Origin of the sequence: Blautia sp. An81, from assembly GCF_002161285.1 — a bacterium.
In the GTDB taxonomy this organism is placed as follows: domain Bacteria; phylum Bacillota; class Clostridia; order Lachnospirales; family Lachnospiraceae; genus Blautia; species Blautia ornithocaccae.
On record NZ_NFHH01000009.1, the window covers coordinates 1 to 162,045 of the forward strand.

Consider the following 162,045-nt stretch of genomic DNA (forward strand, 5'->3'; position numbering starts at 1 on the left):
TTAATGATTACAGAATAACAAAATGTGGTATTATGCCGAGATAAATTTCCAAAAATCACGTTTTTACGCGGAAAATCAGTGGCAACTCGACATAACGTTTATCTCGTCATAAGGTGGAAATCTGTCTCCGTTATTGTCAAACATTATGCTGAATGAACTGGATAAGGAACTGGAAGCGAGAGGACTCCGTTTCACAAGATATGCAGATGATTGCGTAATAGCGCTCAAAAGCGAATCGAGTGCAAAAAGAGTGATGCGGACGGTGTCAGACTGGATACAGAGGAAGCTGGGGTTAAAGGTCAATATGAACAAAACTCACATCACAAGACCGTTAAAGCTGAAATATCTTGGTTTTGGGTTCTACAAGGACAGCAAGACAAAAGAATGGAAGTGCAGACCTCATCAGGACTCTGTGAAGAAATTCAAAGACAGACTGAAAGAACTAACCAGTAGGAAAATGCCGGGTACGGTCACGAGCAAGATTGAGAAAATCAATCAGGTGACAAGAGGATGGATTAACTACTATGCCATTGGTTCCATGAAAACAGCGATGACAGAGATAGACGCACATTTAAGAACAAGACTTAGAGTTATCATCTGGAAACAGTGGAAAGTGCCGAAGAAACGACAATGGGGCTTGCAGAAACTGGGGGTCGGAAAAGACCTTGCAAGGCTGACAGCGTATTGTGGAGACCGCTATTACTGGGTGGTTACCAGAACATGTGTCGGCAGGGCAATCTCCAAAGAGGTACTAAGAAAAGTAGGACTTATAAGCTGTCTTGACTATTACAAGGAGCGCCATGCTTTGAAGTTATATTGAACCGCCGTATGCCGAACGGCATGTACGGTGGTGTGAGAGGGGGACTAAATTCCCCCTACTCGATTGCCCGAAAGGAGGCGTTTTTATGTGGAGCATGATAACACATTTTCTTGCATTTACAGCCGGTACAGTAGCCGGCGTTGTGCTGCTCTGTCTGATGCAGGCAGGAAAAATGGCGGATGAAGGTTACGAAAATTTGGAACGGAGGAATAATGGATGAATACTGAAATTGCGGAATATATCAAAAACCATATCCGGGAGTATTTACCGCCGGAGTATCAGGAGGCTCATATCACTCTGGAAGAAGTGACAAAAGGAAATGACCGGAGGCTTACCGGCCTTATGATCCGAAACGACGGAGAAATTACTGTCCCGACAATCTATTTGGAACCCTATGCCAAGCAGCTTGCGCAGGGGCGGCCAATGGATGAAATCATACGGGAAATCGTACAGATCAGGACGGAGCAAGATACCAGGATTCCCTTTGAAGTATCGGACTTAATGGATTACGGACAAGTAAAGCCCATGCTTGCTATCCGTCTATGCGACCCCGAACAAAACCGGGAGTATTTGAAAGATAAACCGTTTACCCCGTGCGGAGAGTTGGCGGCGGTCTACCGGATTCAGGTCATAGAGAGCAAAGAGGGTGTTGCCTCTGCTGTTGTTACAGATCGTATGATGGAATTGTGGGGTGTTACTAAAGAGCAGCTTCATCAGGACGCGGTTGCGGCAGAAACGGCAAGAAGCCCTGTCTGTTTTTACAGTATGGAAGATATGATGGACGAAATCATGTTCTCGTCAAAACCGGAAAATCTGTTTGAGCGCACAGAACCATTGGATGCAGCTACTATGCCAATGTATGTTTTGACAAATGCCAGTAAAGTAAACGGTTCCGGGATTCTCGCGCGGGACGGGGTTCTGGATAAAATCGGTGAGCTGCTTGGAAAGAATTTCTATGTTCTCCCCTCGTCTATACATGAGGTGCTGATCGTACCGGATAATGGCGATATGCAGGCAAAGGAACTGGAAAACATGGTTATGGAAGTTAATGCGACACAGGTCGCTCCGGCTGACCTTCTTTCCGATAAGGTGCAGTATTATGACCGGACGGCAAAAACTCTTGGCCGGAAACAGGAAAAGGGGCTCCTGGAACGGCTGGCAGAAAATAAGGTGCAGGTAAAAGAACAGGCAGAAAAAGCACCGAAGGCAAAAACAGCGGCAAAACAGGAACCGAGTTTATAAGGGCAGCTATCTGGCTGCCTTTTGTATTTCAAAGAAATGGAGGATGACAAGTGAAATTAGTGATTGCAGAAAAGCCCTCTGTCGCTATGGCGTTGGCGGCGGTATTGGGCGCAAATGAGAAGAAGGACGGCTATCTGGAAGGAGGCGGCTACCTGGTGAGTTGGTGCGTCGGCCACCTTCTGGAGCTGGCACAGCCTGAAGCCTACGGGGAACAGTATGCCAGATGGCGCTATGGTGATCTGCCGATTCTGCCGGACGAATGGAAATATGAGGTGCCGAAGGACAAGAAGAAACAGCTTGACCTCCTGTGTCGGCTGATGAAGGACAAACGGGTGGATTCCGTGGTGTGCGCCACTGACGCCGGACGCGAGGGTGAGCTGATCTTCCGTCTGGTCTATGAGTACGCCGGATGCAGAAAACCGATGGAACGCCTCTGGATTTCCAGTATGGAGGACGCGGCGATCCGGGACGGATTTGAACACCTGCGCCCCGGTAAGGATTATGACCGCCTCTATGATGCCGCGGTCTGCCGGGCCGGTGCGGACTGGCTGGTTGGGATCAACGCGACCAGGCTGTTTTCTGTCCTGTACGGTGTCACCCTGAATGTCGGGCGCGTCATGTCCCCAACGCTGGCGCTTTTGGTGCAGCGTGAGGCAGAGATTCAGGGATTTACCAGCAGGCCCTTCTATGTCCCGGAGATCACTTGCGGCGGTTTTACTGCTTCCGGTGATAAGCTAACGGAGAAACAGGCGGCAGAGGCGGTCCGCAGGGAATGTGACAGGCAGACGGCTTCTGTCCTTTCAGTGGAAAAACAGACAAAGAACGTACAGCCTCCCCGCCTCTATGATCTGACGACCTTGCAGCGGGAATGTAACCGTATCTACGGCTACACCGCCCAGCAGACCCTTGACTACCTGCAATCCCTCTATGAGAAAAAGCTGGCGACCTATCCCCGTACCGACAGCCAGTATTTGACCGAGGATATGCAGGCAACCGCTACCTCCCTGATCCTGTGGCTGCGGGACAACATGCCTTTCGGGAAAGGCTGCCTGGGCGAACCGGATATTGACCGGGTGACGGACGGCAGTAAAGTCACCGACCACCACGCCATTATTCCCACCGTGGAGATCGCCCGGACGGACCTGTCTGTCCTGCCTTCCGGGGAGCGGGATGTTCTGACGCTGATCGCCATGAGGCTCCTTTGCGCCACCGGCCAGACGCACCGCTTTGAGGCGGTCACGGCGGTACTGGATTGTGCGGGCCATCCCTTCACAGCGAAAGGAAAGACCGTCTTGCAGGCAGGTTGGAAGGAAATTGAACGGCTCTACCGCATGGGGCTGAAACACGCGGAACCGGAAAAGGCGGACCCCGCAGACGCGGCCTTGCCGGAGCTTACCCAGGGCCAGACCTTTGAACCGGTGGCAGCAGGCGTCCGGGAAGGCAAGACCTCCCCGCCAAAGCACTATACGGAGGATTCCCTGTTGGCAGCTATGGAAACGGCAGGCGCGGCAGACGCGCCGGAGGATGCAGAGCGCAAAGGCTTAGGCACCCCGGCTACCCGTGCCGCCACACTGGAAAAGCTGGTAGCAACCGGCTTTGTGCAGAGAAAGAAGAAACAGCTCATTCCCACGGAAAAGGGAACCAACCTGATTACGGTCCTGCCGGATAATATCAAATCCCCGCTGCTTACCGCGGAATGGGAATCCAGACTAAAACAGGTGGAGCGCGGCGAGATCAGCGCGGAGGCTTTCATGGAAGGAATCGCCGATATGAGCCGGGCGCTTGTCAAAGAACATACCGCACCGGAGGAACGGTTTGCCGGCCTGTTCCCCGATGCAAAAGGAACCCGGCGCGAGGCTGTCGGCACCTGTCCCCGCTGCGGCGGCACTGTGTATGAGGGCAAAAAGGGATTTTTCTGTGAAAATCAGGACTGCTCCTTTGCCCTCTGGAAAGACAATAAATTCTTTACCGGCAAGAAGAAAACCCTGACAAAAATCGTTGCGGCGGCCCTTCTGAAAGAGGGCCGCGTTTCCATGTCCGGGCTTTACAGTGAAAAAACAGGCCGGACCTATGACGCGGTTGTGGTGCTGGATGATACGGGCGGCAAGTATGTGAATTTCAAGCTGGAATTTCCGGCGAAGAAAGGCGGGCGCAAATGAGCGCCCTGCCGGAAAGAGAACTGACACGATCCGAGCGGGCGGCGATCCGAAGGCTGGTGACGAATTTGTGCGCCAATTATGACTGCCAGGATAAGCTCTGCCTCCCCCTGGACTGTCCCTGTTTCATGCTGAATAAATGGTGGACCGGCGCGTTCTGCCGTTATTTCCGGGCGGCGGTGCTGCCTACGGAGCCAAAGCTGGAATCTGCCCTGACCGGTGAAGATACTTCTCTCAGGCAGAAGATATGCCCGGTCTGCGGAAAGGCTTACCTTCCGGTCACAAGCCAGGTGTATTGCTCCGATTATTGCCGGACCTTTGCCAGACGGAAATCCGAGCGGGATCGGAAACGGCGCAGGCGGCAAAACAGGGGGTGATGTGTCCGCAACTTAGCTCAATCAGGCCAGTGTTTTCAAGGGTTTTAAGGCCCTGTTTACGGGGCACCTATATTAGAATACTCCCGGCCTCTGAAATGGGGCTAAGTTGCGGACAAAGGGCGCTTTTTGGCGCTCTATTTTTATGACAGTTTGGAGGGATGCCTATAGAAAAAATACCGATTGTGCCGGAGATCATGCGGATCGATACCGGGACGCAGGCCATTGACATGCAGCAGATCGACAACCGGCGCTTTCTGTTCAATCCAAAGACCGGTGTGCTGGTCCTGGGAAAACAGTTTGGAAAAACGAAGGGACTTCCAGGCAGCCATGCGGAAGAACTGGCGGCTGCTGGTATCATAAAGGATTTTGATAGCTTTGTACGGGGCTGGATCGGGACTGGCAGGAACTATCCCAAAGGGGTGATCCACTTTGCCCCATGTGTAGATTCCGGAAACATTTCTCTTTTTGACCGGGCTTTTGACACACTGAAAATGTTCAGGGAAAACGGCGCACTGGCCGGAACGATGGTACGGGGTTTCGGGAGCCGGTGGGAACAGCCCTTATCTGCGATCCTTACGGATTTACAGAAAGAGGAACAAAAGCCCTCCCTCCGGCAGCAGCTAAGAAAAACGCCGGAGGGCAAAGTCGTTCGGCACAGGAAAGAAAACCAACAACAACGATAGGAGGCGATTTTTTGAGTATCAACCATATTGAAACAGTGGACCTTCGCCGTATGGAGGGAAAAGACGGCCTGATCTTGCAGGGCTGCGGCGGCGAGCTGCAGGAATGGCTTGACGGGATCAATGAAATGTTCACCGAGGCCGGTATTCTGAAAAACGGCGCGAAGTTCCAGGATATTTCCGCTTTTGAGTATGACGGCCTTACCTGTCTGCTCTATCCCTTTGAGGGTGTGGACCTGGAGATTGGAAAACTTGCCGTGTGGCGTTTACAGACCCATGATACTTTCGGCGGCACATGGCTCTCTGATTTTGTTCCCAACCGCCTGGGCGGGTTTATCGGGGAACCGGCGCCGGAGCCGGAAAAGCCGGACTGTGCGCTGATCGGGCAGGATGGCAATATTTTTAATCTGGTGGGGATCGCTGCCCGCACTTTGCGGGAGCATGGGCTTACAGACCAGGCAAAGGAAATGAAGGACCGGGTATTTGCTTCCGGCAGCTATGGCGAGGCGCTTTGTATCATCGGCGAGTACGTCAATATCACAGATACGGAGCCGGAACGCAAGCCCTCCCTCCGGCAGCGGCTTAAAGAAACGAAAACAGCGGAACCGTCTGCCCGGCTAAAACCGGAAAAGCAGCAGGAACGATAACAGGAGGTGCCGATGGAAAAAGAAAAGACTTACGGTGTATGGGCGGTGCGCAGCGCCGCTTCAATTTTTGGACGGGCGGAAAGCTGGTGCAAGGAGGACGACAAGCCCCTTGAATTTGCTTCCCAGGAGGCAGCCGAGGCTTACGCGAAGGAATGTAACAGCCGCACGACTGCCAACGTCCACTATTTTGTAAAGGAAAAGGAACCGGGTGCTGTCCGAAGGGACGGAACACAGCCGGACAGAGCTGCCCGCGCCCATGAGGAACAGACGCCCCGAAACGCGGCGGTGGAAAAACTGAATGAGATTCCCGGCAGGCAGCTTTCTAAAGAGCCGGACCCTTTGGTGGAAATCCGTTCCGCGGTACACAGCAATTATGCCGGCATGGTCGCCATGCTTGCGGCAGACAACCGGGTCTATCTGGGCCGTGAGGAACGCTATCACTATCAGGACGGGCTTACCTCCTATTACGATAACGGCGACGGTTCCCTATGTTTTGTCACAGACCGGGCGGATATGTATTATTTCCTCTACGGTGAGGGCTGGGCCCATTCTCAGGCGGAAATGCTGGAGCGCGGGCTTACATCGGATCAGTATGCGGAGTTTGCCCGGCTGAAAAACGGCGTTCTCCGGCAGTTTGAAGCACAGCGGGAAATCCTGTTCGCCGGGCAGCCCTTCCAGCCGCCCGAAAGCTATCTACGGAACGCGGAGCTTTACGAGGAAGGACAGACCGGCAATTATAATATGCTGGACGGCAGGCTGAACAACGAGCCCCCGGTAAAACCGGACCTGACAGACGGCCAGACCCATGAGGAAATCCGGGAGCTTGCACCGGAAACCTTGCCGGAAGAAAAGCCCTCTGTCCTGGACCGCCTGAAATCCGAGCGCCCGGAGCATGAGGCGAGGCAGATCACACCGCCTGTCCCGGAAAGGGGACTTTGAGTATGGGGACAAAATTTGAAGGTGTTGACGTGCTGGACTTTCTGGGCCAAGTCGTAGAACTGCATACACAGCATTATAAAGAAGATTTTGACATGGATAAAGAACTGATCCAAAACCTTGCCAGAAATATGCAGCCGGAGAAGTGCAATCTCCTGTGGATGTCCCGGCCCTGCGGCACCTATTGTTTGAGCGAGCGGGAGGTGTATTTACAGGATAGCAACGAAAATAAAGTGTGGATGTTCTACCATGAGCAGGCGAATGACCCGATTTTAGCTTATGCCCTTACATTGGATGGTTTGCAGGATGGAAAAGTGACCGGCACCATCTACCCTCTGGATTACCCTTCCCATGTGGAGCGGGTGAAATCGTTGTCCTGTCCCATTGACCGGGTAACGGTGACATTCGAGGACGGCGTACAGTTTACTTTGCCGTACCAGTCACGGAGACGGCAGATCAATGAACTTATGCCGGAGCATGGCACCCCAAAATCCATACAGTACGCGCCGGAAAGCGAGCGGGAGCTGGCGGTGATCCTGCGCCGGGAACGACTGAAACGGGATTACCATGCAAAGCCGGGCAATGTTCAGGAATACATGGAAAAATTAAAAAAGGCGTCCATGCGCGGCAGGCTCAAAGAAGCGCGGACAGCCGCTGCAGCTTCCCCGAAGCCGCCTTCCCCGAACAAGGGGCCGGAACGATGAAGGGCGGGCGCAGCAAAAAATCTGTCCGGGTGGAATTCGTCATGTCCGAGCAAGAGGCAGAGCTGGTAAAAGAACACATGGCGGAGATGGGGATCACCAACCTTTCCGCTTATCTTCGCAAGATGGCGGTGGACGGTTATATCATTCACCTGGATATGAGCGACATTCAGGAAATGATACGCCTCCTTCGTATCTGCTCCAACAACCTGAACCAGTACACCCGGCGTGCCAATGAGACCGGCAGCGTTTATGCTGCGGATGTGGAAGATCTGCGTACCCGGCTGGATGACCTGTGGAATGGCATGGATAAGCTGCTCCGGGGATTTGCAAACATTTCATAAACGGAGAAAATAGCCGTTGCTTTTCGGGAACCGGCACGGTAGAATTTTGGCAGAGGGATATGATATTTTCCCGTGGAAGGAGGCTTGACCTATGCGTCTGATATTCAAACTGTTGGCGTTTCCCTTTGTCCTGGTTACGGGGCTTCTTTATCTGGTGTGCAAGTTCCTGGTGATTGCGTCCGGCGCGGTGCTGGGGATTTTATCAGGCATTGTATTTCTGGCGTCGCTGGTGCTGTTCTTTACTGCCGGAATGTGGGCCGGGCTTGCATGGCTGGTGATCGCGTTTCTGATAAGCCCCTACGGTCTGCCAATGGCGGCGGCCTGGCTGGTCGGGATGATCGGCGGCGCAAACCACGCACTCAGGGATTTTGTATTTGGATAAACTTATGGGCGGGGCATTTTCAGTGTCCCGCCCTCTTTTTCACTATTCGGGGCTGTCTCACAAGGCAGCTTTTTCTATTTGGAGGGATCACATGAAAGACACAACACAACTATATATCTATCCGGCTTCCTATGCGCGTGAGCATGGAGAGCTGGAACAATACCGCGCTTCCTATAAGGCAAATATCGCCTGTAAGGAGGCAATCGAACAGGCCATTGCCGATCACTACCGGGATAACCACCTCGGCACGGAGGCAGTACATCAGGTTTTGGAAGAGTTCGGCTATGACCGGATGTTTTATGTTCTTGCCAACACGGTCCGGCAAAAAGATTGGGATGGGCGTATTTCCCGTGATAATAAAGCCTGGGCGAAAACCATTCCGGTCTATGAGAACCCGGACGGCTTCGGCCAGGACCGGAATGTTTACTTTGTGGTGGACCGCAGCCACCCCGGACTTGTCGATCTCTTTCTTACACAGGCCCGGCTCGATTATACAAAGAAACATGGGAAAAAAGTCTCGATCCGCGAAAGTATGAAACAGAATACAGAGCAGACGGCAGCCTTACATACACCAACAAAACGGAAAGAGCCGGAACGGTAAAGAATTTTCAAATTCGCACAAAACAGATACTTTCCCTATTGTTTTGTGCGGTTCAAAAAACGATTATTTCTAAATCTGCTCAAAACCATTGTAATTTCTCTTGCTTTGCGTTATAATAAAAACAAAAAAGGAGGCTGTGCAATGGAACTATACAAAGAGCTTGCCGCTTTGCGCTGTTTTACACATGATGATATGGTGCAGCTCGCCGGATCAGAAAGCTCCGCTGTATGGCAGATAAAGAGTTATCTGCAAAAAGGATATATCGAGCGTGTGCGCCGCAATCTATATGCGGTCATCAGCATGGAAACCGGACAGGCGATCCCGAACCGCTACCAGATAGCTTCCCGCGTGACAGACGATGCCTGTGTGTCCCACCACAGCGCCTTTGAATACTACGGATATGCGAACCAGGTTTTTTATGATGTGTATTTCACCACCCAAAAGCGCGTCCGCCCGTTCTCTTATGACAGCGTAAATTACTGTCCGATGGTCTGCCGGGGAAATGCGGACATCATAAAAACAGACACCGGCATCCGCGTGACTTCTTTAGAGCGGACCGTGATAGACAGTATAGCGGATTTTGAAAAGATCGGAGGCCTGGAAGAATTGCTGCGCTGCATTCTCCTGATTCCTTCGCTTGATTACAACAAACTGCTTGACGCGCTGGAACTGTATGGCCGGGCGCAGCTATATCAAAAGGCCGGATATATTCTTGAAGCATGGAAAGAGGAACTGTCTTTACCGGAACCGTTTTTTGCGGAATGTGAAAAACGGTCTTCTGCCAGTAAAACCTATCTCTTTGAAAAGCAGGGCGATTTTGTTCTTCATAACAGATGGAAACTGTTTGCTCCAAAAGATTTGAAAACAATCATAAATAAGGGGGTAACTGATTATGATGCGCTTTGACCGTATTACGCTTGGCAGGCAGGCCAAAGAACTCGGCTTTGTCCGTGACACCTTTGAGAAGGTCTGCCGCCTCGCGGACGTTCTTTCTTTTATGGAAAGCGATGGGCTGCTTGCGGACAGCCTCGCCCTGAAAGGTGGCACGGCAATCAATTTGACGATTTTTGATCTGCCCCGCCTGTCGGTTGATATAGACCTCGATTTCTCAAAGGATGTATCAAGGGAACCCATGCTGGTGGAGCGGGCGCAGATCAATGAACACATACAAAAATACATGGCGGCTTCCGGCTATACGCTGAGTTTGAAATCAAAGCAATACCACGCGCTGGATTCCTTCGTGTACGAGTATGTGAATGCCGGAGGAATGAAAGACAACCTGAAAATAGAGATCAACTATATGCTCCGCTGTCATACGCTGCCTGTTTCCCGCAGACCGGTTTATTTGCCATGGAACGATCAGAAGCTTACAGTATTAAGCGTTGATCCTCTGGAAATCTTCTCCGCAAAGACGGTTGCCCTCTTAAACCGGGCGGCGCCGCGGGATTTATATGATATGTTCAATATGCAAAAGTATGGATTGTTTGACGAGACGCAGGAACCGCTTTTCAGAAAGTGTATTATGTTCTACGCGGCGATTGCTTCGGAAACCGTGCCGGAACACTTTGACCTCGATGGTATCGGCAGCATATCCGCACGGAAAATCAGGACGGACCTTACACCGGTGCTGCGCCGTGGAGAACGCTTTGACCTGGCCTCCGCGCAGAAACAGGTAAAGGATTATTTAGCCGCGATTCTAAAACCGGAAGATACGGAGCTGTCCTTCTGGCAGGCTTTTGCGGAGGGAAAATATCAGCCGGGTCTTTTGTTTGACGACGCTGATATTCTCCCGCGTATTGAACATCACCCGATGGCGCTATGGAAATGCGGCGGGCGGGCGCCAAAGCAAAAAGATACACCGGCGCTATAATGAATACATACTAAGGGCTGTCCTTCCGGGCAGCTCTTTCATTTTGACAAGGGGGTGATCCTGATAGCGACCACAAGACTAATGCCTCTGCATGTGGGAAAAGGACGGGATGTGTCTACGGCCATTGCGGACATCATTGACTATGTGGAGAATCCGCAGAAAACGGATTTTGGAAAATTCATTTATGGCTATGCGTGTGATACCCGGATTGCGGATGCGGAGTTCCTTCTTTCCAAGCGGCAGTATTTGAATCTGACCGGACGGGACCGGGGCGCAGATGATGTGATCGCCTACCACCTCCGGCAAGCCTTCAAGCCCGGCGAGGTCACGCCGGAAGAAGCGAACCAGATCGGGCGGGAGCTCGCACTGAAACTGACAAAGGGCAATCATGCTTTTGTGGTGTGTACCCATGTGGATAAGCACCATGTTCATGATCACATCATCATCAATTCCACTGCCCTTGACTGTACCCGGAAATTCCGCAACTTCTGGGGCTCTACCTGGGCGATCCGGCGCATGAATGACAAGCTGTGTCTGGAGCACGGTCTGTCTATCGTGGAAAATCCAAAACCCAGCAGGGACCACTATGGCACATGGCTGGGAAACGAAAAACAGCCCTCTTTTCAGGAGCAGCTACGCCGGGCAATCAACGCAGCTCTGGAAGAAAGGCCGAAAGACTTTGAGGAATTTCTGAAAAAGCTGGAGGCTGCCGGAATCGAAGTCAACCGGGAACGCAGGAACCTCCGGCTCCGGGTGCCGGGGCAGAAAAACTATACCCGGTGCAATACGCTGAAAGGCGACTATACCGAGCAGGCCATACGGGAACGGATCGAAGGCACCCGCACGGTAAAGCCCCGCCGTACTTTCTCACCAAAGGCAGCTCCGAAGGTTGGGCTTTTGGTGGATATTGAGGCAGCGGTCCGGGCCGGAAAGGGGCCGGGCTATGAACGCTGGGCGAAGGTGTTTAACTTAAAACAGCTCTCCCAGGCAGTGATCTACCTGAAAGAGCACGGGGATATGAGTTATGAAGATTTGCAGGAAAAAGCTGCGGCGGCTACCGTCAGCTTTAATGCACTGTCAGCACAGATCAAGGAACTGGAATCGCAGATGACCGCTAACGGAGAATTGCAGAAACAGATCGTCAACTATGCAAAAACGCGGGCGGTTTATATAGATTACCGCAAGGCCGGTTATAGTAAAAAGTTCCGGGCAGAGCATGAGGCGGATATTCTATTACACCAGGCGGCGAAGAAATATTTTGACAGCATAGGAATCACGAAACTGCCCTCCGTCAAATCGCTCCGGGAGGAATACGCCGGTCTGCTGGAACAGAAACGGAAAGCCTATGCCGCCTATAAGCAGGCCCGGTCTGATATGAAGGAGCTTCACAATATCAAGGCCAATGTAGACTATCTGCTGGACATTCCTGCTTCCCAGGAGCAGCAGAAAGACAAGCAAAAATCCCGACAATAGTTTTATGTTGCTTTGGGTTTTCAGCGTTCCGAAGGAACGCGCAGCCGTCACCGCAGGTGGCGATCTCAGGGGTTTGGGGACATGTCACCAACAAGCATTTTAGAGGGTTTCACGGCAACGGGAAATCCTCTAAAATACGCAATCTTACGGAAGATTGCATTGCTTGCCAGTAGTTATCAGGAATATTCTGCTTGCTTTTTTACTTGAATTATGGTAGAATACTTACCGACAGAATGTCGGTAAGTATTTGGCGGGAATGGTGGGATAAAATGCGAATTGTAAAAGAAGCAGAAGAACGCAAAAATGAAATTCTGGATGTAGCGGAACGGTTATTTGGAACAAAGGGCTTCGATAACACCAGTACAAATGACATATTGAATGAGATTGGCATTGCCAGAGGAACACTATACTATCATTTCAAGTCAAAAGAAGATATTCTGGATGCCATGATTGAGAGGATGTCGAGACAGCTCATAAAAAAGGCGACGGACATTTTCAATCAAAAAGGCATACCTGTATTGCAGCGGCTGACTATGATGATGATGGCCTTAAATGTAGATGGAAATCTCGGTCAGGAAGTTATGGAGCAGGTTCATAAACCGCAAAATGCGTTGCTCCACCAGAAAATGCAGGACGGGTTGCTGGTCGGGATCAACCCTCTCATCACCAGCCTGATTGAAGAAGGAATTGCACAGGGAATCTGCCATACAGACTATCCGGCAGAGGTGGCAGAAATGACGCTGTTGTATTCCAACACGGTATTCGATGCCTTGGTGCAGCATAGCGAGACCGAGCGTCAACAAAAGGTTGCGGCCTTTATTTATAATCTGGAACGGTTGTTGGGGATGGAACGGGGAAGTATGCAGGCTGCTATTCTCCCTATATTTCAAAACGGCCAAAAAGAATAACGAAAATAGAGGAACAGGATGGTTCCTTTATTTTCAGCCCTTACACTGACAGGCAGACGGTCTATAATCTATGGAGGATTGAGAGGATGAAATATAAGAAAAGCAATTTTTCAAAATTTTTGCTGTTATGGGCAGGCGAGTTCATTTCGGCCATTGGCGGAGGACTGACCAGCTTCGGGCTGGGCGTATATGTGTTTCAGCAGACGGGAAGCGCCGGGAGTATGGCGCTGGTTACGCTGCTGGCTTTCCTGCCCACTCTGCTGCTCAGTGTCCCGGCTGGCGTATTGGCAGACCGTCACGACAGGCGTTTACTCATGATGGTAGGTGACGGTTGCTCGGCGTTTGGCATCCTTTACATACTGCTGTGCATGATGAATGGCGAAGCGGCTCTCTGGCAGATATGTGTCGGTGTTTTCATCAGCTCTACATTCTCCGCCCTGCTGGAACCGTCCTATCGGGCAACTGTGACGGACCTCCTGACCAGTGAGGAATATTCCAAAGCCAGCGGCATGGTGAGCATTGCCGGGAGCGCAAGGTATTTGATCTCCCCTATCCTGGCCGGCGGGCTGCTGGCGGTCAGCGACATTAAGCTGCTGCTGGTGATTGACATTTGCACTTTTTTCCCTACCGTGATCGGTGCGGCAGTGATTCGGAAAGAGATCGCCAGAAAAACCGTCGAGAATAAGCCTTCCTTTGGAGAAAGTCTGCGTCAGGGCTGGAGTGCGATAGCGGGTAATCGGGGCATTTCCGTTTTGATTGCGGTTTCCGCGGTTATGACCTGTTTTATGGGAACATTCCAAACCCTAGCCCAGCCTATGATTCTGGATTTTGCGGACAGCGCCACACTTGGCGTTGGGGAAACTGTCTGTGCCTGTGGGATGCTGGTATCCAGCCTGTTTTTAGGTGCGAAAGGTATTAAGCGGGAATATGTTAAAATCTTGAGTGTGTCCTTGCTTCTGGCCGGGATCGGCATGATTGGGTTTGGAATCCGGGAAAATATTTACCTGATGTGCCTGTTTGGTTTTCTGTTCTTTGCCACTTTGCCGTTTGCCAACAACTGCCTGGATTATCTGGTCAGGATCAACATCCCGGACGAACTGCAAGGACGGGCCTGGGGTGTGATCGGTTTCCTATCGCAGATCGGGTATGTGGTGGCCTATGCGTTGGCAGGCACAGCGGCGGACGGGGCGGCGGCGCAGTTTCACATCAGCGTGGGACGGGGCGCTGCCAGCATCGTCATGGTGGCGGGCGGGTTGCTCGGCCTGACGGCTCTGCTGCTGGGTTCCATGAAAAGCGTCAAAGCATTGGAAAGGAATTTGCCATGTTAAAGAAACTAATTTGGAATGATGTCAAACAAAATAAGCTGATGTCTGCTGCTACGGTTTTCTTTATGGCGATTTCTGCTGCGCTGCTGGCGTTGACGGTGCTTCTTTGCAGTAATCTGTTGGGAGCCATCAGCACTTTGATGGACAGTGCCATTGTCCCCGACTTCATACAGATGCACACCGGAGCCGTAGATGATGCGGCGCTTACTCGTTTTTCTGAAAGTCGTGAAGAAGTACAGGATTGGCAAATATGCCACTTCTTGAATCTGGATAACAGCAATGTCGCACTGGACGGTCAAAGCCTGATCGACAGCGCCCAGGATAATGGGCTTTGTGTGCAGGGAAAACGGTTCGACTTTCTGCTGGGCATGGATGGCACATGTCCGGAGGTTTTGCCGGGAGAGGTCTATGTCCCCATCTGCTACCGTGACCGATATGGCTTGGCGGCAGGAAGTACCATGACGATTGAAGGCCAGACGCTTACGGTTGCGGGATTTATCCGGGACGCGCAGATGAACTCCATGATGGCTTCGTCAAAACGCTTTCTTGTCAGTGCGGCAGATTATGCGCTGCTGCGCGACCAGGGTGAGGAAGAATATCTGATTGAATTTCTGCTGCGGGATGGGGTTGATATGAATGTCTTTCAGACAGCCTATACCGCCAGCGGTCTTCCCGCTAATGGTCCGACCATCACCCGGCCTCTGGTTCGCATGATGAACGCGCTATCCGATGGAACAATGATTTTTGTGATCTTTCTTATGAGTATCATTATGCTGCTGATTTCCATGCTTTGTATCCATTTCATCCTGTCCTTGCAGATGGAGCGGGACAGAAAAGAAGTTGGTATGCTGAAAGCTCTTGGAATCGGGCGGAAGGAAATCAGACGGCTTTATTTTGCGAAATATCTTTTGTTCTCCCTCTGTGGCGCGTTCATTGGGCTGGGAATGGCGGCTATCCTTCAAAAGCCGCTTGCCAGGCAGCTTCAGGAGCTATACGGAACGGCAGATCAAGGAGGCCTAAAAATATTTGCCACCCTCTTGGCGGCGCTATTGGCCGAGGGTATCATTCTTCTCTCTATCCGCCATTCCTTAAAAAAGACAGACAAAATATCCGCGCTGGATGCAATGTTCCAGGCGCAGAAAGCCGGTAAAGGATATGGGAAGGTTCTTTTGATTGGATTTGTTACAGCAGCCTGTACCTTTTTGATGCTCGTTCCGCAAAACCTTTATAACACGGTTTCCTCCCCAAAGTTTGTAACCTATATGGGAATTGGCAGTGCGGAAATCCGTATTGACATTCGACAGATCAAAGACATTGACAGTATGACCGCTCAAATTGCTGCTGCGCTGGGGAAAGACCCACAGGTGAGAAAATACACAGTCCTCCAGACCTGTTCCTATCCGGCGGCTCTGCCGGATGGCGGGACGGTCAATCTGACGGTTGAAGCGGGCGACCATAGTATTTTTCCTGTCAGCTTTTCAGCCGGAACACTACCAATGAATGAAAACGAGATCGCGCTGTCCTCTTTGAACGCGGAAGAATTGAAGCTGTCTGTCGGTGATACGCTGGACTTAAATGTAAATGGGAAAAAGTCAAGCTACGCCGTCTGCGGTATTTATTCCGATATTACGAATGGCGGCAAAACGGCGAAAATCCACAATCGGCCTGATACTGCTCCCGTGATTTGGAGCGTCCTGTACGCCTCTCTGGAAGAATCGACGGATAGGCAGCAGTGGATGGCAAGGTATCGTGGGATGGGTGTAGATGTGACGGACATTGAGGGCTATGTTCGGGACACTTATGCGCAGACATTGGCGCAGCTTCGGCTGGCATCGCGGGTAGCAGTGGGGATCGCCGTGCTGGTTACAGCCGTGGTGCTGACGCTGTTTCTGAAACTCATTGTGGAGCGGGAGCGTTACGCGATCTCTTTGCGTAAAGCCCTGGGATTTACAAGCGAAACAATAAAACGCACCTATTTTGTAAAAGGGCTTCTGCCTGCCGTATCAGGCATCGTGGTGGGGCTTACCCTAGGCAACCTGTGTGGGGAAAGTCTGTGCGGGATGGTTTTGAAGTCTTTTGGGGCGGACAGTTTTCGGTTTGTCATAAACTGGGGGCAAGTGATGGCTGGCATACCGATTGTCATTTTAGGGGTAGCGATTTTGGCGGTTTGGGCCGGCATCTCGCAAATCGGGCAAATCAAAGCCTATGAGTGCTGCAGGGGAAAGGAGTAACGCAAATGGACAAACTGCTTCGAGTAGAAAATTTGAATAAAGACAAGATATTGCATCAGGTTTCCTTTGAGATGAAACAGGGTGAAATGCTGGCGGTCATGGGGCCGTCCGGCTCCGGGAAGTCTACGCTGCTCTACAATGTATCGGGCATGGATCAGCCGACCGGCGGAAAAGTCTGGCTGGGTGACACGGAGATCACCGGGCTTTCCGAGGACGCAAAAGCTGATTTGCGTCTGCATCAGATGGGTTTTATTTTTCAGCAGATGAACATGATCGCCAATCTGAACATACTGGACAACATTTTACTGCCGGTGATGCAGGCCAATAAAGGCAAAGGCGGAAAGTCAAAGTCCGAGCTTATGGCAGAAGCGAAAAGGCGGATGCGGCAGCTTTCCATTTCCGAATTGGGGAGCCGTCAGATCACGCAGGTTTCCGGCGGACAGCTCCAACGGGCGTGTATCTGCCGGAGCATCATGAACGAGCCGGAAATCCTATTTGCCGATGAACCAACCGGCGCGCTGAATAAAAGCGCGGCAGAGGAAGTGGTGGCGGAACTGCTGAAGCTGAACCGGGAGGGAATGTCTATCCTGATCGTGACCCATGACAGCAAGGTAGCCAGTACCTGTGACCGGATCATGTATCTGCTGGATGGCCGTATTCGCGGGGAGCTGAAGCTCGGCAAGCCGGGAAACAGTATGGAAAAGCAGCGGGAGGAAAGGGTAAACAGATGGCTGATGGATATGGGGTGGTGAATTTAGATAAACGAAACATTGCTTAGCAAAGGAAGGGTATCTTAAAAATGAAAACAAATTATCTGAAGAAATACATGTAACAAGGAGGGTAACAGATTATGGTTTATATCGGTATTGGTTTGCTTGTAGTAGCAGTAGCTTTATGCGGAATCGCTGTATGGATAAATAGGAAAGGAAAATAAAAGAATGAGCAATTTAGAGAAAATCCAAAAAGGAATGAGGGTGTTGCAGATACTCTCAAAAATTATTTTGATATTTGCTGTCGTGGGAGTGGTATTGACATCAATCGGGGCAACTCTTGTGGCGACAGATGTGTTAAACATGGAAAATCAGTTCCTTCATTTCCTGTCAGTCACGGCTGAAATAAGCAAGGGACAGCTCGTAGGGACTTTGACCGCTGCGGCTATCTCTTTGCTGTTTGGAGGTATTATCACAGCATTTGCCTATCGCTATTTTACGGCGGAGCTGAAGGAAGGAACGCCCTTTACAAATGCAGGAGCAGAAAGGATAAAGCAGCTTGGAATTATGGAGATTGTTTTATCTGTCATATCTATGGGGATTATGGATGGTATCTATGAGAAAATTGGTTTGACAGAATGGAACAGATTTGATGATGCAGGCGGTATTACTATTGGTATCTGTTTGATTTTACTTGCTATAGTTATTCGTTACGGTGCGGAACTGGAACAAAAGTCGAGGACGAAATAAGGCGGGAGGTTTCTATGGAGAAAACAGAATGGATACGCTGCCCTGTCTGCGGGAACAAAACAAGGTTGCAGATACGGGAAGATACGGAACTGAAAAACTTTCCCCTCTACTGCCCGAAGTGCAAGCAGGAAAGTTTGATTGAAGCAAAGGATTTACAGGTAACAGTCGTTAAAAGACCTGAAACGAAAATGTCAAATTAATTGGCAAAGCGACAAATCAGAATTTATCGTGATAAATAGAAAACTGGAGGTAAAACATTGTGAAAAAAATCATAGAACTTACTCATCGTATGGATGACTATGTGTGTATGTGGAATGGAGTCGAGGATTTATATATATGCGATACAGGGGAAAAATTACCGCCTAAATTTTTCTTTGTATTGAGCAGCTTTGGTTCGTTTTGCTATATGAAAACGCCAAAAGCGGAACTCAAACGCATGGTTGCGCTGGGTGATGGGAGAACACGGAAAATGTATGAGTTTCTCGCCCCTATTGTTGGATTTGATTATAAAGTATGTGAATACAAATCCTTTGAAAAGGCTCTTGCAAAAATCAAATCAGAGATTGATGCAGGCTATCCGTGTATGATAGGTGCGCTTGATATGTTTTATCTGCCGCATTTTGAAAAGCTATATCATAAAGAACATATCCCATTTCATTATGAATTGGCAATAGGTTATGACGATGAAGCTCAGATTTTGTATTTTCTTGATTGTGGCAGGACTGATATACAGACAATACCTTACGAGGAACTGCGGCTTGCATTTGATTGTTCCTATCCCGGATTATCCAAACCAAACACTGTATGGGCTGTTCGTATGCAGACAAATAAGGGCAAATATGAGATAGCAAAAGAAGCATTTGCACAGAAAAAAGAATTATACCTAAATCCGCCTGTTGGATTTATCGGTTATCGTGGCTTTGAAAAATTTATCAAGGATTTGCCTAATTGGAAAAATGAACTGTCAAAAGAGGACTACGACAAAATACTGTATAACATGGTGCAGTTTTTCGGAACCGTCCCCACAATACCAAATAAACTGCGTGGAATTGATGAGGCTGACACTATGGAGTTTGGCGGTGGTTTTGACAAAGCGGCGGTGGTTTTGTCCACGCTTGGAAAAGAGTATAACGACACAAGTATGACCAGAGCAGCGGAAATATTTTCTCCTGCGGCATTAGTGATTACCAAAATCAAAGAAGTGATTGTTGACTATCTCTCAAATGAATGTGATAAGACAAACCAACTGTCAGATTTATTTGCACAGGTTGCACATTCTATGAAATGCGGTTTTGAAGCACTATGATAACTTCCCGTTTGTTGGGAAGAACAGCTTTTGATCGTAACAGGAGTACACAATATGATTGTAATAATCGAAACAAATCAAAGTTTGAAAGGAGAAAAAATATGGTTGTAGATTTTATGGAAGCGGCATTACCGTGGATTTTATTGGGACTGTTTGTAGCAATCAGTTGTTCATTTATAAGTAAAACAAAGAAATAAATTCCCATTAATTGGGAAGAACAACATATCATCATAGAGCCAGACGCACAGATGATGAAACCATTATAATTGGAGTTTGGAGGTGTAGAGATGATTGACACAAGTATGCCTGATACATTATCCGTAAATGAGAAAGAATATGAGATTATCGAACTTTTGGGTAAAGGTAAAGGTGGATATTCCTATTTGGCAAGCGATGGAAAACAGCGGTATGTCTTAAAGCAGATACATCACGAACCATGCAGTTATTATCAATTCGGTAATAAAATTCAGGCTGAAATAAATGATTATAACAGATTGAAAAAAATCGGTATTAGAATACCCGAAATGATAGATGTTGATGTGGAGAATGAAAGGATTTTGAAAAAATATATCGAGGGCAGCACCATATATGAGCTTGTAAAATCTGATTGTATGAAAAATGAATACATAGAACAGGTACGGGACATGTGTCGCCTGCTCTATCCTGCGAACACAAATATTGATTATTTTCCTACGAATTTTGTGGTACAGAATGGGGTGGTATATTATATAGATTTTGAATGTAACGACTATATGGAAGAATGGGATTTTGAAAATTGGGGGATTTTGTACTGGTCAAAAACAGAAGAATTTTTGAAATATTTGGCTGAACATTCGTAGTGATAAAATTCCCGTTTGTCGGGAAGCGCTAATAGAGCTGATGAAGCCGCAGCATAGAAAACAGAAGGAATATAGAACATGATTATAATAATCGAAACAATAATTTTATGTATCATCTTTTCCCTGCTCTGCTATTTTGGAACAGGTACAGACGAAAAGAATTTGAAAAGCTATTCGTCTTATCCAGACGAAGTACGGAGCCGCATAAAGGATATTGCAGAGTATCAAGGACAATTTAAGGAGAGCAATAAAATAATAGCGTTTGTGTCAAATTTTCTGCTGTTCTTATGTCTGCTGTTTGCATTGGGATTGCTTATTCGAGAAAAGAACTATTGGCACAATTTTCTTGCGCTAACCGTAATCGGACAGGGATTGAATTTTTTTGACTTGCTTATCATTGACCTTTTATGGTGGAGAAACACAAAGCGAATCCGTTTTACGAAAATTCAAGAAAAGAAGTTGTATCAAAATCCCACAAAACATATTGAAGCATTTAGCAGAGCATTGATCATGTATTTGTTGATTGCTCTGATTGACGGATATTTATTGACGCTGTTTTAGAATATTACATATCATCATAGAGCCAGACGCAGAGCCGATAGAAAGGATATAGCGTAATGGATAGATACATACAGGAAACAAATATGCTTGATTACTCAAATGCAAATATTCAAAAGCTGATACAAGCAAGAGCGTGGCAAAAATTAGATACTTTTGGATGCATAAAAGCTGTTTATAACTTTGTGCGTGATGAAATCTTATTTGGATATAACATAGACGACGCTATCCCTGCGTCTAAGGTTCTGGCGGATGGTTACGGTCAATGTAATACCAAAGGAACCTTATTTATGGCATTGCTTAGAGCCTGCAATATCCCTTGCAGAATACATGGCTTTACGATTGATAAAAAACTGCAAAAGGGAGCGATGACGGGATTGGTTTATAAATCCGCTCCGAAAAATGTGCTGCACAGTTGGGTAGAGGTATTCTTTGACGATGCTTGGTATGAATTAGAAGCCTTTATTTTAGACAAGGAATATCTCTCCAAATTACAACAAATACACAGCGATTGCAGTGGTGCATTTTGTGGTTATGGTGTTGCTGTAAAGAATTTTCATCAACCTGTTATTGATTTTAATAGGAACAACACTTATATCCAAAGCGAGGGTATCAATCAGGATTTTGGTGTATATGACTGCCCAGACGACTTGCTGAAAGAACATCAACAAGAAATGTCATTTATCAAAGCATTTGCATATCGAAATCTGGGGCGGCATCTGATGAACAGAAATGTAAAAAAGATACGAAAAGCTGTAATAATAGAAAAAACGTAAAATCATCATAGAGCCAGACGCACAGACGCAGAGCCGACGAACTTATAAAATAACAAATTTGAAGGAGGTGGTGACATGGGAAATTAGCAGTATTGGATTTGTCTGAAAATGGTCAACAGATCGCGGAAAAGCTGTTGACCCTGCTTAATGACAGACAGCGGCAGGAATTATTAAAATATATTTGTCATAGTCTGGAACAGCCCGTTTCTGCTGTTAAGCATCCATGTGCCACTTCTAATTCCAAAGCTCCCGGATATATAGACAAGCCTTTAACGGAGATTCGAGAAGGCGAACTGTACTTTTGTCTGGAATTGCGCAAGGTCTGTGTTGGTGATATGGAGATCGAATTGACGGTAAAAGAATTTGATGCTCTGTACCTACTTATATCAAACAGAAACCGGATATTGACCTTTGAGACCCTTGCCTGTCAGATATGGGGTGAGGAATATATCGATATTACAGCAAAGACAATCCATAATTTAATGAGCCGTGTCCGTCATAAACTTCAAGTTTCCTCTGATACCCGCAACTATATTGTCTGTGTTCGAGGCGTTGGATATAAATTCAATGCCGAAAATCAAAAGACAAATTTAGGGGAACTTTAGGACAACATGATGATGAAATGTCGATAGAATGAGGAAGTGTCTCTGTATAATGTCCCCATAAACAGGGGGAAATCAACAAATAATATTCTAATCCGCTTGTTCTCCCCCGGATATGGGGGTAAACATGCACATTGGGTTAGTCCGATATTTCTACAGGAAACGACAACGATATAGCCTAATATCTTCTGGTGCCGTAGCTTACAAAGCTGCGGCGCTTTTTGTATCGACACATTTCTATCTTATCCCCCAATGTTCATCAAGATATGCCATTGAGCGCGCACCTGGAACCAAACAGGTATGCGCTCTTTTGCTATATACAAGCAGGACAAGCCTGGAGGACTACTCTGTAGCAGATGGTACTCCCGGCTGCCGCTCCCCGCCCTCTGGTTTCGATTTTGCCAGCTATCAACTTAAAAATCGAAATTGGAGGACACCCTAATGAAAGAGATCAATTTGAGGGATTACTACCCTTTTTATACAACAGATATGATCGTGGAAGTGCCGGACGAGGTTGCCGATTTGCTCTACGAATACAAATTGAGTGAGGCAGCTCATTTCCTGCGTACATACCGGCATAAGGCTTATTTTTCGCTGGACTATGATGCCAATGTTGAGCGTGACGCTCTGGTAATTGTCCTGACGCCTGCGGATATTTTGGAACGGAAAGAAGAAAATGCCAAGCTGTATCAGGCACTTGCCTCTTTGCCGGAGAAACAGCGGAATCGGATTTATGCGCATTATTTTCTTGGCATGAGCAAATCAGATATTGCAAAAGCGGAGGGCATCCATAAGAGCCGAATTACTCGTTCTATCAATGCCGGCTTGCGAAGTCTGGAAAAGTTTTTGAAAGAACTTTCCTGACAGACGGCAACTTTGCCCCCGAAAATGAAATGAATAATAGAGGGACATATTTTCGGCAGGACAAGCCTGGAGGGTGTGGCCGTGTGGCAGACGCCCCGGCACACAGCAGACGTGAATTGTCATAACTGCCCGCCCTCTCCTGTTCTTTGACAACTGAATATACGTTGCCATAGGTACGTCATTCTGTGTTCCGAGCGGCAAATGGGGCGGCGCAATGACAGACAGCTAAGGAGGTGATGCACCGGCTGTCCGAGCGATCCACGCAACCCATTGACCTGGCTGTGGCAGGCCGGGCGCGACAACGACGCAGATCACAATGGTACTTTTTCACAACCTCTCACGGACTTGAAGGGGAGTTCCTGCCCTGTGCGCTTGCTCTGGCAAAGCGGCGGCAATGGCGGGGCTATGATGCGGTAAAGCTGGCCGCAGCCTATGGCAGCCCCGCTCTGCTTGATGCAGGGCTGCCGGGGGGCGTGGCAAATACGGCATAACAAAATCGAAATCAGATACCATGAGCCGGGCCTGCTTCCTTATGGATGGGTCCGGCTTATTCATGTGGTTTTGATGTCACTATATTGCAGAACGGAAAGGAGCGTGTGCCATGCAGGAACCATATACTTTATCAGGACAGAAGGATATTTCTGCTGAACCGCTGGCGGATATTCGCCATGTGTCAGTAAATAAAGACTTATCCAGAGAAGAACGGATCGCCGAGTTTGTCCGGCAGATCAAAGACCCCTACTGCTTCAAGTGTGGCAAGTTTACTGTCCGGGCCAGCTTCGCCCAGGGCGGCGCTACACTGGAAGAATGTTTGCAGGGCGTCTTACGGTAAATTTTTTTGAATTGGGGGCTGCTTTTTCCCGCGGGGAGCGTTATAATATTCTTGGGAAAAGGAATTGAATAACGAATGTACGAACTGCACTCCTTGAATTGCGGGATTTTTCCGCGACGAAAGGAGTGTTTTTGTATGCAGGTTTACAGAGCGATCAAGTATATCCGTCTCTCTTATACGGATGACAAATCAACGGAAAGCGACAGTGTTGCGAACCAAAGAAAACTGATTGATAACTATATCGTCCAGCACCCGGAGATTGAGGTTGTGGACGAAAAGATTGACGACGGTTACAGCGGAGTCCTTTTTGACCGGCCAGCATTTCAGGAAATGATGGAACTTATCAAGGAAGGCAAAGCCAACTGTGTCATTGTCAAGGACCTGTCCCGGCTGGGACGTGAGTACATTGAAACAGGGCGCTATATGCGCCGGGTATTTCCTGCCTATGGGGTACGCTTTATTGCGATCAACGATAATGTGGACACCCTGAATGACACGGGCGACGATCTGACCGTTTCCGTAAAAAACATAATGAATGAGGCGTACAGCCGGGATATTTCCATTAAGACCCGGAGCGCCCTGGATGTGAAGCGGCGCAGCGGCGATTTTGTCGGGGCTTTCGCTGTCTATGGCTACATCAAGACCGGTGACAAGCACAAGCGCCTGGAGGTTGACGAGTATGCCGCCAATGTGGTACAGGACATTTTCAGGAAACGCCTGGAGGGGTTCAGTGCGGCACATATTGCAAATGAGCTGAACCGGCTGGGTATTCTCTCCCCGCTGGCATATAAAAGGAGCCAGGGGATGCCCCATGCAAAGGGAGGATATACAGATAAAAAGGACTGTCGCTGGTCGGCAACGACCATTATCCGTATTTTGCAGGACGAAACCTACACGGGTACGCTGGTGCAGGGCCGGCAGACCACACCCCACTTCAAATTAAAGGAGCGGGAAAACAAGCCGGAAGATGAATGGATTCGGGTGGAGGACACCCATGAAGCGATTGTGGAGCGGCACGACTTCGACCTGGTACAGAGGATCAAGCGGATCGATACCCGGACTTCCCCAAAGGAAAATAAGGTGTACCTGTTTTCCGGTATTCTGATCTGTGGGTGCTGCGGCTGCCGGATGACCCGGAAAACCAACCACTACAAAGGCAGGGAGTATCACTATTACTACTGCCCGACAGGAAAGAAAGGCGGCTGCAATGGTTCCGTCATGCTCAAAGAGGAAGATTTGATTGAGTGTGTCCGGGACAGTCTGAAAGGCCATATTGACAATGTGGCCTCCCTGGATGCCCTTCTCTCAGGTATCAGCCAGGAACGGATCAACCGGGAGCTGGCCCAGGAATATGCTGGGCAGATCGCCGCCAATGAAAAACGCATGGCAAAGATTGAGGGCTTCAAGACAAAGCTCTATGAGAACCTTGTCAGCGGCATTTTGACGAAAGAGGAATTTCTTTCTTATAAGCGCAAGTACAATGCGGATATTGACCTGCTGAAACAGGCCATTGCCGAGCTGAACGAAAAGCTGACCGATGTGCTGGAAAACCGGAGCGAGCGCAACCGCTGGATGGCCCATTTTATGAAGTTCTCCACTCTGGAGGATTTGGACCGCCGGGTGGTGGCACAGCTTATACGTAGCATTACAGTTTTGGGAAAGAATGACCTACATATTGAATTCAACTATCAGGATGAATACCAGAAGGCATTAAAGCTCGCAAAGCAGGCGGCGGAGACCGTTGTGCAGTTCAAGGAAAGGATGGTGGGATAAATGGCAAGAAAGAGCAGAAAGAATCAGACGGCAACGCCGGTGTGCGATACTTCCCTCTATATCCGCACCGCCCTTTATATCCGGCTGTCCGTGGAGGATAACAAAAAGCGCGGACATTCCATTGAGAACCAAAAGCTGGTGCTGGAAAACTTTCTGGCAGGAAGGCCGGAATTTGTTGTTTACAACACCTATGTGGACAACGGCGCTACAGGCACCAATTTCCACCGTCCGGGTTTCCAGCAGATGCTTTCTGATATTGAGGCCGGGCTGATCGACTGTGTGATCGTAAAGGATTTGTCCCGGCTGGGACGCAATTCCATTGATACCGGCTACTATATCGAGCAGTATTTCCGGGCGCATCAGATACGCTTTATCGCCCTAACAGACCAGTTTGACACAGCGGATGCCAGCAACCTTCACGGCGGTATTATGCTGCCCCTGAAAAACATGATAAATGAAGCCTATGCGCTGGACATTGGGCGCAAGATCAAAGCCCAGGCAAGGCAGGCCATGAAAGACGGTGAATACATTGGCGCACGGGCCCCTTATGGCTACCGGAAAGACCCGGAGAACTGCCATAAACTGCTCATTGACCCGGAGGCCGCCGAGGTTGTATTTCAGATTTTCCAGTGGGCTTATGAGCATGTAGGGCTGAATGATATTGCCCGCAGGCTGAACGAACAGGGCATACAGACGCCCAGCCACCGGAAACGTGCCACGGGCGAGATCACCCATGAAAACCTGGTCGGCTCCGGCAAATGGCAGACCCGCACGGTTGCAAAGATACTGGACAGTGAAGTTTATACCGGTGATCTGGTGCAGGGCAAGACAAAAATTGTGGACCACCAGCAGGTACAGGCAGACGAGGATAACCTGATTATCGCCACCAATACCCATGAGGCCATTATCAGCCATGAAGTTTTTGAGGCAGTAAAGGCATACCGCAGGCAGGTGTGCGAAGAAAGCAAGGCACATGAGGTTGACCCTTATACCCCGAACATCTTTAAGGGGAAAGTGTTCTGCGCCCACTGTGGCGGCAGCCTCCATCGGCAGCGCAATAAGCGGAAGAAAGGGTCGGATGTTTACCTGTTCCATTGTCTCACCAAAAGCCGTGTAGACAAGAACGGGTGCCTGGGTGTTTCCGTCACCGAAAAGGATCTGCTCGATGCTGTTGTTGCCATATTGCAGCAGGAATTGACGGTTGCTTTAGGTAATTATTCCTTTGTCTTAGAGGCAGAGGTAAAACGGAAGAAAGAGCGTGATGATCTGAAAGCGGGCATTTCCGCAAAGAAGCAGGAAATTGATAGGAACCGCCGTTTTGTCCGTGGTCTTTATGAGAACTTCGTGCAGAAAGTGCTTACCAGTGAAGAATACTTCACCATGAAAAAGGATTATGAAGCAGCCATTGCCAAACTCTCTGACGAGATCAGCACTTTGGAAAACGGGCTTGCCGTCATGGACGCTCAGCTTGCCAAATATAAGGAGCTGGAACAGGATGCAAAAGTCCTGGAAAAAGATCATACCCTGACCGCTGCCCTGATTGACAGGCTGATTGAGAGGATCGAGATTACCCATGACAAGGAAATCCGTGTGAGCTTCCGCTTCAAGAGTGAATTTGAGGAATATGGAAAGGCGGTGGAACAATGCAGAAATTTGTAATCGCATTTTATATCCGTCTTTCTTTGGAGGACACAAAAACCGAAAGCATGAGTATTCCCAACCAGCGGGCGATCCTGCGGGAACACGCCATGTCGCTGGCGGAATGGGACCGGGCCGAGGTTTTGGAGTTTGTAGACAACGGGCACAGCGGCGCAAATTTTGAGCGTCCTGCCGTTCAGGAGCTTTTGGAAATGGTTCAGGCCGGAAAGATCGACTGTATCATGGTGAAAGACCTTTCCCGCTTTGGCCGTAACAGCATTGAGACCGGATATTTCATTGAGCGGGTATTTCCCCTGTACCATACGCGGTTTATCTCTGTCAGTGATGATTTTGACACCATCAATTTCAAGGGAGATACCGGGGGCATTGATGTGGCCTTTAAGTATCTTATCAGTGAGTGCTACAGCCGGGATATGTCGGTCAAGACGAAAACCGCCAAATACGCAAAAATGCAGCGCGGCGAGTACCAGAGCAAGATTTGCCCCTATGGGTACCGGAAAAGCGCGGATGGACGTATGGAGATTGACGAGAATGTGGCTGAAATTGTCCGCCTGATCTTTCGGTGGGCTGCCGAGGGAACCACAGCGGCGGAGATTACCAGGAAGTTGTTCCGGCGGAATATCCCCACACCTGGAGAATACCGCAAGAGCAAGGGACAGAGCTTCTATGATGTATCGCGGACGCATGGAACATGGAGCAGTTCAACCGTCCTGCGTATGTTGGAGGATGAACGCTATATCGGCACCTATGTCATAGGCAAGCGGGCTGTTACCGAGATCGGCGGGCACCGCATAAGGCTGAAAGATGAAAGCGAATGGTACAAGATACCGGATCACCATCCGGCGATTGTCAGCAAAGAGTTATTCGAGCAGGCAAAAGCCGGCATACGCCGCTTTTCTATCCCAAACAAAAAGCAGCATGATTACCCTCTACGCGGGAAAGTGTTCTGCGGCTGCTGCGACCATGCACTGTCACGGACTACACAATATCCGAAGTTCTATTGTCGGCACTCCCAGGTAAACACGGATTTTGCTTGTCATGGTATGTCGGTCAAGGCGGAGGAATTGGAAACGGCTGTATTTCAGATCATCCGGGCACAGGTAGATACCGTGCTGGGGGTTGATGGAGACGGCAAAGACAACCTTGATTTGCAGGTTATTCAGCAAGCAGAATATGAGAAGAAAGTTCAGGTTTTGCAGGATGCCAAACGGCAGCTTTATGAGCAGTTTGCCCTTGGTGAGATCGACCTGGGCACTTACAAAGAGCAGAAAGCCAGATATGACGCAGAGCTGGTCCGAGTGAAGAATGTCTGCACAATGGCAGCGGCACAGACCAAACAGGCCCAGGCAGACTATGAGGCCAAAGTCAAGCGGCGGGAAATCATAAGGGAAGTTTCCGGGGCCGACAGTCTGACACAATCACTGATTGATGCCTTAATTGACAAGGTGTATGTGTTTCCTGGAAACCGGATCGAGATAGTCTATAAAATGCAGGATGTCTTTAACATTTCAGCAAACAGGGGAACAGGCAATGAAAGCGGCGTTTTACTGTAGAATCGGCAACCAAGTGTTTGCATGTGTTTTACCGGATGAAAGGCACAAGTTGAGGGCCTTCCTTAATGCCGAGCAAAAGCGCGAAGCACAGGAAAGCCCTAAGAGAAATCGCCATTTCAAATTTGAAAAAAGATAGAAATTTTTTTGTCGTGGGCTTGACATACGGGTGCCGAAGACAATGGGAGTGGAATAATTTGTTGCCGAGTTCATAATGAACGACTCTTGCACAATATTTAAAAGAATCCGGAGTAAGCAGTTCACCATTCTCTTTTACACAAAGCGGCATGATCTCTTTATAAGGAACATTCATATCTGACCGGAACTGAGCAAAAGAGTTATCTGGGAGCAGGTAGGTCTTAACATAATATGGACCATATTTCAGCTTATTTATTTTGCGTTGCCGTATCTCGTTTTTCAGCTCCTGCTCCAGAAGATTGCCTATTTTGATGTGACGGTAGGATTCATATTTAGGAGGTTTTAAAAACCACGTTTTTGAAACTTTGATCATTTGCCCTTTGATGTATAGTTCATGCTTCTGAAAATCTATATCTTCATTCAGATCAATAGCAAAGGTCTCACCTATGCGGATTCCGATGTTATAAGGAACAAGCAGCGATAAATAAAAACCACGATTATTTGAAAAACGTTCCAGGATTTTTTGAAATTCTTCTTTGGGGCAGACATATTCTGCGTGTTCCTTCGCTGTAACATCAACAGGTACTTTTCCAATCTTAACTGAATTACAGGGGTTTGACTTAATATATCCGAGCGGATGTATCGCGTAATTCATAGATGTTCGAAAGCATGACAGTACACTTTTGATCATACCTTTGGAGTACCCTTTAATTTTCAGATCATCTGTCCATTCTTGAACTTTATCTGTGGCATATTGAAAATTATTCAGTTCATATTTACCGAAACGGGGCTTTATATGTAGTCTGATTTCATACTCATAACGATTATATGTATTGTAGCTGTATCCATGATCGATATTTTTCTTGACTGCGTTCTCTAGCCAATAATCAAGATAATCAGCTACACTGATTTGTTTTGGAGAAAATACTCTTCCTACATTTTTGTATTCTGCTATTGCCGCCGCCCTGGCCTCAAGGGCTTCCTTTTGCGTCCGGAATCCTCCTTTCTCTATTTTCTTCCGCTCTCCATTAATCTTTGCGGTATCAAAATAGTAAGACCATGTTTTACCTCTTTTTCTTACACCTTCTGCCATAAAATCATCTTCTTTTGTATGTTGCGCCGGCGCAATGACCGGCATTTTAGGGTATAAAAATAACAGCCAGGGAGCTTTTGTTCTCATTCCATCTATATGCTCAAACAAATCTTCTTTGATTGGAGAACGCATTGGGTCTAAAATAAAGTCAATACCCTCCCTTCGAGCTTGCTTAGCTGCGGGGACGAAATCACTATCGCCTGATATTAGAATTATCTGATCAACTTGTTTTTTAAAAGCAAGAGATGCAATATCAATTCCGATACGCATATCCACACCTTTTTGGGAAACGGATAACATAAAAATTATACGCGCGTTTTCTATAAAAGGCTCCATTAACCAATATTGCAGTTCTTATCATAAAATATTCTCCTTTATAAAAATACCCCTAGGCTCATCACATCCCTTATGGTGGGAGGATTACTGCTACGGGTACACTTTCATGGATGGTTATGCAAATACACGATTGCGAAACATTCTTTAATTACATCATAAATGTGATGTAATTAAAGAATGCCCTTAGTGGTAAAAAATCAATAGAAATAGAGAAAAATTCACAAAAAATTAAAATCTTTGTGTTTAGACAAAAAGCATTATATATACACTAAAACCTTTTGCTTAAAATAGAATTTTCTGAGTCGCGTATATCTTCGGATATTCACTTGGCCGCTCTGGTGTTGCCGCACCGGGGCGGTTTTTTATTTCAGCATATCTGTAATACAAATTATCAGATCTTTAAAGATCTTAGAGCCAATAAGATCAGAGAAAGAATACTGAGTAGAATCTTCTGTACCTTCAAAAGAATAAACCTGTACTGTTTCTTTCATCGGATTTACGATCCAGTATTCCTTTACACCAGCAGTGCGATATTTCAAAAGTTTGGTGAGATAATCCATGCGCTGGCTACTTGGTGACACAATCTCAATGATCCAATCTGGAGCACCGCTGCACCCTTTGTCTGTAAGCTTATTTTTGTCACATATTACACTGATATCCGGCTCTACATAGTTTTTATCATCTTCATTCAAAAACACAGCAAATGGGGCAGGATAGACTTCACAGGAACCACCCTTGCCGGAGATATGGTTTCCGATAACCCGGCTTAATTCTTGGAGGATTTTTTGATGGATCCTGCTGGGCGGCGCCATCATATATAATTTTCCGTCAATCAACTCTCCACGTTCACCATCTGGAAGCGCATAGATATCTTCGATAGTATAAAGCTTTTCTTTTGGCAATGGCATAGCGTCACGTCCTTTCTTGAATAAAACAAGTGCTCCCTGAGACACATCGTTGAGAGGTACGGGAGCTTTTGATAATTACAGTATACACAACCTTTCAACTGAATACAAATGATTTTCTTTACATGGCAGATTTCAATGGCAGTCTATGATATTTACTGCCAGTTGCAGAGAGCCACACGGAAGCCTCTTGTGGTTGTTGTGCGGCAGCCTGAGCAGCAGCTTGTTCCTGAGCAATTCTTGCCTGTTCTGCGGCTTGCGCTTCTTGTTCCGCTTTGATTCTGGCTTCTTCGGCTGCTTGCGCTTCCTGCTCGGCTTTTATCCTTGCTTCTTCTTCTGCTTTAGCCTGAGCTTCCTGCTCGGCTTTAATTCTTGCCTCTTCTTCCGCCTTGGCCTGAGCTTCCTGTTCAGCTTTAAGCCTTGCTTCCTCTTCAGCTTTGGCTTTTGCCTCTTCGGCCACTTTGTCAGTTACGGAGATTTTTACCGTGTTGCTGTCTATATCATGGTTAGCAGTAAAGAATAATGCAGCTTCTCCAGGTTCCTTGAATGTGATAATAGCTTTACCATCTGTATAGTTAAGCTCTGCAATATCATTGGAAGAGAGTTCAAGCGAAGTTATCTCAGCATCTGAAGGAGAAGTCGTTATTTTTACTTCTGCTGTTTCCGATACATCAAAGGTATCTTTTCCCCAATCAGCATATATACTCTCGGGAGAAGTTGATGATGATCCGAGCAACGCAAAAACAATCAAAGAAGTTACAAACACTGCTGTTGAAATTGCTATATTTCGTCTTTTAGTACCATATAAGTCTTTTTTAATAATAAAATATATCAAAAATCCAATTGCTGGAATCCAGGCAAAAGAATATAGAGCGATAGCAAAACAGATAGCTAAAAGAGCAAGAAAATAAAATAAGCATCCACGTTTCTTTTTATTATTTGGATTATCTGGCGAAGTATTTAATCCAGGGTTGCCTTCCGGAGGAAGAGGCGGCGGATCAGAATCTTTATTTCCGGAAGAAGTTTCGGTATAATATAAACCAGTTCCGGGGATTCCTACACTTTTGGTTTTCTTACCCGTGGAGCTTACCGTATAATCTGATACTTTCATTCAATCATTTTCCTCTACAAATGAAAATCTATCGTTGATTCAATTATAACACATATTGCCCCGGAAATGGACGGCTTTTTTATGGGTAAAGGAGAAATATGAAATTAAGCATATTAACGAATATGATGAAAGGTTGTATTGAAAGTCTCTGATATTGGATGCATTCTTGTTCAATTCTCAAGAAGGAATTATAATATAAGGCTGGAAGAACATGAAGCATTTTAAAGTGACTCACAAGATATGTCTGGATAGTTACTGCAGTGGAGGTTAAAAATGAACGAGAATGGTAAAAAAATGAAACGCATTTTTTTTGTAGAAGATGATTTGAGTTTGATTAACGGATTATCCTTTGCTATTAAAAAGCAGGGATATGAGATAGATGTTGCCCGGACGGGCCTGGAAGCAGAAAAATTATGGATGAACTGGAAGTATGACCTGGTTATTTTGGATGTGACACTTCCAGATGGTTCAGGGTATGATATCTGCAAAAAAATACGCAAAGTTTCAAAAGTGCCGATTATGTTTCTTACTGCGGCAGATGAAGAAACAGATATTATCATGGGGCTTGACATAGGAGGAGACGATTATATTACAAAACCCTTTAAACTTGCAGTATTTCTTTCAAGAGTAAATGCACTTTTACGCAGAAGCGAAAATTTTAATCAGATGGAGACAGAGCTAAGCTCTAATGGGATTACGATACAACGGCTGAAAGGTGAGGTGTACAAGAATGGAAAACAAATCGATCTGACGGCAAGTGAGTATAAGCTGCTTTGTCTGTTTATGGAAAATCCGAATCTGATCCTCTCGCCGGAACAGATATTGAGCAGACTCTGGGACTGTGATGAAAAATACATTGACACCAATACATTGACCGTATATATTCGCAGACTGCGTAAGAAAATTGAAGATGATCCTGCTAATCCCCATAACATAGTTACAGTCCGCGGCATGGGTTATAAGTGGAATGTCATAGAATGAGGTACGGGCCATGAGAATACTGGTAAATCAAAAAATTAAAAGGCTTTTTTCCTGTGTATTGATATTTTTTATCTTATTTACAGCAGTTTCTGTTATCAGTGTCAGCCTCAGAGTTCATTACGCAGCATACTGTGTACTGCTCTCTTCTCTGGCTATGGGAATTGCTGTTTTCGTATCCATGTATTTATATTTTCGTGACCAAAACAAGATTATGGAAGATGCGGTTTTGCAGATTAAAGATTACATTTCCGGAGATCGGAACGCAAGGATTGCGTGTGACGACGAGGGAGAACTGTATCGTTTGTTTCATGAAGTGAACTCCCTGGTTTCTATTTTGAATGCCCAAGCGGAGAATGAAGGCCGTTCAAAAAAATTTATGAAAGATACGATATCGAATATTTCTCATCAGTTGAAAACGCCTCTCGCCGCACTGAATATCTATAATGGAATCCTGCAGGAAGAGGCGAAGGATATACCCACAATTCACGAGTTTATGGAGCTTTCCGAACAGGAACTTGACCGGATTGAAACTCTTGTACAGAACCTGTTGAAAATTGCAAAACTGGATGCCGGAACAATCGTAATTGAGAAAAATGTTGAAAATGTTACTGAAATGATAGCATATATAGAACGTCATTTTGCTTATCGGGCTGAGCAGGAGAAAAAGACACTTTCTTTTTCAGGTGACGAAGCAATTACCTTGTCCTGTGATCAGAACTGGATGCTGGAAGCGATCAGTAATATTGTAAAAAATGCGTTTGATCATACAAAGGAAGGGGCAGTAATCCGTATCGAATGGAGAAAATTTGCTTCTATCGTACAAATAGTCGTGCGAGACAATGGCTGTGGCATCCATCCAGAAGATCTGCCATATATTTTCAAGCGGTTTTACCGCAGCCGTTTTTCAAAAGACAAGCAGGGGATTGGATTAGGTCTTCCGCTGGCAAAGGCAATTATAGAAGCCCATAATGGAACTATCGAAGTTGATAGTGAATTAGGAGTTGGCACGACTTTCACTATGAATTTCTTAATTCCTACAAAATTGTAGGCTGGAAGTCATTTGATTGTAGGGTTGACGTGCTACTCTTTCTATATCAAATCAGAAAGAGGTGTATGAGATTAAATGAATTTGTTAGAAGTCAAAAATGTTTCTAAAACCTATGGAACAGGAGAGGCTGCAGTTCATGCACTGAAAAATGCCACATTCTCTGTTCCTAAAGGTGAATTTGTTGCAATTGTTGGAGAGTCCGGATCTGGGAAAACGACCTTACTGAATATGATAGGGGCCCTGGATACTCCTGCTTCTGGTAAAGTGTTTATTGACGGAAAAGACATTTTCTCAATGAAAGAGCGTAATCTGACGATTTTCCGCCGCAGGAATATCGGTTTTATTTTCCAGAGTTTTAACCTGATCCCGGAACTGACGGTTGAGCAGAATATCATTTTCCCGGTCTTACTTGACTATCAGAAACCAGATAAAAAGTATTTGGAAGAGCTGCTGAGAGTACTGGGGCTAAAGGATCGGCGTGACCATTTGCCCAGTCAGCTTTCCGGGGGACAGCAGCAGCGTGTGGCGATAGGGCGGGCGCTAATTACTCGTCCTGCGCTGATTCTTGCCGACGAACCGACGGGAAATCTTGATACACAGAATACCAGCGAAGTCATCGCTTTGTTGAAAGAAGCGTCTCGGCTGTATGAGCAGACCATTGTAATGATTACTCATAGTCAGAGCATTGCTCAGACAGCAGATCATATTCTGCAAGTATCAGATGGTGTCGTGAATGATTTTGGGAGGTGTCGAGAATGAGAAGCTATTTAAGTCTGATCCCAATCTCTGCCAAGGTTCACCGGCGTCAAAACCGCATGACATTGCTTTGCGTTATTTTCGCTGTATTCATGGTTACAGCTATCTTTAGTATGGCGGAAATGGGGGCCAGAATGGAGCAGTCCCGTCTCTCAGAAAAACATGGAAATTTTTCTCTCCTTAGCAGCTTGCTAGATTCCAGCATGGGGCAGACACTGCTGATGACAGCGGGAGTAATGTTTCTGTTGGTTCTTATTGCCGGAGTGCTGATGATTTCCAGCAGTATGAATAGCAGTGTTGCTCAGCGTACCCAGTTTTTTGGTATGATGCGCTGCATCGGTATGAGTAAACAGCAGATTATCCGTTTTGTACGGCTGGAAGCATTGAACTGGTGCAAGATTGCCGTTCCTATTGGCCTTGTTCTAGGTATTTTGGCATCGTGGGCATTATGTGCCGCCCTAAGATTCCTTGTCGGGGAAGAGTTCTCGAATATTCCGTTGTTTGGCATCAGCATCATTGGAATTATCAGTGGTATTTTGGTCGGCGTGATCACAGTCCTTCTGGCCGCAGGAATCCCGGCTAAGCGAGCAGCTAAGGTATCACCTGTTGTAGCTGTTTCGGGAAATCCTGAGCCGGATAAAATGAGCCGTCATTCTGTTCACACAGGTTTTTTCAAAATTGAAACGGCATTGGGGATTCACCATGCAGTAGCTGCAAAGAAAAACTTATTTTTGATGACAGGCTCCTTTGCTCTGAGCATCGTCCTATTTTTAAGTTTTTCTGTTCTGATTGATTTTGTGGATCATCTGATGCCTCAATCGGCGGCTGCTTCTGATATTGACATTTCAAGTAGTGACGGTACCAATACTATCGACAGCGATATGGCACAGATGCTTACTAATATGGAAGGTGTCAAACAGGTCTATGGACGCAGGAGCAGCTTTAATGTGGCTGCCGGGCTGGAGGGTGATACGACTCTTTCCAGCACCGTAGATCTTGTCTCCTTTGATGATTTTGACCTGAAAGCTCTCCAAAAAGACGGAACGCTTCGCTGGGGCAGCGATTTGTCCAAAGTTTATGGTGACAGCGGATATGCTCTTGCGACATGGGACCGGAAAAGTCCTTGGGACATAGGCGATACCATCCTTGTTGGAAACGAGGAGATTACGATTGCCGGTCTGTTAAAATATGATCCATTCAGCGGGGATGGCCTGACGAAAGGAAAGATTACACTGATTACATCAGGAGAGACATTTACCCGATTGACCGGAATTACAGACTATTCGCTCATTATGGTCCAAACAACCTCCAATGCCACGGACGAGGATGTTGCCGCAATTTGTCAGATCGTAGAGGAAAACGGTTATACCATGAATGATAAGCGGGATCAACGCACATCCGGCACTTATTTTGCCTTTGTTGCCTGCGTTTATGCTTTTTTGGGCATTATCACACTGGTTACAGTACTGAACATTGTCAACAGTATCGCTATGAGCGTATCGGCCCGGATCAAACAGTATGGTGCTATGCGGGCGGTGGGGCTGGACGGGCATCAGATTTCAAAAATGATTCTGGCAGAAGCTTTTACCTATGCCTTTTGGGGCTGTGTTATTGGCTGTATGATCGGCCTGCCGCTCAGCAAAATCTTGTATGATTTCCTTATCATAAACCACTTCCCCTATGCGGTTTGGAATCTGCCAATCGGAGCGCTGGCAATTATTGTGTTGTTTGTCATTGCTGCAGCGGTGCTGGCCGCATATTCTCCGGCTAAACGGATACAGACGATTTCAGTGACAGAAACTATTAACGAACTCTAAGGAATTCAAAACAAGAAAAAATGCCCTTTGGGACACATCGCTGAGAGGCACGGGGAAAAGTTAAAATTTTTGTGCTTAGACAAAAAGAATCACATTTTCTGCATTGGCAGTAAAAGGGACAGAGCTTTACAGGAAGGAGGAATCCGTCTCATTGCTGACAGGGCCGTAAAGTTCAAAATGGTTTCTCTTTGTGTTCAGCAGCCCTTCTTTCTGGAGCTTTGACAATTCTGCGGACATAGCAGCTCTTTCTACACAGAGATAATCGGCCAGCTGCTGTCTGTCATAAGGAATATCAAAGGACAGTTTTCCCTGGCGGATGGATTCAGAGGAAAGATAAGACAGAAGTTTTTCCCTCGTTGTCCTTTTGCTCATATGAGTGATCTTTTCATTGAACAGTAATACTTTGCCTGCCAGCACAGCTACCAGGTTCCGGATCAGTTTGTTGTGGTGCTGGCAGACAGTAGGGCAGACGGACAATAGCCGGTTAATATTCAGCATCATAAGTTCACAGTGCCCGCAGGCCACTACATTCACATTGAGAACAGAGCCTGGAGTGGCGGCATAGGGCTCTGCGAAAAAATCTCCCTCTTCGATTTTAGCCATGATATTTCTATGTCCCCACAGATCTTCCTGGATCACGAGAACAGAACCTTTCAGCACAAGGCCCATGGCCGAAGTGCTGTCCCCTGCCCGCAATACATATTCCTGATTTTCTTTGCAGTATACTTTTGCATCTACACACTTCAAAATGGAAAGAATTTCTTCTTCCGTCATTCCTGCGAAAAAAGGACAATTTTTCAGTACAAATAAATATTTTTTCAAAAAATCTCCTCCTTGTTTGAAATCAAACATACATGTTGAAATTAAAATACTATAATGGCACTGTAAAGTCAAGAATACAAATTCATCTGTGTATCAGTACACAAGACAGTATATAGGTGGTGGTATATATGAAAAGAAGAATTATCTGTATAGACCAGGAAAAATGCAATGGCTGCGGCCTTTGCGCCGAAGCCTGCCACGAAGGGGCCATTGCCATGGTAGAGGGCAAGGCGAAACTTATGCGGGAGGACTACTGTGACGGACTGGGAGACTGTCTGCCTGCCTGTCCTGTGGGAGCCATTTCCTTTGAAGAAAGAGAAGCGGCTCCTTACGACGAGAAAGCAGTTATGAAAAATAAACTTTCAGGAGGCTGTCCAGGCAGCCAGTCCAGGGATATCCTTCATAAGGAAGGACCGGGAGATAAGGGACCTGTTTCTGCTCCATCAGTTTCCAGGCTCAGACAGTGGCCGGTTCAGATCCAGCTTGCGCCAGTAAATGCCCCTTATTTTCAGGGAGCGAAATTACTTATCGCAGCAGACTGTACGGCTTATGCCTATGGGGCCTTCCATGAAGATTTTATCAAGGGACATGTAGCTCTTATCGGCTGTCCGAAACTGGATCATGCAGATTATGCCCGGAAGCTGACAGAGATCATTAAGAACAATGATATCAAGAGCGTTCAGATTGTCCGGATGGAGGTTCCCTGCTGCAGGGGATTGGAACAGGCGGTAAAAACAGCCTTAAAAGACAGCGGAAAATTTATCCCCTGGAATGTAGCGGTCATATCCATAGATGGAAACATTGTGGATGAGTGATAGAAAATAACAAAAAAGATAACAGCAGAAAAGGAGAATAAAGAGATGGATAACAAAATGTTTTGCTTTCAGTGTGAACAGACGGCAGGCTGCGCTGCCTGTACAGGAAATGCAGGAGCCTGCGGCAAGAAGTCAGAGACAGCAGCTCTTCAGGATGAACTGACAGGAGCTCTTATCGGCCTGGCCCGGTCAGTCAGAGGAGATGCGCAGCCAGATGAAAATACTTATCAGCTGATCATCGAAGGCTTATTTGCTACTGTGACAAATGTGAATTTTGACGACCAGGCTATTTGTAAAATGACAGAAGCAGTGCGGAAAGAGAAGGAAAGACTGATTCCTCAGTGCAGCAGCTGCGGCTCTCCCTGCGGACAGAATGAGGAATATGATATGAAAGAGCTCTGGACAGAAGAGGAAAACATCCGTTCTCTGAAATCCTTGATCCTTTTCGGTATCCGGGGAATGGCGGCTTATGCTTATCATGCCCTTGTTTTGGGATACAGAGACAACGAAGTAAATGAGTTTTTCTGTGAAGCCTTATTCCGGATAGGCTATGAAGATACTGTAGAAAAGCTCCTTCCTGTTGTGCTGAAAGTAGGAGAGATCAACCTGAAATGTATGGCGCTTCTGGACAAGGCTAATACAGAAACTTATGGAGTTCCGGCTCCGGTGACAGTTCCGCTGAAAGTGGAAAAAGGCCCCTTTATCGTTGTGACCGGACATGACCTGAAAGATCTGAAACTGCTTCTGGAACAGACAGAGGGAAAAGGGATCAACATCTATACTCATGGAGAAATGCTGCCGGCCCATGGTTATCCGGAACTGAAGAAATATCCTCACTTAAAAGGAAATTATGGTACTGCATGGCAGAATCAGAGAAAAGAGTTTGACAATCTGCCGGGAGCTGTTTTATTTACCACCAATTGTCTTATGCCCCCAAAAGACAGTTATAAAGACCGTGTATTCACCACAGAGGTGGTAGGCTTCCCAGGCGCAGTTCACATAGGGAAAGAAAAAGACTTTACGCCTGTTATTGAAAAAGCACTGGAGCTTGGAGGATTTGAAGAGGACAAAGAATTCACAGGCATTAACGGGGGAAGGGAAGTGACTACCGGTTTCGGACATTCTGCAGTTCTCTCCAACGCCGGAAAAATCGTAGAAGCAGTGAAAGCAGGGAAAATTCGGCATTTCTTCCTGGTAGCCGGCTGTGACGGAGCGAAACCAGGCAGAAATTATTACACAGAATTTGTAAAACAGACACCGAAAGACAGTGTAGTGCTTACTCTGGCCTGCGGAAAGTTCCGGTTTAATGACTTAGATCTGGGCGAGATAGACGGTATTCCAAGACTCATTGACATGGGACAGTGTAACGACGCCTACGGGGCAATACAGGTGGCAGTAGCTTTGGCAGATGCCTTCGGCTGTTCTGTTAATGAGCTTCCTCTTTCTTTTGTTCTGTCCTGGTATGAACAGAAAGCGGTGTGCATCCTGCTGACGCTCCTTCATCTGGGAATTAAAAATATCCGCCTTGGCCCGTCCCTGCCGGCTTTTGTATCCCCGGATATTTTGAACTTCCTGGTGGAGAATTATCAGATTGCTCCGATCACAACCCCAGAGGAGGATATCAAAGAACTTCTGAAGTAGGGAAAATAACGGATGTACGGAAACTGCTGTACAAAAGATAGCTGCAGATACCCGGAAAGAATTGACCCAGGTTAAGCTGCATCGGAAATGGGAACTATAAAGCGTGCTCCGCCAGATTTCCTTCCGATGCAGTTTTTTGTGCGCAAAAAAGGAGGGCCAGGGATTTCTCCCTGGCATATGAAAAAGAAAAAAGTCTATCTATATAAAAAAGGTAACTTCCTTTGTTTGATTATTACTATACTATGTATTTGTGAAAAAAATGTGTTGAAAATTCAAAAGAATTGTGAAGAAGTTTTGAATAAACAAAAAAGCTTCTTGACTTAATTAATATAATAGTTATAATAATAATTATTATTATACTAATATAGACTGTAAAAAAATGAAATGAGAAAAAGGGAAAGGAGGCGGAAAGTGAAGAATACGGCACAGATCAAGAAAGAAAATCAGAGAAGAATCTGGGAGATATTAAGAGACGGGCTTCCTCATACAAAGCAGGAAGCCACCAGGATCACAGGTCTCAGCCCGGCTACCTGCAATACAATCTTCAATGAACTGGAACAAGAAGGACAGGTCCGAGGAGAGAAGAGAAGATCCGGAGAAGTGGGAAGGGCTTCTGTGGCCTATATGCTGAACCAGGATTATGAAAGTTTTCTTTGCATTGGTTTTGAACTGATCCAGGGAAGAAGGAGTATTTTCTGGAGAGTACTTACAGCAACAGGCCAGGTGCTGGATCAGGGAAGAGACTGCAGGGAAAGGATTGCATGCCGGGATATAGAGGATAAGATAGAGGAATTAAAGGAAAAATTTCCAAATCTGAGGGCAGCGGCCATGGGAATCCCCGGTGTGGCAGACAAAGGCTGGATTCGGCATTGCGATCTTCCGGAGTTTGATAATGTGCCCGTGGTGGAGATCCTGGAGCAAACATATCATTTTCCGGTACATCTGGAAAATGATATGCACTATAAAGTCTATGGCTATTATCTGAAAGAATGCTCCAGAGAGGATACAGTAACCATCCTGAATTATCCCAGCCATGTGCTGCCTGGAATGGGCACAGCGGTAGAGGGAAAGGTTATAAAGGGCTGGAACCAATTTGCCGGTATGGTAGGGTTTCTCCCTTATGGAGTTACAAGAGAAGAGCAGATAGAAAAGCTTGTTCCGGAAACCTATCTGCCTTTCCTATCCAAAGGAGCCGCTTCGGTGATTCCCCTTTTAAATCCTCGGATCCTGGTCTTTACAGGCGACCTGGTAAAGGAAGAAGATATAAAGAAAATATGGGAATACTGTGCCAGGACAGTACCGGAAGCCTATCTTCCGGAATTTGTATGGGCTCCGGATATGAAGGAATATTATTTCGCCGGAATGTTTGAAAGAGCAATAGAAGAAAAATGGAGGACAAGACAGTGACAGAGAAAGAATTAATGTTATCAGAACAGCTTTATATTGCCAATGACCCGGAACTGGGGGTTGATAACAACAAAGCTAAAAGGCTAACTCATCTGATCAATACAGCATCAGATGAGGACAGGGAAAAGATCCAAGGGTATTTCCGGAAGCTTCTGAAAAAGACCGGGAAAAATTTTTGGATTGAACCTCCATTTCGCTGTGATTATGGCTGCCACATTTCTGTAGGAGAGAATTTTTACGCCAATTATGATTGTATTATTCTGGATGTTTGCGAGGTGAATATTGGAGACAATGTATTTTTCGGCCCAAGAGTTTCCGTCTATACCGCACGCAGGGCACCCATGTAAAGTGATCCGGCACATCACGGAAAAGGACCATGCTTACTGGAAAGAACAGGAAGCACAGTATAAAAAGAACAAAAGTTTATAAAAGAAGATAGAATAAAAAGGTATCAGATGGTCAGGATTAAGGAGAGAGGACTATGGAATTTAAGAAAGAAAATCTGATCTGGACAAGAGAACCGAAAAATTATGCGATAAAGTCTGGAGAAATACGGATTACCACAGAACCGGGGACAGACCTTTGGCAGAGGACTTATTACGGATTTCAGAATGATAATGCCCCGGTGCTTCAGATGAAGACCAGGGAGAAATATTTTTCTTTTGTGGTAAAAACCAGGTTTTCCAGCAAACACCGTTTTGATCAGTGTGGGGTGGTGCTGTACCAGGACAGTGAAAACTGGCTGAAAGCTTCGGTGGAATACGAAAATGAAGAGTATCAGAGGCTGGGCAGCGTGGTGACCAATCATGGGTATTCGGACTGGGCTACTACGGACATTGACGCTTCTATTAAGACGATGTGGTACCGTCTGAGCAGAAGAGAATCTGATTTTTGTGTAGAATGTTCCGGTGACGGAGAAAATTTTAAGCAGATGCGGATCTGCCATCTGGAAGAAGGGGCCGGGGAAATCTCTTTTGGGATCTATGCCTGCAGCCCTGAAGATTCTTCCTTTGAGGCAGTTTTCACGGAGATGAAAATTACAGAATGTATGTGGAAAGCCCATGTATAGCAGAAAAGGCGTCCAAAAACTGCTTTGAGACAGTTTTTGGACGCCTTTTCTGCTATACTAAAAATATAACAGGAAAACAAGTTCAGGTAAGGAGGCGGATCATGGAATTAAAGGAAACCTTGCAAATAAGAGTGGAAGAATTTAAGAAGAATCATCCGGTGGAGGAACAGGTAAAGTCCCGGCTTACACAGCCGTCCATGGCTTTTTATGGGACAGAGATTTTAAACCGGGCGGTGGCCGCCCTGCTGGAGGGAGAGAATCTTCTCCTCTGCGGAGATAAGGCTACAGGAAAGAATGTCCTGGCGGAAAATCTGGCTTGGATTTTTGGAAGGCCTATTTATGACATTTCTTTCCATGTGAACACAGACAGCAGCAGTCTCATCGGTACAGACACATTTGTCAATAATGAGGTAAAACTTCGGGAAGGGCCCATTTACCAGTGCGCCAAGTGGGGAGGATTTGGGATCCTGGATGAGATAAACATGGCAAAAAGTGATGCGGTTTCCGTACTCCATGGAGTCCTGGACTTTCGGCGGATCCTGGATGTGCCGGGCTATGACCGGATCAATCTCCATCCTGCTGCCAGATTCATTGCCACGATGAATTATGGATATGCAGGGACAAAGGAATTAAACGAGGCTCTGGTGTCCAGGTTTATGGTCATCAATATGCCATCTCTCACAATGGAAAGGATGTACCAGATACTGGAGAACCTGTTCCCAACTATCCGCAGGGAAGCTGAGGAACAGTTTGCCGGGCTGTTTTTGGATCTTCAGTTAAAGGCCCAGAATGGAGAAATTTCTACAAAGGCTGTAGATATGAGGGGACTGATCGGAGCTCTTCGTCTGGTAAGAGGCGGCCTGACGCCTCTGGAGGCCATTGACATGGGCATTACCAATAAGACCTTTGATACCTTTGAGCGGGAGCTGATCGGGGATCTGGTTATGACCAGAATACCTGGGACCTGGGACAGGGGCGATGTATTTGATGAATGAAAGAAAACCCAGAGAAGAAAATATTTTTAATATCCAGAGCCGGGTGGAAAACCTGCTCTGGGCGGTAAGCGGAGATTATGAGCTGGATATTCCCGCAGATCTGAAGGCATGGGAGAAATCCCCTTATATAGCCCTATATGAGGCAGTGCGTCAGGGGAGTTTCCGGAAATACTTTGATGCAGACAGGTATCAGGACTTTTTTGCCAAAAAGGTATACCAGGGGATGATTCCTTCTGTGCTGGAGGCCCTGGGGAATCTCTGTATTGACAGCGCTGTGTGGAAAAAGGCGGTAAAAGAGAGGCCCGGAGTGGAAAATCTGAGAAGGAAGGCATTCGCAGACACGTTAGAAAAAGACGATCTTCGCCTCACCCATACAGACTGGGGATACCTGGAAATGTGCTATCTGCAAAAGGCCCTCTGGGGCGAAAACTTTCAGGGAAGAACAGCCAGGATTCTGGACAGGATCTGCTCGATAGAAGACGCAGACTCCGTAGAGGAGATCTGCTGCTGTCTGGAAGAAGTGTATCGGGAAGCTTATGAAAAAGGGCTGGCCCAGAATTTTAAGGGATTGGACCGGGAAATAAAGCCTGCCGATGAGGATATGAAAGAATATACAGATAAGGAAAAGGCAAGGGAAGAGGAGAAAGCAGCGAAGGATGAGGCCCCGGTAAATCTTTTCAGCGGCCATGTAGATCCCCAGGATAACGGAAAACAGGAAAAACCCAGAGCTTCTATGATTTTTTTGGACAGGGAGTCTTCAGACCGGATGGAAGAATACATTGTTCAAAGCTACGGGGAAAGCTGTATTCCTTCCAGAATGCAAAGAGAGCTTCAGAATCAGGTCTGCACAGATACGCATAAAGACTGCCGGATCCATATTACCAGGGGAATCCTCCATGGTCATGGAAAGGACAGCGGCAGAGGGGAGTATGTGAAGAAGGTAAGAGAAGAGAATCTTCGGGTATTAAAAAGTACTCAGCTCATTACCCGTCAGAATATCCAGACACTGGCCAATACATTAAAGAGGGCCCTTCTTACCAGATCGGAAAAAGAAATACTTTCCAGCGAGTATGGAAAAATCCAGGTCAATAAGCTGTGGAATCTGGGAAGAACCCAGAATCGAAAGCTTTTCCAAAGAGAGATACAAAGAGAAGACACAGATTTCGCCGTGGAAATATTGATCGACGCCAGCGGCTCCCAGCAGGGCAGACAGAGTCAGGTAGCTCTTCAGGGGTATATTCTCAGTGAGGCTCTGAGCATTGCTGGGATTCCCCACCGGGTCACTGGTTTTTGCACCCTGGGGGCGTATACAGTCCTGACTATGTTTCGGGATTTTGAGGAAGACCGGGAGATGAACCGGCGGATCTTTGAATTTTACGGTTCTGCCAATAACCGGGACGGGCTGGCAGTAAGAACAGCAGCCGCAGGTCTGGATCAGAGAAAAGAAGAGAATAAAATCCTGGTGGTGTTAAGCGACGGCAGACCCAATGACATTATGGCGGGAAGCCAGAGCCCCGGCTATACGCTGCCTGGGGCTAAAAAAACAGAAAAAGAACCCTACGGTCTGGACTTTGCCCTCCGGGATACGGCAGGAGAGATCCGCAGACTCAGAAACCGGAGAATTGCCGTATTGGGCGTCTTTGCCGGAGAAGAAGAGGATCTGTCTGCGGAGAAGAAAATTTTTGGAAAGGATTTTGCCTATATCCGGGATCTCTCTAATTTTGCCAATGTGGTGGGCCGCTATCTGAAAAAACAGATTGTGGGGCTGGTATAATAACTGGCTGGCTATATCACTCAGGAAGATTTTCCCAATAGAGTCAAGAGCTGCTGACCGCCATACCCAGCAGACAAAGAGCAGTAAATCCGTAGATATCATTGATTACCATGGCAATCTGCATGGCTTTGTTTTTTGCCTGTCCTTTTGTATAAGCCAGAGTAGTGAATACTGCGGAGAAAATCATAAAAGCAGCATAGCTGTAGACAATAATTTCTGCTGCAGGAGACTGCAGCGCCCATAGATTGGTCCGAATAGGGAAGATCGTCCAGGGAATAAAGATCATCAGCATACTGATAAAGGTAATAAGTTTTTTCATAGTTTTTATCTCCTTTCTGCTCTGCCGAAACATAGGCAGGAAACGATCAGACATATTAGGGTTACTGCTATAGCCACCGGCAGTAGAGGAAACAGGTCTACAGACAGGTTGAACACGTCTGCTTTGGGCTGTCCTATGAACTGTGACAGGATATGAAAGGGATAGCACATAGGGTAGGCGAACCAGGCCTTTGTGTTGATGAGGAGCACAGAAGGCACGATGGCGGCCAGTCCGATTCCTACAGAAAATACGGAAGTTTGGATGCACACAGCTGCCAGCCAGTAAAAGGCAGCCATGGGAATGGAACTGATATAAATGATCAGAGCTTCGTACAGCACAGAGGACAGAGGAAGGACAAAGTCATAGCCTGTACTGTGGGAGACTATGAATGCCGCAGGAAAATACAGGGCTGCCATCATAAACATCTGGAAGGCTGCCAGGAGCAGGAGCACCAGAAATTTTCCCAGACATAAGCTTGCTGCGTATACAGGAAGAGACAGCATTTTCTGCATTCCCTGATTACTCCGTTCCAGCTGGTTCAGCATAACTGTGATCACTACCAGACTGGCAGGATACATAAACCAGGACAGTCCAAGAAAGGTCTGAAAGAAGAAATTCATTTCCGGAGACAGGCCGGCTGCATTGGAAAAATTGGAGTCTGCATTTAATATTGCAGGAATCCAGAGTAAAATGAGAGGAATCAGCAGGATCCAGATAATATGGGTCCTGCGTATTTTTTTCAGTTCAATGTGAAAGATAGTAAGTAAATTCATACAGGTGTCCTCCTGATCTTTAAGAGAAAAATTTTGACAGCTCCCAAAAGTACCGACTCAGCGGCACAGACTCCCAGAATGGGGAAAATGTCCTCCCATGCTGATGAAGACAACAGACAGCGGTAGGGCAGACAGAAGGTGTAGACCTTGGAAAATACAGCTTCATAGGATACAGTCATTTGTCCCATAAACATACAGACCACTCCGATCCCCAGAGAAACCCACATATTTTTCGCCAAAGAGGCGATCAAAGTGGATAGAAGAAGAACGGGAAGGATGGCGGCTATGGAAAAAGCCGTATTCTGGAGCAGAATTTCCAGGCCTGGATCCTTTCCGGGAAACCAGTGCCGGGCACAAAAGAGGAGAAAACCATCCTCAATGAGAAATACCGGAAGGAAAAGCAGCAGGAGAAGCAGGTTCTTGCAGAAAAACACTTTTCCCTGGCTGACTGGAAGCATATAGAGTTTTTCTATAGCTCTGTTGGCAAACTCTGTGTGATAAAGGATACAGGCTCCCAGTATTGCCAGAAAACTGTGAAAGGTAGCCAGCATATCCCAGTTGCCTTGCAGAAGAATATCCACAGGAGGAAGATCCTGGGAGGTAAATAATTCTGTACGGAAGGCGATATTGAGCACCGGAAAAGCAGAGGCTGCCAGAGCTCCGGCCAGGAAAGCCGGGATCAGTCCGGTGCGCTTTGTTTTTTTCATTTCTAAAGCAAGGATCATCTCTTATCACCTCGTTTCAGGTTGTCTTCCTGGATCATAGCCAGGAAGGTGTCCTCCAGATTGTCGGTGGGATAGCCCATCTGAGCGGCCTGTTCTTTCAGTTCCGGCAGAGTTCCTTCGAAGAGGAGCCTGCCGTGATTCAGGATTCCTATGTCGTCAGCCATTAACTCAATTTCTGAGAGCAGATGGGAGGATACCAGCACCGTGCAGTTATACTTCTGGGGCAGAGATCGGATCAGTGTACGGATCTCATGGATCCCTGCAGGGTCCAGGCCGTTAGTAGGCTCATCCAGGATCAGAAGAGGGGGCCTTCCCAGAAGAGCTTCCGCCAGCCCCAGGCGCTGTTTCATTCCCAGAGAATACTTGCCGGCAGTCCGCTTCCGGAATTCGTAGAGGCCTGTAAGCTCCAGGGCATCTTTGATGCTGCTTTTTGGCAGTCCCAGGATCCTGCGTATAATATCCAGGTTTTCTTCTCCTGTGAGATTTCCATAGAAAGCAGGAGATTCAATAAAGGCTCCGGTTTCACGAAGGATTTTCATCCGGTCTTTGGGATAGGAACGGCCCTTTATCTGAAAGCTGCCGCTGGAAGGACGGGTAAGCCCCAGGAACATCTTCATGGTGGTGGATTTTCCTGCTCCGTTTGGCCCCAGAAAACCGTAGACCTGGCCTTTTTTAACATGCATGTTCAGCTTATTTACTGCGGTAAAATCCCGATATCTTTTTGTGAGGTTGTGTGTTTCAATAATATTGCTCATTTTCTTTGCTCCTTTCTTTTGCTGATTCTCAGTATAAAACAGCAACCTTACGGCAACATTCTCCCTACCTTACAATTACCTTACATTTTAACCGGAAGCGCTGCGAGGACGCAAGATATGCTATACTATGTAAAAGCCCAAAAGGCCGGAAGTTATAAATTATATGGGAGGTTATCCAATGGATTTTGAATATTTAAAGAATAAAAAGCTGCTTCTGGTAGATGATGAACCGGAGCTGCTGTCAATGGTGGAGGGAATCTTAGAAAAGGAAGGATATAGGAATATCCGCAGGGCAGAAAACGTAAAAGAAGCTCTGAAAATATTTCAGGAATGGCAGCCGGAAATGGCGGTGCTGGACGTGATGCTTCCTGACGGGGATGGATTCGGACTCTTTGAAAAGATCCGGGAGATTTCAGATATTCCTGTGCTTTTTCTCACAGCAAGAGGAGAGGAGGAAGATAAGTTTCTGGGCCTGGGGCTGGGAGCCGACGACTATATTGTAAAGCCTTTTCTTCCAAGGGAACTGATCCTGCGTATAGGAGTGATCCTCCGAAGATGCTATAAAGAAGAACAGCCCGTGGTGCGTCTGGCCGGCTGCACTGTAGATTTTGAGAGAGCCCAGGTAATAAAAGGAGAAGAAAAACTGCCTCTTACAGCCAAGGAATTTGCTCTTCTTTCTGCCCTGTACAGAAACAGTGGAAAAATAGTTACCATTGATATGCTCTGTCAGGCGGTGTGGGGAGATAATCCCTATGGCTATGAAAATTCTCTTATGGCCCATATCCGGCGGATACGGGAGAAGATTGAGGAAAATCCTTCCAAACCGGTGTCGCTGATCACGGTAAAAGGTCTGGGGTATAAGCTGATCGTAAAGGAGTAGGAAATGAACAGTACCATAAAACTTATCCGAAGATTTTGCTCTATTTTGATTATTTCTATTTTTCTGGGAATCCTGCTGAACCTTATATTTCTGGCTGTTATCACCTGGAACCAGGGAGATAATTCCAGCGGATGGCAGCAGGCGGAGGCAGTTGCGGCGGCTCTCACTCTTTCAGAAGATGGAAGGTATACACTCTCAGAGGAAGAGGAGAAGGCGCTGGAGCAGGCAGGAGCCTGGGGAATCCTGGTGGAGAACAGCACAGGAAATATGATCTGGGCCAGCGAGAATCTGCCCAAGGAGATCCCCCGGCATTATACCCTGGGGGAAATTTCCTGGGCAGTCCGGGGATATATCCAGGACTACCCTACCACAACAGCTCCACAGGGGGACAATCTTCTTTTTCTCGGTTTTCCCAAGGACCGGTATTTTAAATTAATGTGGCCTACCTTTGACTATGACCTGATCCAGAATTTCTTCTACATGATCCTGGAGTTTCTGGCCTTTAATCTGGTTTTTATTATTGTGGTCTACGCCATTGCTACTTCGGGCATTATCCGCTCAGTCAAGCCCATTGTCCATGGAATAGAGACTCTGGGCAATCAGGAAGATGTATATATTCCGGAAAAAGGTCTTATGTCTCAGCTTGCGGCATCGATTAACCGGGTATCCGAAAAGATGAGGACCCAGAATTATGCTCTGCGGAAAAAAGAAATGGCCAGAGCAAACTGGATCGCCGGAGTGTCTCATGATATCCGTACGCCCCTGTCCATGGTCCTGGGCCACGCCAGCACACTGGAAGAAGATACGGACCTACCAAAAGAGGCCAGGCAAAAGGCCGGGATCATCCGGCGTCAGAGTATCCGGATGAAAAATCTGATCAATGACCTGAATCTGGCTTCTAAGCTGGAATACAATGTCCAGCCAGTAAAAAGGCAGAGAACAGACTTGGCGGCCCTTGCCAGGTCTGTGGCAGTAGATTTCCTGAACCTGGATAATAAAGGAGACTATCCCATTGAATGGAATACAGGAGAAGAAACAGGCCCTCTTATGGTATATGGAGATCCGGACCTGCTGAAACGGGCCATGTCCAATCTGATCATAAACGCCCAGGTCCACAATCCCCAGGGGTGTACCATTGGAGTGGAGGTAAAAGAAGAGGAAGAAATGTACGCTCTTATTGTCAGCGATGACGGAGTAGGGGTTACTCCGGAAGAACTGAGCTCTATTCAGAAAGCTCCCCACTATATGGTCTGTGACAGCAATACCGGGGAACAGCGTCATGGCCTGGGACTGCTGATCGTAAGGCAGATTGCCCAGGCCCATGAAGGAAAGGTAGTGCTGGACCATTCTCCTCAGGGTGGTTTTCTGGTAAAAATTTTACTTCCAAAAGACTGGAAGGAAATCTAACATTTTCGCAACATTAGAATTTTATATCGAAATTTTTCCGTAAACAGGTTACAATATTGCCAGGTGATGAAAATGAAAATATTACTTGTTGAAGATGATCTGACCCTGGCAGAAGAAATCGTAAGGCTCTGCCGGAAGTGGGGCTTTGAAGCAGAATATCTGGAAGAATTTGAGGCCGTGGACCGGGAATGGAAGAAAAGGCAGGGAGATCTGATACTTATGGATATCAACCTGCCTTTTTATGATGGATTTTACTGGGCAAGGGAAATACGGAAAATTTCCCGGGTGCCCATTCTTTTTCTGTCCAGCAGAGACCAGAACAGCGATAAGGTCATGGCCATGGTCTCAGGAGGAGACGATTATGTGGAAAAGCCCTTTGACGGGGAGCTGCTTCTGGTAAAGATCCGGGCTCTGTTAAGAAGGGCTTATGAGTATACTGTAAGTGACCGGGAATATCTGGCAGAGGAGCTTTTGTACGACAGAAGTCAGGGGAATCTGGCCTATAAGGGCCAGACTGTAGAACTGACCAGATCAGAGAATAAAATCCTGGGACTGTTGGCGGACAACCGGGGGAAAATTGTAGAAAGAGAACAGTTGATGGAGTATCTGTGGAGCACTGATGAGTATGTGACAGATGCTTCTCTTACAGTGCTGGTGTCAAGACTGCGGGCAAAAATTGCAGAGTTTGCTCCCGGGATATCCTGTATCTATACCAAGAAGGGAAAGGGGTATTATCTGGAATGAAAGAGTATTTAAAGGACAGAGGAAAGCTGTTTTTTATCTTCCTCTGTCTGTGGTGTTTTGCAGATTTTTACCTGGCTTTTTTATGTGCCTCTAATGTTTATTTTCAGGACCTGCTGTATCTGAATCTGCTGTTTCTGGCAGCTTCTTTCGCCGGGATCTTATGGGATTTTTATCGTTTTAAAAAGACAGAAAAATATCTGGAAGGCAGGCTCTCTCTAACGCCTTTGGAACAGGAAAAGCTCTTTGGAAAAAGGGTGTCTGCATATATGGAGGAGAAGGAAGAGGAGCACAAAAAGGAAATCCGGCACCTGCTCCGGGAACAGGAAGAACTGACGGATTACATTGGAAAATGGAGTCATGAAGCCAAACTGCCTCTGGCAGCCTTAAAGCTGATCAATGAACGGAATCAGGACAGAGAGGCCAGCCGGGAAATGAAAAACAGCATTGCCCGGCTGGAGAGCCTGATCCATACGGTGATGCTGGGAAGCAAGCTCCACCGTCCGGAACATGACGTCCGTTATGAGAAGGTTTCTTTGAAGAAAGCAGTGGGAGAGGCTGTGAAAAATCAGTCTTATTTTTTAATCCGTCACAATTTTGAGATAAAAGAAGAAACGGGAAAAATCCAGGTGTATACCGATAAAAGATGGCTGGTCTATCTCCTGGACCAGCTGATACAAAATGCAGTGAAATACCGGGGAGAAGCTCCGGCTCTCAGCTTTGCTGCCCAGGAAAAAGGGAAGGACAGCATCCTTCTGATAGTGGAAGATAACGGAGTGGGAATCGAACCGGAAGATTTGCCTTATATTTTTCAAAAAGGATATGTAGGGAAGAATTACCGGAAAGGTGACTATCGCTCTACAGGAATGGGACTGTATTTTGTAAAAGAGATCAGCCAGCTGCTCCATACAGAAATCCGGGTCTTTTCGGAACCGGAAAAGGGCACCAGGTTTGAAATACGTTTTCAGGATCTGTCAGAACATTTGCTTTTGTCGGAATAATCCTTTCAGAAATGTTAGATACCAACTAAAACTGTCAGGCAGATGTAAGGATTTTTGAAGGCCTCTCTGCTATGCTGGTATACAGACAGGAGGTAAACAAAAATGAACAAAATTTTAGAAATCCGAAATCTATCAAAAAGCTATGGACGAAGAGGATATCAGACCTGGGTGCTGCGGGATATCAGCCTGGATATTTTTCAGGGAGACTTTATCGGGATCATGGGCCCCAGCGGTGCGGGAAAGACCACCCTTTTAAATATGCTGTCCACTCTGGATAAGCCTTCCCGGGGAGAGATCCTTTTGGATGGGGAAAACATTGTGGAGATGAAAAACCGGCAGCTTTCTCAGGTGAGAAGAGACAAGATCGGCTTTATTTTTCAGGAGTATAATCTTCTGGATAATATGACCCTCCAGGATAATATTGCCCTTCCTTTGTCCTTAAACGGAGCAAAAACAGGAGAAATCCTTAAACGGGTGAGAGAGACGGCAGCAACTTTCGGACTGGAGTCTCATCTGGGGAAATATCCCTATCAGCTTTCCGGAGGACAGAAACAGCGGGCAGCCAGTGCCAGAGCTCTGATCACTAATCCCAGGATTTTGTTTGCTGACGAGCCTACCGGGGCCTTGGACTCCAAATCGGGGAAAGACCTTCTCTGCTGTCTTAAGGCAGCAAATGAGGCGGGAAAAGCAACCATCGTAATGGTGACCCACGATGCCTACTGTGCCAGCTATGCAAAACAGGTGTACTTCTTAAAAGACGGCAGGATTCAGTGCTGCCTGAACCGACAGGAGAGCAGGAAAGCATTCTATGATGAGATCATGGCCATGCTGGCCTCTATGGGAGGTGACCAGGAATGAGTCTTTTTCGGCTGGCGGTGTGGAACTTTAAGAGAAGTGTGAGGGAATTTGGAGCACTGGTTCTGTCTCTGTCTTTTTCTGTATTTATTTTCTTTAACTTTCAGAATGTCATCTATTCCCAGGCTATGGATGTGCTTATGGAATTCCGGAAAGACCTGATTGATTCTGTACTCCAGGCAGCCTCTATTGTATTTGGAGTCTTTCTTTTCTTTTTTATCTGGTATGCTGCCAATGTGTTCCTGAATCAGAGAAAAAAGGAAATCGGTATCTATATTTTTATGGGGCTGGATAATAAACGGATCAGTAGAATGTATGCCCTGGAATCCGCCATGGTAGGGCTGTTTTCTCTGGCCTTCGGACTTATTTTCGGCGTTTTGTTTTCCAAACTGTTTCAGATGCTGCTGTTAAAACTGTCAGAGATCAGCGTAGATGTGGAGTTTTCTTTTTCCCTTCAGCCAGTGCTGAATACGGGAGGAATGTTTCTGGTCATTTACGGCTTTATGATCCTGAAAGGCTGCCATACTCTCAAAAACAGCAGCGTACTGAACCTGTTGTCGGGAGCCAGGCAGAAAGAAATCCGACAGGAAAATAAAGTGCTTACAGCTCTCAGGATACTGGCAGGAACTGCAGCTCTTATTTTAGGGTATCTGGCGGCACTGGATACAGGGGGACTTCAGGGGCTTGTACGGATGGTCCAGGCGGTAGTTCTGGTTATTGTCGGAGTCTATCTCCTCTATTCTGGTCTGATCCCTGCCATCCTCAGACTCCTTACCAGAAATAAAAAATTCCTTTACCGGAAGGAGAGAACCCTCTGGATCAATAACCTGGCTTTCCGGATAAAAAAGAACTACCGGACCTATGCTATGGTCACTGTTTTGATGATCTGTTCCGTGACTTTAATGGCCCTGGCCATTGCTCTGAAACAGCGATATGACAGAATGGAAAATTTTGATCAGGTCTATTCCTGTCAGGTAGTGAATTATGACGGAACACTGGATGGTGAGGAAATCTTAAAGGGGATCGAAGGGGAAAATCCTGTGGAGTACTGGAATGAATACACTCTTTTAAACCTTCCGTCCGAAATGTTTCGCACAAAATATAACCAGACAATGTATGTTCTGGCGCCCTACTCCCAGGTGAAAGAAGGAGCTGGAAGAGCAGGGCTGGAATTCCCATATAAGGAACTGGAAGATGACCAGGTGGTTGGTCTTTCCCACGAGATTCTTTTCAGCCTGGCAGGCACCAATGAACCTTCAGCTGTAAATATCGGAGAGAAAACCTATGATGAGGTGGACGTTACAACAACTCCTTACCTTGGAAAGCTCCAGACCTATACAGAGGCTTATATCGTGTCAGACAGGACCTTCGAGGAGCTGAAAAGCCGGGGCAGCCTGCTCTATATCTATAATTATCGTCTGGAAAACCCCGGCAATATAGAAGCCTCCAGACCCTGGCTTCAGGATCTTGTCCAGGGGGGAGAAGAGGGCATGACAGGAGTCAGCTACACCGAGGACTCTTTAAATGAAGACAGCTATATCCGTGTGACTTACTCTCTGTGTCTTTTCATGTTTGTTACGCTTATGCTTGCGGCGGGAAGTATTATCTTTCTGAAGATCGGGAATGAAGCCTATGAGGACGGGGAAAGATATGAAATCCTGGAGAAAATGGGGGTTCCCCGGAAAACATTGGGAAAGGCTGTGAGAAATGAAATCTGTTTCGCTTATTACTGTCCCTTCCTGCTGATGTCCATATCCTCCTACTTTTCCGTCAGGGCATTGGGAGAACTTATGAAAGAGGATTTGTTCCGGATAAATGTGTGGAGCGCTTTGTTTGTTTTGGTACTTTTCAGCCTAATCTGTTTTTTCTCTGTAAGAGGGGCAAAAAGGAAGCTTTTTGCCCGGTCTTTCTGGAAAGTGTAATCTCTTTGCCGGCTTTTACGCCTCCTTCATAGGTGGGGGGATAAGAAAAAATATATTCCTCACGGAAAGGGATACAGCATTCCTCCAGAGCAGAGAGATAGAGACCATGCCAATCATCAGAAGATACATTAATCAGATCTGCATCGAAAAATACAGTCAATCCCAGGAAGAACAGGTTCTTCTATATAGGACTCCAGGAAGTCTCTGGACACATGGACGTCCACTACCATAGAGGCCAGGGCGCACTGGGACTCATGGATCTGATTAGAATCTATTACAATAAATTCTCCTGGGACAAGAGTATGTTTCACGCCTCCCACAAGAATCTCCGCTGTACCGTTGAGGATATAGATCAGCTCAATAGCAGGATGCCAGTGGGCAGGAAAATAGGAGCCTCTGTTGGTGTAATAGTGAATGGCAATATTGGTATTTTCCAGATCATAGAGGTGTTCATAAATGGCCTGTTTCATAGAAAAAACTCCTTTGAATGTCAATTTTGACCTAAAAACTGTCAATATACTATCTAAAAATAACCATGTTTACATGATAGCATATGGTTGTAACAAAGAAACTTTCTTTTATCGAGCGTCTTGCAAAATATGTGGAAGATAACGCAGAGTATTTTGCAAACCTGCATTGCGTTTGCTCCGGTGATTTTCATTCAAGATTTTAATTTGATGGAAACGGCGGAACATTAAGATGCAGAAAAAAGAACAAGAGAATAAAAACCAGTTAAAAAAGAACCGAGGTATGAAGCGGTAGATTCCTTTCATATCCCGGTTCTTTCATTTTGCCGGCTGATCAGCGTTCCATCATACTGATGGATTCAATACCTACGCTTCCGCCCCGGACAACTTCGATGGTTTTAAATTCTTCTTTAATCAGTTTGATAACTGCGTCATTTTTGGTTGCCGTCTGGACAAATTCCAGAAGGAGACTGTCCTTTCCGTAATCGATGACTCTGGCTTTAAAGGTTTCTGCAATCTGAAAAAGCTCCACCTTATCTGCAGGGGTGCATTTTTTTACCTTAATATACAGGATTTCTTTCATCCGGATAAAAATATCGGTAAAATCAATGACTTTGATCACTTCCACCATACGGTTCAGCTGCTTTTTAATCTGCTCAAAAGTTTCGTCGTCGCTGACAGTGGCAATTGTCATACGGGAGACGGTAGGATCTTCTGTGGTACCTACTGTCAGACTGTCCAGGTTATAGCTCTTTCCGGCAAAAAGCCCGGAAATTTTGGACAGCACACCTACCTGATTTTCTACATATAAAGAGATCCATCTTTTTTTCATTCCTTTTTCCATTTTCCCGTCCTCCTAACAATCCATAATCATATCTTCTAAGGTTCCGCCCGGTTTGATCATAGGATATACCATTTCCTCCGGGTCGATGATAAATTCAATGATGGTAGGCGCCTTGGTGTTCTTTTTCGCTTCTTCAAAAGCCGGGGCGATCTCTTCCTTATTCATTACCCGGATGCCTTTGGCTCCATAGCTCTCTGCCAGCTTTACAAAATCAGGGACATATTCTAATGGAAATTCTTCCCCGTTTGTGCGGCGGGAGAGGGCGCCTGACTTCAGATTTGTCATGGAGTAGCGTTTACCGTAAAACAGTTTCTGCCATTGGCGCACCATACCCAGATATTCATTGTTAAAGATACACAGTATTACAGGAAGCTCCTCCAGAACCGCAGTAGCCATTTCCTGGATATTCATTTGCATGCCGCCGTCGCCGGAAATAGCGATTACCGGAATGTCAGGATTCCCGATTTTAGCCCCGATGGCTCCCGGAAGTCCATATCCCATAGTTCCCAGGCCTCCGGAGGTAACCAGATGCTTCTTATTATTAAGCTCTGCGTACTGAGTTACCAACATCTGATGCTGACCAACATCAGTGACAATGATGGCTTCCTCAAACTGCCGGTTGATTTCACTTATTATATCCAGAGGGCTCATAAGTTTTCGGTCTTTCATATTCAGTGGATGTTCTTCCTTCCACGCCTGGATCTGCCCCAGCCATTTCTCTGTATTCTGCTCGGTTACATATTCCGCCATTTTTGTGATCGCCTCTTTTGCGTCGGCTACAATAGGGATATCCACCTGGATATTTCTGGAGATAGAGGCTGTGTCAATATCGATATGGATGATCTGAGCATTTGGAGCAAAAGCATGAAGCTTTCCGGTGATACGGTCATTAAATCTGGTTCCGATAGAAAAGAGTACATCGCAGTTGCTTACGGCCATATTGGCAGCATAGGCTCCATGCATTCCCAGATTTCCTACAAAAAGAGGATGGTCGGTGGGAATGGCTCCCCGGCCCATAATTGTCGTTACTACAGGCACCTGGGTCTTTTCTACTACCTGGGTGAAAATTTCATCCGCTCTGGCGATATTTACTCCGCCGCCTGCCAGAAACAAAGGACGTTTTGCTTTCTGCAGGACCTTAATGGCTTTTTTCAGCTGTCCGATGTGAACGCTGGTGTTAGGCTTATACCCCCGGATATTTACGGTTTTGGGATATTCCGGGCTTCCCAGTTCACACATCACATCTTTGGGAAGGTCAACGAGAACCGGACCGGGACGGCCAGTGCGGGCGATGTAGAAAGCCTCTTTGATAATCCGGCCCAGGTCTTCACGTTTCCTCACAGTTACGCCATATTTGGTGATGCTTCTGGTAATGCCCACAATGTCCACTTCCTGGAAAGCGTCGTTTCCGATCAGGTATCTGGCTACCTGGCCGGTAAAGCATACAAGAGGCACGCTGTCATAGTTGGCTGTAGCCAGTCCGGTAACCACATTGGTAGCTCCGGGGCCGCTGGTAACAAGACATACGCCTACTTTTCCCGTAGTCCTTGCGTAAGCGTCTGCTTCATGGACCAGAGCCTGCTCATGGCGGGGAAGGACGATATCGATATTATTCTGCTTATACAGTTCATCACTGATGTCAATCGTGGTCGCTCCGGGATAGCCGAAAAGAACTTCCACCCCTTCTTCTTTCAAGGCTTTTACGAACAATTTGTTTCCTGTGATCTGTTTCATATGAGATACCTCCTGTCTCTTTTTTCAAGAACGCCTTCTGCTATTTATCCTATAGGAAAACCCGAAAAAATTTCCTTAAGAATAAAAATGCCCTAAGCATAAAGCTTAGGGCGAATTGATCCGTGTTACCACCTAATTTCAGAGAATCACTCTCTGCACTCAGCCAGTACAGAAGAAACTATACTGCTTTCCTGTAACGTGGAAATTACGTTGGAGTCTACTGCATGATACTTGGTATATCATGGTTCGGTCCACTGCTCGAAGGCTACCTTCCATAATCCCTTCACAAAGACTTCCACCAGCCGTCTTTTCTCTGGACATCCGGCGATTATGTACTCCTCCTTGTCACTGCATTTTATACATGTGAAAAAGTTATTAAAAGTATTATATGTGCAAAAACACCAGTTTGTCAACAGAAAGAACAATAAATTTGTGAAAATATTTAGAAGGCTTTTGTATACATAGGAAAAACGGAAAAATGTTTCCGTATCAGGAGCAGGATTTTGGTATAATATAATTATCTATGTCTCTTGGAGGAAACTTATGAATACAGAAGAAAAAGAACTGGACAATATAGCAGAGATACTGAAACAAAAGGCCGGTTTTTGGAGTTTTTCCCGTCTGCTTGAAGAGCTTTGGGGAAACCAGGGAAACCTGTCTCTGAGATTGACAGAAAAGCTGACAGAATACGAAAAGGGAAAAGATCCGGAAGGGGTGTCCAGGAAAGTAAGAAATTGGCTTCACGACAGAAATCAGCCGGGAAATCGGGAAGAACTTTTTAAGATCTCTTTTGCCATGGGATTAGACGAAAAAGAAGCGGAAATTCTCCTGGGAACCACTTCGGAAAGCGGTATTCATTATAGAAATCCCAGAGAATTGATCTATGCTTTCTGCCTGAGAACAGGGGAGAATTATCCAAAAGCCAGAGAACTGGCAGACAGCCTGGCAGGAGAAATTCCTCCGCTGGGAACCCTGGAGTATAAAAGAAAAATCAGAAGTATGGGAGAGGACGAAGACAAGGAAACCAGGACAGTGTCTGTGCGCAATGAATTTAAAAGGATTCGTACAGAGGAAGAGCTGAGAAGTTTTTTTATTCAGAATAAAGAGACCTTTGGTATGCACCACAATACTGCCTACAGAAAATTTATGAAAATGATGAAATATCTGAAAAATCCCCAGGCGGCGGGAGAAGATCTGCCAAGGGAACGCAGTTATGGTACAGCTGAGATCGTAAAAGAATATCTGCGCATGAAAATGCCCTATGACAGGCGGATGAAAAATTACAGCAAGATTCAAAAAGAGGTAAAAAAACACTGGCCTACAGTAAAAACCGTAAACGATATGATCTCAAGAAAAATGGATGTAGACAGAAAAACTTTAATTCTTTTGTATCTTTCCACAGAGGGGATGGCGGCAGGAAGAGAGAATATGTCCTGGGAATTATATGTAAAGGAGCATTACCTGCGGCTGAATATGATGCTCAGACAGTGCGGAATGGCGGGCTTGAATCTGCACTGTCCTTTTGACTATATGGTGATGCAGGCCATGCGCTGTCAGGGAGACGAGGAATATATGGGCCTTCGCATGGAGAGAATGATCCGGCGCCTTTTCCGGGAGAAAGATAAAATTGCCTATGTAGAGCAGGAGGAAGGAAAATGAGCGGGGAAAGAAGTATTCTTCCACAGGGATATCAATTAAAAAGCGAGACACGGACGTACATCATTGACCGTTATGTCAGCGCCGGTTCTAATTCCATCGTGTATGAGGCCCATTATCAGGACAGCCTTATGCAGGAACATGTGCATACGGTCCTGATCAAGGAACTGTATCCCTTAGACAGCCAGGACAGGATATCCAGGGATGATGAACAGCTGCTCCAGGTCAAAGATGAGGGAAAAGAATTTTTTGAACTGCAGCGGGAAAGCTTTCTTCTGGGAAACCGGGCCCATCTTACCCTGGCGGCCAGCGGAAGTGACCATATCGCAGAAAATCTGGATTCTTTCCAGGCAAATAATACTTTGTATACGGTTTTAACGGCCAAAAAGGGAAAGGTTCTGGGGGAATTTCTCAAGGAAGGAGAAGAATTCCCCACAGCTACCCAGGCGGTTGTGTGTATCAACAATCTTTTAACTGCACTGGCCGGATTCCACAACCATGGGCTTTTGCATCTGGATATCAGTCCGGACAATATTTTTCTGCTGTCGCCGGAAGAAAAAGGAGGATTTCCTACAGATCTGCTGCTTCTGGACTTTAACAGTGTATATTCTCTGGAGGAAAAATCGGAAAGCGAGTATCAGTATTATCTGGGAAAAGAGGATTATATGGCTCCGGAGATCTTTCTCCATCAAAAAAAAGAACTGGGGCCCTGGACAGACCTTTACTCGGTGTGTGCAGTATTTTATGAAATACTTACCGGGGAAAAACTGCCAAAGGACAGAGAACTGGAAAGGAACAGGGAACTGGTATCCCCTTATTCCAGGATCCTGCTCCATGAAAAGGAGAGAACGGCAGAAAAGCTGAACGCAATTCTCAGAAAAGGCCTGGAACTTCTTCCACAGAACCGGTATCAGGATATCGGAGAGATGAAAGGGGATATACAGGAACTTCTGGGAATTTTAAACGGAACCATTCGTTTTGCCCCCTTAGCTCCTGAAGAAGTCCCCAAAAAGAAGGGGACGGGGGGAAAGTGGAGAGCTTTCGCACAAGTATCAGCCGGGGTTCTGGCCGGCGCCGTTATCATGGGCGGCCTGAACTGGGGGTATGGACAGGCTATGGGGCAGCGAGTGCAGTCAGAAGCAGAAAACCCGGAGGTGCCGGAAACAGAAGAACTGGAGGACACTCAGATCGATCTGTCCCTGATCCCCTTAGAGCTGGATGACTCTGTGGTGCTTACGGAAAAAAATGTCCGCTGGCCTCTGGAGGATAATATCATGAATCTTCAGGAGCAGACCTCTACTTCTGTACGGGTTATGCTGAAGGACTATTCCCATAAAAGAAACCTGGAAGATGTCTATGAGCAGTACAGTCTTTTTTGTTTCTACAGCGGAAAAGGAGATAAGAGAGGCTGGCAGTATGGAGACCGGACCTATGATTTTTTCCGGACAGAAGATAATGCCCTGCAGATGGTCCTGCCTTTCCAGGATACCAATGATTTTGACCTTTCCTATATAGGCGTGGTATTTGCCAATTATAATTACGACAAATCTACGGCCCTTTTGGATATAACCTCCTGTACCCTGACAGACGGAGAGGGAAACCGGCATGAGATCACAGATCTGATCGGAAGCCATCTGCTGTATTTTGACGAAGAAAACTGGCAGTGGAATCTGACCACAGATCAGAATCAGGATTTTGTCACCGATTTTGGGGACATATATGGAGGAAATCTGACGGTAGATGCTCAGGTGGGATATCTGGAGCCGGTAGTGGATGTAAAGTGGGAAAGTGAAGATCCGGATATCGCCAGGGTGGATCCTGACGGCAGGATAACAGCTGTCAATAGGGGATACACAACCCTCACTGTGACCCTTACAGATAAAGAGACCGGTGAGACAAAAAGTACACAGATGATCGTGAATGTAGTAAGAAAACCTATCTGAAATTTCAAAGTCTGGCGGAAAAAAGTTGAAAGAATCCGTAAGGAGTATCTGATATAGTAACTTTATCATAAGGTCAGGATTATCCTGTGATCTTGTGAAAGGAGAAGACAATAGGGGTCATGCAGATACATCAGATCATGGAATGGGCAGATACTCTTTGCAGAGCAATTTTAAAAGAAATGGAGCAGGCAGAATCCGGGGAAATTTACAGCAGGATTAAGGAAAAACTCTGGGGAAAAACAGATGATGAAAAAGAACTTGTTTTTTTGCTGGATTTTTCGGAGGAAAAAAATGAGGCAGGAGAAAGCCTGCTTATAGCCAGACTGACGGTTTTTGTATCTTTCGGGGAAGCATGGAAAGATACAAAAGAACTGGGAATTTATAAAAATCAGAAGGAGACTGTTCAGGATATAAAAAAAGGAACCATGCGAAGAAAGCTTCTTACCCTTCTGCCTGATATGGTCAGGCAGGGGGAAAGCCGGCTGTATTATGGAGAGATTTCAGAAGCCAGTCCAGAATACGAGACTGCCGGAGGTCGGTATACACGGCATCTCCCTGGGAAAGCGCAGTAAAATAATCCAGGAAAGCAAAACCGGTTCCGCTTTCCTTCAGATAAACGGAAAGCTTTTTACTTTCTTTCAGAGGTAAAGTAATGGAAAGGGAGTAATCTGAAAAAATTTTTATACAGACATTTTTTATAGGGAGCATTTCCTCCTTCAAGAGGAAGAGGCTTCCTTTTTTGGTGAAAAATTCTGCTGCAGCAGCGGAATCCTGACTGGCCCTGAGTATCTCTGCCAGACTTTCCGGCGAAAACAGATACAAAGGCTTAGCGGGACCGGAGAAAGAGTGCTTCAGGTCCAAAGGGAAATAGTTTATTCCGCAGCTTACAGGTGCAGAAGTATATAGGGAAGGGGCTTCCCCGTCCTCCCAGGCAGGAAGAATAAAAGCAGAGGCACTTTCCCATATATGGAAGAATTCTTCATAGCAGGCTCTGCAGACAGAAGAGGTCCGGATTTGGAGAAAAGAGGAAAAATCTCCGGTAAACAGGAGCAGACTGTTTCTGGACCCGAGATAATAGGGGAAAAGCAGATGGCTGCTTAAAGTACTGGTTTTGCTGTAAAAACACCGGGGATGATAATCCATATATCCATTGAGAAAAGGAAAGAGGATACCGGAGATGGTTTCCATATTCTTTCTTCCTTCCGGAAAATGCTCCGGATTGGGATAAAAATCCAGCAGATGATAAACAGGAAGCTCTTTTTTGAAAGCTTCCTTCATATGGAGGAGTTTTTGATAGAAGAAATCCTGAAATCCCGGAAGATTTGTAAATATTTCAGAAAAAAATTCCTGAGAAAAACAGTCCCCAAAGAAGCTGTTGATCGCCTTCAGGCTTTCACGAGAAAGCTGAGACGGAAAGGGAGGAAGAAGGTTTCCTTCATCCAGATTTCTTAAAAATTTTTCTGCATATTTCCGATTTTCAAAGGCGGCCTTTCCGATACGCTCTGCTTCGTAGAGTTCCAGCAGTTCCTTTTTTTCGTCAGAGTCAATGCGCAGATAACTGCAGAACTCCCGGACAAAGGAAAGACGGGGCAGTCTTTTCCCTGTGATCATTCTTTGAAGAGATGTACGGTCAAGGCCGGACATTTGAGAAAGCTGATATACGTTTGTACCTGTAGCCAGAAGAATTTCCCGGCATTTTTCACTGAATTCAGACATGGCAGATTTCCTCCCCGGATCCGGATATTTCCTTCATTATAAAAAACAATGGACGATCCTGCAAGAAAAGTGAAAAAATAAAATCCGGCACTGAGACAAGCACATATTGCAGGGCAGTTTTTGGGGAGATAGGATTGAAAAAAAAAGAATCGGAGGGGAAGATGAGAAAAACAGAAATAAGGATCCTTCAGATATTTCTGGGAGGGATATCACTTTTATTCGGAGGATTTTATGAGTATACAGCCTATCTGTCGGGAATTTTTTTGTGCCTTTTTTTACTGTGGCTGTGGAAGAGAAGGGGGCAGCTTTCTTTTTGTTTTAATATAACGGGGACAGCCCTTGCTGTACTCTGCCTGGGATATGGCCTGGCTGTGTTTTGGGGCGTTGACAGAGGAATGAGTTTTCTGGGATTTTTGAAGGTGATCCCCCTGCTTCTTTTCCTCCTGACGGTCATGCAGTTTACGGTACAGGAGAAGGCGGAAATCCTGAAAGCAGTTCCCTGGACCGGACTTCTGATCCTGGGGATCAGTATGGGGGCCTTTGTGACCGGAATAGGAAAATCTGTTTTTTTCCTTTCCGGAAGGCTGGGAGGAAGTTTCCAGTATTCCAACACTATGGCCCTGTATTTCCTTTTGGGAATGGTGATTTTGTTTTACCTGGAGAAGAAAAGGGGCAGATACCGGTTTTTTGTGTTTTGCCTGTATATGGGAATCCTTTTTACAGGGAGCAGGAGCGTTTTTTTTCTTGGAGCCCTGTGGCTTGTCTTTATCGGCATAAAGGAGAAGAAACACCGGTGGTTCCATCTGCTGCTCCTGGTGCTGTCCGGCACAGCAGGAATCCTTTACGTTTCTTTTACAGGAGATTATCAGAATATTGGCAGATTTCTGACTTCTTCCCTTCATTCCAGTACCTTTCTGGGAAGGATCCTTTATTGGAATGACGGGATCCGGATACTTGCAGATCATCCCCTGGGCCTGGGCTATAGAGGCTATTCCTATATACAGGGACTTTATCAGACGGGAGTCTATCAGGTCCAGTTTATCCATAATGAATATCTTCAATTTATGCTGGATGCAGGGGTGCTTCCCGGATTATTTTTCACAGCTGCGCTGGTCAGGGAACTGTTTTCCGGGGGCAAGCTTCCGGTCCAAAGAATGATTCTGATCCTGACAGCAGTTCACTGTCTGATGGATTTCGACCTGCAGTTTCTGGTCATGTTTTGTCTCCTTTTACTGTGTGCAGACACAGAGGGAAGAAGGAAACAGGCAGGATGGAAGAAGGGGCTGCCGGTTCTGCCGGGGGCGGCAGGCTGTCTTGTGTGGGGATATTTTTCCCTTATGGGAATTTTTTTCTATATAGGGCAGGATGAAGCTGCTTATCAGATGTTTCCCTGGTACACGGATGCAGGGGAAAGAATGCTGATGTATGGAGATTCTCTGGAAAAGGCGGAAGAAATTTCAGGGCGGATCTTAAGCTGCAATTCCAGATCCGCAGTAGCCTGGAGCACCAGGGCGCTGCTGGGAAACCGGGACAAAGATTATGAAATGGTAATTGAGAGCCAGAGGAAAGCCATTGCATTAAACCCCTATGAAAAGCAGGAGTATCTTTTTTATCTGGAAATGCTGGAACAGGGAAGAATGTATGGAGCCAGTACAGGGAATCAAAAGATCCTTGGGCTATGTACCGATGAGATGACCGTAATTCCGGAAAAGATGGAGCAGATCCTGGAACGCACCAGCTTTTGGGGAATGCAGATACAGGACAGGCCGGATCTTACTCTTCCGGGGGAAGTGCAGGAGTATCTGGAGCAATTAAAATAGTCAGGCACAGTGAACAGCACATATTGAAAAGACGGAAAGAAAGACGAATAATCACTAGGAAGACATCTGTTTTCAAATAAAGGGAAAGGAAAGAAGTTTTATGAAAGCAAAAAAAGTGTTTGCCATGGTACTGGCAGCGGCTTTGACCTTATCCAGCAGCAGTGTACTCTACGCAGCATCGGAAAGTAGCCAGACAGAGAGTACAGCTCAGGAAAAGAATTCCTCAGAGGAAACCGCAGAGCCGGGCAGCCGGAATCAAGAGGCAGATTCCAAAGAAACAGAATCCGGCACCGGGAACTCTTCTTCTGCAGATAAAAAGGAGAAGACAGAGCCAAAGGCCGCCGAAAAGCCTGGGAATGTACCAGGAGATACCGGAGAGATCCAAAGTATATCAGATGACAGCAGAGATACCCAGAGTACTCCGGAAGATGGGGGCGATACCCAGAGCGCACCGGAAAATAACGGGGATATCCAAAGCATACCGGAAAATACCGAGGATACCCAGAGTATACCGGAAGATAGTATAGATACCCAGAGTATACCGGACAATACCGAAGATACCATAAATATACCGGAGAATACCGAAGATATCCAGAGTACACCGGGGGCTAAAACTGACGCCAATTCTTTGCAGGTACAGAAAGCTGTGGGAGACCTGGTAACAGATTCCAGGGTCGCAGAAGAAATCCGGAATACTCTGGGCCTGGATGAAACAGAACCGATCACAAAAGAAGTATTGGAAAGACTGACTTATCTGAACTGCGGCGGGGCAGATTCTTTGGAAGGTCTGGAATATGCAGTGAATCTCACAAGCCTTACCAGCAATTATGGAGGTCTTACGGATCTGAGCCCTTTGACAGGCCTGGAGAAACTTACGCAGATTGATGTGGGCTATAACCAGATTACAGAAATTCCTTCTTTGAGTCAATTGACGAATCTGAACAGCCTGCTCATTAATGGAAATCCTGTTTCCGTGATCGCAGATGATGTGAAATCAAGTGAGATTTTAGTGGATTTAAGTGCCGAGGCGCCGGCAGCAGAAGAAATCTTCCGGGACTATGTTTCCTTTGAACCGGTGAATCTTATGGAAAACAGCGGAAGCTATTATGTAAGTCCTGTTTCTTCCCACTTTAGGATTTTTGAGGCGAGTTTTTCTACCCAGGACAATGATATTATCCAGATAGATGGCAGTTACGGCGGCAGCGGCGTTCAGATTGAAATTCTGGGAACCGGAAGCGGGACAGTTGTGGCTGCTGTGGGAAATGCAACAAAAGAGATACCTGTAAATATTTCGCCGGTACAAGAGGAAGTGGAGGAAAACGAGAATATCCATACCCTTCCCCAGTTTACAGATACTAATTCCGATATGCTTTTATATGACGGAGAAATCTGGGATCTGTCGGGAGAGATGGCGGAAACCATTCCCAGTGAACGAAAAGTGACAAACTATGTATCCTGCAGAGTATATTACGGCAATCGTATTTTGTCGGATCTGACCGTTTTGGATGAAAACTCTACTCTCTATTACTGGCCGGCAAATGCGGATACAGGCGCTTACGAATCAGAGGTATGGGTAGCGGATAATGTCCGGACCATAACGCCTACAGGCTACATAGACAGTGAAGGAGCTTATCACTATTGGGAATACCAGTATGAGGAAGGGGAAGCAAGACCCCGGGAGCTTCGTGTAGTGCCCGGTGTAGACCATGTATCCGGAAATTATGCATATCTGGAGGATGGTTCTGCAATCTACTTTCTGAATACCGGATTCTTTACTGAAACGACTTATGACCTGGAAAATCCTATTCGGGAAGTAAAAGGCCAGTATATTCTGGACACAGAAGGGATTCTGTGGCAAAGGAATTCTAATGATTATGAGCAAATAGCAGATCAGGTTACTGATTTCTGCGAAAATGGCGCCTATATTTCCCAGGGAACCCTTTATTCCGGAAACGGTCAGGTCCTGGACACAGAGGTGGAGAGGATTGAAGATTCCGGAAGCCTGAATTATTATGTAAAAGGGAAGGATTACTATTGGATCCGCTATGATGATACCGTAGAATTATATGCTTCTGATGTAAAGAGCAGCCTGGATCGTCTATTCCTTCTTAATGACGGAACCCTTTGGGTAAATGGAACAGAGGAGGGATATCAGATCCTGTCATCTGTAGAGGAAATAAGCGGAGAATATGGAACTTATAACGCACTGCGCAAAGACGGTTCCGTATGGAGAGTGAATCCGCCTCTGGCGCCTTATATGATCTTCCAGTCCGAGGAAGGACCGGAGACTCCGGAGGAGATCCTGTGGAATAAGACAGATGAGGCTACAGGGATAAGTGCAACTGCCCAGGGAATTCCCGATTCTGTAATGCTTCAGGTGAATGCTGTATCAGAAGGAGATGAGGCCTACGGACAGGACTACGGACTGATCAGCGACTACATTACCGGTCAGGGAGGAGAAGACTTCAGGATTTATGATATTAAACTGGTGGATGAAAACGGCGGAACATATCAACCGGAAGATGGAAATATGGTAACGGTTTCCGTACCGAAGCCGGAGACCTTTGGCGAATCTGTAAAAGTTTATCATCAGAATGAGGATAAATCTATGACAGAGCTTGTCTCAGCTTCAGAAGAAGGAACGGTTGTATTTCAGACTCCAGGCTTCAGCCTTTTTGCTTTAGCAGATTTTGGAAGTATAGAGGTTCCGGAAGGCGCCGAAGATCCACAGAATCCTGAGGAACCGGAAAATCCACAGAATCCACAGGAACCGGGAAGCACTCAGGATCCAGATAACCAGCAGAACTCCCAGGAACCGGAAAGTTCTCAGGACTCCCAAAACCCGGAAAATGCCCAGGAGGCCGCAGATGAGAAACAGGATCAAGAATTGAAAAAGACAAATGAGGTGAAAAAAGGAACGCCGGTGAATCAGGTAAAATCCGGGACTGAAAATAAAAATTCCGTAAAAACAGGAGACGAAACACCGGTGGTCCTTTATGGATGCCTGGCATTGGCTGGAATCCTTGTGCTGTCAGGTGTGGGAATTTATGTCAGAAAGAAAAGATAGTACCGATTATCTGAACCAAAACAGAATAGATAATACTGCATAGCAGGAATAAAATGCGGCTCAGAGTCTTTAAAAGAGGACTTTGAGCTGCATTTGTAATTGTGTGATACTACGTTTTAGAAAACCTTGACAAGCATAGAGGACAGTGCTATGGTTATAAACGACAAATTCATAATTTGGCCACATATGCCAGAGGAAAAGTTCCAGAGATGGATTAAATGGGAATTCGGTGAGAATCCGAAACGATCCCGTCACTGTGATTGTGAGCAGACCGTATGATGTCACTGAGGTTTGACCTTGGGAAGGCACGGCGAGCGTTGAGCATAAGTCAGGAGACCTGCTTATCCTTTTACCTTGAGCTTCTTACGGACGATGGGAGTGCTCATTAATAAACCGGCATCAGGGAATTTATACACTTTTTTGTACTTTTCTATCTCTGCTGCTTTTTATGTGATATCCTGCCGACCGTAACATATAGTTACGGTCTTTTTTATTCTATAGGAAAGTTCTTTGAACTGTCCCACAGAATAAAATTTTGAGTGCGAGAGGTAGGGCAGAGAACTGCCAGATTGAATGAAACTGCAAAAGAAAGAAGAGGTAAAAAGTATGAAAGCGAAAAAAGTATTCCCATTACTGCTGCTCTCCCTACTGACCGCCGCCAGTATGACCGGATGCTGGGGAGAAAGTACAGAATCTGCAAGCATCCCGGGAACCGGTTCGGGAAACCGGGAGGATGAAGTGAACCAGGAAGCCTATGAAACAGAACAGGACAGTTCCGGGGGCAGGTCGATGACCTTCGGGATACAGAACTACAGCGGCGGCGGCCTTGATCCTGCCGCAGAAATAAACTGTGCCTGGAATCTTTCCCGCTATGGGGTGGGAGAGTGTCTGTTTAAATTCGACAACTCTATGAATGTGGTCAATACCCTGTGCGATACTTATACAGTCAATGATGATCATACAGAATGGGTGTTTCATATCCGGGAAGGCGTGAAGTTTTCTGACGGCTGCGACCTGACTCCGGAAGCTGTGAAAGCAAGTTTTGAACGGTTATTTGAAGAAGGCCCCAATGGCTCATCGGCTCCCCAGGTTTATCTGGAAACAGATGCAGAGATCACTGCCGACAATGAGACGGGAAATCTGACGATACGGACCACCACCCCGTATGTGGATCTGACCAAAAATCTGGCTTATCCGGTTATGGCTATTCTGGACGTGGAACATACCACAGATTATGATCACAGTCCCATCGGAACCGGCCCCTATGTGGCCGCTGATTTTCAGGAAGAGGTGGGCTATACCATGGCAGCCAATGAATATTACTGGGACGGTGAGGTTCCTTTTGAATCTGTCGAGCTGCTGTATATGGGAGATGCCTCTGCAAAGGCTATGGCCCTTCAGTCCGGCCAGCTGGATCTGGCTGAAAACGTGACAAATATCAGTGACCTGAATACTCTTCGGGAGAACCCTGAATTTACCGTTACCATTGCCAGCAGTGTCCGCACCGGCCTGGCTCACATGAATATGGCCGAAGGCAGGCTGCTGTCCAATAAGACCCTCCGTGAAGCAGTGCTGATGGCTCTGGACGACGAGACCATGTGTTCTGTTACAGTAGGCGGATTGTATACTTCCGGCTATTCGGTCCTGCCTTCCAATCTGGACTATGGATATGAGAATCTGACGGATCCTTATCCCTATGACCAGAAGGCGGCAATACAGCTTCTGGATGAAGCGGGAATTGTGGATACTAACGGTGACGGAACCCGGGAGCTGGACGGACAGGAAGTGGTCCTCCATTATGTGACCTATTCCAACCGCTGCCTGGATGATTTTGCAGAAGCCATTCAACAGCAGCTTGCGGAAATCGGCATCGGGGTTGATCTGGAACTGGGGGATTCTGCCCGCCAGTGGGACAGCTACCAGTCCGGGGATTTTGACTTAAACGGATCCAATTGGACCACAGTAGGCACCGGAGATCCTACAGAATATCTGGCTGCGTGGTGTTCTGACTCAGGCTCTGATTACTGCGGCTATCAGAATGATGAATATGATGAATTATACAATCAGCTGAGTACTACTTTTGATGAAGACGAGCGCCGTGACATTATTCAGAGGATGCAGCAGATCCTTCTTGATGATGCGGCTGTGGTGGTTCACGGCTATTATAACAGCTCTATGATCTCCAGAAACGCTACTATCGGCGGCGCAGCGATCCATACGGCAGATTATTACTGGCTTACCAATGAAATATATCCTGCGGCCCAGTCTTGATGAGGGTATTTCAGTTTTCCCGGAAAAGCATAGCTTTTTCGGGAAATGCAGATTGTCCGCTCCAGGCGATGCCTGTGCAGAAAGGAGAGAAAATTTTGACTGCAAAATACTTAGGAAAAAGACTGATCCAGATGATCCTTGTAGCCTTGGGAATCAGTTTTTTGTCATTTTTGATCACTTACCTGGCACCTGGCGATCCGGTGCGCACCATGTATGCGGCTTCCGGAGTTGTACCAAGCGAAGAGGTCATCCAGCAGACACGGGAGGCTATGGGTCTGAACCGGCCCGTACTGGTCCAGTATTTTGACTGGCTGACAGGATGTCTTCATGGAGACTTCGGCACATCTTATGCCTATAACAACTCTGTTTCCGCTTTACTTTTGAATAGGCTCTGGCCTACGCTGAAGCTGTCTGTTTTTTCCTTGATCCTGATGCTTGTGATAGCCGTTCCCCTGGGCATGATACAGGCTACTCACAAGAACAGCCTTGTGGATTACGGTCTCCGGGGCCTCACATTTTTTGGCGTATCCATGCCGAATTTCTGGGTAGGTCTGCTGCTGATGCTGTTTTTCTGCGTCCGTTTGAAGCTTCTGCCTGTAGTCTGTTCGGGAGGGGACTTTCAAAGTATGATACTTCCGGCAGTCACCCTTGCGTTTGCCATGTCTGCCAAGTATACCCGTCAGGTACGTACGGCGATTCTGGAGGAGCTGAGCCAGGATTATGTTGTAGGAGCAAGAGCCAGAGGAGTAAAGGAATGGAAAATCCTGTGGATTAATGTATTTCCCAATTCCCTGCTGCCTCTGCTGACCATGCTGGGACTGTCCCTCGGCTCTCTATTGGGGGGCACTGCTGTGGTGGAGGTTATCTTTACCTATCCCGGACTGGGGAATCTGGCGGTATCTGCCATAACAGCATATGATTATCCCCTGATCCAGGGGTACGTCTTATGGATTTCTCTGATCTATATGGCGGTTAATCTGCTGGTGGATATTTCCTATAACCTGGTTGATCCAAGAATGAAAGAAAAGAGGTAGAGGAGAATGAAAATCAGAAATTTTATCATAAAAAACAAGTCCTTTTGTTTCTTTGCTTTCCTCGCCCTTCTGATTATCCTTACGGCTGTTTTTGCCCCGGTCATCACAGACGGGGTCAGTCCTTCAGAGGCCGTGCTGGGGGACGCTCTAAAGCCTCCCGGCAAAGAACATATTTTCGGAACCGACAAACTGGGGCGTGACATTTTTACCCGGGTGATCTATGGAGCCCGGACCAGTCTTGTGGCGGCCTTCTCTGTAGTGATTCTTATTTTTGTGCTGGGGACGGTCCTGGGAGTTCTGGCCGGTTATTTCGGCGGCTGGATAGATACTGTGATCATGCGTATCGCAGACCTGATGGTATCTTTTCCCGGGATGGTCTTCGCTATGGCCATTGCCGGTGTCCTGGGGGCAAGCATCAAAAATGCGGTGATCGCAGTAGCCTTGGTAAGCTGGACAAAATATGCCAGACTTGCCCGGAGCCTGGTGCTGAAGATCCGGAATCAGGATTATGTGGCAGCCGCCGTGGTCACAGGTTCCAGGACCTTTTATATACTGCGGAAATATATGATCCCTAATGTTCTTCCTACCTTGGTCATTACAGCTGCTACTGATATCGGAGGCATGATGCTGGAACTGGCAGGGCTTTCTTTCCTTGGCTTCGGCGCCAAGGCGCCTACGCCTGAATGGGGCCTGATGCTCAACGAAGGCCGCCAGTATATCCAGAATGCTTCCTGGATGATGATCTTCCCGGGAGCGGCGATTTTTATTGTAGTGGTGGTCTTTAATCTGCTGGGAGACGCCCTTCGGGATGTTCTGGATCCTAAAGATGAGTAGGAGGGGATTTTATGCTTGAGATAAAAAATGTTACCATATCCTATGGAGACCGTCCTACGGTTAAAAACTTTAGTATGGACCTTAAAAAAGGAGAGATTGCTTCTATCGTAGGCGAGTCCGGCTCAGGGAAAACCACCGTGATCCGGGCTGTGCTTGGCCTGCTGCCGGGAGGGGGCAAGGTCACAGAAGGGGACATCTTGTTTGAAGGAAAATGCCTGCTGGAAAACACAGCGGAAGAGTGGAGAAATCTCCGGGGCACAGATATGTCTATGATCTTTCAGGATTCCGGCGCCATGCTGAATCCTATCAGAAAAATCGGCAGTGTCTTTGTGGAATATATCCGCACTCACGAAAAGATCAGCAGGAAAGCTGCCTGGGAAAAAGGACGGGAAATGCTTGAACAGATGCGTCTGCCAAGCAGTGACAATATTATGAAATCTTATCCCTTCCAGCTTTCCGGCGGTATGCGGCAGCGGGTAGGCATTGCCATGGCTATGACCTTTCAGCCAAAGCTATTGCTGGCAGATGAGCCTACTTCTGCACTGGACGTGACTACCCAGGCCCAGATCGTAAGGCAGATGATGGAACTGCGGGAGGAGTGGGGAACAAGTATTATTATGGTTACCCACAATTTGGGAGTTGCAGCTTATATGTCCGATCAGATCCTGGTAATGAAAGAGGGACAGATTGCAGATACCGGCAGCCGGGATCAGATCCTGAAAGGGGGCCGCAGCATTTATACACAGGAACTTTTAGAGGCGGTTCCTTCTCTGGGAGGTGAGCGTTATGTTTGATGAAAAGGACTTGCTGCTGGAGGCAAGACATGTGACCCGCCGTTTTCCTGCTTCAGGGGGCAGAGTGCTGACCGCCTGCAACGACGTTAATCTGAAATTTTACAAGGGGAAAACTCTGGGACTGATCGGAGAGTCCGGCTGCGGAAAATCTACTTTTATGCGTCTTGTAGTGCGGCTGGACATTCCCACTGAAGGGGAGATTATTTTCAGGGGAAAGGATCTGACAAAGCTGAAAGGAGAGGAACTGCGTCAGACCCGCCAGCATATCCAGATGGTTTTTCAGGATCCTAACAGTTCCTTTCATCCCAAAATGCGTATCCGGGATATTCTCTGCGAACCTCTTATGAACTTCGGCCGGATCAAGGCTTCGCAGAAAGAGGAGACAGCCCGGAAACTTCTGAAAGCTGTAGACCTTCCCGGCGACTTTGCAGACCGTTTTCCCCACAGTATGTCCGGCGGGCAGCGGCAGAGAATTGCCATTGCCCGGGCTATTGCCCTGGAACCGGAACTGATCATCATGGATGAAGCTACCTGCGCCTTAGATGTGTCTGTGCAGAAAACCATTATCCAACTGGTCTGCAGGCTGCAGAAAGAAAAAAATATTGCCATCGGATTTATCGCCCATGATCTGGGACTGATCCAGTCTTTTGCCTATCAGATCGCTGTCATGTATCTGGGAAATATTGTGGAGATCATTCCCGGCGAGGAGGTGGAAAAGGCAAAGCACCCTTATACACGTACTTTGATTGATTCCATTTTTGATCCGAAGATGGACTTTTATAAAAAGATAGAGCCAATGGACAGCGAGATCCCCAGTCCTCTGGATATGCCTCCGGGCTGCCCTTTCCAGACCCGCTGCGAATCTTGCAGGGAATTGTGCAGGAAAGAGCGCCCTGTACTGAAGATGATTGGAGAAGAGCATGAAGTAGCCTGTCATCTGTTTGACGGATCAGGGAAGAGGGAGAGAAGTATGCCTCAGGCTGAAGCCAAAAAGAATTGCTTTTTTCACAGGAATCCCCTATAATGGGAACGGTAACGGAACCAGCTCCAAAGGGGCAGTTCACAAAAAAGGAAAAGGGGTAAATTTATGCTGAAAGGTAAAACAGTTGTGCTGGCAGTGACAGGAAGCATTGCCGCATACAAAATCGCTTCCCTTGCCAGCGCCCTGAAAAAGCTTCATGCTGACGTACACATGCTGATGACAAAAAACGCAGAGAACTTTATTAATCCCATTACTTTTGAGACTCTGACGGGAAATAAGTGCCTGATCGATACTTTCGACAGGAACTTTCAGTACAATGTGGAACATGTGGCACTGGCAAAAAAAGCAGATGTGGTTATGGTGGCTCCGGCTTCGGCCAATGTGATCGGGAAGATCGCCCATGGCATTGCCGATGACATGCTGACCACCACAGTGATGGCCTGCCGCTGCAAAAAAATCTTTGCGCCGGCTATGAATACCCAGATGTTCGAGAATCCCATTGTTCAGGATAATCTGAAGACACTGGAGCACTATGGCTGTGAGGTGATCAGTCCGGCTTCCGGTTATCTGGCCTGCGGAGATACCGGTCAGGGGAAAATGCCGGAACCGGAGCTGCTTCTCCAGTATATCCTAAAGGAGATCGCTTTCCCGAAAGATCTGGAGGGAAAGAAGGTTCTGGTCACTGCAGGACCTACTCAGGAACCCATAGATCCGGTGCGGTACATTACCAATCATTCATCCGGGAAAATGGGCTATGCTCTGGCAAAGATGGCCATGCTGAGAGGGGCTCAGGTTACCCTGGTGTCGGGTCCTGCAGCGATTACGCCGCCGGAATTTGTAGAAGTGGTTCCTGTGGTAACTGCAGAGGATATGTTCCAGGAAGTGACCAGCCGGGCAGGAGAACAGGATATTATCATCAAAGCAGCGGCAGTGGCGGACTACCGGCCCAAAACTGTCAGCCAGGAAAAGGTGAAGAAACAGGGAGAGGATATTTCCCTGGAGATGGAAAGGACCAGGGATATTCTCAAATATCTGGGAGAGCATAAGAAACAGGGACAGTTTCTCTGCGGATTTTCTATGGAGACAGAGAATATGCTGGAAAATTCCAGGAAAAAACTGAAAAACAAAAATCTGGACATGATCGTGGCCAACAATCTCAAGGTAGAAGGAGCAGGATTTGCCGGAAATACCAATGTGATCACCATGATCACAGAAAAAGAGGAAGTTTCACTTGAAAAAATGTTAAAAGAGGAGGCAGCCTTAAAAATTCTGGACCAGATTTTAAAGAACATGGCACAGGCGTAAAATCAGGCCTGAACCTTAAAGAACAAGAGCAGAAAGAGATTTCTGTGCCAAAAGTATTGTATCTCAAAAAAGAACGATAACAAGGAGGCAATTATGAATCATTATCAGAACACAGCAGCCAGGCGGACGCCTGGAGATAACAGACGACAGATCAGAAGTATGGTGCAGACCGCCATTTTCGGGGCGATTATTGTGATCATGGCTTTTACCCCTTTTCTCGGATATATCCCTCTGGGATTTACAAGAGCCACGATTATCCACATCCCCGTTATACTGGCGTCTCTGCTTCTGGGACCAAAGAAAGGAGCGGGTCTGGGATTTCTTTTTGGCCTTACCAGCTTCATTAACAACACTATGAACCCTACCGTCACATCTTTTGTTTTTACACCCTTTTATAATCTTGGAGCGTTCAGCGGCGGAATCGGAAGCATCCTTATCTGCTTCGTTCCCAGGATATTGGTAGGAGTGGTTCCCTGCTTTGTCTACAAGGGAGTGAAAAAGTTCGGGACAAGCAAGGGAGTTTCCAATCTGGGACTGATCCTGGCGGGAATTTCAGGTGCACTGGTGAATACTTTGCTGGTCATGAACATGATCTTTCTGTTTTTCAGAGAAGCTTATGCGGCGGCCAATGAGGTGGCTGTCCAGGCCGTATACGGATTCATCTTATCTGTTATTGGAATCAATGGAGTTCCTGAAGCCATTGTGGCAGGGATCCTTACCTTCTTTATCGGACGTGTGCTGATGAAAAAGAATATCAGGGAAAGATTAGGTTTTACTTATGATTTTAGCGATTGATATCGGAAATACAAATATTGTCATTGGCTGTATCCAGAAAGGAGAGTGTCTTTTTGTGGAGCGCCTTTCCACTGTCCATACCAAGACAGAACTGGAATATGCCATTGATATCAAAAATGTTTTGGACATTTACCATATCCGGCAGGAACAGCTGGAAGGAGGGATTATTTCCTCTGTGGTTCCCCAGGTGACCAGGGCGGCAAAGCTGGCAGTAGAAAAAATACTGAAAAAGGAAGTCCTGATCGTGGGAGCGGGCATTAAGACAGGCTTGAATATCCGGATTGACAACCCGGCTCAGCTGGGAAGTGATCTGGTGGTGGACTCTGTGGCGGGGATTGCCGAATATCCGGTGCCTTTGCTGATTTTTGACCTGGGTACCGCAAATACGGTATGTGTTATTGACCGGAATAAAAACTATATTGGCGGTATGATTTATCCGGGTATCGGAGTATCTTTGGATTCTCTGACGGCCCATGCTTCTCAGCTTGGAGGAATCAGCCTGGAGGCTCCGGAACACATTATTGGAAAGAACACCACAGAATGTATGAAAAGCGGTGTGATCTACAGTGCAGCGGCAGCAATGGATGGAATCATTGACCGGCTGGAGAAAGAACTGGGAGAGACGGCTACAGTAATCGCTACTGGCGGACTGGCTAAAAGGATCGTTCCTCATTGCCGGAGAAAAGTGATTTTAGATGATAACCTGCTGCTGAAGGGGCTGTATATCATTTATCAGAAAAACCGGAAATAACCGGATATATATTTTGGGACAGGCACTGCCGCCGGGAATTGTATTAGTAAATTTCCGGCGGTATTTTTTGCCGCTTTTACCCCTATTTTCTGAAATTCCTCCAAATAATTCTTGACATAGAAAGTCAGGAATGTTATCCTACAGATAGGTTAGTAACAACTAACTCGTGTGAATAATCATTTTATAGCAGGTCCTTCCGGGGAAAGACCGGACACCTTTTTCCAGAAGGACCTTACCGGAATCTGGCTGCCTGGCAGGCGGATAAATGATATAGGAAAGGATGGTATTTCAGAGATGAAGAAAAATCTGACCATTGAAAAAGTAATCGGAAGGGAAATTATTGATTCCAGAGGAAATCCTACTGTGGAAGCTCAGGTATATCTGGCAGACGGAACTGTGGCTCTGGCCGCTGCTCCAAGCGGCGCCTCTACAGGAGAATTTGAGGCTCTGGAGCTGAGAGATAAAGATAAAGGCCGTTTCCAGGGGAAAGGAGTCTTGAAAGCAGTAGAGAATATCAATACAGCAATCTCCCAGACACTTACAGGGATGGATGCTTCTGACACCTATGGTATAGATAAGGTTATGATTGAGTTAGATGGAACTAATGACAAATCCAATCTGGGAGCCAATGCTATCCTGGCAGTTTCCATTGCATGCGCCAGAGCCGCTGCAGCGTCTCTTCAGATTCCTCTTTACCGCTTCCTTGGCGGTGTTTCAGGAAATAAACTGCCGGTTCCCATGATGAATATCTTAAACGGCGGCGCTCATGCGGCCAACACAGTAGATGTCCAGGAGTTTATGATCATGCCGGCAGGAGCGCCCAGTTTTAAAGAAGGCCTTCGCTGGTGTACAGAGGTTTTCCACAGTCTCCAGTCTCTTCTGAAATCCAAAGGACTGGCTACCTCTGTAGGAGATGAAGGTGGTTTTGCACCGGATCTTGCCAGTGACGAAGAAGCTATCCAGTATATTCTGGAGGCAGTAAAGATGGCTGGATACGAGCCGGGAAAAGACTTTGTCCTGGCTATGGACGCAGCCTCCAGCGAGTGGAAAGGGGAGAAGAAGGGAGAGTATATTCTTCCCAAATGCGGAAAGAAATTTACTTCTGCAGAATTGGTGGAGCACTGGAAAGGCCTCTGTGAGAAATATCCTATTTACTCTATCGAAGACGGTCTGGATGAGGAAGACTGGGAAGGCTGGCAGATGCTGACAAAAGAACTGGGAGAAAAAGTTCAGTTGGTAGGGGACGATCTTTTTGTTACCAACACCCAGAGACTTTCCAAGGGAATCGGCCTGGGCTGCGGCAATTCTATCCTGATCAAGCTGAACCAGATCGGTTCTGTGTCGGAGACCCTGGAAGCTATCAAAATGGCACATAAGGCAGGTTACACCGCTATTTCCTCCCACCGTTCCGGAGAGACGGAAGATACGACTATCGCAGATCTGGCCGTGGCTTTAAATACCTGCCAGATCAAGACCGGAGCTCCCAGCAGAAGCGAAAGAGTTGCCAAGTACAACCGCCTGCTGAGGATTGAGGAAGAACTGAAGGAAGCGGCCTGCTATCCGGGATTTGACGCATTTAACATTAAAAAATAAGGAGGACAACAGATGTCATTAATTGGTAAAAAAGTAAGTGATTTTAAAGTACAGGCCTATGTAAAGGGTGAATTTAAGGAGGTGACACAGGAAGACATCCTGGGACGGTGGAGCGTATTTTTCTTCTATCCCGCAGATTTTACCTTTGTTTGCCCTACAGAGCTGGAAGACCTGGCTGATAAGTATGAGGAATTCCAGAAGATCGGCTGCGATGTTTACTCTGTTTCCTGTGATACTCATTACGTGCACAAAGCTTGGCATGACGCCTCTGAACGGATCCGGAAGATCCAGTATCCGATGCTGGCAGATCCTACCGGCAAACTGGCCAGAGACTTTGATGTGATGATCGAAGAAGACGGACTGGCAGAAAGAGGAGATTTTATTGTGAATCCTCAGGGAGAGATCGTGGCCTATGAGGTGACTGCAGGAAATGTAGGAAGAAATGCAGATGAGATCTTCCGAAGAGTCCAGGCTTCTCAGTTTGTGGCAGAACACGGAGATGAGGTTTGCCCGGCAAAATGGCAGCCTGGAGCAGAAACACTGAAACCAAGCCTTGATTTAGTAGGATTGTTATAATGGCAGATAAATTTTATGACGGCGTGATCATCGGCGGCGGCCCTGCAGGGCTTGCCGCTGCCATTTATCTGGCCAGGGCCAGGTATCGGGTACTGGTCATTGAAAAAGAGACTATCGGAGGGCAGATCACCATTACTTCAGAGGTGGTCAACTATCCCGGAGTCCTTCATACAGACGGGAAAAAGCTTACAGAAGAAATGAGGAAACAGGCTCAGAACTTCGGCGCTGAATTCTTAAAAGCCCAGGTAACCAGTCTGGCTCTGGAAGGAGACAAGAAAAAAATCCTGACAGATAAAGGGGAGATCCAGGCCCTGGGAGTGGTCCTTGCCACGGGAGCAAGCCCCAGACAGGCGGGATTTAAAGGAGAAGAGGAATTTCGGGGCAGAGGAGTGGCCTACTGCGCTACCTGTGACGGCGAGTTCTTTACAGGGAAAGATATTTTTGTAGTGGGTGGCGGATTTGCAGCGGTAGAGGAAGCTCTTTTCCTTACCAGATATGCCAGAAAGATCAGAGTGGTGGTAAGAGGAAAAGAAATTAACTGCGCCGGCCCTGCAGTAGAGGAGCTCCTGGCCCATCCGGATATTTCCGTATCCTTTGAAACGGAAATTACAGAAGCCGGGGGAAAGGACATGCTGGAGTATGTGGTCCTCAGAAAGAAAGACACAGGGGAGATCTTCACTGTTCAGGCAGAGGAGGGAGAAAACCTGGGAATCTTTGTTTTCGCAGGCTATGTTCCGGCCACAGAATTGTTCCGGGATCAGGTAAAGGTCAGCGATAAAGGCTATCTTCTGGCAAATCGGAAACAGGAGACAAACGTGCCTGGGGTCTACGGCGCAGGAGATGTCTGCGAGAAAGAACTGCGCCAGGTAGTCACGGCTGTATCCGACGGCGCAGTAGCCGCAGCTTCCATGGAAAAATATCTTTTTTCCATATATCAGAAACTGGGGATCAAAAGAGAGAAAAGGAAGATAACAGAAGTAAAAAAGCCGGCTCAGGGGGAAGAAAAGGAAAAAATATCCTCTGGTGGGGAAGGATTTCTTACAGAAGAGATGAAAGAATCTTTAGTTCCGGTATTTGCCAGGTTTGAAAAGGAAATCCTGGTTAAGGTTTATCTGGATGCTTCCTATTTGTCCCGGGAGGTGGAAGGATTTATCCGGGAAATGGAACCTTTAAGTGAAAAGGTCCGCTATGAGATACAGAGAGCCGGAGCAGAAGGAGTAACCTGCCCATCTCTGCGGATCTGCGACAGCCAGGGGAATTACCTTGGGGCAGAATTCCACGGAGTTCCCGGAGGCCATGAATTTAATTCTTTTATTATCGCTTTATATAATGGGGCGGGGCCCGGCCAGTCTATGGGAGAAGATATCCGGCGGCGGATCCAAAATATCACCGGGAAGACAGATCTGAAGATTGCAGTTTCTCTGTCCTGTACCATGTGCCCGGATGTGGTTATGGCGGCCCAGAAGATTGCGCTGGAAAATCCTCTGGTCACAGCGGAAATGTTTGATCTGGCCCATTATCCGGAGCTGAAAGAGAAGTATCAGATCATGAGCGTTCCCTGCCTGATCCTGAATGACAGCAGAGTTTCCTTTGGAAAGAAGGGGATCGGACAGATTCTGGACCTGCTGGAAGAAACCGCAGAGGAAATATAAAAACAGAACTATATAAAAGGAGCTGGCACATGAATCAAATTCGAGAATATTTCATGTGCCAGCTCCTTTTTCCGGCAGATGGCCAGAATTATTTTTTCCTATAGGTCAGCAGCAGGCTGGAGTTTATGATCACCAGCACAGATCCTGCATTGTGGACGAGAGCGCCTACTACGGGGTTCAGGATCCCTGTAATCGCCAGTATGATGGCTGCAAAATTCAAAGTCATGGAGAATGCCAGATTGCATTTGATCGTAGTCATCATCTTTCTGGACAGAGAAACCAGATGTGGAAGCTCCTTGATGTCATCATTTACCAGAGCAATATCGGCTGCGTCTACAGCAATATCACTTCCCACTCCGCCCATGGCAATGCTCACATGGGCTTTTTTCAGTGCAGGAGCATCGTTGATGCCATCTCCGATCATACATACCATTTCTTTTTTTTCCTGGGAAGAGGCTATGTAATTGAGCTTATCCTCCGGGAGACAGCCGGCATGGACTTTATCAATATGCAGCTGATCAGCAATGGTCCTGGCAGCATTTTCATGATCCCCGGTCATAAGTACGGGAGTGAGGCCAAGCTGTTTCAGCCTGCTGATCATTTCAGGAGCAGTTTCCCTCAGGGTATCCCAAAGGGCCGCAAATCCGCCGAACCTTTTTTCAATTCCCAGATAAATAAGAGTGCAGCCCTTTTGTATATAGTCTGCTGCAGAATCCAGGGCTTTTTGAGGTATGGAAATCTGATTCTCCTCCAGGAGAGAGGGATTGCCTGCCAGCACCTCCACGTGATCTGCCATGGCTTTTACGCCTTTGCCCGGGAGCATGGAAAAGGATTGGGGAGCTTCAGGTGCAGTCTCAGGATAAGACTGCTTGTATCCCTGGACTACTGCTTTGCCAAGGGGGTGTTCTGAACGAAGCTCAGCTTCGGCGGCAAGAAGGTATAGTTTTTCAGAGGAAATATCCGGTGAGAAACTTTCTACAGCCGCTACCTGAGGTTTCCCATAAGTGAGGGTTCCTGTCTTGTCAAAGGCAACTTGAGAGACCTGAGCCAGGCGCTCCAGAGCGTCACCTTCTCTTACCAGGAAACCATGCTTTGTAGCATTTCCGATGGCCGCCATGATGGCGGTGGGAGTGGCCAGTACCAGGGCACAGGGACAGAAGACTACCAGTATGGTCACAGCCCGGATGATCTGGCCGGATATCAGCCAGGTAAGAGCTGCAGCAGTCAGAGCGATGACCACGATCCAGGTGGCCCACCGGTCTGCCAGCCTTACGATCTTGGCCTTTCCGGCATCAGCAGACTGGACCAGACGGATCATCCGCCAGATAGAGCTGTCTTCCCCTACTCTTGAAGCTTTCATATCAAAAGAACCGAACTGGTTGACCGTTCCGCTGGATACCTCGTCTCCCGGACCTTTGTCTACCGGAAGAGATTCTCCTGTCATAACAGCTTGATCCACGGAGGTCTCTCCGGATAGGATCACCCCGTCTACAGGGATAGTCTCTCCCGGAAGAACCCGGAGTACATCATTGACAGCCACCTCTTTAGCCGGCAGGAGGATTTCTTTGCCGTTTAAGATCTTTCGTGCAGTTAAAGGGGTAAGGTGCACCAGCTTTTCAATACCAGCTCTTGCCTTGGCTACAGTAAGTTCTTCTAAAAGAGAACCGATCTGCATGATAAAGGCTACTTCGCCGGCGGCAAAGATCTCTCCGATGATCACCGAAGCAATCAGAGCCAGAGATACTAATACGTCTGCTTTAATGTCAAAACGTGTGACAAGGCCTTCTATGGCTTCTTTGATGATCGGGATCCCGCAGAGAAGAATGGCGATCCATGCTGTGTTAAAAAGAATACCTTCCGGCTCCAGAAAACTGATCAGCAGAGAGAGACCGGAGATCACGAGAAATAAAATGCTTCTTTTTGTTTCATTGAGAAACAAGTCTTTCATAGATGAAATCATAGCGCTCCTTCTTTCTTAAAATATACATATGGGGGTATATGTATAATATACCCATAGGGGTATATGAGTCAAGAGAATTTCAGAGAATTACAGAAGACTTTTGTGAGATAATTTTTATATAAAAATTAAATTGACAGAAGACATGGAATGTGGTATGTTGAATTTAAATAAAGGGTTTTTGCTGCTGACGTATAAAATGGAGTACCATGATGTGGCAAGAGCTGATAGAGAAGCCGGACGTCTGGGCGACATTTATCGGATAAGCGATAAATGCCGCCTTTTTTTTATCAGAAGAGAGGAGGAATCTTTCATTGAGCAGATTAAGTATTATTACACAGAACAAAGCCCAGGCGACAGTAGAAGAACTGTATAAAGACCTGGAAAGACGGATCAGCGCCAGTCCTCCCGGACTATGTCCTGTGGACCTGGCCTCGTCTTTTTTGAAACTTTGTCATGCCCAGTCCTGTGGAAAGTGTGTACCCTGCAGGGTAGGACTGGGCCAGCTCCAGAAGCTGATGGAGCAGGTTCTGGACGGACAGGCGGACCTTTCCGTGATCGATCTTATCGAAAAAACCGCACGGAATATTTTTTATTCCGCAGACTGCGCCATCGGCTATGAAGCTGCCAGAATGGTTTTAAAAGGAATCCGCGGATTCAGAGATGATTTCGAGGAACATATTTTAAGAGGAAGATGTAAATTTGAACTGAACCAGCCGGTTCCCTGTGTATCCCAATGTCCGGCAGGAGTGGATATTCCCGGTTATGTAGCTTTGGTAGCAGAGGGCCGATACGGGGATGCGGTGCGGCTGATCCGAAAAGATAATCCCCTTCCTGCAGTCTGCGGCCTGATCTGTGAACATCCCTGCGAGGTACGGTGCCGCAGGACCATGGTAGATGATCCGGTAAATATCCGAGGATTGAAACGATTTGCAGTAGATCATGCAGGAGATGTTCCCCTTCCTGTACCGGCGGTGGCTACAGGAAAGAAGGTAGCTGTTATAGGAGGCGGTCCGGGAGGTATCAGTGCGGCTTATTATCTCACCCTTATGGGACACGAGGTGACCATCTTTGAGCAGAGAAAGAAACTGGGCGGCATGCTCCGCTATGGAATCCCCAATTACCGTCTGCCAAGAGAGGAACTGGACCGGGAGATCAACCATCTTTTAAGTCTGGGCATTCATGTAAAGACAGAGGTAACGGTGGGAGAGGATCCCAATATCGCAGATTTAAGAGAAGAGTATGATGCAGTCTATATTGCTATCGGTGCACATATTGACAGAAAGATCGGCATTGAAGGGGAAGAAGCCCAAGGCGTCATCTCTGCTGTGGAACTTCTCCGGGAAATCGGAGACGACGAGATGCCGGATTTCACAGGAAAGGAAATCGTCGTTATAGGCGGCGGCAACGTGGCCATGGATGTGGCCCGGTCTGCGGTGCGCCTGGGAGCAAAACGGGTGCGGATCGCATACCGGAGACGGCGGGTAGACATGACTGCTATGGAAGAGGAAATCGAGGGAGCCATTGAAGAGGGCTGTGAACTTCTGGATCTTCATGCGCCGTTAAGAATCGAGGTTGATGACCAGGGCCGGGCGGCAGCTTTGTGGGTGCAGCCTCAGATCATCGGCCCTATGAAACATGGAAGACCGGTTCCCATGGTATCTACAAAAGCGCCTGTGCGTCTTGGCTGTGATATTGTGATCGTGGCCATCGGCCAGGGCATTGAATCAAAAGAATTTGAAAAACAGGGAATCCCGGTGAAACGTGGCGTTATCGAGGCTATGAGCTGGAGCGGCGTAAAGACCAAAGATATTACCGGCGTCTTTGCAGGAGGTGACTGTGTTACCGGACCGGCCACGGTTATCCGGGCAATCGCCGCAGGCAAGGTGGCGGCGGCCAATATCGATGAATTCCTGGGATACAATCATGTGATCTCCGCAGATGTGGAAATCCCCAGAGTACGTCTGGATGATAACCGCAGCTGCGCCAGAGTAAATATGAAGGTTCGTCAGGCTTCTGAGAGGATCAAGGACTTTGAGCTGATTGAAGAAGGAATGACCTGTGAAGAGGCTTGTCAGGAAGCCAGAAGATGTATCCGCTGTGATCACTTTGGATTTGGTATTCTGAAAGGAGGCAGGATTGAAAAATGGTAAAACTGACGATTAACGGAAAAAACGTGGAAGTAAAGGAAGGAACCACTATTTTAGACGCTGCGTCTCAGGCCGGGATCCGGATTCCAACCCTGTGCTTCCTGAAAGATATTAATGAAATCGGCGCCTGCCGTGTCTGTGTGGTAGAGGTAAAGGACTGTGCAAAGCTGGTGACTGCCTGCAACAATGAAGTGTGGGACGGTATGGAAGTGTTTACCAACAGTCCCAAAGTCCGGGAGAGCCGGAGAAATAACGTGGAACTGATTCTGTCACAGCATGACTGCAAATGCGCCACCTGTGTGCGGAGCGGCAACTGCAGCCTTCAGACCATTTCCAATGATCTGGGGATCCTGGATCTGCCCTTTGAGATTGAACTGCCCAGGTCCCGGTGGCCTATGGAATTTCCTCTGATCCGTGATGCGGGAAAATGTATCAAGTGTATGCGCTGTGTGCAGGTCTGTGATAAGATACAAAGCCTGAATATCTGGGATGTGGCAGGAACCGGATCCAGGACAACGGTAGATGTTTCCAGAAACAGGAAGATCAATGAATCTGACTGTGCTCTCTGCGGCCAGTGCATTACCCATTGCCCGGTAGGAGCATTAAGGGAAAGAGATGACCGCCGCAGGGTCCTGGATGCCCTGGCAGATCCAGAAAAGATCACAGTGGTCCAGCTTGCTCCGGCAGTCCGCACTTCCTGGGGAGAGTCTTTCGGCCTGTCCCGGGAGTTTGCAACCGTTAAAAGACTGGTAGCTGCTCTGCGGCAGATTGGATTTGATTATATTTTCGATACCAATTTCAGCGCAGACCTGACCATCATGGAAGAGGGCAGTGAATTTCTGGAGAGACTGAAAAAAGGCGATCTGGAGAAATACCCCATGTTTACTTCCTGCTGCCCCGGCTGGGTAAGATTTATGAAATCCCAGTATCCGGATATGGTGGATCAGCTGTCCAGCGCAAAATCTCCCCAGCAGATGTTTGGGGCAGTGGCAAAATCCTATTATGCCCAGCTTTTGGGAGTGGATCCCTCCAGGATCTTTTCCCTGTCTATCATGCCCTGTATTGCAAAAAAACATGAATGCGATATTCCGGTGATGAACGACGCTGGCGCCGGGCAGGATGTAGATGCAGTGCTGACTACCAGAGAGGTTGTCCGCCTGATCCGTTCTGAACATATTGATCCTTCCAGACTGGAAGAGGAGGAATTCGATACGCCTCTGGGAACCGGAACCGGAGCAGGGGTTATTTTCGGAGCTACCGGCGGTGTCATGGAAGCAGCTCTGCGTACTGCCTATTATCTGGTAACAGGAAGAAACCCGGATCCGGACTCTTTTAAAAAGGTCAGGGGAATGGAAGGATGGAAAGAAGCAGAATTCAATCTGGCAGGACAGACCATCCGGGTGGCGGTTGCCAGCGGACTGGGCAATACAAGAAAACTGATGAAGGCTATCCGGAAAGGCAGAGTAAAATATGATTTCGTAGAGATCATGGCCTGTCCCGGCGGCTGCACCGGCGGCGGAGGGCAGCCTATCAAGGACGGAGAAGAATTGTCTGAAGTGAGAAACACGGTGCTTTACGGGCTGGATAAAGTAAACAATCTGCGTTTTTCCCATGAGAATCCTTCCGTGATCAAATGCTATCAGGATTACCTGGGAGCGCCTCTTTCTGAAACGGCCCACCATCTCCTTCATACGGATCACCATGCATGGAAGATGCCTGGGGAAGAATGAGAGAGTGCACAGCACGTAGTAATCCGTAGGTATCATAGTTAGGGGCTTTTGCCCCCAACATCATAGGATAAGAAAGGAGCTGTCGCATTAATCAAAATCGAGAATATTTATACATTTTATTGCTCAGTCTGTGCCGCTTTGAGCCTATGGTCTCAAAGCTATGCTCGACAAATTCGCATAAAATGTATAAATATTCCTGACATATGACTAATGCGACAGCCCCTTTTCTGTACGTCTATAAAAATGTTTATCAGGACGGGTTTAGGACATTCGGGAGAAATGTTCGATGGCTTTGGCGAATTCTGCAATGGTCTTATCTGCATCGCCATGTTCGATGCCGTCTCTTACACAGTGATTTAAATGGCCCTCCAGAACCACCTGCCCTACCTTGTGCAGGGCACTTTTGGCGGCGTTTATCTGTATCAGAACATCCTCACAGGGAACATCCTCATCAATCATTTTGTCTATAGCATTCAACTGTCCCATGATCTTCTTCATGCGCCGGTGAAGGTTGGGAGCATCCATACATTGTTTCATTATCGGTACCTGCCTTTCTCAAAGAATAAAGATATTATAGCACCTGCCAGGAATTATGGGAAGAAGAGATACTTTAAAGAAAGACTATAAATATACACCGGCTTGCTCTAAAAGCGTGTTATTTATACGATTGATAATGGCCGCTATATAATTTGTGTTGCAGATATTGGCAATAGAGGGGATGTTTACAAAAGATATTGATGAAGTGATTACTAATAGGCAGGGCACAGTACAATCTGACTGTGTCTTGCTTCTTTTATAAGAAAATCCTTGACTTAGAGCAGGGTACAGGTTGTATGCTTATAGCAATAATATTCTAAAGAAAGGATGAAGACTATGACCATAGCAGAAGTCAGCAAAAAATATGATATTTCCCAGGACACCCTTCGTTATTATGAGCGGATCGGACTGATCCCGCCAGTTCCCAGGACAAAAAGCGGAATACGAAATTACGACGAGGCTTCCTGCGGCTGGGTGGAAATGATGAAGTGTATGAGAAAAGCAGGCGTACAGATTGAGGCCCTTATAGAGTATGTGGACCTTTTTCAGAAGGGAGACGATACCATTGAGGCCAGAAAAAATATCCTGGTGGACCAGAGAGAGCAGCTGATATCCCGGATGGAAGAAATGCAGGAATCTCTGGAACGGCTGAATCAGAAAATCGAGAACTATGACCGGGATATGAGAAATGCAGAGAAACGTTTAAGAGACCTGGAAGAAAAAAGACAGGGAGCATGAAATTCAATATTATGAAGGAGAACCCCATGGAAAATCTGGAAGGAATCTGCAGCCGTATTGGTCTGCAGGAAGAGGTAAGAGAGAAGATTTCAGAGATAGAACAGAAGAGCGAACTATCCTGGGCAGAAAAGGAAATCCCTGCTCTTACCGAGGAAAAAAACTGGAAGAAAGCAAGAGAGGAACTGAAGAAAAATCTGGGAGAAGACCCCAATGGAATGAAAATGCTGTTCTGTATGCTGAAAGCTGCGGTGATTTCCTGGGAAAAATATCAGAAGAAAGGCATAGAACCGGAAATTTTTGATGAGACAATGAAATGCTTTTCCAGATTTGTGGGAGAACACAGAATCAGCTATGGCTCCTATGGCTTTGACCGGGATTTCTGGACTGGAAGACAGCTTTCCCTCCAGCTTTTCAGGATTGGAGAACTGGAATATGAAAAGGTGGAGGATGAAAAAGAGGGCAGATATATTTCAATCCATATACCTTCAGATGCAGATATGAAAGAAGAAAATCTCAGGAAGTCTCTTCAGGAGGCTGGGGAATTTTTTCAGAAATATTACCCTGGGTGGAGTCGGCTCCCATATAAATGCTGTTCCTGGCTCCTCAGCCCTGTCTTAAAGGGCCTTCTGGGAGAGGGTTCCAGAATACTGGCTTTCCAGGATATGTTCCAGATAGAAGAAGTCTATCAAGACTCTGATGCATTTCTGGAATGGGTGTTTAAAAGAAAAGATATTCCTCTGGAAAAACTGCCCGAAAACACTTCTCTTCAGAGGAATATAAAAGCCCATCTCCTCTCCGGAGGCTGGGTAGGAGAAGGGATGGGCAGACTGATAGAAATCTAGCCCAGAGCTGGCCGGGACAGAGTCAGCCCTGGAACTCTTTTAGAGCGGCAGCTACAGACCGGGACATTTCCAGAGAAAAGTCTGCCTGATATTTCCGCTGACAGAATCGCTGCATCCACTGGTCAAAGTCGGAGCCTTTTAAATCAGCAATGTTTTGGCGGATTTCTTCCGGAGAAAAATCAGGATAGGCATTTTCATGGACAATAAAGTCCAGGGCAGCCCTTTTGGGTTTTTCTCTTTCCTGCTGCTGAGGAGTAGGATATCCGAAGACCAGCATCAGCGCCGGAAAGACAAACTCAGGAAGATGGAGCAGTTCCCGATGGAGCTCATAGTTTTCCATTATATCTCCGATATAACAGGAACCGATTCCCAGGCTTTCTGCTGCAGTAACGGCATTTTGGGCAGCAATAGCAGCGTCTTCTACGGCAAGGAGAAAATCTCCGGGGCCGGGCCTTCTTGGGGAGCAGCCTGCGAGAGTGAAAGCCTGATACCACTTGTGAAAATCTGCACAGAAGATCAGGACCATTTTCCCAGTGGCAATAAAAGGCTGGTTGTCACAGGTCACAGACAGTTTGTCTTTTAATTCCTGGCTGGTAATATCCAGAATGGTGTACATTTGCTGATTTCCGGCAGTAGGGGCTTCTGTGGCGGCTCTAAGAATTTTTTCTTTGCAGTCAGAGGAAATTTCCCGGTCTGTATAAGAGCGGACAGACTTTCTGACAGCCAGTGCTTTTATGATTTCATTCAATGTTTAGGATCCTCCTTTTTATGCGAATTGTTCTGCTTCAGATCATTATAGGAAAAAAGTGGATTTTTGTCTACCGGCAGGGTATTTTTTCTTGAACAGCTCCATGAAAATGAATATAATAAATACAAGTGCAGAAAGGAGGATTTTTCTATGAAGGATAGTAACTGTGCATATTGTATGGGAGGAGAACTGCTGGATAAATTTGGGATTAAGATCTGTGATCTGGATGTGAGCCAGCTGATCCTGTTTAAAGAGCAGAGTAAACCGGGAAGGTGCATTGTAGCCTATAAAGATCATGTAAGCGAGATCGTAGATATCAGTGACGAGGAGAGAAATCGGTTTATGGCAGATGTGACTCGGGCAGCGAGAGCTCTCCACAAAGCATTTCATCCCGACAAAGTAAACTATGGAGCATATGGAGATACAGGCTGCCATCTTCACATGCATCTGGTGCCTAAATACCAGGGCCAGGATGAATGGGGCGGAGTCTTCCAGATGAATCCGGATAAGAAATACCTCAGTCAGGAAGAATATGAAGAAATGATCGAAAAGATCAAAGAGTGTCTTTAAAAAATTTTGAAAAAGAAAAGAGTGGGACCGCCTCATCTGGCAAAATCGGAATGTCTCCGGCATATGCCAAATGGGGCGGTCTCCATTACTTAGGGACAGGAGACGGCTGGGAAAATGAGCCGTCTCCTGTCTTTTGACAGCTCTCCTGAATTTACAGGGCATTGTAAACATCTGCAAGAATTTTCAGGAGAAATTCCTGATCAAAGCGGCTGGTATCTATGCACATCTGATAATTGCTTAAATCCTGCCACTTTTCGTCCGTAAAGAATTCATAATAGGATTTCCTGGTCTTATCCATCTTTTTTACCAGGGTTCTGGCGCTTTTTTCTTCTCTTCCCAGGCGTTCCATGATAGACTGAACACGGTACTCAAAAGGCGCATAGACAAAGAGGCTGAAACACTTATCGCCTAAGATGTAGTTTGCGCATCGGCCCACAATGATACAGTCCTCTTTTTGAGACAGTTCCTGGATCACCTGACTTTGGGTTTCAAATAAAACATCATTCATAGGGTGAAAATGATACTGGGGCTGCATCTGCATCTGTTCTTTTACAGGAAGCCGCCATTGACTGGCTTTCTTTTCATCTACTTTTTCCAGTTCTTTATAAGGAATCTGATTTTTTTCACTGGCCAGCTGGATCAGCTCTTTATCATAAAATCCAATCCCCAGTTTTTCGGCAAGAGCCTTTCCCAGAAGCCTTCCCCCGCTTCCATACATTCGATTGATCGTAATAATACGATGTGCCATAGAAATACCTCCCTTCTGCAGACACGATATTTTATGGTTAAATTATAGCACAGATTCGTAAAATCCTCCATGAAAAAGAAACCATAAAGAAGAATAAAATTGATGAAAATCGGGAATAAAAGGGGAAAATAACAGATACTGTTGCTTTTTCTGAAAATTTATATTATATTAAAGAATGAAATGCCAAAAACAAGGGCAAAAATAGAACAAATTCTATATGTGACATGGGAAAAAGGAGCAGTAAAATGGAAAACAGAAATCGTGACAATACCACGAAATCGGCAAAAAAGAAAAAGAAGCGGATAAACCGCACTTTCCGTACTGTGGGAAAATTTCTGGTACTTATACAGATGCTTTTGACCCTGATTTTTATCGCATTTACCTGGAGACTGGGTATGATTCCTGTAAAATATGTAGCAGGTCTGGGGGCAATCCTCCTAGTATTTGCAGCAGTTTTATTTACATTCCAGTCTATTTCCAGGGGGAAGGCGATTATCAGCAAATTGGTCAGCCTGCTGATGTCAGCTGTGCTGATATTCGGATCTGTATATTTGTACCGGACGCATAATGCAATATGGGATATCAGTGGGGATACCCTGGGAACTCAGATAAACAGTATGCTAGTAGCAGTGAGAAGCGATGATCCGGCAGAAAAGGTGTCTGATACTTCTGACTATATATATGGCGTTCAACATGCAGAAGACGGAAGTGATGTGGACAAAGCTATGGAAATGGTCAATGAAGAAGCCGGAACAGAAGTTATGACAGCAGAGTACGAAACTTTGAATGAACAAGCGGGAGCCCTTTTAGATGGAAGCGTTCAGGCTATTGTTTATAACGAGGGTTACGGCAGTATCCTGGATGAGGTTTATGAAAACTTCCAGGGGCAGATAAAGATCATTGCTCAGTACAGCATTGAAACAGAGACCGATACGGCAATCCAGGGCGAGGCAGCTGAGGTAAATGTAAAGAACGAAACATTTAGTGTTTATATCAGCGGAATTGATGTATATGGACCGGTAAGTACCAAGAGCAGAAGCGACGTAAATATCATTGCTACTGTAAATCCGAGTACAAAACAGATCCTGCTTACCAATACGCCAAGAGATTATTATGTGACCATCCCTGGAGTAAGTGGAGACAGTAAAGATAAGCTGACTCATGCAGGTATTTATGGTGTGGACAAGTCTATGGAGACTCTGGAGAACCTTTATGGTATTGAAATTCCTTTCTATGCAAGGGTGAACTTTACTTCTCTGATCACTCTGGTAGACGCCATGGGGGGCATTGATGTAAATTCTGAGTATGCCTTTACTACTAATGGTGACGGCGGCGTTGCGCTCAATGTTCAGGAAGGTATCAACCATTTTGACGGACAACAGGCTCTGGCTTTCTCAAGAGAACGTTATAGTCTTGAAGGAGGAGATAACCAGAGAGGAAAGAACCAGATGGCGGTTATCCAGGCTATGATCCAGAAGATGCTGACACCGGAGATGCTGCTGAAGGCTCCGGATCTGATCTCTCAGGTCAGTGACAGTGTAGAGACAAATATGGCTATGGATCAGATTCAGGAACTGATTCAGAGTCAGTTAAACAGCGGCGGCAGCTGGAACATCAAGTCAGTAGCAGCAGAGGGAACTGGAGACAGCCAGTACTGTTATTCTATGCCAGGGACTGCTCTGTATGTTATGCAGCCAGATCAGGCAAGTGTGGACAGCATAAAGAGCGAGATGCAGGCTGTGACAAATGGAGAAATCCTTACACAGTAATTTGCATATAGCAGAATATAATGAAGCAAAGAGGGGATTCCTCAGTCATTTAGGACTTTGGAATCCCCTCTTTTTTAATCCTGCAAAGCAGGATTCCTAAAAAACACTCAAGTACGGAGATATGAGCGCATATTTTTCAGCGCATGTTTTTCCAGGCGGCTGACCTGAGCCTGGGAAATGCCGATTTCCTGGGCTACTTCCATCTGAGTTTTTCCCTGGTAAAAACGCATCTCTATAATATTTCTGTCCCTTTCATCCAGACGTTTCAGGGCTTCTTTCAGAGAAATATCTTCTACCCAGTTTTCCTCTTTATTTTTTTTGTCACTGATCTGATCCATGACATACAGTGTGTCTCCGCCTTCTGTATATACTGGTTCATATAGGCTTACCGGGCTTTGGATAGCATCCAGAGCATAGACGATCTCTTCTTTCTCAATTCCAATCTCACTGGCGATTTCATTGATGGTAGGCTCTTTCAGATTTTGTTTTATATAGTTTTCTTTTGCATAAATAGCTTTGTAGGCTGTGTCTCTTAAAGAACGGCTGACCCGGATAGAATTGTTGTCCCGGAGATAACGGCGGATTTCTCCAATGATCATGGGGACGGCATAAGTAGAAAATTTTACATTCAGAGTGGTATCAAAGTTGTCGATGGCTTTTATCAGGCCGATGCAGCCGATCTGGAATAAATCATCGGGATTTTCACTGCTGCTGGAAAAACGTTTGATAACGCTTAAGACCAGACGGAGATTTCCTTTGATATACTGTTCTCTCGCTTCCATGTCACCTTGTTTTATCCGTTCAAACAACACCTCTTTTTCATCATTTGTGAGAATGGGAAGTCGTGAAGTGTTCACTCCGCAGATTTCAACCTTATTAAGTGCCATAGCAAGAATCCTCCTGTCGCATAATAGAAATGCTGCTAATGCAGATGTTCTCTTAAAATGATTCTCACCAGGCAGAAACAATATACGGCTAAGGAGAAAATTTAATAAAGTTTTGACCCTTGACAGTAACAAAACCTTTACTTTTGCGGACAGATAAATACTTATATTAGAAAAAATGAGAAATTTTGAAAAAAACTGTTGACATTTCTGCGAAACATATTATATAATAGCAAAGCAGTCGGCGATAAGGCCGAATGAGAACGGGATCTTAGCTCAGCTGGGAGAGCATCTGCCTTACAAGCAGAGGGTCATAGGTTCGAGCCCTATAGGTCCCATTCTTTTGCAAAAAAGCAGAAGAGAAATGTGGCGAGATAGCTCAGTTGGCTAGAGCATACGGTTCATACCCGTAGTGTCGAGGGTTCGAATCCCCCTCTCGCTACTTGCCGAAAGGCATTAAAAATGAAATGGGATCTTAGCTCAGCTGGGAGAGCATCTGCCTTACAAGCAGAGGGTCATAGGTTCGAGCCCTATAGGTCCCATTCTTTTGCGAAAAAAGCAGAAGAGGAATATGGCGAGATAGCTCAGTTGGCTAGAGCATACGGTTCATACCCGTAGTGTCGAGGGTTCGAATCCCCCTCTCGCTATGAATAAAAACAGGCTGTCCTTTTGGACGGCCTGTTTTCTTTTACATAAAATCTGATATTTGCTGAAGAGATGGACAGAAGGAAGTATGCAGAACTCAGAGCTTCCTGGTCTTGGCGATGCAAGCCCGCACTGCATCCATTACTGCAGAACGCATACCTTCTTTTTCCAGTACGTTTACTCCTTCTATGGTGGTGCCTCCGGGAGAGCAGACCATATCTTTCAGAGCTCCGGGATGAAGGCCGGTTTCCAGGACCATTTTTGCACTTCCTAAAACAGACTGGGCTGCAAATTCATAAGCCTGTTTTCTGGGCATTCCCTCGGCTACTGCACCGTCTGCCAGGGCTTCTATGAACATAAAGACAAATGCAGGAGAACTTCCGCTGACAGCTCCTACGATATCCAGGATAGGCTCTGTGACTACTGCAGCTTTTCCGAAAGAGCCTAAAAGACTGAGGACTTTGGAAATTTCTTCCTGAGATACCAGATCATCGGGACAAACGCCGGTGATCCCTTCACCTACCAGAGCGGGAGTGTTGGGCATGGTGCGGATAATCTTGCGGTTCTGACCAAAATGTTCTTTCAGCCATGCCAGAGTCTTTCCGGCAGCAATGGATACAAGGACCTGCTCTTTTTTCAGACTATCTCGGATCTGATCAGCTACTTCTTCACAGAACTGAGGTTTTACAGCCAGAAAAAGATAATCTGCCTGGGAGGCTACAGCCAGGTTGTCTATAGTACAGGTAATGCCCAAAGTGTCCTGTACCTTTAGGGCAGAGGATTCTGTTTTTACAGAGGCAATGATTTCTTCTCTGGTTACGATTCCCTTTTTTAATGCGCCGTTAATGACTGCAGAAGCCATATTTCCGCAGCCGATAAATCCAAATTTCATTTATGAGACCTCCTGTTGTTTTTTCTCCATTATGAAGGCCGGGGGAGAATTTTGCAAGAGTGAATTACGCAGGTGTCCCTTGTAACCCCAGTCCAGATGTGCTATCCTAAAAGACAGCAGTCTGGCTGATGACCGGACTATTTTCGTGAGATAAAGGAGAAGAAAATTATGAACATAAGCAAAGAAGTATTTACCGTTTATCACTGTAAATCCTGCAACAAGATCGAGGTGACCCAGTATATTTCCAGAGAGCAGATGGAAGAGCTGGGATTTACTGAAGAAGAGCTGCGGCCTATCTGCCCGGTTACTGGAAGTTCAGACCTGGAAGAACTTGGCCAGATGACAGAGAATGAACTGCGCCATTTTTCCTACAGCGACGTTGAAGGAATCAAGAAATATATGGAGGACAGAAAAAATCCGGCTCCTCGTCTGTAGGAACGGTGTCAATTCCCGGAAAAGTACATATTTTATAATATACCCCGCGCAAGAAAAAGCCTGCTGCGGGGCTTTTCTTTCATATTGTTTCTGAAAGAATGAGAAGATGTATTTTAGGAAGGGAGAAAAGCATGAAAAAGATTACCGCTTTCCTTTGTACTGGGATTCTGGCCCTGGGGCTTTTGCTTACAGGCTGCGGGGAAGATAAGACAGCAGAAGAAACCGGAGAAGAAACTGCCCAAAGAGAAGAACTGCAAAGAGTTACACTGAACGAAGTTGCCCATTCTATTTTTTACGCGCCTCAGTACGTGGCTATAGAAGAGGGCTATTTTGTGGAAGAAGGCATTAAGCTGGAATTAGTTACCGGTTTTGGGGCTGATAAGGTAATGGCTTCTGTGCTTTCGGGAGAATCAGATATTGGCTTTATGGGGTCAGAATCTTCTATTTACGCCTATCAGCAGGGAGCCAACGATCCGGTGATAAACTTTGCCCAGCTTACCCAGAGAGCCGGAAACTTTGTGGTGGCAAGAGAAGAAATGCCGGATTTCCAGTGGACAGATCTGATTGGCAGGGATGTTCTCGGAGGAAGAAAAAGCGGAATGCCGGAAATGGTTTTTGAGTATATCCTGAAACAGAAGGGAATCGATCCGGATAAAGATCTGAATATTGACCGCAGCATTGATTTTGGCTCTACAGCGGCGGCTTTTGCAGGAGGACAGGGAGAATTCAGTATTGAATTTGAGCCTTCCGCCACTGCCCTGGAACAGGAAGGGGCAGGATATGTTGTGGCATCCTGCGGTGTAGAATCCGGATATGTGCCATATACGGCATACAGTGCTAAAAAAAGCTATATAGAAAAGAATCCGGAAATCATACAGGGATTTGTCAATGCTCTTCAGCGGGGGATGGATTATGTGAATACCCATACTCCTGAGGAGATAGCCAGGATCATCCAGCCTCAGTTTGAGGAAAATGACCTGGAAACCATTACTACGATTGTGGAGAGATATCAGGAGCAGGATACCTGGAAAGAAAATCTTATCTTCCAGGAAGAAAGCTTTGAACTGCTCCAGGATATTCTGGACAGTGCAGGGGAGCTGGAAGAGAGAGTTCCCTATGAGGAACTGGTAGATGTATCCTATGCTGAAAAAGCTGTGGAAAAGTAGCAGAAGATAAAGATAAGCAGCCGGAAAGGGATGGCTTCAAAGAGAAAGCTTTCAGACAGTTTCCGGCTGCTTTAAAATACGGTCAGGAAAGGTCTCCTCTGTTTTGGACGGATAAATCTTTCCTGGAAAGGGTGCTGTTGTGGTAGGCGCTTGAGAATGTTACATCCTCTCCAAACCATTCCGGGGGAATAAAGGCGTTGGCTTTTTCTTCTGTAGGAAATTCCACTTCTGCCAGCCAAAGTCCTTCATAAGGTTCGTCAAAGACATCCAGTTCAATGGTGAGGCCGTCAGTAAGGGGAAGAAGGTATCTTGTTTTGGAAAGGATGATCCCGTCTGCCTTTTTGAGGAGATGCTCATAGGCTTCTTTGTTCAGAGGAAGGTTGTATTCCTCCCGGACCATCAGACCTCCGCCTTTATAGGTGAGAAAATAATCTGTATCCTGACGGCGGATACGGACTACGGGATTTGTGCAGAGATAGGCCTGCTGAATTTTTTTATGAGGATAACTTTCCAGATCATCCGGAAGCCTGTGTATCAGATATTTTCTCTCAATTTCCATGGATATGCCTCCTGTTTCTTTTTCTTAAGTTATATCACAGACAGAGGGAAAAGCAAAGGGCCGGATTTCTTAATAAAAATTTTAAATCAGGCAGCGGCAAAGTATGTTACAATATTCCATAGGCAGCCGGATTCAGGAGGAAAGAAAAGTCCTCCATGAAACAGGCAAAAAGGAAAGAGAGGAAAAAATAATGGCAAATGTGTATGTGTTTACAGCAGATGGATTTGAAGAAATAGAAGGGCTGACTGTGGTAGATCTGATGAGAAGAGCAGGAGCCCAGGTACAGATGGTTTCCATCAGCGACGGGCTGGCTGTAAAAGGCAGCCATGGGATTGAGATCAAAGCCGATACTTTTTTTGAAGATGTGGATTTTGGACAGGCAGATCTTCTGGTGCTCCCGGGAGGTATGCCGGGAACCCTTCATCTGGGAGAGCATCAGGGACTTACAAAGCTTCTTACTGAGACTGCGGCCCAGGGAAAGAGAGTGGCGGCTATCTGTGCAGCCCCCAGCGTACTGGGAGGGCTGGGACTGCTGAAGGGAAAAAGGGCAGTGTGCTATCCAGGCTTTGAGGACAAGCTTACAGGGGCTCAGGTAGGAACGGAAGAGGTGGTCACAGACGGCAATATTACCACCAGCAGAGGCCTCGGAACAGCAATCCCCTTTGCCCTGGAGCTGATTTCCCTCCTTTTCGGGCAGGAAAAGGCAGAAGAAATAGGGGCATCTGTAATATACAGCGGCAGATGACATAGAATTTCTGCAAAAAAATACTGGCGTTTTCCTTTTCCTTGTGATATACTGTGTTAATGACTGTAAGTATGAGAAAAAACGCTGTTCTAAAAAGCGTATTTACAGAACAGAAGGTATATAGAAATTCAAGGAGGAATCATTAACAATGAGTGTACAGGTAGAAAACTTAGAAAAGAACATGGCAAAGCTGACTGTAGAAGTCAGCCCGGAGGATTTTGAAAAAGCAGTACAGGCTGCTTATATGAAGAACAAAAACAGAATTACAATCCCCGGATTCCGTAAAGGAAAAGCTCCCCGTATCATGATTGAAAAAATGTACGGCGCCGGTATTTTCTATGAAGATGCTGCAAATGCACTGATCCAGGAAGAGTATCCAAAGGCTGCTGAGGAAAGCAAGCTGGATATCGTGTCTCAGCCTGAGATCGACATTGTTCAGATTGAAAAGGGCAAATCCTTTATCTTTACTGCAGAAGTTGCTGTAAAACCAGAGGTAACCCTGGGCGAGTATAAAGGAGTAGAGGTAGAAGTTTCTCCTGTAGAAGTAACTGAGGAAGAAGTTGCCGGTGAATTAAGAAAAGAGCAGGAAAACAACTCCAGAACCATCGACGTAGATGACAGATCTGTAGAACAGGGCGATATGATCACTCTGGACTTTGAAGGATTTGTAGATGGAGAGGCTTTTGAAGGGGGAAAAGGAACAGACTATCCTCTGACTATCGGTTCTAATTCCTTTATCCCAGGATTTGAGGATCAGCTGGTAGGCGCCCAGATCGGCGAGGAGAAAGAAGTAAATGTTACTTTCCCTGAGAACTACCATGCAAATGATCTGGCTGGAAAACCTGCCGTATTTAAATGCACAGTAAAATCCATTAAGGTAAAAGAGCTGCCTGAACTGGATGATGAATTTGCAAAAGATGTTTCTGAGTTTGATACTCTGGAAGAGTACAAGGCAGACATCGAGAAAAACCTGAAAGAGCGCAAGGAAGAAGTTGCCAAGAGAGAAAGAGAAGATAAGGCAGTTGATGCTGTTATTGCGAATGCTCAGATGGATATCCCTGAACCAATGATCCAGAATCAGATCAATCAGCTGATGCAGGACTTCATCAGAAGAATGCAGGCACAGGGACTGTCTATTGACCAGTACTATCAGTTTACAGGTCTTGACAACGCAAAAGTTCAGGAGCAGATGAGACCTCAGGCACTGAAGAGAATCCAGAGCCGTCTGGTACTGGAGAAGATCGCAGAGGTTGAGAATATCCAGATTTCTGATGAGAAATTTGATGAAGAAGTAAAGAGAATGGCTGACATGTACAAGATGGAAGCCGATAAATTAAAAGAAATGATGGGTGACTATGAGAAAGAGCAGATCAAGATGGATATGGCTGTTCAGGAAGCAGTTACCCTGGTTGCAGACGCTGCAAAGACAGTAGAAAAAAAGGAAGAGGAAAAAGCTGAGTAATTTTACTGCCTTTGACAGACAAATAGGAGGAATTTCATGAGCTTAGTACCATATGTCATTGAACAGACCAGCCGTGGAGAGAGAAGCTACGACATTTATTCCAGATTATTAAAAGACAGGATTATCTTTCTGGGTGAGGAAGTGACAGATGTGTCCGCAAACCTGATCGTGGCACAGCTTCTTTTCCTGGAATCTGAGGATCCGGGAAAGGATATTCATTTATATATCAACAGCCCGGGAGGTTCTGTCACTGCAGGTATGGCTATTTATGATACCATGCAGTATATAAAGTGTGACGTGTCTACCATCTGTATGGGACTGGCAGCCAGCATGGGGGCCTTCCTTCTGGCAGGAGGCACCAAAGGAAAACGTATGGCTCTTCCCAATGCGGAAATTATGATACACCAGCCTTCCGGCGGCGCAAAAGGTCAGGCGACTGAGATAGAGATTGTGGCAGAGCAGATTCTGAAGACTAAGCACAGACTGAATTCTATTCTGGCACAGAATACAGGCCAGACCCTGGAGACAATTGCAAGAGATACGGAAAGAGACAACTATATGACTGCTGAAGAGGCAAAGGCATATGGTTTGATCGATACTGTTATCCAGCATAGATAGTGACTGAAGATAAGACTCCTGCAAGTACATGCGGGGGTCTTTCAGCTTTCAGGACAAAAAAGGGCATAGTAGAAGAAAGGAAAGAATAATGGCAATGAAGGGAAATGATACAAAAATCAGGTGTTCCTTTTGCGGTAAGACAGATGACCAGGTAAAGAAATTGATCGCAGGGCCTAACGGCACTTATATCTGTGATGAATGTGTGGGAATCTGCGCGGAAATTATTGATGAAGAACTGGGGGCAGACTTTGAAAATGAAATGTCTGATGAGATCAATCTGCTCAAGCCTCAGGAAATTAAAAACTTTTTAGACGAATATGTTATCGGACAGGAAGAGGCAAAAAAGGTGCTTTCTGTAGCAGTATACAATCACTATAAGAGAGTTCTGGCAGGCAGTTCATCAGATGTGGAACTGCAGAAAAGCAACATCCTTATGCTTGGTCCTACCGGTTCTGGAAAGACCCTTTTGGCCCAGACACTGGCAAGGCTTTTAAATGTGCCCTTTGCCATTGCAGATGCCACTACCCTGACAGAAGCCGGATATGTGGGAGAAGATGTAGAAAATATTCTTCTGAAGCTGATCCAGGCAGCAGACTATGATATTGACCGTGCCCAGTACGGAATTATCTATATAGATGAGATTGATAAGATCACAAGAAAATCGGAAAATGCTTCTATTACCAGAGATGTTTCCGGAGAAGGCGTGCAGCAGGCTCTTCTGAAGATCGTGGAGGGGACTGTGGCAAATGTTCCTCCACAGGGAGGCAGAAAGCATCCCCAGCAGGAGTTTATCCAGATTGATACTACGAATATTCTTTTTATCTGTGGAGGAGCCTTTGAGGGACTGGATAAGATCATTGAGACAAGAAAAGATACAAAATCTATTGGTTTTAATACAGTGATCACATCTCCCCAGGAGAAAAATGTAGGTGAACTTCTGAAAGAGGTTATGCCTCAGGATCTGGTACGCTTTGGACTGATTCCTGAGTTTGTAGGACGTGTGCCGGTAGTGGTTTCTCTCAATGCCCTGGACCGCCAGGCTTTGGTGCAGATCCTTACAGAGCCTAAGAACTCCCTGGTACGTCAGTACCAGGCTCTTTTCGACCTGGACGGCATAGAGCTGCATTTTGAAGAAGGCGCTTTGGAAGCTATTGCGGACAAATCCATGGAGAGAAAGACGGGAGCCAGAGGTCTGAGAGCTATTATGGAAAGTGTTCTTATGGATATTATGTACACATCTCCTTCTGACGAGAGCATCAGTTCCTGTACGATAACTAAAGAGACAGTGGATGGAAAAGAACCTCCGGTTTTGGAGCACAGGGAACTTCCGGCTGCTTCCAGAAGAAGTAAAAGCAGCGGACGGAAGAAGAAAGAGACCCCGGAAATTGCATAATTACAAGACACAAAAGCAAAAGGAGGAGCGGCTATGAGTGACATGATACAGTATTTGCCGGCTATCGCTCTGAGAGGCACTACCATTCTTCCGGATATGATCGTACATTTTGACGTGAGCAGAAGGAAGTCTGTAAAGGCTCTTGAGAAAGCTATGGTGGAAGACCAGAGAGTTTTTCTGATTACCCAGAAAGTTCCTCAGACAGAAGATCCAAGCCAGGAGGATTTATATAAAATCGGGACTATAGCAGTAATCAAGCAGCTTGTAAAAACGAAAAACGGAATCATTCAGGTCCTTGTAGAGGGGAAAGAAAGGGGAGAACTTCTTCACCTCGATGGAGAAGGCCATTATCTGGAGGCAGAGGTGGCAGCTTTTGATCCGTCTCTGAACAGTGCTCTGGATGAAAATGTGAAAGAGGCTATGCTCAGAGGCATAAAAGAAATTTTTATCCGTTACTGTAATGAAAATCCCAAACTGAGCAAAGATCTGGCTGGCCAGATCCTGGAGATCCAGGATGTGGAGAAAGTCATTGATCAGATAGCGGTAAATCTCCCCATGAAATACGAAGATAAACAGAAAATTCTGGAAGCCGTATCCCTGGAGGACCGCTATGAAATCCTGGGAATGATCCTGACCAATGAAGTGCAGATCATGGAAATCCGCATGGAGCTTAATAAGAAAGTAAAAGAGCGGGTGGATAAAAATCAGAGAGACTATATTCTCAGAGAACAGATGAAAGTAATACAGGAAGAACTGGGAGATGGAGATGCCCTGTCTGAGGCAGATCAGTTCCGGGAACAGACTGAAAAGCTGAAGGCTTCAAAGGAAGTAAAGGAACGGATCTACAAGGAAATTGACCGGTTCAAAAAATCCGCTGCAGTCCAGGCTGAGGCGGGAGTTATGCGGAGCTATATCGAGACGCTGCTGTCCCTGCCCTGGGATAAGGCTTCCAGAGACAGCAAGAATCTGAAAGAAGCTAACCGCATACTGGAAGAAGATCACTATGGTCTGGAAAAAGTAAAAGAAAGAATCATGGAATTTCTGGCTGTCCGGGCCCTGACCAAGAAGGGGGAAAGTCCTATCTTATGTCTGGTAGGGCCCCCTGGAACAGGAAAAACCTCTATTGCCAGATCTGTGGCAAGAGCCCTTCGGAAGGAGTATGTAAGGATTTCTCTTGGGGGCGTACGGGATGAGGCAGAAATCCGGGGACACAGAAGAACATATATTGGAGCCATGCCGGGAAGGATCGCAAACGGTCTGATCCAGGCAGGAGTGAAGAATCCACTTATGCTCCTGGATGAGATTGACAAGGTAAGCAGTGACTACAAAGGAGACACTTCATCGGCTCTTCTGGAAGTGCTGGATTCGGAACAGAATGTGAAATTCCGGGATAACTATGTAGAAATTCCCCTGGATCTGTCTGAGGTATTGTTTATTGCTACGGCAAATGACCTTCAGACTATACCAAGACCTTTGCTGGACAGAATGGAGATCATTGAGATCAGCAGCTATACGGAGAACGAAAAATGGCATATTGCCTGGGAGCATTTGATTCCAAAACAGATAAAGGCTCACGGCCTGAAGGAAAATCAGCTGAGAATTGAAGAAGATGCTCTGGGAAAAATCATCAACGGCTATACGAAAGAAGCGGGAGTGAGAAATCTGGAGCGGAAGATTGGGGATATATGCAGGAAAACCGCCAGAAGAATCATGGAGGACAAGGAAGAAGAGGTCACTGTTACGGCAGATAATCTGGAAGATTTTCTGGGAAGAGCCAAATATACTCCTCAGAAAAAGAATCAGACAGATGAGGTGGGCATTGTCCGCGGGCTGGCATGGACCAGCGTAGGGGGCGATACTCTTCAGATAGAAGTAAATCTTATGCCGGGAAAAGGAGATTTTCTTCTTACCGGACAGCTGGGAGATGTAATGAAAGAGTCGGCCCAGGCAGGTATCAGCTATATCCGCTCTGTGTCAGATAAATATGGCATTGACCCGGAATTTTTCCAGAAAAATGATTTACATATCCATATTCCAGAAGGAGCAGTTCCAAAGGATGGACCTTCTGCAGGAATCACTATGGCTACAGCGATGCTGTCTGCCATTACAGGAACACCTGTAAAAGCGGATCTGGCTATGACAGGAGAGATTACTTTAAGAGGAAGAGTACTTCCTATCGGCGGTCTGAAAGAGAAACTTCTGGCAGCGAAAAGCGCAGGGATAGGAACCGTGCTGATACCTTCCGAGAACCAGGCAGATGTTGGGGAAATGGATAAAGAGATTACCCAGGGGCTGGAGATCATTCCTGTAAATACTATGGAAGATGTGCTGAAATATGCACTTGTTGTAAAGCAGAACTCATAAAATGGAGGAAAATACATGATCATTAAACATGTGGCGCTGGATACAGTCTGCGGGATTACCAGTATCCTGCCGGATAATCAGGTGCCGGAAATTGCATTTGCCGGGAAATCAAACGTGGGAAAATCATCTTTGATAAATGCGCTGATGAACAGAAAATCTCTGGCCCGTACCAGTTCTTCACCTGGAAAGACCCAGACGATCAATTTCTATAATATTAATCATGAAATGTATCTGGTGGATCTTCCAGGATATGGGTACGCAAAAGTTTCTCAGTCGGTAAAGGAGCAGTGGGGGAAACTTATCGAGAAATATCTTCACCACTCAAAACAGCTGAAAGCCGTGTTTCTCCTGGTAGATATCCGCCATAGACCCTCTGAGAATGATAAGATGATGTATGACTGGATTGTTTATAATGGATATGATCCTATTATAATTGCTACAAAGGCAGATAAACTGAAAAGAAGTCAGATTCAGAAATATCTTAAAGAGGTAAGGGAAGGACTGAAGCTTCCTTCCGAAACAAAGGTAATCCCCTTTTCTGCTATGTCTAAGCAGGGAAGAGAGGAGATCTGGGAGCTGATTGAAGATTTTTTGCATCATGACGGGGGACAGGAAGAATGATCCGTGGATGGAGCTTCCTGCGTATAGAAAAGAAGGATAAAATATGCTAAAAGGAATAATTTTTGATATGGACGGCGTTCTGATCAACAGTGAACCCTTTCATTATAGAGTCTGGAAGGAAACTCTCAGACAAAGAGGTGTGAATCTGGAATACCAGGTTTACAAAGCGTGTATCGGTTCTACCGTGGGATTTTTGATGGGGCTTCTACATGAACATTATGGGATTGATGCCCAGGATTCCTCTCTGGTTAGAGAGATGCAGGAGATGAAGAAGAAACTGATAAAGAAGGAAGGCTATCCCCCTCTTATTCCTTATGTTAAAGAACTTTTGCAGAATCTTTCAGGGGCCGGTTATCAGCTGGCAGTTGCCTCTTCTTCACCTCTGGCGTATATTGAAGAGGTAATGAAACACTGGGAGATCGGGCAGTATTTTACCCATCTGATCAGCGGAGAATCTGTAAAAAACCCTAAGCCTGCACCAGATGTATTTCTGAAAGCAGCGGAAAAACTGGGAGTCTTTCCGGAAGAATGCATTGTAGTGGAAGACTCAGAAAACGGCTGTAAGGCGGCAAAAAATGCAGGGATGACCTGTATTGCCTATTATAATCCGGATTCCGGAAAACAGGATCTGGGAAGCGCCTACATGATCATTGAAGGATACGAAGAGATTGACAGCGCCTTTATGGAAAAGGCTTATTGCCACAGCCACCATCTTCCGGCTCTGGTCTGTGAGACTAATCGGCTTGTAATACGAGAGATGAAGAAGACAGATATCCCGAGGCTTATGGAAATCTGCAGTCAGGAAACGTCAAGAGACGCCTGTGAAGGAGTGGCAAAGCCTCTTTCAGAGGAGCTGGAAGGATTTGACGCTTATCGTTCCTATATGTATGAGCTCTGCGATATGGGATACTGGTCGGTGCTGAAAAAAGATACTGGAGAAATTATCGGAAGAGCAGGAGTAGAGCCAAAGTTCTGGAACCGAAAAAAAACCGTGGTGGAACTTGGCTATATTATAGATGAAAAATACCGCCGTCAGGGCTACGCTTATGAAGCCTGCCAGGGAATCATCCAAGAGGCGGCCAAAAGAGGTGCGGTCTACCTCCACTGCCGGATAAAAAGCAGTAATAAGGCTTCGGTGAACCTGGCAGAAAAGCTGGGATTTCAGAAAATCAATTATCACCTGGAAGAAGACGGAGAGGACATGGAAGTTTGGCGGTATACCTGCTAAAAGCAAAGAGGAAACTTTATTTAGGAAAGGTTTTTCAGATTAAAACAGATGACTATGGAAATCATAAAAGCCAGAAAACTGAAATATGATTATTTAAAATATGACGATAACGGACAGGCTTCAGAGAGCCATACGGCAGTTGAAGATATAGACCTGGATATCCGGCCCGGACAGTTTATTTCCATATTGGGGCATAACGGCTCAGGAAAGTCTACCCTGGCAAAACATATGAATGCTCTGCTGATTCCCACAGAAGGGACCATCTGGGTAGACGGCATGGATACAGCCATGGAGCCGGAGTTATGGAAAATCCGGCAAAAATCCGGCATGGTTTTCCAGAATCCGGACAACCAGATCATCGGAACGGTAGTAGAAGAGGATGTGGGATTTGGACCGGAAAATCTGGGAATTCCCACAGAAGGCATCTGGAGCAGAGTGAACAGGAGTCTGGAAGCGGTAGGAATGACGCCATTCCGCCACCGCTCCCCTAATAAGCTGTCCGGAGGTCAGAAACAGAGGGTAGCCATTGCAGGAGTTATGGCTATGCAGCCCAAATGTATTATTATGGACGAACCTACCGCCATGCTGGACCCAAACGGCAGAAAAGAGGTGCTGGAGGCGGTCCATGAGTTAAACAGAAAAGAAGGAATCACCGTAATCCTCATTACCCATTATATGGAAGAGGTTATTGATTCCGACAGAGTGTTTGTTATGGATCAGGGCCATATCGTGATGCAGGGAACACCCAGGGAGATTTTTTCCAGAGTAGAGGAACTGAAAGCTTACCGTCTGGATGTGCCCCAGGTGACTCTTCTGGCATATGAACTGAAAAAAGCGGGAATCCCTCTTCCAGACGGAATACTGACGATAAAGGAATTGGTGGATGCGTTATGTCATTAAAATTAGAACACGTTACCTATACTTATAACCCAGGGACTGCCTATGAGACCCATGCTTTAAAAGATGTATCCCTGGAAATCCCTCAGGGACAGTTTGTGGGGGTTATCGGCCATACAGGCAGCGGCAAATCTACATTGATACAGCATTTTAACGGACTGATGCGTCCAACCTCCGGTACAGTATTTTATGACGAAGAAGATATCTGGCAGGAGGGTTATTCTCTTCGGCGGCTGAGGAGCCATGTGGGACTGGTATTCCAGTATCCGGAGCACCAGCTTTTTGAGGCAGATGTACTTTCGGACGTATGTTTTGGACCAAAGAACCAGGGCCTTTCTCAGGAAGAAGCTCTGGAGAGAGCAAGAACTGCCCTGATGCAGGTCGGGCTGAAGGAAAAGTATTATGCTTCTTCACCCTTTGAATTATCCGGAGGTCAGAAACGACGGGTAGCCATTGCCGGGGTTCTGGCTATGGAGCCGGACGTGCTGATTTTAGACGAACCTACTGCGGGGCTGGACCCCAAGGGAAGAGATGAGATTCTGGACCAGATTGCTTATCTCCACCAGGAAAGAAAAATTTCCGTGGTTCTGGTCTCACACAGCATGGAGGATATTGCCAGGTACGTGGAACGTATTATTGTAATGAACCAGGGAGAGAAACTTTTTGACGGAGTGCCCAAGGAGGTCTTTTCTCATTATAAAGAGCTGGAGGCTATAGGACTGGCTGCACCCCAGATCACTTATATCATGCATGCCCTGAAAGAAAAAGGCCTTGAGGCAGATATTTCGGCTATTACTGTAGAAGAAGCCAGAAACAGCATTCTGAAAGCACTGGGGAGAGGAGAAAAATGATTAGAGATATTACTATAGGACAATATTATCCCGCAGACTCTTCACTGCATCGCCTGGACCCCAGAGTGAAATTTATCGGAACCTTTTTATTTCTGATTTCTCTTTTTGTGGCAGACTCCTTCTGGGGGTATCTGCTGGCCACCTGTTTTCTGGGAGGCATTATCTTTCTTTCCAAGGTACCGATAAAATTTATGATAAAGGGCCTAAAGCCTTTGTTTATCATTCTTCTCATTACGGTACTGTTTAACCTGTTTCTTATTCCAGGCCAGGAGCTCTGGAGTCTGGGATTCCTTACAATTACTGTAGAAGGCGTTCAGCAGGCAGTAAAAATCGGAATCCGGCTGATCTACCTGGTCATTGGCTCTTCCGTAATGACGCTGACTACTACGCCTAACCAGCTTACAGACGGTCTGGAAAGAATACTGCGGCCTCTGAATAAGATTAAAGTTCCGGTACATGAGATTTCTATGATGATGTCCATTGCTCTTCGGTTTATTCCCATTTTGATGGAAGAGACGGATAAGATCATGAAAGCCCAGATTGCCAGAGGCGCGGATTTTGAAAGCGGGAATCTAATACAAAAGGCAAAGAATATGATTCCTCTGCTGGTGCCGCTGTTTATTTCTGCATTCCGCAGGGCAGATGACCTTGCTATGGCTATGGAGGCCAGATGCTATCATGGCGGAGACCAGAGAACCCAGATGAAACCCTTGATTTATGAGAGAAAAGATTATGTGGCCTATGCCATTGTAATTATCTATCTGGCAGCGGATATCCTGATCCGTGTTTTTCTGTGATGCAACAGAGGATATTCTTAGTTGAAAAGGAGCAGTTGCTGAATGAAAAGAATTAAGCTGACTGTGGCTTATGACGGAACCAATTACTGCGGCTGGCAGGTACAGCCTAATGGGATTACAGTCCAGGAAGTTTTGGAAAGATGCCTGGAAGACCTTACAGGAAAGAAAACAGAGATTATCGGAGCCAGCAGGACAGACGCAGGAGTTCATGCTCTGGGAAATGTAGCGGTATTTGATACAGATATGCGAATGCCGGGAGAAAAGTTCTCCTTTGCCTTGAACCAGAGGCTGCCGGAGGATATCCGGATAGAGAAAGCAGAGGAAGTTCCCGGGGATTTTCATCCCAGATACCGGGAAAGTGAAAAGACTTATGTATACAGGATTTTAAACCGTCAGTTTCCCATTCCCACCCAAAGGCTTTATACCCATTTTACATATGTTCCGCTGGACATAGAAAAAATGGCGGAAGCAGGACATTATCTTGTAGGAGAACATGACTTTAAAAGCTTCTGCGGAGCCGGTGCTCAGGTGAAGACCACCGTCCGCAGGGTCCAGGAGGTTTCTGTGGTCCGGGAAGATGATCTGATCACCATTAAAATACGGGGAAAAGGCTTTCTCTATAATATGGTCCGGATCATAGCAGGAACTCTTATGGAGATAGGCGGAGGGATGTACCCTCCGGAACACATGAAGGAGATACTGGAAGCCAGGGACAGACAGGCAGCAGGCCCTACTGCTCCTGCCAGAGGACTGACCCTGATGGGAATCCAGTATCTGGAAGAAAGAAGAGAATCACAGGATATGGAGGAAGTCAGCGGGATTTAAATCCTTCGCCGACTACTTCGTTGGATTCCACGATAATGATAAAGGCCTTTGGGTCGATTTTTTTGATAGAGCTACGGATACTGTACATCTGCTTATTATTGCAGGCGCACATGACCACAGCTTTTTCTTCTTTTGAGTAGCTGCCTTCACCTTTCAGAAAAGTGCAGCCTCTTCCCGTTACCTGGTCGATCATGTCTGCCACTTCCTGGGCCTGATCTGTGACGATGAGAGTCATTTTTCCGGCGTCAATGCCATACATGACTTTGTCTACCACCACGGACAGAAGGAAGGTAATGATCATACCATAGATGAGGCTGTCAATGTCTCTGGAGACCATCACAGTTCCCAGAAGGACGATCAGACCATCCATTATAAAGGTAATCTTGCCAAGAGAGAAATGGGGCTTTAAAGCTTTAATGGATAACATGATAAAGTCGGCGCCGCCGGTAGAAGTTTCTCTCATATAGATCAGAGCATATCCAAGGCCTGACAGCACTCCTGCACAGATTGCCGCCAGCATCCGGTCTCCGGTATATACAGGAAAAAGCGGAGCCAGATAGTCCATGATCACAGATGTGATGATAATGGTCCGCACAGAGCGGAGAAAATATTGTCGGCCAAGGATGGGAAAACAGATCAGAGCAATAGGGATATTCAGAAGCAGGGCGGTACGTCCGATAGGGAGTCCCCAAAGGTGGTAAAAGATCAGGGCGATTCCATTCAGACCGGCCATGGGAAACTGAGCCAGAGCAGCAAAGTTGTAGGTTCCCAGGGCAATGAGAATGCCTCCCAGAATATCCATAAGAATATCAATGCTCCATTTTTTTGCATAAAAAGATTTATTGTTCATAAAATTTTTCATAATCGGCCTCCTTCTACAGTCATGAAAAAGAAAGAGCATATGCGAACTCCTCTATAATTCGCAAATGCTCTTTTCCTAAAAACAGTATACACGGAATTCACAGAAAAGGTCAAGGGGAAAATCAAAAAGGAGGATTTGACATTCCCCGGCACCTGGGGTATGATAGGAAAAGAAAAAAGAAAGGAATGAGATATATGGGATTTAGAGAAGTTCCGATTGAGTCCATAGAATTTAATCCTTTTGCTAAAATCGGAAAACAGTGGATGCTGGTCACAGCAGGAGACCAGGAGAAATTCAATACTATGACTGCCAGCTGGGGCGGTGCAGGCGTCATGTGGGGAAAGAATGCAGTGACGGTATACATCAGACCTCAGAGATATACAAAGGAGTTTATAGACGCCAAGGATACATTTACCCTTTCTTTCTATAAAGAAGAATACAGAAAGGCTCTCAGCTTTCTGGGAAGCGTTTCAGGCAGAGACAGAGATAAGGTGAAAGAAGCCGGCCTGACTCCTGTGCCTGCAGGAGACTCCATGGCCTTTGAAGAGGCAGATCTGATACTGGTATGCAGAAAGATGTATCATGCCCCTATGCCTCCGGAAAATTTTGATGACAAGAGCAATGATGAAAAATGGTATCCTCAGAAAGATTATCATGTAATGTATATTGCAGAGATCACAAAGGTTCTTGTCAAAGAATAGAAACACAAGGAGATTTTTATGAGCCAGCAGAAAGTAGACAAATATAAGAAAGAGAAAAATAACAGAGATAAACTGCAGAAAAGAGAGAAAAGGATCTTCCATCTGGAAATGTTTGGGGTGGCAGTAGTCTGTATCGCAATGGTGGCCTGGATCGGATATTCCGCTTATGACCTGATAACAAGAGAAGACCCTGATGCAGAGCAGCAGGTAGTAACTACGGAGATGGATGTGACAGCTCTTTCTGATTATTTGAGCAGTCTCTCTCAGACAGAGACAGAGTAAGAAAGAACTTTTTATGGCCTTCAGCCATAGCGAATAGAAAAAAGAAGGAGACACTGCATTGCAGAAGTCTCCTTTTTTCTTGATGAAAATTATAATTTATTTACATTTGCAGCCTGCATGCCACGGGCGCCTTCTGTCAGGTCATAGGTTACGGACTGGCCTTCCTCCAGGGATTTAAAACCTTCACCGTTGATTGCGGAAAAGTGAACGAATACGTCCTGTCCGTCTTCGCCGGTAATAAATCCATATCCTTTTTCAGCGTTGAACCACTTTACAGTTCCCTTGTTCATAATGTTACCTCCATAAAATAAAAAGAATAAACATGAATATATCCGGATAAAAAAATTAAATGGTCTTTAGAGATAATATTGTGTATAAAAATGATAATACAATCTCTAAAAACCATTTAATATTTATATCCAATATACCTTTTGACACCTCTAGTATATTCGGTATAATATCAAAAGTCAAGGGAAAAGTGGAATTGACGAAAGAAAATGTGTATGTTACTATAAAAACAATGAAATTTTTTAATAAAGCCTGTATCTAAGGAGAAAGGACGTGCTTCAAAATGAAGATATTGATCAAAAACGGCCAAATGTTAAATCCCTCGGATAAGACTGACGAAACCGGTGACCTTTATATTGAGGACGGCGTGATCAAGGAAAAAGGAGTTTCCCTGGAACTTTCCTGTCAGCCGGATAAAGTAATTGACGCCCAGGGCTGCTATGTGATGCCTGGTCTTATTGACCTGCATGTACATCTGCGGGACCCGGGGCTGACCCATAAAGAAGATATAGCAAGCGGTTCAAGAGCAGCAGCCAGAGGGGGATTTACTACAATCCTGGCTATGCCCAATACAAAACCGGTTATCGACAGCCCGGACCGGGTGCTGTATGTGGTGAATAAAGCAGAAGAAATGGCTCCCATCCATGTGCTGCAGATTGGTGCAGTGACCAGACAGCAGAAGGGAGAAGAACTGGCTGATATAGAGGGAATGATCCAGGCGGGAATTCCAGCTATCAGTGAAGACGGAAAATCCGTGATGAATGTAAAGCTCTATAAAGAAGCTATGGAGATTGCCGCAGAACACAATATTCCAGTTTTTGCCCACTGTGAAGATCAGAACCTGGTAAATGGAGGCTGTGTAAATGAAGACCGGCATTCCAGAGAGCAGGGACTTCCGGGAATCAGTAACGCAGTGGAGGATGTGATTGCAGCCAGAGATATTGTGCTTGCTAAAGAGACAGGAGCCAGACTTCATCTGTGCCATTGTTCTACAGAGGATAGTGTGGAGATGATCCGACTTGCGAAAGAAGAAGGACTTCCTGTGACCGGAGAGGTCTGCCCTCATCATTTTACTTTGACATCTGATGATATGGTGCCGGGGGATACAAATTTTAAAATGAATCCGCCTTTACGAACACCGAAAGACCGCCAGGCTCTTCTGGAAGGACTGAAAAATGACATTATTGATGTCATCAGCACAGATCATGCTCCCCACAGCAGGGAAGAGAAACAGCAGTCCATGGAGAAGGCGCCTTTTGGCATCGTAGGCCTGGAAACTTCTGTGGCCCTTACGATCACCCAGCTGGTGGACAAGGGAGTTCTGACTCCTATGCAGATGGCAGAGAAGATGAGCTATAATCCCGCAAGGATCATAGGCTCTGACAGGGGTACCCTGGATATAGGAAAACCGGCAGATGTAACGGTCATCGATCCAAATCAGGAATATGTGATAGATTCTATGACATTTCTCTCAAAGGGAAAGAATACACCGTTTAACGGCTGGAAGGTAAAGGGAATGGTAAAGGCTACTATCTGTGATGGAAAGATAGCATACCAGAGCGAATAAACAGATGCCGGGATCAGGTATACCTGACCCCTACATGATACATCAGGGCAGACAGAAACAGACATCTATGTCGGGTCTGCCTTTTTGCTGAAAAAAAGAATACCTGGAGGAAGAAGAAAAATGATCAATAAACTCACAGCAAAAATTCAGAAAACAAATGCACCTATCGTTGTGGGCCTGGACCCGATGCTGAATTATATCCCAAAGCATATTCAGGAGAAGGCTTTTAAAGAGTATGGGGAGACTTTAGAAGGAGCGGCAGAAGCTATCTGGCAGTTTAATAAGGAAATCGTGGATAAAACTTATGACCTGATCCCTGCTGTAAAACCTCAGATTGCTATGTATGAACAGTTTGGCATTCCCGGACTTATGGCCTATAAAAAGACCGTAGATTACTGTAAAAGCAAAGACCTGGTTGTGATCGGAGATATTAAAAGAGGAGATATCGGCTCCACATCTGCTGCCTATGCAGTAGGACATCTGGGAAAAGTACAGGTAGGGGACAATAAGATCGCTGCTTTTGATGAAGATTTTGCCACTGTGAATCCATACCTGGGTTCTGATGGGGTTAAGCCTTTTATCGATGTGTGCAAAGAAGAAAAGAAGGGAATCTTTGTGCTGGTAAAGACCTCAAACCCTTCCAGCGGTGAGTTCCAGGACCGGATCATTGACGGCAGACCTCTCTATGAACTGGTGGGAGAAAAGGTTGCTCAGTGGGGAGAAGAATGCATGGGAGATTCCTATAGTTATGTAGGTGCTGTGGTAGGTGCTACCTATCCAGAAATGGGCAAGATCCTGAGAAAGATCATGCCTAAAGCTTACATCCTGGTTCCAGGATATGGCGCTCAGGGAGGTCAGGGAAAGGATCTGGTACACTTCTTTAATGAAGACGGACTGGGAGCTATCGTAAACTCCTCCAGAGGCATCATTGCTGCCTACAAACAGGAAAAATATGCAAAATTCGGAGAAGAGAACTTCGGAGACGCTTCCAGAGCGGCAGTAGAAGATATGATCGCGGATATTGACGGAGCCCTGAAGGCTGCAAAATAAGGAGGAAACCATGGCAAAGTTAAAAATGACCAGCAGTATTATCAGCCAGGAGATGATCAGCCCGGATATCTACAGTATGTGGCTGTCAGCAAAAGAAATTGCAGAGCAGGCGGCACCGGGACAGTTTATCTCTCTGTACTGTGAAGATTCCGGCAGAATCCTGCCAAGGCCTATCAGTATCTGTGAGATCGATAAAGAAAAAGGCACCCTGCGTATTGTCTACAGGATCGCAGGGAAGGGAACTGCAGAGTTCTCTCAGAAAAAAGCAGGAGATACTATAGATATTCTTGGACCTCTGGGAAATGGTTTCCCCATGGAGGAGACAGAAGGAAAGAGAGTCTTCCTTATGGGAGGAGGCATTGGCATTCCGCCTATGCTGGAGACCGCAAAAGAAGCCAAGGGAGAGGTGACAGTGATCGCCGGATACCGGGATAAAAATATTTTCCTTCAGGATGAGTTTGAAAAAGCCGGGAAATTTGTTGTAGCTACAGAGGACGGCAGCCTGGGAACGAAAGGAAATGTTATGGACGCTATCAGGGAGAATCATCTTGAAGCAGACCTGATCTTTGCCTGCGGGCCGGCTCCCATGCTGCGGGCCATTAAGGCCTATGCCCAGGAACAGGATATTCCCTGCTACATTTCCATGGAGGAACGGATGGCCTGCGGCATCGGCGCCTGTCTGGCCTGTGTCTGCAAGTCCAAAGAGGTGGACGCCCATTCTCAGGTCCATAACAAGAGAATCTGTAAGGATGGTCCTGTATTCTTAAGTACGGAGGTGGAACTTTAATGAATATGAAAGTAAAAATCGGGGGAGTGGAGTTAAAGAACCCGGTAATGACAGCCTCCGGAACTTTTGGTTCAGGAGCAGAGTACAGTGAGTTTGTAGATTTAAATAAGCTGGGAGCAGTGGTGACCAAAGGTGTGGCAGATGTTCCCTGGACAGGGAATCCGACGCCCCGTATTGCAGAAATCTACAGCGGAATGATGAATGCCATTGGTCTGCAGAATCCGGGAGTAGAGGTGTTCTGCAAAAGAGACATTCCCTACCTGCAGCAGTTTGATACAAAAGTGATCGTCAATGTCTGCGGACATGCTCCAGAAGAATATCTGGCAGTGGTGGAAAGACTGGCTCAGGAGCCAGTGGATATGCTGGAGATCAATATTTCCTGTCCAAATGTAAATGCTAACTTCCTGGCTTTCGGACAGGATCCAAAGCATGTGGAAGAGCTGACAGCTCAGATCAAGAAAGTTGCCGGACAGCCGGTGATCATGAAGCTGACCCCCAACGTAACGGACATTGCGGAAATCGCCAAAGCGGCGGAAGCCGGTGGAGCAGACGCAGTCTCCCTTATCAATACCCTTACGGGCATGAAAATTGATGTAAACAGAAGGACCTTTGCCCTGGCAAACAAGACTGGGGGAGTTTCCGGCCCCTGCATTAAGCCGGTGGCAGTGCGAATGGTCTATCAGGTGGCCCAGGCGGTAAAGATTCCGATAATCGGTATGGGCGGTATCCAGAATGCAGAGGACGCTCTGGAGTTTATTCTTGCAGGAGCTTCTGCAGTGGCAGTGGGAACCGCAAACTTTATGAACCCATATGCTACACTGGAAATCATCGATGGAATCCGGGAATATATGGAGAAAAATGAAATAGAGGATATCTGTCAGCTTATTGGCGCGGTAAGATAAAAAGGCCCCTGTAAGAGGCCTGGGGAAATTCGGCACTATTAAAAAGTGGGATTCTGCAGGCTCTTACGGGGGTTTATGGTTCTGGAAAAGAATATATAGAAAGGAATGCTTTTTACATAGACAAGTGGTAGAATATAAGCAGAAAACAAGGAAAAGGTCCAGATTATGAGTATATCCGTATAAAACCTGAGGGCGGATTTACAGAGGAGGGAATAAGATGGAAGGTTTATTTGTGGGGTTGATGATTTTTGCCACAGTTCTGGCAATTATCGGACTGGTACTGGTCTTTCTCCAGAAAAAAGGAAAGGTAAGCTCTTTTACGACTATGACAGCTTCGGGACCCAATTATGTAAGTGTGGGAAAAACAGTCATTGTTCCGGTCCTGCTGGGTGTACTTCTGCTTTACCGGTATTCCCTTTTATGGGCAGTTTTGTACGGAGCAATCTTTCTTGTGGCTTACATATTGATACAGGTACTGGTGAAATAGTTTGAAATTTTACATTGAGGGTATGGAGAATTTTTCTCTGTGCCCTTTTCTTAAGTTAGTATTAGATTTTCTCCCTATGTGATAAAAATATTGTAACTGTTGACATTACAAAAAAACAGTGCTATCATTGATTGAAAGATGTAATATTTAAAGTTACAATATATTATACACATCAGATGAGAAAAAGTTTTTATTATCCAAATCATATTATGAAAGAGGTTGAAATTGTAATGTTCAATAAAAAACAGGAAGAAAGACTGGATTATCTTCTGGAAGAGTTTAAAAAAGATTCTATCTGGTATAAGGACCTGGAAGTTGGGGTCAGCTATCAGGAGAAAAGAAGGGCTCTCCGTTCCCTGATGAATGTACGGATGCCAGGGAGCATGGACCAGAAGGTTCTGAAAGTGCAGGACGATTTTCTCCAGGAAGAAGCCAGGGAAAAGGGAATTGTAACATTAGATGAAATTCCAACAGCGGAAAGGCAATATGGAAGCCAAAGACCTTTTGCAGACAAAATTTCTGTCTGGCAGGGGGACATTACCAGACTCCAGGCAGGCGCTATTGTAAATGCGGCGAATTCCCAGATGCTGGGCTGTTTTCATCCCTGCCATGGCTGTATTGACAATGCCATCCACAGCGGAGCGGGAATCCAGCTTCGAGAGGCCTGTAATGAGTATATGAATCAAAGAAAGAGCCAGTATGGAAAGGACTATGAGGAACCCACAGGACAGGCTGTGCTTACAGAGGCCTATAATCTTCCTGCAGAGTATGTGATCCATACTGTAGGCCCTATTGTTTATGGGAGGCTGACAGAGGAGCTGAAAAATGATTTAAGAAGCTGTTATGAAAATATCCTGAAATGCTGTGCAGAACATGGGATACGTTCTGTTGCTTTCTGCTGTATCAGCACTGGAGAGTTTCGATTTCCAAACGAAGAGGCTGCTATAATCGCAGTGTCTGAAGTAAGGAAATTTCTGGAAGAGCATGAGACGGATTTTGACAGGATCATCTTTAATGTATTTAAGGATGCGGACAGAGAGATTTATGAACAGCTTGTATAAAGAGGAAAAACAGAGTGCAGAGAAAGTTATGAAGAGAGTCTGGAATTCCCCTGGACTTTGAAAAAAGATTCTGATAGTATTATCTACATATTGTGCTGCTTTTTGACATTGCGGACAGCTTTCGGGCGGAGGCAGTGTGCATTGCTTCAAAAACGGGACAGGATGTGTGAACAGAAAATCCAGGGGGAGAGGCGTGTCATGTATGAAATAATGAATGCGGATGAAGCAATACGTCTGATACGGGATGGAGATTGTATTTGCGTCAATTCTTTTGTTGGTATTGAAAATCCGGTGGAACTTCACGAGGCAATTTATCGAAGATATCAGAGGATGCAGTCACCGCGGCATCTGACGATTATTTCCAGCGCCGGTTTCGGGGTCTGGGATGAAGAACATAATGCAGAAGGCTATATTCGGGAGGGGGCGGTAGACAGACTGATCTGTGGTCACTTCGGAGCAATGCTGAGTACGAAGAAATTGGTGCTGGAGGACCGCTTTGAGGCTTATAATTTGCCCCTGGGCTGTATTTCTCATGCAATCCGAGCCCAGGCCGGAGGGCTGCCGGGGGCGCTTTCCAAGGTGGGACTGGATATTTTTGTAGATCCCAGGAAAGAGGGACCTGGCATTAACAGAATTTCCATCGATGATTCTCTGGTGAAACATGTGGAAGTGGATGGAGAGGAATTCCTTTACTATAAACTGCCTAAAATTACAGTTGCTTTGATAAAGGGGACTGCAGCAGACCGAAAGGGAAATATTTCTTTTGATGATATGTTTATGTCCGGCGACGCATTATCTATCTGCCAGGCTGTAAAGGCAAACCGTGGAAAGGTGATCGTACAGGTAGACCGCCTGGTTGATACCCCATCTCGTCCCAGAAATGCTATTATTCCGGGATGTCTGGTGGACGCTATTGTGGTGGCAGAACCTGAGGAGAGAAACGAAGCCTATAAGGCTCTGACCGGAAGCTTTGAAATTCCCTATGAGGACTGGAGCATGTGGAATGAAAAAATCGACACGGTTTCCTCAAAGCAGACAAAAAACAGTGTGGTGGGCAATATAATCGGCAGACGGGCAGCAAAGGAGCTACGGGTAGATGATATTGTTAACATCGGTATTGGAATACCAGAAATGGTCTCCAGACATACCAGAAAAAACGGGATGCTGGATATGGTCACTCTTACGGTTGAGTCTGGGGGGATTGGGGGCTTCCCTGTCTCGGGAGAAGTTTTTGGAGCTATGATCGGCGCTTCTTCGGTTTATGATATGGCCAATCAGTTCGACCTTTATGATAACGGCGGCCTGGATATCTGCTTTATGGGAGCACTGGAAGTGGACAAGGAAGGAAATGTCAATGCTCATCGGGGAACAGGGGCTTTTGCCGGAATCGGTGGTTTTGCTAATATTACGGCAAAGACACCAACGGTTGTATTCTGTATGACTTTTAATACAAAGGGCCTGGAAGTTTCCCAGAAAAAAGGCGTTGTAACAATTCATAAAGAAGGTTCTGTGCCCAAATTTGTGGACAGCGTTGGGAGCATTAGCTTTTCAGCGAAGCGGGCCATAGCCAATGGACAGAAAGTGCTGTATGTAACTGAACGCTGTGTTTTTCGGTTGACACCAAAAGGGTTAAAACTAATAGAGGTCTATCCTGGCGTGGATATGGAAAGAGATATTCTTGGGAGGCTGCCTTTTGAGGTAGAAAAATAATACATTAGGACCTCAATATTAGGGAATATAATATCACCCCGGATTCAAAACTGCACAGGGATTGAATCATAGGAGGGTACATTCCCCGATGCTTGCATCGTAACTTGCTTAACGATACATGAGAAAAGTGATAGAATGTAAGCGGGAAGGAGAAGTTGTAGATGAGTGAAAATATCCACAAATCACACAACGTATCAAGGCTTATGTATCATTTTGTATTTCCGACAAAGTATCGGAGAGTAGTAGTAGACAATGAAGTAGAAGAAGTAATCAAAGAAATATGTATAGAAATAAGTAAAAGATATGAACTTTATTTTCTGGAAATAGGAACGGATAAAGATCATGTGCATTTTCTAATCCAGTCAGTACCAAGCTATAGTCCAATGCAAATAGTGAAGATCGTAAAAAGTATTACTGCACGAGAAATATTTGCAAGATGTCCCGAAGTGAAGAAAAAATTATGGGGAGGAAATTTTTGGTCATCCGGATACTATGTAGCAACGGTAAGTGAGCATGGGAATGAAGATGTGATAGCAAATTATGTAAAGAATCAAGGGAATGAGTATAAGAAATTATTCCGAAATACAGGACTGGATGGGCAAATGAGCCTATTCGATTATATGTAAAAGCAGAGACAAACAAATTCGCATACCCCGCTTTCGCGCTTGCGGGAGCAAGAGCGAAAGGCAAGTGCTGTGAGCGGCGACGTAGGAGCCGAGCACAGTGCTTGAGTGCTTGCACCGGGGTAGTTGATTCCCCATACCGTACGCGACTTTGTTCAATTCGGAAAAACCGAAAGTGTGCTGAATAAGGGGGCACAAAGTATGCCCTCTTATTCAACCCACCTTCGCTTCTTTCCTTAATAACTATGCAGACGACCTAATTATCATGGTAGGAAGTAAGCAGGCAGCAGAGCGGGTAATGAAAAGCGTTACCCGATTTATCGAGAAAAAGCTGGGACTGAAAGTAAATGCTGAAAAGAGCAAGGTGGACAAGCCCAAAGGAATCAAGTATCTCGGATTTGGATTTTACTTTGACACATTTGCCAAAGGATATAAAGCCAGACCGCACTCGAAAGCAATAGCGAAATTTAAAGTACAGATGAAGAAACTGACATGCAGAAGCTGGGGAGTGAGCAACAGCTACAAAGTGCAGAAACTGAACCAGCTCATCCGAGGATGGATAAACTACTTCAAAATCGGGAGCATGAAGGGATTATGTGAGCGTCTGGATAGTAATATACGCTACCGCCTGCGGATGTGTATTTGGAAACACTGGAAAACACCGCGGAATAGGGCAAAGAACCTGATGAAGCTGGACGTGCCCCGATGGGCGGCATATAATATCGCCTACTGCGGAAACCGATATGCGCGGCTTGCTCATAACGGCTGGGTACATAAAGCAATAAGCAACGAAAGACTAGCCGCATTTGGGCTAGTCTCCATGAGCAACAACTACGCCGAGAGGCGTGTCGTATGTGAAGTTGATTGAACCGCCGCTTGCGGAACCGCATGAGCGGTGGTGTGAGAGGTCGGAAATTCCTCAACTAGAGGAATTTCCTCCTACTCGATTCTAAATCTCCAAATCGTGGTCGAGCATGTGCTGTGCGCGGGTGAGGGCTTCCTCTACGGTCAAGAGACCGGAGGTGACATTTTTTACAGCGGAACCGATGATGTTCAAAAAGCGTTTCTCGTCAAAGGGTTTGGGATTGGTCTCAGGCAGCCGTTTGGTGCGGGACAGGGAGAAACAATCCTTAGAAAATTCCAGCCATGGGAATGTGTTGATGATGTCATACTTGTTGTAGGTCTTGACACAGGGGGAAACACTTCCCAGCGCAGCCATCGCGGAGGCAACCGGTTCCCGGGTAATCCACTTGATGAAAGCCAGGGCGTTCTTTGGATGCCGGCTGTATCTGGAGACAGCGAGAGAACCTCCTCCATAGATGGGATTCCTGCCTGGAACCATGGCGAAACCTACGTTCCCCACGATCTTGGAATTGTACCCGAGGATTTCAGAGGCATAGTTGCTGAAATTGATCATCATGGCGACGTTTCCATTTGCAAAATCCTTTGCGGTATTGGTCCACCACTTTGAAGTCTTTCCAGGTGCGTATTTCTGCGCTTCCACCAGTTCCTCCAGGGCTTTCTTCCCAATCTCATTCTGCAGGACGATTCGTCCGCTCTCGTCATAGAGATTGTCCTTATGGCTGAAGAAACGGGCGAGAAATTCCGTTGCTGCGACGCCGGTGTTCCCAAGGGTGAGGTGCGTCCCGTAACGGACATTGCTGTCGAATCCAGTTCCTTCTGTAAAGAATGCCGCAATCTGATTGTATTCTCGAAATGTCCGAGGAACCGTCAGTTCCTGTCTGTATTTTTCCTGATAAATCCGTTTCACTGCGATGTTCTCAAAAAGATCCTTTCTGTAAAACAACAGTTGGGAGCTGGGGGAAAAAGGCAGTGCATAGATCTTATTTCTTACATAGCAGTATTTGTCCTCCAGGGTCGGCAGATATTCGGAAAAGACATGTTTGATATCTGGATCGATCTCCTCAAGCGGGAGCAAGAGCTGTTCGGAAAACCAGGACAGCCAGGTGACATCGATCCGAAAGATGTCATAAAGGCTGGACATGGCGGGATCCGCAAACTGCTCATAGATCTCATCGTAGGAATAGACGGCGATTTTCACCTTCGTCCCTGTCTTTTCGGTGTAAAACTGTGCCATTCCCTGCATAATGATGGATTCCGGGCTGTCCAGTGCCAGAATATTCAGGCAGTCTGCCTTGTCATTTTGAATATCGATGTTTTTCCAGTTGCGCTCCCCATCATTGTCGAAAATATGGTCCTCAGGAGCGGATTCGCCTTTGAAATGAATGATGTCCGAAGCTACCTCTCTGCCGAGAAGGCTATAATTCAACTCATATTTTTTAAAGTCCTTTTCGGGAAGGGAGACGACAGGGGACAGAGTGTGGATATCCACCTGGTTTTCCGAAAAAAAGGATTGGGTCAGCTGCCGTATTTTTTCAGCAAATCCAATATTTGTAGTGACGATCACGTCAATTTCTTCCTCAGAGGCAAAAAGGTTCAGGACACTGTGAGAAACCTGATCAATGTCTGTGGTAACTTGTAAAATATTTCCACAGAATTCTTTTTCTGTTTCCTGCAGGAAACCCTTCAGATACTCAGCTTCATTGGAATATTTTTCGGATTCCGTGATTACGACGATATTCCGGTAATTTTTGGAAAGAATTTTTTTTGCCATATGGATTCCGGCAAGCTTGTAATCGAATCCATAATAATCGGCGGGAAACCCGGGACGCCGTTCTACGAAGCGGACATTGTTGAGACCTGAATGCTGATAAAGATTGTTTCTGCGGTTTAAGCAGGTGATCACGGCGATGCCGCAGACCATTACAGATTTTGCTTTCTGGATCATTTCCAGCTCGGTCTGGGGACTGTTGTTGGAGAGGTATAGTTCCGTGGAATATCCGTGACCGTCTGCATAATATTTCAGGCTGTTAAAAAATTCCCGATACTGCCTGCATTCCACCGTGGGTAGGATGACCCCGATGATCTTTCCGGCTCCTTTTCTCAAAATTCGTGCCTGCTCGTTGATTGTATATCCTAGCTTGCGAGCAGCTTCTTCCACAATACGTATTTTTTCGCTACTGACATTTCCTTTTCCGTTCAGAACATTAGAAACAGTGCCCTGGGATACCCCTGCTAATTTTGCTACATCAAGAATCGTTGCCATAGTTTTATCCTGTCTTTCCTTTTTATAACGTTTTAAATAAATTATACAATATTTCGTTGGGTTTTGCATTCGTTTTTTTTCTTCAAAAAAAGTATGGAGCGCATGGTTTTATGTAAAATTATAACGTTATAAAAATGCATAATGTAAAATCAAGGTAAATTGGCATAAAAAAATAGGTTAAAACGAGATTTTATTGTGAAAAATGTCAGATTATATATTGACACGTTATAATACTAATGCTATAATTAGCTTGCAGTAAATAAAAAATGACACGATATAATTTTAGGAGGTAAAAACTATGAAGAGAGTGTTAGCTGCATTACTTACTGGAACAATGTTGGTTGCAATGGGATGTGTTGCGGTACAGACAGAAGAGACAGAAGAGGTGGATAAGAACGAGACCATCGTAGTCTATACCAACAACGGTGGAGAAGGACGAGAGCAGTGGCTGGTTGATCGGGCAGCAGAGGAAGGCTACAACGTACAGGTGGTTCATGGCGGCGCATCGGAGATTACCCAGCGTCTGATCGCAGAGAAGAACAATCCTCTCTGTGATGTGATCTTCGGTCTGAATAACATTGAATATGAAAAACTGAAAGCCAATGACCTGTTGGAAGCATGGGAACCCAATTGGACGGACGGCGTAGATGAGAGCCTGATTGATGCTGACGGGTTATATTATCCGGTTACGACAACACCGCTTGTGCTGATCGGGAACGCAGAGTATGAGGATATGCCTTCCGATTGGATCGATCTGGTGGATGAGAAATACAAAGGGCTGTACCAGCTCCATGCACTGAACGGCGGAACCGCCCAGACGGTATATGCAAGTATTATCAGCCGCTATCCGGATCCGGAAGGGGAACTGGGAATTTCTGAGGAAGGCTGGGAGATTGCGGCAGCGTTCCTGGGGAATGCCCACAATATTGTGGAAGGCGAAGATTCCATCGGAGATGTCATCGACGGAACCTATCCCATGGACGAGCACTGGGCTTCCGGTGTGATCACAGAGCAGAATGAGCGTGACTACAAATTCCAGATTATGACGCCGGAGGTTGGAGAGCCGTTCGTTGTGGAATCTGTAGCCATCGCCAAAGGTACTGAAAAGTACGATCTCTGTGTGGATTTCCTGAACTGGCTTGGAAGCTCTGACATTCAGCTGGAGTGGTCCAACGAATTTGGTACAATTCCCTGCCAGGCAGACGCGTTGGATAACGTATCCGACGATCTGAAGGAACTGATGGATATGTTGACACCGCAGGATCTGGATTGGGCGTTCATCGCTGAAAACATCGATGCCTGGGTAGAGAAAGCAGAGCTTGAATTTATTCAGTAATTGTCTCGTCAAATATGGTTTAGATAGGAGAGCAGACCATGGTAAAATTTGAAAATGTTGAAATCAAATACGGCAATTTTGTGGCAATGAACAATCTGAATCTGGACATCAAGGAAGGTGAGTTTTTCACCTTCCTGGGTCCCAGCGGATGCGGAAAGACCACCTCCTTAAGGGCGTTGGTAGGTTTTATCAAGCCCTCTAAGGGAAGAGTTCTGGTGGCTGGAAAGGATATCACGAATCTGCCGGTGGAGAGCAGGAATATCGGAATGGTATTCCAGAGCTATGCCTTGTTCCCCACGATGACGGTCTATGAGAATATTGCCTTCGGAATGAAGGTAAAAAAGATGTCCAAGTCGGAGATCAGCAGAAAGGTGCATGAGGTTGCTGACAAAATCAAGATCACAGAGGAGCAGCTTCAGAAAAATGTATCTGAACTGTCAGGCGGACAGCAGCAGAGGGTGGCGCTAGCCAGGGCGATCGTTTTGGAACCAAAGATCCTCTGTCTGGACGAGCCGTTATCCAACCTGGATGCCAAGCTCAGAATCGACATGCGGCTTGAGCTGAAGCGCCTCCAGAAGGATCTTGGCATTACGACACTTTATGTCACCCATGACCAAGAGGAGGCTCTGACTCTTTCTGACAGGATCGCGGTATTTAATAATGGATACATAGAACAAGTGGGAACACCTTATGAAATCTATAATTCCTCAAAGAGCGAATTCGTCTGCGATTTTATCGGAGATATCAACAGGTTTGGGACCGGGATCCTGACTTTCATTAATGAACAGATGGGAACAAAGCTGGATACCGCAAAAACCGGTTTTGTACGGATTGAAAAATGCGTGGATACCAGCAAGCCGGATCATGCAAAGATCCATGGAATTGTCACAGATTTGGAATTCAATGGAATTCTGACCAAATATACGATTTCCTGTATGGGACAAAAGGTCAAATATCTGGAAAAAAATGACGGATATAAATACTACAAAGAAGGCGATTCCATCGATCTGTATATTGATCCTCGCGATATCATGCAATTTTAAAGGAGGAATCTACTATGGGCAAATGGAAAACAAAATTGCAGGATGGAACGATCAATATCCCTGGTTTGATTGTGAAGGTCGTATTGATCTGGTTCATTTTTTCTTTTCTGGTGTTTCCGAATGTGAATCTGATTATTCGGGTATTTTTCCAGGATGGCCATTTTTCTCTGGAAGCGGTGGAAAATATCATGAAGTCCCAAAGAGCTATCAACAGTTTGAAGAACAGCTTTATTTTGGCGGTTGCTTCCATTATTACGGTGAATATTTCCGGTATTTTAATCGTTCTGTTTACCGAATACTTCGATATTAAGGGCTCCAAGCTCCTCAGCATGGGTTTTATGACCACCCTGATCTACAGCGGGGTAGTGCTGGTAACCGGCTATAAATTTGTATATGGGGAAACGGGTATTATTACTAAAGTATTGATGCAGTTTTTTCCAGATATGAATCCACAGTGGTTTGTGGGTTTTGGGGCAGTGCTGTTTATCATGACATTTTCTGGTACATCCAATCACATGATGTTTTTGACCAATGCGATACGGGGGCTGGATTACCATACCATTGAGGCGGCGAAAAATATGGGAGCTTCTCAGCGAACGATCCTTTTTAAGATTGTTCTGCCTACGATGATGCCCACTATTTTTGCCATCACGATCCTGACCTTTATCGCGGCGCTGAGTACGATGTCCGGTCCTCTGATCGTCGGCGGACCTGATTTCCAGACGATCAATCCGATGATCCGGACATTCGCCAATATGACGACTTCCCGGGATATCGCGGCACTGCTGGCGATCATTCTAGGTCTTGCAACGGCGCTTTTGTTGTTTGTGATGCAGAAAATAGAGAAAAAGGGAAATTACATTTCCGTGTCTAAGACAAAAGCGAAGATGGTGAAGCAGAAGATCCAGAATCCGGTGCTGAACGTGATCGCCCATATTGTTGCCTATGTCATGTTCATCATCTACATGCTCCCGATCATCAACGTCCTTGTCTTTTCCTTTACTGATGGAATGACCATCCGGACAGGAGTGATCCGTCCGGATTCCTTTACTCTGGAAAATTATGCAAAGCTGTTCCAGTCGTCGTCTGCATACCGTCCCTATCTGGTCAGCATCGTGTACTCTCTGCTTGCCGCGCTGATCGTCGCTGTGATCTGTATTGCGGTGGCGCGGATCGTGACAAAGCTGAAGCGCAAATGGGACAAATGGTTTGAACCGTTTATTTTGATCCCCTGGATGCTGCCGTCCACCATGATTGCGCTGGGGTTGATGATGACCTATGATGAGGCAAGGTTAAATCTTGCCAATAAGATCCTTGTGGCGACTCCGGTGATCCTTTTGGTGGCATATGTGATCATTAAGATTCCTTTCTCCTACCGGATGACCCGGGCAGCCTTTATCAGCCTGGACGGAAACATGGAGGAAGCGGCGCAAGTGATGGGGGCGAAGCCGTTCTATACCATGAGAAAGGTGATCCTTCCGGTTATCATGCCGGTGGTGATCTCCGTCATCGTGCTGAACTTCAACAGCCTGCTGTCAGAGTATGATCTGTCCGTTTTTCTCTATCATCCGCTGTTCCAGCCGCTGGGGATTGTGATCAAAATGGCGACGGATGAGACTGCCACCACAGAGGCGCAGGCGATGGCATTTGTGTACACGGTGGTTCTGATGATTATTTCCACGATCGCCCTGTGGCTTGGCAGATACGGGGGAATTGAGACCGTGAAAAAGTTGTTTAGAAAGAGAGGAAAGGTATCATGAAATCTTTAGGAGAGTTAAGAAAAGAAAAGGGCGTCCTGGTGGCGGCACACAGAGGAACGTCCGGCGGAAATATTCCTCCAAATACCATTGCAGCTTTTGACCTTGCCCTGAAAGAAGGGGCAGATATCCTGGAGATGGATCTATTTAAAAGCCTGGATGGGGAGATTTTTGTTTTCCACACAGGCACAGAACCTGCTTATCTGGATCGGCATATCAGGATTGAAAGCAGGACGTCGGAAGAAATCAGAAATCTGCGGCTTTGCAACTGTGACTTGGAAGAAACCTTCCTGAGCGTTAATTCCTTTGATGAAATCCTGGAGCACTATAAGGGAAAATGCATCATGAATCTGGATCGCTGCATCAACATCACGGAGGATGTGATGCGGGTGGTCAGAAGACACAATATGACAGATCAGATCCTTCTGAAAAGCGATACGTCGGAGAAATCCCTGAAGCTGATCGAGACCTTTGCCCCGGATGTTGCCTATATGCCGATCTTCTTTATGGAGGAGGATACGGCATCGGAAAAGATCGAGCAGATGAACATCCATTATGTGGGCGCTGAACTGGTTTTTGACAGGGAGGATGCGCCCATTGTACAGGATTCCTATCTGGAAATGATGCATAAGAAGAACAGGCTTCTGTGGGCAAATTCTTTGGTTTATTCCAGCCGCGTACCCTTGGCGGCAGGACACAGCGATGACCTCTCTTTGATGGAGGATCCGGATAAAGGCTGGGGATGGCTGGTGGAAAAGGGATTTGATATCATTCAGACGGACTGGACCAGCCACTTGGTGCACTATCTGAGAGAGAAAATTTTATAAATCAGAAGATTGAGAGAAAGTGGAAAAGCCGGCTGGTAAGTGTAGGTCGGCTTTTTTTCAGCTATATACGGCGGGAAAACGGGTTCGGATCATGAAAATTGGAGATGGTTTTACAGTGAGGTGTTTGAATGAGTATAGAATGGATTGGCGATTCCATCAATGACCTAAGCGTGGTTTCCATGGCTTTGCGCATGGTGCTGTCCATGGTGTGCAGCGGCGTGATCGGTCTGGAAAGAGGAAGGGCAAATCAGCCCGCAGGCATGCGTACTTACATGCTTGTGAGTTTTGGGGCGTCGATTGTGATGATTACCGGCGATTATCTGTTTAACAAATACGGAACGGGAGATCCGGCACGGCTGGGAGCCCAGGTGGTAAGCGGCATCGGTTTCTTGGGCGCCGGAAGTATCGTGGTATCCGGAAAGTCCAGGATACGTGGCTTGACGACAGCAGCAGGGCTTTGGACCTCGGCATGCATCGGGCTGGTCATGGGAATCGGATTTTTTGAGTGCGGAATTGCTGCCACCGCGGCAATGTACATCATTATCGGATATTTTAAGAAAGTGGAGGACAGGATCACATTTTATGACGGCTGGTTCACAATCTATGTCAGCGTGGAGGATGCCTCCAGTCTGGCAAATCTTTATGACGGAATCAAAGAGCTTGGGATGAAGACGGGGGAGGTGCAGATTTTAGGGAAGAAACATGAGTGCAAGGAGGCGCTGGTTTCTGTGAGGAACGACGCCCATAAAGAACGGGGAGAAATTCTGTCTGCATTGGATTCCATTGGCGGGGTGGTTGCGGTTCGGTATATTTCTTGACTTTGTTTTTCCTCGCCGATATAATGGGGCTAGGTGATGAATATGGGATTGAATAAACTCAAAACACCCGGAGCATCTACAGAAGAAATGCAGGTCGAGGATGCAGTCCAAAGGAATCCTGCGGAAGAGGAACTTCGGGGAAAGTCATATGAACATGGACTGCCGGAATATCTTCAGCAGGATCTGGATGCCTTCAAAGAAGGGTTGAAAAATGGCTCCTCCCTGATGGACTGCCTGTGGGGAGAGTTATATGGCAGTATCAACGTAGCGGAAATCAATGATGGGATCATTACGCCGGAACATGCGGATTATCTCAGACAAAAATTCTTATGGGGAGGTGGAAAGAATTCGTTATAGTTCCACCGCCAACTCAAAATGATTCTTCCGCGTAGTGAGAAGCCCTTCCTTCTGGAGTTTCGACAATTCTGCCGACATGGCGGCGCGTTCCACGCACAGATAGTCCGCCAGCTGCTGCCTGTCATAGGGAATGTCAAAGGAAAGGCTTCCCTGGCGGATGGATTCTGAGGAAAGATAGGACAGGAGCTTTTCGCGGGTGGTCCTCTTGCTCATGTGCGTGATCTTCTCATTGAATTGCAGTACCTTTTCCGCAAGGACGGAAACCAGATTCCGAATCAGGCGGTTGTGATGGGTGCAGGCAGTGGGACAGACGGTCAAAAGGCGGTTGATATTCAGCATCAGGGTCTCGGAGGGGCGACGGTTACCACGCTGATGTTCAAAACGGAACCGGGCGTTGCGGCGTAGGGTTCCGCAAAGAAGCCGCCGGCTTCGATTTTGGACATGATATTCCGGTGCCCCCCACAGATCCTCCTGGATGACAAGGACAGAGCCGGAAAGGATCAACCCCATGGAAGCGGTGCTGTCTCCAGCGTGGAAGATATATTCATCGTGATCGAAGGTCCGTATCTTTGCGTCTACGCAGTTCAGGATGGAAAGAATTTCGCCTTCGTCCATACCGGCGAAGAAGGGGCAGTGTTTTAGTACAGGCAAATATTTTTTCAAGAAGGTCACCTCTGTTGGAAATCTAACATACATGTTGAAATCAGACTACTATAATAAATCCAGAAAGTCAAGGAACAAAAGGAGGATTGGTGGAAATGATTTTCAGCGGATGTCAGAGCAAGGCAAAGGAAGTGACCATTGAGGAGAGAATTTGCCCTCAATGCGGCAATGTGATCGAGATTTTTTCTGTGGACACAGAGGTGGTCTGTGAGAAATGTGGGTTTGTGGCTTACAATGATAAGCTGAGCTGCGTGCAGTGGTGCAAATTTGCCCGCCAGTGCGTAGGGGACCAAATGTATGAAAAAATGATGGAGACTGCTGCCCATCAGAAGGCTGCCAGATCGTCTTGAGGATAAGGGGGAAAGTATCATGAAAAAGCCTGAAATTCAGATTACCCTGATAGACCGCAAAGGAAGTGTCGGCTGCCACAGAGGTCATAACATCGGGGATACCTGGGATTACGACACCGAAGGGGGCAAGCTCTGTCCAATGGCGATGCATACCCTGTTTCCCATGATCGACATTCTCAGGTACGGAGGGACTTTGCCGCTTTCCAGGGAGGGCGACATCCGGTTTTGCTGCCCGGATGCCGATGTCATTAATATTTTCCGGCTTGAGGTAAAGCAGCAGAAGCCTCCTGTTTTATAATCTGTTTTGATCTCCCCACTCGCACATCCCGTCCAGGATGGGAATCAGGGATTTGCCGCGGTCCGTCAGGCTGTATTCCACCTTGGGCGGGATCTGCGGGTATTCCTTTCGGTGGACCAGCTGGTCCGCCTCCAGTTCTTTCAGGGTGGAACTCAAAGTCTTGTAGGAGATTCCGCCGATATATTTCTTCATTTCGTTAAAACGCACGACGCCGAATTCCATCAAGGTGTAGAGAATCGTCATCTTATATTTCCCATTGATCAGAGATAAGGTATAACTAAAACCGGTAGAACTTAAATCTTCATTGGAAATGCATCGTTTGCCCATAGTACACTCTCCTTTTAGTAAGTATATGGTATGATAGTGAGTATCGCACTTTTATGTGTGTACTTGTTTTTTGTACGGTTCTTGTTAAAATTGTAATATAGAAAACGGAAGAAGTCAATTCCGCAAACCAAAAGGAGGATTAATTATGACTTTAAGTATTCTTTTTATCATTATTATAGGAGTTTTGGTGCTATGTGTCCTTGCCTCCTGCATCCAAATCGTCCCACAGGCATATGCTGTGATATTGGAACGCCTTGGCGCATACCGCACAACCTGGGGCACAGGGATTCATTTTAAAATACCTTTCATTGAAAGGGTATCCAGAAGGATAAGTTTAATGGAACAGGTAGAAGATTTCCCGCCGCAGCCTGTAATCACAAAGGACAATGTAACCATGCAGATTGATACGGTAGTCTATCTTAAGGGCAGAGTACCACGTCTGAACAACGGCTCAGGCGTGGGTGAATGCCCCGCTATTGTTTCTGGTTACGAATATAAGCCTCCACTGCTTGTTTTGTACGGTCGCTAACTGTCCCGATGAAATAAGATAGGCTCCAGAAATATGGCTCCCAATAGTACTTAGATACTTGGTCCCTATGCCGTTTCCTCATCTGGCGTGATGACGCTAAACGCATTGATAAATTCCGCCAGGTTCATTTGGGGCGGCACGTCAAACAAAATATGTATGTGGTCAGGCATGGTTTCCATAGCATGCACGGGGATATCACGGTCTTTAAAATACTGGAGTGTATATCCCTTTAACGCTTTTTCTAAATTTCCGGTAATGACTGGTTTTCTGTATTTTGTTACATGGACCAGGTGGTATTGCAGCAGGTAACAAGAGTGCCTGTTCACATAATAACCGTCTGCTCTCAGTTTCATAAAATACCCTCCAAATCTCTTACAGCTGACTTCAAACTATAGTATAATAATACTGTATTATTTAGGTAAAGCCCAGCCTAAAAGGAGGTGACAACTGATGGGGATACGACGGACTTATAAAGTACAGATTGGAAGGGGCCACGGGCTGTACCCTTGGTGTGAAACCATTACCTCGCTTGCCAACAATCTTTATAATGCATGCAGGTTCCGCCAGCGCCAGCTGATTACGGCGGCCAGGAAAACTGACCGTGAATTGACAGATAACGAGAAAGGCGTCATTGCGGAATTTCTTTCAGTATTGAACTGTAACGGCCGCAGCGGGCTTCCTGCCTGCCCCAGATATGAAACGTTTGACACGGTTATGAAGCTTACTAAAAACCCGGATTATTACGCCAAGGGGCTTCCCAGGCAAAGTGCGCAGCAGGTCCTGAAGCGTTCCTGTGCAGATGTGGATAACTTTTTTGCCGCAGTGAAAGCCTGGAAGGACCGCGGATGCCCGGAAGGGGAGCGGCCAAAATTTCCTGGATATAAACGGAAAGGCGGGCATGGCGCTGTTGCCATTACCAACCAGGACTGCACTCTTAAAGAAGGCAGGGACGGAAACCTTATAGCCGGACTCCCGTTTGCGAAAAGCATGCCGCTGAAAATCGGTTTCCCTTTGGGACGCCTGAAACAGGCAGAAGTATGCCCTGATAACGGCGTGTATGTGATTGCCTTCTCTTTCGAGCTGGATTTAGAGGTACCGGTACCGGTGCATCCGGCTTCCTGGATTGCCGCCATTGATTTTGGCGTAGATAACCTTATGGCCGTCACGAATAACTGCGGGCTTCCCTGCCTGCTGTATAAGGGCGGGATCGTGAAATCCACCAACCAGGGATACAACAAACGTCTCGCGCAGATCATGCAGGAAGAGATGAAAAAACCAGGCTGCCCTAAAAACAAGGAAGGCAAGCCCTGGTTCGTCCCCACAGAAGAAAGCATGGGTATGACCCTCCGCAGGAATAATATTGTCCATGATTTCATGCACAAAGCCGCGAAACATCTTGTTTTATGGTGCGTAGAAAACCGTATCGACACCATCGTAGGAGTAAATGCTGGCTTTAAGCAGGAAGTAAACATTGGGCACATAAATAACCAGAACTTTGTCCAGATCCCGTTTGCGTACCTGCGCAGCTGTATCAAATACCTCTGCGAGGAACAGGGCATCCTGTATGTGAAGCGTGAGGAGGATTTAGAATATGACCAGATGTCATTAGTAGAGTATATTGACCCGTTTACGGGAGAGCCGGTGAGGAAAAACAAGAAATAAACCACTTGGAGTGGTAGTAGGAAGCCAAAGCAAACCAGCAAGCCCCTTTTGGGGCTGCGCCGGAGGAAGGAAGCACTGAATAAGCCCCTTAAGGGGTAGCTGAGGATGTGGTGCAGTTGGCAGGCCTTCAGTGCGCCTTCCGGGCGCAAGCAGGTAATAGCCCCTTATAGGGGCAGAACAAGCCACCGGCTAAGCCGGTGGTCTTGACTCTGATTTTGGAGCGTTTTTCTCTAAAAATTGAAATGGGTGGAAAGCCATTTTTGCTTTCCCGCCTTGATCGCCTTTTAGCAAAGACGGATGGGACTGTCAATAGCGGCGCATTTATGTGAAATGACAGCAATGATTAACTTTGATATTATCCTTCAAATTAATCTTCAGTACTTTTCGATCCCAATACTACAAAAGCTTTATATATCCCAGTGCTAAGCAGCAAGAACGCACTTACAACTAAAACAAAGAACAGATCTTTCACAAAGTACCACACTACCCAAAGAGGAACCCCCACTAAATAGGGCAAAAGTAATAGGATTATAGGCAAAATGACATGTGTAAAAATATCTATAACAATTTGTTTCTTTGTATGGTTCTTTTTTCTCCATCTCCTAATAAAGAGTATCGGGAATACAGCAACTAATATTACCAAAAGATAGCACAGATTGAGCAGTGTATGGTAATTGATGTAAAGATTACCTGAAGCTTCTGTCATTTCTTTTCCAAGAAGATGCATTATAATATTGTTAATTAGATTGTTGCCCACAAGATAGTCGTTCATGTTCACCAAAACTGCGATACCAATTCCGCTTTCTGGAAAAATAAACATATTAGATGTGTAATTTTCGACTAATCCAGAATGATTGAAAACTGGTTCATCAAAGTCATTGGATAAGACCCAACCCATTCCATAGAAATACAGATTGTTTTCATCTTGCGGCACATTATCATAAAACATAGTGTCAAGGCTGTCCTGGCTGATAATGCCGCTGCCGTTATTCAGATACATTTGCAAATAATTTCCCATGTCCGAGGCACAAGAACTTATGTATCCAGCAGGGACGGTTGACCATGAACGGTCATCGGGATAGTCGGGTTCTCCTGCGATAGGTATGCCGAAATAATTTCTATATCCGGCAATAAGCCCGTCAGCCTTACTGTTATCGAATGTAGCTGATGAATGCTCCATGTCAAGTGGAGAAAAGATATACTGCTCTACATAATCTGAATAACTTTTACCGCTTACTGATTCTATAATCTTTCCGAGCAAACCGTAATTTACATTTGCATATTCATATTTACCATAGCTGTCGGTAATTTTTGCGGACCCAAATCTTTGGTAAGTACCAAGCCCACTTGTATGATTAAGCAACTGTCTAACTGTAATCCTGTTGCCATCCAAAGCGTTCTTTAGATATAGCGACACATCAATGTAGTCTGAAATTGGTGTGTCCAAATCAATCTTGCCTTGCTCAACAAGCTGCATGATTGCCAATGCCGTAAAAGATTTGCTCATAGAGCCTATGATAAAAGGCGTATCAATACTCTCGCAATTACCATAAGCTTCGGCAAATAATACTTCGTCTTTATTGACCACAATCACTGCCATTCCTGGAATATGAAACGCCTTGACATCTGCTTCGAGCTGTTCGTTAATTGTATCAAAATCCGGCATATTATATGCGAAAGCTGTACACGGTACTAAAACAAGGATGAATAAAATCATAACAGTCCATATAGCGGAACAGCCAATAGTATGTTTCAATAAGACACCTCCATAAACAAAAATTTATCCTTTTTTACCTATGACATAGGAAATTTCATCTCAATCAGTTTCTTTTCCCGCCTGCTCAATCATCTTCTTCGCCAACTGCTGGAACAGGTCGGCAGTTTCTTCGTCCATCGGCGCAAGCTGTCCAATCTGTCCGGCTATCATCGCTGTTACATCGTCAATGGAAAGCGGGTTTTGTTTCTGCTCCGCCAGTGCGTCCCGCATGGCTTGGAACATAGCGGCGGTCACAGCTTCTCCCGGCTGTGACCCGTTGTCAATGTCTTTCTTAATATCCCGCAGGATAGCGAGGAACACATTTTTGATTTTCTCAATCTCCGTTTCATGTTCCCCCATCTTCTGGGCGTTCAAAAGCTGCAAATCCTGCTTTGCTTCCGCCCGGTGTTCCGGGTGTTCTTTCATCAGGTCGGACAGGGAAGCCGTTGCTATCTCGATAAGCTTGTTTCTTGCTGTTATCCCCTTTGCCGCCGTGTCCTGAAAATAAATCCGTATCAAATCTATCAGCTTGGGAAAATTCCTGTGTTCTAACAGACGATTAAGGATTTGCACATCAACAGCACCCGTCACAAGCCCCCTCACGGCTCCCTCGGACAAGCCTAATTCAGAAATATCGTAGCTTTTACGGACACTCACGGTGGACAAGCCCAGTATGTAGTCTGTCGATACCCTAAATTCCTTTGCCACACCTATGAGAATATCACTGCTGACCGTTCTCGTTTCGCCGCTGACAATGCGGCTCAACTGGGAAGCGGAAACGCCGATTTTCTCCGCAAGTTCCTTTTGTGTGATGTGGTTCCCGTTGCATAAATCGGAAATCCGCTGTCCGGGCGTTCCGGGTAAAGCCATAGACACGCACCTCCTCCGTATATTTCCATTATACAGAATGATTGCAAAAATGCAATTTCCAAAGTGTAAACTTCATCAAAATGCAATTCTCGCAAAATTCCGGGAATTGCATTTTTTTCGTGTAGACTTAGGGTAGTTCATCGATGGACAGCACCTTGAAAACAGAATGACCGTCCGAAAAGGAATACCCCGGCTGGGGAAGCACCGCAAGGAACCGGACTTCGGGACAAAATGTCCCGAAGTTGCGGGGAGCGTGCCAACGCCGGAACACGCCGCTATTGTCGGGGCCCCCGCAAAGCCATATGGCTTTGTGGGGAGAGGAGGAGCAGCGGAGCAAGTGAGTTTTGCCGCTTGCGGCGAAACGAGCGATACGCAGCTTGCGACAACGAGGCAGGAAGCCTTTTCGGGGAGAACGGCAGCGGAAAGAAAAATGGAGGGAACGCATGAGAGATAACCCCTATAAAGACTTGCCGCCGCTGGAAAGCAGGCCGGACGGTTCCCTTTACCGCATGACACCGGCGCAGAGGAAACAGGCGGCCAGCCTGATACGCCGGGAGTGCTGTTGCTGTGAGGACGGAGACTGCATTGTCCTTGACGATGGGGACACCTGCACCTGCCCGCAGACGATTTCTTTCTCGGTCTGCTGTAAGTGGTTCCGCTGGGCGGTTTTGCCGCTGGACGGAACGCTGGAAGCGGAGATTTTCCGGGATAAGGACTTGAAACGCTGTGCGGTCTGCGGCGGTGTGTTCATCCCCAAATCCAACCGGGCAAAATACTGCCCCGGCTGTGCCGCCAGAGTTCACAGGCGGCAGAAAACAGAAAGTGAACGGAAAAGGAGGTCTGCTGTGGACAGTTAGGAGCGAAAAAAGCCTTGATTTATCAGGCTCTGCAAGCCCCAAACCGGGGCAGGTGGTATAAAGTATCGCCCGCCCCGGAAAACGGGCTTCTAACCGTCCACAAAACGCACTATGACAAATACCATTTATGTCCATCAGCCGGAAAGAGCGTTCAGCTTCACCCGGCTCCCGAATTTTCTCTTTGAAGCCCCCACATTCAAGCCCCTGTCCAACGAGGCAAAGGTTCTGTATGCCTTTATCCTGCGCCGGACAGAGTTATCCCGCAAGAATGGGTGGGCGGATGACTGCGGACGGATTTTCCTGTATTACCCTATCTGTGAAGTGGTTGGCCTGCTCCACTGTGGGCGGCAGAAAGCGGTGAACATCCTGCGGGAACTGCAATACGCCGGACTGGTGGAAATCCAGAAACAGGGCTGTGGAAAACCCAACCGCATTTTTCCAAAATCCTATGAAGCGGTTCCAAACACCGACTTCAAGAAATCCCGTTCTGGTACGCGGTCGGACTGAAAACCGTACCCATGAAGTACGGAAACCGCCCCCCTGAAGTACGAAAACCGGACGGTATATAGAAATACAAAGATTAAAATGATTTATTTATATCCATTCCATTCCTATCGTATCAAAGATAATTCCGACGGGATTTTCCCTGTGGAAAACCCCGGATAGGAAAGGAATGGGGAAAGGAGCAGAATGGCACAACACGCAATTTTGCGGTTTGAGAAGCACAAGGGCAATCCGGCAAGGCCGCTGGAAGCCCACCACGAAAGACAGAAAGAACAATACGCCAGCAATCCCGACATTGACATAAGCCGGAGCAAATACAACTTCCATATCGTCAAGCCGGAGGGACGCTATTACCACTTCATTCAGAGCCGTATCGAGCAGGCCGGATGCCGGATGAGGAAAGACAGCACACGGTTTGTCGATACGCTGATAACCGCCAGCCCGGAGTTTTTCAAGGGGAAATCCCCAAAGGAGATACAGGCGTTTTTCCAGAGGGCGGCGGCTTTCCTCATTGGACGGGTAGGCCGGGAAAATATCGTGTCGGCGGTGGTACACATGGACGAGAAAACGCCCCACCTGCATTTGACCTTTGTTCCGCTGACAAAGGACAACCGCCTGTGCGCTAAGGAGATTATCGGCAACCGGGCAAACCTGACGAAGTGGCAGGACGATTTTCACGCCTATATGGTGGAGAAATATCCTGACTTGGAGCGTGGGGAGAGCGCCAGCAGGACAGGCCGGAAGCATATCCCCACCCGGCTTTTCAAACAGGCGGTTTCCCTCTCCAAACAGGCCAGAGCCATTGAAGCCGCCCTTGACGGCATTAACCCATTGAACGCCGGAAAGAAAAAAGAGGAAGCCCTCTCCATGCTGAAAAAGTGGTTTCCGCAGATGGAGAACTTCTCCGGGCAACTGAAAAAGTACAAGGTCACAATCAATGACCTGTTAGCGGAAAATGAAAAGCTGGAAGCAAGGGCAAAGGCCAGTGAAAAAGGCAAGATGAAAGATACGATGGAACGGGCAAAGCTGAAAAGCGAACTGGACAATTTACAGCGGCTGGTTGACCGTATCCCGCCGGATATACTGGCGGAACTGAAAAGGCAGCAGCGGCACACGGTAAAGGACAGGTGATAGATATAAGCAGAAATTTTCGCCGCCCCTGTGCGGCATTGTACCTTGAAAACTGAATATGGAGGACACTGGATGGCAAAAAGCGAAAGCGATATTTTTACACCCCGGACAGGGCAGGTCATACAAGCAGAGAACGGCACGCAGTATTTTGTATGTGGGAACAACCGTATAAAAATCTCCGAACACTTCGCCACAGGCGGGAAGCCCCTCGGTGATCTGATTGTAGATGTGGTGCGGCATACCGCAGAAAAAGCCGCTTCAACCTGATAGCCCATCATTGATAACACGCCTACGATTATGATATAATTGCCATAGAGCAAAAGTATTGTAAGCGTGGGTTGTTTCTTTAGAAGGAGGATTTTTAACGGTGAAACAACCTTACAATACTATGATTTACAACACGGCGCTTTATATGAGATTGAGCCGGGACGATGAAAACTATGGTGACAGCGTAAGCATTGAAACACAGCGGACAATCCTGCAACAGTACGCAAAGGAACAGGGGCTTCATGTAGTCGGTGAGTATGTGGACGATGGCTGGTCGGGGACGAACTTTGAACGCCCGGATTTTCAGTGCATGATGGACGATGTGGAAGCCGGAAAAGTAAACTGCATTGTCACGAAAGACCTTTCCCGTTTCGGGCGGGAACATGTGATGATGGACTACTATCTGGAATTTCTGTTCCCGGAAAAACGGGTGCGCTACATCGCCGCTGCGGAGAATGAGGACACAGAAAAAGGACTTTCCGATTTTGTCCCGTTCAAAAACCTGTTCAATGAGATGTTCTCATTAAGAATGGAAGCCCTTGTTATCCAATATAGCCCACGAATTTATAATAAATCCGTATCTCCCGTTCTTTCAGTCCGTCCACAATCCGCTGTTCGCCTATCTCGATTTTGTCAATCAGCCGGAGAAGCGTTTCACGGTCAAGGCTTTCCAGATTGCGGTACTGGCGGATAAGGCTGACCCATTCCTGCACATCATTCTGTACCATCTGGCTGTCCTCTATCCGCCGTTCCAGTTCTTCAAGCTGGGCGGCTTTTTCTGTCCGTTCCGTCTGGTACTTGTTCAGCAGTTCAATGCAGACCACTTCGGGTATCACCCCCTTGACCTTATCCTCATAAGTGCTTTGCACCAGCCGTTCCAGTTCCGCCAGCCGCTTGCGTACCGCCTTGATGGTTTTCTTCGTAGCGGCTGTTTCCTCCGCACTCTGGCTCTGCCGGTATTCCGTCATGCGCCGCACCATTTCCGTTTCACTGCAATCCGCAATCTCCGCTTTTGTCCGTATATCGTCCAGCACCACTTCCACAAGGGGCTTTAGATAAATTCTGTGGGTGGAGCAGGCGGTATGCCCGCTTCGGGAGTAGTTGCCGCACATATAGGACTCATAAAACGCCACAGAGCCGTTTTTCCGTTTGTGCCGTTCCGTATTGTGCCGGAGTGCAAAGCCGCAGTCCATACAGTAGAGCAGACCGCCGAATAGACTGATTTCATTCAGCGAGTTATAACGAGGGTGGCTGTGCATTTTGTCAATCTCCTGTGCCAGTTCCCATGTTTCCATGTCGATAATGGGCGGGTGGGTGTTCTCTACTTTAATCCATTCCTCTTTGGGCTTATCCACCTGCTTATGGTTTTTGTAGGAAACATGGCCCCGCTTGTTTTGTACCATGTGGCCGATATAGACCTCATTGCGGAGCAGCTTGCGTATTGTCACATCGTTCCACATTTTATTCTGGCGGTGGGGATTGGCCTTGCCGAGCGCCTGATAGTAGTATTCCCTCGGCGGGAGAATCCCCGCTTCGTTGAGGGTCTGGGCAATCTTGCGAAAGCCCAGACCCTTGCAGCGAAACGAGAAAATCTTCCTCACAACAGCGGCGGCGGGTTCGTCAATGATGAAACGGTGGGTGTCCTGCGGGTCTTTGAGGTAGCCGTAAGGGGCGTAGCAGCCGATATATTTCCCCGTCTTGCAGGTGGACTGCCGGACGGATTTTATCTTGCTGCTGGTGTCACGGGCGTAAAAATCGTTCATTACATTTTTAAAAATCATAATCATCTCATTGTCCTTGTGAATGGTGTCCACACCATCATTCAGGGCAATGAAGCGGCACCCCAGAGAGGGGAAAATGACATCAATGTATTTGCCCGTTTCAATGTAATCACGCCCGAAGCGGCTTAAATCTTTGACTACAATTAAATTGATTTTCCCTTTGCGTGCGTCCGAAATCATTTCATTCAGTCCCGGACGGTCAAAGGTTGTTCCGCTCACACCATCGTCTACATAGGTGGAAACAATTTTCCACAGGGAAAATCCCGCCGAAACTATCTCTGATAGGATTGGAATGGAATAGATATAAATAAAATATTTTTAATCTTTGTATTTCTATATACCGTCCGATTTTCGTACTTCAAGAGGGCGGTTTCCGTACTTCATGGGTACGGTTTTCAGCCCTCCGGCGTTCCAAAACCGGATTTCTTGAAGTCGGTGTTTGAAACCGCTTCATAGGATTTTGGGTAAATACAGTTGGGTTTTCCACAGCCCTGCTTCTTAATCTCAATCAACTCCGCATACTGTAACTCCCGCAGAGTGTTGACGGCTTTCTGCCGCCCACAGTGGAGCAAGCCCACCACCTCACAGATGGGATAGTACAGGTAAATGCGTCCGTACTCGTCCGCCCACCCGTTTTTCCGGGACAACTCCGCCCGCCGCAGGATAAAGGCATACAATAGCTTTGCTTCGTTGGACAAGGGCTGGAATGTAGGTGCTTCAAAGAGGAAATTCGGGAGCCGGGTGAAGCTGAACGCCTTTTCCGGCTGATGAATATAAATCGTGCTTGTCATATCGTATTTTGTGGACGGTTAGAAGCCCGTTTCCCGGGGCGGGCGATACTTTATACCGTCTGCCCCGGTTTGGGGCTTGCGAAGCCTTGTAAATCAAGGCTTTTTTCCTGTCTAACTGTCCACAGCAGACCTCCTTTTCCGTTCACTTTCTGTTTTCTGCCGTCTGTGAACTCTGGCGGCGCAGTCCGGGCAGTATTTCCCCCGGTTGGATTTGGGGACGAATACGCCGCCGCAGACTGCGCAGCGTTTCAAGTCCCTGCCTCGGTAAATCTCCGCTTCCAGTGTCCCGGCAAGCGGCAAGACCGCCCACCGAAACCATTTACAGCAGACCGAGAAAGAAACCATCTGCGGACAGGTGCAGGTGTCCCCATCGTCAAGGACAATGCAGTTACTGTCCTCACAGTTACAGCACTCCCGCCGTATCAGGGCGTTGGCCTGTTTCCTTTGCGCTGGTGTCATGCGGTAGGGCGTGCCGTCCGGCTTGCGCTCCAACGGCGGCAGGCGTTTATATGGATTTTCTTTCATGCGTCCCTCCATTTGTTTTCCGTTGCCGTTCTCTCCGAAAAGGCTTCCTGCCCCATTCCTGCGGCGTGTTCCGGCGTTGGCACGCTCCCCGCAGCTTCGGGACATCTTGTCCCGAAGTCCGGCTCCTTGCGGTGCTTCCCCAGCCGGGGTATTCCTTTTCGGACGGTCATTCTGTTTTCAAGGTGCTGTCCATCGATGAACTACCCTAAGTCTACACGAAAAAAATGCAATCCCCGGAATTTTGCGAGAATTGCATTTTGATGAAGTTTACACTTTGGAAATTGCATTTTTGCAATCATTCTGTATAATGGAAGTATGCGGAGGAGGTGCGTGTTTATGGCTTTACCCGGAACACCCGGACAACGAATTTCCGATTTATGCAACGGGAACCACATCACACAAAAGGAACTTGCGGAGAAGATAGGCGTTTCCGCTTCCCAGTTGAGCCGCATTGTCAGCGGCGAAACAAGAACGGTAAGCAGTGATATTCTCATAGGTGTGGCAAAGGAATTTAAGGTATCGACAGACTACATACTGGGCTTGTCTACCGTGAGCGTCCGTAAAAGCTACGATATTTCTGAATTAGGCTTGTCAGAGGGATCCGTGAGGGGGCTTGTGACGGGTGCTGTTGATGTGCAAATCCTCAACCGCCTGTTGGAACACAGGAATTTTCCAAAGCTGATAGATTTGATACGGATTTATTTTCAGGACACGGCGGCAAAGGGGATAACAGCACGAAACCAGCTTATCGAGATGGCAACGGCTTCCCTGTCCGACCTGATGAAAGAACACCCGGAACACCGGGCAGAAGCAAGACAGGATTTACAGGTTTTGAACGCCCAGAAGATGGGGGAGCATGAAGCGGAGATTGAGAAAATCAAGAGCGTGTTCCTTGCTATCCTGCGGGATATTAAGAAAGACATAGACAACGGAGAACAGCCGGGGGAAGCTGTGACCGCCGCCATGTTCCAGACCATGCGGGACGCATTGGCGGAGCAGAAGCAAACACCACTTTCCATTGACGATGTAACGGCGATGGTTGTCGGACAGATCGGACAGCTTGCGCCGATGGACGAGGAAGCCGCAGACCTGTTTCAAAAGCTGGCGAAGAAGATGATGGAGCAGACAAGAAAGTAAGCATAAAAAGTGCAGAAACCGAAAATGAAATTTTCATATTGCCGCCAAAAAGGAAGTGAGATATAATCTAAATTAGCTACAACTAACACCGAAAGGAGCATTGTGTATGTCTTTTTTTCAAAATACTTGCAAGCCAAAAGGGATTGGCGGGAAAATTATGGTTAATATGATGAATTCAGGACATTCATCTATGGCCGAATGGGGCTTTACACATATAGAAATTGCCGAGAATAATATATGTCTGGATATTGGGTGTGGTGGTGCCAATGTAAAAAAACTGTTAGAAAAAAGTCCTCACGGCAAAGTGACGGGTATTGATTACTCAGAAATCAGCGTGGAAAAATCTCAAAAAATCAACAAAGCAGAAATATCAAATAAACGTTGCAAAATCTTACAAGGTAATGTAATGGAACTTCCATTTGAAAATGAAACTTTTGATGTGATTACTGCATTTGAAACAATATATTTTTGGCCTGATATTAGTGGCGCTTTTAAGCAGGTATATAGAGTTTTAAAAAATACTGGAACTTTTATGATTTGTAACGAGTCAAATGGAGAAAATCCCAAAGAAGAAAAGTGGACTAAAATGATACAAGGAATGAAAATATACAATTCTGAACAAGTTAAAAAATCTTTAAAGGGCGCTGGTTTTACAGACATAAAAATACACAAAAATAAAAAAGGCTGGCTCTGCGTAGTTTGTAAAAAAGATAAAGAAATGTTATACCAAAGTTAGCTGTAGCTAATTTTTAAATACTAAATAACTACGAAAATTAAGGAGATAAAGCTATGTCATACGGGCTTAGTGAAAGATTATACGGTTGGTTTTACCATAATTCTTGTAAACGTGAAATCGAAAGAATGTATAGTAGTAAAAATGTAAATACGAAGAAAATCAAAAAAGAATATATTTCTATTATTCATCGGGCAAAAGATATAGGACATTCGCGACTTTTGAGTGCATATTGTATGGCAGCATATTTTATCGCATTGAATAATGCAAATATATTTACACCAGAAGAAAATTATGAAATTCTAAAAAATGGACTTTATGCAAATAAACTCTTTCATATTGCTATGGGTAATGCAAATTCATACCTAAACCCTCGCAAAATGCAAAAAAGGAAAAAGTGGGAAGTACAATCACACCTCAGAAGATATGAAAACGATTGGGTTGTAGATATTTTAGAAAAAACAGATGAATTTGAACTGGGATATAATTATTATCAGTGTGGAGTATGCAAACTTTGCGCAGATGAAAATTGTCCTGAACTTGCAAAGTATTTATGTCAATTAGATTTTGTTATGGCAGATATGATGGGAATAACGCTTAAACGCACACAAACCATAGCTGAGGGCGCACAGTATTGCGATTTTAGATATAGTAAAAAATAGCAAAGACAGCCGAGCCAGTCAACGTTCAAGATGAACGGCGCATATAAAATGCGCCGCCGTTGACAGTTCCGCCCGTCTTTGCTAAAGGGTAATCAAGGCGGGAAAGCCCTAAAATGGCTTCCCGCCCATTTCAATTTTTAGAAAAGAAACGCTCCAAAATCAGAAAGAGAGCGGCCAAGCACTTTGAGGGATTGGCTGCCTTGTCCACCCATTCAGCGGGGCTGCGGGCGGCGGTCAAGGCCGGGTGTAAACCCGTTCATTTCAGCCTTGACAGTTGCCCGCTGTCCTGCTACTTTTCCGGGAGTGTGGCCACAACTTTGGGACACTTTGTCCACAAGTCGGAGCATAGGACGAAAGATGGGGGCTTTCATGTACGCCCAGTCTGCTGTTGAAAACAGGGCTGCGCTTACGGCTCCACGCCACGCAAGCACAGCCCTGTTTTCCTGCCGCTTCTAATGCCCTTGCCCTCCCCGGCGGCAACGGTATTTTCACGGCAACGCCGACAGAGCGTATAACACACTACACTTTGCTTCGCAAAGTCGTGTGCCAAATGGGGGCGTTGCCCCCTTTGGAAACCCCCACAAGAAAAAGTGGTACGCTACCCTTCCACGGGGCACATACCGCCTTTTCTTGTCTTAAAGCATGGCTCGCCGCTATACTGCGGTATTTTGTTTTCCATACTTAAAGCGAACATTTCTAATGAATGGTTTGCGAAAGATACGAGCCGCAAGGTAAAGGCCGCTTTCAAAGCGAAGTTTGCCACAGGACAGCGTATCGGCGCCTATGCCCCCATCGGGTACAGGAAACACCCGGAAATCAAAAACAAGCTGATAATCGACGAGGAAACCCGCTGGATAGTGGAGAAGATTTTTGACCTTGCCTTTCATGGCAGAGGGGCGGCCAGTATCACAAGCATACTGATTGCGGAAAAGGTTCCCACTCCGGGATTTATCAACTTCCAGCGTGACGGGACTTTCGCAAACATCTATGCGGGTGCGCCGGAGGAAAAAAGCTACGCATGGACGATAGCCCAGGTCAAGAGCATTATGAAAGATGAAACCTATATCGGCCATACCATCCACTACCGGGAAACGAACATTTCCTTTAAGAACAAACGGAGGGTACGCAAGTCCCAAAGTGAATGGGTGCGGGTGGAGAACACGCAGGAGCCGATTATCAGCGAACAGGTTTTCCGGCAGGTACAGGAGCAGATAGCAAACCGCCGCAGAAAATGCAAGGACGGTACAACACAGATTTTTTCCGGATTGGTAAAATGTGCGGATTGCGGCTGGTTGCTGTCCTATGGGGAGAACAGGCAGAACAGCAAGCCTTACGGCCATTATCATTGTAGCAAGTACGGACAGGGCACACGCCAATGCTCCATGCACTATATCCGCTATGATGTGCTTTACGCCTATGTCCTTTCCCGTCTGCAATACTGGTCGGGGCTGGTACAGCATGATGAAGAACGGCTCTTGAAGCGGCTGTTAAACGCCAATGACAAGGGACAGGTCGCCGCAAGAAAGAAGCAAGCCGCAGAGTTGAACAAAGCGGAGAAGCGGAAAGCCGAAGTCGATACCCTGTTTGCCCGGATGTATGAGGACTGGGCGGCGGGGCGTATCACGGAATACAACTTCTCTATGCTGTCCGGGAAGTACCAAAGCGAACAGGCTGAACTGGACGAAAAGATTGAGCGGCTTCAATCCGCTATCGCCACTGAAAGCCAGAACGCCGCAGACGCAGAAAAATGGATTGCCTTGATGAAAGAGTGCGTCAATCCAACAGAACTGACCGCCGAACTTTTGAATACGCTGATTGAAAAAATCGTTGTCCATGAAGCGGTCAAAGGTGAGGATGGAAGCCGGGAACAGGAGGTAGAAATCTTCTACCGCTTTATCGGCAAAATTGATTGAATGATACCAATATCTTTAACTATGTGATACCGGACAGAGTTATCCGGATTTAGATAATCTTAAAGCTTTGTGTGAATTTTATGGGGTGACAGCAGATTATATTCTTAAGGGAGAGGATACAAAAAATCAGAAAACTACATTTGATAAAAGAGCAAAATTAATAATTTTTGGAATTATGTCAGGTGTTGGTGCTGTTTTGTGCTGTCTGCTCCCGCTTTTTGCCAGTATCTATCAGCAATCGGAAGCCAATACCTGGAGCAGCTGGTATACAAATGCCAATGACTATATTACAGAGTGGCCGATTTTTGGTATCTTGATTATTGCTTTAGCACTGCTGTTTATTGGTATAACAGGATTGATTCTGAGCTTTCTGCAGGAGAAATATAAAGATAAAATCTCTGCTATTATTTCCGACTGGTTCAGCGGCTGGTAAGAATAACGTTGGAATGTGTTCTCAGATATTTGCCCGGAACAGTCTGTACCAGGAAGTAAGCATGGCATGTGAAAATAGAAAAAGGGAAATAGAGCAGGTTATCCGTTAGTTTTCTTTATAAAGGCTCTCTTTTTCCGAAAAATATTATAAACTATGAAAATTACCCGCAGATACAGTAAAAGAATTTACAAACGAAGGGATTAAAAACAGCCAGTTGGTGTATATTTCTGACTTGCTGTTTTTATTATACAGAATGTCTACTATTAACAACGATGAAGGAAAAATGGAATTAACCGTAAAAGGATAAAATAGTTGAAAATGATTAAAAACGGTTATATAATACAGATATAAAAGAATGAAATTTAAACCTATATTTGTGTTTTACTGCAAAGGAGGGGAGTACATGCTTTATGAAAAGCTGAATGAACAGAAAAAGAAAATGGGGATTACCACAGAGCAGCTTTCCAAGCTGTCGGGAGTTCCGGTAGGGACAATCAACAAAATTTTGCGAGGGGAGACCAAAGCACCTCGATATGATACTCTGCAGGCCCTTGAAAAAATTCTTTTTCCAGATTATGGTAAGAAATTGGAAGAGTGTGGTTCTGCCGGTGACTGTACAGATGATTTTATTCAGGAAAAAACAGAGTACTTTACGAAAAAGCAAGGGGAATATACCATTAGAGATTATCGGAAACTGCCGGAAGATATGCGGGCAGAATTGATTGACGGAACACTGGTTTTTTTGGAGGCACCGGATTTTACACACCAGGAGCTTGTGGCAGAGCTGATTTTTGAGTTTAAATTATACATTCGGAAAAAAGGCGGACTATGCCGCATTCTTTCCTCACCTTTGGATGTTCAGTTGGATTGTGACGATAAAACTATGGTCCAGCCCGATATTGTTTTGGTATGTCAGGAGGACAGAATTACCCGGAAAGGGATTTATGGCGCACCGGACTTCTGCATTGAAGTAGTTTCAGACTCCAGCCGAAAGAGAGACTACGGAATTAAAGTGCAGAAATACATGAATGCAGGAGTGAGGGAATATTGGATTATAGATACAAAGAGAAAGAAAATTGTATGCTATTGGTTTGAAGGAAAAGACGCGCCGGAGATTACTATGTATACCTTCCAGGACTATGTACCGGTGGGGATTTATGATGGAAGTCTGGAAATCGATTTTTCTGATATTGCCAAACGGCTGTGGAAAGAAAACAAGGCCGCAGCGCCCATTCCTTAATTGAAAATACCTGGCACTTATGTTAGAATGAAAAGGAATTTACCAAAGAAAGAATGAAACTGAAAAGTTTTAAGATACAGGAGGACGCAGATATGGAACAGTATAAGCAGGAGTTTATTGAATTTATGGTGGACTGCAATGTGCTGAAATTCGGAGAGTTTACCTTAAAGAGCGGCAGAAAGTCTCCTTTCTTTATGAATGCAGGAGCTTATGTCACAGGCTCTCAGTTAAAACGCCTGGGGGAATACTACGCAAAGGCTATTCATGACAAGTATGGAGACGATTTTGACGTACTTTTCGGGCCGGCCTATAAAGGAATCCCCATCAGCGTAGTGACAGCTATTGCCTATAGTGAGTTATACGGAAAAGAAATCCGCTACTGCTCTGACAGAAAGGAAGAAAAGGACCATGGCGCAGATAAGGGAAGTTTCCTTGGAAGCAAGCTCCAGGACGGTGACAGAGTAGTTATGATCGAAGATGTGACCACTTCCGGAAAATCTATGGAGGAAACCGTTCCAAAGGTAAGAGGCGCCGCTGATGTGGAAATCGTAGGCCTGATGGTATCTCTGGACCGTATGGAAGTGGGAAAAGGCGGAGAAAAATGCGCTCTTGAGGAAGTAAAGGATCTTTACGGATTTGAAACCAACGCCATCGTTACTATGGAAGAGGTTGTAGAACATTTATACAACAAGGAATACAAGGGAAAAGTAATTATAGACGACAAGCTGAAAAGCGCTATTGACGCATATTATGAACAGTACGGAGCAAAAAGGTAAGAGATATTATTTAGGGAAGTGTTAAGTTATGAATGAAAAAGTTTATAAGACCATGACCCGCTGCGGAGCGGGAAATATCGCTTTAGGAATCATTGTACTGGTAAGCGGCATTTCTGCTGGAATTTTGGTGTTGATAAATGGCATTAAGCTGCTGAAGAGAAAATCAGAAATTACATTTTAATATTCCGGGCTGCCCCGTGATGACAGAGGCTTTAGAAGGCTCTGCCTGTGGGGCGGCCTGCTTTACGCTGAAAACAGGACCCGCCGGGAGGGCGGGCTTTAAATATAGATAAAAGAGGTCAGAAAATTGAATAGAGAGACAAAGAAGAAAATAAAGACAGCAGGAGCAGTTTTGTTTGTGCTGTATATTCTTGTGCTGATATATTTCCTCTTTTTTGCAGACAGATACGGCCAGATGGCTTTTGCAGAGAGGGAATATCACTATAACCTGGTGCTTTTTACAGAGATCCGGAGATTCTGGACTTACAGAGAGCAGCTGGGTTTCCTGGCTGTTGCAGCCAATCTTCTGGGAAATGTTGTGGGATTTATGCCCTTTGGTATGATCCTTCCTCTGATCAGCAGAAATGCAAGAGGATTTTTCTTCATCACTTTCTCTGGATTTACACTGAGCCTGTGTGTGGAAGTGACCCAGCTTATGACAAAACTGGGGAGCTTTGACGTGGATGATCTGATAATGAATACCCTGGGGACTGCGGCAGGATATCTGATCTTTGCGGTATGTCATAGCATATATGATAAGAAAAGAGGACGGAAATAATGGCGGGAAAACGATATAAATATTCTTTTGAAAACAAAAACCATGCAACTAAGGGAGTAGTTTCGGCTGTCTGTGCAGGAATTTCCTTAGGGATTTTCTGTGTGGCTTCTCTGTGCTCTCTGGCTTATCACGGAAACGGAGGCATATATCTGGGCGCTATGGGCCTGACAGCTCTGGGGATTTCTATATATGGTTTTGTCATGGGCCTGAGAAGTTTTTCTGAAAAACACAAAAATCAGAGATTCAGTAAAATCGGTGCTATGACAAACGGAGTGATCATGGTAATCTGGCTGGCTTTATTTTTGGTAGGGCTTTCTTAAGGAGGAATGAAGATGGGGAACATAGAAGAACGTCTGAAAAAGCAGATGGAATTTTTGCTGGAAGTAGATAAACTGAAATTTATCAACAGGCAGACCTATCTGTCTGATGGAAAACGAAAAGAAAACGATGGAGAACATTCCTGGCATCTGGCCCTTATGGCCGTGCTCTTGTCTGAATATTCCAATGAGGAAATTGACCTGGTGAAAGTGATCACCATGGTACTGATCCATGATATTGTAGAGATTGACGCAGGAGATACTTATGCTTATGATGCTGTTGGCAATCAGTCCAAGAGGGAGAGAGAAGTAAAGGCTGCGGACAGGATCTTTAATATTCTTCCAGAAGATCAGGCAGAGAGACTTCGCCGGCTCTGGGAGGAGTTTGAGGCCTATGAGACTCCTGAGGCAAAATTTGCTCATGTGTGCGACAACGTCCAGCCTTTAATGCTCAACGATGCTACAGACGGACTGGCCTGGAGAGAACATGAGGTGAAAAAGTCCCAGGTACTCCAGAGAAACAGACGGACTGGAGAAGGATCCCAAGTGATGATGGAATATATTAACCAAATTTTAGATAAAAATGTAGAAAGTGGTAATTTGAGAGATGAATGATGAATTAATGCAGGAACGTTTTTCCCTGATGAGGGAAAGGATCAGTGAGATTCAGAAAGAAGAACTAGTAAAAGAACCATATAGAGATTTTTTCAGAAAGACAGGTGATTTTATCCTGGAGATCTGTCAGATACATGACAAGATTCGGGAAGGCTGGCTGGAGAAAGCCTCTATGGAAGAGCTGAAGGAAAACAATCATAAGATGTACGAAGATATCCTTCCGGAACATTATGAAGAATCTTATGGAAATCCGACCTATGCGCAGAAAATCCTGGGCAGGGATTTCGGACAGCTTCTCAGTTTCCTCTACACAGAGGTAAGAGGGATGATTGTCTTCGCTTATGAGGACAGACTTTTTGACATGACGGTGGCAATGGAGCTGTTTGTTCAGATCTATAATCTTTTTGAAGACCCGGAGGTCTCTTCGAAAGATGTGAAAGACGCCATTTACTGGTATGTCAGCGATTACAGTGATGAAATGGCAGGACACCGTGTTCGGGAAGGGGTGGATCCCTCTCTGGATTTTGCAGTGAGGATCATCTGTGAAAGCGATTTGACAGATTTAAGATATCTGTATAAATATGGAGAATACGTTACAGAAAATGAACGGGCCATGGCGGCTTTTCTCAATACCCTTACTGAGAAAGAAATCCAGGCTATGGCAAGGACTTATACAGAAGGATATCGTATTGGCTTTATCCAGGGAAGAAAAGATATTACTAAGAAAAAGACGGTTAATATCCGCTTTCAGCTTGGATTTGAGAGAATGGTCAAGGCGGCCATTGAACAATTCCGGGAAATGGGACTGGCTCCTGTAATCTACAGAAGTGCTGTCCACAGTGTGAATAAAAAGCAGGCCCATCGGATTGGGTACTACGGAGCCATACCAAACCAGCAGTTTGATTATGACCACAAAGATGACGCTGCCCTTTATCTGGATCATGAGTTTGTCCAGCGAAAACTGAGAGTTCTTCAGGTGGCTTACGAGCAGGTAAAGGAACTGGCCAATACTCATGGAGGACCTGCCTGTATTGAAACCTTTGGAGAAACGCCTTTTGCACCGGTTGCGAAAAAAGAAGCCTGTGCACTGTCAGCCCATCAGCAGAAGCTTCAGGTAAGCTATGACAATGAGGCGGGACAGATCGTGAACCGGTATATTAAAGGAGAAGAGAGAAGCTTTACCATCATTGCTTATCCTGTAAAAGAGATCGGAGAAAACTTCAAGGAAATTTTCCGGGAGACAGTGAAAATCAATACTCTGGATAATAAGCTGTATGAAAAGATCCAGCAGAACATTATTGAAGCCCTGGATAAAGGGGAGTATGTAAAGATTAAAGGAAAAGGCGGAAATCAGACAGATTTACGAGTCCATCTTCATCATCTGGATAACCCGGAAAAACAGACAAATTTCGAGAACTGCGTGGCAGATGTAAATATCCCTGTAGGAGAAGTCTTTACCTCACCAGTGCTTAGGGAAACGGAAGGCGTGCTCTTTGTCTCTAAAGTATTTTTAAATGGTCTGGAATATCAGGATCTGAAGATTCGTTTCCAGGATGGAAAAATTGTAGAGTATACTTGTGGAAATTTCCAGAATGAAGAGGAAAACCAGAACTTTATCAAAGAGAATATTCTTTATCACCACGATACGCTTCCTCTGGGAGAATTTGCTATCGGGACAAACACCACAGCTTATGTTATGGCACAGAAATATCAGATCGGCCATCTTCTGCCAATCCTGATCGCAGAAAAGATGGGGCCTCATTTTGCTGTGGGAGATACCTGCTACAGCTGGAGCGAAGATACGCCTGTGTATAATCCTGACGGCAGGGAGATTATTGCCAGGGACAATGAGGTCTCTATCCAGAGAAAACAGGATGTCAGCAAGGCTTACTTTGGCTGCCATACGGATATCACCATTCCTTATGATGAGCTGGATTCTATCTGTGTGGAAGCACTGGAGGGCAGTGAAATTTATATTATCCGTGACGGAAGATTCGTGCTGCCGGGTACAGAGCCTCTGAATGAAGCTTTCGCTTCTTGACAAGATTTGTAACTATAGGTAAAATTGTGCTGTAAAAGTTAAATCCAAATTAAATAACAAAGGAGAATTATCATGGCAAAAGTTGGAATTGTTATGGGCAGTGACTCTGATATGCCTGTTATGAGCAAAGCGGCAGATATGCTGGAAAAATTCGGAATTGATTATGAGATGACCATCATCTCTGCCCACAGAGAGCCGGATGTATTTTTTGAGTATGCAAAATCAGCAGAAGAAAAGGGCTTTAAAGTAATCATTGCAGGAGCAGGCATGGCCGCACATCTTCCGGGAATGTGTGCAGCGATTTTCCCGATGCCGGTAATCGGTATCCCAATGCACACTACATCTTTAGGCGGAAGGGACTCTCTGTATTCTATCGTACAGATGCCAAGCGGTATCCCCGTTGCTACAGTAGCCATTAACGGCGGAGCAAACGCAGCAATTCTGGCAGCCAAGATTTTAGCCACTTCCGACCCAGAACTTCTGCAGAAATTAAAAGACTACAAAGAAGAACTGAAAGACCAGGTAGTAGCCAAAGACAAAAAATTACAGGAAGTAGGATACAAAAATTATAAGTAAGCACTTAAGGATTGGCGAGCCGAAGGCGGAGCTTCCAAGACACTTAAGGATTGGCCAGCCGAAGGCGAAGACAGAGCTTACTATTATGGAGGAAAGAAAATGGATTATAAGAACGCAGGTGTGGATATTGAAGCCGGCTATGAATCAGTGGAACTGATGAAGGAACACGTAAAGAAAACTATGCGGGAAGAAGTTCTGGGAGGCTTAGGCGGCTTTTCCGGCGCTTTCTCTCTGAAGAAGATCAAGGAGATGGAAGATCCGGTACTCCTTTCAGGAACAGACGGCTGCGGGACCAAGGTAAAACTGGCTTATCTGATGGACAAGCATGATACTATCGGAATTGATGCCGTAGCTATGTGTGTAAATGATATTGCATGTGCAGGAGGAGAGCCATTATTCTTCCTGGACTATATTGCATGCGGTAAGAATTATCCGGAAAAGATCGCTCAGATCGTAAAAGGTGTAGCTGAAGGATGTCTCCAGTCCGGAGCTGCCCTGATTGGAGGAGAAACAGCAGAGCATCCGGGACTTATGCCAGAGGAAGAGTATGACCTGGCAGGTTTTGCCGTTGGCGTGGTAGAGAGAAAAGATCTCATTGACGGAAAAGATCTGAAAGCGGGAGATGTGCTTATTGGTATGGCTTCCTCAGGAGTACACAGCAACGGGTTTTCTCTGGTCCGGAAGGTATTTGAGATGACTACAGAGTCTTTGAACACCTATTATGACCAGTTAGGCAAGACACTGGGAGAAACTCTTCTGGCACCTACCAAGATTTATGTGAAAGCTTTGAAAGCTGTGAAAGAAGCCGGAGTGAGAGTAAAGGCCTGCAGCCATATTACCGGCGGCGGATTCTACGAAAACGTTCCAAGAATGTTAAAGGACGGAGTCTGCGCAGTGATTGAAAAAGACAGTTATCCGGTACCTCCGATTTTTGGCCTGATGGCAGAAAAAGGAGATATCGAGGAACATATGATGTACAATACCTTTAACATGGGTATCGGTATGGTCGTGGCTGTGGATCCGGCAGATGCAGAGAAGACCATGGAGGCTATTAAGGCAGCAGGAGAAACTCCTTATGTGATCGGAAAGATCGAAGAGGGAGAAAAAGACGTAAAATTAGTATAAAAGAAAGGACAGGGTTGCAGCAGAAAAAGAAAATAGGGATTTCTGCAGCAGCCCTTTTCCTGTCTGAAAGGAAGGCAGAATATGTTGAAAATGGCAGTTTTGGTCTCCGGAGGAGGCACAAATCTTCAGGCTATTATAGACGCTATCGACAGTGGAAAGATTACCAATGCAGAGATTTCTGTGGTAATCAGCAATAATGCCAAAGCCTATGCTCTGGAGCGGGCAAAGCAACATGGCATTGAGTCTCTCTGTGTATCACCGAAAAATTTTGAAACAAGAGAAGAGTTTAACCAAAAGCTTCTGGAAACTATCCAGTCCTATGGAGTGGACCTGGTTGTCCTGGCGGGCTGTCTGGTGGTGATTCCGGAGATTATGGTAAAGGCTTATCCAAATAAGATCATCAATATCCATCCGGCTTTGATCCCATCTTTCTGCGGAACAGGCTATTATGGGCTGAAAGTCCATGAAGGAGTACTGAAACGTGGGGTGAAAGTAACAGGGGCCACGGTGCATTTTGTAGATGAAGGCACAGATACAGGGCCTATCATTCTTCAGAAAGCGGTAGAGGTCCGTCAGGACGATACTCCTGAGATTCTTCAGAGAAGAGTAATGGAAGAAGCTGAATGGCAGATTATGCCTGAAGCAATTAATTTGATTGCAAATCATAAGGTACAGGTAATAGATGGACTGGTAAAGATCAGCGAATAAGAGAAAGGGGAAAAAACCAATGAAAGTATTGATTATCGGAAGCGGCGGAAGAGAACATGCCATTGCCTGGAAGGTGGCTCAGAATCCTCAGGTGGAGAAGATTTACTGTGCTCCCGGCAACGGCGGAATCGGACAGGTAGCAGAGTGTGTACCCATCGGCGCTATGGAATTTGACAAACTGGCGGCCTTTGCCAAAGAAAGGGAGATTGACCTTACTATTGTGGGAATGGATGATCCTCTGGTAGGAGGCGTGGTGGACGTCTTTGAAAAAGAAGGACTCCGGGTATTCGGACCAAGGAAAAATGCAGCTATCCTGGAAGGATCCAAAGCTTTTTCCAAAGATCTGATGAAAAAATATAATATTCCTACAGCAGCCTATGAAAACTTCGATAATCCGGAAGAGGCCATTGCCTACCTGAAGGAAAAGGCAGAATTCCCTATTGTGCTGAAAGCTGACGGACTGGCTCTGGGAAAAGGAGTGCTGATCTGCAACACTCTGGAAGAGGCAGAAGAAGGAGTTAAGACCATTATGCTGGACAAGAAATTCGGTTCAGCAGGAAATACTCTGGTTATTGAAGAATTTATGACAGGAAGAGAAGTATCTGTTCTTTCCTTTGTAGACGGAAAGACCATCAAAACCATGACTTCCGCTCAGGACCACAAGAGAGCCAAAGACGGAGATCAGGGTCTGAACACCGGCGGCATGGGAACTTTTTCTCCAAGCCCCTTCTATACCAAAGAAATTGATGAATTCTGCCAGAAGAATATTTATCAGCCTACAGTAGACGCCATGGCGGCAGAAGGAAGAGAGTTTAAGGGGATTATCTTCTTCGGTCTGATGCTTACGGAAAAGGGGCCAAAGGTCCTGGAATATAATGCCAGATTCGGCGATCCGGAGGCTCAGGTAGTCATCCCCAGAATGAAAAATGATATGGTAGAAGTCTGCCAGGCCTGCATCGACGGGACACTGGACCAGATCAATCTGGAGTTTGAAGACAACGCAGCAGTATGTGTAGTTCTGGCTTCTGACGGATATCCGGTATCCTACGAAAAAGGATTCCCCATTGAAGGTCTGGAGAACTTTGAGGGCAAAGAGGGATACTATGTATTCCATGCAGGTACGGCTTTAAAGGATGGAAAAATCGTTACAAACGGAGGCCGTGTCCTGGGAGTGACCGCCAAGGGCGCAGACTTAAAAGAGGCAAGGAAAAACGCCTATGCAGCTACAGAATGGATTCAGTTCGAAAATAAATATATGCGTCATGACATTGGCAAGGCCATTGATGAGGCATAATTACGCCAGTTTTTACTCTGAGTATCATAGCTGAATAATTAGAAAAATTTAGAAGTTTATAAAAAGTCAGACTTCAGGTAGATGGAAACTATCCTGAGTCTGACTTTTGTCTTGCAACAATTATTCAGTTGTGCTATCCTATGTATAACAAAACAAAAGAAAGCAGGGAGCATTGTGATTATTGAAATTGATTTTAGCAGTGACGAAGCGATTTACATACAGCTTTGTAATCAGATCATTATGGGAATCGCCACGGACCAGCTGAAAGTGGGGGAAACTCTTCCCTCTGTGCGTCAGCTTGCGGATACCATTGGCATTAATATGCATACGGTAAATAAGGCTTATTCTGTATTAAAGCAGGAAGGCTTTCTGACCATAGACCGGAGAAAAGGGGCGGTAATTGCCATTGATGCTGATAAGATAAGGGCCCTGGAGGAGATGAAACGTCAGCTTGCAGTAGTTCTTGCCAGAGGGTGCTGCAGGAATGTTTCAAGGGAAGAAGTCCATGCTTTGATTGACGAGATTTTTGACGAATATAAGTAGAACAGGAGACATTGATGAGAGAGCAGTATTCAGTTTGGGCCAAAAAGGCCCTGAAACAGGCGGAAAAAATTGCAAAACAATACAGCCATAATTATATCGGAACAGAACATCTTCTGGCCGGCCTTCTGGCAGTAGAGGAAGGAACAGCAGGCCTGATGCTTACAGAGGCAGGCGTGACCGGGGAAAAGCTGTTCCAGCTGATTGATGAACTGGTGGCGCCTTCCCAGGCAACAATGCTTGAAGAGCCCCAGGGATATACTCCCAGAACAAAGCAGGTCCTGGAAAGAGCCCGGGCAGAGGCTGAGAGACTGGGGGATAAAGAAACAGGAACAGAGCATATTTTGATTGCCATGCTGAAAGAATACGACTGTGTGGGAACCAGACTGCTTCATACTATGGGCGTGAATATCCAGCAGTTATATACGGGGATCATGAAAGCCATGGGGAAAGAGGGGGCTATATCCAGAGAGGATTTCCAGAATGGCGGCCAGAGGAGCCAGGGAAAAAGCACCACTCCCATGCTGGACCAGTTCAGCCGGGATCTTACAGAGGCGGCTGTTCAGGGAAAACTGGACCCAGTGGTTGGAAGAGAGAAAGAAATTAACCGTATTATCCAGATATTGAGCAGAAGAACAAAGAACAATCCCTGTCTTATTGGTGAACCGGGAGTAGGAAAGACAGCGATTACCGAAGGACTGGCCCAGAGGATTGTCTACGGTCTGGTTCCGGAGAACATGGCGGATAAGAGGATCGTGGTCCTGGACCTGTCGGCCATGGTAGCAGGTTCTAAGTACCGCGGAGAATTTGAGGAACGTATTAAAAGAGTTGTCCAGGAAGTGATGAGTGACAGGAATATACTTCTGTTTTTGGATGAACTCCATACCCTCATTGGTGCAGGCGGCGCAGAAGGAGCTCTGGACGCCTCTAATATCCTGAAGCCTTCTCTTTCCAGAGGAGAGATTCAGCTGATTGGCGCCACTACTATTGAAGAATACAGAAAATATATTGAAAAGGATCCTGCCCTGGAGAGAAGATTCCAGCCGGTTATGGTAGAAGAACCTTCCAGGGAAGAAGCAGAAGAAATTCTGAAAGGCCTGGTGCCATACTATGAGGAACATCATGGGGTCAAGATTGAGGAGAGTGCTGTAAAAGCGGCTGTAGCAATGGGAATCCGGTATATCAACGACAGATTCCTTCCGGATAAAGCCCTGGACCTTTTAGATGAAGCCTGCTCCAAAGTCCAGCTTGCCGGTTATAAAACTCCCGAAGGTCTTGCGGCAGAGGAAATGCGCCTTCATACTCTTTATGAAGAGAAGGAAGCGGCTGTTATGGCCCAGGACTTTCAGAGAGCAAGTGAACTTCAGGAAGAGCAGAAAAAGGCAGAAGCGGCTATTGAAAAAGCAAGAAAGCGCTTTGAGAAACAGTGCAGGAATAAAAAACTGACGGTTACAGAAGAGCATATTGCCCAGGTTACGGCAGAATGGACCAAAATACCTGTGAAGAAGCTGACAGAGGGAGAATCGAAACGGCTGGCAAAGCTGGAGAGCCTTCTTCACAAAAGGGTAGTAGGACAGGATGAGGCAGTTAATGCTGTGTCAAAGGCCATCAAGAGAGGACGGGTAGGGTTAAAAGACCCCAAACGCCCCATTGGTTCTTTCCTTCTTCTGGGGCCTACCGGTGTAGGTAAAACGGAGCTTTCCAAGGCTCTGGCAGAGGCTGTTTTCGGAAGTGAAGATGCCATGATTCGGGTGGATATGTCTGAATATATGGAGAAGCACAGTGTTTCGAAGCTGATCGGTTCTCCTCCGGGATATGTAGGATATGAAGAAGGAGGTCAGCTCAGCGAAAAGGTAAGGAGAAATCCCTACAGTGTCCTTCTTTTCGATGAGATTGAAAAGGCCCATCCCGATGTATTTAACATACTTCTTCAGGTCCTGGACGACGGACATATTACCGATGCTCAGGGACGGAAAATCGACTTTAAAGAAACCATCATCATCATGACCTCTAACGCAGGAGCCCAGTCTATTGTAGAGCCGAAACGGCTGGGATTTGGCAGCACAGAGGACAAAGATGCAGACTACAGAAAAATGAAAGACAGTGTAATGGAAGAAGTGCGCCGTCTCTTTAAACCGGAATTTTTAAATCGTATTGACGATATTATTGTTTTCCATATGCTGTCCAAAGAAGAGATTAAGAAAATCGTGGGACTTCTTCTGAAAGATTTTATCAAGCGCTGCAAAAATCAGATGAATATAGAGGTAAAAGTTTCAGACGGGGTGAAGGAACTGATCGCTAAAGAAGGCTTTGAACCTAAGTATGGAGCCAGACCTTTAAAGAGAGCAATCCAGAACAAGATTGAAGATGCCATGGCAGAGGAAATTCTGGAAGGCAGGATACATGCCGGAGATAAGGTGTCTGTGGGCCTTAACAAAGAAAAAATCAGATTTACTGTACAGAGAGAAAAATAAAGATTTGCTGGCAAAAAATCAGATTTTATGGTAAGATTTTTGTAAGTAAAAGAAAATTCCGCAGACTGCGGAGACAGAAACCAAAGACATTAGGGGAGGACATGGAAATGTCAGTAGTAAAAGAATTAATTCGTACAGAAGACAACGGAAAGATCAGTTTTGGCAATTATGAATTAACCGTAAAATCTAAGCTGTCTGATTTTGAATTTGACGGCGACATGTACAAAGTTAAAACATATAATGAGATCACAAAGCTGGAGCGGAACGGAATGTTTGTTTACGAATCTGTTCCAGGAACTACAGTGCTGGATCTGGATGCTGAAGAAAACGGCATGAGTTTTGTAGTAGAAGGACCAAAGGATGCGCAGATTACTGTGGAACTGGAAGAAGATACTTCCTATAAAGTAATTATCGATGGAGTAGAAGCCGGCGAGATGAAGACAAATCTGGGAGGAAAATTATCTTTCAGTGTGGAACTGGAACAGGCAGAGCAGGTATCTGTGAATATTCAGAAACTGTAAGACAGGTTTGAACGATTGGTATTAATCAGTCGGAATGTGAACATGTCGGTACATTAAGTATAAAAGAGGATGTGGCACAGAATTTACTTTTGGGTAAATCGTGCGGCATCCTCTTATTCGTATGATAAGCCTGACAGAAAGCGATGATGTCTGTATAGACGGGTATCTGCCGGGCAACCACAGAAATGGAAAGGATTTTGTGTATGGCAAAAGGAAAGAAGACAGTTTTCTTCTGTCAGAACTGCGGCTATGAATCTCCCAAATGGATGGGGCAGTGTCCAGGATGCAGACAGTGGAATACTTTTGTAGAAGAGATTGTAACAACAGGAAATAAGGCTCTTCCTTCTCAGGGCCAGGGAAGTGCAGGCGCTAAAAACGAGCCAGTGGCACTGACAAAGATTCAGGCCAGGGAAGACGACAGGATAAAAACAGAAATTGAAGAACTGGACCGGGTTTTAGGAGGAGGAATTGTCCAGGGGTCTATGGTTCTTGTAGGAGGAGATCCGGGTATTGGCAAATCCACCCTTCTCCTGCAGGTCTGCCGGCAGCTTTCCGGCAAAGGTCATAAGGTGCTGTATATTTCAGGGGAAGAATCTCTGCGGCAGATTAAACTGCGGGCAGAACGGATAGGGAAATTTAACGACCAGCTTCTCCTGCTGTGCGAGACAAATCTGGAGACCATCCGCAATACCATTGAAAAAGTGAAGCCTGAGGCGGTGGTGATCGATTCTATACAGACCATGTATAATGAGCAGGTTTCATCGGCACCGGGCAGCGTATCTCAGGTACGGGAATCTACAGGAATCCTTATGCAGATTGCCAAAGGACTGGGAATTTCTGTATTTATCGTAGGTCATGTAACAAAAGACGGAAGTGTGGCAGGTCCCAGAGTATTAGAACATATGGTAGATACGGTGCTGTATTTTGAAGGAGACCGGCAGGTAGCCTACCGGATCCTGCGCAGTGTAAAAAATCGTTTTGGCTCTACTAACGAAATCGGCGTTTTTGAAATGCAGGATAAAGGTCTGGTTGAGGTGAAAAACCCTTCCCAGGCAATGCTCAATGGCAGGCCTACAGATGCCTCAGGTTCTGTAGTAGTCTGCTCAATAGAAGGCACCCGTCCCATCCTCATTGAAATACAGGCATTGGTTACTAAAACAAATTTTGGGCTGCCGAGAAGGACATCTGTGGGAATCGATTACAACAGGGTCAATCTTCTGATGGCTGTTCTGGAGAAAAGAGCAGGGCTGCATCTGGGGGACTGGGATGCCTATGTGAATCTGGCAGGAGGAATGAGACTGGGAGAGCCTGCCATAGATCTGGGAGTTGTCATGGCCATTGCATCCAGCTATAAAAATAAAGTAGTGGACGAGGGCCTGCTGATTTTCGGAGAAGTAGGATTGTCCGGAGAAATCCGGGGCGTAAGTATGGCTGAACAGAGAGTCCGGGAAGCAGAAAAGCTGGGCTTTACAGCCTGTTTGATGCCAAAGGCAAATTTAGACAGCATCCAGGGGAAATACCGGATACGCCTGATTGGGGCGTCCAATATTAAAGAAGCTATGGAATATATTTGAATATAAAATAGAAAACTGACGGAAGAGAGATACTGAAAAGAAGGAAAAAAATGAGAGCAATAAAGACAGTAAAACAAGGCATTAAGGGAATGTTCAGCCAATATGCCGGACTTCGCAGAGAACTGTATGTATTATTCTGGGGAAAGGCAGCTACGAATATGGGGGCTATGATATGGCCTATGCTGACACTGATCCTAAGCAATAAGCTGGGACTGGAGGCAAAAGAGATTGCTGCAATAACTATCAGCCTGGGCGTGATACAGTTTCCCGTAAATCTTATAGGAGGAAAACTGGCGGACCACTGTAATAAAAGAAACCTTATTATCTGCTGTGATCTGGTAACAGTAGTCTGCTATCTTTTAGCTGCCTGCTTTCCTGTTTCCATGCATCAGATTTTCTTGTTTTTTACAGCAAGTCTGTTTCAGACAGTGGAAAACCCTTCCTATGATGCTCTGGTAGCAGATCTGAGTTCTTCAAAAGACAGGGAGCGGGCTTACAGCCTGATTTATCTCGGACTGAATCTTGGGCTTATACTGGCACCGACTATTGGTGGAATGCTTTTTGAAAATCATTTGAATTTAGCTTTTGTAATAGATGGTTTAACAACCCTTTCTTCTACGATTTTGATTTTCCTTTTTATCAAGGACATTACCCCGGATAAATCCAACAAGAGTTCTGTATATGAAGAAGCAAAAGGAAAAAACTCTACATGGTCAATATTATGGAATCAGAAAATTATTCTCCTGTTTTTCCTTGCCTGGGCTATTTATAACTTTATTTATGCACAGTTTAATTTTTTGATCCCTTTAAATCTGGAAGAACTATATGATGCACGAGGAGCTGTTTACTTTGGATTTCTCACCAGCCTTAACGGTCTGGTGGTGATCATTGGAACACCGCTGCTGACAAAATATACAAAGAATCTTCCTGATACAGCTAAGCTGATTGCCGGTACGTCCCTAGTGACGCTGGGACTGTCCATGTATGTTTTTATACAGGGGCTTATTCCTATGTATTATGTATCCATGACTATTTTTACCATAGGAGAGATTTTAAGTACACTGGGCACTTATCCCTACATGACCAGGAGGGTACCTGCCTCACACAGGGGACGGATTTCTTCAGTGGCAAATATCTTTATAGGTGCTGCTTCCTATTATTCCCAATGGTATATCGGAAATCTGCTGGAAACTCAATCCATGGTCACAGTATGGAAAATAATCACAAGTATTGGATTCGTGGGTATCCTGTTATATTGCGTTCTAAGAAATATAGATAAAAGAACCTTTCCATTATTATATAAAAAAGCAAAAAATCTGCAGCAGGCTGACAGTGTATCTGAATTGTAAGGAATAATGTTAAAAGGAATGGCTCCGGAGGCTGACTATCTGCCGCCGGAGTTAATTGGTTCATGACAATAGACAGTTCGCAGGGCGTGCTGTCTATTGTTAAGATAACATCTGGGAAAAAGCAGAAAATATAGATATACAGGCAAAAAGAGGAACGGATAAAATAGATGAAAAAAGAAATTTGGAAAAATTGTAAAAAACTTGTTGACAAAGAGAAAACACTGTGGTATTCTAACATAGCTGTCGGCGAGAGCGGTGCTCTCAGGAACTTCTGAAAATCTTGAAAAAAGAAATTTTCAAGAAAATGAAAAAAGTTCTTGACAAGCCAGAAAAGATGTGA

Annotated in this window: 157 protein-coding genes, 4 tRNA genes, 6 pseudogenes, 2 riboswitches and 1 other annotated feature; of the genes and pseudogenes, 137 read left to right on the plus strand and 30 right to left on the minus strand. The window is 46.1% G+C overall.

Annotation, left to right across the window (positions count from 1 at the left end):
• The first annotated feature begins 121 nt into the window (after window positions 1-121).
• The 32 genes from B5G33_RS09245 (at window position 122) to B5G33_RS09395 (ending at window position 28,915) form a co-directional block, all read left to right on the plus strand.
• Window positions 122-820, plus strand: coding sequence for a group II intron maturase-specific domain-containing protein (locus B5G33_RS09245; RefSeq protein ID WP_275532801.1), 699 nt, complete (start codon window positions 122-124; stop codon window positions 818-820).
• 85 nt (window positions 821-905) lie between these two features.
• Entirely contained in the window at window positions 906-1,040 is a 135-nt protein-coding gene (locus B5G33_RS09250; protein ID WP_087417446.1) for a DUF3789 domain-containing protein, read from the plus strand.
• Window positions 1,037-2,062: a DUF5688 family protein gene (locus B5G33_RS09255; protein WP_087417447.1), complete on the plus strand. Its 1,026-nt coding sequence runs from the start codon at window positions 1,037-1,039 to the stop codon at window positions 2,060-2,062. Before B5G33_RS09250 ends, B5G33_RS09255 begins: the two co-directional genes overlap by 4 nt.
• Window positions 2,063-2,112: 50 nt before the next feature.
• Entirely contained in the window at window positions 2,113-4,221 is a 2,109-nt protein-coding gene (locus tag B5G33_RS09260; RefSeq protein ID WP_087417448.1) for a type IA DNA topoisomerase, read from the plus strand.
• Entirely contained in the window at window positions 4,218-4,595 is a 378-nt protein-coding gene (locus B5G33_RS09265; protein WP_087417449.1) for a cysteine-rich VLP protein, read from the plus strand. Before B5G33_RS09260 ends, B5G33_RS09265 begins: the two co-directional genes overlap by 4 nt.
• Window positions 4,596-4,753: 158 nt before the next feature.
• A complete protein-coding gene (locus tag B5G33_RS09270) occupies window positions 4,754-5,278 on the plus strand; it encodes a hypothetical protein (protein ID WP_087417450.1) in 525 nt (174 codons plus the stop codon).
• Window positions 5,279-5,289: 11 nt separating this feature from the next.
• The gene (locus B5G33_RS09275) at window positions 5,290-5,922 is read left to right on the plus strand and encodes a hypothetical protein (protein WP_087417451.1); all 633 of its coding nucleotides are present in this window, start codon (window positions 5,290-5,292) and stop codon (window positions 5,920-5,922) included.
• Between the two features lie 12 nt (window positions 5,923-5,934).
• Entirely contained in the window at window positions 5,935-6,861 is a 927-nt protein-coding gene (locus B5G33_RS09280) for a DUF4316 domain-containing protein (protein WP_087417452.1), read from the plus strand.
• A gap of 2 nt (window positions 6,862-6,863) precedes the next feature.
• Window positions 6,864-7,562 carry a hypothetical protein gene (locus B5G33_RS09285; RefSeq protein WP_087417453.1) on the plus strand — a complete coding sequence of 233 codons (699 nt, stop codon included), beginning with the start codon at window positions 6,864-6,866 and terminating at the stop codon, window positions 7,560-7,562.
• Window positions 7,559-7,903, plus strand: a complete 345-nt coding sequence (locus B5G33_RS09290) for a plasmid mobilization protein (protein WP_087417454.1) — start codon at window positions 7,559-7,561, stop codon at window positions 7,901-7,903. Before B5G33_RS09285 ends, B5G33_RS09290 begins: the two co-directional genes overlap by 4 nt.
• A 91-nt stretch (window positions 7,904-7,994) precedes the next feature.
• On the plus strand, window positions 7,995-8,285 hold the full coding sequence (locus B5G33_RS09295; protein ID WP_087417455.1) for a CD1845 family protein: 291 nt from the start codon (window positions 7,995-7,997) through the stop codon (window positions 8,283-8,285).
• Between the two features lie 91 nt (window positions 8,286-8,376).
• A complete protein-coding gene (locus tag B5G33_RS09300; RefSeq protein WP_087417456.1) occupies window positions 8,377-8,886 on the plus strand; it encodes a DUF3849 domain-containing protein in 510 nt (169 codons plus the stop codon).
• A gap of 141 nt (window positions 8,887-9,027) precedes the next feature.
• Complete coding sequence (locus B5G33_RS09305; RefSeq protein WP_087417457.1) at window positions 9,028-9,792, plus strand: type IV toxin-antitoxin system AbiEi family antitoxin domain-containing protein; 765 nt, start codon at window positions 9,028-9,030, stop codon at window positions 9,790-9,792.
• Complete coding sequence (locus B5G33_RS09310; RefSeq protein WP_087417458.1) at window positions 9,779-10,756, plus strand: nucleotidyl transferase AbiEii/AbiGii toxin family protein; 978 nt, start codon at window positions 9,779-9,781, stop codon at window positions 10,754-10,756. The genes B5G33_RS09305 and B5G33_RS09310 overlap by 14 nt, the downstream gene beginning before the upstream one ends.
• Window positions 10,757-10,819: 63 nt before the next feature.
• A complete protein-coding gene (locus B5G33_RS09315; RefSeq protein WP_087417544.1) occupies window positions 10,820-12,229 on the plus strand; it encodes a relaxase/mobilization nuclease domain-containing protein in 1,410 nt (469 codons plus the stop codon).
• 269 nt (window positions 12,230-12,498) lie between these two features.
• Complete coding sequence (locus B5G33_RS09320; RefSeq protein ID WP_087417459.1) at window positions 12,499-13,137, plus strand: TetR/AcrR family transcriptional regulator; 639 nt, start codon at window positions 12,499-12,501, stop codon at window positions 13,135-13,137.
• An 86-nt stretch (window positions 13,138-13,223) separates the two neighbouring features.
• Window positions 13,224-14,465, plus strand: coding sequence for an MFS transporter (locus B5G33_RS09325; RefSeq protein WP_087417460.1), 1,242 nt, complete (start codon window positions 13,224-13,226; stop codon window positions 14,463-14,465).
• On the plus strand, window positions 14,459-16,693 hold the full coding sequence (locus B5G33_RS09330; protein ID WP_087417461.1) for an ABC transporter permease: 2,235 nt from the start codon (window positions 14,459-14,461) through the stop codon (window positions 16,691-16,693). Before B5G33_RS09325 ends, B5G33_RS09330 begins: the two co-directional genes overlap by 7 nt.
• A gap of 5 nt (window positions 16,694-16,698) precedes the next feature.
• Complete coding sequence (locus tag B5G33_RS09335) at window positions 16,699-17,445, plus strand: ABC transporter ATP-binding protein (RefSeq protein ID WP_087417462.1); 747 nt, start codon at window positions 16,699-16,701, stop codon at window positions 17,443-17,445.
• Between the two features lie 186 nt (window positions 17,446-17,631).
• Entirely contained in the window at window positions 17,632-18,153 is a 522-nt protein-coding gene (locus tag B5G33_RS09340; RefSeq protein WP_087417463.1) for a hypothetical protein, read from the plus strand.
• A 14-nt stretch (window positions 18,154-18,167) separates the two neighbouring features.
• Window positions 18,168-18,353, plus strand: a complete 186-nt coding sequence (locus tag B5G33_RS09345) for a cysteine-rich KTR domain-containing protein (RefSeq protein ID WP_087417464.1) — start codon at window positions 18,168-18,170, stop codon at window positions 18,351-18,353.
• A 59-nt stretch (window positions 18,354-18,412) separates the two neighbouring features.
• Entirely contained in the window at window positions 18,413-19,459 is a 1,047-nt protein-coding gene (locus B5G33_RS09350) for a BtrH N-terminal domain-containing protein (RefSeq protein ID WP_242974622.1), read from the plus strand.
• Between the two features lie 287 nt (window positions 19,460-19,746).
• Window positions 19,747-20,298, plus strand: coding sequence for a serine/threonine-protein kinase (locus B5G33_RS09355; RefSeq protein ID WP_330396672.1), 552 nt, complete (start codon window positions 19,747-19,749; stop codon window positions 20,296-20,298).
• A 78-nt stretch (window positions 20,299-20,376) separates the two neighbouring features.
• Window positions 20,377-20,859, plus strand: coding sequence for an ABC transporter permease (locus B5G33_RS09360; protein ID WP_204247362.1), 483 nt, complete (start codon window positions 20,377-20,379; stop codon window positions 20,857-20,859).
• A gap of 56 nt (window positions 20,860-20,915) precedes the next feature.
• Window positions 20,916-21,632, plus strand: coding sequence for a transglutaminase-like domain-containing protein (locus B5G33_RS09365; protein WP_087417465.1), 717 nt, complete (start codon window positions 20,916-20,918; stop codon window positions 21,630-21,632).
• Window positions 21,633-21,730: 98 nt separating this feature from the next.
• Window positions 21,731-22,237 carry a winged helix-turn-helix domain-containing protein gene (locus B5G33_RS09370; protein ID WP_242974624.1) on the plus strand — a complete coding sequence of 169 codons (507 nt, stop codon included), beginning with the start codon at window positions 21,731-21,733 and terminating at the stop codon, window positions 22,235-22,237.
• A 438-nt stretch (window positions 22,238-22,675) separates the two neighbouring features.
• Window positions 22,676-23,098: a sigma-70 family RNA polymerase sigma factor gene (locus B5G33_RS09375; RefSeq protein ID WP_087417466.1), complete on the plus strand. Its 423-nt coding sequence runs from the start codon at window positions 22,676-22,678 to the stop codon at window positions 23,096-23,098.
• 281 nt (window positions 23,099-23,379) lie between these two features.
• Window positions 23,380-23,589, plus strand: coding sequence for a hypothetical protein (locus tag B5G33_RS21645; protein ID WP_204247363.1), 210 nt, complete (start codon window positions 23,380-23,382; stop codon window positions 23,587-23,589).
• A gap of 110 nt (window positions 23,590-23,699) precedes the next feature.
• The gene (locus B5G33_RS09380) at window positions 23,700-23,930 is read left to right on the plus strand and encodes a DUF6870 family protein (protein WP_087417467.1); all 231 of its coding nucleotides are present in this window, start codon (window positions 23,700-23,702) and stop codon (window positions 23,928-23,930) included.
• A gap of 135 nt (window positions 23,931-24,065) precedes the next feature.
• Window positions 24,066-25,703, plus strand: a complete 1,638-nt coding sequence (locus B5G33_RS09385) for a recombinase family protein (RefSeq protein ID WP_087417468.1) — start codon at window positions 24,066-24,068, stop codon at window positions 25,701-25,703.
• The gene (locus tag B5G33_RS09390) at window positions 25,704-27,362 is read left to right on the plus strand and encodes a recombinase family protein (protein ID WP_087417469.1); all 1,659 of its coding nucleotides are present in this window, start codon (window positions 25,704-25,706) and stop codon (window positions 27,360-27,362) included.
• Window positions 27,347-28,915 (plus strand): recombinase family protein, encoded by a 1,569-nt coding sequence (locus tag B5G33_RS09395; RefSeq protein WP_087417470.1) that lies wholly within the window; start codon window positions 27,347-27,349, stop codon window positions 28,913-28,915. Before B5G33_RS09390 ends, B5G33_RS09395 begins: the two co-directional genes overlap by 16 nt.
• Window positions 28,916-28,943: 28 nt before the next feature.
• Here the strand turns inward: B5G33_RS09395 and B5G33_RS09400 are convergent, their stop codons facing one another.
• The 3 genes from B5G33_RS09400 to B5G33_RS21650 all read right to left on the minus strand — a co-directional run bounded on the left by B5G33_RS09400 (window position 28,944) and on the right by B5G33_RS21650 (window position 32,495).
• Complete coding sequence (locus B5G33_RS09400; protein WP_087417471.1) at window positions 28,944-30,479, minus strand: NYN domain-containing protein; 1,536 nt, start codon at window positions 30,477-30,479, stop codon at window positions 28,944-28,946.
• Between the two features lie 362 nt (window positions 30,480-30,841).
• Complete coding sequence (locus B5G33_RS09405; protein WP_087268599.1) at window positions 30,842-31,387, minus strand: Uma2 family endonuclease; 546 nt, start codon at window positions 31,385-31,387, stop codon at window positions 30,842-30,844.
• A gap of 118 nt (window positions 31,388-31,505) precedes the next feature.
• Window positions 31,506-32,495 carry a hypothetical protein gene (locus B5G33_RS21650; RefSeq protein WP_204247364.1) on the minus strand — a complete coding sequence of 330 codons (990 nt, stop codon included), beginning with the start codon at window positions 32,493-32,495 and terminating at the stop codon, window positions 31,506-31,508.
• Between the two features lie 294 nt (window positions 32,496-32,789).
• On the opposite strand from B5G33_RS21650, the gene B5G33_RS09415 reads away from it, so the two are divergent.
• The 4 genes from B5G33_RS09415 (at window position 32,790) to B5G33_RS09430 (ending at window position 37,097) form a co-directional block, all read left to right on the plus strand.
• A complete protein-coding gene (locus tag B5G33_RS09415) occupies window positions 32,790-33,476 on the plus strand; it encodes a response regulator transcription factor (RefSeq protein WP_087269119.1) in 687 nt (228 codons plus the stop codon).
• A gap of 10 nt (window positions 33,477-33,486) precedes the next feature.
• Window positions 33,487-34,524: a sensor histidine kinase gene (locus B5G33_RS09420; protein ID WP_087417472.1), complete on the plus strand. Its 1,038-nt coding sequence runs from the start codon at window positions 33,487-33,489 to the stop codon at window positions 34,522-34,524.
• Between the two features lie 75 nt (window positions 34,525-34,599).
• The gene (locus B5G33_RS09425; protein ID WP_087417473.1) at window positions 34,600-35,283 is read left to right on the plus strand and encodes an ABC transporter ATP-binding protein; all 684 of its coding nucleotides are present in this window, start codon (window positions 34,600-34,602) and stop codon (window positions 35,281-35,283) included.
• Window positions 35,280-37,097 carry an ABC transporter permease gene (locus B5G33_RS09430; protein ID WP_087417474.1) on the plus strand — a complete coding sequence of 606 codons (1,818 nt, stop codon included), beginning with the start codon at window positions 35,280-35,282 and terminating at the stop codon, window positions 37,095-37,097. The genes B5G33_RS09425 and B5G33_RS09430 overlap by 4 nt, the downstream gene beginning before the upstream one ends.
• A gap of 126 nt (window positions 37,098-37,223) precedes the next feature.
• Here the strand turns inward: B5G33_RS09430 and B5G33_RS09435 are convergent, their stop codons facing one another.
• Window positions 37,224-37,919 carry a Crp/Fnr family transcriptional regulator gene (locus tag B5G33_RS09435; RefSeq protein ID WP_191386042.1) on the minus strand — a complete coding sequence of 232 codons (696 nt, stop codon included), beginning with the start codon at window positions 37,917-37,919 and terminating at the stop codon, window positions 37,224-37,226.
• Between the two features lie 128 nt (window positions 37,920-38,047).
• Between B5G33_RS09435 and B5G33_RS09440 the strand changes: the two genes are divergently transcribed.
• The 8 genes from B5G33_RS09440 (at window position 38,048) to B5G33_RS09470 (ending at window position 45,620) form a co-directional block, all read left to right on the plus strand.
• Window positions 38,048-38,734 carry an ATP-binding protein gene (locus B5G33_RS09440; protein WP_087268587.1) on the plus strand — a complete coding sequence of 229 codons (687 nt, stop codon included), beginning with the start codon at window positions 38,048-38,050 and terminating at the stop codon, window positions 38,732-38,734.
• Window positions 38,735-38,779: 45 nt separating this feature from the next.
• On the plus strand, window positions 38,780-40,375 hold the full coding sequence (hcp, locus tag B5G33_RS09445) for a hydroxylamine reductase (RefSeq protein ID WP_087417475.1): 1,596 nt from the start codon (window positions 38,780-38,782) through the stop codon (window positions 40,373-40,375).
• Between the two features lie 87 nt (window positions 40,376-40,462).
• Window positions 40,463-40,699, plus strand: coding sequence for a hypothetical protein (locus tag B5G33_RS21655; protein ID WP_140403107.1), 237 nt, complete (start codon window positions 40,463-40,465; stop codon window positions 40,697-40,699).
• Window positions 40,700-40,786: 87 nt separating this feature from the next.
• Complete coding sequence (locus B5G33_RS09450) at window positions 40,787-41,782, plus strand: ROK family transcriptional regulator (RefSeq protein WP_158229600.1); 996 nt, start codon at window positions 40,787-40,789, stop codon at window positions 41,780-41,782.
• The gene (locus B5G33_RS09455; RefSeq protein WP_242974626.1) at window positions 41,779-42,129 is read left to right on the plus strand and encodes a maltose acetyltransferase domain-containing protein; all 351 of its coding nucleotides are present in this window, start codon (window positions 41,779-41,781) and stop codon (window positions 42,127-42,129) included. Before B5G33_RS09450 ends, B5G33_RS09455 begins: the two co-directional genes overlap by 4 nt.
• A 134-nt stretch (window positions 42,130-42,263) precedes the next feature.
• Window positions 42,264-42,851 carry a DUF1349 domain-containing protein gene (locus B5G33_RS09460; RefSeq protein WP_087268575.1) on the plus strand — a complete coding sequence of 196 codons (588 nt, stop codon included), beginning with the start codon at window positions 42,264-42,266 and terminating at the stop codon, window positions 42,849-42,851.
• Between the two features lie 101 nt (window positions 42,852-42,952).
• Window positions 42,953-43,846: an AAA family ATPase gene (locus B5G33_RS09465; RefSeq protein ID WP_087269116.1), complete on the plus strand. Its 894-nt coding sequence runs from the start codon at window positions 42,953-42,955 to the stop codon at window positions 43,844-43,846.
• Window positions 43,839-45,620: a cobaltochelatase CobT-related protein gene (locus B5G33_RS09470; protein ID WP_087417477.1), complete on the plus strand. Its 1,782-nt coding sequence runs from the start codon at window positions 43,839-43,841 to the stop codon at window positions 45,618-45,620. The genes B5G33_RS09465 and B5G33_RS09470 overlap by 8 nt, the downstream gene beginning before the upstream one ends.
• 43 nt (window positions 45,621-45,663) lie before the next feature.
• Here B5G33_RS09470 and B5G33_RS09475 read toward each other — a convergent pair whose 3' ends face one another.
• The 4 genes from B5G33_RS09475 to B5G33_RS09490 are packed head-to-tail and all read right to left on the minus strand — an operon-like array spanning window position 45,664 to window position 48,192.
• Window positions 45,664-45,939, minus strand: a complete 276-nt coding sequence (locus B5G33_RS09475) for a hypothetical protein (protein ID WP_087417478.1) — start codon at window positions 45,937-45,939, stop codon at window positions 45,664-45,666.
• A gap of 5 nt (window positions 45,940-45,944) precedes the next feature.
• Window positions 45,945-46,712 (minus strand): ABC transporter permease, encoded by a 768-nt coding sequence (locus tag B5G33_RS09480; RefSeq protein WP_087417479.1) that lies wholly within the window; start codon window positions 46,710-46,712, stop codon window positions 45,945-45,947.
• Entirely contained in the window at window positions 46,709-47,419 is a 711-nt protein-coding gene (locus B5G33_RS09485) for an ABC transporter permease (protein WP_204247365.1), read from the minus strand. The genes B5G33_RS09480 and B5G33_RS09485 overlap by 4 nt, the downstream gene beginning before the upstream one ends.
• A gap of 14 nt (window positions 47,420-47,433) precedes the next feature.
• Window positions 47,434-48,192 (minus strand): ABC transporter ATP-binding protein, encoded by a 759-nt coding sequence (locus tag B5G33_RS09490; RefSeq protein WP_087269112.1) that lies wholly within the window; start codon window positions 48,190-48,192, stop codon window positions 47,434-47,436.
• Between the two features lie 178 nt (window positions 48,193-48,370).
• Between B5G33_RS09490 and B5G33_RS09495 the strand changes: the two genes are divergently transcribed.
• The 6 genes from B5G33_RS09495 to B5G33_RS09520 all read left to right on the plus strand — a co-directional run bounded on the left by B5G33_RS09495 (window position 48,371) and on the right by B5G33_RS09520 (window position 54,998).
• Complete coding sequence (locus tag B5G33_RS09495) at window positions 48,371-49,072, plus strand: response regulator transcription factor (protein ID WP_087417481.1); 702 nt, start codon at window positions 48,371-48,373, stop codon at window positions 49,070-49,072.
• A 3-nt stretch (window positions 49,073-49,075) separates the two neighbouring features.
• The gene (locus tag B5G33_RS09500; protein WP_087417482.1) at window positions 49,076-50,479 is read left to right on the plus strand and encodes a sensor histidine kinase; all 1,404 of its coding nucleotides are present in this window, start codon (window positions 49,076-49,078) and stop codon (window positions 50,477-50,479) included.
• Between the two features lie 72 nt (window positions 50,480-50,551).
• Window positions 50,552-51,223 carry a response regulator transcription factor gene (locus B5G33_RS09505; protein ID WP_087268554.1) on the plus strand — a complete coding sequence of 224 codons (672 nt, stop codon included), beginning with the start codon at window positions 50,552-50,554 and terminating at the stop codon, window positions 51,221-51,223.
• Complete coding sequence (locus tag B5G33_RS09510) at window positions 51,220-52,221, plus strand: sensor histidine kinase (RefSeq protein ID WP_087417483.1); 1,002 nt, start codon at window positions 51,220-51,222, stop codon at window positions 52,219-52,221. The genes B5G33_RS09505 and B5G33_RS09510 overlap by 4 nt, the downstream gene beginning before the upstream one ends.
• 102 nt (window positions 52,222-52,323) lie before the next feature.
• Window positions 52,324-53,079: an ABC transporter ATP-binding protein gene (locus tag B5G33_RS09515; RefSeq protein WP_087417484.1), complete on the plus strand. Its 756-nt coding sequence runs from the start codon at window positions 52,324-52,326 to the stop codon at window positions 53,077-53,079.
• A complete protein-coding gene (locus tag B5G33_RS09520; protein WP_087417485.1) occupies window positions 53,076-54,998 on the plus strand; it encodes an FtsX-like permease family protein in 1,923 nt (640 codons plus the stop codon). The genes B5G33_RS09515 and B5G33_RS09520 overlap by 4 nt, the downstream gene beginning before the upstream one ends.
• Before the next feature lie 128 nt (window positions 54,999-55,126).
• Here the strand turns inward: B5G33_RS09520 and B5G33_RS09525 are convergent, their stop codons facing one another.
• The 3 genes from B5G33_RS09525 to ilvB form a co-directional block, all read right to left on the minus strand.
• Window positions 55,127-55,468 (minus strand): cupin domain-containing protein, encoded by a 342-nt coding sequence (locus tag B5G33_RS09525; RefSeq protein WP_087268543.1) that lies wholly within the window; start codon window positions 55,466-55,468, stop codon window positions 55,127-55,129.
• 331 nt (window positions 55,469-55,799) lie between these two features.
• A complete protein-coding gene (ilvN, locus tag B5G33_RS09530) occupies window positions 55,800-56,309 on the minus strand; it encodes an acetolactate synthase small subunit (RefSeq protein WP_087268540.1) in 510 nt (169 codons plus the stop codon).
• 12 nt (window positions 56,310-56,321) lie between these two features.
• A complete protein-coding gene (gene ilvB / locus B5G33_RS09535) occupies window positions 56,322-58,043 on the minus strand; it encodes a biosynthetic-type acetolactate synthase large subunit (protein WP_087417486.1) in 1,722 nt (573 codons plus the stop codon).
• Between the two features lie 103 nt (window positions 58,044-58,146).
• Window positions 58,147-58,401, minus strand: a binding site (T-box leader).
• Between the two features lie 185 nt (window positions 58,402-58,586).
• Here ilvB and B5G33_RS09540 point away from each other — a divergent pair.
• From B5G33_RS09540 to B5G33_RS21105, 3 genes are all read left to right on the plus strand, one after another.
• Window positions 58,587-59,702, plus strand: coding sequence for a hypothetical protein (locus B5G33_RS09540; protein WP_087417487.1), 1,116 nt, complete (start codon window positions 58,587-58,589; stop codon window positions 59,700-59,702).
• The gene (locus tag B5G33_RS09545; protein ID WP_087417488.1) at window positions 59,699-61,642 is read left to right on the plus strand and encodes a protein kinase domain-containing protein; all 1,944 of its coding nucleotides are present in this window, start codon (window positions 59,699-59,701) and stop codon (window positions 61,640-61,642) included. Before B5G33_RS09540 ends, B5G33_RS09545 begins: the two co-directional genes overlap by 4 nt.
• Window positions 61,643-61,761: 119 nt before the next feature.
• Window positions 61,762-62,214 carry a hypothetical protein gene (locus B5G33_RS21105; RefSeq protein ID WP_143276512.1) on the plus strand — a complete coding sequence of 151 codons (453 nt, stop codon included), beginning with the start codon at window positions 61,762-61,764 and terminating at the stop codon, window positions 62,212-62,214.
• Here B5G33_RS21105 and B5G33_RS09550 read toward each other — a convergent pair.
• Window positions 62,105-63,358 (minus strand): helix-turn-helix domain-containing protein, encoded by a 1,254-nt coding sequence (locus tag B5G33_RS09550; RefSeq protein ID WP_087417489.1) that lies wholly within the window; start codon window positions 63,356-63,358, stop codon window positions 62,105-62,107. The two genes, B5G33_RS21105 and B5G33_RS09550, sit on opposite strands and share 110 nt — an antisense overlap.
• Before the next feature lie 161 nt (window positions 63,359-63,519).
• On the opposite strand from B5G33_RS09550, the gene B5G33_RS09555 reads away from it, so the two are divergent.
• The 13 genes from B5G33_RS09555 (at window position 63,520) to B5G33_RS09615 (ending at window position 80,832) form a co-directional block, all read left to right on the plus strand.
• Complete coding sequence (locus B5G33_RS09555; RefSeq protein WP_143276513.1) at window positions 63,520-65,178, plus strand: O-antigen ligase family protein; 1,659 nt, start codon at window positions 63,520-63,522, stop codon at window positions 65,176-65,178.
• A 100-nt stretch (window positions 65,179-65,278) separates the two neighbouring features.
• Complete coding sequence (locus B5G33_RS09560) at window positions 65,279-68,245, plus strand: hypothetical protein (RefSeq protein WP_087417491.1); 2,967 nt, start codon at window positions 65,279-65,281, stop codon at window positions 68,243-68,245.
• A 181-nt stretch (window positions 68,246-68,426) separates the two neighbouring features.
• Window positions 68,427-68,604: riboswitch (cobalamin riboswitch) on the plus strand.
• 247 nt (window positions 68,605-68,851) lie between these two features.
• Window positions 68,852-70,516: an ABC transporter substrate-binding protein gene (locus B5G33_RS09565; protein WP_087417549.1), complete on the plus strand. Its 1,665-nt coding sequence runs from the start codon at window positions 68,852-68,854 to the stop codon at window positions 70,514-70,516.
• A gap of 95 nt (window positions 70,517-70,611) precedes the next feature.
• Window positions 70,612-71,550: a nickel ABC transporter permease gene (nikB, locus tag B5G33_RS09570; protein WP_242974627.1), complete on the plus strand. Its 939-nt coding sequence runs from the start codon at window positions 70,612-70,614 to the stop codon at window positions 71,548-71,550.
• Window positions 71,551-71,556: 6 nt separating this feature from the next.
• Complete coding sequence (gene nikC / locus B5G33_RS09575; RefSeq protein WP_087417492.1) at window positions 71,557-72,384, plus strand: nickel transporter permease; 828 nt, start codon at window positions 71,557-71,559, stop codon at window positions 72,382-72,384.
• A gap of 11 nt (window positions 72,385-72,395) precedes the next feature.
• Complete coding sequence (locus B5G33_RS09580; protein ID WP_087417493.1) at window positions 72,396-73,178, plus strand: ABC transporter ATP-binding protein; 783 nt, start codon at window positions 72,396-72,398, stop codon at window positions 73,176-73,178.
• Window positions 73,171-74,202 carry an oligopeptide/dipeptide ABC transporter ATP-binding protein gene (locus tag B5G33_RS09585; RefSeq protein ID WP_087417494.1) on the plus strand — a complete coding sequence of 344 codons (1,032 nt, stop codon included), beginning with the start codon at window positions 73,171-73,173 and terminating at the stop codon, window positions 74,200-74,202. Before B5G33_RS09580 ends, B5G33_RS09585 begins: the two co-directional genes overlap by 8 nt.
• A gap of 63 nt (window positions 74,203-74,265) precedes the next feature.
• Window positions 74,266-75,465, plus strand: coding sequence for a bifunctional phosphopantothenoylcysteine decarboxylase/phosphopantothenate--cysteine ligase CoaBC (gene coaBC, locus B5G33_RS09590; RefSeq protein ID WP_087417495.1), 1,200 nt, complete (start codon window positions 74,266-74,268; stop codon window positions 75,463-75,465).
• A 93-nt stretch (window positions 75,466-75,558) separates the two neighbouring features.
• Window positions 75,559-76,260, plus strand: coding sequence for an ECF transporter S component (locus B5G33_RS09595; RefSeq protein ID WP_087417496.1), 702 nt, complete (start codon window positions 75,559-75,561; stop codon window positions 76,258-76,260).
• The gene (locus B5G33_RS09600) at window positions 76,244-77,011 is read left to right on the plus strand and encodes a type III pantothenate kinase (protein WP_087417497.1); all 768 of its coding nucleotides are present in this window, start codon (window positions 76,244-76,246) and stop codon (window positions 77,009-77,011) included. Before B5G33_RS09595 ends, B5G33_RS09600 begins: the two co-directional genes overlap by 17 nt.
• A gap of 294 nt (window positions 77,012-77,305) precedes the next feature.
• Window positions 77,306-78,604 (plus strand): phosphopyruvate hydratase, encoded by a 1,299-nt coding sequence (gene eno / locus B5G33_RS09605; RefSeq protein WP_087274344.1) that lies wholly within the window; start codon window positions 77,306-77,308, stop codon window positions 78,602-78,604.
• Between the two features lie 12 nt (window positions 78,605-78,616).
• Window positions 78,617-79,180, plus strand: coding sequence for an alkyl hydroperoxide reductase subunit C (gene ahpC, locus B5G33_RS09610; RefSeq protein WP_087274306.1), 564 nt, complete (start codon window positions 78,617-78,619; stop codon window positions 79,178-79,180).
• Window positions 79,180-80,832, plus strand: coding sequence for an FAD-dependent oxidoreductase (locus tag B5G33_RS09615; RefSeq protein WP_087417498.1), 1,653 nt, complete (start codon window positions 79,180-79,182; stop codon window positions 80,830-80,832). The genes ahpC and B5G33_RS09615 overlap by 1 nt, the downstream gene beginning before the upstream one ends.
• An 88-nt stretch (window positions 80,833-80,920) precedes the next feature.
• Here B5G33_RS09615 and B5G33_RS09620 read toward each other — a convergent pair whose 3' ends face one another.
• Window positions 80,921-82,792 (minus strand): heavy metal translocating P-type ATPase, encoded by a 1,872-nt coding sequence (locus B5G33_RS09620; protein ID WP_242974629.1) that lies wholly within the window; start codon window positions 82,790-82,792, stop codon window positions 80,921-80,923.
• Between the two features lie 170 nt (window positions 82,793-82,962).
• Window positions 82,963-83,046: riboswitch (ZMP/ZTP riboswitch) on the plus strand.
• Between the two features lie 57 nt (window positions 83,047-83,103).
• Between B5G33_RS09620 and B5G33_RS09625 the strand changes: the two genes are divergently transcribed.
• Window positions 83,104-84,942: an NAD(P)-binding protein gene (locus B5G33_RS09625; protein WP_087274302.1), complete on the plus strand. Its 1,839-nt coding sequence runs from the start codon at window positions 83,104-83,106 to the stop codon at window positions 84,940-84,942.
• On the plus strand, window positions 84,936-86,669 hold the full coding sequence (locus tag B5G33_RS09630; RefSeq protein ID WP_087274300.1) for an NADH-dependent [FeFe] hydrogenase, group A6: 1,734 nt from the start codon (window positions 84,936-84,938) through the stop codon (window positions 86,667-86,669). The genes B5G33_RS09625 and B5G33_RS09630 overlap by 7 nt, the downstream gene beginning before the upstream one ends.
• A gap of 261 nt (window positions 86,670-86,930) precedes the next feature.
• Here the strand turns inward: B5G33_RS09630 and B5G33_RS09635 are convergent, their stop codons facing one another.
• On the minus strand, window positions 86,931-87,206 hold the full coding sequence (locus B5G33_RS09635) for a metal-sensing transcriptional repressor (RefSeq protein ID WP_087274298.1): 276 nt from the start codon (window positions 87,204-87,206) through the stop codon (window positions 86,931-86,933).
• Between the two features lie 336 nt (window positions 87,207-87,542).
• Here B5G33_RS09635 and B5G33_RS09645 point away from each other — a divergent pair, with 336 nt between their 5' ends.
• A complete protein-coding gene (locus B5G33_RS09645) occupies window positions 87,543-87,944 on the plus strand; it encodes a MerR family transcriptional regulator (RefSeq protein WP_087417499.1) in 402 nt (133 codons plus the stop codon).
• A complete protein-coding gene (locus tag B5G33_RS09650; protein WP_204247367.1) occupies window positions 87,941-88,786 on the plus strand; it encodes an acyltransferase domain-containing protein in 846 nt (281 codons plus the stop codon). The genes B5G33_RS09645 and B5G33_RS09650 overlap by 4 nt, the downstream gene beginning before the upstream one ends.
• A 22-nt stretch (window positions 88,787-88,808) precedes the next feature.
• Here the strand turns inward: B5G33_RS09650 and B5G33_RS09655 are convergent, their stop codons facing one another.
• Entirely contained in the window at window positions 88,809-89,534 is a 726-nt protein-coding gene (locus tag B5G33_RS09655; RefSeq protein WP_087417501.1) for a nitroreductase family protein, read from the minus strand.
• Between the two features lie 150 nt (window positions 89,535-89,684).
• On the opposite strand from B5G33_RS09655, the gene B5G33_RS09660 reads away from it, so the two are divergent.
• On the plus strand, window positions 89,685-90,104 hold the full coding sequence (locus B5G33_RS09660; protein ID WP_087274290.1) for an HIT family protein: 420 nt from the start codon (window positions 89,685-89,687) through the stop codon (window positions 90,102-90,104).
• Window positions 90,105-90,255: 151 nt separating this feature from the next.
• Here B5G33_RS09660 and B5G33_RS09665 read toward each other — a convergent pair whose 3' ends face one another.
• The gene (locus tag B5G33_RS09665) at window positions 90,256-90,852 is read right to left on the minus strand and encodes a cytidylate kinase-like family protein (RefSeq protein ID WP_087274288.1); all 597 of its coding nucleotides are present in this window, start codon (window positions 90,850-90,852) and stop codon (window positions 90,256-90,258) included.
• Window positions 90,853-91,097: 245 nt separating this feature from the next.
• Between B5G33_RS09665 and B5G33_RS09670 the strand changes: the two genes are divergently transcribed.
• Window positions 91,098-92,621, plus strand: a complete 1,524-nt coding sequence (locus tag B5G33_RS09670; protein WP_087417502.1) for an LCP family protein — start codon at window positions 91,098-91,100, stop codon at window positions 92,619-92,621.
• A gap of 107 nt (window positions 92,622-92,728) precedes the next feature.
• Here B5G33_RS09670 and sigG read toward each other — a convergent pair whose 3' ends face one another.
• Window positions 92,729-93,508: an RNA polymerase sporulation sigma factor SigG gene (gene sigG / locus B5G33_RS09675; protein ID WP_087417503.1), complete on the minus strand. Its 780-nt coding sequence runs from the start codon at window positions 93,506-93,508 to the stop codon at window positions 92,729-92,731.
• A 262-nt stretch (window positions 93,509-93,770) separates the two neighbouring features.
• Between sigG and B5G33_RS09680 the strand changes: the two genes are divergently transcribed.
• The 4 genes from B5G33_RS09680 (at window position 93,771) to B5G33_RS09695 (ending at window position 94,152) form a co-directional block, all read left to right on the plus strand.
• Window positions 93,771-93,843 (plus strand) — tRNA-Val (locus B5G33_RS09680).
• 30 nt (window positions 93,844-93,873) lie between these two features.
• Window positions 93,874-93,947 (plus strand) — tRNA-Met (locus B5G33_RS09685).
• A 27-nt stretch (window positions 93,948-93,974) separates the two neighbouring features.
• A tRNA-Val gene (locus B5G33_RS09690) sits at window positions 93,975-94,047 on the plus strand.
• Window positions 94,048-94,078: 31 nt separating this feature from the next.
• Window positions 94,079-94,152 (plus strand) — tRNA-Met (locus tag B5G33_RS09695).
• 95 nt (window positions 94,153-94,247) lie between these two features.
• On the opposite strand, the gene proC is transcribed toward B5G33_RS09695, so the two are convergent.
• Complete coding sequence (gene proC / locus B5G33_RS09700) at window positions 94,248-95,042, minus strand: pyrroline-5-carboxylate reductase (protein WP_087274282.1); 795 nt, start codon at window positions 95,040-95,042, stop codon at window positions 94,248-94,250.
• 168 nt (window positions 95,043-95,210) lie between these two features.
• Between proC and B5G33_RS09705 the strand changes: the two genes are divergently transcribed.
• Window positions 95,211-95,477: a toxin PIN gene (locus B5G33_RS09705; protein ID WP_242971383.1), complete on the plus strand. Its 267-nt coding sequence runs from the start codon at window positions 95,211-95,213 to the stop codon at window positions 95,475-95,477.
• A 131-nt stretch (window positions 95,478-95,608) separates the two neighbouring features.
• On the plus strand, window positions 95,609-96,643 hold the full coding sequence (locus tag B5G33_RS09710) for an ABC transporter substrate-binding protein (RefSeq protein WP_087274280.1): 1,035 nt from the start codon (window positions 95,609-95,611) through the stop codon (window positions 96,641-96,643).
• Window positions 96,644-96,725: 82 nt separating this feature from the next.
• On the opposite strand, the gene B5G33_RS09715 is transcribed toward B5G33_RS09710, so the two are convergent.
• A complete protein-coding gene (locus tag B5G33_RS09715) occupies window positions 96,726-97,202 on the minus strand; it encodes a CYTH domain-containing protein (RefSeq protein WP_087274278.1) in 477 nt (158 codons plus the stop codon).
• Between the two features lie 190 nt (window positions 97,203-97,392).
• Between B5G33_RS09715 and B5G33_RS09720 the strand changes: the two genes are divergently transcribed.
• The 11 genes from B5G33_RS09720 (at window position 97,393) to truA (ending at window position 109,003) form a co-directional block, all read left to right on the plus strand.
• Complete coding sequence (locus B5G33_RS09720; RefSeq protein WP_087274338.1) at window positions 97,393-97,947, plus strand: DJ-1 family glyoxalase III; 555 nt, start codon at window positions 97,393-97,395, stop codon at window positions 97,945-97,947.
• Window positions 97,948-98,095: 148 nt separating this feature from the next.
• Window positions 98,096-99,409: a trigger factor gene (gene tig, locus B5G33_RS09725; RefSeq protein ID WP_087417504.1), complete on the plus strand. Its 1,314-nt coding sequence runs from the start codon at window positions 98,096-98,098 to the stop codon at window positions 99,407-99,409.
• Window positions 99,410-99,445: 36 nt separating this feature from the next.
• A complete protein-coding gene (clpP, locus tag B5G33_RS09730; protein ID WP_087274274.1) occupies window positions 99,446-100,027 on the plus strand; it encodes an ATP-dependent Clp endopeptidase proteolytic subunit ClpP in 582 nt (193 codons plus the stop codon).
• An 88-nt stretch (window positions 100,028-100,115) separates the two neighbouring features.
• On the plus strand, window positions 100,116-101,420 hold the full coding sequence (clpX, locus tag B5G33_RS09735; protein WP_087417505.1) for an ATP-dependent Clp protease ATP-binding subunit ClpX: 1,305 nt from the start codon (window positions 100,116-100,118) through the stop codon (window positions 101,418-101,420).
• A gap of 33 nt (window positions 101,421-101,453) precedes the next feature.
• Complete coding sequence (gene lon / locus B5G33_RS09740; RefSeq protein WP_087417506.1) at window positions 101,454-103,784, plus strand: endopeptidase La; 2,331 nt, start codon at window positions 101,454-101,456, stop codon at window positions 103,782-103,784.
• Between the two features lie 15 nt (window positions 103,785-103,799).
• Window positions 103,800-104,405 carry a ribosome biogenesis GTP-binding protein YihA/YsxC gene (gene yihA, locus B5G33_RS09745; protein ID WP_087274269.1) on the plus strand — a complete coding sequence of 202 codons (606 nt, stop codon included), beginning with the start codon at window positions 103,800-103,802 and terminating at the stop codon, window positions 104,403-104,405.
• A 43-nt stretch (window positions 104,406-104,448) separates the two neighbouring features.
• Window positions 104,449-105,633, plus strand: coding sequence for a GNAT family N-acetyltransferase (locus B5G33_RS09750; protein ID WP_087417507.1), 1,185 nt, complete (start codon window positions 104,449-104,451; stop codon window positions 105,631-105,633).
• Between the two features lie 54 nt (window positions 105,634-105,687).
• Window positions 105,688-106,533 (plus strand): energy-coupling factor transporter ATPase, encoded by an 846-nt coding sequence (locus B5G33_RS09755; RefSeq protein WP_087274336.1) that lies wholly within the window; start codon window positions 105,688-105,690, stop codon window positions 106,531-106,533.
• Window positions 106,524-107,381: an energy-coupling factor transporter ATPase gene (locus B5G33_RS09760; protein WP_087274266.1), complete on the plus strand. Its 858-nt coding sequence runs from the start codon at window positions 106,524-106,526 to the stop codon at window positions 107,379-107,381. The genes B5G33_RS09755 and B5G33_RS09760 overlap by 10 nt, the downstream gene beginning before the upstream one ends.
• The gene (locus tag B5G33_RS09765) at window positions 107,378-108,178 is read left to right on the plus strand and encodes an energy-coupling factor transporter transmembrane component T family protein (RefSeq protein ID WP_087274264.1); all 801 of its coding nucleotides are present in this window, start codon (window positions 107,378-107,380) and stop codon (window positions 108,176-108,178) included. Before B5G33_RS09760 ends, B5G33_RS09765 begins: the two co-directional genes overlap by 4 nt.
• A gap of 42 nt (window positions 108,179-108,220) precedes the next feature.
• Window positions 108,221-109,003: a tRNA pseudouridine(38-40) synthase TruA gene (gene truA, locus B5G33_RS09770; protein WP_087417508.1), complete on the plus strand. Its 783-nt coding sequence runs from the start codon at window positions 108,221-108,223 to the stop codon at window positions 109,001-109,003.
• On the opposite strand, the gene B5G33_RS09775 is transcribed toward truA, so the two are convergent.
• A complete protein-coding gene (locus tag B5G33_RS09775; RefSeq protein ID WP_242971382.1) occupies window positions 108,990-109,865 on the minus strand; it encodes a YitT family protein in 876 nt (291 codons plus the stop codon). The genes truA and B5G33_RS09775 overlap by 14 nt on opposite strands.
• 194 nt (window positions 109,866-110,059) lie before the next feature.
• On the opposite strand from B5G33_RS09775, the gene B5G33_RS09780 reads away from it, so the two are divergent.
• Together B5G33_RS09780 and B5G33_RS09785 are read left to right on the plus strand one after the other, a co-directional pair.
• Window positions 110,060-110,566 carry a flavin reductase gene (locus tag B5G33_RS09780; RefSeq protein WP_087274260.1) on the plus strand — a complete coding sequence of 169 codons (507 nt, stop codon included), beginning with the start codon at window positions 110,060-110,062 and terminating at the stop codon, window positions 110,564-110,566.
• An 18-nt stretch (window positions 110,567-110,584) separates the two neighbouring features.
• On the plus strand, window positions 110,585-110,848 hold the full coding sequence (locus tag B5G33_RS09785) for a hypothetical protein (RefSeq protein ID WP_087274259.1): 264 nt from the start codon (window positions 110,585-110,587) through the stop codon (window positions 110,846-110,848).
• An 89-nt stretch (window positions 110,849-110,937) separates the two neighbouring features.
• Here B5G33_RS09785 and B5G33_RS09790 read toward each other — a convergent pair whose 3' ends face one another.
• Window positions 110,938-111,138 (minus strand): cold-shock protein, encoded by a 201-nt coding sequence (locus B5G33_RS09790; RefSeq protein WP_087274257.1) that lies wholly within the window; start codon window positions 111,136-111,138, stop codon window positions 110,938-110,940.
• Window positions 111,139-111,419: 281 nt separating this feature from the next.
• On the opposite strand from B5G33_RS09790, the gene B5G33_RS09795 reads away from it, so the two are divergent.
• The 9 genes from B5G33_RS09795 to B5G33_RS09835 all read left to right on the plus strand — a co-directional run bounded on the left by B5G33_RS09795 (window position 111,420) and on the right by B5G33_RS09835 (window position 120,191).
• Window positions 111,420-112,703, plus strand: coding sequence for a dihydroorotase (locus B5G33_RS09795; protein WP_087274255.1), 1,284 nt, complete (start codon window positions 111,420-111,422; stop codon window positions 112,701-112,703).
• Between the two features lie 120 nt (window positions 112,704-112,823).
• Entirely contained in the window at window positions 112,824-113,753 is a 930-nt protein-coding gene (gene pyrF, locus B5G33_RS09800; RefSeq protein WP_087274253.1) for an orotidine-5'-phosphate decarboxylase, read from the plus strand.
• A gap of 10 nt (window positions 113,754-113,763) precedes the next feature.
• Entirely contained in the window at window positions 113,764-114,540 is a 777-nt protein-coding gene (locus B5G33_RS09805) for a dihydroorotate dehydrogenase electron transfer subunit (protein WP_087417509.1), read from the plus strand.
• Entirely contained in the window at window positions 114,540-115,442 is a 903-nt protein-coding gene (locus B5G33_RS09810; RefSeq protein WP_087417510.1) for a dihydroorotate dehydrogenase, read from the plus strand. The genes B5G33_RS09805 and B5G33_RS09810 overlap by 1 nt, the downstream gene beginning before the upstream one ends.
• Window positions 115,443-115,659: 217 nt before the next feature.
• Window positions 115,660-115,929: a hypothetical protein gene (locus B5G33_RS09815; RefSeq protein WP_087417511.1), complete on the plus strand. Its 270-nt coding sequence runs from the start codon at window positions 115,660-115,662 to the stop codon at window positions 115,927-115,929.
• A gap of 209 nt (window positions 115,930-116,138) precedes the next feature.
• Complete coding sequence (locus B5G33_RS09820) at window positions 116,139-116,990, plus strand: protein-ADP-ribose hydrolase (protein ID WP_242974631.1); 852 nt, start codon at window positions 116,139-116,141, stop codon at window positions 116,988-116,990.
• A 198-nt stretch (window positions 116,991-117,188) separates the two neighbouring features.
• Window positions 117,189-118,700 (plus strand): CoA-transferase, encoded by a 1,512-nt coding sequence (locus B5G33_RS09825; RefSeq protein WP_087417552.1) that lies wholly within the window; start codon window positions 117,189-117,191, stop codon window positions 118,698-118,700.
• Window positions 118,701-118,861: 161 nt separating this feature from the next.
• Window positions 118,862-119,326 carry an IS200/IS605 family transposase gene (gene tnpA, locus B5G33_RS09830; protein ID WP_087417513.1) on the plus strand — a complete coding sequence of 155 codons (465 nt, stop codon included), beginning with the start codon at window positions 118,862-118,864 and terminating at the stop codon, window positions 119,324-119,326.
• Between the two features lie 181 nt (window positions 119,327-119,507).
• On the plus strand, window positions 119,508-120,191 hold the full coding sequence (locus tag B5G33_RS09835) for a group II intron maturase-specific domain-containing protein (RefSeq protein WP_442856606.1): 684 nt from the start codon (window positions 119,508-119,510) through the stop codon (window positions 120,189-120,191).
• A gap of 81 nt (window positions 120,192-120,272) precedes the next feature.
• Here the strand turns inward: B5G33_RS09835 and B5G33_RS09840 are convergent, their stop codons facing one another.
• Entirely contained in the window at window positions 120,273-122,450 is a 2,178-nt protein-coding gene (locus tag B5G33_RS09840) for an extracellular solute-binding protein (protein ID WP_087417515.1), read from the minus strand.
• 298 nt (window positions 122,451-122,748) lie between these two features.
• On the opposite strand from B5G33_RS09840, the gene B5G33_RS09845 reads away from it, so the two are divergent.
• From B5G33_RS09845 to B5G33_RS09870, 6 genes are all read left to right on the plus strand, one after another.
• Window positions 122,749-123,786 (plus strand): extracellular solute-binding protein, encoded by a 1,038-nt coding sequence (locus tag B5G33_RS09845; protein ID WP_087417516.1) that lies wholly within the window; start codon window positions 122,749-122,751, stop codon window positions 123,784-123,786.
• Window positions 123,787-123,824: 38 nt separating this feature from the next.
• Window positions 123,825-124,829: an ABC transporter ATP-binding protein gene (locus tag B5G33_RS09850; protein WP_087417517.1), complete on the plus strand. Its 1,005-nt coding sequence runs from the start codon at window positions 123,825-123,827 to the stop codon at window positions 124,827-124,829.
• A gap of 14 nt (window positions 124,830-124,843) precedes the next feature.
• Window positions 124,844-126,589, plus strand: coding sequence for an ABC transporter permease (locus B5G33_RS09855; RefSeq protein ID WP_087417518.1), 1,746 nt, complete (start codon window positions 124,844-124,846; stop codon window positions 126,587-126,589).
• Window positions 126,586-127,413 (plus strand): glycerophosphodiester phosphodiesterase family protein, encoded by an 828-nt coding sequence (locus B5G33_RS09860; protein WP_087417519.1) that lies wholly within the window; start codon window positions 126,586-126,588, stop codon window positions 127,411-127,413. The genes B5G33_RS09855 and B5G33_RS09860 overlap by 4 nt, the downstream gene beginning before the upstream one ends.
• A 128-nt stretch (window positions 127,414-127,541) precedes the next feature.
• On the plus strand, window positions 127,542-128,231 hold the full coding sequence (locus tag B5G33_RS09865) for an MgtC/SapB family protein (RefSeq protein ID WP_087417520.1): 690 nt from the start codon (window positions 127,542-127,544) through the stop codon (window positions 128,229-128,231).
• Between the two features lie 42 nt (window positions 128,232-128,273).
• Complete coding sequence (locus B5G33_RS09870; RefSeq protein WP_242974633.1) at window positions 128,274-128,588, plus strand: hypothetical protein; 315 nt, start codon at window positions 128,274-128,276, stop codon at window positions 128,586-128,588.
• On the opposite strand, the gene B5G33_RS09875 is transcribed toward B5G33_RS09870, so the two are convergent.
• Window positions 128,583-129,251, minus strand: a complete 669-nt coding sequence (locus B5G33_RS09875) for a Crp/Fnr family transcriptional regulator (RefSeq protein WP_330396673.1) — start codon at window positions 129,249-129,251, stop codon at window positions 128,583-128,585. The two genes, B5G33_RS09870 and B5G33_RS09875, sit on opposite strands and share 6 nt — an antisense overlap.
• 95 nt (window positions 129,252-129,346) lie before the next feature.
• Here B5G33_RS09875 and B5G33_RS09880 point away from each other — a divergent pair, with 95 nt between their 5' ends.
• Window positions 129,347-129,601, plus strand: coding sequence for a hypothetical protein (locus B5G33_RS09880; RefSeq protein WP_087417521.1), 255 nt, complete (start codon window positions 129,347-129,349; stop codon window positions 129,599-129,601).
• Window positions 129,602-129,620: 19 nt separating this feature from the next.
• Entirely contained in the window at window positions 129,621-129,899 is a 279-nt protein-coding gene (locus B5G33_RS09885; RefSeq protein ID WP_087417522.1) for a TIGR04076 family protein, read from the plus strand.
• Here the strand turns inward: B5G33_RS09885 and B5G33_RS09890 are convergent.
• Window positions 129,894-130,226, minus strand: a complete 333-nt coding sequence (locus tag B5G33_RS09890; RefSeq protein WP_087417523.1) for a winged helix-turn-helix transcriptional regulator — start codon at window positions 130,224-130,226, stop codon at window positions 129,894-129,896. The two genes, B5G33_RS09885 and B5G33_RS09890, sit on opposite strands and share 6 nt — an antisense overlap.
• Window positions 130,227-130,371: 145 nt before the next feature.
• Here B5G33_RS09890 and B5G33_RS09895 point away from each other — a divergent pair.
• Window positions 130,372-130,668 (plus strand): annotated as a pseudogene (locus B5G33_RS09895) (SPFH domain-containing protein); the annotation flags it as partial.
• Window positions 130,669-130,699: 31 nt separating this feature from the next.
• Here the strand turns inward: B5G33_RS09895 and tnpA (B5G33_RS09905) are convergent.
• A pseudogene (gene tnpA / locus B5G33_RS09905) lies at window positions 130,700-131,108 on the minus strand (IS200/IS605 family transposase).
• Between the two features lie 634 nt (window positions 131,109-131,742).
• Here tnpA (B5G33_RS09905) and B5G33_RS21915 point away from each other — a divergent pair.
• Window positions 131,743-132,312: pseudogene (locus B5G33_RS21915) on the plus strand (IS200/IS605 family accessory protein TnpB-related protein); the annotation flags it as partial.
• Window positions 132,313-132,330: 18 nt separating this feature from the next.
• A pseudogene (locus B5G33_RS21920) lies at window positions 132,331-132,417 on the plus strand (IS200/IS605 family transposase); the annotation flags it as partial.
• Between the two features lie 367 nt (window positions 132,418-132,784).
• Here the strand turns inward: B5G33_RS21920 and B5G33_RS09915 are convergent.
• Together B5G33_RS09915 and B5G33_RS09920 are read right to left on the minus strand one after the other, a co-directional pair.
• A complete protein-coding gene (locus tag B5G33_RS09915; RefSeq protein ID WP_242974635.1) occupies window positions 132,785-134,173 on the minus strand; it encodes a serine hydrolase domain-containing protein in 1,389 nt (462 codons plus the stop codon).
• A 60-nt stretch (window positions 134,174-134,233) separates the two neighbouring features.
• Window positions 134,234-135,043, minus strand: a complete 810-nt coding sequence (locus tag B5G33_RS09920) for a helix-turn-helix domain-containing protein (RefSeq protein WP_087417528.1) — start codon at window positions 135,041-135,043, stop codon at window positions 134,234-134,236.
• 443 nt (window positions 135,044-135,486) lie between these two features.
• Here B5G33_RS09920 and B5G33_RS09930 point away from each other — a divergent pair, with 443 nt between their 5' ends.
• From B5G33_RS09930 to B5G33_RS09955, 5 genes and pseudogenes are all read left to right on the plus strand, one after another.
• Window positions 135,487-135,900: a cysteine-rich VLP protein gene (locus tag B5G33_RS09930; protein ID WP_087417530.1), complete on the plus strand. Its 414-nt coding sequence runs from the start codon at window positions 135,487-135,489 to the stop codon at window positions 135,898-135,900.
• Between the two features lie 111 nt (window positions 135,901-136,011).
• A complete protein-coding gene (locus B5G33_RS09935) occupies window positions 136,012-136,407 on the plus strand; it encodes a replication initiator protein A (protein ID WP_087417531.1) in 396 nt (131 codons plus the stop codon).
• A 183-nt stretch (window positions 136,408-136,590) separates the two neighbouring features.
• Complete coding sequence (mobV, locus tag B5G33_RS09945; RefSeq protein ID WP_087417532.1) at window positions 136,591-137,535, plus strand: MobV family relaxase; 945 nt, start codon at window positions 136,591-136,593, stop codon at window positions 137,533-137,535.
• Between the two features lie 72 nt (window positions 137,536-137,607).
• Window positions 137,608-137,802, plus strand: coding sequence for a hypothetical protein (locus tag B5G33_RS09950; RefSeq protein ID WP_055214386.1), 195 nt, complete (start codon window positions 137,608-137,610; stop codon window positions 137,800-137,802).
• A gap of 145 nt (window positions 137,803-137,947) precedes the next feature.
• Window positions 137,948-138,319: pseudogene (locus B5G33_RS09955) on the plus strand (recombinase family protein); the annotation flags it as partial.
• 25 nt (window positions 138,320-138,344) lie between these two features.
• On the opposite strand, the gene B5G33_RS09960 reads toward B5G33_RS09955, so the two are convergent.
• The 3 genes from B5G33_RS09960 to B5G33_RS09970 form a co-directional block, all read right to left on the minus strand.
• Complete coding sequence (locus tag B5G33_RS09960) at window positions 138,345-139,892, minus strand: recombinase family protein (RefSeq protein WP_330396675.1); 1,548 nt, start codon at window positions 139,890-139,892, stop codon at window positions 138,345-138,347.
• A gap of 86 nt (window positions 139,893-139,978) precedes the next feature.
• On the minus strand, window positions 139,979-140,374 hold the full coding sequence (locus B5G33_RS09965; protein ID WP_087417534.1) for a replication initiator protein A: 396 nt from the start codon (window positions 140,372-140,374) through the stop codon (window positions 139,979-139,981).
• A 111-nt stretch (window positions 140,375-140,485) separates the two neighbouring features.
• Window positions 140,486-140,899 carry a cysteine-rich VLP domain-containing protein gene (locus B5G33_RS09970; RefSeq protein ID WP_087417535.1) on the minus strand — a complete coding sequence of 138 codons (414 nt, stop codon included), beginning with the start codon at window positions 140,897-140,899 and terminating at the stop codon, window positions 140,486-140,488.
• A gap of 336 nt (window positions 140,900-141,235) precedes the next feature.
• Here B5G33_RS09970 and B5G33_RS09980 point away from each other — a divergent pair, with 336 nt between their 5' ends.
• The 21 genes and pseudogenes from B5G33_RS09980 to B5G33_RS10085 all read left to right on the plus strand — a co-directional run bounded on the left by B5G33_RS09980 (window position 141,236) and on the right by B5G33_RS10085 (window position 161,705).
• On the plus strand, window positions 141,236-142,036 hold the full coding sequence (locus B5G33_RS09980) for a helix-turn-helix domain-containing protein (protein WP_087417536.1): 801 nt from the start codon (window positions 141,236-141,238) through the stop codon (window positions 142,034-142,036).
• A 106-nt stretch (window positions 142,037-142,142) separates the two neighbouring features.
• A complete protein-coding gene (locus tag B5G33_RS09985) occupies window positions 142,143-142,772 on the plus strand; it encodes a class I SAM-dependent methyltransferase (RefSeq protein WP_087417537.1) in 630 nt (209 codons plus the stop codon).
• Window positions 142,773-142,825: 53 nt separating this feature from the next.
• On the plus strand, window positions 142,826-143,431 hold the full coding sequence (locus tag B5G33_RS09990) for an L-2-amino-thiazoline-4-carboxylic acid hydrolase (protein WP_087417538.1): 606 nt from the start codon (window positions 142,826-142,828) through the stop codon (window positions 143,429-143,431).
• Between the two features lie 689 nt (window positions 143,432-144,120).
• Window positions 144,121-145,344 (plus strand): annotated as a pseudogene (locus B5G33_RS10005) (DUF4368 domain-containing protein); the annotation flags it as partial.
• Window positions 145,345-145,519: 175 nt separating this feature from the next.
• Complete coding sequence (locus B5G33_RS10010; RefSeq protein ID WP_143276514.1) at window positions 145,520-145,777, plus strand: hypothetical protein; 258 nt, start codon at window positions 145,520-145,522, stop codon at window positions 145,775-145,777.
• 403 nt (window positions 145,778-146,180) lie between these two features.
• On the plus strand, window positions 146,181-147,017 hold the full coding sequence (locus B5G33_RS10015; RefSeq protein ID WP_087417540.1) for a Uma2 family endonuclease: 837 nt from the start codon (window positions 146,181-146,183) through the stop codon (window positions 147,015-147,017).
• 92 nt (window positions 147,018-147,109) lie between these two features.
• A complete protein-coding gene (gene pyrE, locus B5G33_RS10020) occupies window positions 147,110-147,793 on the plus strand; it encodes an orotate phosphoribosyltransferase (RefSeq protein WP_087274218.1) in 684 nt (227 codons plus the stop codon).
• A 28-nt stretch (window positions 147,794-147,821) separates the two neighbouring features.
• The gene (locus tag B5G33_RS21670; RefSeq protein WP_164496701.1) at window positions 147,822-147,974 is read left to right on the plus strand and encodes a hypothetical protein; all 153 of its coding nucleotides are present in this window, start codon (window positions 147,822-147,824) and stop codon (window positions 147,972-147,974) included.
• A 126-nt stretch (window positions 147,975-148,100) separates the two neighbouring features.
• Window positions 148,101-148,571: a VanZ family protein gene (locus B5G33_RS10025; protein WP_087274216.1), complete on the plus strand. Its 471-nt coding sequence runs from the start codon at window positions 148,101-148,103 to the stop codon at window positions 148,569-148,571.
• Entirely contained in the window at window positions 148,571-148,891 is a 321-nt protein-coding gene (locus B5G33_RS10030) for a DUF6142 family protein (protein WP_087274214.1), read from the plus strand. Before B5G33_RS10025 ends, B5G33_RS10030 begins: the two co-directional genes overlap by 1 nt.
• A 12-nt stretch (window positions 148,892-148,903) precedes the next feature.
• Window positions 148,904-149,503 carry an HD domain-containing protein gene (locus tag B5G33_RS10035; RefSeq protein WP_242974640.1) on the plus strand — a complete coding sequence of 200 codons (600 nt, stop codon included), beginning with the start codon at window positions 148,904-148,906 and terminating at the stop codon, window positions 149,501-149,503.
• On the plus strand, window positions 149,496-151,544 hold the full coding sequence (locus tag B5G33_RS10040; protein WP_087417541.1) for an aminopeptidase: 2,049 nt from the start codon (window positions 149,496-149,498) through the stop codon (window positions 151,542-151,544). Before B5G33_RS10035 ends, B5G33_RS10040 begins: the two co-directional genes overlap by 8 nt.
• A gap of 72 nt (window positions 151,545-151,616) precedes the next feature.
• Window positions 151,617-152,120, plus strand: a complete 504-nt coding sequence (purE, locus tag B5G33_RS10045) for a 5-(carboxyamino)imidazole ribonucleotide mutase (protein WP_087274210.1) — start codon at window positions 151,617-151,619, stop codon at window positions 152,118-152,120.
• 99 nt (window positions 152,121-152,219) lie between these two features.
• Window positions 152,220-153,245, plus strand: a complete 1,026-nt coding sequence (purM, locus tag B5G33_RS10050; RefSeq protein WP_087274208.1) for a phosphoribosylformylglycinamidine cyclo-ligase — start codon at window positions 152,220-152,222, stop codon at window positions 153,243-153,245.
• Between the two features lie 81 nt (window positions 153,246-153,326).
• A complete protein-coding gene (gene purN / locus B5G33_RS10055; protein ID WP_087274206.1) occupies window positions 153,327-153,953 on the plus strand; it encodes a phosphoribosylglycinamide formyltransferase in 627 nt (208 codons plus the stop codon).
• A 19-nt stretch (window positions 153,954-153,972) separates the two neighbouring features.
• Window positions 153,973-155,247: a phosphoribosylamine--glycine ligase gene (purD, locus tag B5G33_RS10060; protein WP_087274204.1), complete on the plus strand. Its 1,275-nt coding sequence runs from the start codon at window positions 153,973-153,975 to the stop codon at window positions 155,245-155,247.
• 174 nt (window positions 155,248-155,421) lie between these two features.
• Complete coding sequence (locus B5G33_RS10065) at window positions 155,422-155,790, plus strand: GntR family transcriptional regulator (protein WP_087417542.1); 369 nt, start codon at window positions 155,422-155,424, stop codon at window positions 155,788-155,790.
• A gap of 14 nt (window positions 155,791-155,804) precedes the next feature.
• Window positions 155,805-158,261, plus strand: coding sequence for an ATP-dependent Clp protease ATP-binding subunit (locus tag B5G33_RS10070; RefSeq protein WP_087417543.1), 2,457 nt, complete (start codon window positions 155,805-155,807; stop codon window positions 158,259-158,261).
• Window positions 158,262-158,368: 107 nt separating this feature from the next.
• Window positions 158,369-158,782, plus strand: a complete 414-nt coding sequence (locus B5G33_RS10075) for an endosialidase (protein WP_087274196.1) — start codon at window positions 158,369-158,371, stop codon at window positions 158,780-158,782.
• A gap of 203 nt (window positions 158,783-158,985) precedes the next feature.
• Complete coding sequence (gene radA, locus B5G33_RS10080) at window positions 158,986-160,356, plus strand: DNA repair protein RadA (protein WP_087274194.1); 1,371 nt, start codon at window positions 158,986-158,988, stop codon at window positions 160,354-160,356.
• Window positions 160,357-160,406: 50 nt separating this feature from the next.
• Window positions 160,407-161,705 carry an MFS transporter gene (locus B5G33_RS10085; RefSeq protein WP_242971380.1) on the plus strand — a complete coding sequence of 433 codons (1,299 nt, stop codon included), beginning with the start codon at window positions 160,407-160,409 and terminating at the stop codon, window positions 161,703-161,705.
• Window positions 161,706-162,045: the final 340 nt, after the last annotated feature.

Bases quoted from the DNA above. Each gene is read 5' to 3' on its own strand.
- B5G33_RS10075 (WP_087274196.1), top strand. From the start codon at position 158,369: ATGTCAGTAGTAAAAGAATTAATTCGTACAGAAGACAACGGAAAGATC.
- B5G33_RS09380 (WP_087417467.1), top strand. From the start codon at position 23,700: ATGCAGGAACCATATACTTTATCAGGACAGAAGGATATTTCTGCTGAA.
- B5G33_RS09860 (WP_087417519.1), top strand. From the start codon at position 126,586: ATGAAATCTTTAGGAGAGTTAAGAAAAGAAAAGGGCGTCCTGGTGGCG.
- B5G33_RS09885 (WP_087417522.1), top strand. From the start codon at position 129,621: ATGAAAAAGCCTGAAATTCAGATTACCCTGATAGACCGCAAAGGAAGT.
- yihA (WP_087274269.1), top strand. From the start codon at position 103,800: ATGATCATTAAACATGTGGCGCTGGATACAGTCTGCGGGATTACCAGT.
- B5G33_RS21650 (WP_204247364.1), bottom strand. From the start codon at position 32,495: ATGAAAGTATCAGATTATACGGTAAGCTCCACGGGTAAGAAAACCAAA.
- B5G33_RS09310 (WP_087417458.1), top strand. From the start codon at position 9,779: ATGATGCGCTTTGACCGTATTACGCTTGGCAGGCAGGCCAAAGAACTC.
- radA (WP_087274194.1), top strand. From the start codon at position 158,986: ATGGCAAAAGGAAAGAAGACAGTTTTCTTCTGTCAGAACTGCGGCTAT.
- B5G33_RS09500 (WP_087417482.1), top strand. From the start codon at position 49,076: ATGAACAGTACCATAAAACTTATCCGAAGATTTTGCTCTATTTTGATT.
- truA (WP_087417508.1), top strand. From the start codon at position 108,221: ATGAAAAGAATTAAGCTGACTGTGGCTTATGACGGAACCAATTACTGC.
- B5G33_RS09775 (WP_242971382.1), bottom strand. From the start codon at position 109,865: ATGAAAAATTTTATGAACAATAAATCTTTTTATGCAAAAAAATGGAGC.
- B5G33_RS09670 (WP_087417502.1), top strand. From the start codon at position 91,098: ATGGAAAACAGAAATCGTGACAATACCACGAAATCGGCAAAAAAGAAA.
- B5G33_RS09470 (WP_087417477.1), top strand. From the start codon at position 43,839: ATGAATGAAAGAAAACCCAGAGAAGAAAATATTTTTAATATCCAGAGC.
- B5G33_RS09620 (WP_242974629.1), bottom strand. From the start codon at position 82,792: ATGATTTCATCTATGAAAGACTTGTTTCTCAATGAAACAAAAAGAAGC.
- B5G33_RS09560 (WP_087417491.1), top strand. From the start codon at position 65,279: ATGAAAGCAAAAAAAGTGTTTGCCATGGTACTGGCAGCGGCTTTGACC.
- B5G33_RS09375 (WP_087417466.1), top strand. From the start codon at position 22,676: ATGAAAGAGATCAATTTGAGGGATTACTACCCTTTTTATACAACAGAT.
- B5G33_RS09845 (WP_087417516.1), top strand. From the start codon at position 122,749: ATGAAGAGAGTGTTAGCTGCATTACTTACTGGAACAATGTTGGTTGCA.
- B5G33_RS09295 (WP_087417455.1), top strand. From the start codon at position 7,995: ATGCGTCTGATATTCAAACTGTTGGCGTTTCCCTTTGTCCTGGTTACG.
- clpX (WP_087417505.1), top strand. From the start codon at position 100,116: ATGGCAATGAAGGGAAATGATACAAAAATCAGGTGTTCCTTTTGCGGT.
- purE (WP_087274210.1), top strand. From the start codon at position 151,617: ATGGCAAAAGTTGGAATTGTTATGGGCAGTGACTCTGATATGCCTGTT.
- B5G33_RS09665 (WP_087274288.1), bottom strand. From the start codon at position 90,852: ATGGCACATCGTATTATTACGATCAATCGAATGTATGGAAGCGGGGGA.
- ilvB (WP_087417486.1), bottom strand. From the start codon at position 58,043: ATGAAACAGATCACAGGAAACAAATTGTTCGTAAAAGCCTTGAAAGAA.
- B5G33_RS09430 (WP_087417474.1), top strand. From the start codon at position 35,280: ATGAGAAGCTATTTAAGTCTGATCCCAATCTCTGCCAAGGTTCACCGG.
- B5G33_RS09505 (WP_087268554.1), top strand. From the start codon at position 50,552: ATGAAAATATTACTTGTTGAAGATGATCTGACCCTGGCAGAAGAAATC.
- B5G33_RS09280 (WP_087417452.1), top strand. From the start codon at position 5,935: ATGGAAAAAGAAAAGACTTACGGTGTATGGGCGGTGCGCAGCGCCGCT.
- B5G33_RS09440 (WP_087268587.1), top strand. From the start codon at position 38,048: ATGAAAAGAAGAATTATCTGTATAGACCAGGAAAAATGCAATGGCTGC.
- tnpA (WP_087417513.1), top strand. From the start codon at position 118,862: ATGAGTGAAAATATCCACAAATCACACAACGTATCAAGGCTTATGTAT.
- sigG (WP_087417503.1), bottom strand. From the start codon at position 93,508: ATGGCACTTAATAAGGTTGAAATCTGCGGAGTGAACACTTCACGACTT.
- B5G33_RS09555 (WP_143276513.1), top strand. From the start codon at position 63,520: ATGAGAAAAACAGAAATAAGGATCCTTCAGATATTTCTGGGAGGGATA.
- B5G33_RS09805 (WP_087417509.1), top strand. From the start codon at position 113,764: ATGGCAAAGTTAAAAATGACCAGCAGTATTATCAGCCAGGAGATGATC.
- B5G33_RS09720 (WP_087274338.1), top strand. From the start codon at position 97,393: ATGGCAAATGTGTATGTGTTTACAGCAGATGGATTTGAAGAAATAGAA.
- B5G33_RS09920 (WP_087417528.1), bottom strand. From the start codon at position 135,043: ATGGCTTTACCCGGAACGCCCGGACAGCGGATTTCCGATTTATGCAAC.
- B5G33_RS09760 (WP_087274266.1), top strand. From the start codon at position 106,524: ATGTCATTAAAATTAGAACACGTTACCTATACTTATAACCCAGGGACT.
- B5G33_RS09890 (WP_087417523.1), bottom strand. From the start codon at position 130,226: ATGGGCAAACGATGCATTTCCAATGAAGATTTAAGTTCTACCGGTTTT.
- proC (WP_087274282.1), bottom strand. From the start codon at position 95,042: ATGAAATTTGGATTTATCGGCTGCGGAAATATGGCTTCTGCAGTCATT.
- B5G33_RS09985 (WP_087417537.1), top strand. From the start codon at position 142,143: ATGTCTTTTTTTCAAAATACTTGCAAGCCAAAAGGGATTGGCGGGAAA.
- B5G33_RS09755 (WP_087274336.1), top strand. From the start codon at position 105,688: ATGGAAATCATAAAAGCCAGAAAACTGAAATATGATTATTTAAAATAT.
- B5G33_RS09795 (WP_087274255.1), top strand. From the start codon at position 111,420: ATGAAGATATTGATCAAAAACGGCCAAATGTTAAATCCCTCGGATAAG.
- B5G33_RS09710 (WP_087274280.1), top strand. From the start codon at position 95,609: ATGAAAAAGATTACCGCTTTCCTTTGTACTGGGATTCTGGCCCTGGGG.
- B5G33_RS10015 (WP_087417540.1), top strand. From the start codon at position 146,181: ATGCTTTATGAAAAGCTGAATGAACAGAAAAAGAAAATGGGGATTACC.
- B5G33_RS09385 (WP_087417468.1), top strand. From the start codon at position 24,066: ATGCAGGTTTACAGAGCGATCAAGTATATCCGTCTCTCTTATACGGAT.
- B5G33_RS09330 (WP_087417461.1), top strand. From the start codon at position 14,459: ATGTTAAAGAAACTAATTTGGAATGATGTCAAACAAAATAAGCTGATG.
- B5G33_RS09565 (WP_087417549.1), top strand. From the start codon at position 68,852: ATGAAAGCGAAAAAAGTATTCCCATTACTGCTGCTCTCCCTACTGACC.
- B5G33_RS09980 (WP_087417536.1), top strand. From the start codon at position 141,236: ATGGCTTTACCCGGAACACCCGGACAACGAATTTCCGATTTATGCAAC.
- B5G33_RS09970 (WP_087417535.1), bottom strand. From the start codon at position 140,899: ATGAAAGAAAATCCATATAAACGCCTGCCGCCGTTGGAGCGCAAGCCG.
- B5G33_RS09630 (WP_087274300.1), top strand. From the start codon at position 84,936: ATGGTAAAACTGACGATTAACGGAAAAAACGTGGAAGTAAAGGAAGGA.
- mobV (WP_087417532.1), top strand. From the start codon at position 136,591: ATGGCACAACACGCAATTTTGCGGTTTGAGAAGCACAAGGGCAATCCG.
- B5G33_RS09365 (WP_087417465.1), top strand. From the start codon at position 20,916: ATGGATAGATACATACAGGAAACAAATATGCTTGATTACTCAAATGCA.
- B5G33_RS09810 (WP_087417510.1), top strand. From the start codon at position 114,540: ATGAATATGAAAGTAAAAATCGGGGGAGTGGAGTTAAAGAACCCGGTA.
- B5G33_RS09600 (WP_087417497.1), top strand. From the start codon at position 76,244: ATGATTTTAGCGATTGATATCGGAAATACAAATATTGTCATTGGCTGT.
- B5G33_RS09545 (WP_087417488.1), top strand. From the start codon at position 59,699: ATGAGCGGGGAAAGAAGTATTCTTCCACAGGGATATCAATTAAAAAGC.
- B5G33_RS09825 (WP_087417552.1), top strand. From the start codon at position 117,189: ATGTATGAAATAATGAATGCGGATGAAGCAATACGTCTGATACGGGAT.
- B5G33_RS09425 (WP_087417473.1), top strand. From the start codon at position 34,600: ATGAATTTGTTAGAAGTCAAAAATGTTTCTAAAACCTATGGAACAGGA.
- B5G33_RS09360 (WP_204247362.1), top strand. From the start codon at position 20,377: ATGATTATAATAATCGAAACAATAATTTTATGTATCATCTTTTCCCTG.
- B5G33_RS09870 (WP_242974633.1), top strand. From the start codon at position 128,274: ATGGGATTGAATAAACTCAAAACACCCGGAGCATCTACAGAAGAAATG.
- B5G33_RS09965 (WP_087417534.1), bottom strand. From the start codon at position 140,374: ATGACAAGCACGATTTATATTCATCAGCCGGAAAAGGCGTTCAGCTTC.
- B5G33_RS09270 (WP_087417450.1), top strand. From the start codon at position 4,754: ATGCCTATAGAAAAAATACCGATTGTGCCGGAGATCATGCGGATCGAT.
- purD (WP_087274204.1), top strand. From the start codon at position 153,973: ATGAAAGTATTGATTATCGGAAGCGGCGGAAGAGAACATGCCATTGCC.
- B5G33_RS09475 (WP_087417478.1), bottom strand. From the start codon at position 45,939: ATGAAAAAACTTATTACCTTTATCAGTATGCTGATGATCTTTATTCCC.
- B5G33_RS09580 (WP_087417493.1), top strand. From the start codon at position 72,396: ATGCTTGAGATAAAAAATGTTACCATATCCTATGGAGACCGTCCTACG.
- B5G33_RS09405 (WP_087268599.1), bottom strand. From the start codon at position 31,387: ATGCCATTGCCAAAAGAAAAGCTTTATACTATCGAAGATATCTATGCG.
- B5G33_RS10030 (WP_087274214.1), top strand. From the start codon at position 148,571: ATGGCGGGAAAACGATATAAATATTCTTTTGAAAACAAAAACCATGCA.
- B5G33_RS09525 (WP_087268543.1), bottom strand. From the start codon at position 55,468: ATGAAACAGGCCATTTATGAACACCTCTATGATCTGGAAAATACCAAT.
- B5G33_RS09465 (WP_087269116.1), top strand. From the start codon at position 42,953: ATGGAATTAAAGGAAACCTTGCAAATAAGAGTGGAAGAATTTAAGAAG.
- B5G33_RS09485 (WP_204247365.1), bottom strand. From the start codon at position 47,419: ATGAAAAAAACAAAGCGCACCGGACTGATCCCGGCTTTCCTGGCCGGA.
- eno (WP_087274344.1), top strand. From the start codon at position 77,306: ATGAAGAAAAATCTGACCATTGAAAAAGTAATCGGAAGGGAAATTATT.
- B5G33_RS09855 (WP_087417518.1), top strand. From the start codon at position 124,844: ATGGGCAAATGGAAAACAAAATTGCAGGATGGAACGATCAATATCCCT.
- B5G33_RS21670 (WP_164496701.1), top strand. From the start codon at position 147,822: ATGAATGAAAAAGTTTATAAGACCATGACCCGCTGCGGAGCGGGAAAT.
- B5G33_RS10035 (WP_242974640.1), top strand. From the start codon at position 148,904: ATGGGGAACATAGAAGAACGTCTGAAAAAGCAGATGGAATTTTTGCTG.
- B5G33_RS09780 (WP_087274260.1), top strand. From the start codon at position 110,060: ATGGGATTTAGAGAAGTTCCGATTGAGTCCATAGAATTTAATCCTTTT.
- pyrF (WP_087274253.1), top strand. From the start codon at position 112,824: ATGATCAATAAACTCACAGCAAAAATTCAGAAAACAAATGCACCTATC.
- coaBC (WP_087417495.1), top strand. From the start codon at position 74,266: ATGCTGAAAGGTAAAACAGTTGTGCTGGCAGTGACAGGAAGCATTGCC.
- B5G33_RS09345 (WP_087417464.1), top strand. From the start codon at position 18,168: ATGGAGAAAACAGAATGGATACGCTGCCCTGTCTGCGGGAACAAAACA.
- B5G33_RS09325 (WP_087417460.1), top strand. From the start codon at position 13,224: ATGAAATATAAGAAAAGCAATTTTTCAAAATTTTTGCTGTTATGGGCA.
- purM (WP_087274208.1), top strand. From the start codon at position 152,220: ATGGATTATAAGAACGCAGGTGTGGATATTGAAGCCGGCTATGAATCA.
- B5G33_RS10040 (WP_087417541.1), top strand. From the start codon at position 149,496: ATGAATGATGAATTAATGCAGGAACGTTTTTCCCTGATGAGGGAAAGG.
- B5G33_RS10085 (WP_242971380.1), top strand. From the start codon at position 160,407: ATGAGAGCAATAAAGACAGTAAAACAAGGCATTAAGGGAATGTTCAGC.
- B5G33_RS09750 (WP_087417507.1), top strand. From the start codon at position 104,449: ATGCTAAAAGGAATAATTTTTGATATGGACGGCGTTCTGATCAACAGT.
- B5G33_RS09815 (WP_087417511.1), top strand. From the start codon at position 115,660: ATGGAAGGTTTATTTGTGGGGTTGATGATTTTTGCCACAGTTCTGGCA.
- B5G33_RS09305 (WP_087417457.1), top strand. From the start codon at position 9,028: ATGGAACTATACAAAGAGCTTGCCGCTTTGCGCTGTTTTACACATGAT.
- B5G33_RS09250 (WP_087417446.1), top strand. From the start codon at position 906: ATGTGGAGCATGATAACACATTTTCTTGCATTTACAGCCGGTACAGTA.
- B5G33_RS09950 (WP_055214386.1), top strand. From the start codon at position 137,608: ATGGCAAAAAGCGAAAGCGATATTTTTACACCCCGGACAGGGCAGGTC.
- ahpC (WP_087274306.1), top strand. From the start codon at position 78,617: ATGTCATTAATTGGTAAAAAAGTAAGTGATTTTAAAGTACAGGCCTAT.
- B5G33_RS10070 (WP_087417543.1), top strand. From the start codon at position 155,805: ATGAGAGAGCAGTATTCAGTTTGGGCCAAAAAGGCCCTGAAACAGGCG.
- B5G33_RS09660 (WP_087274290.1), top strand. From the start codon at position 89,685: ATGAAGGATAGTAACTGTGCATATTGTATGGGAGGAGAACTGCTGGAT.
- tig (WP_087417504.1), top strand. From the start codon at position 98,096: ATGAGTGTACAGGTAGAAAACTTAGAAAAGAACATGGCAAAGCTGACT.
- B5G33_RS09285 (WP_087417453.1), top strand. From the start codon at position 6,864: ATGGGGACAAAATTTGAAGGTGTTGACGTGCTGGACTTTCTGGGCCAA.
- B5G33_RS21655 (WP_140403107.1), top strand. From the start codon at position 40,463: ATGGGAACTATAAAGCGTGCTCCGCCAGATTTCCTTCCGATGCAGTTT.
- B5G33_RS09585 (WP_087417494.1), top strand. From the start codon at position 73,171: ATGTTTGATGAAAAGGACTTGCTGCTGGAGGCAAGACATGTGACCCGC.
- B5G33_RS09550 (WP_087417489.1), bottom strand. From the start codon at position 63,358: ATGTCTGAATTCAGTGAAAAATGCCGGGAAATTCTTCTGGCTACAGGT.
- B5G33_RS09880 (WP_087417521.1), top strand. From the start codon at position 129,347: ATGATTTTCAGCGGATGTCAGAGCAAGGCAAAGGAAGTGACCATTGAG.
- B5G33_RS09785 (WP_087274259.1), top strand. From the start codon at position 110,585: ATGAGCCAGCAGAAAGTAGACAAATATAAGAAAGAGAAAAATAACAGA.
- B5G33_RS09320 (WP_087417459.1), top strand. From the start codon at position 12,499: ATGCGAATTGTAAAAGAAGCAGAAGAACGCAAAAATGAAATTCTGGAT.
- B5G33_RS09335 (WP_087417462.1), top strand. From the start codon at position 16,699: ATGGACAAACTGCTTCGAGTAGAAAATTTGAATAAAGACAAGATATTG.
- B5G33_RS09355 (WP_330396672.1), top strand. From the start codon at position 19,747: ATGATTGACACAAGTATGCCTGATACATTATCCGTAAATGAGAAAGAA.
- B5G33_RS09265 (WP_087417449.1), top strand. From the start codon at position 4,218: ATGAGCGCCCTGCCGGAAAGAGAACTGACACGATCCGAGCGGGCGGCG.
- lon (WP_087417506.1), top strand. From the start codon at position 101,454: ATGAGTGACATGATACAGTATTTGCCGGCTATCGCTCTGAGAGGCACT.
- B5G33_RS09645 (WP_087417499.1), top strand. From the start codon at position 87,543: ATGACCATAGCAGAAGTCAGCAAAAAATATGATATTTCCCAGGACACC.
- B5G33_RS09840 (WP_087417515.1), bottom strand. From the start codon at position 122,450: ATGGCAACGATTCTTGATGTAGCAAAATTAGCAGGGGTATCCCAGGGC.
- B5G33_RS10010 (WP_143276514.1), top strand. From the start codon at position 145,520: ATGTCAGGTGTTGGTGCTGTTTTGTGCTGTCTGCTCCCGCTTTTTGCC.
- B5G33_RS09510 (WP_087417483.1), top strand. From the start codon at position 51,220: ATGAAAGAGTATTTAAAGGACAGAGGAAAGCTGTTTTTTATCTTCCTC.
- B5G33_RS09495 (WP_087417481.1), top strand. From the start codon at position 48,371: ATGGATTTTGAATATTTAAAGAATAAAAAGCTGCTTCTGGTAGATGAT.
- B5G33_RS09395 (WP_087417470.1), top strand. From the start codon at position 27,347: ATGCAGAAATTTGTAATCGCATTTTATATCCGTCTTTCTTTGGAGGAC.
- B5G33_RS09520 (WP_087417485.1), top strand. From the start codon at position 53,076: ATGAGTCTTTTTCGGCTGGCGGTGTGGAACTTTAAGAGAAGTGTGAGG.
- B5G33_RS09850 (WP_087417517.1), top strand. From the start codon at position 123,825: ATGGTAAAATTTGAAAATGTTGAAATCAAATACGGCAATTTTGTGGCA.
- B5G33_RS09490 (WP_087269112.1), bottom strand. From the start codon at position 48,192: ATGAGCAATATTATTGAAACACACAACCTCACAAAAAGATATCGGGAT.
- B5G33_RS09705 (WP_242971383.1), top strand. From the start codon at position 95,211: ATGAACATAAGCAAAGAAGTATTTACCGTTTATCACTGTAAATCCTGC.
- B5G33_RS09290 (WP_087417454.1), top strand. From the start codon at position 7,559: ATGAAGGGCGGGCGCAGCAAAAAATCTGTCCGGGTGGAATTCGTCATG.
- B5G33_RS09715 (WP_087274278.1), bottom strand. From the start codon at position 97,202: ATGGAAATTGAGAGAAAATATCTGATACACAGGCTTCCGGATGATCTG.
- B5G33_RS09935 (WP_087417531.1), top strand. From the start codon at position 136,012: ATGACAAATACCATTTATGTCCATCAGCCGGAAAGAGCGTTCAGCTTC.
- ilvN (WP_087268540.1), bottom strand. From the start codon at position 56,309: ATGGAAAAAGGAATGAAAAAAAGATGGATCTCTTTATATGTAGAAAAT.
- pyrE (WP_087274218.1), top strand. From the start codon at position 147,110: ATGGAACAGTATAAGCAGGAGTTTATTGAATTTATGGTGGACTGCAAT.
- B5G33_RS09420 (WP_087417472.1), top strand. From the start codon at position 33,487: ATGAGAATACTGGTAAATCAAAAAATTAAAAGGCTTTTTTCCTGTGTA.
- B5G33_RS09930 (WP_087417530.1), top strand. From the start codon at position 135,487: ATGAGAGATAACCCCTATAAAGACTTGCCGCCGCTGGAAAGCAGGCCG.
- B5G33_RS09300 (WP_087417456.1), top strand. From the start codon at position 8,377: ATGAAAGACACAACACAACTATATATCTATCCGGCTTCCTATGCGCGT.
- B5G33_RS09765 (WP_087274264.1), top strand. From the start codon at position 107,378: ATGATTAGAGATATTACTATAGGACAATATTATCCCGCAGACTCTTCA.
- B5G33_RS09540 (WP_087417487.1), top strand. From the start codon at position 58,587: ATGAATACAGAAGAAAAAGAACTGGACAATATAGCAGAGATACTGAAA.
- B5G33_RS09865 (WP_087417520.1), top strand. From the start codon at position 127,542: ATGAGTATAGAATGGATTGGCGATTCCATCAATGACCTAAGCGTGGTT.
- B5G33_RS09635 (WP_087274298.1), bottom strand. From the start codon at position 87,206: ATGAAACAATGTATGGATGCTCCCAACCTTCACCGGCGCATGAAGAAG.
- B5G33_RS09255 (WP_087417447.1), top strand. From the start codon at position 1,037: ATGAATACTGAAATTGCGGAATATATCAAAAACCATATCCGGGAGTAT.
- B5G33_RS09390 (WP_087417469.1), top strand. From the start codon at position 25,704: ATGGCAAGAAAGAGCAGAAAGAATCAGACGGCAACGCCGGTGTGCGAT.
- B5G33_RS09415 (WP_087269119.1), top strand. From the start codon at position 32,790: ATGAAACGCATTTTTTTTGTAGAAGATGATTTGAGTTTGATTAACGGA.
- B5G33_RS09460 (WP_087268575.1), top strand. From the start codon at position 42,264: ATGGAATTTAAGAAAGAAAATCTGATCTGGACAAGAGAACCGAAAAAT.
- B5G33_RS09340 (WP_087417463.1), top strand. From the start codon at position 17,632: ATGAGCAATTTAGAGAAAATCCAAAAAGGAATGAGGGTGTTGCAGATA.
- B5G33_RS09400 (WP_087417471.1), bottom strand. From the start codon at position 30,479: ATGGAGCCTTTTATAGAAAACGCGCGTATAATTTTTATGTTATCCGTT.
- B5G33_RS09650 (WP_204247367.1), top strand. From the start codon at position 87,941: ATGAAATTCAATATTATGAAGGAGAACCCCATGGAAAATCTGGAAGGA.
- B5G33_RS09615 (WP_087417498.1), top strand. From the start codon at position 79,180: ATGGCAGATAAATTTTATGACGGCGTGATCATCGGCGGCGGCCCTGCA.
- B5G33_RS09790 (WP_087274257.1), bottom strand. From the start codon at position 111,138: ATGAACAAGGGAACTGTAAAGTGGTTCAACGCTGAAAAAGGATATGGA.
- clpP (WP_087274274.1), top strand. From the start codon at position 99,446: ATGAGCTTAGTACCATATGTCATTGAACAGACCAGCCGTGGAGAGAGA.
- B5G33_RS21105 (WP_143276512.1), top strand. From the start codon at position 61,762: ATGCAGATACATCAGATCATGGAATGGGCAGATACTCTTTGCAGAGCA.
- B5G33_RS09990 (WP_087417538.1), top strand. From the start codon at position 142,826: ATGTCATACGGGCTTAGTGAAAGATTATACGGTTGGTTTTACCATAAT.
- B5G33_RS09820 (WP_242974631.1), top strand. From the start codon at position 116,139: ATGAAAGAGGTTGAAATTGTAATGTTCAATAAAAAACAGGAAGAAAGA.
- B5G33_RS09515 (WP_087417484.1), top strand. From the start codon at position 52,324: ATGAACAAAATTTTAGAAATCCGAAATCTATCAAAAAGCTATGGACGA.
- hcp (WP_087417475.1), top strand. From the start codon at position 38,780: ATGGATAACAAAATGTTTTGCTTTCAGTGTGAACAGACGGCAGGCTGC.
- B5G33_RS09480 (WP_087417479.1), bottom strand. From the start codon at position 46,712: ATGAATTTACTTACTATCTTTCACATTGAACTGAAAAAAATACGCAGG.
- nikC (WP_087417492.1), top strand. From the start codon at position 71,557: ATGAAAATCAGAAATTTTATCATAAAAAACAAGTCCTTTTGTTTCTTT.
- B5G33_RS09595 (WP_087417496.1), top strand. From the start codon at position 75,559: ATGAATCATTATCAGAACACAGCAGCCAGGCGGACGCCTGGAGATAAC.
- purN (WP_087274206.1), top strand. From the start codon at position 153,327: ATGTTGAAAATGGCAGTTTTGGTCTCCGGAGGAGGCACAAATCTTCAG.